The following is a 230686-nucleotide window of genomic DNA, read 5'->3' on the forward strand; positions in this document are numbered from 1 at the left end:
TACTCATTTATCGTATTTACGTAAGTGATGAAGGAGAGGATGAGCAAGGCGGTGTAGAACTGCCGGCCGTTGAGCTGACGCTCGCAAGTGGTGAGGCTTTATTTGGTCAGCAAGCATGTGATGCGCTGCAGGTCGATAGTGATAATCTAGCCATTCCATTAGTCCCTAAGGAAACCTACGCCAAGATCCGCTCAAATCCAGCATTTGATCCCGCTAGAAATCCAGCAGTTTGGCGAGCGGCCTATAACGGTGCTTTTGGTATTCAGTGTAACTTTCTTGGAAAGTGTGACGGTGAGCCAGAGCGGAAAGTAAACTTCTATGCCAATGCAGATAATCAATATGTCAGCACTTTCTTAAATAGTGATTTTGGTGAAGTTGCCATCACCCGAGGTAAGTTGCCTATAGTGCCTAAAACTCTTGCAGGAAATACTGTATTCGATGAATCCGAGTCTCAAATGCGTTACTGGTCGATTTGCCAGAACGAGTATTACTCGCAAGTGGTGACAGCATGCTTATTCGATGAGGAGCTTGTAGTCGATAGCGACGGTTACTACACAGTTATTACTAGCCCAGCAACTAGTAAACCGAGTAACGCTAATGCGGAGTGTGGTTATAACTACCTGCCCTGGACGGAGCAAGGTGATGGCTTTGGACGAGTTATCGAAGGTGGAAATAATAAACTCAATGAAGCATTGCTCATTGTACGAAATATGCTTCCGAAGGCCGGTTTTGCACAGGCGATTCAAAATACTCGCAAACCGGGAGATGAGTACGCAATTATGGCGGAGTATCTGCCCACGACAGAGTATATGAGTCAGGCTGACTTTGAGTCTTTGGGCTGCCAAATCTAATCCTTATGTTTTAGGACGGCCAAAAAACTGCCATCAGGCGGTTTTTTTTTGCACAATATTTAGTTTGATCCGGATCATTGTTGGTCTCGGTTTAGCTTCATTAAATAGTAAGTTTAGCTAAGCTAATATTAGGTAGTTGTTAGTGGAGATAGCTATGGACAAAGTATTTATTATTTCCCAAAGAGAAGAGGCTCATGTCGATGCTGTATCGGCGGGAGTCGAACTTGCCAGAGTATTAGGTAAACGTGCCGAAGTATTTGCTTATAGTTTTGAATATTTTGGCAATGCCGAGTACTACAATCCTAAGTTTGTTGCGGTTGCACAAAAGCATGTAATGAAGCAGCGAATGGCAAAGATCGAGTTGGAGCTAGAGAGTATTCATGCCGAAGATACGCCAACCCACAGCGTGTGGAGTAAAGATCTCTATGAGCATGCTTGTCATCACTCAGACCGTCATGGTTTCGATCTTATGGTTAAAGCGGTACACCATGCAGAGCACTATTTACCTGTAGATTGGAACCTTATTCGTCATACCCGAGTGCCATTAATGCTGCTGACCGATAATCCGCTGCTGAAGAATAATACCGTGATGATGGCGCTCGATCTGGATAGCAAAAAAACCTTAAAGCAGCAGTTGAATCAAGCCGTGATTCGTCAGGCAACCACCTTGGCAAAAGCGACAGGATGCGAGTTACATCTTGCATTTGTGATCCGATTACCTCAAGTGATCCATGATATGGAGATAGTCGATACTCATGCCATGGTCAGGGAGGCTAGGGAAAAACATCAAGCTTTGTTTGATGAGCTCAATATCGATCCTAAGTGCCTGCATATTACGGTGGGGGAGCCGGATCTGTGTATCTACCAGTTAGCTTGTAAGCATAAGGTTCGCTACTTAGTACTGGGAGCTGTGCAGCGTCAAGGCCTGTACGCTTTTGTGGTGGGTAATATGGCTGAATCAATACTAAGCCGCATTCGCAGCAATGTGTTGGTTGTACCTGCCCGCGAGGGGGTATTGCAGCCTCTAGGAGATAGTTGATAGGAGAGAGTTTACACCCATGCGCGGCTTAGAAAGCCGCGGGCGCTGTTTGATGCTGGGTGCGACGCAGCGTCAAGGCGTTTACGCCTTTGTGGTCGGCAATATGGCTTTATAGATATAAAGCCGTATTCGCAGCAATGTGCTAATAGTGCCTGCTCGTGAAGGGCTATTAGCGCCTTTAGAATAATAATTTCTGCGTGAACAAAATAAAAAACCACCTCAAATGAGGTGGTTTTTTTTAGCTTAAACAAGCCGCTTATCGGGATTAGTTAGTTGAGAATTCGTTTTCAACTAAGTGCTGCTTGTTTTCAGCTTGCGGGGTGTGACACTGAGTACAGTTGTAGTACTCGTTGTTTAGCTTGCCGTCGGCCAACATATGCGATGGATCCACAGCCGTTGCCTTCATACGCTTAGCTTTTGCTGGGCTGTGGCAGCTGATACAGCCGTTGCGCTTAAGCGTGATTGGGTAATCGGCTTTATGCGGGATCATAGGTGGCTGATGTACAAAGGTACGCTCGATAGACTTACCGCGCTTTGGATAAAGCGGTGCAGGATCTGCTGCGCGAATATCGGTTATCTCAGACTTACCGAGTGAGCTGATGTTAACAGGCTCGGCTTGAGTGTTCGCTTGCTGACCAGAGCAAGCACTAAGCGCCATCACTAGCGCAGCTAAGGTGAGTACTTTTTTCATTGGTTGTTCTCCGCCTTTAGGGCAATTCGATTTTGATACTTTCGATTCTGAAACTGGAAAACGCGTTGGGCGCAAACGTCGATACAGCGGCCGCATTGAGTGCAATCACTGTCGGTTATCATGGGCTGCTTGCCTTTGAGGGCAGGCTTTAATACCTGTCTTTCAGGGCAGACCACAAAACAATCCATACAGTTATCGCAATCTTTTGCATTTACCGCAGATACTTTTATCGGACTGATTTTACCGAGAAGGCCAAATAGTGCCCCCGTTGGGCACAGGTGTCCGCACCAAGCTCTCTCACTGATAAATAGATCCAGTAAGAAGATGGCGGCCAAGACCCATAAACCACTGCCAGCACTAAACAAAGCGGCACGATACAGTACCGGGACGGGATTAACCCATTCCCAGACAGCCATGCCGGTAAGTATTGGCAGTATGAGCACAAGCGCTAGCAGGTAGTAACGTAAGTTTCTTGGCATCTCAGAGGTGCGAGGCAAGTTCATTTTACGTCGTAGCCAGCTTGCTAAGTCTGTCACCATGTTCACGGGGCAGACCCAGCTACAAAATACTCGGCCGCCAAGCACTGCATACAGCAGTGCGATAATCACGGCGCCAAGTATTAAGCTTAGCTCGGGTAGATGGCCTGTCATCAACACCTGCAAGGTAGCAAGTGGATCCGATAGAGGCACAACACCGAAGAGTTCGCTGGCTGAGAGGTTACCTTTAAGTAACCAGAGTCCGAACAAAGGGCCAATGGCAAACAATGCAAAGACACTGACTTGGCTAAGGCGACGAAGGAACAGGAATTTGTGGGCACGCCACCATCCAAGCTCTTTAATTGCCGCTCTAGCAAAGCCATGTGTTGTCGGTTTTTGCTTTAGTGTCTGGCTCATAATGCAAGCCCCTTGTTTAACATCTCAAGCGTGGTCTCTTCGGTGTTGATATAGGTATCGTGAGAAGCTGTTTTACCTAAAGCAATATGAGTCGGTAACACCTTGATCGCAGGTTCTTCTAATACACACACATGTTCACATTTTCCACAGCCAGTGCAGCTATCGCTGTTAACTGTTGGTAGGAACATGGCGTGGTGACCACTGCGTTCATTGTGCTGCATCTCAAGGGTGATAGCATCATCGATTAGCGGGCAGGCCCGGTAACAAACGTCGCATCTCAATCCTTTAAAGTTAAGGCAGTTTTTCTCATCGATCAGTACAGCAATACCCATTTTAGATTCGTCAATATCCGTCAAACTCTGGTCAAGCGAGCCAGAGGGGCAAGCTTTAACACAAGGGATATCTTCACACATCTCACAGGGGATCTTGCGTGCGGTAAAGTAGGGCGTGCCGGTTGGGGCACCCTGAAACCAGCGAGCCAGTTTCAGGGTGTCATAAGGGCAGGCTTCTACGCATAGACCACAGCGTACGCAGGCCGAGAGAAAATCTTGTTCACTTAATGCACCTGGCGGTCGAATCGCGAGCGAGTCTAACTGACTAGATTGCTTAGCAACTGCCGTTAAACCCATTCCTAGCAAGCCCATTGCGCAGCTAGCTTTTGCCGATGTGGCTAAAAACTGGCGGCGATTAACGCCTTTGGCTGCGAACTTACGTTGATCGACCGTACTCATTTGCTTATCTCTTCTCCGCTTTTGCTTAAGCGATTAAAGTTAAATTTGTTAGTGAAAGGCTTACGCTTTCATCACTTTAACTGGACACTTCTTGAAGTCTGTCTCTTTTGACAGCGGATCAGTCGCATCTAGTATTAACTTGTTGACCAGCTGGCGCGCATCGAAGAATGGCATAAACGCCACGCCTCTTGGCGGCTTGTTACGGCCTTTAGTTTCTACACGGGTTTTTACTTCACCGCGAGGCGAAGCCACAATCACTTCATCGCCACGCTTTAGACCACGTGCTTTAGCATCTTCTGGGTGCATAAAGATTTGTGCATCAGGGTATGCGCGATAAAGCTCAGGTACGCGAGCTGTCATCGAACCTGTGTGCCAATGTTCAAGAACACGGCCGGTTGATAACCATAGATCGTATTCTTCATTTGGCTCTTCTGCTGCAGGCTCAAATGGTAGGGCGAAAATCACCGCTTTACCGTCAGGCTTACCGTAGAAGTCAAATTCCTTGTCGCCTTTCACATACGGATCGCCTTTCGAGAAGCGACGTAATGTTTCTTTACCATCAACTACCGGCCAGCGTAGGCCGCGAGTCTCATGGTAAGTATCGAAGTCTGCTAAATCGTGAGCGTGACCACGACCAAACTGGGCGTATTCTTCAAATAGTCCTTTTTGTACGTAGAAACCAAATGCATCAGACTCGTCGTTCAATTCAGCTTTGCAATCAGAAGCAGGGAACTTGTTGACTACGCCATTGGCGTAAAGCACATCAAATAATGTCTTGTCAGCCACTTCAGGTTGCTTAGCAATAAGCTCCGCTGGCCAGACTTCAGACACCTTAAAGCGCTTAGAGAATTCCATAAGCTGCCATAGGTCAGACTTAGCGCCCTCTGGTGCTTTAACTTGCTGGTGCCACATGTGAGTGCGACGCTCTGCGTTGCCGTAAGCCCCTTCTTTTTCTACCCACATAGCCGTTGGTAGAATCAAGTCAGCAGCCATAGCGGTTACTGTTGGGTAGGGATCAGATACCACAATGAAGTTTTCTGGGTTACGGAAACCTGGGTACATTTCATCGTTAATGTTTGGACCCGCTTGCATGTTATTGGTACACATAGTCCAGTAACAGTTCAGCTTGCCATCTTTAAGCATGCGGCTCTGTAGCACGGCGTGGAAACCAGGCTTTGGCGGAATCGTACCTTCTGGTAGTTGCCATAACTTCTCAGCAATTGCACGGTGCTTAGGATTCATGACTACCATGTCTGCTGGTAGGCGGTGCGCGAACGTACCTACTTCACGTGCAGTACCACAAGCAGATGGTTGACCCGTTAGCGAGAATGGGCTGTTGCCTGGAGTGGCAATTTTACCGGTTAGCAAGTGGATGTTGTAAAGCATGTTGTTGGCCCAAACACCACGAGTGTGTTGGTTGATACCCATGGTCCACAGACTCATCATCTTCACGTTTGGATCGGCATAAGCCTTAGCCATTAGCTCAAGCTTTTCAGGCTCAACACCACTCATCTCTGCTGCGTATTCTAGCGTGTATGTGCTAACAAACTTAGCGTACTCATCGAAGCTGATCGGTGCGAATTTACCGTTACCTGGGTTCTTAGCTTTTTTCTCAAGCGGGTGATCTGGACGCAGACCATAACCGATATCGGTAGTACCTAGTGCAAAGGTGGTATGTTCGTTAACGAAGTCTTTGTTAACCGCATCGTTTTGAATGATGTAGTTAGCAATATAGTTAAGGATCACTAAGTCAGACTGTGGACGGAACACCATGGCGTTGTCGGCTAAGTCGAAGCTACGGTTTTCGAAAGTCGATAACACGTGCACGCGGCTAGTCGGGCTACTTAGGCGACGATCCGATAGGCGAGCCCAAAGGATTGGGTGCATTTCAGCCATGTTCGCGCCCCATAGCACGAACTGGTCAGCGGCTTCTAAGTCGTCGTAACAACCCATTGGCTCATCGATACCAAAGGTACGCATAAAGCCAACAACCGCAGATGCCATACAGTGACGCGCATTCGGGTCGATGTTGTTAGTTAGGAAACCGGCTTTGTGAAGTTTAGATGCAGCATAACCTTCCCAAACAGTCCACTGGCCAGAGCCAAACATACCAATGGCAGTTGGGCCTTTGGTCTTAAGGGTGTTTTTCCATTTGTCAGCCATGATGTCAAAAGCGCTATCCCAGCTGATTGGGGTGAACTCGCCTTCTTTATCATATTGGCCGTCTTTCATACGTAGAAGCGGTGTGGTTAGGCGATCCTTACCGTACATGATTTTAGAAAGGAAGTAGCCTTTAATACAGTTAAGGCCTTTGTTCACAGGGCTTTCAGGGTCACCTTTGGTGGCGACGACTTTGCCATTATCTGTGCCTACAAGAACACTACAACCTACGCCACAAAAACGACAAGGTGCTTTGTCCCACTTGATGTTATCTTTTTGCTCTGCAGCTTCGACTATCTTAACTGGCAGAGTCGCGCCTACGGCAGTTGCGGCTGCAACGGCGGCGTTGGCTTTTAGAAACTCGCGACGGCTAATGCTCATGGTGTTCCTCACTCTTTTCTTCTACTGGATCGACTTGATGATAAATTAGACTGCTATTTAACACGCCTTCTAAGGCGTTAATCGCTTCTACGCTATCGAGGATGGTACGTTGGGTTTCACCTTCAATGGTGACCACAAATTTACCTTCATCGGTAACAGCATGGATTTCGGTGCCTTCAAGAACTGATATTCTGTTCTTAATCTCAGTCACAGCATGGGGTGCTGCATGCACGACTAGGCTGGTAATATGAAATTCTTGGCTCATCTTGTTTACCTTTTATGGTTTGGTAATAACGCTTGTTTGGATATTGCGAATGTTATTTACCAAGGTTTATATCGAGTCTAGACCTCATAATTATTGTGGGTATACCTCACAAGGGGTATTGGAGTTTTTTGTAGACCGAGATCAACTTTTTAGTGTTGATCTAGTTCACAAATCTACCAATAAATACTGTTGTGCTGTTTAAATTGTGCTCATTCGGAATGTTAGCTTGCGCTATATTAAAAATCCAAGATATTCATAAGTTTACTTCTTGATAATGATTTTTGTTTATATCTTGTTTGCAAGGTGTAATAGGCTAGAGGTTATACCAATAAATAGGTAAATGTATTATTAAATTTTATTTAATAGCCGGTGAGTTCCATGTAACCCATGCCACTATGACTGCCACTTATTCTGATAGGGCCTTCCCAGTAGGGGATAGACAGAGGCATGCTGGAATCAGCATTGAGTGCCTGAGTCGTTAGCTGGATATTTTCTGACGGAATAGCAATCTGCCACGCAGTTGGGTAATGGCCTGATTGCATTTGTTGCCAGTCTATTGCCGTCATAGAGATCTGCTTATTAGTGATATTGTGGCCGCGACCATCAGGAAACATGCGCCGACCGCTATAGAAATGCAGCTTGTCACCGCTGGAGTCTCTCAGTTGAAACAGCATTAGCGCCGAGCCGTCATCGAGTCTTAAGGCGAACCAATCCCAGCCTTGCTGAGCTTTAGCTAGAAATTGCGAGCTCCACTCTCTATCGAGCCAGCCATCACCGTTCACCTGAATTGTTTTGCCATCTCGCTCGACAGTGCCACTGACCTTGATAAAAGGCTGGCTATAATAATAGCTCGCCACTGTGCCGGCGGCATTTTTTCGGCTATAGCCGTTATCGCCTTGAAGCTGAAAGGGAGCCTGACTATTGAGTTTGAGCTGGTAGCTAAAGCTATCGGTAGCTACGGATAAGGTGGCAGGAAATAACTGCTCGTCATTGCTACGCCATTGCCAATCATCTAGCTTAATCACCAGCGGCGATGTTTGAGTACCAGCAAGAAATGGATGGCCTCTAGACCATCTTTCTGCTGCGAGGTGCTGGGTTTGTGTGGTGATCGCGCTATGGGACATATAAAGCTGCTGTGTCTGCCAACTCGATTGGGCTAAGTCTTGTGTGCTTGCCTTTTCATCAGGATCTGGAGGGGATAGAGCGATACGAAATTGCGTCCATTGTAAGCCGAGTGATTCTCCTGTTTCGGTTGTTAGATTGGCAGTCAAATACCACCACTCCTGCCTGAAGTAGTCATGGGCCATGTGGTCAGTTGGGAAGGAGAGTGTTTTTCCCGGAACGACAGGAGTGTAGTGGGTGGTGTCTCCATCGAGTCGTTGCCCCATACCTGTAGGTGACTTGTTTGGTTCTGAGTCACAGCCGTAAAGTAAGGTAAGTAGCAGTAAACAGGGATACAGCTTCATAATGCCTCCTGCTGCAAGCTGCTGATCAATGGGCGGCGTGTCTGCCATAGTAGCGGCAGAACCACGGCGAAGGCACTGACAACGAGGGCGATCACCAATACCCTGAAATAAGCCAGCCAGTCCCAAACCATGGCGATACTCCAACCAAAGGCCTGCAGGGTGACTTTATTAATTAACAGGTAACCGAGGATCGCACCAGTTGGTAGGGCGAGCAAACAGGTCAGTAGTACGATTAACAACATCTGCCCAGACACTAAGGTTCGCAATTGCATTCGGCTGACGCCCAGAGCATACAGTCTGGCGAGTGGAGCCTGTCTCGCTTGAGTTAGCATCAAGCAAGCGCTGAATAGGCCCACTGCAGCGACGAGAAGCGTTAAGCTATTGAGCACTAAGGTGATGGAGAAGGTGCGTTTAAAAATCTGCATGGCTCGTTGTTTAATCTTGCTCTGGTTATACATCTGCGCCGCAGACAGCGGAATCTGATTCTGCAGTATCGATTCTAGCTCGCTAATCTTGTTATCATAATCGGCCGCAATACTGCTTGGGGGGACGGGTAAATCTAGCTGCTGCCAGGTAGTTTGGCTGATGATTACCTGTCCTTTTGGGCTGCCGTAATCATAAAAAATAGCGCCAATTGGCAAAGCGGGAAGCGAGGCATTATCAAACTCAGGTAGGGCGATCGTGTCGCCTATATTGAGTCGATACTTGATTGCCATCGGCTCGCTGATCATCAGCACCTTAGCGTTGAAAAAGTCTTGCCAATGGTCGGCCTGTTGCGCCTTAATCTGATTGCTGTTTCTCAGAGAGTGGGCATCGCGAGTCATTAAACTGACCGGGGCACTTTGGTAATGGGTAGAGTGAAGCCATTGGCCATAAACCGCGCTGACATAAGGCAAGCTCTCGAGTAAGGCTTGGGTCTCGAGCATTTTATCGCTGGGAGGGCGGATATAAAGATCGGCATAGAGCCTGTCATCGAGCCAGTGCTTTAAGGTGATCTCAAAGCTACCCACTAAGGTGTTCATCGAGATATTGGCGGTAAGCGCCAACAGCATCGCCATCATGGCGAGAGAAAGCGGCGCGATAAGCTCCTTGCTCTCGGCTACGGCATATTGCCATAACCCCGTTTGAGCCACTCGCTCTACAAGCGACAAGCTTACTTGCAGCACCATGGGTAATAACAGCGGCATGGCAATGGTGACAACGCCTATCAAGGCGAGGCTATGTTGATAGTCCTGCGTCAGCGGAAACAATCCTGCGGCGACAGTTAACAAGATTAAGCCAATGAAAAAGAGCCTCAGTTGCTGTTTCTTTGCGTGGACTAGCTGTTCGAATCGACTCGCACAGCGGGCTAACGGCTGTTTGGCTAAGGTATTAAATAATGGGTAGCAAGCCAATAAAGCCGCGAAAAGAGTCAAGCCGATAGCCTGATATAGCCAACTCCATTGCCAAGCTCCCGGCATCAGTCTTGCGCCGTAGAGTTGCTCGAGGGTGAGTGCAATCATAGGTTGTAGCCAATGGCTGAGTTGCAGGCCGAGAATGAAGCCAACTAATGAGCCAATAAGCACTAATATCAGCAGTTCAAAAAGCAGGGCGAGTAGCAAGGCTCGTTGCGGCACGCCCTGCTGTTGCAGCTGTACCAACAGCTTTTGGCGCTTGAGTAGACTGTAGCGAACGCCGTTATAAGCGATAAACAGGCCGACGATAAATGCCAGTAGGCTCATGGCGGTGAGATTGAGGTGAAAGCTGCGTGTCAGACTCGTCAGGCCTTCACCATCATCTTGCAGAGTAAAGATAAAGTGCTGGCGAGTTTGTTGATTAAACAGTTTCTGGATCTGCTTGGTTAAATGATTGGGGTTGGCAAACAGGGCGATATAGCTGAGTTCTCCCGCTTGGTTTAGCAGCTTCTGCCCGAGGGAGATATCCATCAAGATGGCGTTGCTGAGCCCAAGTTCATCGCTTAGGGATATCACATTCAGTTGACAGCCGTTGAGCTCAATGGTGCCTTGAGGGGCAACTTGAGCGCTGAAGCTTTCGCTCATTAAGATGTAAGGGGCTCCCGATAACAGCTTCGCGAGGGGAAGGTCGGCAGAGAAGAGAGAGAGTTCTTTCGAGCCTGTAGCGGCATGTTTTGGCGTTGATTGCTTGGCTTGTATCGACAGCGCCGCGACCAGATCGCTGGCCTGAATATCCCAGCGCTGACCTTGGTCATCGGTCACAGTGCCAGTTAACACGGCTAAGGCCTGAGTGATGCCAGCCTGTCTAAGGGTAAAATAAACCGACTCATCAACTGATTTCTGACCACTAATTGGTGTGAGCAGTAACTGCGCCCTTTGACTTAATAACTCGGTGGCTTCTGAGTAACTGCGAACGGCATTTTCATTGGTCGCTCTAACCCCAATGAGTAGGGTGACGGCAAGTATGACCCCTAAGATAATCGCTCCGGCTTGCAGTGGCGACTTAAGGTAATGACGTGCGAATACCCCTAAACTTAACCGTATTGTTAGCCCGTGCTGTCTTCTTACAGGGCTACTCATGGATCTTTCCCAGTTCTAGATGCCAGCGCCTCTTCATAAAGGCGGCGCAGTCACTACTGTGAGTGACCATTAAGACACAGGTGTTAGATTCTCTAGCGAGCTGGGTGAGCAACCTCATCACCTGTTGACCGGCTTTCTCATCTAAGTTTCCCGTCGGTTCATCGGCGAGTAACAGCCTCGGCTTATGAGCGAGGGCGCGAGCGATGGCAACGCGCTGTTGCTGACCGCCAGATAGGGTTTCGACATTGCGACCTATAACGTCGTTGAGTCCGAGTTGCTCAATAAGGTAGTCGCACCAAGGGGTCCATTTTTGCTGATTTAAGCGTAATGAAAAGGCGATATTGTCGCGGACGTTGAGCGGGGTGAGCAGATTAAACTGTTGAAAAACGACCCCTAGATGCAGGCGCCTAAATTGGCTCCATTGCTTATCTTGCCAGTGTGTGGTGTCATTTTCGTTGAGCAGTAACTGGCCTTGCTTGATAAATTCAAAGCCACCAATGATATTGAGCAGGGTACTCTTTCCGCTACCACTTGGGCCGGTTAATGCCACCGTATCGGCGATATTGAGGCTAAGGTTAATATCATCTAATACTTGATGATATTTATCGCCATCGTTAAAGCCTTTTGAGACCCGACTCAGCCTGACAATCTCACTTGCCATTATCACTCCTGTCGCTGCACTTTACCCTTTAATTCAAATAGTAATCTAACATGCTTTACCTATGGTGCAGCTTATTAAATAAACAGTTTTTATATTGAACGCTACCATTTAAGGTGATTTAATGAACAGGTTGTTCATGTTCATCAAGGAGTTAGCTTCTTTAAAAGTGAATGGAACGCTTTTAAAGGTGTTAATTCGCAGTTTACCGTCTTTAATTGGTAAAGCCTGTGGCAGGTTTTTTTATGCTTGATAATGAAGGCTGCTGCTTGCTGTAACGTTATTAAACCAATGCACTTTAACCAATGCACTTTAACCAAAGCACTTCAACAAAAGCCCTGTGGATTATGGAATATGAGCAGACTTCGTACCTTTCGTAGCCGAATTTTATCGCAAATGGCGCTGCCTCTTATCGCCATTATGGCAGCGGTATTTAGTGTCAATGCTTGGTTTAATTATCAAGATGAAGAGCAAGACATTTACCAATACATTGGTCAGAAAGCAGAGGGGGCAGCTCTACGTTTACAGCATTTGTTAGTCACTGCAGAAACCGATACCCGTTCATTTTCCGAGTTCTTGACTGAGATGAGCAGTCGTGAAGAGCTTGCCGATAAAGATAAGTTGCAACTTCTATTAACTCAACGCCTCGAACGCCATGCTGATTTCTATGGCAGTGCTATCGCGTTTCAAAAGCACTTTATTCCAGGTCGTGAGCTGTATGCACCCTATGTTTATCGAGATAAAACTAACATTGGTATGATGGATATCGGCGCCGAAGGTTACGATTACACAACCGGTGAGTGGGACTGGTGGAGCCGCGCCATCGACGATATCAGGGGCTATTGGACTCCCCCCTATCTCGATGAGGGCGCGGGTAATGTATTAATGGTCAGTTTCTCGCAGCCGTTTGGTGATACACGACCTTTTACGGGCGTGGTTACCGTCGATCTGGCGTTAAACTCCATTCCGCAGATGGTGGGAGTATCGGCTAAGCGGATCGTGGTAATTGATGATAATGGCCAGCTCATCTACCATGCCAATAATCGCTTGCTGCTTGAGAGTAGCGCCGATAAATGGCTGTCTCAATCTAAGCAAAACCAGGATTTCATTGACTTAGTTAACCGAGGTAAGCCGGGCTACTCCTATATAGAAGATAGCGCAGGTGGCAAATACCTTGCCAGTGTTGGCGTAGTCCCTGCGCTGAATTGGCGGGTGGTGATCATGACATCTGAGGGGCTGCTTCATGGTGAATTTTTCCGTGATTTCACTGCCTTGAGCCTCAACCTGATATTACTTTCTATTCTGCTTCTACTGACTGGATATATCACCTCTAGGCGCTTGACCCGACCGATAGAAGAGCTAGAGGCGGGCATAGTTGCTTTTGGTGCTGGGGAGACGAAGCGGATTGCAAAGCCCCGCGGAGCGGCGAGTGAGATAGCCACCTTAACCGATAAGTTTAACGAAATGGCTGAGGTGCTAGAGGAGCGAGAGGCGGCGTTGCTGGATTCTCGCGGTAATCGCTTCGCAAAGTTAATTGATGGCATGAGTGATAAGTCTTTCTATTGCTCTGTTGCCCCCGATGGCTTGCTGGATCAGGTGAGTGATGGCGTCGAGAAGGTGTTGGGAGTCGCACCGGAGCTTCTTAAGCGCAAATATCAGAGGATGTTTTCTGACAATCCCATCAACGAGCTTAATTGGCAGTATATGGACAGGGCGTTGCTAGGGGAAAATGTGCCACCGCACCAGATTGAGATGCTCGATGGCTTCGGTAAGCTCCGGCGCTTAGATGTGTTTATGCAGCCTTTGCTATCTGATAATCAACAACTGCTCTCCATCGAGATGTTATTTAATGATGTGACCGAACAGTTTTCTGCCGTTGCTTGGTCAAACGCCGTGCTTGAGTCTGCGCCTGAGGCGATGCTGATTGTCGAAGAGTCGGGACAGTTAGTGTTTACCAACAGTCGTTGTCAGCGGCTGTTTGGCTACGATGAGCAGCAGATGTTGGCGATGTCGGTGGACGAGTTAGTGCCGGAAGCCGTTAGAGAGCAACATGCGGATCTACGAGCTCAGTTTGTGGCAGAGGGACAAGATCGCAAGATGGGGCTAGGGAAATCGTTAAAGGCTCGTAAGAGCGATGGTGGCGAGTTTCCGGTGGAGATCTGTCTAGGTCTACTGCCAATTGCTGATGATGGTCAGCGTCAGGTGGCCGCAACGGTTAGAGATATGACCCTTGAGCTTGAGATTGCCCAGCAGATCAAAGATAGCGAGAGTCGCTTTCGAGGCTTAGTGGCTAATATTCCTGGCGCTGTCTACCGCACTCGCGTTGGCGATAGCTGGGTGATGGAGTATATCAGCAGCAATATCAGCGATATTACAGGGTTCCCTGCATCAGACTTTATTGAAAATAGTCATCGTAGCTTTGCCAGTTTAATCATCGAGCAAGATCTGGCGGCAACCACACAAGCCATAGAGCAGGCACTTTTAAAACAAAAGAGCTTCGAAGTGCAGTATCGCATCAAGCACAGAGATGGCAGCATCCATTGGGTGCATGAAAAAGGCAAGGCTATCTACAATGATGATGGGGTGGCGCTCTGGTTTGATGGCAGCATAAATGACATCACCAGCAGCAAGTTGGCCCAAGAGAAGATCGCCCAATCTCAACAGCAGTTAGAGACGATCACCGAGTCGATCCCCAGCACGGTTTATCAGCTGCATTGGTGCAATAACAAGGATCGCACCTTTACCTTCCTATCCAGCGCCTGTATTACGACCTTAGGTTTTCACCGTGACGAAGTGATGAGTAATTTTGACTTGGTTGCTGAGTGTATTATTAGTGAGGAGCGCTCACATATTATCGAGGCGCTGTCGGGTAAGAGCAGTAAAGGTCTACAGTGGACCGAAGAGTTTAGATATCGCCATCCTATCGGTGATATCCGCTGGCTACAGGCGGGGGCTCAGGGAGATCTTCAGGCCGATGGCTGCATTATCTGGAACGGTTACTTGATGGATATCACCGACCGTAAACAGATAGATATGGATCTTGAAGATCGCGAGGCGCACTTCAGGGCGCTGTTCGATAATGCCGGCATCGGTATCGTCAATGTCGATGAGCGTGGCAACATTCTCGATTGTAATGAGCAGTTTAGTCTGTATATGCAAACCGATGTTGCTCATTTAAAGAGCCGTTCTTTCTTCGATTTTCAACACAATGATGATCGTGATAAAGCCAGGAGCGTATTTGCCAAACTCATCGAAGGTGGCAGTGACAATATACTCACCGAGCTGAGACTGCTTAATCAGTCTGGTGAGTGTATGTGGATGGATATCACCCTGACTAAACTACAAGATAAACACGGTAAGTTAACCTCTGTGGTGCTGTCGATGGCTAATATCACCTCGCTAAAGCAACTTTCGGTGGCACTTAAACAGGCTAAGGATAGCGCGGATGCGGCCAATCAAGCCAAGAGTGACTTCTTGGCCAATATGTCCCATGAAATCCGTACTCCGATGAATGCCATCATAGGCATGTCGCAACTCTGCTTACAGACCGAGTTGGATGCAAAACAGCAAAACTATATACAGAAAATAGATAGAGCCTCTAAGTCTCTACTTGGCATTATTAATGATATTTTAGATTTTTCTAAGATAGAGGCGGGCAAGTTAGATATCGAGTCTGTCGATTTCCAGCTCGATACTCTCCTTGAAGATCTCAGCGATATGTTTTCGGTCAAGGCGAGTGATAAGCGTCTCGAGCTACTCTTTGCCGTTGCCCCCAATATTCCAAGACATTTGCTAGGCGATCCACTGCGTCTAAGTCAGGTGCTGATCAATCTAATGAATAATGCCATCAAGTTTACCGAGCAGGGCGAGGTGCTGCTGTCGATTAGTCAGTTAGAGCGCGTCGAAGATGACATAGTGCTTAGATTTAGCGTCCGCGATAACGGTATTGGTCTCACTGAGGAGCAGCGTAACCGACTGTTTAAGTCCTTTAGCCAAGCTGATACCTCAACCACCCGAAAATATGGTGGAACGGGATTAGGCCTTGCCATCAGTAAGCAGCTAGTAGAGCTAATGGGAGGGGAGATAGGGGTTGAAAGTCAGTTTGGTAATGGCAGTACCTTTTTCTTTAGTGTGAGGCTGAAGGTTGCCGATAATAAGCTGTTAAAGGTTAAACATGAGATCGAAGGGATGCGAATCTTAGTGGCCGATGATAACGCAACCGCCCGCGATATTCTGCGCACGACTCTTGAGAGTATGGGTTTTGTAGTGGATGCAGTTAAGAGTGGTAGCGATGCCATCGAGCGTTGCCAACATACTCACTATCCGGTTGCCCTTATCGACTGGCAGATGCCGGAGATGAACGGACTTGAGGCGGCCGAGGTCATTTTTGCTGAGCAAGAGACTCCCCCTAAGGTGTTGATCGTATCGGCCCATGCCAATGCTGAATTTCTCGAACAGATTGAGCGCAGTGGCATCGCGGGTTACATCACTAAGCCTATCAGCGCCTCGCGACTGCTGGACGGAATTATGTCCTCGCTTGGGAAAAACGGCACCATGGCGGTTAGGCGTCAGGGAGCCGATATCAGCCAAGAGCTATTAGGCCAGTTACAGGGCAAGCGAATTTTGCTGGTGGAAGACAATGACATGAATCAAGAGGTCGCGACCGAGTTTCTTGAGCAGGTCGGTGTGGTGTTGTCCATTGCTGATAATGGCCAGATAGCACTGGAGAAGTTGGCGATGCAAAGCTTCGATCTGGTATTGATGGATTGTCAGATGCCTGTGATGGACGGTTATCAGGCGACACGAGAGCTAAGAAAGCTCCCCGGATTGGCTAATCTACCTGTAATTGCGATGACGGCGAATGCGATGGCGGGAGACAGGGAGATGTGTCTAGATGCAGGCATGAACGACCATATTGCTAAGCCAATCGAAGTGTCCTTACTCTACAGCCGACTACTGCAATACCTTGGAGATGGCTCAAAGAGTGTATTGCCGTCCGATCTTCAAGCGCAGCAGACCCAAGAGCTGCTGTTTTGGCCGCAACATGAGGCGCTTGATATCGACAAAGGTCTGCAATTAGTACAGAACTCTGTGCGGCTTTATCGGCGGATCTTTGAGCGTTTCTACAGTGGTAAGCGCCATATCGCCGAGGATATTGAGTCAGCGCTTAGCCAAGGTAAAACCGATGACGCCATACGTTATGCTCACACGCTTAAAGGGGTGTCAGGTAACTTATGCTCGCCTGATTTAGTGAGCCTGGCAGCTCAAGTTGAGGCTAAGCTTATTGACTCATCGACGGCGGATGTGAGCGATGAAGTAGCTAAAATCGCCGAGTTAACAGTATCGATATGTGCGGCGATTGCAGACTGGATGCATCATCTAGATAGCAATGACCGAGATGAGAGTGCTGATGACAAAAAGCCGCAGATGTCAGAGCCTGAGCTGCAACAGGCGGTGAGTGAGCTGTTACAGATGCTAGAGGAGGCAGACTCAGATGCTGTCGATAAAATGAGTGAGATAAGGGAGCGGGTCTCTGAATCGTTATGGAAAAAGATGAGTCCGGCGGTAGCCATGGTCAATAGCTATCAGTTTGATCAAGCAGTCGACTTGATCCATGCTCTGTTTAATGCAGGCTCACCAACCAAAGACTGACGTTAACCAGAAATGGATGTTAACTAGAGGCAGATTAAGCAGCGATGAGCTAAGGCCGTTAGATTAGAAAAAGGCTCGCATCGCTTAGCTATACTTGATGTTGTTATCGAGAGTGAGAACTGAAAGGAGAATCGGTTTAATGGATAAGGCCACCGTTTTAGTTGTGGATGATACCCCTGAGAATATTGATATTTTGGTTGGGATCTTAGGCGGCGATTATAAGGTTAAGGTGGCAATTGATGGTCCTAAAGCCTTGGCGCTAGCCAGTAAAAGTTCACCGGATCTTATATTGCTGGATGTGATGATGCCGGGGATGAATGGCTATGAGGTGTGTAAGCGACTCAAACAGGAGCCGTTAACCAACCATATTCCGGTTATTTTTGTTACCGCCCTTACTGAGGTGGCCGATGAGACCCAGGGGTTTGAGCTTGGCGCCGTCGATTACATTACCAAACCCGTTAGTGCGCCAGTGGTTAAGGCTCGGGTTAAGACCCATTTAGCCCTATATGATCAGAAACGCCTACTCGAGCAGCAAGTTAAGGCACGCACCAAGGAGCTAGAGGAAACTCGCTTCGAGATCATTCGTCGTCTTGGTCGCGCCGCCGAATATAAAGATAATGAAACGGGCTTACATGTGGTGAGAATGAGCCACTATGCGCGTTTGTTAGCTATGCAGTCGGGTCTGCCTGAGCATTACTGCGAGCTTATCTATAACGCCGCGCCTATGCATGATATCGGCAAAATTGGCACGCCAGACTCTATCTTGAAGAAGCCTGCTAGTTTGGATGATAACGAATGGGACGAGATGCAGCGCCATGCTGAAATCGGCGCCGAGATCATAGGTGAGCATAATGATCCGCTATTAGAAATGGCTCGCCGAATCGCACTGACTCATCATGAGAAGTGGGATGGCAGTGGTTACCCTTATGGTTTATCCGGTGAAGATATCCCTATTGATGGCCGCATTGTGGCGATTGCCGACGTGTTCGATGCCTTAACCTCGATTCGTCCCTATAAAAAGGCGTGGACGATTGAGGCGACCATGGCTTTAATAGAGGATGAGTCGGGTAAGCATTTCGATCCAGAGTTGGTGAAGCATTTTAAGCTGATTATCGATGAGGTGACCAAGGTTCGCGATGCCCATAATGAGTCGGGGTAGTCAGAGTCAGTGACTCTGGATAACTCTGAATTATTTGAGCTGAAACTAGCTGAAAACAAAAAGGCGCGGTAAGCGCCTTTTCTGTTTTAAGCCAAAGCAGCAACAGGTTTAATCTTGATCTTCTAGAGAATAAGGCAAGGCAATCAGTGTTAGCTCTGAGCTTTCATCACCGGCTACTCTAAGCTTGGCATCAAGCTGAGTATCGTTAGCCAGTACGGCTGTTAATAACACTTGGCCATCACGTTGAACCGCCTCGATGATGGTACCTGCGCGGCGGAATCCTTCACCGTCTTCCAACGCTATTTCGAGTTGGCTGTCGGCTGTGAGTGGCGCTGATACTTTGCCGCTAACAATATACAGTGCGCGCTTATTACCACCACGGTACTTCATACGAGCCACTGTCTCTTGCCCCATGTAGCAGCCTTTATTGAAGCTGATACCATTCACAGCCTGTACGTTACACATCTGCGGTACAAACTGGCCTTGATGGCTGGCTCCTAGGTTTGGGTAACCCGCTAGGATCTCCAGTGTTTGCCATGCACTTGCATCAAAGATAGGTTGTTCGATTTTAGCGATAAATGCGTCAGCATGTGTCTTGTCGATAGCCACAATATAACGACCCGCATCATGGAGGATTATGCCGCCATCGATTAATGTTAGCTCTGCACTCAGCTCACCAAACTGCGCCGTTAGCCAAGCATTTGCTTGCTCGCCTGCAACGCCAAGCAGTAACCAAGCATCACTGATATCGGCTAATTCTGCTTTGCTAAATACCGCATACTTTTGCAGTTGTGGTAAATCTAATGCCAAGGTGTCTTTTGGCATCATAATGAAAAGGGTGTCATCTTTAGCGAAGGTTCTAAAGCTGGCTAGCATCTTACCTTTAGGATCGCAGTGCGCGCCCCAGCGCCATTGGTCATTTTCTAGTGAGCTGATATCTGTGGTGACTTGGCCGTGAATAAAGCTGCGACCCTGCTCGCCAGTGACAGAGATTAAACCTAAGTGAGATAATTGTGAAAAAAGCAGCTCAGGCTGTTGTCCATTAAGAGGCCAAGATGGCTGAGAAGTTGACAGCGTCATAAGAGGATCCAAGAGTTAAATCAAAGAGGGTAATGATTGTACCGCTAAATTGATACTGCGCAAGCGCAGCAGTTCAAACTATTGCTGCCCACCAATACCAATCAGTATAAAGATTTGGTCGCTCAGCGAGAGTTTAGCGGCACTGAGACAAGGCAACGAGTGAAGAGCATAGTTAAACTAGGTTTAAGCTCCCTCTTTGTTTATTAAGAGTCGCAGTATCAGAGCCGCTAAAACTCGCCATTCTGGAGCGTTTTTGGCTGCCTACTTCTACGTTGAACAACTTCACAAGGGAACAACCATTCTTTCAGTTATTCACCTTGAATTAGTTTGCCAAAAAACGCTCTGAGTAGATCAACTTCTTATACTGATTGGTATAAGAGATAAAAAATAAAGGCCGTATAAAGTGAATTATACGGCCTTATTTTATGGCTGATTATATCGGCTTTGCATCACTAAAATATCAGTGAAGCAGGCGAGTTCTAATCGTGCCTTCAATCGCTTGCATCTCGACAAGCGCTTCATCAGCCTTATCAGAATCGACTTCCATTACTACGTAACCAATTTCAGCGGTGGTCTGTAGATACTGAGCAGCAATGTTGATGCCTTTTTCTGCAAATGCCGAGTTAATCTGGATAAGAATACCCGGACGGTTACGATGAATATGCAGTAAGCGCGACGTACCAGAGTGTTGAGCGAGCGACACTTCAGGGAAGTTAACCGCCGTCATAGTTGAACCATTGTCTGAGTATTTAGCTAGCTTACCCGCAACTTCGATACCGATATTTTCCTGTGCTTCCGCCGTGCTGCCGCCAACATGTGGGGTCAGTAGCACGTTATCTAGGCCGCGGAGTGGGCTAAGGAATTCGTCATCATTCGACTTTGGCTCAACAGGGAATACGTCAATTGCCGCGCCCGCCAGATGTTCCTCTTTTAATGAGGCGGCTAGAGCGTCGATATCGACCACAGTACCGCGAGAGGCATTGATCAGAATGCTGCCTTTACGCATGCTGGCCAGTTCTTCGTGACCTATCATCTCTTTTGTCTGTGCTGTTTCTGGTACGTGCAAACTGACTACATCGGCAATCGATAGCAGTTGCTGTAGTGAGTGTACTTGCTGGGCGTTACCTAGCGGTAGCTTATCTTCAATATCGAAGAACACAACGCGCATACCAAGTGTTTCAGCAAGAATACCAAGCTGGGTACCAATATGGCCGTAGCCGATAACACCTAATGTTTTACCGCGAGCTTCAAAGCTACCTGAAGCGCTCTTTAGCCAGCCGCCGCGATGAGCCAAAGCATTACGCTGCGGGATCCCGCGCAGTAACATGATGATTTCGCCCAATACCAGCTCAGCTACGCTGCGCGTATTTGAGAATGGTGCGTTGAATACTGGGATCCCCAGTTTTTCAGCCGCTGCGAGACTGACTTGGTTGGTGCCGATACAGAAACAACCAATACCAACGAGTTTGTCGGCTTGGGATAATACTTCTTCAGTCAATTGGGTACGGGAGCGGATACCAATGAAGTGTGCATCTTTTACAGCAGCGTGTAATTCATCTTCTGCTAGTGATGCTTTGTGATATTCAATGTTGGTGTAACCCGCACGTTCAAACACATCTACCGCAGATTGGTGGACGCCTTCCAACAGCAGGATCTTAATTCTATCCTTGTCCAGCGAGTGTTTCGCCATGATTTATGTACCCTTTTAGTTTATTTGTATTATGTATACTTAATGCCACCGCAGAGACGACTAAACTCTACGTTGTAGGAGTGGTTTGGGTATAGACTGTCAATGTACTAAGGACTGCAAAGCTTCTACAACTGAAATTTACTTCGAAAGCGTAACAGAGGTAACAAAGTAGCACTTTTTTTTGAGGCTGTGGAGGGCTAGATGGCTAAAGTGTTTATTCTGAATTTAGAACAATATCTTATATGGGGGAGATATTTTGAATAAAAGAGCTGCTTGGCTAGTGATATTCTTCGCTGTCTTGATCTGGTCAGGGATAAATCCTAAAGATCAATTTACCTGGTTTTTAGAGGTGGCACCGGCGTTAATTGCCCTGCCTATTTTAATCTACACCCGTAATAGCTTCACTCTGACCAGTTTAGCTTATGGTTTGATCTTGATTCACTGCATTATCTTGATGGTGGGCGGGCATTACACCTATGCCGAAGTACCGCTGTTCGATTGGATTAGCGATTGGACCGGAGGCGAGCGTAACAACTACGACAAGGTCGGGCACTTTGCCCAAGGCTTTATTCCGACTATTTTGGCGCGCGAGGTGTTTATTCGCTTGAGTGTGGTTAAAGTCGGCGCTTGGTGTAACTTCTTAGCTATCTGTTTTGCTTTAGCATTCTCTGCTTTTTACGAACTCATTGAATGGTGGGTTGCGGAGCTTACAGGCGAAGATGCAGAGGCATTTTTAGGCACCCAAGGCTATGTGTGGGACACGCAATCGGATATGGCTATGGCGTTAGTTGGGGCGATTTCGGCAGTCCTTCTCCTCAGTCGTTTGCATGATAAGGCACTGAGGGAAAAGCTTAATCTCGCCAAGCTATGATAAGCTTGCTGACCATAGGAATAACGACCTTAGTCTAGGTCGATATGCGCCATTTTTCAGAGTAAACGAGACACAACAAGTATCTCCTAGCACGAACAAAAGTACGAAAAATAATAAACAGTAATTTATGCCGGATGGTATAGCTACTTAGACCACAAGCTCTGATGTTTTCTCAGATTCATCTCTGAATTAACCTCTGAGCTTGTTCTACTTAGTGTATAGGCAAAACTTTTCAGGGAGAAAAGTGATGAGTAAAATTGATGAGGTTATCTTTCTTCATCAGGTGGCATCTCCTTGCCACTTAGCTATTCTTGCGGAGTCAATTGGACTGAAAACGCAGGTTATCTCTAACGTAGAACAGCTTGACCCCAATAGTCACAGTAACTGCTTTTATCTTGTCTCTCAGCAAGGTGCAGCACTGGATATTAATGGTATTCCGCTGGTGGCGAGTCAATTAGTTAAGCATGTTCCTGTGGCGCTTTATCAAGTCGAACGTGAAGGTCTATCTGCAGAAGCCGCGCTGCTTCAGGGGATCCGTGGTCTACTGTTTAATAACGAGCGTATGGATCTGCTACTAACGGGATTACGTAAGATGCTTAGCGATGAGCTATGGTTCGACAGACCATTAATGAGCAAAGTATTGCGCCAACTTGTCAATAAGATGGGCATTTCTGAATCTTTAACAAGTGAGGCCTCCGAATCACTCGAGGGACTAACCAATCGTGAGAAAACCATCATTCAATTGGTGTCCAGTGGCGCACGTAACAAAGAGATAGCCGATAAGCTGTGTATTAGTGAGCATACGGTAAAGGCGCATATTTCCTCTATATTCAGAAAAACCCAAGCCAGAAACCGTGTAGAACTATTGCGCTGGGCACAGTCATTTGAAAGCCAACTTAATTTATATGAATTAAGTCACTAACCAGCATATATAGCCATTTATTCACCACTTTAAAGCAATGTTGGCCATAGCTTTTTTGTATAGCTAATAGGCATAGCTTTTACGATAGCTCTGAATATAGCTTTGAAGTGTGTGAGTCAGCTAATCATGCCTACTTGGAGTTTTAGCTGCAGTAAATCGTATTTGAATATGCAGATTTGAGTGTTCTATCTTGCCCAATCGCTAGTTATCTTCCCTTATCATTACGCCAATTTTTTACAGAACTCAGCATTTTTAATCTCGGTTTAATTATTAACCGTTTAAATGTAGCGTGATTTATAGCTGTTTTAGCTATAAATGAGTCTTTGGTGATGAATTACTCAAATAGCATTCATTATTAAAGTTATAAACTTTCAGTTTTGTAATCATTCGATCTGATTTTGGCCATCGAGAGCATCTACCTCACCATTTTAAAGCGGTACTAATTTTGCCTCTTATGTTGCGCAGGGTGCGCAAAGGTGGCGCTCTTGTTGGCTTGGTGTTTTAATCATGTTTTGCTTATATTGATATATTATTGCTCCCACCTGATCTCACCACCTATGACGACTCAAGGCGATAAAAACTTTGTTTATCTTCGCCAAAAACAGCCAAATCCCTTGCGACAAAATTGCGTCTGTATACACTGCGCTCATATCAAGACTTTAACGGTAATAAATGTATGGAAGTTTTCATCAGTTTGTTCGGCATGCTTTGTCTTATGGGCTTAGCGGTTGCACTATCAGAAAATAGAAAAGCAATTAATCCTAGAACCGTACTCGGTGCGTTAGCATTTCAAGTCGCCTTTGGTGCATTTGTTATGTATGTGCCTATGGGGCAGGCGGTGCTTGATGGCGCATCAAATGGCGTGATGCACGTTATTGGTTACGCTAACGAAGGCTTAGCTTTCTTGTTTGGTGACCTCGCGAAGTTTGGTGTTGGCTTTATCTTTGTGATTAACGTGCTATTTGTGGTGGTCTTCATCAGCGCATTAATCGCCGTACTTTATTACCTTGGCATCATGCAGTTGGTTATTGGCCTGATTGGTGGCGGCTTATCTAAGCTACTGGGTTCAAGCCGTGCAGAATCGCTATCTGCGACAGCCAATATCTTTGTTGGCCCAATTGAAGCCCCTTCAATGGTACGTCCCTTTGTTAAGCACATGACTCGCTCTGAGCTATTCGCAGTAATGACTGGTGGTTTGGCATCAGTTGCGGGTGGCACCATGATTGGTTACATCCAGATGGGGGTTGACGTTAAATACGTGCTAACCGCCGCCTTTATGACGGCGCCTGCGGGCCTGCTATTTGCTAAGTTGATGTGGCCAGAAACTGAAACGCCACAAAACGACATCAAGAAAGTGATGGACGATGTGGCAGACAAACCAGCAAACGTACTCGACGCAGCAGCCAGCGGCGCAGCTATGGGAATGCAGCAAGTATTGTCAGTGTCTGCGTTGCTATTAGCATTCGTGGCTCTTATCGCCATGGTTAACGGTATGCTTGGCGGCATCGGCGGCTGGTTTGGTATTGAAGACCTGACGATGCAGGCTATCTTAGGTTATATCTTGGCACCACTTGCTTGGGTGATGGGTGTACCTTGGAGCGAAGCGACTCAGGCTGCTTCATTTATCGGCCAGAAGATGGTGATCAATGAATTTGTAGCCTATATAGACTTCTTAAAAGTATCCGACCAGCTATCAGAAAAGACCCAAATTATCATCAGTTTTGCCCTGTGTGGCTTCGCTAACATCGGCTCATTAGCCATGGTGATTGGTGGTTTAGCGGCGCTTTGCCCTGAACGTCGTCACGACTTAAGTGCACTAGGTATGAAGGCGTTAATAGCTGCTGCTCTAGCTAACTTAATGAGCGGTACCATTGCAGGCTTACTTTATAGCTTAGCGGGTTAATTTTCCCATAAGCTTAGTTTGAAATCGTAGTATTTTTTATAAGAGTACTTGTTTACTAGCGCAAACAAGTACTCAACTTTTTAAGGAAGTATCATGACTCCACATATCAATGCCGAAAACGGCGCGTTTGCTAAAACTGTCCTAATGCCTGGCGATCCGCTACGAGCGAAATATATTGCCGACAACTTTTTAGAAAACGCTGTGCTTGTGACTGACGTGCGCAACATGTTGGGTTACACCGGCGAATACAAGGGCAAGAAGATCTCTGTTATGGGATCTGGCATGGGTATTCCATCTATCTCTATTTACGCCAAAGAGCTAATCACTGAGTACGGTGTTGAAAACATTATCCGTATCGGCTCATGTGGCGCGGTAAGCGACAAGATTAAGTTGATGGATGTTGTAATGGCGATGGGCGCGAGCACAGATTCTGCCGTTAACAGAACTCGCTTTGCCAACACTGACTTTGCCATGATTGCTGACTTTAACTTACTTAAGCGTGCTGCAGACTCTGCTGAGAAGTTAGGTGCTAGCTACCACGTAGGTAACTTGTACTCTTCAGACTTGTTCTACTGTGCTGACGAGAGCCGTTACGACTTGATGGAGAAGTACGGAATTTTAGGCGTCGAGATGGAAGCGGCTGGCCTTTATGGCGTAGCAACTGAGTTTGGTGCTAACGCATTGGCTATGATGACGGTAACCGATCACCTACGCCAAGGTTTACACCTAACGGCTGAAGAGCGTCAGCAAACGCTTAATGACATGATTAAGCTCACGTTAGATGCCGTTGAAGACCTTCTTTAATAAAGGGTTAAGCTTGATAAGATAGGCTGCGCGACTATTTAGCAAGAAATTCGAACAGCTTATCTCTTTACCCTCTGGCCCGCGATTATGCACACTAAGTTGGACGCCTCTTTAGCGTAATCGACAAAAAAAATTTAAGTATTCTCGCGGGCCAACTCTGCTTTACCTTTCCTCAAGCGCTAGCTCCATAGCGTATGAATATCTATTGATATAAAAGTAATCACTAATGTAGGACCAGTTGAGCCATGCTCAGCCCATACCTGTTTCAAGATCTTGTCTGACAAAGTAGACTGTGGCCAATATCAAGGATCTGTAGCTGTAATCAGTAACAGTCATTCACAGTCAACAATAATATTAGTGGAAGTTAAATATGTCGATTTGGTTTAAGCCAGTAACTCTTGAAGTGTGTGCGAAAATGGATGCGGGTATGCATGGTAAAGGCACCTTGATGCAGACGCTTGGGATAACTATTACCGAGATTGGTGATGATTATATGAAGGCGACCATGCCGGCGACCCCTGCAGTACATAATCCCCTAGGCATAGTTCACGGCGGCGCCAATGTTGCACTGGCAGAAACCGTAGCAAGTTACGCGGCGAATTTCGCGGTCGATTTTGAAAACTATTACTGTGTTGGCCAAGAGATCAACGCCAATCACTTGAAAGCCTCACGTAATGGCACTCTTACCGCCACAGCTAAAGCGGTACACCTGGGCAAGCGTAGTTCAGTTTGGGAGGTGCTTATTCATAACAGCGCTGGCGAGCTGTGTTGTATTTCTCGCATGACGGCAGCCATAGTCAAGCGTTAGAGCTAAGCGTTAGAGTTAAACAGTTAAACATTAGTGTTTAACTGTTTTGATAGTGTGCACCAAGCGGTTGTGGCTGCTGTATTTGATTTATCCTTCCCCTGACGGCTACAGTGGTTAAGCGTTAATACTGTGGTCAATTTCAGGGATTAAGAGCGCTCAAGTCGGAGCAACTTTATTTAGCTAAGGCCTGTTTTATTGGCTAACTTTTGCTCATACTTACCCCATAACTTTTATCAGTCTAGGCGTTGCTTAGGCCGAGTATCGATAATTAGGAGTGCGGATGGATAACGCAACAATATGGGAGTGGGTCGGATACCTAGCGTCAGTCGTCGTCGCAATATCCTTGATGATGTCTAACATCAAAAAATTACGTTGGTGGAACCTAGTTGGCGCCGCATTATTCGTGGCTTACGGACTGGCAATCGACGCGATCCCAGTGGCTCTGGTTAACTTTTTTATCGTACTGATTGATGCCTATTATTTGGTTAAGCTTTATAAGGCTGAAGCAAAAATGAGCGAAAAGACAGAATTGTAAAGCTTGTTGCTAAGGAGGAATCTTCGATTACCTCCTTTTTGGCCGTTCTACATAGCGTTAAATAGCTCACTTTTAAAAAAAACAGTATATTCCATTACTATTCGTATACTTAGTTAGTGCGTATAACTTACAAGGTGATTACCTGGTAGCGATTAAGTCTGAACATTTTATTTATTGATACGCATCAATAATACCAAATTAAATCAACATTACTCTCCAAGCCTCTAATTGAATTGAAGTTTATTTCTCTAGATTCGCTCGCAATCTTTTAATCTGTAATTGCGTTTAGAGTTATCGCCTTTAATCGTTTTATTGTTTTCGCTTCAGGGTCTATTCTTATCTCATCGACAAGCGGTTAGTTACCGCGTTGCCATAGCGTATCGCAGATAGAGGATAAACCATGGCTACCCTATTTGATTTAATCGAAACTTGGCTAGAATCACGCCAAGATTGAGGAGTAATGTATGAGTCAGCAAAACCGAGTTCTTACCGCACAAAATGGCGCACCAATTAGCGATGACCAAAACTCACTGTCAGCAGGTGAGCGTGGACCTCTTTTACTTCAAGATTGGCACCTTATCGAGAAGTTAGCTCACTTTAACCGTGAGCGTATTCCAGAGCGTATCGTACATGCTAAAGGTACAGGTGTTTACGGTAAGTTTACCCTGACTCGTGACATGAGTGACTACACCATTGCCGATCACTTTAACGGTGTAGGTAAAGAGACTGAAACCTTTGTGCGTTTCTCTACCGTGGGTGGTGAGATGGGCTCGGCCGATGCCGAACGTGACCCACGCGGTTTCGGTCTACGTTTTTATACCGAGCGTGGTAATCACGATATCGTAGGTAACAACACGCCGACTTTCTTCCTGCGTGATGGCATCAAGTTCCCAGACTTTATTCATACTCAGAAGCGTAATCCACAGACCAATCTTAAAGATCCTCATGCGATGTGGGACTTCTGGGCACTCAACCCAGAGGCTATGCATCAGGTGACGGTATTGATGTCAGATCGCGGTATTCCGGCAAACTATCGTCAGATGCATGGTTTTGGTTCGCATACTTTCTCATTCTGGAATGCAAAAGGTGAGCGTTTCTGGGTTAAGTTCCACTTTAAGACAAAGCAGGGCATAGCTAACTTAACGGCTGAACAGGCTGATATCCTTAAAGGTATCGATCCTGATTCATCACAGCGTGACATGGTTGCGGCTATTAATGATGGCAACTTCCCTAAGTGGGCTGTCAAAGTGCAGATCATGCCTGAAGCTGAAGCAAACACTTATAAGATCAACCCGTTTGATTTAACTAAAGTGTGGCCACATGCCGATTACCCACTGATTGAAATTGGCGAGCTTGAGCTAAACCGTATGCCGCAAAACTACTTTGCAGAAGTTGAGCAAGTAGCGTTAGCGCCAAGTAACTTAGTACCAGGTGTTGGCGCGTCGCCAGACAAGATGCTACAAGCACGCTTGTTTGCCTACGCCGATGCTCAGCGTTACCGTATTGGTGCTAACTACAATCAGCTACCGGTTAACTGCCCACATGCAACAACGGCTAACCATCATCAGCGTGGCGGCGCAATGGCGGGAACACAATGCCCATTCTCAGGCAGCCAAACAGGCGCTGATGCGAGCAGCAACTATGGTCCAAACAGCAATAATGGCCTGCAAGACCAAGCACAGTTTGCCGAGCCACCACTGCGTTTAGATGGTGAAGCAGATCGCTACAGCCGTTATGACCAAGATGACTTTAGCCAAGCGGGAGACTTATATCGCCTATTACCAGAAGATGAGAAGGCAAGATTGATTGCTAATATCGTCGGTAGCCTGAGTGTGGTGAGTGAAGCGACACAAGCTAAGATGGTTGAGCACTTCACCGCTGCCGATAGCGATTACGGTCAGCGAGTAAAACAAGCGTTAAAAGGCTAAGAAAGTTCCTAGGGACTGAATAAGCATAAATGAAAGGCAAAACAGCTAATACTGTTTTGCCTTTTTTGTGCACTATTTATGCTAGAACCTAGAACCTAGAACCTAGAACCTAGAACCTAGAACCTAGAACCTAGAACCTAGAACCTAGAACCTAGAACCTAGAACCTAGAACCTAGAACCTAGAACCTAGAACCTAGAACCTAGAACCTAGAACCTAGAACCTAGAACCTAGAACCTAGAACCTTCCTTTAAATCTAGTCCCTTCTTTAAAAAACCAAGGTCGCTACACCCAGTAGGGCAAACAAGACGGCGCAGCCGCGATGGATCCAATTCATCGGCAGCTTTTCGGCGCTAAAGTGTCCGGCTATGACTACAGGGACGTTTGCAATCAACATGCCTAAGGTGGTGCCCATCACCACCATGGCCAGAGCATCATATTTAGCCGATAGCACCACTGTGGCTATCTGAGTCTTGTCGCCCATCTCGGCAATGAAGAATAGAATAAATGTGGCTAAGAATGGCCCCATGGCATAGAAACGGCTCTCTTCGGCATCGACTTTATCAGGAATAAGCACCCACAATGCGATAGCAAAGAAAGAGGCGGCTACTAGATAGCGTCCCATTTCTGGGCTGATCCAAGAGATAGCCCATTGCCCAAGCCAGGCGGCAGCAAAATGGTTAACTAAGGTCGATAGGAATATGCCGAGTATGATGGCAGTCTTATTTTTAAAACGGGCGGCTAAGATAAGCGCCAGTAGTTGAGTTTTATCGCCAATTTCGGCAATAGCGACGGTAAACGTCGAGGCAAGTAGAGCTTCCAAGTGTGGATCCTTTAATGGGGATAGCAAATTCTAAGCACAGAACCTCTTCCCCAAATAGAGAGGTGCGGTGCTCAGGTCTTGCTGGGCGAACTCAACAGCTGTTGTGTCAAGTTGCTGTATGTACCATGGCATGAGGCCAATTATGTTGATACATACTCAGTAGAAAGTTTAAGTACTCAAGAGTATTCTTGAATCTGTCTACCGATAGCTACTCCCCTGAAGCGGATGCGCATTATAGCGACTGCGTTGTTTTTTTCAACGCTAACTAGGGACGGCTGTGATTTTTTTGGCAAATTAAGCGGAAAGTAAAGTAACTGCTGCTTAAGTTTTGCGGGGATGTTGCGATATCGTGCCGAGTTGATTTTATGTCGTTTAGAAGGCTTGCCCACGGGGAATACTGCTGTTAATGTCGTGTCAGTCATTTTTTAGAGAAAGAGTCGTAATGAAGCAATTCACTCTGTATTTTCCACGATTTATCCAGCCTCAGTGGCTAAGTTGATAAGGTGAATACACGTATTATTTAACTTGCCGTTGGGGCCAATTGGAATCGCTAAGGTTGATTTTGACCAGATTCGATTGGGGGCTGTTAATGATATTGTTAGCTTGCACAATTCTCTCCCTCAAAGTCGTTCTAAATCTGACCTATCTAAATAAAAAATAAAATTTAACAGGACCATTTTGTGAACACAAAAATACTTGGCTCAGTAGCCATTGTCGCCGGAACGGCAATTGGTGGTGGCATGTTGGCATTGCCGCTTGCTACAGCTTCATTAGGTACAATCCCTGCACTGCTTTTACTGCTCTCTATCTGGGGAGTCTCTATCTATACCTCCCTATTAATGCTTGAGATTAATCTAGGTGTCGGTGTGGGCCTAAACCTGCATAGCATCACGGGCAAAACTTTAGGTAGGGTTGGACAAATTCTTCAGGGCGGCTCGTTTTTAAGCCTGCTATTCGCGCTCACCATGGTCTATCTGATGGGCGGTTCTTCACTGCTTGAATCTAAGATGAAACTGCTAGGCATGGATATGGACAGCCAGTTAGCGGTACTGCTATTTGCGCTAGTTTTTGGTGGGTTCATTGCTGTGGGCGTCGGCTGGATCGATAAAGTCTCACGGGTGCTGTTTACTACTATGATTGGCCTACTGGTTGTCGTGGTTGCATATTTGATGCCTGAGGTCGACATGGGCATGATGATGAGCAACACCACCGAGGGGTTAGTTGAGGGGCGCGATCTGACTAATCTGTGGCTTGCGGCTATCCCAATTGTGTTTACTTCGTTCGGTTTCCACGTGTGTATCGCCACTATCGTGCGTTACCTAGATGGCGATGCCATGTCACTGCGTAAGGTATTGATTATCGGCTCTACCATTCCGCTAGTCTGTTATATCCTCTGGCTTGTCGTGACCTTAGGCACTCTAGGTGGCAAAACGGTTCATGAGTTTGATGGTTCACTGCCACTGCTAGTGACAGCGCTGCAAGGCGTTGCAGAGTCTTCAATTTTGAAGCACTTTATTGAGTTATTCGCCAATCTTGCGCTAGTAACCTCGTTCCTTGGCGTGACCATGAGCCTGTTCGATTATATCGCTGAGTTGACTCGCGCCAAAGAGAGCTGGGCTGGCCGTGCACAAACTTGGTTACTGACCTTTGTGCCACCACTATTGTGCGCACTTTACTACCCAGATGGTTTTATTAAGGTGCTTGGTTTTGCTGCGATTCCGTTGGTGGTGATTATTATCTTTCTGCCGATTGCGATGGCGCTGGGACTACGTAAGCAAAACTTAGGTGGCTATCAGGTCAGTGGTGGTAATGCTGCACTAGGCTTAGCTGGTCTAGCTGGTGTTGCCATTATCTTGGCTCAGCTATGGGTGGCACTATAATAGGCACTCTAATCGAATAGATAGCGAGAAAGTAACGCCAATGGCTGCGGGTCACTGCTTTGTAAGAGAGTAATTCATAGGCTGTTGTTACCCGCGTCTCATGTGATAAAGTCGAGCACTAATATGAAAATATTAGGCTCGACTTTTTTATTTTTGGGCCTAAATATTTTCAAATAAGAGAGATGTAAAAACCGAGCTTTACGCTGTGGTGAAGAACAAGCAATCAACAAAAAAATTAAAAATAATACTTTTAATAAATAAAGAAATGGACTTATAAAATGAAGAAATGGCTTTTGACAGCGGCTATGGCGACCTCTTTTGGCGCTCTAGCAGACGAAGGTATGTGGCAGCCTTATCAACTTCCTGCCATGGCAGATGAACTTAAGGCAAAAGGGTTAGAAATTGATGTTAACTCGATTTCGAAACTGACCGAATTCCCAATGAACGCCGTGATCAGCCTTGGTGGCTGTACAGCATCGTTCGTATCTCCAAAAGGCCTAGTCGTGACTAATCATCACTGCGCCTACGGCTCTATCCAGTACAACTCAACTCCCGAAAAAAACCTACTGAATGACGGCTTCCTTGCTAAGTCATTTGCTGAAGAATTGCCAGCAACCCCAGGCTCGCGGGTATATGTAACTGAAAGCGTTGTTGACGTGACCGCCAAGGTTAAAAATGGCCTTGAAAACAAGAAAGGTAACGAGTTTTATAAGGGCGTTGAGCAGAAAGAAAAAGGCCTAGTGGCGGAGTGTGAGCAAGAAGATGGCTATCGCTGTAAGGTATACAGCTTCCACGGAGGTCTTGAGTATTACCTCGTTAAGCAGCTAGAAATTCGCGACGTACGCTTGGTATATAACCCAGCAGCTAGCGTAGGTAAGTACGGCGGCGATGTCGATAACTGGATGTGGCCACGTCACACCGGTGACTACTCTTTCTATCGCGCCTATGTATCGAAAGATGGTAAGCCAGCAGATTTCAGCAAAGACAATGTGCCATTCGAGCCAAAGAGCTTCCTGAAGGTATCGGCAAAAGGGGTCAGTGAAGGTGATTTCGTGATGGTCGCCGGTTATCCGGGTCGCACCAACCGTTACCGCACCGCCAACGAAGTGGAAAACCAATTTGAGTGGTCGTATCCTGAAGGCAAGATCTTACGTGAGCGCTTAATCGAGATCATTAAAGAGACCGCACCAGAAGGCAGCGATGAGCGCATCAAGTATGAAAGCTCAATTGCAGGTCTTGCTAACTATGCTAAGAACTTCACCTCTATGATCGAGTTCTATGGCAAATCGACCATGCTTGATGACCGTAAGGCTCTAGAGCAGAAGTTAGCGAACTGGATTAATGCCGATAGTAAGCGTCAAGCTAAATACGGTGAGACTCTAGCTAAGTTAAATAAGCTAATTGCAAAAGGCCAGCAAGATCAAGAGCGCGATCTGCTGCTAGGCTACATGGGTTACAGCACCATGATGAGCACTGCTAACCGTTTATATCGTTTAGCCAATGAAAAAGCCCTGCCAGATATGGAGCGAGAGCCTGGTTTCCAAGATCGTGATATGACCCGCTTTACTTCAGGCATGGAGCGTATTGAGCGCCGTTATGCTGCGAGTGTTGATAAAGCCATGCTGTTAGATCTTATGACTCGTTACGCAGCGCTACCAAAAGAGCAGCGCTTACCCGCGTTTGATAAAGCCTTTGGCATCACTAACAACTTCGATGCGGCTAAACTCAGCAAGACCCTTGATAAGATGTATGCCAATACGACGCTTTCAGATAAAGAGGCGCGTTTAGCTTGGATGGACAAGTCAGTTGCCGAGTTCAAAAAGTCAAAAGACCCATTCATCCAGTATGCAGTCGCAACTTATGACGAGCGTATGAAGCGTGAGAATGCTAAAAAGCAACTTGCTGGTGACTTAATGAAGGTTCGTCCTGTGTATATGGACGCCATCATCGCTTACAACCGCGAGCAAGGTAAGCCTGTTTACGCCGACGCCAACTCAAGCCTACGTGTGACAGTGGGTCATGTGAAAGGTTACTCGCCTGAAGATGGTCTATACGCTGAGCCGTTTACGCGTCTAGAAGGCATCTTGGCGAAAGACACAGGTGTAGAGCCATTCGATGCACCAGCTAAGCAGCTAGAGCTTATCGCTAATAAGCAGTACGGTGATTACTATGTGAAGTCGCTAGATTCTGTGCCAGTTAACTTCCTATCGACGCTTGATACCACAGGTGGTAATTCAGGTTCACCAACCTTGAATGGCCGCGCCGAACTTGTGGGTCTGCTGTTTGACGGTGTGTACGAGAGTATCATCGGTGACTGGGGTTACGATACCGAGACTAACCGTTCTATCCAGGTGGATAGCCGTTATATGCTTTGGGTTATGAAGTATCTAGATAATGCCGATAACCTTCTAGAAGAAATGGAAATTGTGCATTAACCTTTTGGACCAAGGTTGGATAGGTCTTTTGGATGCAAAAGCCGAAACATGAAAGTGTTTCGGCTTTTTTGATCTTTGGTGGTTTGTTTGGTTTTGCCATATTGGCAGGTTATCAGGCTGCGCCTGACCAAAGTCATTAAGTTAGACTGCGTCTAACAATTAATTCAATCAAACTTCGTTTGATAATAAGTCGTGAGCTTCCAGCTCACACACGGGCAAGAAGGGGTCAACAGCTACCCCCTCTTGCATCTCCCCAGCCGCCCCGACGAAGTTACATGCATTAGATACGGGCCTCATGCTTATGGATAAATCGCTAACGCTTCCGATGGGGCATCCTGCCCCGCGAAAGTTACGCCGACATCCCTGTCGGCATCACGCGATTTATTCCAACACATTTCGGCAACTTCGATGGGGAACTGGTGTTATCTGTGAGTTTTGTGGTTTAGTTTTGCCCCAAAGTTAGTTACAGGTGATAAGCAGCGCAGATAAGTGACACTTACAGACCACTTTTGATAAGGCATTCATATCCATGCTAACGTTTACTTTTTTGTACTCGTTTATCCAGCACTACTCTGCTAGAGTGCTTATAAATCAATAGCTTTAGTTTGGTAAGGCTTAAATAATAGGTTTATTAAATGCGCATGCGAGTTTTGCCAAATATACGCGCACTATATAAATGTTAGATATATATGAGTAGTGTTTAGTTATGTACAATATTAAAGAGTTAATTAAAAAAGAGGCGGTCTTAAAAGATAACTTTAAACAGCATTTTGTTACTTTTTTTCAGCAGTTTTCTTATGAAACACTCAATAAATCTGGAATTAAATTAACACCAATTGAGTCACATGACAGCCTCTTATCTGTAAGATATGGAAGTGGTTTATATCTGATTCTTACTGATTATATAAAAGATTCTAACCCATGCAATCTGGAAATTGGCGAGTTAAAAGTAATTTATCGAGGGCATGGACGCAGAATCAGAAAACGAGTTGAAAGTCATTTGTATAATTCGAAATATACCAATAAATCAGACGGTACAAACTATACGGTTTGTATGAAGTTGAATGATGACAATGGCATTAACCTTAACGAAAAACCTTACTCAGATTATAAATGGGCTGTAGTTCAACACCCAATGACTGATAGTAGTAAGACGATGAGAGAGCAAGCAGAACAAGGGTTCGATGAGGTATATAATATGCCAATTGGATCCAATGCCTAACGAATAAGGATAGGCCGCGCGCAGTCGCGTCCTTATCCTGAGTGTTGAACAAGCCCGATTGATACCTTTATATAGTAAATAGCGACGCGAGAGTTCACGCTAGTTTAGGTCTATGCATCATAATCACGATTTTTTCTTTATGGACTATCTATGAATCAAGGTGATCTTACTGACGAATGTTTCTTATCTTTAACAGTTGAAGAAAGAGAATCACTAGATAGAATCAGGGCACATTACCAGAAACGCGACGTATTTGAGTTTGGTACAGATGAGACATTAAGTCTTATCGACCGTTCTTATGAAGCAATGGGAAAAAGGTTTCGCGTTAGAATAAACCTTAAAACTAGAGATTTTGGCCGCTATGATGGAGAGCTGGAGGGTGTATTTCTAGTGATAAGTGATGCACTAAGAACGTTTCATGGATCACAGTTCTTTTCAGACACACCACAACAGACTGCTGAAATTCATAAGCAGCACCAATATCAAGTAAGAAAAGCACGGGGGTTATCTGACAATGCTTTTGCGGATCTTTCCGCAGTTGTTAACGGGCTTCTGCCCACCTCGTGGTCAAAATTTGATAAAGAGGAGCTAGAGTCTGCTATAGAAAAACTATCCGAGGTTAAGAATCTTATCGATAAACAGATAGACAGGGTAAATTTCGCAAAAAGGAGCGATAGTAAAGCTGAGCAATTTATTGTCAGCGTATGTAATAGCCTTGTCTGGCACGCAAATATAAAGCCAACGAAACCACTGACAGATAGCCACAAGAAAACGCCTTTACTTAGATTTTTGGAGGTGTTTTATCCAACCGAAGCAAAATCAATTCTATCAAAGATATATGACAAAGAGCGTCATACACCAGAAGAACAGAAAATAGGAGCATCTTTCATAAAACCTGTATAGGGGGGATTTTACTGAACAAATCAAAGGGATTTCCCCTCCCACACACGTTGGTACCTTTCATTTAAAGTTATCTCAAGCTTTTAAAAACGAGGTATATAAAATGAATGACTGGATTGACTTACTTTTAGCTATAGCTTCTTTGCTTCGGGCTATAGCAATATTAATTTCAAAACTAAAAAACAAAAATATTAAGCTACGGCGCAAACGAGCTAAAAGAAGTAAATCTAAGTGACGCCTACCGCTCATCTGAATTAGGCGTTACCGCACATCGAATTACCATACTTTTCCTAATCAAAATCTCACGAGCTAGATCCAAATCTCTAGCTCGCTTTTGTCCAAAAGTGAGTTTAAAGCTTCTTTAATCTTTAGCCATAATCGCAAAGCTAGATGAGCTGACTTAACTTACAGAAAACACCTTTTCCCCATCGGAGTTGCCGAAGGTATTGAAGCAAATCGCGTGAGCGAGTCATGGATGACGAGCTAGCCTTAGTAGAGCCATGGACGGCGATTCTGAGGCGATAGCGATTTTCGAAAATACCTGAGGATCAACAACTTCGTCGGGGCGGCAGGGGAGATCCAAGAGGGGGTTGCTGTAGACCCCTTCTTGGCCGTGTGTGAGCTGGAAGCTCACGACCCTAGTCAGGCGCAGCCTGATATCTTTAGCTATGCTAGAACCTAGAACCTAGAACCTAGAACCTAGAACCTAGAACCTAGAACCTAGAACCTAGAACCTAGAACCTATTTATACAACGAAGCATCGCCTTTATTCGGACGTGTCTTAAACCGTCTATGTAACCACATATACTGCGACATATTGCGGCTAATAATAGATTCAATGATCTTATTTCCGCGCTTGGCATCTTCAATTTCATTCTCGCCAGGGAAATTATCCAAAGCCGGTTGGATCTCAATATTGTAGCCGGTGTCATCACTATTACGTTCGACGAAGAAAGGTAACACTTTGGCTTTGCCTAACTTGGCGAGGGTGGTGGCACCGGTGATAGTCGCGGCTTCGGCAACATTGAAGAAAGGGATGAAGGTGGCGCTTGAGCGGCCAAAATCTTGGTCGGCGGTGTACCAGATCACATTAGGCTCGCGCAGACTGCGTACCATCTGGCGTAGATCGCGTTTTGGCACTAAGGCCTTGTTGGAACGCAGGCGACCTTTAACCTGTAGGTACTCCATCACGGGGTTATTGTGGGGGCGATACACTCCAACACCGGGTTGGAACTGTCCGAAAATTCGGGCTCCCATCTCAAGGGGCAGGCAGTGCACCGCAAACAAAATCACACCTTGGCCACTCTCTAGAGTCTGTTCAACATACTCTTTGCCTTTAATGCTCATGTGCTGCTGGATTTTTTCATCAGACCACCACCAGGCGTTGGCCGTGTCGAAGATGGCTTTACCGGTTTGCTCGAAGTTTTGCGTGAGCAGATGCTGCATCTCATTTTCAGACATTTTCGGAAAACACAGCTCTAGATTACGTTTGGCGGTCTTAACTCGTTTGCCTACTAGCTTCATGCCTAAACGGCCAATCGCGGCGCCTATCTTCATTTGGACTGGCAGTGGTAACAGTTGAGTTAACCGCATAAAAGCCACGCCTAACCATAAGAGCCAGTACTTGGGATGATAAAGGTGAGATGAAAATTGAGCTTTTTCTACCACGTAATTCTCGGATCCATTGAAAAATTACTCATTATTCTAACTCAAAAGTGATTAAAATTAGGTACAATCAGGATTAAATTTTGTGATAGATATAGGCGTTATGAAGATTTCTCTGCCAGCATTTGAAAAAGCCAAGGTTCTCGTTGTCGGTGACGTGATGTTAGATCGCTATTGGGCAGGGCCTACAGCGCGGATCTCACCTGAAGCGCCTGTACCCGTTGTTAAAGTTGAGCAACTTGAAGACAGACCCGGCGGCGCAGCGAACGTGGCGATCAATATCGCGACCTTAGGTGGCAGCGCAAGCCTTGCTGGCATCGTTGGTGTAGATGAAACCGCCGATGCATTAACTGTGGGGGTGCGTGCCTTAGGTGTTGAGCCTAACTGGCACAAGGTGGCCGATAAGCCAACCATCACTAAGTTACGCGTCATGTCTCGCAATCAACAGTTATTAAGACTCGACTTTGAAGAGAGCTACTCTCAAGCAGAGAGCGATGCGCTGTTAGCACAAAGTTTATCTGAGCTAGATAAGGTCGATGTGGCGGTGTTGTCTGACTATGCCAAGGGCGCCTTGATTTCACCACAAAGCTTTATTGAAGCGGCTAACGCTAAAGGCGTTAAAGTGCTGGTGGATCCTAAGGGGAGCGATTTTTCAAAGTATCGCGGCGCGTACCTGCTAACGCCAAATATGAGTGAGTTTGAGGTCGTGGTCGGTAAAGTGGAATCCGAAGCCGATTTAGTGGCTAAGGCGCAAGGTCTGTTACAAGCCTTCGATCTAACCGCCATGCTAGTGACTCGCTCTGAAAAGGGCATGACGCTAATCACTAAAGATCAACCTGAGCTGCACATTCCTACCGTTGCTCGCGAAGTCTACGATGTTACTGGCGCCGGTGACACGGTTATTTCTGCGCTGGCTACGGCAATCGCTGCTGGTAGCGACTTGCCACAGGCTTGTGCGATTGCCAATACGGCTGCGGGCATTGTGGTGGCTAAGCTTGGCACATCGACAGTGACACGTCTTGAGCTGATTGAAGCGCTATCTCTAAGCCATGGTGAGTCAGGTTTTGGCGCGGTCAGTGAAGATCAATTGGCTTATGCCCTTGAGCAGGCAAAGCTACGGGGTGAACGTGTGGTGATGACCAATGGCTGCTTTGATATCTTGCATGCTGGGCATGTGAGTTACCTGCAGCAGGCTCGCGCTTTAGGCGATCGGTTAATTGTGGCGGTTAATACAGACGCTTCGGTTAAGCGCCTGAAAGGTGAAGGTCGCCCGGTTAACAGCGAAGATAGACGTATGACGGTATTGGCAGCGCTTGCATCTGTCGATTGGGTGGTACCGTTTAGCGAGGATACGCCGCAGCGCATCATCTCGCGCCTACTGCCAGATTTGTTGGTGAAAGGTGGCGATTATAAGGTGGAAGATATCGCTGGTGGCAGTGAGGTAATGGCAGCTGGTGGTCAGGTTAAAGTCTTAGGCTTTGAAGATGGCATCTCAACCACGGCCATTATCCAAAACATCATGGCTAACCAGTAGCCATTGATGATTAGTCGCTAGTGATTGACTATAAAGCACAATGATAAGCTCGCTCGCAGCGACTGCCGCTACTGCTATTTTGGCAACACATATGTCAGCGGCAGGCATGACTGCATTAGGCATGACAAGTGGCTTTTTATGGACCGATATCGGCCCTAAACAAGCCCTTGTTTGCGAGCGATATCAGCTTGAAGCTTGCGCTGCGCAGCTTCCTCCTTCTGCTCGAAATCAACTTCCGCATCGAATTAACCAATTAGAGTCTCTACTTGGTCAGCGCGGCGCTATGGTGTTGCCTTTACACCATGGCGATATTGCTGGTTTGGTGATAACAGACTTTGAACAGTTACCCAATCAGCAGACCATTAACTGGGGCGTAGGCCACTTTACTTTGCCGCTTAAACAGCAGCCACAGCTAACCTATTGGCATGAACTCGGTCACCTGCATGCCATCGATGCCTTAAGCCGTCAGGGGCAAACTATCGACAGTGCATATCAGCATGAGTGGCTGGCGGATTTGTATCTACACTGGCGCATTACCAAGCAGACTCAAAGCTTAGATTTAGCCTGGCAGCAATACCATAGACGCAACTTGGCGATGATGGCGGACAGTGAGTTTATGTCTCATTGGTCGGTACCTGTATTGGCTCAGGCGTTTGAACTCTACTCTGTCGAGCAGTTAAGTCAGTTTGCCAGCTTTGATCTGTTCTGGCGGGATATTTCGCCAAAGCTGCGCTTGCATGATAGCGATACACTGGATGAGTTTTCCAGCTTGATACAACGCACGTTCGGCGCAGGAACGGTGCAGCCTTTGCCGGGCTATATGTATTGGCGTAAGCCTGCGCTGGGGCGCTATCTTAAGCCGACCTTGGTTGAGTTGATGGGGCTGGATGCGGCTCAAGACTGGCTTAACTCACAGCAGATGACTAGTGAGATTGTTGAGAGGGAAAGAAGTCATTATTAATATCCGTGTTTTTCTAGGTTTGTTGTATTGAATCGCAGACTGATATCGGTGGCAGAGTTGAGCCGATGATTTACTGAATGAGAGCTGAACAAAACTTATTGATTTAGGAATTGATGAAATGCTTTTGCTAGAGTAATCCCATGTCGATTCTAGTGAAGTAGTGTTATGGCCAAGCGTTCTAAAATCCAAACCGAGCAGACAGTGCAGCAGATCCTCGATGAGGCGATGAAGCAGATCTTAGACATAGGCTATGAAGCCATGTCTTACTCGACACTCTCCCAAGCAACAGGCATTAGCCGTACAGGGATCAGCCACCATTTCCCCTATAAAGTCGATTTTCTTAAACAGCTAGACAGTCGTATCGGCAACCTGTTTATCGACCGTCTCGATTTCTCCTGCATTCAGTCACTGCAAAACTCTTGGAAGGCCTCCTTAAAACAGCCATACTTTATCGCCATCATCCGGCTGTATTTTTCCATTTGTGGATCCCAGCAGGTTAATGTTAACCGCTACAAAGCCATCACCTTAGCGAGTGAAAAGGCACTGAGTGAGCTCGGTGAGCAGGGGCGTTTATTAGTCAATGCCTTAGTGGGGCAGAGCGCTCTACTCCTATGTAATCAGCCAGCCGAGAGTCGTTAAAAAAGCCTGTTATTCAGCGGTAATTACTTTAGCGAGTGAAAAGGCGCTGAGTGAGCTCGGTGAGCAGGGGCGTTTATTAGTCAATGCCTTAGTGGGGCTGAGCGTTCTACTCCTATGTAATCAGCCAGCCGAGAGTCGTTAAAAAAGCCTGTTATCTAACGCTAAATAACAGGCTTTTACTGCTTGGCTATGGCACTAGCGGCTAGTTAGCCAATGACATATTAGAAGTGCCATTGCAGGTAAACCGTTTGATAGTTACTGCCGCCGCTAATACGGCCAAAGGCGGAGCTAGACTCGAAGATCCCCGATCTGTGATGAATGCTATAACCAAACCACATGTTATCAAATTTGGCCGAGTTAAAGACATCGCCTACGTTAACGTCGAGAGAGAAATCTAAGTAGTTAAGCAGTTTAGAGGGCTTGTAGTCCTTATCGGCAAGCTCGCTACCTTCGATATGAGTGACGTTACTGACATAAGAAAGACCTTCAGCCACACCGAGTCTAAAGCGCGGCCCAAGCTCGAAGGTATAGAAGGCCTTAACCGCAATCACCGCCTCGGCAAGATTATCTTGCACCTCTGAACTATGGTGCCAAACCAGACCCGGAGTCAGGTACAGATCGATAGGAAAATTGAATAAACTATCGGTAAGCTGAGTACCGTAAAATGCTGATGTCATCTGGTTATTGTAAGGGTCAGTCTTGGTCTGCCACTTTAGGATGGCATTTAGGTTCGACGGCGTTGCCCAGCCGTGGGCAATACGCAGATATTCGCTGCCTTCTTTGCGTTTAGTGGGGGCAGGCTGCGCCGAATACTTCTTGCTATTAGGCTCGGGGAAGAAGCCGAAGCCGAGGAACGACTCATACTGAAAACGGTTGTTGATGGTTGGCAAGTCGTAGACATCATCTTCGAGGCGACCCACACCGAACTGCCCCAGCAGATACAAGTTACTGTACACATGGTAGCGCGCCTTGACGCCTGCATTAAAGCCAACGCCGCCACCGACTTCATACTGCTCTAAACCATAGTAATAGTCATTAAAGTCGGCACTCTTCCATTGAAACTCGGCGTAAGGTTTAACTTTCCAGTCACCAGACTCCCAATTGTATTGGGTGCGACTGTAACCATAACTGCGTTTGTTTGAGTCAGATAGAAAGGCTAAGTCAAAGTCCCATTCATCTTTAACGAAGCGGTACTGCAGACCAAAATCGAAGGCTTGAGATTGGGACTCGTTCTGTAACTCCTTGGGGATATCGACAAAACGAAAGCGGGTGTATAGGTTTATCTGATGATTATCGTTTTTCCAGATATGACCCGCCGCTTCCATGCCATTGATATAGAAATAGTCATTCTCAAAATAGATCAGTGGCAGAGTGTCATAGACTTCATCCTCTTCTGTGGCGTAGGGGATATCGCCGCGGCGCATACCAATGCCTATGCCCCAATTATCACTCCATTGGACATCTGCTTGCTCATTCTGCTCTTGGCTGGACTCCTCGCCTAGCTGCACGGGAGGTGGTGGCATCTTGGTTTCTGGCTCATTGCTGTCTGCAGCTTGCAGAGCTGAAAATGGAGCGAGCAAGGCAAGGCTAAGAGACAGTGTCGAAAGCAATTTTAGAGTCATATTGTTTTTCTTTTAGCGCGGGATACTGAGATCAAGAGTACTGGTTTTTAACCATGAATTACATAATTTTAACAAGACTTGGTTAAATAGAGCTTAATAGCGATTATTATACCAATCAGTATAAGAAGTTGATCTACTCAGAACGTTTTTTGGCAAACTAATTCAAGGCGAATAACTGAAAGAATGGTTGCTCCCTTGTAAAGTTGTTCAACGCAGAAGTAGGCAGCCAAAAACGCTCCAGAATGGCGAGTTTTAGCGGCTCTGATACTGTGTTAACGAGCTTGAACGTAGAATAACTATGCTCTTCACTCGCTGCCTTGTCTCAGAACCGCTAAACTCTCGCTGAGCGACCAAATCTTTATACTGATTGGTATTACTTGGGGGAAGAAAAACAAAAGGCCGCATTCGCGGCCTTTTCTGTTTTTAGTATTTAAGCTTTAGCCTTAATCGGCCTCTTTTAAGCTCTGGGTTAGCTCAACAATCGCTTTTTTACCGTCGCCAAATAACATCAATGCGTTATCCATAGCGAACAGTGGGTTAGGTAAACCCGCAAAGCCTGGGCTCAATGAACGCTTAACCACAACCACGGTTTTTGCTTTATCGACGTTAAGAATTGGCATGCCGTAGATTGGGCTACCTTTGTCTTCACGAGCCATTGGGTTGGTCACGTCATTGGCACCAATAACGATAGCTACGTCAGTCTGCTCAAACTGTGGGTTGATCTCATCCATCTCAATCAACTGCTCGTATGGGACTTCCGCCTCGGCTAATAACACGTTCATGTGGCCAGGCATACGACCGGCAACAGGGTGAATCGCATAGAGTACCTGTGTGCCACGAGCTTCCATCACTGATGCCAGTTCACGTACTGCATGCTGCGCCTGCGCCATGGCTAAACCATAACCTGGAACAATCACTACACGCTCGGCAGTCTCAAGTAGCATGGCCACTTCTTCAGGTGACGATGAGGTCACCTTACCAGCATAAACTTCATCAGCATCAATTGTTTCGCCGCCTTCAGCCATCACGCCAAATAGCACGTTAAACAGTGAACGGTTCATCGCTTTACACATGATTTGCGTCAGGATAATACCCGATGCACCAACGAGTGAACCCGACACAATCAGTACCGTGTTACCTGTGATGAAACCAGTTGTGGCCGCCGCAATACCCGAATACGAGTTAAGCAGGGCAATTACCACTGGCATATCGGCACCGCCGATTGGTACTACTAGTAGTAAGCCTAGCACTAGAGATACTGCCACTAAGGCGTAGATCAGATTGATATTGCTAGGATCCATCACGATGGCGATAGCAAGGCCGATTGCTGAGATAAGCAGTAGCGCATTAAGTAACTTGTTACCCGGCACCTTAATTGGGTTACCCGAGATCAGCTCTTGCAGTTTAGCGAAAGCGATAAACGAACCAGACAGGGTCACGGCACCAATAATCACAGTGGCTGTAATCGAAACCAATGCAACGGTATGAGTCGCCGATTGCGGGTCGATAAAGTTAGCCAGTGCGATAAATAGTGAAGCGCCGCCACCGAAGCCGTTTAGCATGGCGACCATTTGCGGCATAGAGGTGACTTGGATCTTAGTTGCCATCACTGCACCAATGGCGCCACCAAGCAGCACACCTGCAATAATCCACTCATAGCTGAGAATACTTTGGTCAAACAAGGTCACAACTACTGCGATGAACATACCTAGCGCGGAAAGCTGGTTGCCTCGAACGGCAGTACGCGGCTTAGTCAGCCCTTTAATACCTAGAATAAATAAGCTCGCAGCCACCAAGTAGGCGAGGTAAATAATCGTCGTACTCATAGTGGCTTATTTCCTTTTAAACATGGCTAGCATGCGGTTGGTTACCATGTAACCGCCCACAACGTTGATAGTGGCAAGTACCACGGCAATAAAGCCTAATACGTTGACCCAAATACCTGCGCCAGAACCCGCTGATAACAGCGCGCCCACAAGCGAGATCCCTGAGATCGCATTGGAGCCTGACATCAGTGGTGTATGTAGCGTTGGGGGTACCTTAGTGATCATCTCGACGCCTAAGAATACCGCGACCACGAACAGGGTCAGTAATAGTAAAATTTCCATTATTTTGCCTCCGGTGACGTTTCGCTTGTCACTTCAAGCGCTGGCAAGCCTAAAAGCTCGCGTAAACGTGTGCTCACGACTTCACCTTTGTGGGCAACAACCGTGTCTCTAATGATCTCATCTTCAAAATCGAGATTAAGCTCGCCTTCTTTACTGACGAGTAACTTAAGCAAGTTTTCGATGTTAGTGCCGTACATCTGGCTGGCGTGATTAGCCGCAGTGCCCGGTACATTGGATGGCCCGAGTATGGTCACACCTTTGTAAACGACCTCTTTATCGAGTTCGGTTAGCTCACAGTTACCACCGGTTTCTGCGGCGAGATCGACAATAATGGTGCCGTTCTTCATGCCATCAACCATCTCCTTAGTGATAAGGATAGGGGCCTTACGACCAGGAATAGCGGCAGTGGTGATCACGATATCTTGCTGAGCAAGCACGTTCGCCATGGCTTGTTGTTGACGCTTAAGGAAGTCATCAGACTGCTCGGTCGCGTAGCCACCTTTGGTTTCGGTGTTTTCCGCTTCTAAGTCAAGTTCAACAGGCTTGGCACCAACAGAGATGATCTGCTCGCGCGCTGCAGGGCGAATATCATAGGCTTCGACTACAGCACCTAAGCGTTTGGCGGTCGCACAAGCTTGCAGTCCGGCAACACCCACACCCATGATAAAGGCGCGTGCAGGTTTTAAGGTACCCGCTGCTGTCATCATCATAGGAAATAACCGTGGGGCTTTATGGGCCGCTAGCAATACAGCTTTATAGCCAGCGATTGTCGCCATAGAAGACAGAATATCCATACTCTGAGCGCGGGTGATCCGTGGCACAAGTTCTAGGGCAATGGCTGTAGCCCCAGTTTCGGCAAAGGTTTGGGCGTGTTCTGGATGCGCTAATGGATCCATCATGCCGATCACGATCTGTTGTGGCTTAAGCTTGGACTTGATTTCGTTAAGCTGCTCATCTTTAGCATTCACTAAGGTAATAATGTCCGCATCGCTGAAGAGCTGATCACGAGACACTATGCTTGCGCCGGCCTGAATATAGTCTTCATCGGTAAAGCCAGCATTACTACCAGCGCCACTTTCAACAAGAACTTGCAGGTTAATTTTAAGTAGTCGAGTCACATTGGCTGGAATAATCGCGACGCGACTTTCACTAGCATAACTCTCTTTGGGTAGACCTAGCTTCACAAAGGTAAACCTCTCTATTGGGACAATCGTAGGGATTGATGTCATTTATTGGTTAGGGTGCATATTGTGGCGACTCTAGATTTAGACACAAGCGTATATTTTTCAATATAGGTTTTTCCAGACTGGTCAGACTGAAAAGTTTGCGCTGCAGCACACTTTTAAACAGAATTTTGCACTAGCAAGGCCTGTTAAATAAGCATTCTTTGAGTTACCACTTACTTTTGTAGCTTAATTTTTGAACTTTGTATATTCCAAAATCGAATTAAAAATTATCTTTTATTCTTTTTTTATTATTTAAGGAGGGGCTAAGCTGGCCAACATTAAACTGATACAGGGCCGTTTCTATGTTGTTAAAAGAGCTTTCATCACTCGCTTCGCCGCTATCTAGTAGCCAAGTGGACAAGTTAAAGCAGCTCACTGCAGAGCTGAATGCCGTGCAACTTTCTTGGGTTAGCGGCTATCTTGCTGCAACATCTGAGCAGGGAGTGGCAGGCTTGCCTCTGGTTGAGGCTGGCTCGCAATCTGGAGCTGAACAAACCATCACTATTCTCTATGGTAGCCAGACGGGGAATGGTCGCGGTATTGCCACCGAACTTGCCGAAAAGGCGCTGGCGCAAGGGTATGCGGTCAACCTCGTCTCTATGGGAGATTACAAGACACGACAGCTTAAGCAGGAGAGTCTGCTCTTGTTAGTCGTAAGCACCCATGGCGAAGGTGAAGCGCCAGATGATGCTATCGAACTACATAAGTTCTTAAGCTCTAAACGTGCCCCAAAACTGGATAACCTTAACTACTCAGTGCTGGCGTTGGGTGATTCAAGTTATGAGTTTTTCTGTCAAACAGGTAAAGACTTCGAGACTCGTCTTAACGCATTAGGGGCGACTTCGATTGCGCCTCTGGTCGAGTGCGATGTCGACTATGAAGCTCAAGCCGAGCAGTGGCAAGCGGATGTGTTAGAGGCGGTGAAGCCATTAGTGCAGAGCTCAGGAGCCAGTGTGGTCTCTATCGCTAGCTCTCAGACATCAGGCTCTAGTTACACCAAACAAAAGCCCTACACGGCAGAATTGCTGGTGAGTCAAAAACTAACTGGCCGCGACTCTGATAGAGACGTGCGCCATGTTGAAATTGAGCTGGGTGAGTCAGGAATAAACTACCAAGCCGGTGATGCACTCGGCGTATGGTTTACTAACTCACAAGAACTGGTTGCTGAGCTACTCGAAGCCTTAGCGCTCGATGGCGATGAGTCTGTCTCTGTTGGTAGCGATAGCTTGAGTCTGCGTGAAGCGCTAACCAGTAAGAAAGAGCTGACCCAGCTTTATCCAGGTTTAGTCACTGGTTGGGCGGAACTGAGTCAGAATGCTGAGCTGTTGGCCATTAGCGCCGATAAAGCGTTAACCCGAGAGTTTGTCAATAACAATCAAGTGGCCGATCTAGTTCGTCAGTACCCGGCTAAGGTGGCTGCAGAGCAGTTTATTGAGCTACTGCGCGGCATTACCCCAAGACTCTACTCAATTGCATCGAGTCAGGCTGAGGTCGAGTCCGAGGTGCACTTGACCGTGGCGCTGGTCGAAGATGAACGTGATGGTGTAACCCGCTTTGGTGGTGCATCTCAGTTCTTAGCGGCCGCCGAAGAGGGTCAAGAAGTACAAGTTTATGTCGAGCCTAATAATCACTTCCGTCTACCAGAAAACCCTGAAACGCCGGTGATCATGGTGGGCCCTGGCACAGGTGTGGCTCCTTTCAGAGCCTTCATGCAAGAACGTGCTGCACTGGGCGCCGAGGGTAATACTTGGTTGATCTTCGGTAACCCGCATTTTGAGCAAGACTTCCTCTACCAAACAGAGTGGCAGCAGTATCTGCAAAGCGGCGAATTATCGCGTATCGACTTGGCGTTTTCACGGGATCAAGAGCACAAGATCTATGTGCAGCACAAGATCGCCGAGCAAGGTGAGGCGCTTTGGCAATGGTTAGCGTCCGGTGCGCACTTCTATGTCTGTGGTGACGCCGAACGTATGGCGAAAGATGTCCACCAAGCGCTGCTCGATGTGGCCGTTAAATACGGTAATAAAACTCAAGAGCAAGCGGCTGAATATCTCGAAGAGCTAAGAGCGGCCAAGCGCTATCAAAAAGACGTTTACTAAGACTCAGCTTTAAACGAGTAAAGCAATGATGAGCGACGCTAGAGTTAACTAGCGCGAGTGCAGAAAAGAATTTTAAGAGAGTACCTAGCTATGAGTGAGCAGAAGTTAGCAGTAAACGAATATTTGAAAACCGACAGTGATTATCTGCGTGGGACTATCCAAGAGGGCTTGGATACGGCCGTTACGGGCGCATTTAGCGAAGGCGATCAGCAGTTGATCAAGTTTCACGGCTTCTATCAACAAGATGACCGCGACCTGCGTAACGAGCGTAAAGAGCAAAAACTAGAGCCCCTATATAGCTTTATGTTGCGTGCCCGTGTTGCAGGTGGCGTATGCTCACCTGAGCAGTGGTTAGCGGTCGATAAAATTGCATCGAACCTTACGAGCTCGAACAGCATCCGTCTGACTACGCGTCAGACATTCCAGTATCACGGTATTCCAAAGCGTAATTTGAAGACCATCATTCAAGATCTTGACCGAGAAGCCTTAGACTCGATTGCGGCATGTGGTGACGTTAACCGTAACGTGATGTGTAATCCTAACCCTGTCGAGTCAAAGCTACATCAACAAGCTTACGCCTATGCCAAGCAGTTGTCTGACAACATGTTGCCGCACACTAAGGCTTATGCCGAGATCTGGTTAGACGATGAGAAGCTAGTGACCACTGAAGGTGAAGAGGTAGAGCCGGTATACGGTAAGACCTATCTGCCACGTAAATTTAAGATGGCCGTTGCCGTACCACCGGATAATGATGTGGATGTGTACACCAATGACTTAGGTTTTGTTGCCGTAGCCGAAGGTGATGAGCTCGTGGGCTTTAACATGGTTGCCGGTGGCGGCATGGGCTCAACCCATGGTGAGGTGTCTACCTTCCCGCGTTTGGCTGATGATTTTGGTTACATTAAGGCCGAGGATACGCTTAAGTTTGCCGAAGCTGTGATGACGATTCAGCGCGACTGGGGTAACCGAGAAAACCGTAAGCTGTCTCGTTTAAAGTACACCATAGTAAAACACGGTTTCGAAAGCTTTAAAGCTGAAATCGAAGCGCGCACCGGCATTAAGTTTGAGCCAAAGCGTGATGTAGTGATTGGCGATCGCGGTGACCGTTATGGCTGGAAGCAAGGCGTCGATGATAACTGGCACTTAACCCTGTTTATTGAAGGCGGCCGCGTAAAAGATTTTCCGGGTCAGCCATTGCAAACGGGGCTACGTGAGATTGCCAAGGTGCATCAAGGCGATTTTCGCATGACTTCCAACCAGAATATTATCATTGCCGGTGTACCGAGCGCAGACAAAGCGTTGATTGAAGGGCTAGCGAGACAACACGGATTACTCGGCAAGCTGATAACCGAAACCCGTGGTCACTCGATTGCCTGTGTGGCGCTGCCAACTTGTGCCTTAGCCATGGCAGAAGCTGAGCGTTACTTCCCGGACTTTTTAACTAAGGTTGAAGCCTTGCAAGAGAAGCACGGTTTTCTCGACCAGGGCATAGTCATTCGTATGACGGGCTGCCCTAACGGTTGTGCTCGACCTTTTGCGGCCGAAATTGGTCTAGTGGGTAAGGCGCCTGGTCGCTATAACCTCTATCTAGGTGCTAGCTTTGAGGGAACGCGCTTGAATAAGCTCTATCGCGAGAATATTCAAGAAGCGGAGATCTTGGCTGAACTCGACGCCCTATTTGCACTATATGTTGCCGAGCGTCAAGCCGGTGAAACGTTTGGTAACTATACCGTACGCAGTGGTGTGGTTGCCGCTGTACTCGATGCGGCTAAGGATTTTCATGGCTAAAGACTCTGTAATTTCGGCCGATGCGCTCAAGGCTTTATTGAGCGCGCCTAAGGTCGAGCAACAAGCTGAACTGGCACGGGTGAATGCCTTCTTAGCAGAGCTAAGCCCTGCACAGCGAGTGCGTTGGGCATTAGAGTATCTGCCGGGAAATCATGCTCTATCTTCGAGTTTTGGCATTCAGGCTGCGGTCATGCTGCATATGGTGAGCAGCGAAAAAGCAGATATTCCTGTGCTATTGACCGATACTGGCTACCTGTTTAGCGAGACTTATCAGTTTATCGATGAGTTGACCGAGCGATTGAAGCTTAACTTGAAGGTGTTCTCATCGCCTTTCAGTTCTGCCTGGCAAGAAGCGCGCTTTGGTAAGTTGTGGGAGCAAGATATTGATGGTTTGGATAAATATAACCAGATCAATAAAGTGGAGCCGATGCAACGAGCCTTAGCCGAGCAAGAGGTGGGCACTTGGTTTGCAGGGCTGAGACGTTCACAATCGAGCACCCGTGAGGCTCTGCCTATTTTAGCTATTCATGGCGAGCGCTATAAGATTTTGCCGATTATCGATTGGAATAATAAACAGGTGCATGAGTATTTAACCGAGTTTGAGTTGCCATATCACCCATTATGGGAGCAAGGATATGTCTCAGTCGGTGACACGCACTCGAGTAAACCTCTTGAGCTAGGGATGAGTGAAGAGGAGACCCGCTTTAACGGCTTAAAACGTGAATGTGGTCTGCACTACGACATCTAGTTTTTGCTGGTGTGGTGATTCAATTCTTGGGCTGTTAAGTGGAACAAACGTACCACTTAATAGCCCGAAAGCTGTAATATTGTATGCAAAATGCGTGTTTGTAAGTTGTTGTTGCAAAAGGGGTTAACTCTTTAGTATTAATTTTCGTTTATTTTTGTACAAAATTGCTCACAGGGTTATGCACAGATATTTTTTTAGGCTATAGTTTTAAATTCCCGTAGATGGTTTTAGGAAACTGTTCTGTATTGACCTACTAAGGTTACGCAAGATTTAGTCTTCCACTGATTGGGTGCAAAGCATCGGTCAGCTAAATATTGCAAGCAGAGCCGTCAGTAACCAGATAAACCACGCTCATTTTTTCCGCCAAGGGGCAAAAAAAGTGAGTGCTTTGATTGGCTTGCTAGCGCCTGCTTAATCAAGCGAGTTGTCCCCCAGGTAACCCAGCTATGTTGGCTTACCTGGGGTTTTAAGTTTTTAAGGGCAAACTCCTGCCGTTTCAAGCATTCTTCTGCCACACCTCAAGTCTTGTTCACTTTTATCCTTTGTATGATCCTCATGGGTACAACTGCTTTCATTTACCTCCAGCTGTGATTGGTATAAAACATCAACAATGATGTAGTATGGCTTGGTAATACGATTGAGTTACTCGGAATAATTGAAATAATCAAATGGAGCTTTGAATGAATAAGATGCTTATTGCCGCAGTGGTTGTCGCTGCTGGTGCTGGTGGTTATTGGTATAGCCAGCAAGCAGATCAGGTATCAACTAATGATAATACGGTACTGAGCTATGTACCCGCAGACACTCCGGTGTTTTCTGCCCAGTTGCAGCCTTTCCCGATCAAATCTTATATCAACTCCCTATCAGAATCATATCGGCAATATCCTGCTGGTGCCTTAGATGAGTTCGAGCAAGAGAGCGATGCTAGGGCGAAATTTCTTATAAGCCTTGCCAAGTCGTATATGGCGTCGATGAAAGATGGCAGCACCTTTATTAAGACTTTTGGTTTAGCTGAAGAAATTCGTAGTTACTTCTATACCTTAGGCGCAATGCCTGTGCTTAGAATCGAAGTAGAACATGCCGATGCTATCTGGGCATTACTCGATAAAGCGGAGGCTGAAAGTGGCTTTACCCATACCCAAGCTAACTTAAAAGGCGTCGATTATCGCAGCTATCGCCTCACCGATGAGGCTGAGAAAGAGCAGATAAACTTGGTTGTCGCTGTCCATGATGGCCTGCTAACGACGACCTTAAGCACCTCTTTTAGCGATGCCGTGCTACTTGAAACCGCATTGGGTCTAACGCCTGTCGATAATTCAATTGCCGACGCACATATTATTGAAGACATTATCAACAAACACGGTTTCCTCAACGAAGGGATAAGCTACATCAATCACAAGGAGATTGTGACGGCCTTAACCAGTACCGATGGCAATCAGCTTGCGGGTCAGCTTTCAAAGTTATTTGAAATGAGCAACGAAGATCCTTTTGCCGAGCTTAAAACTCCAGCATGTCAGCAAGAGTTAGCCTCAATTGCGGATAATTGGCCGCGCACCGTTGGCGGATATGACCAACTAGAGATCACCGATACAGAAAGTAGCTTTGGTTTTAGAACAGTCGTAGAGAGCAATAACCTAGTGCTACTCGATGCCTATCAAAAGTTGCGTGGCTACATTCCAGCTTACGTACAAGACAATGCTAATAGCGTGTTTACCTTAGGTGTAGGTATCGACATCAACCAGATGGTGCCATCTTTAACGGCAATTTGGGACGATATGCTAACCCCTGAGTATCAGTGTGGACCACTGGCACAGATGCAGGCGCAAATGAGCCAGCAAAGCCCTGGCATGTTAGGTATGTTCACTGGCATGGCCAATGGAGTGAAAGGCGTTGGTGTATCGCTAATTGATTATAAGATTACTGATGATATCGATAATCCACAGCTGGAAAGCGTCGATGCGGTTGTGACCTTGTCAGCTGATAACCCAAGCATGCTGTTTAATATGGTGAAGCCATTTGCGCCTGAATTGGCAAATGTTCAATTGCCTGCCAATGGTGATGCCATCGAGCTTAGCACTATTATTCCTATGCCTCCTGAGATGAATATTTCGGCAAAAATGGCAATAAAGGGTAATCATTTAGTCCTGTTTGCGGGTGATAAAGGCGAGGTGGTGGCCAATAACTTAGGGAGCGATCCGCTGGTCAATAATGGTCTGATGGTGATGTCAGCCGATTATATGAAGATGTTTAAGCCGCTGTTGACCTTTATCGAGTTGACGGGCGAGCCAGTTCCCGAAGAGCTAGAAATGATGAAAGACTATGATATGCGAGTTAAGTTTAGCCTAGATATCGACCCGAAAGGTTTCGAGGTCGACTCTCAGATGAACTCTCGTTCAAGTGAATAAGCGATTCATGGTAAAGGGTTATTGAGATAGAATCACCTTGCAAAAACGCCAGCCATTGAGGGCTGGTGTTTTTATTTTATCAACAAAATGATAGGCAATACTTTGGAGCCAAGATGACTGCACAGACCGTGAGTGGTATTTTTTTAAAAGCTAATGAAGTTAGGTTAGTCACCTTGACTGGAAGCAGAAGTGAACACCAAGTTATCGCACCTAAGGTAAACAAGTTCAGCCTAGTTAAAAACCCTAGCCAAGCAGAAACCCGTGAGTTTGTTGCCCAGCTACAGGCTTACATCAATGAGCATAATATCTCTAAGCTAGTACTTAATCGCCGCGCAACAACGGGGCAAGGTGCGGGTGGGGCAGGGACTTTTCTGATGGAAGGGGCTATTTTAGCTAGTATTGAAGTTGAGATTGAATTTGTTCACCCTGCAACAATGCGAGCCACAGATAAACGTTGTAGTGAACTCAAACAAGTTAAACCTAAGACCGTCGATTTAGGTAAGGCCTATGATCTAGCGTTTGAGTGCCTTGCCGAGTAACTTGAAGTGGCTAGGGAAATAATTGAGCATCAGCTGGAATATGGCGTATAGCAAAGTACTAAGTTAAAAGAACTAAATTAAAAGTGCCAAGCTAAAAGTGCTAAGTTAAAAGCACTAAATTAAAAGCATTAAGATAGTGTGTAATAAAGCTAAAAAGAACAATACACAGGGAACACTTCTTTAATTTAAGAAGGTGACAAGACTATTTATAAGGTATTTATAAGGTGACAGACAATGATTAAACAGCTTTCAAAACTTGGGTTTATCGCATTACTCCTCCTGCCGTTAAGCGCACTGGCGACAGATCTAAAAGTCGGTGATATGGCGCCTGATTTTAAGTTGCAGGCAACCGATGGCCATTTTTATCAACTCAGTGATTACAGAGGTAAGCAGACCTTAGTGCTGGCCTGGTATCCGATGGCTAATACCCATGGTTGTACATTGGAATGTAAATCGTTAGTGGAGAAAGGTCATCTTATTCGCAAATTCAACGCCGTATATATGATGGCGAGCGTGGATGATTTAGAAGATAACCAAGCGTTCGCGCGTGAGCAAAAAGCCGATTTCCCAATGCTCAGCGACCCAAGTAAAGAGACCGCTAAGGCATACGATGTGCTGAACTTCGTTCGCGTCGCCAGTCGCGTTACTTTTTACATCGGCCAAGATGGCAAGATTTTGAAGATTGATGAAGATATCAATGCTAAAACAGCTGCTGAAGATATTGCGGCGACCTTAGAAGAGCTGAATATCGACAAGGTGAATCAAGAGCCAGTAATACAAGAGTAAACAGCAAATATGGCCAGCCTTTGAATGAAGGCTGGTTACATTTCTATCGGTTGTGTTGCTACATGGTAGTAAGTACTGTGTTATAGCTTCATTGCCGCTAATCGCCTCCAGCGGGGCATGTGCAGACACTTCTGAAGCACGCCGCTAGTACGTCCGTGTAGGCTCAACGAAAACATCCATGTTTTCGACGGCTTCAGCCGTGTCTACACGGTATTGTTGGTGTACTCATTTAGGTTAGAGTTGTTTGATGCCTGACACGGAAATGTCCCAAAGCGTGGTTAACTAACGCATCAATTCAGCGTTAACATCATTTCTTTACAAAGAACTAATCTCACCACGGAGCGCTGCGCTTTCACCAAGTTCGCGGAGGTAAAGATGAAGAGCTTTACTGACCTCGCAGCTCTTCTCCGCGATCTTCGTGTCCTCTGTGGTGAATAGCTTTTGTCCAAAAACGAGCTAGGACTTTAGCCGTAACTCTAAACATTAAAGATTGTGCTGTTCCAACTCGGTGTAGATACGGCTGAGACCTTCGATGGCATGGATGCCATCGTAGAGCTCACATGGACGTGCTTGCAGCGAGTCTCAGAAGTGTCTGCACATAAGGTCGTTCACTCACATCCTTGTGAACACGACATTTGCACATCCATATGCGGCACCGGCCGCAGGCCATTGGAACCACTTTTTTTAGATGCCACTCTCAGCCAAAAGTATATCGAGTCTTTGGGGGCTTTGTTATCAAACGAAGTTTGATTTCGCTTTAAGGGCTAGTCGAGCTGCAAGCTGTTGTCCCCCTTTTGCCCGAGTGTGAGCTGGAAGCTCACGACCTTTATCAAACGAAGTTTGATTATTTCTCTTTTAGAGACAACCGAGCTGCAAGCTCTAACTCACTTTTGTCCAGAAGTAAGTGAGTAAACTCAATATTTATCGCAAGCAATAGAGGCATGTTGATGAGGTAAGTGATCAAGTGTGGATGTGCTTTGACGAACAACACCAAGGCAATAATAAAGCCCTGCAATGGTGACATTGCAGGGCTTTATTAAATAAAAATCAGTCGATTGGCATTAGATGACTAGATTGCTATTAATACTCATCTTCAGTTTCAGCTTGAATGCGCGCTTTACGATCTTGCTCTTCTTCAAATGCTGCTTGGATCTCTGCTAATACCGATTCAATGTCTGCGCTATGTTCACTTTCAACAAACTGGCCTGTTAACTCAGTGTCAGGCAATAAATCACCTGATTCAAACTTGAGCCACATCTCTTGGGCATATTTACTGCGCAGCAGTTCTGGCGCGAATTGGCCATAGTACTGAGTCATATTATTCACATCACGCAGTAGCATACGTTTAGCATTGTTGTTTGCCGCAGCATCGACGGCTTGGGGCAGATCAATAATCACCGGGCCTGTATGATCAAGCAGTACGTTAAACTCAGACAGATCGCCGTGAATAAGGCCTGCACAGAGCATACGTTGCACATCTTTCATCACCAAAGCATGGTGGGCGGTGGCCATTTCGGCAGTCAGACTTACATCGTTTAGTCGTGGCGCAACGTAACCTGCTTCATCGGTGATCAACTCCATCAATAACACGCCGTCGAAACAACCGTAAGGTGTTGGTACACGCACGCCAGCATTCGCTAGGCGAAACAGCGCATCAACCTCGGCATTTTGCCAAGCCTGTTCTTGTTCTTGGCGACCGTAGTTGGAGCCTTTCTCCATGGCACGGGTTCGGCGAGAGTTACGACCTTTACGACCTTCTCGATATTCCACGGCCTTTTTAAAGCTACGTTTATCTGCTTCTTTATAAATTTTGGCGCAGCGAACATCGTCGCCACATCTAACAATGTAAACATCGGCTTCTTTGCCGCTCATTAATGGACGAATCACTTCGTCAATCAGTCCTTCATCAACCAGAGGTTGGAGTCGTTTTGGGGTTTTCATTGGGCTCTTATACCTTAGTTAGCCGATTGATGGAATGAATTCGTTTAGAATCATGGAAAAATATGTTCGAATTCGCCGAGTTGGCAGGATTAAACGCACTTCACTCAATCCCTGTTACTCAGGGGGCGCGATTAATATTGGCCGTGGAAGTTTTGGCTAACCATTTCTCGGTAATAAGTTCGTCAATATTATGCTTTCGAAAGGCCTGTTGTTGCAGCTGGAGTTCCGGGTCTATCCCGACTCCTGAGAGTAGCTGACCGTTAGTCTCGTAGACCAGAGCCGAGCTAAATTGAATTTTGATCCCACTGTTTGGCAGGGTGAAACGGTGCAGGGGGCTAAGGCTGCCGCGACTTGTTTCACCGATTAGAGATACTTGAGGCCACTGCTTTGATGCGAGGGCTAACCACTCACACTCTTGTTCGCAGCTAGCATCGATTCGCAGAAAAACCTGTAACCCAGCTACTGTTGTCGGTGCTTCATCGAATGTGGGGCGTTTACGTATAAGGTAATCACTAAATGGTGAGTCTTGAATTAAATCATTATCAAAGCCTCGATTGTTAAGTTCGATTTGTTCAAAAAAGCTTAACTGCTCCATAGGGGGGTATTGACTGGCTATACGGTCGGCTCTGGCGGTGGCAAAACGTTTGTATTGCAGTACTGCGATGGCCTGATGTTTAAATTTGTTATCGACATAGCCATCACCATCGTTACCGACAGCATGGCTAAAGTGTTTACTTAGCCATGCTGTGAGTTGCTGTTGTGGCTGCTTAATCTCACGTATGTCGATAATCAAAGCTGAAGATGGCGAGCCGATATGGTCATCTGCTTGCTGTGAGGTTAGTTGATGGGTCAGGCTTAGCAAGGTCTCGGCATCGACCTGTGAGGGTAAGCGAAAAATTTGAGCTTGGCTTGTGCTTGCCTTATCTTGCTTCACAGGCACTTTGGTTTGTAGCTTGTTGTGTTGCACTAAGCTCAGCGAACGCTGCACGCTGGTTTCGCCATCGCTAAGGGTTATCACAGACTCATTGCTGGCTCTAAGACCTATCTCTGCTCTAAGTTGGCCAATTTGCTTTATCCAAGTTGCTTGCGCCACGCTGGAGTGTTTTAGGGCGTTAGTCAAATAGTGCTGGCTTGCCTGTACCCAGCGGCTAATCGGGATCCCATCTATGTGTGACAGATAGGGGAAGTCTGGCTCCATGAGCCTGCCTTGTGGGGTGAATGCTTGCCAGTTTTGACCATCAAATATTGGCTCGAAAGGAAGCATTTCGAGACTGGTGGAATTATGAGCGAGAGCAATGGCTGCGGGGTCATTGAGCTGGCTAAGTAGTTGCTGTAGCTGTTGTTGTAACAGGGTTGAGTGATTAAAGCCGCTAGCCTCTAGCATCAGTCTGCTTGCAGTTTCTGTGATAGTGATAAGGCGCTGAGGTTCAATGGCGGCAAACGCCGAGTGTTGCTTAGTCGCTTCGAGAAACATAAGCAGATCTTGCTGATATTGCCTATGATTGAGCTCGGTTTTGATCTGTTTGGGGAAGAAAAGCTGGTAGCTGAGTAGGGCAGCACTCAAGCTGATAACTAGGGTGAAAGCGCCAAATATGCTTTTATAGCTCAAAGTCATAACCATCCTTGTTAAGGCAGGCTGAAAGCTTATACTTTTAGCCTGCTAAAGACGCTTTTGATATCGAGCTAACCTAGTCGATTATAAGATGTCGTTAATCGAAACCCCGATACCTATGCGCTGATTATGTACATTGTAGTCGATTAAACTTTCACCGTAGCCATTAAAATATTGAGTATAAAGCCTTAAGTTACCCAAGATTGGGTAGCTCCAGGTGAATTCAAGTGCGCCATAGTTAGGCTTTTGAATATAGTTACGAACCATCAGGGTGAACCTGTGTTCGCCCAAGCCGTATACGCCAGTGAGTTCAAGATTGCCCATATAGTCGGTGATATCAGGGTTATCATCGCCTTTGGGTGACTCAGGGGTTTCCTTTTCATCTTCAGGTATGCGCCACCATGCCTTAGCTTCTAGTGCGAAGGGGCCGTTATCAAATACCATGGTGCCGTATAAACGGTTCCAGCTGCGTGAACGCGAGCCAGACTGACCGTTTGATTGATGCACGGCACCAAAACCCCAAAACGAATTTTTCAGTGGTCCAAGTTGCCAGTCGTTGGTAAAGATCATAAAGATCTCGGGCTCATGGTTAGTCTCTCTAAATGGCGAGGAGATCTCTTTGTTGTACACCTGCCAATAGGACTGATTGGTATAGGCCGCAAACAAGTGGCCATTATCGCCAAAGACGTTATGCCAAAGTGGAAACTTAAAGCTGATTTGAAACTTGGCTTCCATATTATCTAAGGTAAACGGATGCTCGGCTGCTTCTTCTGCAAAAGGTGCCATATTGGGCGAGGCACTGTAAGTCACGGGGAGAATATAATTCACCTTATGGGGGGTGATGACATAAGGCAGATCATCAGTTGCGCTTTCTTCCAAGATCCGTTTATCAACCAAAGACACCTCTTGCTTGGGCTTCACTTCAATCTCGGAATCACTCGCTTCAGTTTCGCTTTCTTCACCCTTGTTAGTTTGGGTCTCACTATGAGCATAAAGGTTAAAAGAGCAGCACAAGCCTATGGCTAACAGTCGCGCAGCTAATTTGTTCATCGTATTCCCTGAATTTATTTAAGCTGTTTCTTCTTATGTGGCAGATTCTACCTAGCCGCCTGTCGTATTAACAGTTATTCAGCAAATTAGTAACTGGACGTCTATCGCTTTTGCTAAGGATTAACTTGAATCAAGCTCATATTTCTTAATTAAAATGCCACCAACATTAGACCTAAATGCAATAAGTTAGTGCTAAAAGTCACCCAAGGACTCTCTTTCTTTAATCAACTAGTTGGACGAATAGATTTAACTCTTTATATACAATGTGTTGCATGGCACATAACTGTTTTTGTTCATGCTGGCACATCGCTTAAATAACAAAAAGTTATAACAACTAATAAATATCTATTTATTATGGAATAAGGAGGCGGCTATATTTCAGTACAAGAAATCACAGTGAGGTAGCGCTATGGAGATTGTAACTTTACCGGGTCAAGCCGCTGGAGGAAAAGTATGGCTAGTGGGAGCGGGTCCTGGTGATGTCGATCTGCTGACGGTAAAAGCCTATCGGGTGCTGCGAAATGCCGACGCGGTACTTTACGACGCGCTCGTTAGTGAAGAGATCCTTGCGCTAATCCCCAAGCATGCTGAGAAAATAGCCGTTGGTAAACGAGCAGGCCTTCACAGTGCGGCACAAAGCGAGATTAATCAGCTACTGGTGACCAAGGCCTACACTCGCAAGAATGTGGTGCGCTTAAAGGGTGGCGATCCATTTATTTTCGGCCGTGGTGGTGAAGAGCTAGAAACTATCGTTGCTGCGGGTGTTGATTTCGAGGTTGTGCCAGGTATTACCGCTGCAAGCGGCACGGCAGCATATGCTGGTATCCCATTAACCCATAGGGATTACGCTCAAGGCGTGAGCTTTATTACCGGCCATTACAAGTTAGAGAGCCGACCTATGGATTGGCAAAGTTATGCCAATCCTAATAATACCTTAGTGATCTATATGGGGATCTTAAACGCAGGGCTAATCAAGCAAGGCTTGCTCGATGCGGGGAGAAAGGCTGCAACGCCTGTGGCCATCGTATCGAAAGCGACCACGAGCCAGCAGCGGGTCTTTATCGGTAGCTTAGACAATATAGACGAGCTAGCCAGCCATCCAGAGCTTGTTATGCCTGCTTTGATGGTTATCGGTGAGGTGGTTGAATTAGCCGATAGCCTAAATTGGTTTACGCCACAGGCAAACCAGATTAAGCATTCTGATTTAGCTGCACAAATTAAATAATTGATTGAAGAAAACGGAGAATTAGCATGGCCGCGAAAGAGTTAAGCCATTTGCAACAACTGGAAGCTGAGAGCATTCAAATCATCCGCGAAGTGGCGGCTGAGTTTGATAACCCAGTCATGATGTATTCCATCGGTAAGGACTCTTCTGTGATGCTCCATCTAGCTCGCAAAGCTTTCTATCCAGGGAAGATCCCATTTCCTTTGTTGCACGTAGACACAGACTGGAAATTTAAAGAGATGATCGCCTTTCGTGATGAGCAGGCGAAAGAGTTTGGCTTTGAACTCTTAGTTCACAAGAACCCTGAAGGTCTGGAGATGGGGATCAGCCCATTTGAACATGGCAGTGCTAAGCACACCGACATCATGAAGACCCAAGGCCTAAAGCAGGCGCTGAATAAGTATGGCTTCGACGCCGCCTTTGGTGGCGCGCGCCGCGATGAAGAAAAGTCTCGTGCGAAAGAGCGTGTCTATTCATTCCGCGACAAGCACCATACTTGGGATCCTAAGAACCAGCGACCAGAGTTATGGCGTACCTACAATGGTGCGGTCAATAAAGGCGAAAGCATTCGCGTATTCCCACTGTCGAACTGGACTGAGCTGGATATTTGGCAATATATCTATCAAGAAAATATTCAATTAGTGCCGCTGTATTTCGCTCAGAAGCGACCTGTTGTTGAGCGTGATGGCATGATGATAATGGTTGATGATGACAGAATGCCATTGGCTGAAGGCGAACAACCTAAAGAGGAATTGGTTCGCTTTAGAACATTAGGTTGTTACCCGCTCACAGGTGCTATGCATTCAGAGGCCGACACACTTGAGAAGATTATCGAAGAGATGCTACTGACCCGCTCGAGTGAACGTCAGGGCAGGCTTATCGATTCAGATCAGAGTGCGTCGATGGAACTGAAAAAACGTCAGGGGTATTTCTAAGCCCATTACATCACAGATGAATGTGGATTAAGAATTCTAAGGAATCATTATGAATCAAGCAGTAAATAATAACGCGCGCCTGGCGGCAGAACTTGAAGATTTAGGTGTGAAAGAATACCTATCACAACAGCAGCATAAAGGGCTATTACGCTTCTTAACTTGTGGCAGTGTCGATGACGGCAAGAGTACCCTAATCGGCCGTTTGCTACATGACAGTGCACAAATTTATGAAGACCAACTGGCCAGTCTAAAGAGTGACAGTGCCAAGTTGGGTACAACAGGTGAAGAGGTCGACTTAGCCCTGCTGGTGGATGGTCTGCAAGCGGAGCGCGAGCAGGGCATCACTATCGATGTAGCGTATCGTTATTTCTCCAGTGACAAGCGTAAGTTCATTATTGCCGACACCCCGGGTCACGAGCAATACACTCGCAACATGGCTACAGGTGCTTCGACTTGTGACTTAGCCGTACTCTTGGTCGATGCGCGTTATGGGGTACAAACTCAAACACGTCGTCACGCTTTTATCGCATCCCAGCTAGGTATTCGTCACTTTGTTGTGGCAGTAAACAAGATGGATCTGCTTGGTTTCGATGAGAAAGTCTTTAACGATATTCGCGCTGAGTTTGCCCAGTTTGCAGAGCAGTTAGGTGATATCGAAATTCGCTACGTACCCCTGTCAGCCTTAAAAGGTGACAACGTCGTCGATGCCAGCTGTCAAACTCCTTGGTATAGCGGCGGCACCTTACTAGAGCTACTAGAAACGATTGATACCCGTCGTGAACTTAACAGCCTACCAGTGCGTTTTCCGGTGCAATATGTACAGCGTCCAGATCTGGATTTTCGTGGCTTTTCCGGCACGCTGGCATCGGGCGTAATTAACGTCGGTGACGAGTTGGTGGCACTGCCATCGGGCAAGCGCAGCAAGGTTGCCCGTATTGTGACCTTCGATGGTGATCTGCCGCAGGCGATTGCGGGCCAAGCGGTGACCTTAACCCTTGAAGATGAGATTGATATTTCAAGAGGCGATCTGTTGTCGCAGGTAGCTGACGCTCCAGCATTGGCTAACCACGTAAGCGCAGATATCGCTTGGATGGATGAAAAACCACTACAGCTAGGTCAGTTGTATGATCTAAAAGTGGCAGGTAAAAAGCTGCAAGCGAGCGTAGTCAAAATTGAATATGTGGCCGATATTAATACCTTAGAGCATAACGACAGCACTCATATTGGCCTTAATGATATGGCGCGAGTTACGCTCGAACTGAATGAGTCAATTGCTATCGACCCTTACACCTTGGTGCGTGATACTGGCGGCATGATCTTAATCGATCGCCTGTCTAACGCGACGGTTGCGGCTGTCATGGCAGTATCGAGCACCAAAGAGCAGAAAACCGCTCAGCAATACAGTGAATTTGAGCTAGAGCTTAATGCGTTAATTCGTAAGCAGTATCCTCACTGGAATGCGATCGACATCAGTAAGGTCGAGGGTTAACAGTGCCTGAATTGTGGGTGTTATCGTGCATATTGTTTGCCTTAGTCATCGCCTTAATGGCGGGGCTATGGACACCTGCTGCGCTGTTTTTTATCGCATCGTTAACCACTTACCTGCTTGGCATGGTGGAGCTTGAAACTGCGCTTTCAAGTTTTACCAATGCCAGCTTAGTCACTTTAGTGCTGTTGATCATGTCGACAGCCGCGCTAGAGAAGACATCGCTCCTTGGCAAGTTGAGTCAAGTGATAGGGCGAGGCTCATTGGCATCGACCATGGCAAAGCTTGGTATTTCAACCGCCTTGCTGTCATCGTTTACCAATAACACCGCGGTGGTGGCTTCGCTCATTGCTGTTGTGCGTAGAAACCAAGCCCATGCACCGGCTAAGTTGTTACTGCCACTGTCTTACGCGGCGATTTTGGGGGGCACTTTGACCCTGATCGGCACCTCGACCAATTTGATTGTGAACTCCTTTGTCGAGAACGCGGGCTTGGTGCCTTTAGGCTTTTTTGAGTTTTCCATGATTGGCATAGTGATTGTCACCGCCGGCGTTGGTTTATTGGTGCTATTAGCCAATTGGCTGCCCGATAGACGCGATGAGAGTCTGGATGAAGCCTTGCCCTATCTGCTCGAAGCCAGAGTGGCGAAAGAGTCAAAGTTGATAGGCAAGAGCGTACAAGATAATCGCTTACGCGCGCTGAAAAAACTGTATCTGGTTGAGCTTGAGCGCAGCGGCATTCGCATCTGCCCGGTGCCGCCTCACTTGGTACTGCAAAGCGAAGATATTTTACGCTTTAGTGGCGCGGTGGAATCGGTTGAATTGCTGCATCAATTCGACGGCCTAGAGTGGTTTGGTAAACAGCAGGCAAAGGGACAGAACCTGATAGAAGCGGTACTAGCACCGAGTTCAACCTTAGTCGGTCGCTCATTAAAGCAGTCGACCTTTAGAGAGAAGTTTGATGGTGCAGTACTCGCGATTCGTCGCGGTCATCAACCTTTAAAAGGTGGTCTTGGAGACATAGAGTTACAAGCGGGAGATGTGCTACTCGTCACCCCTGGAGATGGTTTTTGCAGTAACACTAAGTTGGCATCAGAGTTTGCCGCCGTAAGTGGTTTAGATTTGAGTGTCAGGCTGGATCCTCGCCGCAGCCAATGGGTACTAGCTGGCTTTCTAGTGACGATTTTGGCCAGCCTCACAGGTGTCCTCCCTTTGGTTAAGGGGCTTATTTTGCTCTTGATGAGCTATATCGCCATCGGGGCGGTGAGTTTATCTGAACTGAAAAGGCGTTTTCCTTTCGAGCTGGTGGTCATAGTCGGCAGCGCTTTAAGCCTAGCTAATCTGATGCTCTCGACTGGACTTGCCGATGACATCGCCTCATTTATCTTGGGGGCGATTAATGGCTACGGAGTATTTGCAGCGTTTGTGGCCGTGTATTTTATGACGCTGCTACTGACAGAGCTTATCACCAATAATGCCGCTGCGGCGCTAGCTTTTCCGGTCGCTTATGCCATCGCCCTGAGTTACGGCGTCGATACTCGCCCGTTTATTTTAGCAGTGGTATTTGGCGCCAGTGCTAGCTTTATTTCGCCCTATGGTTATCAGACCAACTTGATGGTCTATAACGCGGGCAACTATCGATTTAGTGATTTTGTACGTGTTGGACTGCCGTTGTCGTTGCTGTACTCGGCAATTGTATTGTTATTGGTACCCGTGTTTTTTCCATTTTAACTTTCTCCATTTTGGGGAACGGATAGACGTCTGCTTGGATGGTGTGAGCGCATCTAGCTATTGTATAGATTATATTTTTGGAGTTTTTTATGTCTGATATCGTTTGGCACCAGCACAGTATTGATAAGCAGTCTCGGGCAGACCAGAAGGGACAAAATCCTATTCTGCTATGGTTCACAGGGCTTTCTGGATCAGGGAAGTCTACCCTAGCTGGCGCGTTAGAGCGTGCCTTATTCGATGCTGGTTTTCACACTTACCTGCTCGATGGTGACAATGTGCGTCATGGCCTGTGCAAAGATCTTGGCTTTAGTGCGGATGATCGCGACGAGAACCTGCGCCGTGTCGGTGAGGTGGCCAAGCTCATGGTCGATGCAGGCCTTGTGGTGCTGTCGGCCTTTATCTCACCAACACGGGAAGAGCGTGAGCGAGTGCGCGCCTTGTTCGATCAAGGTCAATTTATCGAGGTGCATGTATCTACGCCGATTGAGGTGTGTGAAGCCAGAGATCCTAAAGGCTTATACAGCAAGGCTCGCGCGGGAGAGATTAAAAACTTCACCGGGATCTCGGCGCCCTACGAAACCCCTACAGCTGCCGAGCTGACCATAGATACCAGCAAAGGGGACTTAGCCACTCAAGTGAGTGCACTTTTAGATTATTTAGCGGCGATTCAGGTGATTGACTCAGAGAAGCTAAAAAAAGCGGTTTAGCGGTTTTATAGCGATTCAGATTTATCCCAATCTTAGTAAGTCATTATAAGGAACATAATGAGTATAAAAAACATTTCCATCAAAGAGCTAGAGGACTTGGTTCTGCTATTTGATCAATATATGGTTTTTTATAACCAAGGTTCGGCACCGGAAAAGTATCGAAAATATTTAAGTGAGCGTTTGCAAAATGGTGACGCTACGGTGTTTATTTCCTATAGCTGTGAAAATAATCCCGTTGGTTTTGTATTAAATTACCATACGTTTTCGTCGGTATCTCTGGGTAAAATCATCATATTAAACGACCTGTTTGTGACGGAGTCACACCGAAAACAAGGGGTCGCCAATAGTTTAATCGATTGTGCTATCGATTTAGCTAAGCGCACTGGTAGCGTTCGAGTCGATTTGGGTACCGCTAAAGATAATTTAAAGGCTCAGGCGCTCTATGAAAAAATAGGTTTTGTGAAAGACACCGAGTATTTTTCCTATAGTTTCAGTCTCTAGAGTTGTTTGGGGAAGGGCTCGAAACTTACTCTGACGGATAGTAATTATGCGATGCCTTTATGTAATCCATAGGCATCGCATTTTTATATCTAAGATTTACTGTCACTATTCAATCTTAAAGTCGCGGGAAAACAGCGCTCGCATCGCCTTGATATAGTCTTTATCGGTAATGAAGGGGATCAGCTGTGCTAGCTCGTCGCCAATAGGGGTAAAGCGGTAGTAACTGAAGAATAGCTGACCGCTCTTAGGGGTGAGTTTAAGTTTCAAATCACTCAAGGAGAAACTTATCGGCGTTTTATTGCTAAGCAGGCCGGTTTCTAACTCGCTGCGATGTAAGATCCCCGCCTCGACTAAGGTGAGAATGTTGGAGTAGGGCAGGCCAAACTGAGATAACCCAATATTGCTCGAAGTCGGCTTCTTAAAAAACTGTCCTAAGCCTCCGGCATGTTTAAAGCCGATGATCAGCTTGAGGCGGGTCTCATTGTTGACCAGCACCGACATGCCAAGTGCCTTTTCTAAGATTTGCGCCTCTTTATGGGTCAGTTGCTTGAGCGTGCTTAAGGTGCGCAGACTAAAGTGGCCCGGTGAGGTAATCTCATTGGCTAAGATCCGCCCCCACAACTCCTGCATTTTACGGTTATGAATTTGCTCGGCCAGCTTAAAAAACTGGTGCGCCCAATCGGGATCTAAGTCCACTCCGGTCACGTCAGACGGCGTGTGGCTGATGGCGATCTTGTAGATGGTTTCAAGGTTTTCTTGATACTGACACGCCAACTTCTGCGCCCTAAAGGCGGCGCGCTCACTAATGGAAGCGTTGCTGGCGCGATAGTCGTCTTCACTGGCTAAACCTAACATACGCCCCAGCAGTAAGGCTTTCTTACGGGCTGATACGCCCGAGGCCTTGCTGCTGTCTTTCGCTGTCGGTTTGCCTGCCTGTTTGGCAGCGTCTGCTATTGTCTCAACCATGATCTGTTATTCACCATCAACAAGCGGTGCTTGTTGTTATCTGGCCGGTTTGACTATCTGTTTGATAACCAGCTAATTTATAGAGTCAGCCCTAGTTTGCACTACTTTACCAAAGTGTGCGACCTCATCGCCTCGCTGTGGGTGGCGGGGCACATTAATCGCCAGCAGCAGTGAACAAGCCGCAAAGCCTGCGCCGATATAAAATACTATCTCAGGCGAGCTTAACCATAAGAGTCCGAGTAAGGCTGGGATGATTACTGCGGCAATATGATTGATGGTGAAGCTCACCGACATGGTGGCGGCAATGTCTTTTGGATCGGCAATCTTTTGGAAATAAGTTTTTACTGCAATGGCCATGGCAAACAGTAGATGATCGATAACGTAGAGCGCGGCGGCAAATTCGGCGTGCTCTACCAGAGCATAGCTGACAAACACTGCGATCAAGCCAAGGTATTCGATAGTCAGTGCATTACGCTCGCCAATTCGACCGATAAAGCGACCAATGGCGGGGGCAAACATCAAATTGACGACATAGTTAATCAGGAATAGCGAGGTGATCTCGGTGATGCTATAGCCAAACTTTTCCACCATCATGAATCCAGCAAATACCATGAAGATCTGTCGTCTCGCTCCAGAGAAAAAGGTCAGCATATAGTAGAGCCAATAGCGCTTTCTCAGCAGTAGCTTCTTATGTTGAACCTCGCCCTGACTGAAGTTGGGGAAATACCGCCAAACACTGAACACCATGAGTAACCCAAGGCTGCCGATAATGGCGTACATCCATTGGTAATCGAGTTTTAGCCAGCTCATGATGAGCCAGATACTGGCATAGCCGCCTAGAGCCGCCGCACTACGCCATGCTAAGGCGCGCCCTAAGAATGCTGGGGTATCCTTTTTATCGACCCACTGTAGTGTCAGTGACTGGTTGACGGTTTCAAAGTAATGAAAGCCGACAGACATCAATACCGTGGTGATATATAGCCCTAACACTTGTGGAAAAAAACCGGTTATTGCCACGCCGATACACAAGACAGCTAGGGAGAGCAGGGCAAAGGCTTGCTCACGCACAAGTAGTAATACAAAAACGGCGGTAAAGGCGAGAAAGCCGGGCACCTCTCGCAGACTCTGCAGCATACCTATTTCAGCGCCGGTAAATTGTGCGCGCTCGATGACAAAGTTATTCAGCAGCGCCTGCCATACGGCAAAAACCAAGGACATGATAAATGTCATCCATAGGAGGAGTTTTTGTGGGTCATTCTTCATCTTACTGTCCCTGTATTTATCGCGGTGTGCACCCCAAATAGTGAGCAGAATCTAGCTGCTTCAATGTTCATGCAGTATACCCATTTCAGTTTTGATAATGATACAAGCAACAGCTGATTTAGTGCTGAGCAATTTTAATCGCCGCTGCATTACTACTGAGGTCTGCATTGTTTGTTGAGCACAAGGCGTTAATGTAAGTGTTTTGTAAAGATGAATGTAAAGGTTAATGTAAATCATTCTCATTTGGGTTACTTTGTCCGCGAATTTAGGGGGAGCGGTCAATATCTAACTATTGCCTGCGCAGAATCAAAATGAGAGCCGTGTATGAAATCTATTTCCAAGCATGCCAAGTTGAACATGTTAGCGATGACTATCGCCAGTGTGTTTAGCGCCAATGCCATGTCCGCGACCAATCCAGAAGCATTAGCCGATGCGATTGCCAAACAAGAGGCTGAGCTCACAGCATTAAAGAGCCAGTTACAACAGTTAGCGCAGCAGCAAAAGCAGCAACAATTGCAATCTCAGCAAAAAGAAGCAGAGCAACAGCAAGCATTACAAGTGGCTAGCGAAGCGAAGTCGAGCGCTTGGGATAAGTTTTCATTTAAGTCCTACGGCAGCGTGATTTATACCAGTGACGAGTATTACGACAATGTGCAGGACACCTCTCCTGAGCGTCGTAGCCGTTTCGATCTTGAGCGCATCGTGACTGAGTTTGGTTATCAGTTTAATGAGCAATGGGACATGGAAGTTGAAATCGAGTATGAGCATGGCGGTACAGGCACTGCGCTAGAATATGACGGTTTCGATGAGTTCGGCGAGTTTGAAGCAGAGGTCGAAGCGGGCGGCGAAGTGATGATCGAAAAGGCGCAGATCCGCTACCGTCCAAGCGAAGCCTTCGGGGTTAAATTCGGTAATATCCATCTGCCAGTCGGCCTTAGCAGTACCTTGCATAAACCTAGTCAATATCTAACAGTGCAACGCCATAAGAGTGAAGTGGCGATGCTACCGGCTGTTTGGAATGAGAATGGTATAGGTATCTTTGGTGAAGTCGAGAACTTCCATTATCAGGCACAAGTGGTTAGCGGTTTAAACTCTGAATACTTCCGCACCTATGACTGGGTGGCTTCAGGCCATCAGAAGCGTTTTGAGCATGTGAATGCTGACGATCTCGCCTATGTGGTGCGCCTCGATTACGGTAACTTCAAGAAAGGCTCAGCAATTGGTGCTTCCTATTACTATGGCAACACCAGTGGTAACCGCCATAAGACTAACAAGCTAAGTGCCGACGGCACGGTTGAGATCTTATCGGTTGCTGCCGCCTTTGTTGAAGGACCTTGGATCCTACGCGGTCAGTACCTATATGGCACGCTGAGTGATAGCGACGCCATCACTCAAGCTAACAAAACCACCCCCGGGCTTAAGCCGGGTAACTTCGCCCAATTGGGGGCAAAGTCAGAAGCCTTCTTTGTTGAAGCAGGGGTCGATCTAGGCCAGTTCACATCCGTGCCCATTACTGTGTTTGCCAATATCGATTATTCAAACCCACTGAAAGAGGTGGAAACCGGTACAGCGACAAAACGCTATGAAAATACTTGGATTAGCGCCGGTGTTAACTACTTCCCCATTCCTGAAATTGTGATTAAGGCCGAGGCGGGCGTACAGCAAGTCGCGGTTGCATCCATTCCCGATACTAACTTTTTCGCATTAGGCGTTGGTTACCAGTTCTCAATTTAATTTAATGACTTAATACATGGAGTTTTCAATGAAACATTTTACTCAATCAGTGGTAGCCATCGCGCTTATTTCTGCACTTGCTGGCTGTGGCGGTTCTGGCTCGGATGACAGCACACCAGAAGTTATACCTGAAACGGGCTTTACGTTTTCAGCAACAGACATGGTGGCTAATCTCACTGATGATGTGATTGTGGCGGGCTACTCGAACTTAGCCGTTCGTGGTGAGGCTATGCTGCAAGCTACGCAGACTCTGGTTGCTACACCGACTCAGGCGAATTTAGAAGCGGCGCAAGCGGCATGGAAGGCGGCGCGTCAGCCATGGGAGCAAGGAGAGTCGCATATCTTTGGTCCAGTCGATTCACTCGGTATTGACCCGCATCTTGATAGCTGGCCGCTGAACACCACAGACTTAACCACAGTGCTGGCTAACAACGCAGGTTTTGATGCCGAAACTATTAAAGGTTGGAACGATGATGTACAGGGATTCCACACCATGGAATACCTATTGTTTGGTGACGGTGTAGCCGACAACACTAAGACCATTAGCGAGCTCACGGTAAATGAGCGTGACTATTTAATGGGGCTAGCCGAAGTCTTTCGTGATTACACTAAGACACTCGATGACGCATGGCTAATTAGCCATGACGGACAAAACGGTAAAGCTTACGGTGAGTTACTGAAAAACTCTGGAGCCGATGGCAATACTTTCTACAGCTCTGAAGTGGGTGTAGTAGAGGAGCTGGTTAACGGCATGATTGGCATCGTCGACGAAGTGGGTAACGGGAAGATTGCTGATCCATTTGGTGAGTCACTCGCTAAGGCCGACACTTCTAAAGTGGAGTCTCAGTACTCTTGGAACTCGCTCACCGACTTTAGCGACAATATCGTAGGCGTTCGCAACGTTTATTTGGGCGAGCTAGAAGGCAATGCCGATAAGCAAGGGATCATCGATTTTGTCGATGCGGCAAACCCTGAGCTAGCGACTCGCGTTAAGGATGAGATCGATGATGCCATCAGTAAGATTGAAGCGATTGCCGGCGATAATAATATGCCTTTCCGTCAAGCGATTTCAGATGCCGATGGCCGCGTTCGTATTCAAACTGCAGTCGATGCACTTACTAAGTTACAAGCGAGTTTAGAGTCAGATGTCCTGCCACTGCTTAAAGAGTGGAATATCTAAAGCATGAGTGTATGAGGAGGCCTTAAGGCCTCCTTTTTATTTGGATAATTCCCTTGTTTTTTAGGTGGTTACTTCTAATGCTTTGCAAATAAACCGCTTAACAATACTGTGTATGGAACAGCTGATGACAACTGAACGAAATAAAAAAAACAGCTCGCTTAAGGGGATCGCCTTGCATGGGGTCTTGCTGGGTGTAGTGAGTTTAACTGCTTGTGGCGGCTCAGGTGATGAGGAAACGCCAAAGCCTGAAGAGAAAATTTACCCAGCCTATACCGACATCAAGGCCTCTGGTGGTGACACCACTACCTTCGATGCATCTGAGTCTGGTCACGGTTTTTCAACCCCAGCTCCTAACTTAAGCGATGAGGAGTTGGCGCTGCACCTTGAAGGTGACTTAAGCTTTGAGACCGCCTTTACCACGGCGCCTAACAGCGCTCACCCAGAGCTAGATGGCCTAGGGCCAGTATTTAATAATGCCGATTGTAACTCTTGCCATCAGCGTGATGGTCGAAATTCGACCCCCATAGTTGCGAGCGGTGAAACGCGGATTAAGCTAGGGTCAGATGCGGGCATATTCTTAAGAATTAGTCTGGCGCCTAATGAGCCGTGTGTAACAGGTACGGCCGCAAATGATTATTGCGCCCCTATTGCCGTGCCCGATTTTGGTGGGCAGTTGTTTCACCGCGGCGTATTGCAGGCCCGCGATGATTGGCAGCAAAATCAGTTTATTGGTCAGGCTGATGTCTATCTATCTTATGAAACTAAGCAAGTTAGCTATAGCGATGGCAGCAGTGTTACTTTGAAAAAGCCTAAGTTTGAGGTGGAAAACCCATACGATGCGCCAGGTGAGACTATGGCGAGCAGTAATCTGACCTCTAATTTGCTGCAAGACGATGTACTCATGGGCTGGCGTAATGGCATGCCAGTGTTTGGCTTAGGCTTGCTAGAGGCTATCTCAGAGGCGGATATTCTAGCCAATGTCGATGCGGTGGATAGTAATAACGACGGTATATCGGGCCGAGCTAACTATGTCTTCGATGCGATTAAAGCCAAAGCGGGTGATACTAACCCGGTATCGCTCGGCCGTTTTGGCTGGAAGGCCAACACCCCAAGTGTGCGAGTGCAATCACTCGGGGCGTTACGCGGCGATATGGGGATCACTAACCCCTTATTTCCAGATGAAAGCATTGCCGGTACCGCGCTGCATGACTCCTACTTAGTGCGCACAGGCTTTGTAGATACGGGAGCGGGGATCGATGGTGAACCAGAAGCCAGCGCCGAGTTCAGTGATTCAGTGGTGTTCTACGCCGAGACTTTAGCCGTCCCTGCTAGACGAAATGTCGATGATCTTGATGTGCGTGAAGGGGCAAGACTGTTCGAGCAGCTTAACTGTACGGGTTGTCATACTCCAAGCTTTGTCACAAAGGCGTCGGGTGATGTTGGCGGCGTGGAGATGAGTGACAGTCATAAGAGTCAAACCATCTATCCTTTCAGTGACATGCTGCTGCATGATATGGGAGAGGGGTTGGCAGATGGTCGTCCAGATTTCTTAGCCGATGGAAACGAGTGGCGCACTCGTCCCTTATGGGGAATAGGCTTGACACAGACCGTTAATCCGCAAGCCGGATTCCTGCACGATGGCCGCGCGGCGACCCTCGAAGAAGCTATCTTATGGCACGGTGGTGAAGCTGAAAAAAGTCAGCAAGATTTTATGGCGTTAACGGCAGAGGAACGCGCGCAAGTTATTGATTTCTTGATGTCCCTATAATCACAAAATGCATAACTGAAACGCACTCAGTAAACGCAAAAACAGCGGGGCTACCTCTTTTGAGGAGTTTCGCTGTTGATTTTGTGAGGTAGGTAAAGCTAATTCGATTTATTGCACCGCACCTCGTGATCTGTTTCATGTAATCTTCCAACCAAATCGCCTATGATTTATTTATTGATTCTATTCACTTTCAATTTTTGAACTTATGGGAGATGTCTGGTGAGCAAAATTCTTATCGTTTACTCAAGTGTACATGGCCAGACTCGTAAAATTTGTGGCTACCTAGAAGATAAACTGAAAGCGGTTGGCAACTGCGTCACAGCGGTGAATATTGCAGATAAAGTCGACTTAGGTGAATTTGACAAAATTATTATCGGGGCGAGTATCCGTCACGGTAAACATAACGCCGCAGTTTATGACTTTATTGAGGCGCATCAGGCAGAGTTAGAGCAAAAGCCAAGCAGCTTCTTTTCGGTTAACTTGGTGGCACGTAAGCCGTTAAAAAATACCGCAGAGACTAACCCTTATATGCGCGCCTTCTTTGAAAAGTCGCCTTGGGTTCCTGATATCGCTGAAGTGTTTGGCGGTAGTCTGAATTATCCTAGCTATGGCGCTATGGATAGAAACATTATTCGTTTTATTATGTGGATGACTAAAGGTCCAACAGCGGCTGATACTAATATTGAGTATACCGACTGGAATAAGGTTGATGCCTACGTCGACTCTATTCATCAATTGGTGGTAACGGCTTAAGCAAAGGAAGAGATATGGCGCAGTCTATGTTTAAACGCTTAGCGAGAAAGTATATTGATTTGCAGCACGTGCTTATCATTGTTATTAGCGCCTATTTAATTTTTACCAGTGGTTCGATATTGATTGGTCGCAGCCTACGCGCCAATGCCAGTTTCTGGGATCAGAGCCATGTTTATCTCGGGCTCATTGGCGCTTTCTTATCGATTACCTTTGTGATCACCACTTGCCTCAAGGGCAAGTGGCGCCAGTATTTTCCTTGGTTGATTGCTGACTTTTCTCAGCTTAAGAGTGACATCCTAGGAATAATTAAAGGCAAGCTCCCAATTGCTGGCGGCCGAGGTCTGTTTAGTGTGGTCGAGGGTGTTGGCATGCTGCTGTTTTTGGCCGTCGGTATCACTGGTATAGCCTGGTTTGCGACTCAAGGGGGCAGCGATGCGCTGATGTGGCGCGGTTACCATATTCAGTTTGCACAAGGCTTTATCGGCTTTATTGTGGTCCACGCTATTTTTGCCTGTTTGCATCTGCTGGATTTTATTAGAAACTAATCACGGCTCATATCTCATATCTCATGGCTGTTTGAATAGAGTAAAGTTTGCTTTCCTTTGAGTAAGGTTAATCTAATGGCTCAAAAGTTTTGAGCCATTGTCTTGCTTCATGCCCTCTGCGTTCCAATAACATCTGGGTTTAACGGCCAGTTCGCTATCTCTAGCTCTCGCTTATTAGCACATGGCTTCGCCGTAGTGAGTTGCTTTTGTCCAAAGTAGGTTAGTTGGAACTATCAAGCGCAGCTTGGTAAGAACAAGTTTAATGGTTAACTCTAACCTAGAACCTAAGCAACAGAATCCAACAAGTCAGCCAATTCAGCTGAACTCAGAGGTCGCATAGACCCTTCAGGCAAATCCCCTAACTGTAAACTCTGAATCGATACCCGTTTAAGGTCGATAACCTTAAACCCCAACGCCTGTGACATGCGGCGTATCTGACGATTTAGCCCCTGAGTCAAAGTAATCTCATATTTATCAGCAGCTAAACGCTGCATGATACAAGGTAAAGTGACGACATCTTTATAACTCACCCCAGCGGCCATGTTTACAAGAAAAGCATCATCGAAAGGGCGGTCAACTTGCACATGGTAAGTCTTAGCATGACCAAAATCAGGGTGCATTAGCTTATGAGTTAATTCGCCATCGTTGGTTAAGATCAGTAAGCCGCGGCTGTCTTTATCGAGACGACCGACAGGGTAGAGCCGTGGAGACTCCGGCAACAGGTGTAATAAGCTGTTTGGCAGGTGCGCTAGCAGACGACTATCTGTGCCGACGGCTTTATTAAATAGCCAGTAGGCTTTGGCTTCGACGACACGAATCGGTTCATCGTTAACATAGATCTGCTCGATGCTGCGCTGACCTATTGGCGTGTCGATTAGGGTGACGCTATCGACGTGGTTAGCGAGGCGCTCATCGATACGAACTAAGCCGTCTCTGATTAAGCGGGTCGCGGCGCGACGTGAACAGCAGCCGGTTAAGGCAAGGTATTTTGCGAGTCTCATTAATTGTGGCTGTTATTCTTTAGCTAAATATTTCTGTGTGAGTTCACGGTAATCATTGATGGCCATTTGGCGTATGCTCCATGCGTGGGCAAGACACCAGAACAACACAATATTGGTTTGTGCCCAGAGAGTAATGGCTATCCAGCAGTAACTCGCTTGGGGATAATGTTTGTCGCATGGCTTGAAGTCTAAGGTATGCCAGTTTAACTGAAAAACCAGCCATGATGATGCGATAAAGCCTAAAACACTGATAAAAAAAACCGGCCAGCTAAAAGCTGAATTATCCTTAAACTTAGCGATGATACAGAGAAAATACATGACAAGGGTCCCGACTAAGAAGCCGGTTGAAATCAGTCGGTGAGTTTCTAAGTAGTTGATAGGGAAAATTCCCATCAGAACCACGCAAGAGCCTACCCATATCCCTATATATGATAAATACCGGCTAAAGTACCCTAGCTTTAGTAGGAATAAAGTAATCATGGATAGCAGGATGCATAACCCCGCTACCATTAGAGACATGTTGTAAATAAAGGCGTAGCGAGTGTAAGTGTAATCACCTAGTAAATCTGCTCGCTTGTTTATCACCTCGAAACCAATTTTTTGAAATTCAAACCACACAGATAAAGAGACGCCCGTTACTGCTATTACTGCTCCGAGAAAAATCAACATTACCGCTAAGCGGTGCAGATCATACTGCATTGATTGCTCTCGCAATTTATCTTCCATGCCAGTTCCGGTTTCGATTGTGATTGCTATTCATTTAGCCCCAAAAAAAGGAGTACATATTCATGTACTCCTTGATTATAGAATGCGTTGAGTCAGAACTCACTTTTATACCCAATATGTATTAAATGGGCTGACTATTTACGTTTACGGCCTACTTACGCTTACGAAATATCACTATCACGACTGCTACAACTGCCAAGATCATACAGTACCAAGCGTGGGTGACCACATCTAATGGAGATAGGCTAAAGGTTGAGGCCACGAGTAGTGCTTGAGCGCCGTATGGGATAAGACCCTGAATGATACAAGAGAAAATATCTAATATGCTGGCTGCACGCTTTGGCGTGACACCGTGTTTTTGGGCAAGATCTTTTGCAATGTCACCAGTAACTACAATCGATACCGTGTTGTTTGCCACACAGGTGTTAGTTGCCGCAACAATACCGGCCATTCCAAGCTCTGATGCGCGGCATGATGCTTCGCCTTTGGCTTTAGAAAAACGTGTAATTAGTTTTTCAATCTGCTGGCTAACAAATGCTAGACCACCTTGTTGCTGCATTAGTGCCGCTAAACCACCGACTAGCATAGACAGGATAAAGATCTCTTGCATGCTACCAAAACCGGCATAGATGTCTTTACCGAATTGGATCACGCCGTAATCCATGGTGGCGATGCCTGTAATACCCGCCAATAAAATACCTATGGTTAGCACTACGAATACGTTAAGACCAGCAACTGCCAAGAACAAAATGGTTAGGTAAGGAATGACTTTAACGAAGTCGATCTCTTGCGCTGCTACATCTGCTTGGCCTTGGCCTGCTAAAGTGAAAATCACTAAGGTAATGATTGATGCTGGGATGGCGAAGATCAGGTTTTCTCTGAACTTGTCTTTCATCTCACAGCCTTGAGTACGGGTGGCTGCAATGGTGGTATCAGAGATAATCGATAAATTATCACCAAATAGTGCCCCCGATATTACCGCACCCGCCATGATGGCTAAGTCGATTTGTGCTTCGTTAGCAACGCCTAAAGCAATTGGAGCAACGGCCGCAATTGTGCCCATAGAGGTACCCATCGCGGTTGCAATAAAGGCGGCAATTACGAAAAACCCTGGTAGTAACAAGTTTGAAGGCACTAAAGATAGACCCAGTGCGACAGTAGCATCGACACCGCCAGTGGCTTTTGCTACCGCAGCAAAGGCGCCAGCCAGCAAATAGATCATACACATGGCGATGATATTTGAATGGCCAATACCGTTTAAAAAGGTTTCTATTGATTGGTTAAGCTTTTGCTTTGAAATCAAAATAGCAAAAATAATAGCGGGTAGAATCGCTACTACACTCGGTAACTGGTAAAAGGCAAAGTCTACACCTTGGCTTTGAAAGTAAACGCCTGCACCAATAAATAGGGCTAGAAATAGAAATAGCGGCGTTAGGGCTAAAAATGATGGAGCAGTGCTTGCTGCTACGTTTTGGGCTTCTGGGGCATTATTTGAAGTCGTCAATGTTATCTCTCTTATATTAAACCTAGCTTCGAACCATTGTTCCCATTGCCCTCCTAGCTGGAACAAACTACTTATTAGCCTGAGCTAAATCATAGAATGGTACATCTCAATAGTTGAGAGGATATGAGATCGAAAGACGTCTGTCAATTTAGACGTCTAGATGTTTTTACTGCTAACGTCGACTTTAGCAAAAGTTGTGAACTCGGTTGGCTTATTTCAGCTTTGGCTTAAGTTGCCTAGGTTGGGGAGTAATTTCAAATGGTTTTATGCAGACCTAAGTGATTTTGTTAGGAAATTTCATTTAGAATTTAGCATTAGATGCTAAGCTCTGCCTCAAGGTACAGCAGTAGCTAGCATTACCTATAAGCTTAAATATTTAAATTTTTAGTTAAATAAAAAGAGAACCCATATGCAACTGATGGATGTTGATAAGCAAACCTATCGTAAGAACACCAATCTGGTGATCATGGGGTTTGTGGCTAGTCTGGCTATCTTGGCACTGATCTTCGGTGCAATCTTAATTCACTTCTTTGGTGCGCCTGCAAGCGTAAGTGGTGAGTCTACCGGTAACTTTCACCTGAACTTGATTGGGGTCATCTTAGCGTTAATGACTTGTGGTGGCGTATTGAATACTCAAAAGCATAAGCCTTTTATGCGTGAGGTCTATTATGTGTGGCGCTTAAAGCAGCTGCATAACCAGATATATCGTAAGCTGGCTAAGATAAAGTTAGCCGCAGATAATGAAGAACTGAATGCGTTTATTATCTTGAGTTTCTACTTTGCTAGCCTTAAGCAGGTCTACACTCTAGACAATAACACGCTCACCATATCTACGGTGGAAAAGGATCTCGCACAGTTAAATGACAAGATAGCCGCGCTTGGTTTAACAGCTTCGGCTGAGCAATTTGAGCCGAAAATGCTTGATGAGATATAACTTGTCCCTAGGATCTAGAACCTACTTTTAATCTCTGACGGCATAAATGCCGAGCTAGAATGATATTGTTTTTTCCGGCTCTACTCGGCTATTACCGTCTTTGCTTTTCCTTGCAACTAGCACCTTCTCTTAAACCTAGCACCTTCTGTAAAATCCCCTCTGTAAATCTGGTAATTCAATGTGTTAAGCTTGTTGGCGTTGATTGTAAACAAACTGGATTCCGGGTGTACATTGCAAAAAAATGGCTAAAGATCATTACGCTCTTTATGGTGGCAAGTTCTGCCTCCGTTATGAGTCTTCAGGTGCACGCAGCCAGCCCCTTTCTTAAGTTAGAGCAACAGCTTTCTGACTCATCTCCAAGTGATGCCCTGACACTGCTCAACGAGTTTCAACTCGAGCCTATTAGCACCACGGCATACAACAGGGCTAAGTTACATTTTCTCTACGGCAAGCAATACGCACGTAACCGCCTGCTTGAGCAATCGATTGCAAGCTACGACATGGCAATAGTGCTGGCTAAGCCACTCATGGGCTCAGAATTGCTAATTGAGAGCTATCTAGGGCGTTCTTTTGCACGCTATTTACAGACGAACGATCCTGAAGTTTATTGTAGCGACAGGGCAAAGGCGTTGGTGCTAGCTAGGCGGCAAAGCAACAGAGAGTTATTAGCTAAGAGCTTAACTCAGAATGCTTTTTGCTTTAATAAGGTCACGAATGTGCATCATGGCATCGCTCTGCTAGATGAAGCCATGTTGTTAATCGATACTGAAGACAAAGCGAATTATAACCGTAAGGCAATGATCTTTAATGCCACCGGTTCACTCTATCGTACGGTAGGTCTACATAAACGTGGTTATGTGAACTTTGAGAAAGCCTATCAAAATTGGAGCGAGATAGACGATACCCAAGACATGTTTAATATGCTGCATAACATGATCAGCGAAGCGGTTAAGCTGGGAGATTGGGAAAAGGCGCGAGATAATATTGAACAGCAGTTTTTACTGGCGGTTAAAGCTTCTGAATTTAACGACTTTGGTTTTTTCGCTCACCTAAATGCGGGGCGCGTAGAATTAGCCACCCATAATTATGTCGATGCGATTGAGCACTTAGAGCAAGCCATCTCCCTCAAGGACACCACCCGAGAACAATATTTTATCACGAGTAGTTACCTGTTTCTGGCCCAGGCATATTTACGAAGTGGTGATGTAGAGCAAGCGGCGGCCATGGCACGCATTTTTAAGCAAGACAGCACATTCCCTAAGAATATGAGCAGTATGACGCTCAAGGCTGATGCCATTATAGCCTTGGAGCAGCAGCAGTATTTATCTGCGATAAACGCCTTGCTAGAGGTGATTGATAAGGAACGGCAAAAGAATAAACAGATCATAGATAATGAGGTGATCGACTTGGCGTTAGAGCATAACTCTACACTCGCCGAATTTGAGAATCAGTTACTGGCGAACAAATTGGCCATTAACGAATTGAGCCTAGCGGCCGTGGCAGATAAACAGCGGATCTATGACTTAAGGGTGAGCCTCTTCTTCTTGGTAGCTACGGTACTTCTGATTGCAATTTTGTTTCTGTGGCAATCTCGTAAAGCCTTTAAACACAGTGCACAAACTGACTTCTTAACTGGTATCGCTAATCGCGCTCATGTGTTCAACCGAGGCCAGAGAATGATCGACAGGGCTATCAAGAAGAAGCATCCCTTAGCGGTGATCATTTTTGATATCGATAACTTTAAGTCTATTAACGATCAGTATGGCCATCAGGTGGGCGATCTGGCGATAAAAGCTGTTGCCAAGCGCGGAGAGCGTTGGCTCAGAGATTGCGATCTTATTGGCCGAATCGGCGGCGAAGAATTTTTAATTGTACTGCCAGATGTCACTGAGGCTGACGCGATTCTTATCTCTGAACGTTTACGTGAAGGCATAGCCTCTCAGGCATTTAAGTTCGATGATGTGGTTATCGAACTGACGGTAAGTATAGGTGTGGCTGCATTAAAACCGCCTCAAACTCGCTTAACCGATCTGGTTAATCTGGCAGATAAGGGACTCTATAAGGCCAAGTTCTCTGGTAAGAATAGAGTCTATCTTATTGAACAGTTTGCTTAAGCCTAACCCGCCTAACGCTTAGTCTTGTGCTAGGCTTTTTTGCTTCCCCCTATTCGGCCTAATGGCCCTTCTTTTAATGATTTACTGGGATTCAAACTTGTATTCAGTCATTTGTTTGCTATGTTTTTTGTTTAGCGAGTGTTGAATTTTATCAGGCTACGAACGCTACTCTATGACCGCTAAGGTGCTCGCTTAATGGAATGATGAATTGATAACTAAGGTTGGAAATCCCATGAAAAAAGCGCTAGCAATATTACCCTTTACCGCATTGGCCTTTGTGCCAACTTGTTCAGCTGTAGATGTTTTTAAAGATGATAAGAATGTATTCCAGATAGGGGGGTATATTGATGCTCGTGTCATCGATACCCAAGGCGTGACCGAAGTGGTTAACGGTAGTTCACGGATTAATTTCGCCTTTACTCGTGATATGTCGAATGATTGGACAACCTATGCAAAGTTGGAGTGGGGCGTCAATCCATTCGGTAATAGCACTATTGCGTATAGCAGTGAGAGTAACTTCGAAACTAAAAGTGGCGACTTTCTAAATAATCGTCTTGGTTATGTGGGTCTGAGCCATGATGCATACGGCTCTATTACTATAGGTAAGCAGTGGGGGGCCTGGTACGATGTGGTGTATAACACCAACTATGGCTTCGTTTGGGATGGTAATGCATCGGGAACTTACACCTATAACAAATCGGATGGTGCCATCAATGGTGTTGGTCGTGGTGACAAGGTCATCCAATACCGTAATGGCTTCGGTGACTTTAGCATGGCGATTCAGATGCAGCTTAAAAATAGTGTCTCTGATATCGAAGATGATGGCTCGAATAGTCCTAACCGATTGGTGATGACTGAGTATGACAATACCTACGGCATAGGCTTGACCTATGAGGCAACCGAGATGCTAACCCTGACCGCTGGCGGTAACTTTGGTGAGCCTGAGGGGACAACGGCTTCTGGAGTGGTGATTTCTGAAACCGATTATATCTATGGCGTGGGAGCCAGTTGGGGCAACTGGGATAGCTACGGGTTTTATGTCGCGGCAAACGTAAACGCCAATGAGTTTCACGATACCGATAACATAGGCCGCTTCTTGCAAGAGGCGATCGGCTTAGAGTCTATCGCATCGTATCTGTTCGATAATAACGTGAAAATTTTGGCGTCTTACAATATCTTAGAGGCGGGAGATAAGTACGAAGCTGCTCATCCCGGAGATGTGTTTAAGCGACAATTTGCCTTTGCTGGTGTGCATTATATTTGGGATAACAGCGTTATCTTCTATCTAGAAGGGCGGGTAGACTTTAGTGACTTCTCTAGCTCAACTCCAGGTCTTGAGGCAAGGCAAGCACTGACTGAAGACGACGGTATTGCAGTCGGAGTGCGTTATACCCTGTAAGATGTGTTTGTCTAGTCCTAAAATAGGTTGACGGTTTTTATTAAGCCAGTTGGAACTCCCGACTGGCTTTTTTATGTACTTCATTAGGGGTTTTCATCCCTAAACTAAGATGCGGCCTTAAATGGTTATAAGTCTCTATCGACTCTTTGATTAACATATCGAGCTCCTTCATCGTACGGCAGCGATAAAGCAAAAACTCGTGCTTCAAAATCCCATTAACCCGCTCTGCAAGTGCATTTTGGTAGCAGTCATATCCATCTGTCATGGACGGAGTAATACCATTTGCCGCTAACGTCTCCTGGTACTCAGCTGAGCAGTACTGCATCCCTCTATCTGAGTGGTGAATGGCATCGCCTGTTGTCTGACGATTCTTTATCGTCATATTCAATGCTTTGACCACGTCACAAGCTTTCATTTCATGGCTTAACTCATATCCCATTATCTTTCTTGAGTACGCATCTGTTACCAGAGACAAATAGTGCGTCCCCTCATCTGATTTCACGTAGGTGATATCGCTAACGAGCACCTCTTCAACACGCTTGACCGCTCTGTCTTTTAGTAAGTTGGGATACTTTCTTAGCCAGTGATGGCTATTGGTCGTTTTAGTGTAATTTTTTCTGGGTTTTACCAGCATATTTTGTTGCTTCAAATACTGAAATAACCCATCTCTACCGAGCTTTATCCCTTGTTCTATCAGTTGTGGCTTGATGAGCTGGTAGAGCTTGCGCGTCCCCACTCTAGGCATAAACTGGCGCCAATACATGACCATCTTCATCACAGGTTTAAGCGTTTCAGCTTTTGCCGTTCTGCGTTGTTTCCATTGATAAATTGCTTGTCTAGATAAGTTGAACTGCCGACTCGCTGTGGCTAACTTTATGGTGCCTTTTACTTTGGCGAACCAGAGCGTTCGGCTAAGTACTTTTTTTCTAAATCGATGCCGTATTCGTTTTTAAGCAACTCGACCATATCGCCATAAATCATGTTTTTCATTTCTAGATTAGAGACTTGCTTCTCCAATCGCTTAATTTTCTGGGCTGGCGTTTCTTTAGATTTAGACATAGGAGAGTGCTCAATAGGCTGGGACCAGTCTAATCTACCATGCTTTCGTAACCATGTAAGGACGGTACTTCTTCCTTGGATACCATAGTGGTCTTGAGCTTGCTTATAGGTCAGCTCGCCTTTTTCTACTTGGCTGACGACGGCTAATTTAAAGCCTAATGTGTAATCACGCTGAGTACGTTTATTGCTGATAGAACCTGAAGGTTTCATAGATAAGTCTCCAATGTGTCAACTTATCTCAGGACGGGACAGTTCACCAATTTAAAAGGCCTACCGTGAGGTAAGCCTTTTTGTTTGGTCGATTTTTAGCGACTACTTTAGTCGGTTATTTTAAGCGGCTATTATAAATGATTATTTTAGACGATAAGTCACTTCGACTCTGTCTTGAATCGTAACCTTGCCTTGTTGATAGCTTGGAGCCGCATCGAAGCTTTTTGCTTCTGAATTCATTCTTAACATCACTGGCTGAATTGGACGCTGCTCAAAATAGCTGATCTCCCATACGCCATCGAGTTTCTCACCAAAGCCTTCGGCCAGCATCTTGGCTTTTTGCTGGGCATCTTTAATCGCCGCCATTCTAGCTTGCTCAACATACTCAGTCTCTTTGCTCGATTTGAGGGCGATATTATTGATGCGGTTGATCCCTTGCTCTAGCGCTGAATCGAGAATGTTATTGAGCTTGGCAAGATCCATGACTGTAACTGTAATACGGCGGTTAGCGCTATAACCGATAAGTTGATTTGGCTTGTCTTTTTGATAATGGTATTGCGGTTGAAGGTTGATATTGGCGCTTTGAATAAGGGCTTTATCGATCCCAGCCTTTTCAAGACGGGCTAAAAAGTTAGCCACAGCTTTATCAGACTCACGTTTAGCGTCTTGGGCCGTTTTAGCTTTAATCACCACTTCAACATTCACCTCTGCCATGTCGGCTGTTACGGTGAGTTGGCTAGTGCCTATTGTGTTTAAGTGTGGAAAATCGACATCTGCGGCTTGAGCCGTGCCAACCATACTCGTTGAAGCGATAAGGCCTGAGATAAGGGCTGCGATAATTGATGATTTCATAATGACTCCAAAAAGTGTAATTCGGTATGCTTTCTCGTTTCTCTTGTTAGCTATAAACGTAGTCATTTTTGAAAAGGGTTATTTTTTATTTTATTTTTTTGCAGTCGCTCGAGTCTATTAAATAACGCAAGCGACATATAAGCTTATTTAAAGCCTTCGTTAAATATCACCTCGGCTTTGCTTCTTTGCTTTTCCCACCCGGCGGTTTTTAACTCAGGTTCATCGAGAAAATCTGCGACATAGCCGATGCAAAGGTAACCAATTAACTCGGCATTCAGAGGGGCGTTAAGTGCTTGTTTGACGGCATCTGGGTCGACGATGCTGACCCAACCCACACCAACATTGAGTGAGCGCGCCATAAGCCAAATATTTTGAATGGCGCAGACGACGCTAAACCTGCCCATATCAGGCATGCTAGTTTGCCCAAGCACCGGGGTAGATTGGCTCTGGTAAAAAACCGCAAGGTTAACAGGCGCTTCTAATATGCCCTCGAGTTTGAGCTGCTTGTATTGGGCATTTTTATCTCCTGTAAACTGTGCACGGCCAGCTGCGTTGGCCTTTACAAAAGATTGGTGCACCTGTTGTTTGGTCGCTTCTTCGCGGATCACCACAAATTTCCAGGGCTGGGAGTAGCCAACAGATGGCGCATTCAATGCTGCATCAATGAGCTTATCAATAATGTCATCATCGACAGGCTTAGATAGGAAGCGATTACCTCTTATATCTCGTCTAAGACGAATAATTTCAGCGAGTAACTGGCTGTCATTGTCAGAAAATTGGTGGCTCATAGGACTCTCACAAGTAAATAAGCTAATGAAAAGGCGCCACGATGGGCGCCTAGAGCTTAACTGCAATTTGCTATTAAAGCAGCTAGCTTATGCTGAAACTAGTTAATCATCATAGATATGGAGTAACCAATGACAGTTGCCGTTATCACACCGATAAAGCCTGGCATAATAAAGCTGTGGTTCACTATGTACTTACCAATATGTGTGGTGCCGGTTCTATCGAAGCTGATGGCAGCCAAGTCACTTGGGTAGAACGGGAAGAAGAAGTAGGCGTAACAAGCTGGCAAGACACCGATAAGTACCGGAGCAGGGATCCCTAACGAGAAGCCGAGGGGCAACATGATGGTTAAAGTGGCCGCCTGACTCTTTAAGAATACCGAGGCGGTAAACATCGCGATGGCAAATGACCAAGGATGAGCGTGGACGACATCGCTAACCGATTCGATTAAATAAGACTTGTGATGGCCAATAATGGTGTCGCTAAGCCATGCGATACCAAAGATGATGATCACCGCCGTCATGCCGGCAATGAATACATTACTGTGAACGATCTTCTTAGGATCAATCTTGGTTGCGAGTAGAATCACAGCGCCCACAGATAGCATCATAAACTGAATCGCTACCGACATTTTCACGCCTTCAGGTAGTAATTGGTCGCTGAACATAGCGAGTGCAATCACTGACAATATACCCAATAGGAAGATACTTAAGCCTTTCTTGGCGGTGCTGTCGTTTTGATTCGAATCGCTCGATTCAACTTCGCTATCGAGCAGGCTATTTCTAAACTCTTCATCTTGCATGCGAGCCTGAAATTCAGGGTCTTTATCGAGATCTTTACCACGATTAAGGCTCCAAGCCGCAGCGACTAACACACCGATTAATGTCGATGGAATAGTCACCAGAAGCACGTCCACTAGGCTGATATCTAAGTTGTTTTCCATCGAGGTCGCAATCACTACCGCCGCTGCAGCAGCGATTGGGCTGGCGGTAATCCCCATTTGTGAGGCGATAGTCGCGACGGCTAAAGGACGCTCAGGACGAATACCTTTCTTATAGGCGACATCATAGATAACAGGTAATAGTGGATAAACAGAATGGCCCGTGCCGACCAATACCGTTAATGAATAGGTGCAAAGTGGGCCTAGAAATACAATTTGATTCGGGTGTTTACGCAGTAGTTTTTCGGCGTAACGTACCAGTAGTTTCAAACCGCCAGTGGCTTCAAGAGTAGCCGATGCTGCAACCACAGCCAGAATAATCAACATCACGTTGATAGGTGGTGTGCCAGGTGCTATGCCAAATACGAAGGCTAATACCGATACGCCCAGACCACCAAGCAAGCCAAAGGCCACACCACCGTGGCGGATCCCCACAAATATAACAGTTAATAACAGCAGCATATGTATGAAAAACATAGCGGGTTCCTTTAAGAAGATAAGCGCAATAACCTTTAGCCGATAGACATCCGACTCAAGGGCTAGCCATAGGTAATAGCTTTTAAAATGCTGTTATACAGTATGTAATCGAATGCTTAAATAGTCGCTGTCTAGCAAGGTGATAGGGCGCGTTTATTTGTCAAAATTTTAGTGAGAAGTGTGAACTGAAACGCAGTGAAAAAATGGTGCGATAGCGGGAGTTAACGAAAAGGAACTTAGCTCAATTAGCCCCGATACAGACAGGAGCAATTTTAAACTTATAGTTAACTGACAAAACTCGTTGCAATTGGTTAGAATGAGGCAGATTTTTCATTCTTCAGAGTGGCAGGCATGCACGTACATATTTTAGGAATTTGTGGCACTTTCATGGGTGGCTTAGCCTTATTAGCTAGAGCAGAAGGGCACAAGGTCACAGGCAGCGATGCCAATGTTTATCCTCCGATGAGCACGCAACTCGAAGAGCAAGGGATTGAGCTTATTCAGGGCTTCGATCCATCACAACTCGGAAGCAGTGAGGATGATGCGCCAGATCTTGTGGTAATTGGCAATGCCATGAGCCGTGGCAATCCTTGTGTCGAGGCGGTATTGAACCGCGGCCTTAAATACACCTCTGGGCCACAGTTTCTTGCCGAGCATATCTTGCCTCAGCGCTGGGTATTGGCAGTAGCGGGCACCCACGGCAAGACATCGACATCGAGTATGTTGGCGTGGATCTTAGAAGATTGCGGCTATGAGCCAGGCTTTTTGATTGGCGGCGTGCCACAAAACTTCGGTGTGTCTGCTCGCTTAGGTGGCTCGCCTTTCTTTGTAGTGGAAGCCGACGAGTATGACAGCGCGTTTTTCGATAAGCGTTCTAAGTTTGTGCACTACCAGCCACGCACCTTAGTGATTAATAACTTAGAGTTTGATCATGCGGATATTTTTGATGATTTAAAGGCGATTCAGCGTCAGTTTAACCATGTCATACGTACCGTGCCGGGTGAGGGTAAGATTATCTGGCCTGCGGATGCTAATAGTGTGCAACAAGTTATCGATATGGGCTGCTGGAGTGAGCAAGAGCAGTATCACTTGAGTGGCAACTCACAGGGCTGGTATGCGGTTAACTTGACTGAAGACGGTCATAAATTTGAGGTGTTCTTCGATGGTGAGTCGCAAGGCATTTTGGACTGGCAGTTAATCGGTCAGCACAATATTGAAAATGCGGTGATGGCTATTGCTGCAGCAAGGCATGTGGGGGTTAAACCAGAGGCGGCAATTGCCGCCTTAACCCAGTTTGCACCACCAAAGCGCAGAATGGAGCTACTAGATACAGTCAATGGTATCGAAGTCTATGATGACTTTGCTCATCACCCGACAGCCATTACCACTTCGCTCAATGGCATGCGAGCCCGTGTTGGGAGCGGCAAGATCACTGTGATTTTAGAGCCGCGCTCTAACACCATGAAGAGCGGAGTACATAAAGATACTCTAGCTAACTCACTGAGCTTGGCGAGCAATGCATACTTGTATCAAGCGGGTAATATCGATTGGGATATTAGCGCTGCGATGAGCTGCGCCTCGATCCCGGTTGAGGTCTTATATGATATTGATGAGATTGTTGAGCGGGTATCTGCCCAAGCTAATAGCACAGATACTATTATTGTTATGAGTAATGGTGGCTTTGGTGGGTTACATCAAAAGCTGCTTGCTAAGCTTCGTCATCAAACAGGTAAATAAATAGCCATGAGTGGGACATATCGTAAAGCAGACAAATCGATTAGTTTAGCCTGGACCGGCGCATCAGGCGCTCCCTATGGCTTAAGGCTGCTTGAAATTTTATTGAAAAGTAATTATCAGGTTTTCTTGATGATCTCTTCCGCCGCACGAGTGGTTTTGGCTACTGAGCAAGGGCTGCAATTAAGCGCAAATGGCGAAAAAGCCAAGGCGCAGTTACTGGCGCAATTTGGCGAAGTCGCTGGCGAGCTTGTTGTACTGGGCAAAGATGAGTGGTTTTCACCGCCCGCTTCGGGCTCTGCCGCACCTAAGCAGATGGTCATCTGCCCCTGCAGTACAGGCACTTTAGCGGCAGTTGCCACAGGTATGAGTAATAATTTACTCGAAAGAGCCGCCGATGTAGTAATAAAAGAGCGCGGCCAGTTAATCTTGGTTCCGCGAGAAACTCCTTTTAGTGCCATACACTTAGAGCACATGTTGTCGCTTTCTAGGCTAGGCGCAACCATCATGCCTGCGGCACCAGGCTTTTATCATAATCCCAAATCGGTTGAAGATCTGGTAGACTTCATGGTCGCTCGAATTCTTGACCATTTGGGCGTTAACCATGCACTAACGAATCGTTGGGGTTATGACAAGCATAACGTTAGCGACATCGACTACTGAGAGTTTTATGAAACACACCACTGAAGTGATGATCACTGCTGAAGAGATCGATCAAAAATTGGATATTTTGGCTGAGCAGATTAATGCACATTATGCCGATAGCGACCGCCTGTTGATGGTAGGTTTACTGAAAGGTTCTGTTGTTTTTATGGCAGATCTTTGTAGACGTATTAAAGGTCATGTTGAGATCGACTTTATGTCGGTATCAAGCTATGGCAACGAAATGAGCAGCAGCCGCGACGTAAAAATTCTTAAAGACGTGCAGTCTGAAATTCAGGGTCGTGATGTGTTGATCGTTGAAGATCTTATCGATTCAGGCAATACCTTAAACAAGGTACGCGATATGCTATTGCTACGAGAGCCAAAGAGTTTGGCGCTTTGTACGCTATTAGATAAGCCTGAACGCCGTGAAGTTGACGTACCAGTCGATTTTATTGGCTTTACTATCCCTGACGAGTTCATCGTGGGCTATGGTATCGACTATGCGGAGCAGTATCGTAACCTGCCGTATATCGCTAAAGTTGTACCGTTAGAAGACTAAACTAGAAGTTACGTTACGGCGCGATTACATAGGTAAAGTTACCTGAGTTGATTGGCACCTAACCTAATACAATGACTCCCGCAATCGCGGGAGTTTTTATATATTTTCAAATGGATTGGAATAACCATGGAAAATTCACAAGCAGCCCTCGTTATTGACTCCCTAAAAAAAACCTATAAAGGCGGAGTCGAAGCAGTAAAGGGGATTAGCTTAACCGTTAATAAAGGTGATTTCTTTGCACTTTTAGGCCCAAACGGAGCAGGCAAATCGACCACCATTGGCGTGATTAGCTCACTGGTACAAAAGACTTCAGGCACCGTTTCTGTATTCGAACATGATATCGATAAAGAGCTTGAGCTGGCGAAGCTGTGTATTGGATTGGTGCCGCAGGAGTTCAATTTCAATCAATTTGAAACCGTACTGCAAATTGTGGTTAATCAGGCTGGCTACTACGGCGTTAAGCGCGATGTGGCGATGGCTAGAGCGGAGAAATACTTAAGTCAGTTAGATTTGTGGGAAAAGCGCAATAGCGCCGCTCGCGAGCTATCAGGCGGTATGAAGCGTCGTTTGATGATTGCCCGTGCCTTGATGCATGAACCTAAGCTACTTATTCTGGATGAGCCTACCGCAGGCGTCGATATTGAGCTGCGCCGTTCTATGTGGACTTTTCTGACCGAGCTTAACGCTGAGGGGGTGACGATTATTCTCACCACTCACTATTTAGAAGAAGCAGAAATGTTGTGCCGTAATATCGGCATCATAGACAAAGGTGTGCTGGTGGAGTGCACCAGTATGAAGTCCTTATTGAGCCGTTTGAATATGGAAACCTTCGTTCTTGACTTAAAAGACGATTTAACTCAAATACCTGAGCTTGTTGGGGTGCAAACTCGTTTGCTCGATAGTCATACATTAGAAGTTGATGTGGCTAAAGAACAGGGCCTAAACAGCGTATTTGTACAGCTTAATGATCAAGGTATTCAAGTCTTGTCTATGCGTAATAAAGCCAACCGTCTTGAAGAACTGTTTGTTGAGTTAGTCGAGAAGGGCAAGAATAGCGGAGATGTGAAATGAACATGAAAGCGCTGTATTTCACAGCTTTTAAAAGTATCTTAACCAAAGAGATCAACCGTTTTACCCGTATCTGGGTGCAAACTCTAGTGCCGCCAGCAATCAGTATGACATTGTACTTTTTGATTTTCGGTAACTTGGTGGGTAAGCGTATCGGTGATATGGGCGGCGTCTCTTATATGGAGTTTATCGCCCCTGGTTTGATCATGATGGCAGTGATCACTAGCTCATATTCTAACGTGGTGTCATCGTTCTTCAGTGCTAAGTTTCAGCGTAACCTTGAAGAGTTGATCGTTGCGCCAGTGCCTCATTATGTCATTATTGCAGGCTACGTGGGTGGTGGTGTCGCCCGTGGTTTATGCGTTGGTACTATCGTTACCTTAGTGGCCATGTTCTTTGTCGACATTAGCATTCATCATTTAGGACTAGTGGCGGTAACCGTATTGTTGACGGCTATTTTGTTCTCTCTTGGTGGCTTAATCAATGCGGTGTTTGCCAAGAGCTACGATGATATCAGTATCGTCCCCACGTTTGTGTTAACCCCCTTGACCTATTTGGGCGGGGTATTTTACTCGCTGTCTTTATTGCCTGATTTTTGGCAAGGTGTGTCGGCACTAAACCCAATAGTGTACATGATTAACGTGTTTCGCTATGGTTTCTTAGGCTATGCAGATATGAGTGTGCCGTTATCCATCGGCATCATGGTGGCTTTCTGCGCCGCTCTTTGGAGTGTCGCCTACTACCTGATCTCTCGTGGTATCGGCTTGAGAAGTTAGGCTATATATAGCCCCCATCTAGACCGAAAAAAGCCAGCAGTTTAACTGCTGGCTTTTTTGCTTTAATGAGCTTATGAAGACTCTTGTTCGATAAAGGCTACTATTTCAAAAAGCTGGGCAATATTGTTCGCGGTCAATTTACTGGTGCAGCAGTGTCCTGCTTGGCTTGCGTGTAAACGCACCCAGTCTATTAGTGTAGCAATAGGCAGTTGTGGCGAGCATAGGCTTAGCAAGGTGTCAGATTTAATGTGATAACTGCTGCCGTCAGTGTCGATAATAAACACGTTATCGAGCAGGCCAAGCAAACTAACTTGCTCGCTAAACTCTTCAATGGAATCTAGATAGATAAGCTCATCTTGCAGGGGCTGTTTAAGAAAAATAGGCCAAGTAAGTGAGTGGATATTCAAAAGCAGCTCGCCTCCTTGAGTAAGCTTGCAGACGTAATCGTGTGAGACGGCTGTGCTATCAATGTAGCAGTCGGGTCTGGAGGCTTAGTATATCTCAGCCGTCTCTTTTTCTATCTGCTGTTTTCTAACATTGAGTAACTCAATGGTACCTGAGTTAACCTTTACAAGCTGGTCAAAGTGCTGATTCATCTCTTTGATAGATTCCTGGTATTCAGGATCGCTAGGGGCTTTTTTCTGCCAATAGCGGTCGCGATCCAGTTTTTGCAGTTCACTGGCTCTGAGTATTTCGTAATAACTATTTTCTTGGCGCAGTCGATACACTTCGCTATCTAGCAGCTGTAATAAACGCTTCTTTGAGATGGTTTTTTTGTTGAGCAGAGCTTGTAGCGGATCTTGGGTTTTAATGCGTTTATCGGAATCGGTTTCTGTGGTGATCCCTAGTTGGTATTCAATTTTATGCTGGCGAAATTCTGCAGGGCATGACTGTTGACTAAAGACAATTTTGTCGTCTTTTATGCACTTGAAAATACTGCTTGCCTGCGCAGAACCCGCAATAGCGAGGCATAGAAAAGTGGAAATAACTTTCGCCATCCGGCTAACTATCCTTATTGACCGTTTAGTTGATAAAAATGCTTAGCTGATAACAGCAAGATTGCATCGAGCAATAATCATTCGTTGTTGTTATTTAACAATAATGCTCAATATTTAACAATAATGCGTACTATGGCTTAAGTTGACGCAGAACACCAGTTTTTGACACTAAATAATTGCACTTTGAAAGTGTTGATAACTCATATATATAGGCGAGAAACAAGCTAGTTAATCTGCAGGTTTTAATCATTGGCAGGGCAATAAAAAACGGCTCAAAACTGTATTTTGAACCGTTCAATTCTTGCAGGCAAAATTGTCTTAAAATTGCTTTGTTGTAACAAACTTAATATTAGTAGGCTAACTTGACCACTAAATTATCAATTAGTCGTGTCGAGCCCATGTAAGCGGCGACTAAAATGACCAAGTCTTTATCTGCAGCCGTTGCGATGGCAAAAGTATTGGCGTTTCTCACATCGAGATAATCGTTTCTAAAGCCGACATGCACGAGTTCTGCTTGTGCCTTGGCGACCACATCCTTAATCAGTAAGCCCGCTTTAAGCGACAGGGCCATATTATTTAAGGTGCGTTTTATCTGCGAAGCCTGATCTTTTTGTTCAGTCGTTAGGTAGCCGTTACGAGAACTCATGGCAAGGCCTGAGGTTTCACGTATCGTCTCGATGCCGACAATCTCAATTGGCATAGATAAGTCTTCTACCATGGTGCGGATCACTAATAACTGCTGAAAGTCTTTTTGGCCAAATACTGCAATGTCAGGCTGTACTATGTTGAACAGCTTGCAAACTATGGTCGCCACGCCTCTGAAGTGACCCGGGCGACTGGCGCCACAGAGTTCATCGGAAATGCTTGGCACCTCAACAAAGGTCTGCGCATCCATACCTTTTGGGTAGATGATATCCGGCGTTGGGGTGAACAGTAACTCGGCGCCAGCTTCGATGAGCGCTGCTTGATCATCGGCTAAGGTTCTTGGGTAGGCGTCGAGATCTTCGTTTTGGCCAAACTGCATTGGATTAACAAAAATAGAAGCCACCACGTGATCGGCACGTGTCTTTGCTTCTTTAACTAAGGTGATATGCCCTAAGTGCAAGTTACCCATAGTTGGGACAAAGGCAACTGTTTCGCCCTTTAGTCGCCATGCAGTTACTTGTTTGCGGATATCAGAAATAGATTGAGTGGTGATCATGGTTTTACTGCTCTGGTACTCAATTTAAACAATGGCTCTCAACCCATAGGCTGAGAGCGAATGATTAGAAATTAATTAAAGGTGTGCTCGCTACCAGGGAAGATCCCTTGGGCGACTTCATCAATATAGGCACGAACGGCGGCGCGAATTTCACCCGTCTGCTTGAGATAGTTTTTAGAGAAACGCGGAATATAACCGCTAGAGATCCCAAGTACATCGTGCATGACTAAGATTTGGCCGTCGGTGTCTTTACCCGCGCCAATACCGATAACTGGAATAGTCAGGGCGTCGGTAATCGCTTTGGCTAATGGTGCCGGTATGCATTCAACCACTAACAGTTGAGCTCCCGCCGCCTCTAGAGCCTTGGCTTCGTCAAGAATGCGCTGAGCATTGTCGGCATCTCGCCCTTGCACTTTAAAGCCGCCAAAAACGTGTACAGACTGAGGCGTTAAGCCTAAGTGTGCGCAGACTGGAATGCCGCGCTCAGTTAGCATGGCTACGCTCTCGAGTAGCCATTTACCACCTTCAACTTTAACCATGTTTGCACCTGCTTGCATCAGCGTGGTGGCATTGATCATGGTTTGCTCTGGTGTCGCATAACTCATAAATGGCATGTCGGCGATTAGCAGAGCACGCTCGATACCACGACGAACGCAACGTGTGTGGTAGGCAATTTCCTCGACAGTCACTGGCAGGGTATCGCTATGTCCTTGCAGTACCATCCCCATAGAATCACCGACGAGTAACACGTCAATACCTTCGCTATCGAACGCGCCGGCAAAGCTGGCGTCATAGGCCGTTAATGCGGTGAACTTCTTACCTTCTTGCTTGAAGGTGCGTAGTGTAGAACTTGTAATTTTGGACATAATGGTAACTTTCTAACCCAATTTGTGAAGTAGTTATAGGCCAACATGGGCTCACTTCAATGATCTCGGTGTTAAACCCTTATATAACAGATGCGAAATATACTAACAGAAAATCGCAACGGCTGAATGTCACTTATTCAGCCGTCGGAGCTTGAGCTAACACAAGCTCGGCTCTCAAGGACTCGTTGAGTAAACTTGAAAGTGGAGTATTGTCCGGCAAGATAAGCTCAGGTGCAATATCGGCAAGCGGTACCAATACGAAACTGCGCTCACGCATGCCATAATGGGGCACGGTTAAGCGAGGGGTATCGATAAGCTGATTGTCATAAAGCAATAGGTCTAAATCGAGCGTTCTCGGTCCCCAGCGTAGTTCTCTCACGCGGCCTTGCTGGTTTTCAATACTCTGCAAGGCATCGAGTAGCGCAATGGGTGCGAGCATGGTCTGAAAGCCTGCGACTGCATTAACGTAGTCTGGCTGCTCGACATCACCCATAGGGACTGAGCGATAATAGGAAGAAACGCTGAAGGAATCTGCATGCGCCAAGCTCAACAATGCCTCACAGGCATTATTGAGCTGGCTAATTGGGTCCGCTAAGTTAGCGCCCAAAGCGACATAGACTTGCGCCATTATTCAGCAGATTTAGGTGCCGATTTAGCGCTTGGCTTACGGCGGCGACGTTGGTTAGAGCTGCGGTTACGACTACCTTTATTGGTAGAGCGAGAAATCACATTACGTTGATCTTCATTGCCTTCAACAAAGCTCTTCCACCAAGCAGCACTCTTAGCTAAAGCACCACCTTCTGCATGGGCTCGTAGCAATAACAGATCGTATGCGGCTCTAAACTTAGGATGTTCGATAAATCTAAAGGCCTTAGTGCCTCTGTTTCGCTCGAACCTAAGTTGTAGCTGCCAAATATCTTTAGTGATAGTGCTAAAGCGGCGCGGAACGCTAATGGTTCGGCATTGCTGCTCCATGACATCACCCATGGCGGCATTATAAGCGTCGTAAGAGCTTAGGCCACTTTCCAGTGCGATATCGTCTGCGCGCTGGCTCAATGGGTACCAAAGTAATGCTGCATAGAAGAAGGCTGGTGTAACCGGCTTATCTTGCGCTACGCGCTCATCGGTATTTGCCATCATCTCTTGTAATAACTTAGCCGTTTCACCGTTTGGATATTCTTTTAACAGTGCTTCAAGCTGAGGGAATAGTGGCTCAAATAGACCAAATTCTCGCATCATATGGTAGTTTTCAAGCGCTTTTCCTGCGAAAAACAGCTTCAATACTTCTTCATACATACGCGCGGCAGGAATATCTTTAAGCAGGTGTGCTAGGCCTTGAATTGGCTCTGCGGCCTTAGGTTCAATGCTCATCCCCAGCTTAGTTGCGAAACGCACTGCACGAAGCATACGCACAGGGTCTTCACGGTAGCGAGTCTCTGGGTCACCAATCAAGCGGATAGTGCGCGATTCTAAATCTTGTAGTCCACCGCCATAGCTGTGAATAGAGAAGTCACTAATATCGTAATATAGCGCGTTGACGGTAAAGTCACGACGTTCAGCGTCTTCATCTATGCTGCCGTAGACATTGTCACGCAGCAGGCGACCCGATTCATTGGTCTTAGAGATCTTTTCGCCGCTATCGACGTGGTGTCCACGCAGGGTCGCAACTTCGATCACATCGCGTCCAAAAACGATATGAGCGAGACGAAAACGACGGCCTACGAGGCGGCAGTTACGGAACAGTCGCTTAATCTCTTCGGGCGTTGCATTGGTCACGACATCGAAATCTTTCGGTTGTAAACCCAATAAGATATCGCGCACACCGCCACCGACTAGGTAGGCTTTAAAGCCTGACTTATGTAGTCTATAGAGTACTTTGATCGCATTTTCACTGATCTGTCTGCGAGAAATAGCGTGCGCATTTCTAGGCACGACCTCTAAACTAAGACCTGTCTGTGTGTGCTCTTCAGCTTTTGGACTATCTTCAAAAAGCTGTTTACAGAATTGGCTAATACGGCGAAAAATGGGACACCTCTGATTTGGATCTTAATTTGGTTAAAACAAGTGGGCTATGATAACTCAATTAAAGCTTAATGAGTATACGATTGAGCTCACGTATCAAGGAGTATTTCCGATTGTTTAGGTACCTTTGAGAGATCAAATTGACTCACGGCTTGTTCAATCATCTTACTGACCTGAGACTCTGCTGTCACAGGCTGTTGACCTAGGAAGACTAAAGCGGCATTAATACTGGCTTGTGGGTACAGATTATCAATTGCTGGTGCATGGTTTTGCTTAGATAACTTTCTACCTTTTTCGGCACAGGCTAACGGCAGATGTAACCACTGTGGTGTAGGCGCTTTTAGGATCTGATACAAGCTTTCTTGACGACACGTTGGTTCAAGTAGATCGCACCCTCTGACGACTTCGGTAATTTGCTGGAAAATATCATCCAGTACTACCGCCAGCTGATAAGCATATAAGCCATCGCTGCGCTTGATGATAAAGTCCTCTGCTGCGAATGCGCTATCAACAGACACATGTCCCATATGTTGATCGACAAAATGCTCGACCGCAAATGGATTGCGGACTCGAATAGCCCCTTGGTTGAGTGGCTGTAATAACTGACCGCAACGGCCATCGTAACTGCCGCCCATGGCTTGGATCTGCTTGCGCGTACATTGACAATAATAGGCTTGATTATCTTGCAGTAATTGCTCAATTCTAGCTTGATATACGTCGAGTCGTTGGCTCTGATAGAGCACAGACTCATCCCACTCTAAGCCGTAGGCTTCAAGGGTTTTCAAAATGGCACTGCTGGCGCCAGCAATTTCACGTGGCGGATCGATATCTTCGATACGAACCAACCATTTGCCGCCCAAAGAGCGGGCACGCAAAAAACTGCCGAGGGCAGCAATCAATGAACCAAAATGAAGAGGACCAGATGGGGAAGGCGCAAAGCGGCCTATATAGGGAGTCGTATTAACCATTTATAGCAGTCGTAAAACAAAAGAGCGGAGCCATAAGCTCCGCACCTTAAGATGGCATTTAGCCTGCCATCTGCTTTTCTTTGATCTCAGCTAACGTTTTACAATCGATACACTGATCGGCTGTTGGACGTGCTTCTAATCGACGAATACCGATTTCGATACCACAAGATTCACAGAAGCCAAAATCGTCTTCTTCAATCTTTTGCATTGTCTTTTCGATTTTCTTAATTAGCTTACGCTCTCTATCACGAGCACGTAATTCTAAGCTGAACTCTTCTTCCTGAGCTGCACGATCGACTGGATCTGGGAAATTAGCAGCTTCGTCTTGCATGTGATTCAGAGTGCGATCAACTTCTTCGCGCAATTGGTTACGCCAAGCTCCAAGAATCGTCTTGAAGTGACCCAACTGAGCCTCGTTCATGTACTCCTCACCTGGTTTTTCCTGGTAAGGATCTACACCTGCGATAGCGAGCACGCCAAGTTTTCTAGTGCCTTCTGGCATAACGCATCTCCTGTTAATCATTTGCGTTGTAGGGCGTCTTTAATAACGGCCGCTATCTATACCAGAAAGCTTTATACTAGGCAAATAATTTGTGTTAATCGGGGTCTATTCTTTGACTATGTCCGCTATTACGAACAATTTCAACCCTATCTTCTGATTTAAAGCCTAACCGGACAGGATTTGACCAGACTTGCTCCCAAAGGCGATGAGTCGGTGCTATAGGCTATTATCTCGACACCTTTGTGATAGGCTTTACTGAGTAATTCGGCATATTCGGCATCGATATGCGTCGCAGCTTGGACACTTTTTATGCCCGAATGCTGAACAACAAATAGCAATACGGCACGTTGTCCTTGCTCCACCATTTCCATGAGTTCGCGTAGATGTTTTTGCCCTCGCGCGGTCACGGCGTCAGGGAAGTAGCCTTGACCCTCTTCTAATAAAGTACAACTTTTGACTTCTATATAGCAGTTAGGCTTTTTTGTATCTTCAAGCAAGATATCGATGCGGCTGTTTTCACTGCCGTATTTCACTTCTCGGCGCAGAGAATGATAGCCCTGTAGCTCAGTAATGACGCCTGCGTGAATTGCCTCTTCAGCCAGTGCATTGGCGCGGCCAGTATTGATGCCAATGATGTGGCCTTCTGGGGTTTGGGCTAACTCCCAGGTTCGGCTGTATTTACGCTTTGGATTATCAGAGGTTGAGAACCAGACTTTTTCACCGGGAAATAAGCAGTTCTTCATCGAGCCCGTATTGGGGCAATGAATCGTGACCTGCTCACCATTATCTAAGGTGATATCAGTTAAAAAACGTTTATAGCGTTGGACTAATACGCCAGTTTCGAAAGCGGGACTAAATTCCATTGAGTCATGAGCTGTTAATTAGTTTGTTGTAGGTTAACAAAATTCTACCCAGCTGTGGGGCTGCTGGCTGCTATTTATACCAATCAGTATAAAGATTTGGTCGCTCAGCGAGAGTTTAGCGGTTCTGAGGCAAGGCAACGAGTGAAGAGCATAGTTATTCTACGTTCAAGCTTGTTAACGCAGTATCAGAGCCGCTAAAACTCGCCATTCTGGAGCGTTTTTGGCTGCCTACTTCTTCGTTGAACAACTTCACAAGGGAGTAACCATTCTTTCAGTTATTCGCCTTGAATTAGTTTGCCAAAAAACGCTCTGAGTAGATCAACTTCTTATACTGATTGGTATTAGCAGATAAAACATTGGCTAAAGGCCTGTCTCAAAATACTGCCACTATTATAGCTTTGCAGTTTTGGCGCTAGCCTTTAGATATGGGCAGGGATCCAGTAGACTGCTTGCACTAAAAATAGGCTGGTTGTGGGTAATAGCGGCTGTAAAGCGACTGTTATTGGCAACATCGATTTATATAATAAGGACCTAGCATGACGGATTTTATGAAAGTGACTCTAACTCACGAACCTGCTGCAGCTCACTGGGGCAGAGCAGATGTGACCTTTCAAGGGGAGTTCGCCTCTATTCATATGACAGCGGGAGATGCCTTGCTGCATGTACAGCAAGCGGCGCGCAAGTTAGAGCTACAAGGAGTGACTAAGGTCGCCCTAACTGGTGAGCTGTGGACTTTAGATCTACAGTGGGCTTTTGCCCAAGGTTTTGCCACAGCGCTGACCACCCCGATGATTGAGTGGACTGGTGATGATGCAACTCAGGCGTTGTTAGCTAGTCGTCTAGAAAGCGCAACATTTGCCCGTCACCTGATTAATGAAACCCCTGAAAACCTATCTCCAGTGGCGCTAGCGACTCAAGCGGCTAAATGGCTTAGCGATATCGGCGGTGACAAGGTGAGCTATCGTATTATCGAAGGCGAAGCACTATTAGAAGAGAAATGGATAGGTATTCACGCTGTAGGCCGTGGTAGTGAGCGACCACCTGCGCTGCTTGAGTTAGACTTTAATCCATTAGCTAGCGACGCCGATGTCTCTGTTGCCCTAGTGGGTAAAGGGATCACCTTTGACTCTGGCGGCTATAGCATCAAAGGCTCTGAAGGCATGCTTGGTATGAAATGTGACATGGGCGGCGCGGCCACAGTTACGGCAGCTCTTGGCCTTGCGATGAAATCAGGCCTAAACAAGCGTGTGAAACTGTTCTTATGCTGCGCCGAAAACCTCATTAGTGGCCATGCCTATAAGCTGGGTGACATTCTTAAATATAAAAATGGCGTCACGGTTGAAGTGGTCAATACCGATGCCGAAGGTCGCTTGGTACTAGCCGATGGTTTACAAGCTGCCTCAGAAACGGGCGCACCAGTGATCATCGATGCGGCGACCCTAACGGGCGCCGCGGTTATGGCGGTAGGCACTAACTACAACGCTATTTTCTCGCCTAAGCCTGAGATGCTAGCGTTAGCTCAGCAAAAAGCATTGGCTGTGGGTGAGCGTGTTTGGCCGTTACCACTGGATCCATGGCATAAAGATAACTGCCCAAGTGCCTATGCCGATACGGCAAACAGTCGCCCGATGAAAGGTGGTGGAGCCGGTGGAGCATCGAACGCAGCCGGCTTCCTATGGCGTTTTGTCGCCCCAGAAGCTAACTGGTTACATATTGATTTAGCCTCTGCGTTTTCTGACTCGGGTGACAATCTATGGTCAGCAGGCGCGACGACCCACGGCGTATTGACTATTGCCGGTCTTTTAGAGGGCTAATAACTAGTACTAAAGGCTGATATTGATGCTTAGTAAAAGCTAATGTATTGGCTGATATTTAAATTTGATCAAGCAGGCCAATATCGCCTCAGTCAGTCTTAGTAATGAGCCTCGCAATAGCGAGGCTTTTTATTGGCACATTTATGTTGATTAGTATTACTCAAAGGTGATTTTTAATGCATTATAGATGCATGTTTCTTGCGTAAACAAAGGCTTCTTCAGATGCTGCTAAGTTTTAGTGAATTCTCCATAGATAGTGAAACATTAGAACTGAACGTAGATGGGCATTGTCTCGCTATCGATGAGCGAAATATGACTCTGTTGGCCATGTTGGCAGAGCGCTACCCAGATTATTGTACTAAGCAGGAGTGCTTAGCGCTCATCTGGCAGGAGACCATCGTCTCAGATATGTCATTATCTAAGTTGGTGTCAGATACCCGTAAACTTTTCTGTAAGGCGGGTTATCAGGGGCCCCTTATCCAGACCGTTCATGGTCGCGGCTACCGTCTAGAGCATCAACTTGGTAAACAGCTTCTTGCCCAAGCGGATAAAAATGATGATGTTATTGAACCGATAAAGATGCAAGCACCTGAACAAGTCATTGATAGTTGCCAAGACAAGAAAGCACCCCAACAACTCGTTAGTCAGCCTTCAGGTTGGGAGCTCCTAGCTAAGGCATTAATCGCATTGCTGCTGATATTAGGGCTTTTTTTTCAGTTCTGGCAGGGGGGAGTCTCAAGTTCAGATCCTATGAGGCAATTGGCCTACAGTGAACCTCATAATGCCGTCGGTCGCGTATTGTGGGTCGATGATCACCCCGAAAATAATTTAGTCGAAAAAGCCTATTTAGAGCAGAAGAACATAGGTGTCTATAACACGGTAACCTCGGAAGAGGCCTTGATGTTGCTCTCCATGTATCACTATCAAGCCGTGATCTCCGATATGGGGCGCCATGGAGATTCATTGGCAGGGCTGAAGTTATTACAGGCAATTCGGGCTAAGGGGAATAAGACGCCGTTTTACCTCTATACCTATGTGGAGTCACCGGGGCTCGTAGATGCCGTTTATGAGAGCGGTGGTCAAGCCGTTGTGATCGACTCTGAGTCTCTTTATCAATTACTGCTAAGCCATTTTGAAGCCGAAAATTAGTCAAACTATTCAAGTTCAAAATGTTTCAAACAATTTCAAACCTTCTCTATGGGTAATTGTACCCGCCTGTGATACCAATAGGTTTAACAGTTAATCAACGCTTTGGTTATCTCTTTAGTTAGAACTGGAGTCGCTAGTTTATCGTGGCTCCAGCTATTTTCTACTCGAAATTCAATCTGCTGTTCAGTGAGCAGCTCAATCAGTTCTTCGATTAGCCACCAAGAGAGGTGGCCTTTTTTTAGCTGCTTTTTAATAAAATGTTAATCGTTAAAACCATCTTGAATAAACAGATGCTTAGTTTGATTGAAGTTGCTTTCGCTGCAGCTAACAAAATCAATTGCATATTGAGCGTTATCGAGTCTGAACTTTTCAATTTTGGCAATTTCATACTCATTCATCACGATATTCATCGCTTCTTGAGTCCATTCTGGCTCACCTGTACCGATTTTAACTTCTGGTGGATCGTAGTGAGTGATCATCCAGTTTTGCAGTGCTTCGGCATCAATTTCGCCTAACTTCCAAGATGTTAGTAGAGCAAGCAGTTGTGCTTTGGTAATTTCAGTTGTTTCCATGGTTATCTCATCTAGCTGGAACTGATTGGTATTAATGCTACATAGGGTAGCTCAGATTGAATCGATGACAAAGGCTTAAGACAGATCCCAAGAGTGACATGAGTGAAGTGTTGGGGATATTCTCCCCTAATGTAAGTGGCCCGGATAAGACTAAAACCGGTGCAGCTTTGATGGGGTTAAGGTTAAGGCTCAGATTGAATCGATGACAAAGGCTTAAGACAGATCCCAAGAGTGACATGAGTGAAGTGTTGGGGATATTCTCCCCTAATGTAAGTGGCCGGGATAAGACTATAACCGGTGCAGCTTTGATGGGGTTAAGGTTAATCCTTAAGACAATGGCCAACTGTGGAGTGTTGGATATTCGACCCCATTAGGGCCTGGATGGGATTCAAACAGCTGTAACCGTTTGGGGTGTAGAATTATGGCTTGATAATCGACACCGCTCACTTCAGCCTTTGCCTTGCGCGATAGGGTGATGTGGGGATTATAGTGATGTTCACTGCAATGTAAGCCAAGTTCGTTTGCAAGGCTTTGAGTATCGAGAGCGAGCTGGAGTAGGCGATTATCACTGGCATCCCCTCTGAGACAGAGGATCTTAGGTTTAGCCCAGTGGCTTAACGTATCGAGAGTGACGCTAAATTTAGGTTTATGCAGACGATTAACCTTATCGATAAGCGCCGATAATTGTGCTGGTGTTGCTGCGCCGAAGAAGGCTAGAGTCATATGCAAGTTGGCGCTGGGCACTAAGCGGACATTATTAGGCAGCTGCACCTGGATTGCGGTTATCGCTTGAGTCTGGGTTTGACTGAGTGAAAAACCTAAGAACACGCGCTTGGTTTGAGTCGGCATATTAGGCTCCCAGTGTTTGAATTAACGGATTTAGATAAAATACGAGCTAAACTGCCATGATATTAAGCTCAATGCTGAACCAAGCAGTTTAGTCTAGGCTCACTTTTAGAGTACACTAGTTGGCAATTGATTCATCTTTATTCATGCTCCCTTGAGCGCTCATTGGACGTAATTAACGGCCCAAAGTCCTCGGTACATGACATATTCGATATAAGAGTAAAAGACCCACTCGTGACATCTCTACCTATACATGCACTGCTACAACCACTGCGTGACGCATTTTCTTGTTGCCAGCAGGTGATCCTTGAGGCGCCAACTGGCGCGGGTAAGTCAACCGCTCTGCCGCTGGATATGCTTAACTGGCCAGAGATTAGCGGTAAAATATTGATGCTGGAGCCTAGGCGAGTGGCTGCGCGTAATGTGGCGCAATTTATTGCCAAGCAGCGAGGTTGTGAGCTGGGTACTGAGGTGGGTTACCGCGTCAAAGGTGACACCCGAGTCTCGGCCAATACTCGCTTAGAGATTGTCACCGAAGGGGTATTAACCCGAATGATCCAGCAAGACCCTGAGTTGACTGGGGTCGATATGGTGATCTTCGATGAAATCCATGAGCGTCACCTCACCACAGATCTCGGTCTGGCTCTCGCGCTAGAGATCCAAGCAAGCTTTCGCGAGGATTTAAAGATCCTCGCCATGTCTGCGACTCTGTCAGGTTTACCTCTGGCTGAGCTAATGCCTGACGCTAAACAGCTCAAAAGTGAAGGCCGCAGTTTTCCTGTTGAACACGCTTATAGTGGCGTTCCTAATCAGAGTCATTGGATTGAGCATATGGCTAAGGTGATAGTGGCCAGTCTACAGGAGCATAGCCAAGGCTCCTTGCTAGCCTTTTTGCCGGGACAGGGAGAGATTAATAAACTCCACGGCATACTGAGCTCACGCCTAGATTCAAATGTTTATGTCATCTGCCCACTGTATGGCAGCCTGAGTGCTAGGGCGCAAGATCTTGCGATAGCGCCTGCAGCAAACGGAATACGCAAGGTGGTGCTCGCGACTAACGTGGCCGAGTCGAGCTTAACCATAGATGGCATCACCCAAGTGATCGATTCTGGCTATAAGCGTCAGGCCAGATTCAATCCTAAAACCGGTGTCACCCGTTTATCGCTGAAGCGAATCAGTCAGGCATCGGCGGCGCAGCGCGCGGGTCGTGCGGGCCGCTTGATGGCCGGATTTTGTACTCGGCTGTGGAGCCAAGAAGAGCATGGCCGCTTACTCAAGGCCGATGAGCCAGAGATTGTCCACAGCGATCTGTTGTCTATGGTGCTAGACGCTGCCTATTGGGGCGTTAAATCACTTAATGAGCTGCCCATGCTCACCCAGCCATCAGCAGCAAATGAAGATGTAAGTTGGCGCTTACTTCAAACTATGGCCATGGTGAATGAGTCACGCTCTATTACTCAACATGGCAGGCAGGCACACAAGCTGGGTTGCAACCCAAGACTTGCACATATGTTATTAATGGCGAAACAAAGTGCAGAGGATAACCAAGATCTAAACTTGGGGCTGCTAGCCTGTATCTTAGCGGGAACGCTTGAGGCACGTAGCCGAAGTCGTCAAGGAGCTGATATCAGTCGCTACCTACTTGAGGCCCTGCAGGGCGAGTCGAGTAAGCAGATCCGTAACTGGGTCAAGACCTTAGGGTTATCGGCTCTGGGTCAGCTAGATTTAGCTCAAGTCGCACGTAATGCTAGCAGTGATGATATTGCCATGTTACTGGCGCTGGCTTACCCAGATAGAATTGCCAAGGCGCGAGGCGTGACAGGTTACCAATTGGCAAACGGTAGCGGCGTGGAACTGGCCAATGAGGATGCATTATCCGGTTCGCCTTGGTTAGTGGTTGCAGACCTGCAAGAAACAGAGGGGCGTAGCCAAGCTAAGGTATATCTAGCTGCGCAGCTTAATCCACAGTTGTTTGACTCTGAGCTGGCGTCTTTGGTGCTCACCCAAGAGTATGGTGGCTGGGATGAGGTAAAGGGGCGTTTCTTTGCCGAGAAGCAGCAAAAGATTGGCGAAATTTTATTAACTAAGACACCAATTCACAATGTTGATAAACGTCTTATCAAGCAGGCAATCCTAGAACAAATTAGGCTAAAAGGCTTGGCATTAATGAACTTTAATGAGGCTTGTCAGCAGCTGCAGCAGCGAGTGGCATTAGCCAGACAATATTGTCCAGAGCATGGCTGGCCAGCACTCGATAGTGACACTCTGTTAAATGAGCTTGATAGCTGGCTGGCGCCTTATTTAGATGAGGTGCGCAGTCTTGCACAATTGCAGCAATTAGATTGTTATACTCTGCTGCTTAATCTTTTGCCTTGGGAGTTGCAGCAGCAACTAGAAGGGTTACTTCCAAGAAAGTGGCCGATGGCCACAGGTTCTAGCGTTAAAATCGAGTATGATGCCACAGGTCGAGCGCTACTGAGTGTGAGGCTACAAGAGGCGTTAGGTATGCAGCAGAGTCCAAGGCTTGCTCAAGGCAAGTTGGTGGTCACTATGGAGCTATTGTCTCCGGCCCATAGGCCGCTGGCGTTAACAGCCGATCTTGAAAGCTTTTGGCAAGGGCCCTATGAGCATGTGAAGAAAGAGATGAAAGGGCGTTACCCAAGGCATTTATGGCCAGATGATCCAGCCAACACTCAACCGACCAAATTCACTAAAAAGAAGACGTTTAGCTCGCAATAAGCTTGAGCACGTCGCGGAAGTATAATGACAGATAAAGCTACACCTAAAGCGGCCACTAAAAGAGCGCCTGCGAAGAAAAGAGCCACCACCAGAAATCCGAGAGCGAAAAAGCCAGCGCCAAAGAAAGCCCCGAAGAAAGCGCCTTCGGGGTGGGGTAAGAAGATCTGGTCTATTAGCTGGAAGCTTGGCTTAGTTTTAGCTGTGGCAGTCGCCTCTTATGGTATCTATCTCGACCAAATCATTGCCCGTAAGTTTGAAGGGCAGAAGTGGCATCTTCCGGCGCAGGTGTTTAGCCGCTCTATGGCGCTATATCCAGGAGCTGCGGTTAGTCATGCTCAGTTAATGTCTGAACTTAAGCTACTTGGCTATCGTAAGGTGGCCAATCCGCGTCAGGTGGGGGAGTTTTCCGCCTCTAAGACCAAGATTGATCTTTGGCGTCGACCATTTTTGCATCCTCAAGGAGATCAGGTTGAACAGAGAGTGATGATCACCTTCGACAGTAATGGTGTGGTCTCAGTTGCCCGTAACAGCGATAAGCGTCAACTAGCCGTGTTCCACCTCGAACCTGTGCTTCTGGACAGGATCATCACAGGTGACGGCGAAGACAGGCTATTTGTGCCGACCGATAAGATCCCTAAGCCTATCGTTAATGCGCTTATCTTAGTTGAAGACCGCAGTTTCTATGAGCATCATGGTGTTAATCCGTTTGCGATTCTGCGTGCGGCCATGGTGAATATCAGTGCCGGGCGAACGGTGCAAGGCGGCTCGACCTTGACCCAACAGTTAGCGAAGAACTTCTTCCTGTCTAGTGAGCGCTCGCTTAGCCGTAAATTGCGTGAAGCGCTGATGGCGATCATTATCGATTTTCGTTATGAAAAAGATGAGATCTTAGAAGCCTACCTCAATGAAGTGTACATGGGGCAAGACAAAGCCCGTGGCGTGCACGGTATGGGCTTAGCTTCACAGTTTTATTTTGGTCGACCAATCGCAGAGCTTACCGTACCGCAGCAGGCATTTTTGGTGGCGGTGATCAAAGGGCCTTCCTACTACAATCCATGGCGTTACCCTGAGCGCGCTCAAGAGCGACGCGATTTAGTATTGCGCTTGCTGATGGAGGCGGGCGATCTGAATGTGGCGCAGTATCAAGCTGCAGTCGAGTCGCCACTGGGACTAAGAAAAGCCAACAAGTCAGTGCACCAAAAGTTACCGGCCTTCTTCTCAGTAGTGAAGAATGAACTTGCCAGTCGCTATGGCGATGCCTTGTTGAAGCAATCAGGGGTTAAGGTCTACACCACGTTGGACCCTATGGCTCAAGAAGCCGCCGAGAAAGCTGTTGAAAAGACCTTGAAGCAGCTGGGTAAAAATGATGAGAGCTTGCAGGTCGGCATGGTACTAACCGATAAATACTCAGCTGGTATTGCCGCGATGGTAGGCGATAAAGTGCCTAGCTATCAGGGCTTTAACCGTGCCGTAGAAATTCGCAGACCCATAGGTTCGTTAATCAAACCTTTTGTCTATGCTACCGCGCTTAACCAAGGCGATAAGTACAATTTGGTGTCGCCGTTAAAAGATCAGCCAATTACCCTTAAAAATGGTCAAGGTAAGACCTGGTCGCCGCAGAACGTGGATAAGAAGTTCCGTGGTGAGGTGCCGCTGTTAACCGCATTTAAAAAGTCGATGAACGTGCCAACGGTAAACCTAGGCATGGCGATTGGAGTGAGTAGCGTGGCGACCACGCTGGACAAGGCGGGTTGGCGCGAGAAGATCCCTGAGTACCCATCTATGTTGCTCGGTGCGGTCAATGGCTCTCCCTTGATGGTGGCGCAGGTGTTCCAAACGATTGCCGATGATGGTCGTTATCGCCACTTGAACTCGGTGACTACGGTACTGGATGCGAATAATCAGCCACTAACGGCATCACGGCCTCAAGCGAGTCAAGCCATCCCTACCGCCAGTAATTACCTGGTTAAATATGCTATGACTCAAGTGGTTGAATCTGGTACGGCTAAACGCTTAGGTAGCTCATACCCATATGTCACCTTGGCGGGTAAAACGGGTACCAGTAATGACTCACGAGACTCTTGGTTTGCCGGCTTTGACGAACGAAATGTGGCGGCCATCTGGATTGGCCGTGATGATAACGGCAAGACCGGGCTCTACGGCAGTAATGGCGCCATGGCCGTCTATCAAGCCTTCTTAAGTAACCGTGCACCTCTTAGTCTTCGCATGGCGCCAGTCGATGGTGTAGTACAAGGTTACTTTGAGCGCGATACTGGCAAAGCGCAGGAGCCACAATGTGCCAATGTGGTAAAGGTGCCAGCCCTGAGAGAAAGTTATCAGCCAGTGGCTAATTGCGGCGAGCCACTGCCTTGGTGGAAGAAGCTGATTGGTGGTTAAGCCCTTTATTCCCGAGACTTTCGAGCCACCAGGGTGTTTTGAGTCAAGCGACTTTCACTTTAGAGTGCTAGAAGAGCAAGTCGCTGAGAAAGATTTTGAAGCGGTAACCTCGAGTCAGAAACGTCTACAAGGCATTTTTGGTTCAACTTCAGATTGGCCCAGAAGCGATCTCACACTGGCTGAAAACAGATTGAGCCTACAGGTGCATAAACGTGAGTTTGAATCTCGCGAAGCATTTGCCTACTCGGTATTTAACAAAGCGAAAGATAAGTGCCTAGGCTCGATATACATAGATCCTAGCCAATCTGCTCACTATGAGTGTGAGGTGTATCTATGGGTGAGAGACGATAGCATAGAGTTAGATGAACAGCTGTATCAAACTGTTATCGATTGGCTGGATGAGAGTTGGCCTTTCGAAAAAGTGGCATTTCCAGGAAGAGCAATCTCATGGGAACTGTGGGATAAAGAGCGGCACTAGCTGCGAAATTCTTAATATAAAGAGAAGCTTCGCAGCCAACATAGCTTAATACATAGCGACTTATAAAATGGCCACAGGGTGACTAGGCTCAATGGTATTAGTGAACTGCCAGTGCAGCTCGGCGAGCCCGTAGTAGGAAGAACAGCGGCATCAAGGCGAGGACAATTAACAGCGCTGCCCAGTTACCATTTTGAATCACGCCATAGTGCGCGGCTATGATACTGCCAAGCAGGGCGCCACTACCAATCCCCACATTAAATAAGCCCGAGTAGATAGCCATGGCAACGTCGGTCGCTTCTGGCGCCAGTTTTAAGGCTTTAGACTGCAAAGATAGACACATCAACATCATGCCCGTGCCCCATAAGATACATAGCGGCAGCAATAACCCTATATTACTAGCGACAAAAGGCAGCATCGCCATGCAACAGCCTAAAATGGCGATAGCTATGATCAATAGTTGTTGAGCATATTTGCCTTGATAGCGACTAAAGAGCCCACTACCGATTAAACCTGCAGCGCCAAAGATTAGCAGAATCATGGTGGTGATATTCGCCGAGTAGCCAAAGTGTTCTTGCAGTAACGGCTCCAAATAAGTGTAAACACTGTAGTGTGCCGTCACGAGTGTCATGGTTAGTAGATATAACCATAGCAGAGCCTTATTACGTGCTATTGAGGGTAGGCTACGCCAGCTACCGCCATGGGTTGCGGGCAGATTAGGTAGACCGCGCCACAGCAGCAACATCATGGCTAAGGTGAGTAAACCTATGATGGCGAAGATACTGCGCCATCCAACAAGCTGACCTATCACCCGCCCTAAAGGAATACCAAGCACAAGAGCCAGTACGCAGCCAGTAGCAAAGATACTTAAGGCTTTAGCGCCTTGGCCGTCTGGAGCTAAGCGCACCACGAGTGCTGGAGCGATTGCCCAAAATAGTGCGTGAGTTAATGCTATGCCAGTGCGGCCCGTGAGCAAGATTTCATAGGTCGGCGCCCAGACGCAAATACCATGACTGATAATGAAAACGGACATTAAGCCTAGCAGTAACTGCTTACGCTCGAAGCGGGCAAACAGCAACACTGCTGGCAAGGATGCAAGCGCGACCACGGCGGCATAAACCGTCAACATGGGACCGATTGCAACCGCGCTCATGTTAAAGCTTTGGCCTAGGGCGGCTAAGAGCCCCACAGGCACAAATTCAGTGGAGACAAAAACAAAGGCGGTGAGCGCCAGTAAAAGCACCGGAGCCCAGGCGATAAGGCGCTGTTGCATTGCGATTAGCATCCAAAATCAAAAGGGCGGCAAGTCTACGCTGAATTCGAATTTTTGGCGAGACAGGAAGTGATTGTTAAGATTTGAAATGTTTGATTTGTGAGCAAGGTGGTGGTTTGTCTAAACGGATATTGTTTTGCTTGCTTAAGGTCCTAGGTCCTAGGTCCTCGGTTCTAGGGCGCTTCGCTTCGAGGACGGGCTAAAGCCCTGCTAGAAAAAGCAAAAGAAAAAACAAAAGAAAAAACAAAGAATCACTACTTTATGCCGCTTTTCCGCTTTATCTCTAAGCGCAGCGCTCGGTAAGTGACGCAGTCACGTTCCCTAGGCCGTTCGGCTCTGCTAGTACCGTCTCAGCTTATCCCGTCTTTGCTCTTCCTAGGACCTAGGGCCTGCTTTTCCTAGAACCTTCTCTTAATACTTCTTCAATAAAAAATAACGCGCTGGGCTTTTGTCTGTGCTGGGAACGGTACCGATAATTTCAAAGCCAAGCTTTTGATAAAAGGCCGGAGCCTGAAAGGAGAGGGTATCGACTTGTGCCATGGTGCAGCCGCGGCTCTTAGCTTCAATTTCTGCTAGTTGCATGAGTTGTCTACCTAAGCCGCTGCCTCGGGCTGCTTCATCGACCCACAACACATTAATCAAAAAGTTGTCATAAATCGTCCGCCCAGCAACGCCGCCAATAAGCTTGCCACTGGTATTATTGTCATCATGGGCGACAACCGCGAGTGGTTTACTTGTTTCTGGTCCCATATGGGCAAAGTTATGTTGGCGTACTCCATCAACCAAGTCATCAACCAAGGTATCAAACACGGACTGAGCCTCTTCGTGGATCACATCTATTTTAACTGTCATTGCAACTTCCATTTATTGTTTTAGCTCGTCTTTGGCTAGAGCGGGTTACGCCCTGCTAGGAAAAGCAAAAGCAAAAAATCGCTAGCTTTTACCGCTTTATTACAGCTTTTCCGCTTTATCCCTATGCGCAGCGCTCGGTAAGTGACGCAGTCACGTTCCCTAGGCCGCAGGCCGTTCGGCTCTTACCGTCTCTGCTTTCCCTGCCTTTCCTAGGACCTAGGACCTTCTTTTAAACCTGTTTTCTTCTTTCTTGGCGGTTTTTGCTGTAACCAGATATAGACTCCGGTAAACGCCATAATCAATAAACTTAATGCCACGAGATCCATGAGCCAAGGGCCTAAGGAGCCAAAGAAACGGCCGCTATGAAGATCTAGCAGTACCCGCTCCCAAGTTAAATGACTCGCTCTCATTTGCTGAGTAAATTCTGCGGTTTCAGGGCTTTCTATAGGTTTAACCCAGTCTATGGCTGCATAAGGTTGAGCCGCTGTCCATTCGATAAGGTCGCTATCGGCTAGGTACAAGCCTGTGGCGGTTTTTAGCCAAAGTTCGTCGGTTTGGCCGATGGCTTCTATGTCTTTCGGTAGGCCTGTGGCAAGGCTTTGAGTCTCGAATAACTCCCCCTGAGCAGAGAGTAGGTAGAGATGCTGACTATCGATGGCGACTATCATCTCTTTATGTGCGATGGCGGCCAAAATAGGCTCGCTAGCCTCTAAGGCCAATTTATCATTTAGCCAAAGCTGGTTGGTTGTACTGAGAAGCGTCTGAGGGCTGGTTTGATAAAGGGCTACATCGGTTGGTGCTTTAATACCATAGTAATCCAGTAACCAAGCTTGCTTGACTTGAGTGCTGTCGAGGGAGAGATGATTGCTATGGTTTATTAGCACCCCTGTCACGGCAATAAAGATCACTAACAGGGTCGAGAATAGGCCTATTCTACGATGCCATGGGCGAAGTTGACGTAATATTTTGACTCTAAGGCTTGGATGTTTTCGGGTCATTGTCGGGCCTGCTGACCTTTTTATTGTTGTTTTATCAGTATTGATGCGGTTTTGTGTCGCTATCCGCCACACAGACCGTTTACTCTACAGTAACAAATGCTACTACAGAACCGTTAAATGGTAATCCTAATGGGCTTGTTTAGTTTTTCACCTAGATAGCGCTTAAAAATAGGCTACGCTCAAAAATAGACTGCAAGAGATGTCTAACTGTGGGTCATGGAGCCGTTAGCAGCGAGCTGGTAGTCGCTGCTGCCAATGGCGGTCTTCACCTTGTACTTATCTAGCTAAAACCAGCTTTCTTCAATCGCGGTTGCAAAAGCATCAGAGTAAGCAGTAAAGATAGCGCGATGACCTGCAGTAAACATTGCAAATGAGGCATCGGCAGGCTCGGTTAAATTACTACTGGTTACATTGACGATTAACTCAGGGAATAACATGGTGCTGGCTGCATTCATTAAGTCTTGTGCGCCAGTCAAGGAGTAATCATTGTTACTCATTGATGCGGTTGATATATTGGATAGTTTCGAGTCGGATAAGCGAGTCGTTACCGATAAATTTTCAAGTTTTGCAATTGACTCGTTAGCATCATTGGCGATATCGGCAGCCGCAAAACCAGTAGGATCTTGCCAAGTGTACTGATAGTCATCGTTGAACTGATAAGTTCGGCTGTTTTCAAACGTTATAACGGCTGTGGCGTTGTCTGCTGGTAGCTGAAAAATAACCCGACTTGCGCTAGTGCTTTTGGCGTAGTTATTTTTGTGGATCACATCATTGAAAGTATATTCAACTCTCACTTCTTGTTGATTTGTTTTATCGTTAAATTTGCTAATGCAGTTTGCGCGGATCTCATCTGTAGCAGTACATAAACGTATGATGCTGGCTTCAGATAAGCCCAGTTGCAGGGCGTGAGTTCTGAAGTTATCGTCAACTATCACCTCATCGTTGCCATCATCTGGGTGTAAAATGTTCTCGATATATTCACAACCACTGAGATTGAGGCATAACAAGCCTGCCGCTAGTACTTTAATTTGTGCATTCATTAATCGACTACTCTGATACGGATATAACAAACGGTAACTGCAATTTAGCATTGTTTTTATTGGTGATAATAGTGATATTTTCATAGATTTGGCATGACAGTTACCAAGGCATATTTCAGTCTGCAAAAGCCTAATTGCCAGTGGTGAGTTGCCCATCCAAATACAGAGCGATGCGTGAAAGTTTTGTCAGTGCTCTAACTGAAAGTGTTGCACCTGTAATGCCGTCGATATGGGTATCGAGCTTGAGTTCTGGGGTGAGTTTGGCTGATTTGAACTGGTCGGTAAAAAAGTCATGCCTGACTTCATCACCACGACTTTCTCTATAAACCAATACCTTAGTCTGGGAGATGGCACCGTCTTTAACGTGAATGCCTACGGTAATGGGGGCCTCTTTGCCAATCTCATCCATGATCCATACGCTTTCATTATCTTGCTGCCAATAGCGTAGGCGCATCTTTCTAAAACTATGGGAGAGAATCGACTCAATAACCTCTTTGGTCTCGTCATCAATCCATAGGACCTTAGATTTTGGGGGAGGAGTGTTAAAGGCCTGAGTGATAAATTCTTCAGGAGTTTGATAAGTTCCACGGGCATTGGCCACGCTAGTCAATAGCGATAAGCTAAGGGTGATGATGGCAATGGTTAGCTTCATGGCGGTAACTTCATCGGGGTAATGTTATAAGTAGAGCCTGTTGGCTCGGGAGACAGATAAGTGCCCAAACTGGGCACTCACCCTATTGCTTAAGTACTGTTGCTTAAGCTTAGCTTAGAACTGGTAACCCACGCCTAAGTTAAAGCCGTCAGCGTCTTTAGCGCCGCCCACTTTTTCATAGTCAGCTTTAAATACCACATTCTCATGCAACCAGTAGTTGATACCTAGGTTGGTTTGCTCGACTTTAGTGTCTTCACTATTGCCTGCATTGTTGTCGTACTCGTTGTAGCGAGCAAACACACCAAAGCTTTCATTGATGCGGTAAGATGGTTCAATGTACCAACCGTTTTGCTCATCACGACCTAATGCTTCAGCTTCTTTACCGTCGATGTCCCACTGAGCGTAAAGCGCTTTAACCGTGAAACCTTGGATTGAGTAAATTGCGTGAGCAGTTAGCAAAGTTGCCGAAGCCGTATCGACACCCGCTTTGCTTTGAGTTAGATCTGACTGGTACTGGGCAGTAGCGGCTAGCTCTAGACCTGTTACGCCTGTGTACTTAACACGAGCAGTATAGGCAAGGTCTGACGCATCAGCTTTAGCCACTTTTTGACGGCCGCCACGGATGTTATAAGTTTCATCAACCTTAAGGCCTGATGTGATAGCACCGTCGAATGCTAAACCTGGAGAGGCTTTAACATTAAGTGCCGCACCCGCTTCCCACCAAGTTGCAGGCAAGATGTTTTTCTCAACAGGGTTACGCTCAACACCGTAGAAGGTTGGTGGCTCATGAGTTTCGTTAATAATACCGACTGGTACTAGGAACAGACCCGCTTTACCGGTAAACATCTCATTGAAATCATGCTCGATATACGCTTGCTCTAGCTCAACTTCGCCTGGCTTATCGTCACCAGAAAGTGCGTGCTCAATTTCAACCTCAGAGAAGAAACGTGTGCTTTCGGTAAACTCATGACCGAAGAACAATACAAAACGGTGAAAATCGATAGCTTTCTTATCTTTGCCAGACTTGTTATCAGTGATGTTGTTGTAGTGTAGTTCACCATAACCACCGATAGTCGTCGCGCTCTTTGACTCACTTGCCGATTCTTCAACGACGTCAGCGGTTTTTTCAACGCGCTTCTCTGTTTCATCTAGACGCTTCTCTAGGTCTTGAAGAACTTTCTGTTGTTGCTCAATAATTTTTCGTAGCTCAGCAGAATCATCTGCCGCGACAGCACCTTGAGACGCGAACATGCCAACTAGCGCTGTGGCAAGTAAGGTTTTTTTCATCATCATTCTTTCCCTGTTGTTATTTAAGGGTTGCTAAATTTGGCTGAATTCTAACAAGTGATGTCGATAATGCAAATCGTTATCATTACCTTTTTTGATAAAGATCAATAATTGTAAGCTAACTGTAAACCCATGTGATTTATAATGTTATTGATGTTGCCGCTATTAAGTTTTTGTTTTTCGGGAGAAAGATTCTTCAGTGGCATAAAAAAAGGTGAGCCTCAGGCTCACCTTTTTTAAAAGAAAAAAATTAATCTAATTTTAAGTTTTGTTTAATAAACCCGTCTTTATCGCTTAAAATTTATACGCATATCCTACGGATACCGTCATAGGTTTGCCTACGAAGTTGGAACCATAGACTCGAGAGGTGACATATTTTTCATCGAATAAGTTTTCCGCAGTAAGGTAAAGCTCTTGTGCATCATCGATGAAGTAACGCCCAGATAAATCGACAATAGTCTTGGCCTTAATTAGATTGTCGGCTGCAATTTCGCCTTGGCCTGCTTGTGTGCGAATATCGTCTGTGTAACGGGCAGCTAAAGTCAGCTCCCAGCTATCAGCTTTCACCCCTGCCGATGCAAACAGCATATTTTCAGCGATATAGGGGAGTTTGTCTCCCTCGCTGACATCACCCCAAGGATCGAAGTCTGACTCGAAGCTATTGGCAAACTGCGCATCGGTATAGGTGTAGGCCAGTTTCACTGGAAAACTGAAATCAGTTTGAGTGTTAAAGCTATAGCCAAGACTTAACTCCAGTCCCTTAACATCCACTTCACCACCATTATACTGATCACCGATATTGTCATCATCGCAGCCTTTTGATGCGGTACATTCACCATGCATGTTGCTGTAATCACTGTAGAAGAAGATGGCTTCTGAGCTAAACTCACCGCTGTTATAACGTGCTCCGGCTTCATAGTTCCAGCTCTGCTCCTCTTTTTTATCGGCATTGCCTGGAGAGGCGGGGGCAAAGCCCTTTTGAACGCCAGCAAGAACCAGAAGCTCGCTGTTTATTTGGTAGGTTGCAGATAGAGAAGGCAAGGTCGCAGAAAAACTGTTGTCGATATCTTTATTTGGCTGGCCGTCACGTCCCGGATTTTCCTTGCCCCAGTCGGTACGGTTAGTCGTTACATCTTCGTAGCGAAGACCTGCAGTGATGTTGAAGTCGCCGAACTGGATCTTATCTTGAACGTAAAGAGCAATGGCCTTGGCACTGTCGATACGGTTAGAGTCGGTGCCTGGAATACCGCTTTCACTTAAGGTCATCACCTGATTTGAGTCTAGAGTATAGTGATCGGCCCATTGGAATCGGTCCATCTCATCTTCATGGTAGCGAGCACCGAAAGCGAGATCATGATTAGCTAAATACCAGTTCAGTTCCGTTTGAACGCCCTGTGAAATATAGCTTCGATTGTTGGCTTTAACTCTTACGTCCATTGGAGCCATAGATGGATCTTTATCAAATTCAGAGGCGGCTTCAACCCCTCCTTTACTGAGTTTAAGACCATTAACTTTATCGGCCTTATACCAGTTGCGAGCAAAATCGTTATAGTAGGCTGTCGTCCCTAAGGTGAGATTATCGCTAAAGTCGATAATATGGTTGATCTGTAACTGTTTATGCTCAGTATTCATCACATCTTTTTGTGAGGCCGAGTAACGAGCATAGGGTGTCGTTTCTAAATCACTATCGGTTAATCCCATATAGGTTTCATTGGAGACTTCGTCAGAGTATTTCAGCTTAAACTCTAACACCTGAGCGTATTTAGCATCGTCAGCCGAGCGCACACTGACCTTTGCCAGCGCGTCGTTCTTTTCAAAACCTGTGTCGCCACCCACGCCATTGATATCCTTAAAGCCATCGGCTTGGTAGCGGTACATTTCCATTACCGCCCCGACTCGCTCTCCTTGGCCGCCAGCGTAGGCATGTAACTTTCCGAAGCCATCTTGACCTGCAGCGACATCTAGCTTACCCGCTAACTCCTCTTCGGGGATTTGGCGAGATAGCATATTGATCACGCCGCCTGTGGTCCTTGGCCCATATTTAACGGTCGAACTTCCTTTTAGGATCTCAACTGATTGCATTCTGCCCGGAGTCGGGAAGTAATAGGCCGCAGGTGACGCGTAGGGAGCCGGCGCAGCGAGTACACCGTCCTCCATGATGGTGATTTTTTCTGAGCGATTTTGCCCAGTGCCTCGCATACCTATGTTTGGTCTTAAACCGTAACCATCTTCTTCTTGAATATACACACCGGGAATGCTCGCAAGTGTGCGCATGATATCTGTGTATTTGAAGTTATCTAGCTCGGCTTGAGTGATGAGGTGCGCACTGCCCGGAGCGGTATTGAGCGGATTCTGTTTACCAAAAATACTGATCTGTTCCATGGTCGGTTGGGAGTCAGACTCCTGTGCCATGACTTGAGGTGAGAGCGCGGCGAGTAACGCAGTTGAAATTAGACTTAAAGATCGCGTATTACGGTGTGACATAGGAGCTCCGTATAGGATAGAAATTTCGAATTACCCACTAAATGTTAATGGGATTGATTATCATTTGCGTGGATACTATGCCAAGTTCATTAAAATTAACTTAAAGGTGGAACTCTTTACATTTGTTAACATCGGCAACACGTTTTATACGGCGCAAGTCATCGGGTGAGTGAAAACTCAATCATGGTATAAACTGTCGGGTCATTTTTATGGCTAACAAGATGTTTGAGTGAATATGTTTTTAAGTTCTTATTTTCAAAAAGAAAATCAATCTGTATCTATCACTCCTCAGCAGGCGAGTGATTTTGCCAAAGTTGTCGCCCAAGACTTCAATCCGATCCATGATGTGGCGGCCAAGCGTTTTTGTGTGCCTGGAGATCTGCTTTTTGCCCTTGTTCTCAATGAATATGGCTTAAGCCAGAAGATGACTTTTAACTTCGCTGGCATGGTTGGCGATGGTGTGAAACTACAGTTTCCTGATGCAGTAGCAGAAGATTTTGATATTCGTGATGACAAAGATAAGTGTTATCTCGAGGTGCATCGCAGCGGCGATGTGCGCCACTGTGAGACCCAAATCGAGTCATTTATTCGCAAGTATGTGGCGTTCTCAGGTCTTAACTTCATGCATATCTTAGTGCCTATGATGAAGCAGCATCAGATGATGATTAATCCGGCTCGCCCTTTGGTGATCTACGAGAGCATGTCATTTGATTTAACTACCTTGGACTTTAACGAGGTGAGTTTGTCTCTGGTTAAGCAAGAACTCGAGATCGAAGGTAAACGTGGTGATGTAACCCTGACCTTCGAGCTACTCAGTGGCGATACGGTTGTGGGTACTGGGGTAAAAACCTTGGTCATGAGTGGTCTGCGTCCATATGAAGATGAGCCCGCGCAGCAGATGTGTGATGCCTATGAGAGCCGTAGAATCGCTTTCGGTTAAGCTAGCTTCTTTAATAAGCGTGCTTTATCAACGGCTATAAAAGTCAGTTAATAAAAACCACTTAAGCTATTTGGCTTGAGTGGTTTTTTGTTGTTTGGTCATGCGCTTTTATGGCTTTGTATTTTATGAGTTAGAACGAAATAACACTTTTTTGATTTAAAAGTGCGCAAATGAACGCTTGGCACTAAAAATGTGACTAAGCTCACTTGCTGAAACGGCGATGAGGGAGCATTCTATCTGTCCCTATCGCTTGCTGGCCCTAATGGTTAGACAAGGATTGGGGATCCGTTCGGATGAAGGTAGCAGGAGAGTGGGGAGTAACCCCACACCGACGAGGCAACTTCGTTAGGCTTTAAGCTAAACGAAGCACTCTTTCAGGTGCCACATAGTGGTGAGGACTGTTACTGGACGAGCCTCTGGAGAGACTGTGAGCAGCTAAGTGTTCGTAAGCTTAATTGTCACACAGCGCCGAAGGCGAAAGTGTAAACTCAGCTATTAAACCTAGCTATGAGGTTACGCGAAACGCTCAGGCAAAAGGACAGAGGAGAGGATGACTGTGTTAGTTATTTTAAAGATAACTGCATAAAGTCACTGTCGTTTGTCGCTGCGCCTTTTTTCTATCTAACTTGCGTTATGTTAGGTCGACTCAATTGCTCGTTGCATACGTCAGTGCTCTGCAACAGCCATTTCTTTTCCTCCTCCGATTATTAATAACTCTTATTAGAGAGTTTTGTTGTTTAATACTCGAGGAATACCATGAATTTTCACGCACTTTTAGCCGATATCAACGCCATTGTCTGGGGGCCTATTACCCTGTGCTTATTGGTGGGAACCGGTCTTTATCTCACTGTTCGACTCAAACTGATCCAAGTTTTTAAATTGCCTATGGCGCTGGGTTTATTGTTTAAACCTGCAAGTGGTAAGGGCGACTTATCATCATTTGCGGCGCTTTGTACCGCACTGTCGGCAACTATTGGTACCGGTAATATTGTGGGTGTGGCAACCGCAATTAAAATCGGTGGTCCAGGGGCACTATTTTGGATGTGGCTAGCGGCCTTTTTTGGTATGGCGACCAAGTACGCCGAATGTATGCTGGCAGTAAAGTATCGCACCACAGATGCCAAAGGTAATATTGCTGGTGGCCCTATGTACTATATCGAACGTGGCCTAGGGCTTAAGTGGCTGGCGAAGATCTTTGCCATCTTCGGTGTCGGCGTGGCGTTTTTTGGTATAGGTACCTTTGCTCAGGTTAATGCCATCAGTGATGCCATGACTATCGCTTTCGATATTCCTACTTGGGTAACTGCTGTTGCGCTAACCTTGATGGTGGCGGCGGTGACACTGGGCGGCGTTAAGCGCATCGCTAATGTGGCGCAAAAGCTGGTGCCGACTATGGCGCTGGGTTACGTGTTAGCCTGTATGTGGGTGCTGTTTATCTTCTCTGATCAAATTATTCCTGCATTTGAGTTGGTACTGCACTCAGCTTTTACCCCTATCTCGGCTGCAGGTGGCTTCTTAGGCGCAACGGTTGCTCAAGCGCTGCAAATTGGTATCGCTCGCGGCGTATTCTCTAATGAATCAGGCCTTGGTAGTGCACCTATTGCCGCCGCTGCCGCGAAGACTAACGAGCCGGTAGAGCAAGGCCTTGTGAGCATGACAGGAACCTTCTTCGATACGATCTTAATTTGTACCATGACAGGTTTAGTACTGATTATTACCGGTGTGTGGAGCGGTGATACTGCAGGGGCTGCCATGACCAGCGCCGCATTTGCTGCCAGTGGCTCAGAAGTTATTGGTCAATATGTGGTAACCATTGCACTGGTTTGTTTTGCCTTTACCACGATTTTAGGTTGGCATTATTACGGTGAGCGCTGCTGGTATTACCTAACGGGCAGTCGCCTTGGTGATAACGGCATTAAAATCTACCAATTTACCTTTTTAGGCTTAATTGCAGGTGGCGCATTTATTCACTTAGATCTGATTTGGATGCTAGCCGATACCGTAAACGGCTTGATGGCGATCCCTAACTTGATAGCCCTCATAGGCTTAAGGCACGTGATCTTAAAAGAGACTCGCAAATATTTTGCTAAGCAGCAAGCCTTAGCGAACCAAAGCTCGCTGGCTTAAGCTCTCATGCATGCAAGCGTGGAGCGTAAATAGTTTGCTTTAATTTAACATCGGCTAGATGAAAAATAAGCCCGCCCATCATTATTGAGGCGGGCTTTTTATTAGGTTCTTGCTTGCAGAGGTTTAAGTTTTCTTTCTACAGAGTCACTTGCTAACTGCCGATTGATTGAGCATCAAAATGTCTAAAAATGGCGTATGATCTCGCTTCTGTTATTTGGTCACCGAAACCGCCGCTTTAGTCACTTTTGCATAATTGCCAAGCGTGGCGCTTTCCTTTAATTTAGTGACCATCAAAATTTTTATAGCTCTAACACTAGACCTAACACTAGATCTAACATTAGACCTGACATTTTTAGCTTAATGTAAGCCCAATGCGCTTACCGTTACGGCTCTGTTTGGATTAAGGAATGCAATGCCAAGCTTAAATCGCATCATACTTATCGATACTCATCTACCAGGCGTGGTAGAGCTGGCCTTGGATGGCCACACCAATATTTGTGGTACCAACGCATCGGGTAAAACCACACTGCAGCGTCTGGTACCGGTTTTTTATGGTGAATATCCGAGTCGAGTGGTGCCATCAACCCGTGACAGTTTTGAGCGCTGGTACTTGCCTCATGATTCAAGCTATATCATCTATGAATATATCAAGTCTGATGGCCTAGCCTATCAAGCGGTATTGGCGTCGGCGGGCGACGGTAAAGGAGTGAACTACCGCTTTATCGCTAAAGGCTTCGAGCTTGAGGATTACATCAAGACTAAGCAAGGCGATAGCATTCAGTGCTTCACCATGGCGGAGCTTGGCCGTGAGATGAAGCGCGCCGGTGTGGCGGTGACTAACCTGCTTAACACCCGCGAATATCGTGCCATTATCCAAAATGACCGAGCGCTATTAAGTACGGGTAGTAACCGTAATGAGCTGCGTAACTATGCGCGTCAGTTCTCCCTGTGTGAAGCCGAGCATTCACTGCGTCATATCGAAAAACTGGCCAAGGCGGTGCACTCGAAAGAGGGCAAGATGGAAACCATCAAGTCGATGATCGCCGCGATTTTGGAAGAGGATGGCGTTAACCCGCCAAGTTCACGCTTAAATCCACAGCGCGTCGAAGCGTGGATCCGTGAGAGTCAGCTTATTCAAGGCTTTGAGCAAATTCGCCCTGAGTTTGAAAAGCTAGAGCAGGAGTTTGACCAACTGCTGAGTACCGAGCAGCGTCTTGCTAGCTTGCGCCGCGGTTACAGTAAAGATGAAACCACAGAGATTGAGCGTCAAGAGCATCATCAAGACTTGTCTAAGGCGTTAAACGCTCAGCTTCGTCAGCTCGACGAAGAGTGGAAGGAGCAGCGTGATGAGCTTAACCTCGACCTGTCTGCTGCCAAGGGCGACGTGGCTAAGTGCGAGCATGAGCTGGACTCGATTGAAGATCAGCATGCCAGTTTTCAAGATGCCGATATCGAGCAAGCAAAATCAGATTTAGAGCAGCTACCAAGCTGGCGTGGCAGCTTAGAAAACCTAAGCGAGCGTCATAAGCTACAAACCGAGAAGCATCAAGATATTGAAGCGGCCTATAACGCTCGCCGTAGTAAGATTGGTGAAGGCTTGAACCGTGAGCTGGAAAACTTGCATCAAGAGCAAGACATCCTACGTGAGTCTCGCGATAAGCAAAGAGAGATTGGCCGTAGCGAGCTAGCCGAGCTAGAAGCGCAGTGGCGCGAGTCGACCGAAAAAGGTCAGGCGCAGTTTAGCGAGCAAGCCTATCAGCTTAAGGTGAATGCGGCTGAGCTTAAGGTACGCGTCGATAGCGTGACTTATTCAGAAGATGAAAAGCTTGCCTTAGCAGTATTCGATGAGCGCATCTCCCGCGCCGACGAAGATCAAGAAGCCTGTAATGCCAAGGTCGATCGCTTAACCAGCGAAGAGCGTAAGCTTCGAGCTAAACGCGATCAAGCCAACGAGAGCCTACGTGTAGCCGGTATTCGGGTGACAGAGCGCCAAAGTGAGCTCGAAGAGCTGACTCATATGCTGTTCCCGCAGTCGCATACTTTGCTGGAATTCTTACGTAAAGAGGCGGCAGGCTGGGAAAACACCTTAGGTAAGGTGATTAACTCTGAACTGCTGCACCGCAGCGATCTACACCCAAGTATTAGCAGTGAAAGCTTAGAGGCGCTATATGGTATCGCGTTGGACTTAAAAGCCATCGACGCGCCAGAGTATGCCGCCTCAGAGCAAGAGCTACGAGTTAAACACGCCGCCGCAGAAGAAGCGTTGTCTAGTGCTAAAGAGCTACAGGCCGAAGCGGAAGACATCTTAGTTGCCAGCAATAGCGAGCTCGATAAATTATTGCGTGAGCTGACTTTTGCTCGCACAGCATATAAGAATAGCCGTGACGATCTACGTCGCCTATTTGATGACAAACGCGCCGAGCAGGAGAAGATCAACCTTGCACTGAATGAGCGCAAGGCCGCGTCACAGAAGCAGCTTGCCCGTATCGACAGCGATATTAAGCAGCTCCAAGGCCAGCAACAAGAGTGGCTCGAAGAGCAAAAAGAGCAAGCGCTCGAAGCGCGCATGGAAAAGAATGCCTACTGGCAGGAAGTGGTTGGCGCGTTAGACAGCCAGCTAAACCAAGTGAAGAGCAATATTCACAGCCGCCGTGAGCACGCAGCAAGCGAGCAGAAGGCCTGTGAACAGTGGTACAAGAATGAGCTTAAGTCTCGCGGTGTCGACGAAGCGAAAATCGTCGCCCTTAAGGCTGAAATCCGCACACTTGAGAGCAATATCAGCAAGGCGGAGCAGCGCCGCAGTGAAGTGCTACGTTATGACGACTGGTATCAGCACACTTGGCTTAAACGTAAGCCTAAGCTGCAGTCTGAGCTAAGCAAGGTGAAGCACGACAGTCTCGATCTTGAGCAACAGCTTAAGAGTAAGGCCAACGAAGTTAAGGCTAAGCGTAACGAGCTAGATGGCGAGCGTAAGCAATCTGATGCGGTGCAAATTGAAGCCTCAGAAAACTTAACTAAGCTGCGTAGCGTGATGCGTAAACTGAGTGAGCTTAAGTTACCAGCTAGTAATGATGACGCCCAAGGTAGTTTGACTGAGCGTCTACGCCAAGGTGAAGATCAGCTGCTGAAACGCGATTCGTTAATGGGCTCGGTCAAGCAGTATGTTGAGCACTTCGACTCTGTTATTGCCAGCAAATCAGGTTCGGGTCTATCTGAGACCTGGGAGCGCGCCCGCGAAGAATCAAGCTTTGTAAACGATAAAGGCATTCGTATTCTCGATTACCGTAAGCTAGTGCCACAGCTTGAGCAGTTGCTAAACGTCATGGTGCCACAGTCTATTATGGCGCTGCGTGAACAAGGCCGTATTTTCGGTGTCGATCTGACCGCCTTCTACGATGTACTGGCCGATATCGATCGCCGCATCGCCTCGCAAAGTGCGCGTATTACCCGTGAAGTGGGTGAGGAGCTGTTCCTTGATGGCGTATCAGAATCGGCGGTTAAAATTCGCTCGCGTATTAGTGAGTTAGAGTTCTGGCCTGAGCTTGAGCAGTTTGTAAAAGCCTTTAAACGCTGGAAAGCAGACGGTTTTAACGACTTGCCGGGAGAGGATTACACCAACAGCATGCGCCGCGCACTGGATATTATCGGCCGCGCAGCGCTGTCAGGTGGTATTGCTAAACTGCTTGAGATTGAGCTGCGCCTAAAAGAGGGCAATAGCGACCTAGTTATTCGCACCGACAGACAACTGAATGAGTCATCGAGCCACGGTATGGCTTACCTGATCTTATGTAAGTTCCTGCTGGCGTTTACCCGTCTACTACGTGGCCGCGCAGAAGTGACCATACATTGGCCAATCGACGAGCTGGGCACCTTGCACCACGGTAACGTGAAGAAGATTTTTGATGCTTGTGAAAACAACAATATTTCAGTACTGGGGGCATTCCCGAACCCTGAATCTGAGGTATTGAACCTGTTTGCTAACCGTTACATCATCAACAAACAAACTAAGAAACTGCAGGTGGTTAAGCCTCAAGTTAACCCGATCGCCGAGAAACTCAATCAGCGTCGCACTCAGGAGGCCGTGTAATGAGCCAAGTAACCGAAACCGCTATCGTAGGCACCAGTGCCTTAATCGAACGTTTGTTAAAAGGCCAGTTTATCTGCCGTACTACCGATGAAGACGGCTGGCGCGCACTGAAAAGCCCATCGACTCGTGAGCATGTTGAGCAGTATCTAAATCAGATTAACCGCACCATTGGCTCGGCTGGCGAAGGTGAAGTGTTTTTCTGTGGCTATCAGCAGCTAGGCGATGGTGAGCGTAAGGTGATCTCGTCGCAGTTTAAAGATATCTGTAATGCGCTTATTCCGCTGGTTGAGTGGCTAGTGTTAGTGCAAGAGGGTAGTGGTCAAGATGCGCCATTATCTGAAGGCGTAGCCGTGCGTTTAACTGAGCTGCAAACTCGCATCGAAGACACGCCAGCTTTTCGTGAGCAGTTGGCCAAAATTAGCCATTATCGCCTGTTTGGCTCTACCAGTACTAACGTGGACGCGCAGATAAAACTAGTATTCAAGCGTTTGGTGGAGCTCGGCTATCTGACACGACCTAACAGCGAGAAGCAGATCTATATCGCTACAGGTAAGCTAGATTACCTTTATGAGGTGATTCGTTTTATCGATGAGACCGAAGGCTTAAGCCTTGAAGCCCAAGCTGAAACCGCCACTCAAAGGGACTTAATCTAATATGAGCAGTAACTTACACCAAGCTGGTGTTAAGCTGCTCAAACAGCTTGGACGCCATGCAGAGCTGGTGATGGACGTGTACTTGTCGGGCTCAGTATCGGTCGATGAGAGCAACGCTGCTGCCATCGATAAGCTGCAAAAGAGCGACATTCTGTGGCGACCAGAGCCAGAGCAGGAACTGCGCCTTAAACGTTCAGTACGAGCCTTGCTTGAGGAAGCCTTGAGCGATGAGCGTAATCGTCAAATCGACTCCAATGTGGGTTCGTCACTGGCTACTATTAAGACCTTGGCCGACCACTATAAAGAGGCGCGCCATAATGTCGATTTTAGTGCATCAGAGGCTTACCTTGCCGATTTAAGCGAGCATGTTTATAGCTTTGCCGATGGCCTGCGCTATTCGATTCGTGTGCTGTGGAGCCGCATCAACAACGAGTTTGGTTATGTGGGCAGTATCAACGCTAAAATTCGTGAGAACGAGTTAGCACAATCTCAGGTATCTGAGCTGCTAAACGGCCTTGAGATGTTCCAGTTTAGCGAACTGGGTGAAATAGCCGGTGATATTCGCGAGCTGCGAAAATTGTTGGTCACCACGCTACAAGAAACCTTGAGTGACTGTACCCAGGAACTCAGTGTGGTGCAGGCGCGCTTACTTGAATTACTGGGTCGTTTCCGTCAAATTCGTGGCCGTACTCGTTTGCTAAAAGGTTGGTTGCTGTATACCGACTTGCATCCAGACTATAAGCCCGCGGATCATGTCAGTCACAAGCAATTGCCGGCGCTATTTAATATTGCCGAGCCACTGCTTGCGCCAGCGGCGGTAGATGTTAACAATCACGGATTAGAGCCTGAGCTACTTGAGCTAGTCTCAAATATTAAGCGTATCGATCGCTTAAATGATACTAGTAGTCAGCGCGAGCAAGATGTGTCAGTCGATCTTACTCAGGCGGAAGACTTTGATATTCCGGATAACCCACTTAAGCTGGCGGTAGACGGCTATTTCTGCGCAGTCATCGATTCGGGCAAGAGCCAGTCAGCATTGGAATATCTTGACGAGCAGCAGCTCCCTTGGGACAGAGAGTCATGGCTGTATCAGGTGATCTGTGGCTATGAAGGGCTACCAGAGGAGCACCGTAGCTACTTTGAGCTTGAGCATATCGGTGAGCCAGATCCGGTTTATACGGGTAACTTCATCATTAAAGACGTAGAGCTGTGGCTGGCGTAGGGTTATATGTGGCGATGAAGGGTTTCCTGAACCGAAGAGCACCGTAGCTACTTTGAGCTTGAGCATATTGGTGAGCCAGATCCGGTTTATACGGGTAACTTCATCATTAAAGACGTAGAGCTGTGGCTGGCGTAGGGTTATATGTGGCGATGAAGGGTTTCCTGAACCGAAGAGCACCGTAGCTACTTTGAGCTTGAGCATATTGGTGAGCCAGATCCGGTTTATACGGGTAACTTCATCATTAAAGGCGTAGAGCTGTGGTTAACGTAAGGTTATATGTGGCGATGAAGGGCTTCCTGAAGCGCACCGTAGTTAGTTTTAGCTTGAGCATATTGGTGAGCTTGACCCGGTTTATACGGGTAACTTCATCATTAAAGACGTAGAGTTATGGCTGGCGTAATCTGGCTATAATGGAGCGATAAACGGCCAAGAAAAAGCACCTTTAAAGGTGCTTTTTTTATGAGCATTAATCGGTGTTTTTGGCCTGATATAGTTTGATTGGCTTTTTGGGTTGTCACTGCTAGTTTATTCATCTGCTTGCTGTTGTTTTTGCGGTGCTTTTAGCTATCCGGTTTTTGACTTTTTGTTCTTAAAATGATGTCGTGATGTTGCTGGTGTAAAAGTTGTGTTTGGCGGCACTTTGCGTGCACATCTGGTTAATCGTTTGAAAACAGCCCCTTACGTGGTGATGTTGAGCTTGGTTATCAAGCTGTTTCAAAAACTATTTGTCCCTTTTTGATTGAATTTTTTGCCAGCATGTTTCACTATCCCTGCCACAACGAGATGGAAATCAAGTTTTCATCAAAATTGAAGGCAATAGAAGGCATGCGTTAAGACATGTCCAATAAGGCAAGCAAATGACTAAATCACTTTCTACACGGATCTTTATCGGTCTGTTTTCTGGGCTTATTTTTGGCTCAATCATTCAATACTTCCTCGCAGACATCAGCTTATTTTCTGGCACTATCGTTGAATTAGCCTCGGGCGCAGGCACCATGTTCGTTAATATGATCATGATGCTAGTGGTGCCACTGGTATTCGTCAGTATCGTATGCGGCGTGTGCGAGCTTAAAGATCTCAATAGCTTCGGTCGCTTAGGCGGCAAAACATTTGGCTTCTATATCATCAACACCTTAGTGGCTATTTTTGCTGCACTAGGCGTGGCGCTACTGCTTTCTCCAGGCAAGGGCGTGGATATGTCTAACGGTGGCGGCGTGGATATCGTGGCCACAGAGCTACCTAATCTGGTCGACTTAGTAGTCAGCATTGTACCGAGTAACCCGATAGCGGCGTTTAGCTCGGGTAACATGCTACAGGTTATCTTTATGGCACTGCTGCTTGGCGGCGTGATTAAGTCTCTTGGTGAAGCGGCGCAGAGCGCGGTAAACGGCTTCCAAGTGGCGAATAAGATCATGATGAAGCTGATTAGCGTGGTGATGCAGCTAGCGCCTATCGGTGTATTTGCATTAATGCTGAAGCTAGGTGCAACCCTAGAAGCGGCAATATTTGGCAGCGTGGTGGAATACCTAGCACTGATCTTAGGCTTGTTGCTGTTATGGATTTTTGTGGTATACCCATTCGCGGTTGGCTTATTTACCCAGATTTCGGCGAAAGAGTTCCGCGCTAAGACTCGCGAGCAGATCCTATTTTCACTGTCGACGGCCAGCTCAAATGCAACCATTCCAGTGACTATGCGCACTCTTACCGATAAACTCGGCGTTAATCGCTCGGTTGCAGGCTTTGGTGTGCCACTCGGCGCGACCATGAACATGGGCGGCGTATCGATTTATATCACTATTGCTATCTTCTTTGTGGCCAACGCATTTGGCGCGCCAATCCCTATGGAGCAGCTACCCGCATTACTATTTAGTATCTTCTTACTGTCAGTAGGGGCTGGTGGCGTACCAGGCGGTGGCATGGTGATGATTGGTGTGCTTATCCATCAGATGGGATTACCTGTAGAAGCGTTCGCAATTGTGGCAGCGCTAGACCGCCTCATCGACATGGTGCTGACATCTTGTAACGTTGTAGGTGATACAGCTGTACTAACCATAGTTAATGAAACTGAGAAGAGCAGCGATGCTAAGTTAGCAGCGGCGCCGGCGCAGGCTTAAACCGCGCTAGAGTCTTTTTAGCTCGCTGTTTTAAAAAGGAAAATGCCAGCAATTTGCTGGCATTTTTGTTTTTAGATTAAACCGCCGAAGCTGTTATTTTTCTTTACTACTTTTCTTTACTACTTTTCTTTACTATTTTTCTTTAGTTATGCGACGGCTTAGCGCACTCTGGCTGATGCCGAGCATCTGCGCCGCTGCAGTTTGATTATTGGCGGTGCGGTTCAGCGCCTCTTGAATGAGGGCGTCACTCATCTGCGCTAATGTGGGCAAAATCTTAGGGAAGATAAGCTGGTCGCTGTCAGTGGTAACGTTCGACTTGCTTAGGTTTATCGCCTCCATAAAGGGCGTGATATTCAGCGCAATACCGTCGCTACGGCTCACTGCATCAAACACCATGCCTTTAAGCTCATGTAAATTACCAGGGAAAGCATATTCTGATAACTGCTGCGCTAGCGAGCTCGGTTGCTGGGGCTCTGATAAGCCCATCTCTTTGGCCGCTAAACAAATAAAGTGGTTGATCAGCATCGACAGATCTAGCTTACGTTGCCTCAGCGGTGGCAGCTTGATGGTGTGTGAGCGTAGGCGATATAACAAGTCACTCCTGAACTTGCCCGCTTGATTCAGCGCTAACAGGTCGTGCTGGGTGGAGGTGATAATTTTACACAATATCGGGTACGCTCTGTCGCTGCCGATAGGGTAATACTGCTTATGCTCAATCACATCCACAAGCTTTGCCTGAGCCTCAATGGGGAGATCACCAATCTCATTGAGGTAGAGTAGGCCGTTTTTTACTTGGTGCAGCACGCCTGCTTGAGCGCTAACTTTGCCGTCATCATCGGTATGCAGTTGGCCAAATAACTGTAGCTCGAACGCCGAAGTGCTAATACCCGCCAAGTTGACGTTAATGAAGGGCGCATCGGCGCAAATAAGCTGATGACAGGACTTGGCAAACTCATCCTTACCTGTGCCGCTTTCCCCTTGAATAAGAATGGGCTCGGGGCTTAAGGCTACGGCCTCTAAATAGCGGAACTGATCCAGCAGCGCGGGTTCACAGGTGAGGATATTATTGAACACTTCTGGGCGGCTTAATGTGCGACTTAAGAAGCTTTCTTTAATTCGTAGATAGTTACGCTCAAGACCTACTACTTCTAATGCTCGGCGAACGGTGCGGGCGAGATCGTCGACCTTGTCTGTTTTGATAAAGTAGTCATAGGCACCGTTTTTAATGCAGCGCACCGCAGTGTCGACCTCGTTAACCCCCGTGACTATGATGACCCGGGTCTTAGGAAACTCTTTGCGGATCATCTCAAGCAAGTCTTCGCCGGAATGAAACGGCATGGTCAGATCTAGCAGTACCAGCGCATAGTCGCCAGTCTGCAATCGGCTCATCACTTGGCGACTATCGACACAGGTATCGATAGTCGCTTCTGGCACGAGACGATTAAGCGTGATGGAGAGTGTTCTAAGCCAAGAGGCTTCATCGTCAACAAGAAGAATATTTCTGGCGAGTTTCATTAGTACTCCAAAGGAAAGCGTATTTTTATCACAGTGCCTTTGCCTAGGCGCGAGGTGATCTGCATGTCGGCCTTGTGCTCTTTAATGATGCGGCTACACACTGAGAGGCCAAGTCCTGTGCCGCCACTTGAACGGCGCGTAGTAAAGAAAGGTTCGGTAATGCGTTGTAGGGTGGCGCTATCCATTCCGGCGCCTTTATCACTGATCACTAGGCAGATATGTTTATCTTCGACACAGGTCTGGATATTAATGTGTTCCTTGCACTCATAGCACTCAGCATCTTGCCTGATGGCATGGCAGGCGTTTTGGATAAGATTGATCAGTACTTGATGCAGTTGCTGGGCATCCCCCATAACAACTGGGCTTGGGAGCAGTAAATCGGTAGTGACGTTAAATATCTTGGTCTGATTGGCTGTGAGGCGCAGCGATACCTCCACCACTTCATTAACACTGATTGGCTGATACTCGTTAGCTATAGTCGGCAAAGCGTAGCGTTTTAAGTCGTTTACGATACGGCTTATGCGCTCGGCCCCCTCATTAATAGACTGACTACTCACGTCTAGCTCGTTCATGGCACTGTCGGGCGCCATGCCCGCTACAGTCCAAAACGGGTTTTGTCTTTGATAGTTATCACTGGCTTCAGATAGATCTTTAAGGGCATCGCTAATAAAGGCAATCGAATGAATGATAATGCCCGTCGGGTTATTGATCTCATGGGCAATCCCCGCCGATAGCTCACCTAGAGAGGCGAGGCGGCTGGCTTCGTCATTGGCTTGGCGCAATCTATGTTGTTCGGTGGCTTCCTCAAGCAAAATCACCACCTGCTGTTGGCTAATAGGGTGAAGCTGCAGCTGCCAATACTGATTATTAACCTGCATATCGGCGGTTTGTGACTTCTGCTCGACAAGCGCATCGGAAAGAGCATTCGCTAAGTTAAAGGCTGCGCCATCAATATAGTGAAACTCTGGACTGGTCAGCAGGTCGTTATTGTTATCGTTGCTCCATAGGCATTCACCGTCTCGATTGAACAGGGTGACGCCGTGGGGGATCCCGTCGAGTACCGACTGGAACTGCTTCGATAAGTTCGATATCGCCTCTTCGGCTTTCTTACGCTGGAGTAACTCCACTTTTAGCGCTTTAGAGCGTCTACGTAGACTCAGACTGATATAGCCAGTCAGCAGCATGCCGACGGCGGAAAGCAGGCTGACAAAAATGGCTAAGGAGAGCATCTTCTTCTGTGCCGAATTCAGGTCGACTTTTTCGCGGCCGGTACCAAACCACTTATTGACTAATCGGTCGTACTCGCCAGATAGCTTTAACTGTCTAAGCGCGTCGTTGATTTGCGCCATCATTTCAGCGTTTTTATAGTTACTGACGAAGTTAAATGCACCATAGATAAGCGGATCGCTCGAGCTTCTAATTGATGGGTACAGCGGCATTAGGCGTCTGGCGACAAAGTTTTCGGCGATGACCACATCGACCTCACCTTTTATAAGCAGCTGGAAGCCTGTCTCATAGAGGTCGACATCGACGCGGGTAAAGTCTTGTTTCTTACCTGAGATATAGACATCGACGAAGGCGCCTTTCTTAATCGCTACCCGTTTGCCTTCAAGATCATTCCAGCCATTGATAAACGACTTACCTTGAAGTGTGTAAGCTTTTGCGTGAGTGGCATAAATGGGGTCTGACTGACTCAGCTCTCTATCTATGGTAATTGGGCTTACCACGGCGATGACATCAATGAGCGAGTCACGGTCGTGCACATCTTTAAGTAGCTGCTGGAAGCTCTTACGGCGGATGATGATGCGCTTGCCCATGAGCTGACCGATACGATCCATCAACTCGAGGTTGAAGCCTTGGTCTACGCCATTATTGCGCCACTCAAGGGGGGCGGTCTTTGAGTGAACGCCGAAGACGATACTTTGATTTTGGTGGGAGTCTGCAGCGTGCGCGGGGAGCGATAACCCCGCTAAGCCAAGTGCACAAAGTGTGCAGAGGCTGCAAATTAAGTTAACAAATATTTTCATAATCAAATCTTAGCATGAGCTTATACAGCATAACTGTGCGGGGTTTCTCGATTTACTAAGGAACTCCTTAGGCTGCAACAGGCGCAGAATCATAGGCTTGGCTGCTGTTGCCTTAATATTGAGGTGTAGAGTTGAGGTGTGGCGCTGAGCGGTATTGGAGATATGTGATCTTGCTAACTCTGAGCTATGCATTTTTGCATAACTGCTTATGAGGTTATGCATGTTTGCATGGCATGGTTTGCAAGCTGTGATCGAGTGTTCAGTTTCTTGAGTCATTCGAGTTATCTGGTTGAGGGCAGGCGCTTTCAGGCAGAGAATTACCTCAAAGTGAGTATTTAAGACGGCGTTAACGACCGTTAAATATAACGTGATAGCTTTTTGCGCTGCTTATCGCGGCAATAAAAAGGCGAGGAAATGAGATGAAAAACTTTAAAAAAGCAGTGTGTATTGCAACACTTCTAGGCTCAGCAGGCTTTATGTCTACCGCGATTGCCGCTGATAACTTGGCTGAGTTCCACGGTGAAAACCAAGAGTGTGATAGCTGCCATATGCCAGACGGTGAGCTATCGAACGACAGCTTAACCTATGAGAATGCGCAGTGTGTATCTTGTCACGGTACACTGGCTGAAGTTGCTGAAGAAACTAAACATGAGCACTACAATGCCCATGAATCTCATTTCCCTGGCGATGTGTCTTGTACTTCTTGTCACAGCGCTCACGAAAAATCTATGGTTTACTGTGACTCTTGCCATAGCTTCGACTTTGACATGCCTTACACTAAGAAGTGGGAACGTCACGAGCCAAGCATCGATGAGTTATTAAAAGACCAGTCTGACCGTCAGGCGGCGCTAGCCGAAGCACCACGTGACACAGTTGATGTTGTGGTTGTTGGTTCTGGTGGTGCAGGTTTCTCTGCTGCCGTATCAGCACACGATCACGGCGCTAAAGTGATTCTAATTGAAAAAGAGCCAGTTATTGGTGGTAACGCTAAGCTTGCAGCCGGTGGTATGAACGCCGCTTGGACTGACCAACAAAAAGCGAAAGGCATCAAAGATAGTGTTGAGTCTATGTACAAAGACACTATGAAAGGTGGCCGTGACTTAAACGAGCCTGCACTAGTTGAAGTATTAACTTCACACTCTAAAGGTTCAGTTGACTGGTTAACTGGCATGGGCGCAGATCTTAACGACGTAGGTCGTATGGGTGGTGCTTCTGCTAACCGTTCACACCGTCCAACAGGTGGTGCAGGTGTTGGTGCTCACGTAATCCAAGTGCTTTACGATAACGCCGTTAAGCGTGACGTTGATATGCGCATGAACACACGTGGTATCGAAATCCTTAAAGACGACAAAGGCAACGTTAAGGGCCTACTCGTTAAAGGCATGTACAAAGGTTACTACTGGATTAAAGCTGACGCCGTTATCCTAGCAACAGGTGGTTTTGCTAAGAACAATGACCGTGTAGCTAAGCTTGATCCTAAGCTAAAAGGCTTTATCTCTACTAACCAACCAGGTGCGACTGGTGACGGTATCGATGTTGCAGCAAATGCTGGCGCTGCGATGACTGATCTACAGTACATCCAGGCTCACCCTACGCTATCTGTTAAAGGTGGTGTGATGGTAACTGAAGCGGTTCGTGGTAACGGTGCAATCTTGGTTAACCGTGAAGGTAAGCGCTTCGTTAACGAAATCACCACTCGTGATAAGGCTTCTGCAGCTATTCTGAACCAAACGGGTAAGTCTGCATTCCTAATCTTTGATGACTCAGTACGTAAGTCTCTAAGTAAGATTGATAAGTATATCGGTCTAGGTGTTGCTCCAAGTGCTGACTCGCTAGTTAAGCTAGGTGAGATGGAACAGATTGATGGTAAAGCTCTAACTGAAACTGTTGCGCGCTACAACAGCCTAGTGAAGAGCGGTAAAGACGCAGACTTCGGTCGTCCTAACCTACCTCGTGCCCTTAACGAAGGTAACTACTACGCAATCGAAGTGACTCCTGGTGTTCACCACACTATGGGCGGCGTGAAGATTGATTCTAAAGCTGAAATCATGAACGCTAAGCAGCAGGTTATCCCAGGTCTATACGGCGCGGGTGAAGTAACTGGTGGTGTTCACGGTGCTAACCGTCTAGGTGGTAACGCTATCTCTGATATCGTCACCTTCGGTAGAATGGCTGGTGAGAATGCAGCCGAGTACTCTAAAAAGAATTAGTCTAAGAAGAACTAGTCTCTTTTAGACTAATCTTGGAAGTGTTAGTCGGGGTTGAGATTTGAGTTAAGTTTCAGCCTCAGATTAAAAAACAAAAGCCTTTATCTTATAGATGGAGGCTTTTTTGTTTTCTTAGTTTCAGTTGAGAGTGATTGATACCAAAGGCGTGAAGCAATCAAGCTGCGCTTGATAAAGGTCGAGGCGTTGCCACTTACCAAGCTGTGCTTGAGCTTGGAGTTAGACTGCGTTTAACAATCAACGTCGTGGCGCTTCGCCCACACCCGAGCCAAGGGGGAAAGCGCTTGTCCCCCTTAACAAACCCTCAGCGCCCCTACGAAGTTGTGACCCCTCAGTTATTTTCGACAATCGCTATCGCCTCATATTCGCCGTCCATGGCTCACCTAAGGCTATCTCGGCATCCATGCCTCGCTCACGCGATTGTCTTCAATAACTTCGGCAACTCCGATGGGGGATTGGAGTGCCTGTGAATGTGGTGGTTGGACTTTTTCCTTTTTGAGTTTTAGGCGATAAGCAGCATAAAATAGTTGCAAGCCTGCAGACCTACTTTTCTTATCAATAATTGATAGTTACTGATGACTTTGGATAAGACATCAATATCAATGTTCATTTTTCAGTTTTTGCTCGTTTATCCAGTATGACTTTGTTAGGGTGCTTATAAATCAATGGCTTCGATTGCTCGTAGCTTAAGTAATAGCATTTATTAAATGCGTATACGCACTATATAAATGTTAGTGCCTTTAAGGTGGTCAATTTGAAATCTTGGTTAATCATAGGTTTGTTTTTATTTTCAAATGCAGTATCGGCTGCTGCTTCTATGGTGAAAGTTAAAAACTATGATGTTGAATACGAGATGGCAGGAAGCGGTGATGTTATTGTGTTGCTAGAAGCAGGTGGAGCTGCTGGATTAAGTGATTGGGAGCCTATTTTTAAGGATTTAGCAAAAATTACGACCGTAATTCGTTATTCTCGCCTGGGTAATGGACGCTCTTACCCTTTAAAGAAAAATTACAGCTCAGAAGAGTACGCAGAAGAAGCACTCTTATTTTTAAAATCGATTAATATAAACAAACCTATTGTATATGTTGCTCACTCTTATGTTGCCTATATTGCGAGGATATTTGCTGCTAGATATCCCGATAAAGTGGCAGCATTAATGCTTGTAGAGCCTGCATCAGAGCATGATGTGGATATAATGAGAGAAATTAATCTTGCTATCGCTGAGCAAGAAATAGCCCAGATTAAGGTTGATGATCTGGCTAATGGGATGTCAAATCAATATTTAGATTTTTGGGCGAAACGCCCCTTGCCTGATTACCCTCAGATACCAGATATTCCAGTTAGCGTTATTGCTTCTATAAAAAAATATAAAGAGCCAAGTGTTTTATTTTTTAGCGACAGAGCAAGGGAAATGTGGGGTAAGTTACATCAGGATTGGGTTAATGAATTTCCTCAGGGGAAAATTATACTAACGGAAGAAAGTTACCATCATCCGCAATTTGACGAGCCACAGATGGTTATAAGAGAAATAAAAGAGCTTATTGGTAAAGTCAAACACTAACAAACCAATCAATCTGGACTACTAAAGCTCGGCTCCCCTACGCCGTATAGCCTAGTATTATCCTCCTTATTTGGGACATTTGAAATATTCAAATGCCTAGCTTAAGTATCCCTACTCAAATCACAGAAAACACCTACTCCCCATCGAAGTTGCCGAAATGCGTAGATGAAAATGCTGTGGAGTCATCATGGATGATGGTTCAGGCTCAGCGGGACATGGATGTCCCATCTGAGCCGTTAGGCAATTTTTATTGGAGTATGAGGCTCGTATCTAATGCATGTAACTTCGTCGGGGCGGCTCGGGTGATGCAAGAGGGGGAAGCTGTTGTCCCCCTTTTGCCCGAGTGTGAGCTGGAGGCTCACGACTTTAGTTGTTAGACGCAGTCTTATTGAATGACTTTGGTCAGGCGCAGCCTGATGCATTACCAATGTAGGGCGAAGCGCCGCGACGTTAGTTGTTAGGCAAAGCCTAACCTAATGCCTCATCGGTGCGTAATCTTCAAATTGCACGATATTGACTCCGACCATATTTGATAAGTATTGCTCTAAGAAAACCTTGTGATTGGCTCCTATTATAATAACAAGCCTACCGCCAACGTGATCAGCGACTACCCGCATTATATTTGAAGCCATATTGAGGTTCCGTATCTCCCATAGGGCGACTCTCGCCAGTGCAGATTTTGGCTCCAAATCTTTATCTACAAAACCTAACCATTCCTTATTGATTACGTCAGATTGATACTCTTCGCTATTGAACCAGTAAAACAGAGGTAGCCAATCTCCTGTCTCCAGTGCTTGAGATTTTAATTTCTCGGGTTTGGTTATATATTCGCTTGAGTGGAATTCAGCCCAAAAGGTTGATTCTTGGTAAGACGGCATTAACTCACTGACGATGTTGCCGTACATGTCTTTGTCTAAATGATCGTCAATAGGATATAAACGATTTAGGTTAAGTCTTTCAGCTAATTCGACTGCAATGACATTTATTTCGTTGTTACGATTTGTTTGCTTATGAAGAAATGCTTGTAGTTCTTTCGAAAGGCTATCGTTAGGGATGTTAGCATCTAACAGACTCCAGTGAAGCGCCGCTGTGTCACGGTTGTAGCCTGCTATAGCTAGCTTGATAAGCTCTATTCTTTTCTGCTGGCTAAACTGGTTTTTAGTCAGCAATTTATTCATTTTGTTAATCGCGTCATGAGCTGAAACCCCTAAAGCTTTCTGCTCTTTTCCTGCTAATGACAAAAGTGTATCACCGACAAATTGTGATAAAACTTCTTGATACTCTTCTGAGCCATTGAGCATAGTAATTATGTCTTCTGCCCTTAGTGATTCGATAGCGACAGCGGTAGGGTTAAATGTTTCTAGCATTTGGATGACGGGGACAAACTCTTCCCTGTTTAGCTCACCTTTAATTGTATTGAGGTGTGTACTCCCTAAGATCATGACTTCTGTTTTATGTTTGGCTTTGGCATTTAAACTTTGAATATGCTGCTTCGCAAAAATATTATGCGATATCGACAGACATATAATTAAGGCTAAAAATCTACACATCGACAGTCCTCCTTGATTGTGTTTTTACAATATATGAGGTTTGGCTAGGGTTTTAAACTGTAGAGTGCTGGATAAGATGTAAAGTGCATACAAGCGTTGTAAATGCACTATTTCACAGTATATATATCTGCTTTTAACTATTTTGACTTCCATTAAATAAGCCAAAAATCACATCATAATATGCTGTGGTTTAGGGTCACTTATTGGAATAAATCGGGTCAGGGTAAACATTCAGATATATGCCTAATCCAATTTTTTCGCTTTACTAACAGAAAACACCCATTCCCCATCGAAGTTGCCGAAGTACGCAGATAACAAATGCCGTAGAACCATCATGGATGATGGTTCAGGCTCGGGGGGACATGGCCGTTCTTTGGCATCCATGCCATCACGGCATTTGTGAATCCATTCACATCAGATGTCCCATCTGAGCCGTTAGGCAATTTTTATTGGAGTATGAGGCCCGTATCTAATGCATGTAACTTCGTCGGGGCGGCTCGGGTGATGCAAGAGGGGGAAGCTGCTGTCCCCCTTTTGCCCGAGTGTGAGCTGGAAGCTCACGACTTTAGTTGTTAGACGAAGTCTAACTTAAAGGTCAAGCGAAGCTTGATTGCTAATACAAAGTGGCTGAGTTCGACGCCACCACGACGATGAAAATCCTGATATAGCTCAAACAAACGATAAATTAGTAAAATTATTTTTGTTTTAAATGTTGATTTTGCTGCTGTTCTTTCGGTAAAAAAATTACCAGTTTTCGCATAAAACATCTAAATATATTTACTTTAACTTTAAGTTTAGTAATTTTCGTTCATATCTTAAATTGTCTTGAATATAAAACAGTGTGTGCGCTGCTTTCATGCTGCTAATAAGCTCTGGCTCTATGGCTTTGTATTCATTTGATAAACACCTTTTGGTTGGTTTTTTTGTTGTCCTTTTGGGTGGACAATGCTGTCTGCGTTGGCGCTGGGGTGCCTAATCACGATTTGGTGTGATTAAAACAGTGATATCACGCATATTTAAGCGGTTATTTGTATTAAAAGTACAACTGGCCACTTTTTAGCTTTGGCTGATTTGTGGGCTTTTGGGGTACTAGTAATCCTATTCAGTGCTGCTGTAAGCTCCGGATTCTTGATCTTAAATGATGGCTTCAAGCTTGGGGCTTTTACTGCTTAGAGCTGTCAATAATACCAAAAATAATACCTATACCTTATAAGGACGAGAATGATGAAAATCCTGAGCGCAACTGCTGCCGCAGTCACTCTAGCAATGTGTTCGTTTGCAGCTTCTGCCGCAGACTTTAAGCCTGCTGTTGCTTTTGATACAACGGGTAAGTTCGATAAATCTTTCAACCAAGCCGTTTACCAAAATGGTGTATTGAAGTTTAACGAAAGCTCAGATATTGAAGTGCGTGAATTCGTACCTTCAAATGATGCGCAGCGTGAGCAGGGTCTTGAGCGTTTAGCACGTCGTGGCTTTAGCCCAATCGTTGTTGTTGGCTTTATGTATGGCTCAGCACTTGAAAAAGTTGCTAAGAAATACCCTGAGACTGAATTTGTTATTATTGACTCAGTTGTTGACCTGCCAAACGTTAAGTCACTTGTCTTTGAAGAGCATGAAGGTTCATTCCTTGTTGGTGCACTTGCTGTGATGAAGTCTGAAACCAACAAGATTGGTTTTGTTGGCGGCATGGATATTCCTCTCATTCGTAAGTTTGCTTGTGGTTACGAGCAAGGCGCGAAGTTCATGAGCCAAGATGCTGAAGTATTCCAAAACATGACTGGTTCTACTATCGCTGCATGGAATGATCCAGCACGTGGTGCAGAACTTTCTAAGAGCCAGTTCACTAAAGGCGCTGACGTAATTTTCGCCGCTGCTGGTGGTACAGGTGTGGGTGTTTATCAAGCGGCTAAAGATGAAGGTAAGTACGCTATTGGTGTTGATTCAAACCAAAACTATATCCACCCAGGCGTAATGCTAACTTCTATGGTTAAGCAAGTGGGTGTTGCAACATTTGAAGTATTTAAAGCCGCTGAAAAAGGCACATTTGTTGCGGGTATTGATAGCCGTGGTCTAGAAGAAAATGGTGTTAACTGGGCATTAGATGAGCATAACCGTGCATTGGTTACTCCAGAAATGGAAGCAAAACTAGCTGATATCACAAAGAAAATTATTGCGGGCGAGATTGTTGTTCATGACTATATGAAAGACAACAGCTGTAAATATTAAGCCGTATTAAGATTGATTTAGCTCCTTGGTTACTGACTGGGGAGCTTTATTATAAGTGGCAATTTTTAAGAGTTAATTTTTAAATCATTATTTGATCAATGTTTATTTATCAATGTCTATTCATCAATGTCGATCAAGACATTTGAGATAATTATGACCATGTCTACATACGCAAAAGAAAAATCAGATGAGCGTCCCGTTGCCCTTGAGCTGCGTGGTATCAATAAAAGATTCGGCGCAGTTCACGCCAACAAAGATATCTGCTTAAAAATTCCTGCTGGCACCATTCACGGTATTATCGGTGAGAACGGTGCAGGTAAATCCACCTTGATGAATATCATTTATGGTTTCTACACCGCAGATAAGGGTGAGATCCTGATTGATGGCATCGAGCGCAAGCTGGCTAACTCTAAAGAAGCCATCAGTTATGGCATTGGCATGGTGCATCAGCACTTTATGTTGGTTGACAATTTCACCGTACTTGAGAATGTCATCTTAGGTGCTGAAGAGGGCGGTTTACTTAAGCCTAGCCTTAGAAAGGCGCGCAAAGAGCTTGAGCGTTTAGCCAAAGAATACCAACTCGATGTACCCCTCGATAGCCTAATTGAAGAGCTGTCAGTTGGATTACAGCAACGAGTCGAGATCTTAAAAGCGCTATATCGCGGCGCAAAAATTCTTATTCTAGACGAGCCAACTGGCGTACTAACGCCGCAAGAAACTGAGCACCTATTCCATATTTTCGATGCCTTGCGAGCGCAAGGGGTCACTATCTTATTGATTACCCATAAACTAAAAGAGATCCTCTCTGCCACTGACAATGTGTCGGTAATGCGCCAAGGTGAAATGGTTGCTCATAGAGAAACGGCTCACACCAATAAAGAAGAGCTCGCAGAGTTGATGGTTGGCCGTAAGGTTCGCCTTAAAGCTGAAAAAAGTGATGCGCATCCGACCGAGGTATTACTTTCAACCCATCAGCTTACTTATACCGACAGCATGGGCGTAGATCGCCTTAAAGAAGTGTCGATTGAGATTAAAGCGGGTGAAGTGGTTGGTGTTGCAGGAGTCTCTGGTAATGGTCAATCAGAGCTATTAAGTGCACTAGCCGGGCTTATCACACCAACGCGCGGTTCAATTAAGATTGGCGATAAAGTGATTGATGCCAACAACCCAACTTGCGCCGATGGTATGCGCAAATTAAAGGTTGGTCACATACCAGAAGATAGATTGGTAATGGGCTTAATCAAGTCTTTCACTGCAGAAGAGTCGGCCATTCTTGGTCATCATAATCAGTCACAGTACAACGGCGTTTTATTGAATAAGCCTAAGTACATTAACGCTGAGTGTAAGCGTTTGATGGATGAGTGGGATGTTAGACCTCGAGATCCTAAGCTGAAAAGCTCACTGTTTTCAGGCGGTAACCAGCAGAAACTGATTATTGCTCGCGAAGTGGATCAAGACCCAGATATCTTACTGATTGGTCAGCCGACCCGCGGTGTCGATATCGGTGCGATTGAGTTTATTCACAAGCGCATTATCGAGCTAAGAGAGCAAGGCAAGGGCATTTTACTAGTATCAGTTGAGCTAGATGAAGTGATGTCGCTTGCAGATAGAATAATAGTGATGTTTGACGGCCATGTGGTTGGTGAGATTGATGCCAATAAGGCCGATGAGAAAACTTTAGGAATGATGATGGCAAATATTCTGCCAGATGAGCTGGCTGCGGATAACGGAGGTCAGCAATGAATGACTCTAAAATCCCATCATGGGTAAATATTATTGTTTTGCCATTGATTAATATCTTTTTTGCCTTCGCCTTTGCGGCCGGTATTTTTATTGCGGTTGATGTGAATCCGATAGAAGCCGCTGGTGTAATGGTACGCGGCGCCTTGGGTTATCAAGAAGGTATTGGTTATACGCTTTATTATGCGACTAACTTTATCTTTACCGGTTTAGCCGTGGCAATGGCATTCTCTGCAGGCCTATTTAATATTGGTGGTGAAGGTCAGGCCTATATGGGCGGCTTAGGTGTCGGGCTTGCCTGTTTAGCACTCGATAGCACCTTGCCTTTCTGGGCATTGCTGCCAATTACTATGCTTGCCAGTATGTTGTTTGGTGCGCTGTTTGCGCTGATCCCAGCTTATTTACAGGCTTACCGCGGTAGCCATATCGTGATCACCACCATCATGTTTAACTTTATCGCGTCAGCGTTAATGGTTTACCTGCTAGTAAACGTACTTAAGCTAGAAGGCCAAATGGCGCCGGTATCGCGTGTATTTGAAGAAAGCGCTGGTTTACCCATGTTCCATGAGATGACCCAGTGGTTTGGCATTTCTTTCTCACAATCACCCATGAATCTAAGCTTCTTTATTGCGCTTATCTGCTGTGTACTCGTTTGGGCGCTGCTGTGGCGTACCCGTTGGGGCTATGCAATTCGTGCCATGGGCGCGAGCCCAAGTGCGGCTGAATATGGCGGCATTAACTACAAGAAGCTGATCATTGTGGTGATGCTTATTTCTGGTGCGCTTTCGGGCATGATGGGATTGAACGAAGTTCAGGGCTACAGCCAGCAGCTTAAACTGGACTTTGTTGCCGGTTATGGCTTTACCGGTATTGCAGTGTGTTTGATTGGCCGCAGCCATCCGATAGGGATCATCTTAGCCAGTCTACTATTTGGCGTGCTGTATCAAGGCGGCGCAGAGCTGTCATTTGACTACCCGAATATTGACCGTGAGATGATCCAAGTCGTGCAGGCGTTAGTTGTACTGTTTAGCGGCGCATTGGCATTGATGCTAGTTAAACCGACTGAGAAGCTATTTGTGTTTCTTAATCAAAAGAAAGCAGCCCTAGGCAGCGTTAAGGCGGAGGCATAAATTATGTTTGAGAATATCATTCTAATCTTAGATGCAACGCTAAGGGTATCGGCGCCGCTAATCCTAGCAGCGCTTGCAGGCTTGTTCTCTGAGCGCTCCGGTATTGTTAACATTGCACTTGAAGGCAAGATGCTCTCCGCTGCCTTTGCCGCAGCGGCAACGGCTTCTATAACAGGCTCTGTTTGGCTAGGTCTGCTAGCGGGTATTGCTGTTTCAGTAATGCTGTCGCTGGTGCATGGTTTTGCGACCATTACCCACCGCGGCGATCAAATCGTATCCGGCGTAGCTATTAACATGTTAGCTGTGGGCTTAACTGTCACGCTAGGGCGTTTCTGGTTCGGTCTGGGCGGTCAAACGCCTGCACTCACAGATGAATCACGCTTTACTGCTATCACCTTACCTGGCGCAGACGCATTAGCCGATGTACCGGTTATTGGCATGATTTACAGCCAACTGTTTTCAGGGCACAACTTCTTAGTGTATCTGTCGCTGTTTGCAGTGCCAGCCGTTTACTGGATTGTTTATAAAACCCGTTTTGGTCTAAGACTGCGCGCTGCGGGTGAAAACCCACATGCTGTGGATACCGCGGGTATTTCAGTTGCTTGGATCCGTTATCGCGCGCTTATCATTGCCGGTGTATTAGCGGGTATGGCGGGGGCTTACTTGTCGACTGCTCACAGTGCGGGCTTTGTGCCGAATATGAGTGCGGGTAAAGGCTTTATCGCGTTAGCGGCGTTGATTTTTGGTAAGTGGAAGCCTGTGCCGGTATTGTTTGGTTGTCTACTGTTTGGTTTCTTAGACGCGATTGCGATTCGTCTGCAAGGTGTTGAGTTACCACTTGTCGGCGAGATCCCAGTACAAGCGATTGAGGTATTACCTTATATCCTGACGGTATTACTGTTAGCAGGCTTTATTGGCCGCGCGGTGGGGCCAAAGGCGATTGGGCAACCATATGTTAAGTCTCGCTAGCGATAGCGTGGTTTATCGTTGTTGATTCAATCAAGCTTCGCTTGATAAAGGTCGTGAGCTTCCAGCTCACACTCGGGCAAGAGGGGGACAACAGCTTCCCCCTCTTGCATCTCCCCAGCCGCCCCGACGAAGTTGTCTCCCTCGTACTTATGGATAAATCGCTAACGCTTCCGATGGGGCATCCTGCCCCGCGAAAGCTACGCCGACATCCATGTCGGCATCACGTGATTTATTCCAACGTACTTCGGCAACTCCGATGGGGAACTGGTGTTTTCTGTGATTTCAGTTAGATACGTTAAGCTAGGTATTTGGATGTTTTCTCTGGCGGCAGATCCAAAATATCCATATCCACTTTGTAATTTTTCGTGCTCGTTTATTCAGTGCCACTCTGGTAGAGTTCTTATAAATCAATAGCTTTACTTTAGTGAGGCTTTAATAATAGGTTTATTAAATGTGCATGTGCGTTTTGCCAAATACGTACGCATGCGCACTATACAAAAGTTATGTCTAGAGAGAGTTCATGGATATAAAATTAATTGTGGCATTAATCGGGCTGGTTGGAGTCGGAGCAAGCGCTTTAATTCAATACCATCTCGGTAAAAAAAATGAGCATAATAAAAAAGAAATCGAGATAAGAGCAAACGCATATCTCGATTTGGTTAATGCCGTCTCAGAGATAGCTAGCTCAATTAAGCATGATGAAGAACGAAACTTAGAGCAGTTACAACGGCTAACACAGGCAAAATCTAGGGTAGTACTTTTGGGGAGCGATGCTGTCGTCACAGAGCTTCACAAGTACTTTACTGAGTACGGCGTTCTAAATTCAGATGAGTCCTTTAATGCATTCAGTAATATTATTTCTGCTATGCGCAATGACTTATCTGGTAGCAATACATTAACAAATAAACTATTAACAGAATCTTTGTTCGGGAAATAGGCAAAGGCATAACAAGCGCCTGCAATCTGGCCTCCGGCGGTTGAGGTGGCGTTATGCTTCTGGAGAGGAAATGGAGAAAAAGAACAAGCTATCTGTAGACGAAATCGTAGAATCGATGCTCTCATCAGTTTGTGAAACATCGAACTCAGAGCGCGTTTGGCGTGTGTTGATTGACCCTGTGATGCATCTAGAATTTAAAACGCAGTTCAATATGTATAGTTCGTTTATGCTTACGACTAGTCGTAGCACTTTTGCAACGTTATTAATGGGTTTGTCTAGAATTTCAGATGATCAGAATAATTCTATGAGTATTCCAAAGTTACTAGAACTAGCCGAATCGGACTCAAACTCAGTCGAGATAGAAGAATTGAGGCATAAGTACTCGGATCTCAACAAAACATGGCAAAGCCTTAAACACATTAGACATAATGTGTACGCGCATATTAGCGCGAATACGACAGAGTTTAGCGCATTTGAGAGAGCTGGAGTGACTCCTAACGATCTTACTGAAGCTGCTAATGTGACGAAAGAAATTGTATTGTCAGTATATGACTTACTAGGTTATGACTCTGCGCCTTATAAAAATTTACACGTAGATGCAAAGCTAGATCTTCAAAAGCTATTTCGTAATTTAAAAGCAGGAAGAGATGTTAGGCTCAGTGGAGCATAAGCATAACAAACGACTATGGCGTCAATAGCTAGTTTTAAATACTTAGATATGTCGGGTCAGAGTAAACATTCAAATACCTGAATCTAACTTCCCCTACTTAGTCTACAGAAAACACCCATTCCCCATCGGAGTTGCCGAGGTCATTGAAGAAAAATATCGTGATTGAGGCATGGATGCCGAGATAGCCTTAGGTGAGCCATGGACGGCGAATATGAGGCGATAGATATTTTCGAAAATGAGTGAGGAACAACAACTTCGTCGGGGCGGCAGGGGAGATCCAAGAGGGGGTTGCTGTAGACCCCTTCTTGGCCGTGTGTGAGCTGGAAGCTCACGACTTTAGTTGTTAGACGAAGTCTAACTATAACTTTAACCCCAGCTCGATGCATAGCGACAACTATGCAAAAAAAAGCACAACCCTAACTAACATAGGATTGTGCTTTTCTTTTAGATTTTTGCTTTTCCGGCTTTTACCGTCTTGGCCGACACCGTCAAAGCTTTCTCGGCTCCTGCCGTCTCAGCCTTGCGTAGAACCTAGGACCTAGGACCTATCTCAACCCCTAGAACCTATAAAACTGGTTCTTCGCTGTAATCAATACCGTGGTATTCAAGACAAGCGTCAACTTCATTGGCTGAGCCTAAGATCACCGCTACTCGTTGGTGAATTTCAGTCGGCTGAATATCCATAATGGTTTCATAACCCGTCGATGCTTTACCGCCTGCTTGCTCAACCAAGAATGCCATTGGGTTGGCTTCATACATTAAACGTAGCTTGTATGGCTTCTCTGGGTTCTTGTTGTCAGTTGGGTAAGTGAAGATACCGCCGCGGCAAAGTACGCGGTGTACATCGCCCACCATGGCGGCAATCCAGCGCATGTTAAATGACTTCTCACGTGGGCCAATCTTACCTAGCAATAGATCGCTGATGTAAGTCTGCATTGGTGCTTCCCAGAAGCGTTGGTTTGACATGTTAATGGCAAACTCGCCGGTGTCTTTACTAATCGCCATAGCGCCGTTGGTTAGCAAGAACTCGTTAGTTTCTGGGTTTAGGGTAAATAGTTGTACGCCTTGGCCTGTAGTCAGTGCAAGCATGGTTGATGGGCCGTATAGCACATAACCTGCTGCCACTTGGTTGCGGCCTGCTTGTAGGAAACTCTTTTCAGTTAGCTCGCCGGCAGGAGCTGGTAATACTGAGAAGATAGTACCCACTAGTGAATTGATATCGATGTTTGATGAGCCGTCTAGCGGGTCAAAACACACTAAAAACTCGCCGTTAGCATCGGCTTCAACGACATAGTCTTCCTCTTCAGATGCGATACCACGTACTGTACCGTCAGCCTTTAGGGCATCTTTGAGCATATCATTGGTGATGATATCGAGTTTCTTCTGTGTCTCGCCTTGAACGTTTTCCTGTTCCGTTGCGCCTAACACGCCTGCTAGCGCGCCGTGACGTACTGCGTGGCTAATCTCTTTTGAGGTGTTAGCTAGGGTCAGGATAAGTTTTTCAAGGGTAGGAGAAATTGCTTGTGATGTCAGGTTTTCAGCCAGAGTTTGCATCTTGTTTCCTATACAATTTTACATGAGTAAATTGAGTTTGAGGTCAGGACAAAAGTGTATTCTTTATTATTGACGCGATGATACCCCAGAACGCTAGTTTTTTCAGCCGTAAAGATTGGCTTTTCCACTGCGACGAGTTGCATCATTTGTGCAATTTTTGTTTTGCTTATGATTAAGGCACAATGTAGGCGAATTTTCAGCCTAGCTTCTAGTTAGCTGAAGACTACTTAGCTATTAATCCAGGGAATAATAATGAAAAAAAATTGGATGAGTTTGCTGCTCGCATCTTTGCCTATGATCTTGACGCCTGTTGCAACGTCTCAGGCTTCCTCTGCACTACCTGGTGGCACTGAGCCACTTACCATCGAACGTATGTATGCTTCTCCTGCACTTGCTGGCAGTAGCCCTCGTGGGTTAAAGCTGTCACCGGACGGTAAGCGCGTCACCTACCTTGCTGGGCGTAAAGATGACCAGCACCTGTATGACTTGTGGCAGATGGATGTGGCCAGTGGCAAACAAAGCGTGCTGATTAACGCCGATAAGCTGGAAGCGGGCGAATTGTCTGATGAAGAAAAGGCGCGCCGCGAGCGTCAGCGTATTTATGGTCAGGGGATCATGGAATACTTTTGGTCTGACGATGGCGAGGCGGTTTTAATCCCTGCTGCGGGCTTGCTGTACTACTACTCGGTCAATGACAACAAGGTCAAACTGCTTGAAACGGGTGAGGGCTTTGCTACCGATGCTCGACTCTCGCCTAAAGGCCACTTTGTGTCGTTTGTACGTGAGCAAAATTTGTATGTGTTGGACTTAAAAAGCCACAAGATCACCGCATTAACCACAGATGGCGGCGGCGCGATTAAAAACGCTATGGCCGAGTTTGTTGCTCAAGAAGAGATGGGCAGAATGACGGGCTATTGGTGGGCGCCCGACGAGTCGGCGATTGCCTACACTCGCATCGATGAGTCGAGCGTAGAGTTAGTCACCCGTAATGAAATATATGCCGACGGTATTAAGCTGGCCGAGCAGCGTTATCCCTACGCTGGTGAGAATAATGTCAAGGTTGAGCTTGGTGTGGTTACCCTTAAAGATAAAAAAGTCGCTTGGGTCGATTTAGGTAAAGATACCGATATCTATCTGCCACGGGTTAAGTGGCTGCCAGACAGCAAGCATTTGTCTTATCAGTGGCAGAGCCGCGATCAACAGGCGCTGGATCTGCGCATTGTCGCAATTGATGATATAAAAAACGATAAAGACTTGGTGCAAGAGCGCAGCAAAGCTTGGGTAAACCTTAATGACGACCTGCACTTTTTAAAGCAGCAAAAGGCATTTATCTGGGCATCTGAACGTGATGGCTTTAATCACCTGTATTTGATTGGCTTAGACGGCAAAGTGATCCGTCAGCTAACCTCGGGTGATTGGGCGGTCGATGCGGTTGAATATGTCGATGAAAAAGCCGGTGACGTTTACTTTACTGGCCGCAAGACTAAGGTGACTGAAAAGCAGCTTTATCGGGTGGCATTAGCGGGGGGCAAAGTTGAGTCCATCAGTCAGCGCAGTGGCATGCATTCCACGGTATTTGCCGACAATAACCCCGTGTACCTAGATTACTTCAGCAGCTTGTCACAACCACCGCAGGTGAGTCTGCATGATCAAAGTGGTGAACGCCTGGCTTGGGTTGAGCAAAACGAAGTGAAAAAGGGTCATCCACTCTATGACTACTTTGGTTTGTGGCAGTTGCCGGAATTTGGTGAGCTAAAGGCTGAAGACGGTCAAATGTTGCAATATCGCATGTTCAAGCCAACTAACTTTGATGCTAACAAACAGTATCCCGTGGTCGTTCGGGTTTATGGTGGGCCGCATGCGCAGCTGGTGGTCAATAGCTGGAGTCATCAAGACTACTTTACTCAGCATCTTTTGCAGCAAGGCTACATTGTTTATCAGCTAGATAATCGCGGCTCGGCACACCGTGGTACCCAGTTTGAGTATGTGATCTATAAGCAGCTCGGCGAGGTTGAAGTGAACGACCAAAAGGCCGGTGTGGATTACCTGCGCACATTACCTTTCGTCGATAGCGATAACATTGCTATTTATGGCCACAGTTATGGCGGCTATATGGCGCTGATGAGTATTTTTAAGGCGCCAGATTACTTCAAAGCGGCGATTTCAGGCGCGCCAGTATCTGACTGGTCTTTGTATGATACTCACTATACAGAGCGTTATATGGGGCATCCTGAAACCAATGCTAAGGGATATAAGGCCAGTAGCGTGCTGCCTTATGTTGGCGGCTATCAGTCAGGCCTATTGATGTATCATGGCATGGCCGATGACAATGTATTGTTTGAGAACAGTACCAGAGTTTATAAGGCGTTGCAGGATGAGGGTAAGTTATTTCAGATGATCGATTACCCGGGATCGAAGCACTCGATGCGTGGTGAGAAGGTGAGAGTACATTTATATCACTCACTAGCCGATTTTTTAAATCGAGAGCTTAAGCAGTAATAACACAATGGCTAGTGTGATATAAATCGGGCGTTGCTACTGTTAATTGCGATTAATAGAATGCAATTAGTAGACCACGCCTTTTTTATTAAGGTTAATTTGAAATTAAATATCATTAATAAGAACAAAGCTTGGCTCGAATCGAGAACTGTATTTATTTTGCTTGCCAGTGAAAAGGCGTAGCGCAGAATTAATATGAAATACTATTACTTTGTAGGTATCTGATTGAGCTAAATATCATTTTTAATGGCTGACTATTAAGTTTCTTGCCGAGTAAAGTTCAGTTTTATTTAAGTCTATACTCTAATCTAACCGCTAATAAATATGCATGTTGGCACAAAGGTATCTAAATCTGGGCATAAAAAAAGCCAGTCAATCGACTGGCTTTTTATTTATATGTACTGCTTACAGTACATATAACGGAGCTTAGAATTAATCTTCTAAGCTACCGCAGAAACGGTAACCTTCACCGTGGATTGTTGCGATGATTTCTGGCGTATCAGGCAAGCTCTCGAAGTGCTTACGGATACGACGGATAGTCACGTCAACAGTACGGTCGTGTGGCTTAAGCTCACGGCCAGTCATCTTCATTAGAAGGTCTGCGCGGCTTAGGATCTTACCTGGGTTTTCAACAAAGTGAAGCATAGCGCGGAATTCGCTGCGTGGTAGCTTGTATGACTCACCTTGTGGGCTAACTAGAGAGCGGCTGTTGATTTCAAGGCTCCAACCGTTGAAACGGTAGAACTCAACTGCACTTTTCTCTTCTGAATCTGTACCTGTGCTATTAACGCGAGTTAATAGGTTACGAGCACGGATTGTCAATTCACGTGGGTTGAATGGCTTAGTGATATAATCATCAGCACCAATTTCAAGACCCAAGATCTTATCAACTTCGTTATCACGGCCCGTTAGGAAGATTAGACCGATATTATTAATTTCACGAAGCTCACGAGCTAGTAAAAGACCGTTCTTACCTGGTAAGTTAATATCCATAACCACCAAGTTAACTTTGTTGTCTTGCATAGCCTTATGCATTTCAGCGCCGTCATTGGCTTCAGTTACCACATATCCTTCTGCTTCAAAAATACTTCTAAGTGTGTTTCTTGTTACTGCTTCATCTTCAACAATCAGAATGTGCGGGTTTTGCATATTAATTACCTAATTTCTGTCAATTCTAACCATGAGTATAAAAAGTTTATACTCCATCTAGTTATGCTGATAATTCACTGATACACGTAGGTGCTTTCAAATTTGGTTCGAAACAGCAACACACTGCATGATAAGCAAAGTATGGGTATCTCACATATGGAAAAACGTGAACTGTATAAACTTTGATTAACGATAGTAGAAAAAAGTTCCTTACTTACCGTTTTGTATGAAGTTTAAATGTTAAATCAAACATAGATCACATTTGATACTGCTGTGTGGATTACTCTTCTATCTGTTTCAGATATGTGTAACAAAATGTGTTCGTTACATGTATCAGTATGAGTTAATCAACAAACCCTATTGTACTCGTTTTAGGCATTTGTTAACAAATGAAATGTTAACAAAATTGCTCAACGATATGATTTGGATCACTTTTTGAAAACTATATCATTGATTTTATTGTGTTTGATAAATTCGCTAATAGTGATATACATCACAAGGTTAGGAAGCGCTTACGAGTTTGCTATAATAATTACACCTAAATCGGAGAAATTGTTAGCAATGAGCAACTCAGTAGATAGCCTTTGGCACTATTATAAACAAACCGAATTCTTGTTTTCTCAGACATTATCCGCTCAATTATCCTTCGCAATTATCACCGCATACAACCCTAAAGGAGAGGTTCTCTCTCCTTGTCAAAATGGCCTTCTAGACCGAAAACTGCAGCATGAAATACATCAACTAGGCCTACCTTATCGCTCTATGGTCGGTGCTTCCCAAGATGGAAGACATATGGAGAAAAGCTGGGCAGTTTCTACCGATAAGCACTCGGCGATACAGCTTGGCCGTCTGTTCAATCAAAATGCTATCTATACCCAAACAACTTCAATATGCAGGATTCAGCATGTCGAGAAGTGACAGAGTTCAAGGCATGAAATTGTAGGACTAGTTATTCTAATTCAATATTTCATAACGCAGAAAAATGTTGCTTCTCTCCGTGCCCTACGGGAGTTCCCGTAGAATACCTGCACTGCGTTAGTGATATCGGTAAGGGAATAACCATTATCCTCAATCACTGCCTTATTCAGCTATCCTACGGGAGCTCTGAAACGAGCATCTTGAGGTAGCTTGGGTATATTATGTCGAAGCTGACCGTTTACAGTTAGTTCCCTGCTTAATGCCTAAGCAAGAAGCCTTTCTAGGCGCATTCTCGCCACGAGTGCGCAGAGTAGTAGACTTGCCTGATATTGAGTAAAATTAAATCATCTTAGATTTCCGTTGACTTAATTGGTTATTTTTTGATATTTTTTAATCTGTTATTTTGTATACAAAGCAGACTTTCTTCGCTAGTTCGATAGGACGTTACAGCTATACAAGATAAGTGCAGAAGAGGAGCGTTAACTAGGTAGTAAGTTTGAGGGGACCAAAACCCTTTGATGACTTATGAGGGAGATTAACGCCGAGATATTTAAAGCCATTTGGACGGGCTTGAATGTTGGTTGTACAGGCTGAATCCTGTCGATTGTCACCTATGTTTATTATGGTGGAGAGCTTCTGGTGACGATCGCTGTTTCCCCACTCTATGGGGGACATATCATAGCACCAGGCTCTTCGAACGAAGTTAGTTCGGAGCTTATTCATGTTAGTTTTTCAAAATACCCATTCTCGTCAATGCCTGCCGTGCCTATTATGCGTGGAGGCAGCGTTATGTCTTTAGAATCTGTTGTTAGCTTAAATGTTGCCAAGTTTGGTGGTACCTCTGTTGCCGACTATGACGCAATGCAGCGCTGCGCCGATATCATTATTGCTAATCCACAAACTCGAGTCGTGGTGGTGAGTGCATCGAGCGGGGTGACTAATCAGCTAGTCGCCTTGACCCAAGCCGAAACCAGTGTTGAAGAATCTAAAGCCTTGATCAAGAAGATCGCTTCGATTCAATATCAAATCCTCGATAAGCTGGGGAACCCGAGCGATGTGGCGGCAAGAATTGATCACATTCTCAGCCATATCTCGACCCTAAGTGAGCGCTTAAAGCTGACTCGTAGCAAGGCGGTGATGGATGAACTCTTATCTCAAGGTGAGATGTGCTCTTCAGTATTTTTTGCCGCGGTACTGCGGGAGAAAGGCGCTAGTGCATCGGCTTTCGATGTGCGCCAAGTGCTGAGAACCGACAGTCATCATGGACGCGCCGAGCCGCAAATCGAAATGATCGCCGAGTTGGCTAAGCAGCATCTAGAGCCTTTATTATGCGATCAAGTTATCGTCACTCAAGGGTTTGTGGGCGCCGATAGCGAAGGCAACACCACAACCCTAGGCCGTGGTGGTAGTGATTACTCTGCCGCGTTGTTAGCCGAGGCGCTGCAAGCCGATGCGGTAGAGATCTGGACCGATGTTGCGGGGATCTATACTACCGACCCTCGTCTGGCCCCTAATGCTCGCCCAATCCCTGAGATTAGCTTTAACGAAGCGGCTGAGATGGCAACGTTTGGTGCTAAGGTGCTTCACCCTGCAACCATTTTACCGGCAGTGAGACAGAAGATTCAGGTCTTCGTTGGCTCTAGTTGGGCACCGGAGCAAGGTGGCACTTGGATCCGTCATCAGGTTAAAAGTGAGCCTGTGTATCGCGCCGTAGCGGTGCGCCGAGACCAAACCTTGCTAAATCTCCATAGCCTACAGATGCTACATGCTCAAGGTTTCCTTGCCGAGACGTTTGCGACACTGGCAAAGCATAAGATCAGTGTCGACTTGATCACCACATCTGAGGTGAACGTAGCACTGACACTCGATAAAACAGGCTCGGACTCGAGCGGTCAAGGTTTATTGAGTGAGGCGTTGCTGCAAGAGTTATCGCAACATTGCCGCGTTAGAGTCGAAGAGGGCTTAGCTCTGGTTGCCGTTATTGGCAACAATATCGCTTCAACAGCAGGGGTATGTCGCCGCGTATTTGAAGTATTAGAGACTTACAATGTTCGTATGATCTGCCAAGGGGCGAGCCCACATAATCTGTGTATCTTGGTGGATGAAGCTGAGGCTGCTAATGTTATTGGCGCTTTGCATGAAAACTTGTTTGAAGCCTAGTTAACAGTCGACGCGAACAGGAAGTAGAGCCTTTTATGAAATTTACCCAATCTAGCCTAAGAGTGGGAGAGTTGGCGACTGGGCAGGAGCTGAGCGTTCCTGTTTACCGGATCCCAGCCCAAGACCTCGATGCGCCGAGCGTATTTATCCAAGCCAATGTTCATGGCGCCGAGGTGCAAGGTAACGCGGTAATTTTTCAGTTAATGAAGCAACTGGAAAAGCTGGATGTCAGGGGCGAGGTAACTTTACTGCCCTTGGCTAATCCTTTAGGGATCAATCAAAAAAGTGGTGAGTTTACCCTAGGTCGTTTCGACCCTATCACTGGGGTTAACTGGAATCGGGAATATCTGGATCATAAACTCGATGTCGCCAGTTGGTATCAAGAGCATGGTCATCTAGAAGATAAGGCGCTGATCAAGGCATACCGTTTATTGTTGATTGAGTCATGTCAGACTCACTTAAACAATGAGTGGGGGGTGACCACAGGTAAACGCCTCGCGGTAACGCTGCAGAGACTGGCTCATGAGGCCGATATCGTTATCGATCTGCATACTGGCCCTAAATCATGCAAGCATATGTATTGCCCTGAATACGATGTGGCCTCGGCATCTTTGTTCTCTATTCCCTTTAGTCTGGTGATCCCCAATGATTTTGGCGGCGCCATGGATGAAGCGGCATTTTGTCCTTGGTGGCAGCTGGCGGAATATGTGCAATCTCAGGGGCGCGATTTCAAGGTACCTGTATCGGCATTTACCTTGGAGCTAGCTAGCCAGGAGCGTATCGATATGGAGGATGCGCTCGAGGATGCGAAGGGGATCTTGGCTTATCTGAGTCATCGTGGGGTGGTGAGTGACAAGCTTGAACCTGCCGAGATGGCTAGGTATGGCTGTTACTTGAAAGATTATAAGAAGTTTCACGCGCCAACAGCAGGGCTTGTCGAATATAAGGCTGAACTCGGCGAGCCGCTCAAAGCGGGAATGGTACTTGCTAACATCTTAAGGCTAGATTTGTATGGCACAGATAACGAGCTAACAGGCTTGAGTCTTGAGCAAGACTGCGTGCCGATTCTGCACTTTGCCTCTGCATCTGTGTATCAGGGGACCGAGCTTTATAAGGTGATGACCAATCTATTTGAGCTATAGCTGCGAGTAGGGCAGGCCAAAGTTTGTCTGGCTAAAGTTTGTCAGGCCAAAGTTTGTAGCGTTGTAAAAGCTAACTTATGTTACTAATGCCGTTCAATTAAGGAAGTCACTCAGAGACAATTCGGTGACTTCGAAAGATAAGAATGCACCACGAAGGACACGGAGAGCACGAAGAAAATCCACTCTAAGTTTGTTGTTTTCTTCGAGTCCTCCGTGTAGCAAACGAAGTGAGCGCTTCGTGGTTTATTGCTTTTATTTTGCCAACTTTAGCAATTGGCTATGGCTTAACTGCGCGTACAATAGGGTTTTGTAGGCTGATTAAGGTTTCAGTCGACTGGATCTCATCGATAGATTGAATGCGGTTGATCAGTACGTGTTGTAACCCATCAATCGATTGGCACATTACCTTCACAAACACGCTGTAGTTACCTGTGGTGTAATAGGCTTCAACCACTTCTTCTAACTCGTTGAGTTTAGAGATGGCAGCAGGGTAGTCACCGGCACTCTTCAAATTAATACCGATAAAACAGCATACATCGTAACCTAAGGCCTTAGGGTTTACTGTAATTTGCGCCCCAGTGATGATCCCAGCCTGTTTCATTTTCTCAACGCGCACATGTATGGTACCGGCGCTAACACCGAAGCGTTTAGCTAATTCTGCGAAGGGGGTTCTGGCTTCCTTCATCAATGCAGATAGGATTTGATTGTCGAGCGAGTCTCTTTGAAATGGGACTTCCATAATAAATAGGTCGATTGCTTATTAGTTAGCTAACTAATTTACGTATTTTTTGATGAATATTCTACTGATTTATCAAAGAAGTGCTGCTGGCAACACATCTTATCTCTAGGCATCAATATAGAACTTGGCTTAGGTTAACTGATTTATACCAACTCTGGAGAGGAAACAATGTGCTCGAGTGTGAACTCGTATTGGGGCGATTTGCGCCAAGGGGATGAGCTCCTTTGGCGCTTTGCTAAAGCAATATCAATCAGCTAAGGGGGATTATTGCTCACCCTCGGCATTCATAAAGGGCGCATCACAGCTAAAGGTCATTGGCTCTTTAGTGTATGGATGGGTAATCGTCAGTGATTGTGCGTGCAGCAGTAGTCGCGGAGCGAGTCGCTTGGCCAGAGGATCTGCGTAGAAGTTATCACCCAAAATTGGGTGGCCTAGTGCCATCATATGTACGCGCAGCTGATGAGAGCGGCCTGTGATCGGCGTTAGCTTTACTAAGGTTGAGCGCTTGCCATAGCTAATCACTTCATAATGAGTCTGTGAAGGCTTACCTATCTTATGATCCACCTTCTGCTTTGGGCGATTTGGCCAGTCACAAATTAACGGTAGGTTAATGGTGCCGTGGCTCTGTTTGACATGGCCCGCGACCCTAGCATAGTAGGTCTTCTGGGTTTCTCTATCTCTGAACTGACGCTTAAGCTCCGACTCTGCGCTACGCAGTAACGCCACAACGATGACGCCTGAAGTCGCCATATCTAATCGGTGAACGATTTTAGCATGTGGAAATTCAGCCAATACTCGAGTGTAAGTACTGTCGGCGTGGGCAGGATCTCTTCCCGGAACAGATAACAGACCCGATGGTTTATTAACGACCATAATGTCTTTGTCTTGATGTAACACTTCAAGCCAAGGGGTTGTCGGAGGAGAGTAGACGAAATCAGTCATGATTGAACCTTATTAAAAATGCGCGGCAAAGATACCTCTTAGGCCGTTATCCATGCAAGCAGATTCGAGATAATCCATAACAACTTGTCTGTTCTGTTATTGCTCAGACTGAATTAGGAGAAACCTTCTCCGTTAACATGCATGATGGCAAAGGTCCAAACTACAAATGCAAGCGCACTGTGGATCAAGGCATAGAAAGATTGATCTAAGCGGCCCATGCTTCTGGCATCCCAGATCAGGTAGAGGTGCAGCAAGATAATGATAGGGAAAAGGGCTAATAGAGGATAGAGGCTTAATACGCTGGCATCGCCAAACACTAACCGGCTGAGCAGAGCCCAAACAACCATTAATCCAGTGAGCATTGGCGGCATCGCAATTCGATACTGTTCAGGGTATGGGAACATGCAGGCCTCCATTGCTTGCAATTATATCTCGATGGAGATTATACCAGAGGCTTTTGAGCGATAAGCTGTGCCTTATAACTTGCGTTGGGTAATTCTCCGAATAGATCTTCAGCGTACTGGAGAGTGTGCCAATTGGCAAATATTGCTCGTAATTCATTCGTTTTGAGCAAGAAGTTGGGATTCTTAGGGCGACCGATGAGTGCCTGTTGCTCGGTGAAGGTTTCATAAATAATTAGCCCGCCAGGCTTAATGCTATCCATGATTTGCTGGAAGAGAGGGCGGTGCAGGTAGTTAAAAACAAGCACAATATCGTAGTGCTCGGTGGGGAGGTTAGGGGCGCTGCCATCTTCGAGATCCCACTCCAGTAACTCGATGCGACTGTCATCAGCTGTGACATCTAGCCCAGATAGGTTTCGGTCGAGGTAACTAACATGGCAGCCTCTGTCGCTAAACCATTGACCATTACGACCGTTGCCACAGGCTAGGTCGAGTACTTTCGCCATGGGGGAGAGTTGATCTTTAAGTTGAGTAAATTGTTTGATTAATTCAGCGCTACTCATGGTGTTAGCCTTTAACTTCTTTTTTGCCGCCAATTCTGCGTCTATGTACGACTGAGTAATGTCTCAAACCGGAAGGACCATGAGAGACAACAACCGATAATAATACGATGGAAATCAGTAGCTCTGGTTTATAGTGTGCCAAAGGAATGAACAGGACTAGCAAACCAAGTTTTACCAAGGTTAGTACGCCCTTTAGCTGGATTAGCCAGCGCCAGTCACGCACTATCTCCCACGCCATCATGGCGGCTCCCGTACTCATGGCCATGATCCAATAGACCAACCATTGATCTTGAGGAACCTGCAGTAAAATGCCACCGCCAGCCCCTGTGACCCCCAAAATATGCAAAGCGCGTAGGGCGGTTTTAGAAAGCCGTTGGACCATAAATTGCTTTTCTGAGAGTTCTTTTCTGGCCATATTTAGGAGTCTTGTGCTGTTACTATTTTGCAAATCTTATCAGGAAATGGCTATTTGAAAAGCATTGAGAGATCACAAGCTCAATCTATAGTAGAAATTTGTTTCACTTGGCGTGTATGGCACAGCTAGTGTAGAGCAAATATGTGAGGCAGATATCGATACCTAATTATAGATAGTGGTAAGCTAGCGTTCATATGCTTACTCCTTGCTGTTGTTGATATTTTCATGCTCAGTCAATAATGGCCTTGGTCTGAATGGTGGAGATAATTTATCCTTAACTCCCTAGCAAAGCCTTCAGAATAAGCTGGAAAGCGAGCTGTCAGGAGCTCGCTTTTTCTTTGCCTGTCATTTCTCACTATTAGCCGTCACTTAAACCCAAATCTAACACCTAAATCTAACACCCAAGTCCAAAGCCATAACTGAAATATATAGCTAAGAGCCATTGCTGCTCGGCATCGGCTCCAGATAAGCACCGTCTTGTATCCTGTATTTTATCAGCTACTTTGGGCTTTAAAACGTGTAACAAGGTGCTTCAATACCTCACTCTAGAACCCTGAGCTAAGCGGCAAAAAATAACCCCAAGATGGCTACTTTATAATAGCGATTGGTATACACTGTTTAAGTTTCTCTCCTCATTTAGATAAGGTTTCTACAATGAAAATAGGCTTCTTTAGCGCTAAACATTACGACATGCAGTATTTCGATCGAACTAATGCCGCTTTCAGCGCCAAGATTGAGTACTTCGATTATCGCCTTTGCATGCAAACGGTTAAGTTAGCTGAAGGCTTTGAGATCGTGTGCGCCTTCGTCAATGATTCACTGTGTGAAGAGGTGTTGGTGGAGCTAGCACAAGGTGGAACCAAGATTATTGCCATGCGTTGTGCTGGTTTTAACAATGTTGACTTAGAAGCTGCCGAGCGCCTAGGCATGAAGGTAGTCAATGTGCCTGCCTATTCTCCTGAGTCAGTTGCCGAGCATACGGTAGCACTCATGCTGACCCTAAACCGTAAAATTCATAAAGCCTATCAGCGCACGCGAGATGCGAACTTTTCTTTAGATGGCTTAGTCGGCTTTAACATGCATGGCCGCACCGTTGGCGTGATAGGCACGGGTAAGATTGGTCTAGCAACCATCAAGGTGCTACAAGGCTTTGGTTGCAAGGTTGTGGCTCACGATCCCTACCCGAATCAAGCGGTTATTGATTTAGGTGTCGAGTACTTGTCACTTGGGCAGCTTTATCCCCTCTGTGATGTGATTAGCCTGCATTGCCCATTAACTCAAGATAATCACCATCTGCTCAGTGAAAACAGTTTTAGTCAAATGAAACCCGGTGTCATGGTAATCAACACTAGCCGTGGTGGTCTGCTTAACGCCCTCGATGCGATGGAAGCGCTTAAATCTGGTCAGTTAGGCTCACTGGGCTTAGATGTTTACGAGAATGAGAAAGAGCTTTTCTTTGAAGATAAGTCGAGCGAGATCATTCAAGATGATGTGTTTAGACGCCTGTCGGCGTGCCATAACGTGATCTTTACTGGCCATCAGGCATTCTTAACCGAAGAGGCTTTGAGCGCGATTGCCCATACGACACTGACAAATGTCACCCAGCTTTTAGCCGGAGAGCATTGTCCTAACGAGCTGTATTAGGAAGGAAAGCCGATGATTATTACTCAAGAAGTCCATGATATTCCCACCGCGACAGGCAGCATGCGAACCTACCTATACCGCCCCGACAGTGAAGGGCAATTCGCGACTATTATTTTTTACTCTGAGATCTTTCAGCAGACGGCACCGATCGCGCGTGCGGCAGCTATTCTCGCAGGCCATGGCTTTGTGGTCTTAGTGCCAGAGGTATTTCATGAGCTAAACCCTGTTGGCACCGTGCTTGAGTACGATGATGTCGGTAAAGATAAAGGTAACGCCGATAAGTTTGCTAAGCCGCTTGAACACCATGACAGTGATACTGAGGCGCTGGTGGACTTTGCTCGCAGCTTAAGTTTTTGCAGCAGTCACATTGGCAGCATGGGCGTATGTATTGGCGGTCACTTAGCCTATCGCGCGGCGCTTAATCCTGATATTCAAGGGGCCTTCTGCTTATACGCAACAGATATCCATTCTAATACGCTACCTTGTGATAAAGGCAACGATTCCTTGAGCCGCACCGGCGATATCGCAGCCGAGCTAGTGATGGTGTTTGGTAAGCAAGATCCTCATGTTTCCAGTGAAGGGCGTAAAGCTATCTATAACAAACTTGAAGCCACTGAACGCAAGTTTAATTGGCTTGAGGTGAATGCTCAGCACGCCTTTATGCGGGATGGGAGTGATAGGTATGATCCAGCGTTAGCTATTCAGATGTATCTGCAGGCGGTAGCGTTTTTTCAGCGAACACTTAAGTAAAACGCTTGAGTAATGTTTTGAATAAAATACGTTAATCAATGCAAATAAAAAGGGCCGATATAATCGGCCCTTTTATCTATCACGGAGTAACTAATATTAATAATACCTATAAGAGCTAATAATTAACCTTGCTGGTAAGCAGCAAGCTCATCAGTGCTCACACGAGTGATGAAGGTGTTATCTAGATAGAAATCAACATGCTCGTCTTGCTTAACACCAGACATAACCTGCTGGCTACCATCTTCGTATACTAATGTCATTGCCAAGGTATTTTCGTCAGTGGCAACCATTGAAGCGCTCGTTAACTTGATGTTCTTTAACGGAGCCGTAGTTAGGTCACCATCAATGTGCTTGTTTACTTTGAAAATAGCTTCAACTGGCATATCAACAACAGCTGGTGAACGACCGGTGATAGGGTTAGTACCAGTCCAGAATTCGATGCTGTTAAGGATAAATAGATCGCCTGTTGCCGCGAAACCATAAATTGGGCTCATAAGTATAAATAGGCCAGCACGACCGTAACGGTTGTCGACTGCACTTAGGTTAGCCTTAGTTACCATGGCGCTTAGGCCCATTTGGCCCATACAGCCGGTAAGTTGAGTGCTTAGGATTGCAGTTAGCGCGACTGCAGAAATTGTCTTTTTCATTGGTTTCATTTTACTTAGTTGAGAATGGGGCTGATTGTATGTATCAGCAAAAAATGAAATGAGAGGCAGATCCCAACTCGGGGTTGGAAACTTGTTTTGTTTGTGGCGTTCTTTGCTGAGATTGTTTGCTGCTTGTGGTGTTTGTGCTTATGTTTGGCTTGCTGCTGCTTATTACTTGTAGATGTATGTTGATTGTTGCTGCAGTCTGCGGGAGCGGTTTGAGTGCATATTAACAGCAGCATTTTATTGAAGCGGGTTTTTTCAAGTCGTTTGGGTATAATAGCGCCCCAATTGTCGGAGCGCTCATGTCAGATTTTCAAACTTTACACCAAACCCAAGATGAATATGGTCCACTTATCGTACTCGAAGATAAGGAAACAAGGATCCTCGCCTTCGGCGAAAACGATGAGCAGAGTAAGTTACTCAAGGCTACGCCACATATTCCACAGCACACCTATGTGCAAGCCATGCTATTGGTGCTGCTGTATAGCCAACCTAAGAGCGCTATCGTACTTGGTCTTGGTGGCGGTGGACTTATTCATGCGCTGCGTCATTTCGATGCTGGGATAAAACTGACCGCAGTTGAGTTGCGAGCCGATGTGATTGAGCTGGCTAAGCGTTACTTCCAGCTGCCGCTAAGCAAAAAGCTTAAAGTGATCAATCAAGATGCGAAGCTGTTTCTTGAATCTGGCGATCATAAGCGAGTCGATGTGATCTTTGCCGATATCTATAGCGCCGATGGTGTCGATGCGGCTCAAGTGTCGGAGTCCTTTATTGCTCAATGCGCCGCCTTGATTAAGGCCGACGGTTATTTGGTGTTGAACTGCTGGAAAGAGCACAGCCAGAACCGTGAGCTGCTTGCTTACCTCAACAGGTATTTCGTCGAGGTTCGCGCCTGCCTAACGGGCAGTGGTAACTGGGTGGTGTTTGCGGGTAAGGCCAAGCGTGAGATCAGTGCCAGTGGCTTAAAAACCAAAGCACAGGCTTTGTCGCAGCAGTTGGATTTTCAACTCGGCAGATCGCTAACGCGATTCGACGTTTGGCAATAAGCTTAACGCTATAATGTGAAGTCTAGCTCTGAGCTTACTAATCTCTGGAGGTTAAGCCACAGTAGCTCAAGTCTCTGTAGGCTTAGTGTCAGTAAGTTAAGCCATCTTAGAATCAGGAGCAGTAGCCTAAGCATCAGTAAATTAGGCTTTTAGCAGCTTTTCCCCGTTAATCAACGTCAGTGTTAGCGGGGGGCTTTGGCTCAAATCCGTAATCGATTTTTCCGAAACTCGTGCCTAAACGCGGAATTTTACCTCTGTTTGACCCTCTCAAATCATACCTAACTGCTTAATATCGCTGACTTGTTAATCCTATTCGGAAAAATAGATTAGATTGATAGTTTTTACCCGTTATCATAAATTTTCAGTCTCCGTTAATATTCTCACATCGAAAACGAACTGGCTTTAAGAGACTCATCATCACTCATTCAGTTTGTTGAATTTTAAGAAATAGTATTTTCAACTTTAATGATTAAAACAGATAAAACGGAGCATCACATGCATCAGTCAATCATCAACTCTACAATCAAGCCATTCTCTGCAACTGCTTTTCACAACGGTGACTTCCACCCAGTGACTGAGCAAGACCTACTAGGTAAGTGGTCAGTAGTATTCTTCTACCCAGCTGACTTCACATTCGTATGTCCAACTGAGCTAGGCGACATGGCTGACCATTACGAGAAGCTACAGTCTATGGGCGTTGAAGTTTACTCAGTATCGACTGACACTCACTTCACTCACAAAGCATGGCACTCAAGCTCTGACACAATCGGTAAAATCCAGTACCCAATGATTGGTGACCCAACTGGTACTATCACACGTAACTTCGGTGTGATGATTGAGGAAGACGGTCTAGCACTACGTGGCACGTTTGTTATCAACCCAGAAGGCGAGATCAAAGTTGCTGAAGTACATGACCTAGGTATTGGTCGTAGCGCAGCTGAACTAGTTCGTAAAATTCAAGCAGCTCAGTATGTTGCAACTCACGACGGTGAAGTTTGCCCAGCAGCATGGCAGCCAGGTGAAGCGACTCTAGCTCCTTCAATTGACCTTGTTGGTAAGATTTAATTAGTCGACAGTCAATAGATGATAGCGTGTTAGCGAGCCCCATCTCTCGCTAACATTCAACAAAGTCATCAAGAGATTTCATCTCCAGTGTTCAGCCTAGTCACCCCCTGTAGTCTAGGCTGAACAATCTCTTACTGAACTGATATTTAAAAGAGCAATCGCTAGACCGTACACACTTTTTATTTTCTATATCATTTTTTATTTTTATCGCGAGTGCTAGGTATGCGCCAAGGCTTGTCGCTGCCTGCAAAACGTGAATTTCAGATTAGTTTTAAGATATTTAGGAGTCATCATGTTAGATGCAAACGTAAAGAATCAACTGAACACTTATTTGCAGAACCTCAAGCATCCAGTTGAGCTGGTTGTTTCTATTGATGACAGTAAAAAAGCTCAAGAGCTTAAGTCGTTAGCTACGGATATCGATAGCCTGTCTTCACTTATCTCTGTAACAGATCAAGTCGGCGAGCGTACGCCATCAATGTCGGTAATTAACCCGCAATTGAATAGCAAAATTACTTTTGCAGGCCTGCCTATGGGTCATGAGTTTACCTCTTTGGTACTTGCGCTTCTGCACAGTGGCGGCCACCCAATCAAGCTTGAAGCCGATGTGATTGAGCAAATTCGTCAGCTACCGGGTGAGTATCGCTTCGAGACCTACGTCTCTCTAAGTTGTCAGACTTGCCCTGAAGTGGTTCAGGCGCTGAACATGATGGCGGCAATTAACCCAAATATCACTAACGTGATGATCGACGGATCACTGTTCCAAGACGAAGTGAATGAGCGCAACATCATGGCGGTGCCATCTGTGTACTTAAATGGTGAGCAGTTCTCAATGGGCGCTATCAGCACGGTTGAGATCTTAAATAAGCTTGATGTAAACGCAGCAGGTAGAAAAGCCGAGCAGCTAAACGAGAAAGAGCCATTCGAAGTATTAGTAATTGGCGGTGGCCCAGCGGGGGCATCGGCGGCAATCTACGCGGCACGTAAAGGTCTGCGCACCGGTATTGTAGCAGACAAGTTTGGTGGTCAGGTTGCTGAAACTGTTGGCATTGAGAACTTCATCTCTGTTAAAGCGACCGAAGGTCCAAAGCTGGTGGCAAATCTTGAAGCCCACGTACATGAATATGATGTCGATATCATGAACAACCAGCGTGCCTTAAGCCTTAAGTCTGGTGAGTTATTCGAACTGGAACTAGAAAATGGCGCGGTACTGCGCAGCAAAACAGTATTGCTAGCAACCGGTGCTCGTTGGCGTGAAATGAACGTGCCAGGTGAGCAAGAATATCGCGGCAGTGGCGTTGCATACTGCCCACACTGTGATGGTCCACTGTTCAAAGGCAAGCGCGTTGCGGTGATAGGTGGCGGTAACTCAGGAATCGAAGCGGCAATCGATTTAGCCAATATTGTTGAACACGTTACTGTGCTTGAGTTTGATAGCAGTCTACGCGCCGATGAAGTGTTGCAGCGCAAAGCTAAGTCTATGGGCAATATCGATATCATCACCCAAGCAATGACAACCGAGGTCACTGGCGATGGTAAGCGCGTTAACGGCCTTAACTATACCGACAGAGCGACAGGCGAAAGCCATCATGTTGAGCTTGCTGGAATATTTGTGCAGATAGGTTTAGTACCCAACTCTGAGTGGCTTAAAGACACTATCGATATGACGGCGCGCGGCGAAATCATTGTCGACGGCAAAGGCGAGACCTCTGTGCCGGGTATTTTTGCGGCGGGTGATGTGACTAACTCGGCCTACAAACAGATCATCATTGCCATGGGCAGCGGAGCAACCGCATCGTTAGGCGCATTTGATTACTTAATTCGTCACGATATCGATGAGTCGGCGGGTGGCAATATTGCTGCCTAGATAGCAAATTCTTATTGAAAAGTCAGCAAATGCTGGCTTTTTTTATGCTTTAACAGTATTAATAGCTCCGTTAATAGTGACATTTCTTATAGGCTAAATATAGTCAGCCTTTCCATCAATGGATCCAGTTCTGAAGTCACATCAATACAAAGCGCAATTGAAGCGTGAAACCTTCATCATTATCAAGCGTGGCACTATCTGGGCGACATATATTAGTTGCGTTCTAGCATTTGTAGTATTAATCAGTAGATATAACTTTATTGGCGATAACGTCGAATTTATCGAGCTGCACTCCAAGTTTGCGCCACTTATGACCGTTATCATAAGTGGTCTTGCGTGGTTAAAGTATCGAACTTTGTTTTTGGTCACGATGAGTCAAACTTATTTCTACCTCGTGTTGCTCATTATGTCATGGTGTTATGTGCTTATAAGCTTCGCTTTGAAAGTAGGGCATAGCATGCCGGGTTTAGGCTCTCTATCGCACGTGTTGGTTTTTGTATTTTCGCTAGCACTCTTTCCGAATCGAAATGTGATGATATTAGGGATCTTACCATTCCTAGTCTTTAGCGTTGTTTATCATTCTTTTCATTATCCCAGTGCATTGATTTATTCCATCCCTAAAATTTTATGTTTCTTAGGCATTCTTATATCAGGCCAGAAAATTATCTCAGGCTGGTTCTTTAAGGCGGTCACACGCAGCATCGAAAACAAGAAGCTGTTACAGCAGTTTAAACGTTTGGCTTTAATTGATGGCTTGACCAATATTAGTAATCGTCGTCACTTTGATGATGTATTAACTCAAGAGATAAAAGCATCACTTCGAACTCTGCAACCGTTATCTATCATCATGGTTGATGTGGATTTCTTTAAACCGCTTAACGATAGCCTTGGTCATCAAGTAGGTGATAAGCATTTAACAAAAATTGCAGCAGTATTGAATAGTGCACTAGAGCGACCAAGGGATCTGGTGGCTCGTTACGGCGGAGAAGAGTTTGTTATCGCGCTGCCTGATACCGATTTAAGCGGTGCTATTCGAGTCGCCGAAAAGATTAAACTGGCAATATCGGATGCTGAACTGCACCACCCAAGCTCGAAAGTTTCAGGCTATGTTACCGTCTCTCAAGGCGTGGCGCAGTGGCAAGAGGGAATGGTTCCTGCTCAGCTGCTAGAGATGACTGATAAGCTGTTATATCAAGCCAAGTCTAGCGGCAGAGATCGTTATTGCTCTGAGCATCAAGCTCTTTAAATCGTAGCTGATTTAGCTCCTACGACTAACTACGAGAGAAGCTTGACGTTGTAAATCTTTAGGCCGTGGTATTGATATTATGGCCACTGTTACCTACAGGCGCGGCTGGTACTTCAGGCATGGCGGCATTAATCAATTGCAGCGCCATTTCACCTTGCATCTCTTGTTGTGCTTTAGCCATTTGCGCGACTTTGACGCCAACGCTACCATGGCTCAAGTTAGGATCAATATTAGGTGCAGACAGTGAAATAGCCATATCGGCCTCGATAAGTTGATTACTCGTTAATGTTACTTAGTTATCGGCTCAGTCGTAAGGGACTTGAGGACTGCGTTGTTACAGAGTGTATCGGTTTAAAGCCAAGACGGCACGAGCTAAGAGGAACCTAGGAAAAGCAGGTTCTAGGTCCTAGGAAGAGCGAAGATGGTTCAAGCTAAGACGGGAAGAGCCTGACGGCCAGCAGCCTAGGGAACGTGACTGCGTCACTTACGGAGCGCTGCGCTCACGGAAAAAGCGGTAAAGCTAAGAAAGAGCAAAGATGATAAAAGCAAAGAAGAGCAGCCAGAAAACATATTCTCTTCTGTAGGTTGGGCTTTAGCCCATCCTCGCAGCAAAGCGTCCTAGGAGCTAGGTCATTGTTTTAGAAAACGAAGGTCTTAGCTTAATCATAAGCTAAGACCTTTATTCATTTACGCTATGATTTTGCAGTTTGAGCCTTCTCAATACTCTTACGAATAAGGGTAATGATAATGGTCAACACGATAGAGCTTAAGATAAGTCCTATCGCTAAGGCGACATTCTGCAGCGCCGTTGGGTCGGCGGCTAACATGCCACCTAGGCCCATCATCATAATGCCCGACATTAGCTTAAGGGTTTGGCCCTCTTTCTCTGTGAGCTTGCGCTTACCAAGCGATACACTAAAGGCGATAACAATCGCGGCTAGCGGGATGACATAAACCACGTTATACATCACCAAATACATATAGCGCTCGAACGTATCTAAGTCATGCATCGATAGAACGCTGGTGTAGATCATCGGGAAGCCTGCGGTGCACAGCAGCTCATAGGCGTTGGCTAAGATCGACAGCACTACAGTGCCGGCAATCATGGCCGTCATGCTGCTGGCGCTGGTTAACTTGCCCATACGTTTTATCAAGCCTGTACGGTTCTCGGCCGACATAGAAAGGGTGACTTCCCCCTTGGTAAAGAAATAGTCTTTGATGTTTACTGCCCCGGCAACGAGCGCCAACATACCCGCTCCGAGAATAATCCAGCCACCATCACTGCCTGCACCAAGAAGCTGAAAGATATTGAGCCATGCGCTCATAAAGATGAAGTAGATAAAACCTGAGAAAAACACGAAGATCCCGCCGACAATCAGCATGCGGGTACGGCTCTTAGCGTTGACCATAATCGACAGCAAAAACAGTAATACGAAGAAGGCGCATGGGTTGAAAGCGTCGACTCCCGCTAGCACCACAGTCAGTAACGGTAACGACATCTGCTCTGGGTGCACTACGCCCACTAGTGGAAGTTCAACAGGTTGAACGTCTGAGCTGGCAATTTCGTTGTTCGTGTCTAGGCCTAAATCACAGGTGCCATCGCTGCCAGCTTTGCTATCAGTTTCACTGCAGGTTGTAAATAACCCAACTGAAGCGGGCGCCACTACTGGATATTGGCCTTCGGCTTCAGGGGCTAATTTACCACCTAAGGATACGTAATAAGATTTTAGCCGTTGAACTAAAAACTCACCGGTAACGGCCTGACTGCTATAACCGACTACGGCTTTTTCACCGCTAGCAAAGTAGGGTACGGAGCGCGCTTCTGTGCCTGTCTGTTTAGCAACTTGTTGCCATACTTCCATGGTGTCTGGCGCAGTGATCATATGATCTTCAATCTCTAGCCAGGGGTAGCGCTCGGGCAAGCTGTCTATAAAGGGGTGAGCCTCGGCGCAGTGGGGGCAGGTCTTAGACCAGAAGAAATAGAGTTTAACCTTAAGCTCCCCCTGAGCATTGGTGTAGTGCCAGAGATTGTTTGTCGCAGTCGATTCCGTAGTGGCAAAACTGGGGAGAGAGAGGCTTGATAGTAAAAGGGCAATAAAGAGAATAATAGACTTATGCATAGGAACTCCGACAGATTGATTGGCCATGAGTTAAACGTTGCTAGTACTCTACGTTAATGATTCGCGGTTGCTAAATTAATGTTTTGTTTTTGTGGTGGGAATCTCGAAGAAATAACATTTGGGAACTAGGGCTAGTTTCTTGCTGAATAATTAAACTTTCTGCAATAATTGCAACAGCTTGATTAAGCTGTTGTTGATGTAAGTGCTAAGGCGATATATTTAGTCGCGAGTCTGTTGCCGACTTGCTTGGTTTACATCACAGTTCCCACTAATGCCTCAACTCATGCCTCTATATACCGTATCTGGCATTAATGTCGGTTTACTCGGCTTTGCTGGCGACCTGTATAGTTTGGTAGTCAGTTTCATCGGGGCACCAAACAACCGATACGCTTCGAGTCGCATCATTACTTGCGGTCAATATACGGGTGATAACAGGGGCTGGGTAGTTCGCCTTGTTAAGGTGGTTTTTGACTCTTTCAATACGACGCTCTGCTAACCACTTATTGTACTTACGCTTCTCTTCAGACGACTGATTTTGACTGACATCAAACTGAAGCAGTAAATAGCCTGTACCAGCTTGGGGATCTCGAGCAAGCTTATCGAGCAGAGAGGCATAATGGCCCTCAAAATAGGAGCTGTTTTTAGCATAGGGAATGTCAACAATATGGGTTTTATTATCACATTGCGCAACCGCGCTTCCTGCGAACAATAGACAAACAGCGGCTAGAGACTTCATCTTAAACATCCTTGATAACATAAGAGTCGTTTGAAAAAATTAATACATAGAAACAGTAGGAACTTTCAAATTCGATTGGAATTTATGCCATTGCAAAGCGAAATGCAATCATCTTTAGATTAATAATTCTAATGATGAAACAAGTGCTTTTATAACCTTAATTGAGCGATGAAATCGCCCTTGGTTATTTTGGGGAGGCATTGATTGAAACTCTTGATAACAATTTTTAGTCGGTTACTAGATAGTCTTTCTGGATACTCCCTCTAGAAAGTCCCTTCGAGTGGTCTCTTCGCTAAAGCGGGGCAATTAAAGCATCGATTTTTATCATTAACACAAGTATGTTGGAGTCATACATGTTGATGATTACTAAATAGGCTTATCTAGAACCTGCTTGGGCAACGGTAGAGCAGAGTGTAGCGCTCTCAAGCATACAGAGAATTCATTCTAGTGAGAGCAAGGCAAGACTCTAATTCAAGGAGCTGAAATGGCGACAGTGGATCTTCTAGTCATAGGCGGGGGCATCAATGGTGCCGGTATTGCCCAGTGCGCGGCAGCCGCGGGCTATAGTGTGTTATTGCTTGAGAGAGAGACTATTGCTGGCCAGACTTCCGCCAACTCCAGTAAGCTCATTCATGGTGGGCTGCGTTATTTAGAGTCAGGCCAACTGCCGTTAGTGAGAAAGTCTCTGGCCGAGCGCAAGGCTCTGCTAAAGCTTGCTCCCAGCTTAGTTAATCCCATCCCATTCTATATTCCCGTTTATGAAAATAGTCGTCGTAGTCCTTGGGCAATAAGGGCTGGGTTGAGCCTATATGCCATGCTGAGTGATTTCGATGCCCTTGGGCAATTCAAGTCTGTTCCCTGTGTGAATTGGTCGAAAATTAAAGGCCTAAAACTCAAAGGCCTCAAGGCGGTGTATCAATATTGGGATGCACAAACCGACGATAAGATGTTGACCCAAGCCGTGATTAAGAGTGCGCGCTCACTTGGGGCGGATGTGCTGGAATATGCTCAATGTACCCATATTGAACATCTACAAGGGCACAGTTTGGTGCGATATCAATATTCATCCATGGAGCAAGAGGTTGAAGCGCTAGCCGTGGTGAATGCCGCTGGACCATGGGTTAATCAGGTGCTTGAAACAGTTTCTCCACCGATAGCATCTGTGCCGATAGAGTGGGTGCAGGGCAGCCATCTACTGCTCGATATCCCTGCCAATGACGGCATTCTCTATCTGGAGTCGTGTTTCGACAAGCGGGTAATCTTTGTGATGCCTTGGAAGGGCCGCACCCTTATTGGCACCACCGAAACATTGTTGTCGTCGCTGGGTAGCCAACCTAAAGTGACGCCGGAAGAGGTGAATTACCTACTGGGGATCTATAGCCATTACTTTTGCTGCTTTGGTGACGTGGAAGTGTTAAAGACCCGGGTGCTTGATAGCTTTTGCGGAGTACGAGTATTGCCGAAGCAGGCGGGTAAGGCATTCGATCGCCCAAGAGACACCATACTGAAAATTCAGCCAAGTCATCCCAATCTACTCAGCCTATATGGCGGCAAGCTTACGACATACAGAACCACGGCGACTGAAGTGCTCGACTGGTTAGAGGGCACCATAGGTAAGCGCCAGACCTTGGCTGATTTTGACCAGCTGGTTTTAGATTAATTCATATTGAGCGCCATTTTGAGCACTTATTTGAGCAAGTATTTACGTGCTGAATTGACGGTTAAGGTTTCATTAAACTGTAACCTTAATGTCATACTATCTAGCTATTAAAAATGATTAAGAGTCGCTTAGTTTTTGACGGCTATTTTGGGGAGCTATGTTTCAAATTTTTCTTCGTTTCTTTTCGTTAGGCCTAGTGTCATTTGGTGGACCTGCGGCGCATATCGGTTACTTTAGACAGACCTTTGTGCAAGAGCTTAACTGGCTCGATGACAAACACTACGGCAGCTTGGTCGCATTGAGTCAATTTATGCCTGGGCCGGGTTCAAGCCAAGTCGGCTTTGCCATAGGTTATCACCGTGGTGGATTATTAGGTGCAGTCGCAGCCTTTGTTGGATTTACGCTTCCCTCGTTTATCTTGCTGTTTTTACTGGCGGTGACCAGTAGCCAATGGCTGGATTACTCTTTTACCCAGGGCATCATTCATGGCCTCAAATTATTAGCCGTGGTCGTGGTGGCAGACGCTATCTGGATCATGTTTAAGCAGTTTTGTCAGCGCAAACAGGCCAAGCTGTTAATGGTGACGAGCTGCGTGATTATCTTGCTGCAGCCTTCGATGTTGATGCAATTTGGTTTGCTGATAGCTGCTGCATTAGTGGGACGCTACTATCTATCGGGGCTGCCTGGCGAGCAGGTTCAAACTCCAGAAGCAGCCCAGCCAAGCGTTAAGCTTAACTTCTTCTGGTTGAGTATCTTCTGTGGATTATTGATTGCATCTCTGGTGATGATTGGCTTGTCGAAGCAGGCGGGCATTGGGAGTTTAACTGAGCTGTTTAGCCAGTTTTATCAAGTAGGCAGTATGGTGTTTGGTGGCGGGCATGTGGTATTGCCACTGTTGCAGCAAAGTGTCGGCGATGCCGTCAGTAGTGACCAATTCTTAACGGGTTACGCCTTAGCTCAGGCCGTGCCGGGGCCTATGTTTGCCCTCGCGGCGTTTTTGGGCGCAGAGATCTGGGTGCAACAACCGCTCGTTGGTGCCTTAGTCGCGACTCTCGCTATCTTCTTGCCGGGTTTTTTATTGATGCTGGTGGCGCTCAAAAGCTGGCATGCCATTAGCGCTAGGCCACAGGTGACAGGCGCAATCGCGGGTGTGAATGCCTGTGTGGTGGGGTTCTTGTTGGCGGCGCTTTATAATCCAATATTTATCAGTGCAGTACTATCGCCACTCGATATGGCCTTGGTAGTGCTAGGTTTTGGTCTGTTTAAAATCTTTAAGCCGAATATCTTTATCTTAGTGGCAGGCTTTGGTGTTACTGGCGCGCTTATCGGTGCGTTTGCTGGCTAGCCTTGCTTAGTCATACAAAATAAAAAGGCGGTAAGAGCATGCTCTTACCGCCTTTTTTGATCGACTATGATTCTAGCTAGACGAGTTCTGCCTCGGCTAGCTTTTCAGCCACTTTTTCAGCTTTGACAGCACACACCTTAAACTCAGGGATTTTCGCCACAGGGTCGAGTGCGTTGTTGGTAAGCTTATTGGCTGCCGATTCAACAAAGTGGAACGGCAGGAATAATACGCCTGCTTGGGCACGCTTGGTGACGAAGGCTTGGATCTCAATTTCGCCGCGCCTTGTGCTTAGCTTTAGCATGTCACCGTTATTCACCCCAAGCTTCTCGGCATCGAATACCGAGATCATCACCTTGGCGCTACCGAGTTGGTTAAGGCCTTCGGTTTTACGGGTCATGGTGCCAGTGTGGAACTGCTCCAACAAACGGCCTGTCGACAAGAACAGTGGATACTCGTCACATGGCATCTCAGCGGGTAGGCGGTAGTGCACTGGGCGCATCTTACCTTTGCCGTGAGTAAACAGAGATGTATGCAGAATTGGTGTACCCGGATGACCTTCTGCCGGGCATGGCCACTGCAGTCCTAGACGACCATTTTCCGTTAGGCTATCTATCACTTTCCAAGTAATACCACGGTATTGTGGTGTCACTTCGGTGATCTCATGCCAGATCTGTCTTTCATTTTGGTAGCCCCAGTCTTCGCCCATTTGGCTAGCAATTAGCTGGATGATCTGCCAATCGTTCTTGGCTAATCCCGGTGGTGTTACCGCAGGCAGCAGCTGCTGTACGCGGCGCTCAGTATTGGTAAAGTGGCCTAGCTTCTCGGCAAAGGCTGCGGCAGGCAGGACTACGTCGGCTAGCTCGGCAGTTTCGGTTAGGAAGATATCCTGCACCACCACAAATTCAGCGGCAGCTAAGCCTTGTAGGACATGCTTCTGATCAGGATCGCTTAGCACTGGGTTTTCACCCATCACATATAAGCCTTTTAGCTCGCCGTGTGTCAGGGCATGCATCATCTCTGTTGCAGAAAAACCAATATCGGCGCAAAGATCTTCTTTGCCCCAAGCTTCACGGAAGCGCATCTGCACTAACGGATCATCAAGTTTCTGATAACCACTGAAGTAGTTGGGCAGCGCGCCCATATCACAGGCACCCTGTACGTTACTCTGGCCACGAAGTGGGTTAATGCCAGCGCCTTTAAGGCCGATATTTCCGCACAATAGCTGCAGGTTAGATATCGCGGTAACGTTATCGTGGCCCGAAGTATGCTGGGTGACCCCCATCGCATAATAGACCGCCGTTTTCTCTGCGGTACCGATAAGGCGCGCCATTTCGATAATATCTTTAGCGCTAACCCCAGTGATTAGCTCAGCATTTTTCGGGCTGTAATCAGGGCTCATCACCTCATCATAGAGCTGACTGAAGCCTTCGACTCTAGCCTGAATGTAATCTAAGTCATGCCAATCATTCTTGATGATCTGCTGCATAATCGCGTTAAGCAGCATCACATCTGAACCCGGTCTTTGTGCCACATAAAGCTGAGCTTTATCGGCAATAGAGACACGTTTAGGGTCGGCAACGATCAGGCGTGCACCATGCTCTTTCAGCGCTTGTTTGATCTTAGAGGCGATGATTGGGTGAGCACTTTCGGTGTCTGAGCCAAGGATAAAGATAAGGTCACTATCTTTGATGCTCGGAATATCGTTTGTCATCGCGCCGCTGCCAAGGCTTTCACGCAGGGCTGTTACCGTTGATGCGTGGCAAAGACGGGCGCAGTGGTCGACGTTGTTATTACCCAGCACGCTACGGAAGAACTTCTGGAAAACGTAGTTATCTTCGTTGGTAGCTTTGGCAGAAGAAAGTCCTGCAATCGCCTTGTTGCCATAGACTTGTTTTATCTGGGTAAAGCGCTGAGCAATGACAGATATGGCTTCATCCCAACTTGCAGGAACTAGCTCACCATTTTTACGAATAAGCGGTGTGGTTAGGCGTTTGTCACTGCCAACGAAGTCAAAGCCAAAGCGACCTTTTACGCACAACATGCCATCGTTTACTGGTGATGACGCATCGCCACTGATCTGTAAAATCTGGTTCTTCTGCTCATCGACATGCATGTTGATTCGGCAGCCGATACCGCAGTAGGTACAGATGGTGGATACCGTTTTAAGCGGAGCCTTTTGCGCCGTAGTTAAACCTTGGGTCTTATTACGGGCATCGACTAATGCACCCGTTGGGCACACTTGCACGCAGTTACCGCACTGTACGCAGTCACTGTCGTTCATCGAGGCGCTAAAGCCGACACGCGGCGCTCTACGCTCATCACTATCACGTAAGCTGGCATATGAGCTGGCACATGAGCTATCACAAGAGATAGGGATGGCTTGGTAATGATCTTTGGCAAACGAGATGGCGTTATGACCACTGGCACTATGACAGATCTCTACACATGAACCACAGCTGATACAGCGGTTAGCATCGAAGGTGATAAATGGTGCACTGGTGTCGACACTAAACTGCTGCGCCGCGCTGGTATCTAGCTCAGAAGCCTGAACCTTATATTCGGTAGCGTAATCACGTAGCTTGCAATCAGTGTTGGCCTGACAGGCGCATTCAAGGCAGCGCGCCGCTTCCTTCATGGCTTCATCGGCTTCAAACCCCAGCTCGACTTCACTGAAGTTTAACGCCCGTTGCAGCTCATTGAGCTCAGGCATTTTGCTGCGAGCCTGCGCCTGAGTCGACGGATAAAGTGCGTCGGCTTTAAATGATTTAAGGCTGCTAGTTTTAGCCGCCTTGGTCGAATTAAATGCCTGCTTTACTAGCTCACAAGTTAGCCCTTGGCTTAGTAGTTTCTCGATAGCATCGGCAGCCTTGCGACCATCAGCAACGGCGGCAACTGCCGTTGCAGGGCCTGTGCGTGAGTCGCCGATGACAAAGAGTTTATCTAGCCCGGCAGATTGACCCGCCGACATGGTGTGCTCACAGCCTTCGAAGGTGTTCCAGCGGGTTAGTGCGACTTCACCAGTGGCTAGCTGGCTCTGAGGGTGCTCAAGAAAGTCCATGTCAGGAGTTTGCGACACCGCAGGGATCACCGTATCGAATGCTTCGACAAAGGTTTCACCAGTCGCTACTGGGCTACGACGACCGGAGGCATCTGGCTCGCCAAGTGCCATGACCTCAAAGGTAACGCTGGCCACTCGGCCGTTATCATCGCTGTGATTCTCAATCGGGTTGGTCAAGAAGTGGAACTTAATCCCTTCTTGCTCGGCTTCATGAATTTCATAGTCTTCGGCTGGCATCTCGTCGCGAGTACGACGGTAGACAAGCGTCACATCTGCGCCATCGCGTTTAGCGGTGCGGGCGCAATCAATGGCCGTATTACCGCCGCCGATAACGGCAACCTTCTTGCCCGTCACATATTGCTTGTTGGTGCAGTAATCTTTTAGGTAATCCACACCTAAATAACAGCCATCGAGTTCGATACCTGGGTAGTTCATTGGCACGGCTTTTTGCGCGCCAATCGCTAAACAGACCGCATCAAAGCCTTCAATCAAGCCGTTAAGGTGGATATCGCGGCCAAGGCGGGTGTCGGTTTGAATATTGAGACCGTTTTTACACAGCAGCGCGATCTCTTTATCGAGAATGGCTTTAGGTAGACGGTACTCAGGAATGCCATAACGTAACCAGCCGCCCGCTTGTGGCATAGACTCAAAAATCGTCACGTCGTGGCCGTTGTTAGATAGGTAATAACCCGCAGAAATACCTGCTGGGCCACTGCCTATTATGGCGACTTTCTTATTGGTTGCAGGCGCTCTAGGAGGCACATACGGGCTCTCGCCCTCAAGATCTAAGTCGGCAGCGTGGCGCTTCAATTGGCGAATAGCGACAGGCTCATCTACGAGTCCGCGGCGGCACTCTGTTTCACAAAAAGCGGGGCAGACACGGCCAATAGACAGTGGCAAAGGTAAGGTCTGCTTAATGACTTTAACCGCTTCGCTGTGGTCACCTTGAGCAATATGATACAGATAGGACTGCACATCGACGCCAGCAGGGCAGGCAGTTTGGCACGGCGCTTCACAGTCGGCGAAGTGATTTGACAAAATCACTTGTAGTGCGGCCTTGCGCTGTTTGCTCAGCGCTGCAGACTGGGTGATGACTTCAATGTTTTGCTCATAGATGTCAGCAACTCGTGTCTCACAGGCGCGCACATTGAGGATGTTGTTATCAGGGCCAACAAGCTCTACATGGCAAAGGTTGCAGTGCTGTTTGCTGTCATGGACCAAAGAGCTGGCTTTGCTCTTACAAAGATTCGGAATAGCGATGTCTGCGCTTAGTGCTGCATCGAGTAGGGTGTCTTGCTGATTGGCTAGTAGGGACTTGCCATCAATTATTATTTGTTTCATCGCATGGGCCTTTATTTATGGGGTCACTGCTGGCACTTAGCGCTGGGGTCGGCGACCTTAACGTAAAGCCTGCACTCACTGAGACGGACTAGGCGAAATCTTATTTTTCTGAGTATACCTGCGGCCTTTTTTTACGCTGACAATGCAGTTTAAGTTTTCGCTGAAAATGCCGGTGTGCTCACAGGTGGGGTATGAAATGTGCGCGTGAATGATTGTAGCTGGTCTGATGTGTGATCTAGGTTTGAAGGGCTGTTTGCGGTGATTCTGCAGCCATTTTTGCATTACTAATGTTTGATTTTAGCGGGTCATTTTTTTTACAAAAACCACCACGAATAGCGCAATAGTAAAGCTACCCGTAAAGGCTTCGAAAGCTGCGATAGCCCGAGAGAAGCCTATGGGGGTAAAGTCGCCATAACCTAGGGTGGTGAAAGTGACGACCGAATAGTAAATACAGTTGAGAAACAGCATGAAGTTAGTGCCGAAATCGTTATTTAGGCTAAAGACCTGTAACTGATCGCCGTATTGCAGCCCGCTAAAGAAGTAGAGCACTGCGCTGATGAGAATAAGGATAAGTGAGAAACCGACAACCCTTAAAGGCGCTTCGCCATAGCCGCAAAACAGATCTATGGTCTTAGAGATAATGCGTTTAAGGCAATATCTGGGCATCTGGTAGCGACGCATGGTGAGCTCTTTGCGAATATATTGGCCTGACATGGCAAATAGTCCCTCCCTGTCGGCGGCTTTACGCAAGTCGCGATAGATCTCTTCGGCCTGCTCTAAATAGTCGGTTGTTCTTTCTGTATCTCCTGCTTTCTTGGCGGCACGGGCGAGCCTTTCTTGGCGTAGGGTGTTTCCTGTATGCATATTTTCAATTTTGGCGCCGAGCCACTTTACGCCAAGCAGGTTACAGCCCTGCAAATTGGCACAGTGAACCGTTGCGTCTCGTAAATCGGCCTTCATTAGGCTGGCATTTTCGAGTTTGATATTAAACAGATGAGCACCGCTTAGATCGGCGCGATAGAGCTCGGCGTTACTTAAATCGAAGCCGATTTTCTCTTGATGACGAACCAGATCGATATTGGCCAGTTTGGCGTGGTTTAGGCTGATGCCCCTGAGCTGGCCGCCTTGGCGAGCAAACTGCTCAAGCTTATGAATATCATCGGGATTATTCTTTATGACTTGTGGGTCATGCCAGTAGCACAGGCCTGAGTCTCCAGCGATCTCTCGGCAGATATGTTGATTATTTTCATGGTAACGGCATTGGTGAGTCGTGTGGCTATCTGTGGGCATAAATAGCGTCAACCATCAAAGTGGCTTGGCAAGTGGCTGGGTAATATTGAGTATAGAAGTGCCCTGTAAAGACAGCCAGCCTAAAAACTTCATCTTCGGTTCCTTGAAGCTGGTTTTTTGCGACTATGTTACGCCAGTATGAGGAGCCAGTTTTACGATGGAATTATCGTTTTTAGCCCTTGAAGGGCATTTGATGAATAAAATTGCTATTTTGTGCGCTTTTGACGCTAGGTTTCGAGCAAAGCATGGGTTAAAATAGCGGGTTTTCCGTCTGTAGTTACTTACTGTAGAAACCAAGCCTTGTCGCTTAGCAATTAAAAGTTGATTAAATCATGTTTGAAGTAAATCCAGTTAAATTCAAAATCAAGGAGCTCGCCGACCGTACCGACCTTCTTCGGGGGTATCTTTGACTACGATGCCAAGAGTGAGCGTCTAGAAGAAGTCAGCCGAGAGCTTGAAAGCTCTGAAGTTTGGAATGATCCAGAAAACGCCCAAGCCCTAGGCAAGGAGCGTGCAGCACTTGAAGCGGTAGTGAAGACTATCGACGATATGGACAGTGGCCTAGAAGATATCGAAGGCTTACTAGAGCTAGCCGTTGAAGAGAACGATGAAGAGACCTTTAACGACGCCGCTGCGGAATTACAGGGCTTAGAGAAACGCCTTGAGGAACTTGAGTTCCGTCGTATGTTCTCTAAACCACATGATGCTTCAGATTGTTATTTAGATATTCAATCAGGATCGGGCGGAACAGAAGCGCAAGATTGGGCCAATATGGTGCTGCGTATGTTCTTACGTTGGGGTGAAGCCCACGACTATAAGCCGGAACTGATTGAAGTGACTGCGGGTGATGTTGCCGGTATTAAAGGCGCAACCATTAAGTTTACCGGTGAATATGCTTTTGGTTCACTGCGCACCGAAACCGGTGTACACCGTTTAGTGCGTAAGTCGCCATTTGACTCGTCGGGTAAGCGTCACACCTCTTTCTGTTCGGTATTCGTTTACCCAGAAATTGATGATTCGATTGAGATTGATATCAATCCTTCGGACTTAAGAATTGATACCTACCGCGCGTCAGGTGCGGGTGGTCAGCACGTTAACAAAACTGAGTCGGCAATTCGTATTACCCATTTACCGACCAATACCGTTGTGCAGTGTCAGAACGACCGTTCGCAGCATAAGAACCGTGATGCTGCGATGAAACAGCTGAAGGCAAAGCTGTATGAGCTAGAAATGCTCAAGCAGAATGCTGATAAGCAAGCCGCCGAAGATGCCAAGTCTGATATTGGCTGGGGCAGCCAGATCCGTTCATACGTGCTCGATGATGCACGTATTAAAGATCTACGTACCGGCGTTGAAAACCGAAATACCCAGAGCGTTTTAGATGGCGATCTGGACAAGTTTATTGAAGCTAGCCTGAAATCTGGCCTTTAACGAGAGAAGAAGATGACTGAACAAACCCAAGACGAGAACAAGTTAATTGCAGAGCGTCGTGCTAAATTAGAGCACATTCGTACCAACTGCCCAGCAAACGGTCACCCGAACAACTTCGATCGAAAACACAAAGCGGCAGATATCCAAGCTGAATTTGGTCACAACACCAAAGAAGAGCTTGAAGGCATGGGCATTGAGCGTTCAATCGCTGGCCGTGTTATGGCGAAGCGTGGTCCATTCTTGGTGATCCAAGATGTGAGCGGTCGTATCCAAGCTTATGCGGGTAAAGACGTTCAAAAAGATCTTAAAGAGAAGTTCTTAGGTCTAGATATTGGTGACATCATAGGTGTGACCGGTCAGCTACACCTTTCAGGTAAGGGCGACCTATACGTGAACATGGAAGAGTACCAGTTGCTAACTAAGGCACTGCGTCCACTTCCTGAAAAGTTTCACGGTCTAACTGACCAAGAGACTCGCTACCGTCAGCGTTATGTAGACTTGATCGTTAACGAAGACTCTCGTGAAGCCTTTATCATGCGTTCTAAAGTGGTTTCGGCTATCCGTAACTTCATGGTGAAGAAAGAGTTCATGGAAGTTGAAACACCTATGATGCACAGCATTCCAGGTGGTGCTTCAGCACGTCCATTCGAGACGCATCATAATGCTCTTGATATCGCTATGTACCTACGTATTGCACCTGAGCTATACCTTAAGCGTCTAGTGGTTGGTGGTTTTGAGCGCGTATTCGAAATCAACCGTAACTTCCGTAACGAAGGTCTGTCTCCTCGCCATAACCCTGAATTCACTATGATGGAATTCTATATGGCGTACGCTGACTTCAACGATCTAATGGATCTGACTGAAGAGATGCTAAGCTCTATCGCAACTGAGCTATGTGGTTCTCCACAGCTTCCATACGGTGAGCACACTGTTGATTTTGGTGGCCCATATGCACGTTTGAGCATGTTGGATGCAATCAAGAAGTACAACCCAGACAACGCAACAATCCAGTCTATGACTTATGAAGAAGTTAAAGACGTTGAGTTTATGCGTGACTTGGCTAAGAGCCTAGGCATGACAGTTGAGAAGTTCTGGACTTGTGGCCAGCTACTAGAAGAGATCTTTGGTGAAACAGCTGAAACTCAGTTGATGCAACCTACCTTCATCACTGGCTACCCAGCGGATATCTCTCCACTAGCACGTCGTAACGACGACAACCATTTCATCACAGACCGTTTCGAGTTCTTCATCGGCGGCCGTGAAGTGGCTAACGGTTTCTCTGAGCTTAACGATGCTGAAGATCAAGACAGCCGTTTCAAGGCTCAGGTTGATGCTAAAGATGCTGGTGATGACGAAGCGATGTTCTATGACGCTGACTACATCACTGCACTAGAGCACGGCTTACCACCAACTGCGGGTCAAGGTATCGGTATCGACCGTCTAGTGATGCTATTCACTAACACGCACACTATCCGTGACGTGATCCTATTCCCTGCGATGCGTCCACAAGCTAACTAATCCTTAGCATATAGCTGCATAGCAGTAAGACTTTAAAAACCAGCCACTAGGCTGGTTTTTTTATGTCACAATTTCAAATTTTGCATTTCTGTGACCAATTTAGATAGATTAAAAGTTAATCTGACGCGTTAGTTGATTTTTATCAAATAAATCAAAGTCGATTCCCTGTATTTTGTCGCGTTGCTAATATTTCAACCTAGCTTAGCTTGCTGATGTTAGTGATTGTTAATTGCACTTAATTTTGATTTTATTTCGTTTTTAGGCCAAAGCTGTCGCTGTAGATATAAAGCTGTTGCTGTTGATACATAGCTGAAAACTAATGTATACCTCTAATGGTATAGAGTGGGGCTTTTCTAGTGCTGAATATGATTGATGAGCGCTAATGTCTATGATTTTGTTAGTATAAATGATAGATTGATATATTGATTACTCATCTGAAACGTCAACATTTAGTATCGTTAACAGCATTTTCTGATGTTGATTTCCTGCGATTTTATCTAGGGTGAACCTTTATCTTCTTAGTCTTAAATACTAAGGTTAAGCCTGTTTTTGATATTTTTATTTGCAAATTGCTTCATAGCCATCAAACGTCGAGATTTGACAGAATTCTTTTTGGATCACAGTGGAAAACTAATAGGACATAGAGTTGATTGATATCACAATAACGCAAGCTCAACGGGGTGAATGGCAGCAATCTATCGATATGCTGGCACGAATAGCCCAGTGCGGGGCCGCGTTATTACAGCTAAAGCAAACCGATAAGTTTGTTGCTATCGGCTACGCCAATATTAGTCCTGAGCGACTAGATAAGCTGCAATTGACTCGAGAGCAGGTCTATCGCTGTACTCCAACACAAATGACTGATGATAGTGATACTCTCGCCGAAGTCGACACTCGTATTCAATGTTTGATACCAATCAACTGGCCAGCAGGCGCTCTATTCGGATATATCTGCATCTGTCCTGCTGATGAGGACATTCCTGCTCACTCTATGGCGGCTCAGCAAGCAGAAATTAGACGGCTATTAAAAGTGTGCGCTGACAGCATTGAACAGGACTTAGCTCAAATTTATCGTCAATTTAAGCGCGATCAAAACAGTAAGCGCGATGTGAGCCATCAGGCTAGTCAACTTAGTTTACAAGCCTTCATTGATTGCATGAAAGAGCATGTGTGGGTCAAAGATACATCAGGCCGCTACATGATGGTTAACCACAGTGTAGAGCTTGCTTGGAACCGCCCTAGAGAGCAGATCTTAAACTTTACCGATGATGAGCTGTTTGAACCGCGCTTGGCTAAGCACTTTATTGCCAGCGATATCGAATCTATTCGTCAGGGTGTTCAGGTCAGTGCTGGCGAGTGTGAAGGCTTAGATATTGGTGATGTAGACTCTTGGTTAGAAACGACTAAGGTACCAGCCATCAATGATGATGGGGAACTCACTGGGGTGATTGGGATCTCGCGTAATATCGCATCCCATAAGGCGGCGAAAGATCAGCTGGAGCTGGCTTCGAGAGTCTTCGAAAACTCGGTGGAGGGGGTGATCATTACCGATGTTGACGGTGCGATTATCGATGCTCATGGTGCCTATAGCGAGATCACTGGCTATACAAAAGAAGAACTCTTAGGCCAAAACCCTAGAGTGCTTAATTCTGGTCGCCATAAGAAGGCCTTTTTTACCGAGATGTGGAATGACTTGCTGAGCAAAGGCAAGTGGCACGGTGAGATCTGGAATCGCCGTAAAAGCGGCGCCATCTTTCCACAGATGCTTAATATCAGTGCTGTCTACGATATTGAGCATCAGATCCGTTTTTTTGTCGCTGTGTTTAATGATATTTCGGCGCAGAAACAGAGTGAAGCCGAACTGGCTAAGGTCGCGTTTCACGACCCGCTGACTAAGCTACCTAATCGTATGGCGCTTAATACTGGCTTAGAGCAAGAGTTAAAGCAGGCAAGCCACAGCAATACGCGTCTTGGATTGGTTTATATCGATGTCGATCTGTTTAAGCAGATCAATGAAAGCTATGGCCATCCTGTTGGTGATGAGGTTTTGCTTGAGGTCAGTCGTCGTTTTAGTCAGAGCTTAGGTGATTTAGTCACAGCCGCTCGATTAGGCAGTGATGAGTTTGCGTTGCTGCTACCCAATATCGACAGTAACGATGCCCTACTGCAGCAGATTAACAATTTACGTAAGGTATTCGACCAGCCTTTTATTTTAGGTGAACATGGTCAGGCTCGCCTTACCTCAAGCATGGGGGTGGCGATTTACCCTGATGATGCCCAAGATCCTAGTGGATTATTAGTTAATGCAGAAATCGCGATGCATAGAGCTAAGCAAGATGGTCGTAATAATTGCGCCTTCTATACCGAGTCTCTGAATCAAGAGTCCGTCGCTAAACTCAAATTACAGAGTGCGCTTCATGACGCGATAGAGCTAAATGCCTTGTATCTGGTGTATCAACCCAAGATCAGCTTTGTAACTGGCGATGTGGTCGGTTTTGAGGCCTTGCTACGTTGGGACGATCCAGCTTTTGGTGCGGTTTCTCCAGCTGTCTTTATTCCTCTGGCTGAAAAAATCGGCCTAATTCAGGATATTGGCCGTTGGGTGTTAAAGCGCGCCTGTGAACAGGGGCAACGTTGGCGTGAACAAGGCGTGAACTTTGGCCGAATCGCGGTGAATGTTGCCGGTCAGCAAATTCAACGCAGTAGTTTTGTCGATGAAGTCGCAGAGACCCTTAAACAAACGGGGTTGCCTGCGAGCTGTTTAGAGCTGGAAGTGACGGAGAGTTACATGATGTCAGAGCCAGAGCTTGTAAGCCAAGACTTAGCTAAGCTCGGACTGATGGGAGTTGAGCTATCGATTGATGACTTTGGCACCGGCTACTCGTCATTGAGTTATCTTAAAAAACTGCCGATCCATAAGCTTAAAATCGATCAGTCATTCATTGCTGGCTTGCCTTTAGATACCCACAATACCGCGATAGCCAAGGCGATTATTGCCATGGGGCATGCCTTGAACCTAAAAGTGGTCGCCGAAGGGGTTGAAACACAAGCTCAGGCAGACTTCTTAAAGGATAACTTGTGCGATCATGCACAGGGCTACTTTTATAGTAAGCCGAAATTAGTCGAAGAACTGACAGACTTTTTGCATAAGGCGCCGCGCAACTAATCGTTGCGCATAGCTTTTAAGTTAGATAAAACTGCTTACGGGGAGCACTTCCCCGGGCTGCATCTGTTTAAGACAAATATGGCCAATTCGGACTCTAACTAACCTTAAGGTCGGCAAACCCACCGCAGCGGTCATCTTTCGCACTTGACGATTTTTACCTTCAGCTATGGTGACACTGAGCCAGCTAGTCGGCCCGTGGCGAGGATCTCGGATTTTCTTGCCCCGAGCGGGGAGGTTAGGTTCAGTCGTTAGCAGTTCTACCTGACAGGGTAAAGTCAGGTATTTACCACCGCTTATGCCGATCTCTACCCCTTGTTGTAGCTGTAACAGCTGCGCTTGACTCACAAGACCATCAACCTGCACATAATATTCTTTTTCGATGCTTTTACTGCGAATGAGGTGGCTCTGCATGCCATCAGTCGTCAGTAGCAACAAGCCTTCAGAGTCATGGTCGAGTCGGCCAATAGCCATCGTCTTATCGGGAAAGTCATAGAGCTGACCAAGTAGCGGCTTACTTTTTCGGGTCTCTGGCACAAATTGACTTAAAAAACCGTAGGGCTTGTAGATCAAAAAGTGTTGATGCGCCTGCTCGGCAGCTTGCTCGATGAAAGACATAGTAGAAACTCAAAGTAATGGAGTAAGCATTATATCGCTAATCGAGCCGCTTAGCTTGAGTCGTGGTAAACAGGGGGGAGGTGTTAAAATACCAACCGCAATGACAGCGTTGTCATTTGCTCGGTGTAAGGTTATAGTAATGTTACATGGTTAACGGCAAGTTGGTTTTTGCGCTTATCGGTTCGGCAACGAATTAAGCAAACCTGTTGAATGAAGAGCTGCTTAGCTAGCCTTTAGCTAAAGACTGGCTAACAACGACGAACACATATTGGATCAAGTTTATGCAAATCGTAATATTAAAAGACAGTGCGTCGGTTGCTGAATATGGCGCAAATATTTTTATTAAGCAGCTGAAGAAGAAGGCGGATTCTGTGCTTGGCTTGGCGACAGGTTCAACCCCTGTGTCCCTATATCAAAGTTTAATTGCCGCAAATAAGGCTAAGCAGATCTCCTTTAAAGCCGTTACAACGTTCAATCTAGATGAATACCTTGGCCTTGAAGGCACGCATCCACAAAGTTATCGTTACTTTATGAATGAGCAGCTTTTTGAGCATATCGATATCGATAAATCTAAGACTTTTGTGCCGCCGGGAGATGCCGCTAATCCGCTTGAAGCCTGCCAAGCTTATGAGGAAAAGATAAAATCAGCGGGCGGTATCGATATCCAGTTACTCGGCATTGGCCGTAACGGTCATATCGGTTTTAACGAGCCCTCATCAGGCTTAATGTCGCGTACTCGTGTGAAGACCTTAACCAAGGCGACTATCGAAGATAACGCCCGTTTCTTCAAAGAAGATGAGTATCAACCACATCTGTCGATCACTATGGGCATAGGCACCATCTTAGATGCCAAGAAAGTAGTGCTATTGGCCACCGGCGAGAATAAGGCCGATGCCATTCTTGCTACAGTGGAAGGCGCATTAACCGCAGCTTGCCCTGCATCGGCACTGCAACTGCATCAAGATGCGGTATTGGTGATCGATGAGGCGGCGGCTTCAAAACTGTCTGACAAAGATTTTTATAAGCACATCGAAGCCGAGAACCAAAAGCTGATGGCGAGATTGGGTCTGTAAATATGACGCCTTTGTTTTAATAGGGCTGCTCGGTATCGATTTATTGAAGGACAAGCATTAGCATGTCCTTTTTTGTTTTCTGCCCTAAACCACGACTTCAGTAGGTGGTTATCATCAATTAGGCTCTGCCTGAATTACGTTCAATGGCATTGGGGAGTAAGGCAATGTTTAACGACTTATAAGCACGCCGACTTTTGTTTCAAGAGAAAGTGTCCATGGAGGCGAGCTTAGCATCCATGCGATACACGGCTTATAAGTTCATTTAAACATAGCTGATTAACTCAAGTGATACGTGAGCTTTGCTAATGGTGCGGTACAAGCTTCTAAATCAGGGATGATTTAGTAGAGCCTATAGGGATATATTTACGGCGTCTTGTTAACGCACGGTAGGAAAGCTCCCTTTTAGGGAGTCTGCTTTATAACAGATGGGCAAAGCCACCTTCTGCAGAAGGTGCATCTTTTACATCTATTCCTTTTCATATTTGGGTAGATCTATTAGCCATAACTGCATGGGTCAGTGGGCTAGATTTGTCATTTTGTTAATATATTGTTTATTCTTATTTCATACTGCACGTCGGTGCTCATTGCATATTAAGAGTAAATGATCATGTTTAAGAAATTCCTGCTGCTCCTGCTGGTAATAATTGCATTGCCTTTCATTGCGGGACTGTTTGTCGATAAGAATTACTCGGTGACGACTCAAATCACCATAGATAAACCCGTTGCAGAGGTATTCGATTACGTCAAATACCTCAAGAACCAAGACCAATATAGTGTGTGGGCGCAGATGGATCCTGATATGCAAAAAAACTATCGCGGCATAGACGGTATGGTAGGGTTTGTTGCAGGCTGGGCGAGTGACAAAGAAGAGGTCGGCGTGGGCGAGCAGGAGATAGTTCGCATAGATGAAGGTAAACGCATCGACTATGAGTTGAGATTTTATAAGCCATTTGAATCTACTGACTTTGCCTATATGGAGACACAGGCAATTTCGGCTAATCAGACCCGAGTGACTTGGGGCTTTGGCGGGCATTTAGATTACCCGATGAATTTAATGTTCCTGTTTATCGATTTCGAAGGCATGATTACTAACGACTTAAACCAAGGGCTGCAGCAGCTTAAAACCATAGTCGAAGCTCAGTAGAATAAGCTCAGTAGTTCGCAGGATTGCGACGCCCACTTAGCAATTGCTAACAATAACTAAAATACCTTGAAGGTAAAACATGACTGAAGCACATCACCCTTTAAATGACTTTATTGAATACCCTCAATCAGAGATGCTCGAACGCGCCGATGCAAACTATAAACAGGTGCAGCGACGCCACTCAATACGTAAGTTCTCTGACCGTGCCGTTCCTAGGGAGATCATTGAAAAGTGCATTCTTGCAGCCGGTACAGCTCCCAATGGAGCTAACCATCAGCCTTGGCATTTTGTTGCCATTAATAGCCCAGAGATCAAGGCGCAAATTCGCCATGAGGCCGAGGCACTTGAGCAGGCATTTTATGCTGGCCGTGCTGGAGAGGAGTGGCTCGATGCGCTAAAACCGTTAGGCACCAATGCTAGCAAACCTTATCTTGAACATGCGCCTTGGTTGATTGCTATTTTCAGTCAAAAACGCAGCGAAGAAGAGGGCGAGCAGAAGACTAACTATTACGTGCATGAGTCGGTAGGCATTGCCACAGGCTTTCTTATTCAGGCGCTGCATAATGCCGGCCTAGGTACCTTAACCCATACGCCAAAACCTATGTCATTTTTAAGCAAGGTGTGCGGCCGCAACAACAGTAATGAACGCCCATATATGTTGATCATTGCGGGTTATCCGAGCGAAGACGCCACAGTGCCAGAACATGCATTGCAGAAAAAGTCGCTGCAAGAGATCTGCTCCTTTTTGTAATAAGTGTACTAAAGGCCAAGTAAGGACAACGAAATAGCGATGGAAAAGCACAATATCTTTAAGGCACTGCCACAAGACTTAAGCCAAGAGGTTTTTGAGCCATTAGTTAAAACCGATAATGTGTTGGTAGAGAGGATTATCTCTAAAGCCCATGTGACGCCTCAAGGGGAGTGGTACGATCAACCGCGTAGCGAGTGGGTGATGCTGATGCAGGGCGCCGCCAAGCTTGAGTTTATTGATGGTGAAGTGGTTGAACTTAATGTGGGCGAACATCTAAATATCGCAGCTCATGTTAAACATAGAGTGGCGTGGACGTGCGAAGAGGTTGAGACTATCTGGTTAGCAGTTCACTATTAATCGATTTTTCTAATCACTTTTGCCTCATGGCTTTTGTCATCGAAAAAGTTGCTTAAAAATTGATTTATATTAGCTAACGCCAAAGCGGGGCAATTTTGCTATAATCTTCGCCCAAAATATTTGTGTTAACCCTTTTTGAGTGATTTTTATGAGCAATGTTGGCATCTATACTCCTAGCGATAAGCCCGAAGAGACGCTTAAAGACGAGTCGCACTCTCCTGTAGAGCTGCAAAATAACCGTCTAGAGCTATTGGCTCCGGCTAAAAATGCCGACTTCGGTATTGAAGCTATCCGCCATGGTGCCGATGCCGTGTATATTGGTGGTCCCGCCTTCGGTGCCCGTGCCACAGCCGGTAACAGCGTCGAAGATATCGCGCGCCTATGTAGCTTTGCTCATCAATATCACGCCCAAGTGTTTGTTGCTATCAATACCATTTTGATGGATGACGAACTGCAAGCGGCGCAAAAACTTATCTGGGAAGTGTACGAGGCGGGCGCCGATGCGCTTATCGTGCAAGATATGGGCATACTGCAGCTAGATTTGCCTCCTATCGCCTTACATGCCAGCACACAGATGGATAACCGTAGCCCAGAGAAAGTCGCCTTCTTAGAGCAGGTAGGTTTCTCGCAGGTGGTACTGGCTCGTGAACTTGGTTTAAGCCAAATTCGTGACGTTGCGGCTAACACCAATATGCAGATTGAGTTCTTTATTCACGGCGCACTGTGTGTCGCGTTCAGTGGCCTGTGCAACTTGAGCCACTCATTCAGTAATCGTAGCGCCAACCGCGGTGAATGCTCGCAGCTGTGTCGTTTACCTGCCGATTTAAAGACGCGACAGGGAGAAGTACTGGCGCAAAACGAGCACCTATTATCCCTTAAAGATAATAACCAGACAGACAACTTAGAAGCCTTGATCGACGCGGGCGTACGCTCGTTTAAAATCGAGGGACGTCTAAAAGATTTAAGCTATGTTAAAAACGTCACCGCCCATTACCGCCAAGAGTTAGACAAGATCATCGCTCGTCGCAGTGAATTTGTCGCTTCATCCCATGGTCGCTGTGAGCATACTTTTACGCCTGATCCTGAAAAGACCTTTAACCGCGGCAAGACAGATTACTTTGTCCATGAACGCAGCCAAGGTATGAATGACTTCCGCTCGCCAAAATATATTGGTGAAGAGGTCGCAACAGTTAAGCGCATAGGTAATGACTATATTGAAGTGACTTCGAATGAGACCTTCAACAATGGTGACGGCTTGTGTTTCTTCCCAAGTGATTACGCTGAAGCTAAGCAGTCCGATGACAAGCTAAAAGGCCTGCGTGTTAATCGCGCTGAAGGTTTAAAGCTATTTGTGCTGCGTATGCCTAAAGAGCTTAAAGTGGGCATGACGATTTATCGTAACCATAACCAAGCCTTTGAGACCGTGTTGGCGAAAGAGTCAGCTAAGCGCATTATCGGCGTAGACCTAGTATTAGCCGATACCGATGACGGTGTATCGCTTACCATGACTGACGTTTATGGCCACACTGCGACTCAGTCGTTGATTGTTGAGAAAACTGCAGCCACCGATATTGAAAAAGCGCAGCAAGGCCTGCGTAAACAGCTGGCAAAGCTAGGTAGTACCGACTTTACCGCCCATAACATCAGCATAGAAACCGCTGAGACCTGGTTTATTCCAACCTCAATGTTAAACGGTCTACGCCGTGACACTGTTGCGGCACTAGAGCAGGCCAGAGTCGAAGGTTATCAGCGCCCTAAGGCGTGGAAGTACAACCAAGATGCCGTCTATCCGGTTAAGCACTTAAGCTATTTAGGCAACGTGGCCAACGAACAAGCCAAGGCTTTTTATCAGCGTCATGGGGTGATTGAAATTCAAGATACCTATGAGAAGAACGGGATCAATGAAGATGTGCCGCTGATGGTAACTAAGCATTGTTTACGCTTTAACTTTAATCTTTGTCCTAAAGAGGTGCCGGGTATTAAAGCCGATCCTATGGTGCTGGAAATTGGTAAAGATGTATTAAAGCTAGTGTTCGACTGTCCGAAATGTGAAATGATGGTTGTCGGTGAAAACAGACAGGTTCGCACTACTGATTAGGCTTGCTACATATCAGTGAGCTAATTAAACAAGCTAATTCAAACTAGCTCTCTCAAACTATTAAGGAATATAGACGATGGGATTATTAGATTCGCTGATGGGTAATGCATCTGAGGTTAACCTCGATGAGCTTACCCAAGAGTTAAGTCCAATTATGGCCGATGGTGAGGCGTTAACCTTAGCTTATAAGGTTATTCGCGATATGTTCGTGTTTACCAACAAGCGTCTTATCTTAATCGATAAACAGGGCGTTACAGGTAAGAAGGTGAGCTATCACTCGGTGCCATATAAGTCGATAACCCATTTTGAAGTAGAAACTGCCGGCACGTTCGATATGGATTCAGAGCTAAAAATATGGATCTCGGGCCAAAAAGATCCATTAGTCAAAGAGCTAAAACGTGGCACCGATGTGGTCGGTATCCAAAAGACCATAGCGAACCTATCTTTGTAGCTTTCTCTTCGCTCTTTTCGAGAGCTTGCATTCTTTAAAGCTAGAGCTAAGGCGCATTCGGTAACGATTGCGCCTTTTTATTTTAGGCCCAAAACCATTTCCCTCAGAAAGTGGATTACTATTCGGCGGCGAGTTTTATCGCCTTGGCGAGTGCTAGCAGGCCATTGGTACGAGAGGGGCTGAGCTGGCCTTGAAGGCCTAGCTGAGTAAAGTAGCTGTCTGGGCTGAATGCACAGATTTCGCTGCTGCTCTTGCCATTACAGGCGATTAATAACAGGGCGACTAAGCCTTTGACGATGCGAGCATCGCTGTCTGCTAGGAAGTAATGTTTGCCGTCAATCTCACTGTGATATAGCCAGGCGTTGCTCTCGCAGCCACGTACCTGTGCACCGTCGACGCGCAAGCTGTCATCGAGTTTAGGTAGGCTCTTACCTAGCAACATGATTTGACGGTAGCGTTCTTGCCAGTTACCCGCCTGCTCAAATAATGAAAGTGTTGCTTGTGCATCGCTTTCAAGGGTTAATGCTAAAAACTGCTCTGCAGAGGGGTGAACTGACTGACTCATACTCGACCTAAATTGAATTAATAATGTAATAAAAACGTGCTTGGCTTTTATAGGACCTAGGTCCTAGAACGCTTCGCTGCGAGGACGCTTCGCGGCTAGAGCGGACTTCGTCCTGCTATACAAGCAAGTCGCTTATTCATGTAGGTTGGGCTTTAGCCCATCAAAGATGACGGCATAAATGCCGACCTACAATAGCCCTTCTATTGGTTCTGCTCTTCCGGCTTTGCTCGGCTGTTACCGTCTCAGCCTGTTCCGTCTTTGCTTTTAACCTAGAACCTGCTTTTCCTAGGACCTAGCCCCTTCTTTTATAACAACAACTCTTTCACCGACTCCATAGCCGCAATAAAGTTGTCGATATCGTCCTTATTAGTATAAACGCCAATTGATGCTCGGCAGCAGCCTTTTAGTCCAAGGCTTTGCATCAGTGGCATGGCGCAGTGGTGGCCGCAGCGCACGGCAATGCCTTGTTGGTCGAGTAAAATACCCACATCTTGATGATGCTCATCGGCCAGATTAAAAGCGACTGCGCCAAGGTTATCGGTGTGGGCGCCGTAAAGTACCACATCTCCCATGTTCTTTAACTCGTCTTGCAGGTAATTGAGTAGCTCTTGCTCTTTGGCGTGGATCTGCTCGCTCGGTAAGGCCTCGATGAAGTCGATAGCCGCGCCTAGGCCAATCACTTCTGCTATCGGCGGGGTGCCAGCTTCTAGGCGGTTGGGTAATACGTTAAACTCTGTAACCTCAAAGCTGACGCTTTTTATCATCTCGCCGCCGGTGATGAGAGGGCTTAATCTGTCCAGAATATCGAAGCGCCCATATAAGACGCCTATGCCTGTTGGGCCGTACATCTTGTGGCCTGAGAATACATAGAAGTCACAACCGATAGCTTGTACATCGACACCCATATGAGCTATGGCTTGAGCGCCATCGACCAAGGTGATCGCGCCGACCTGATTGGCTTTGCTGACCAAGTCTTTGACTGGGTTGACAGTGCCCAGAGCGTTGGATACATGACTTAGGGCGACGACAGCTGGCTTTTCACTGAGTAAAACATCGAAAGCTGCGGTATCGAGGCGGCAATCGGCTGTCAGCGGAATAGGCTTGATAATTGCGCCAGTGCGCTTAGCAAGTTGTTGCCAAGGCACAATATTGGCGTGATGGGCGGCGCTATCGATAAGAATAAGGCTGCCTTGCTTTATTTGAGCCGTTAAACCGTTAGCAACTGTGTTGATAGATTCTGTGGTGCCATGGGTAAAGATGATCTCTTCACGTCGATTGGCATTAATGAATTTACACAGCTTGTCACGCACCGCTTCATACTGGCTGGTGGCACGTGCCGATAGCTGATGGGCTGCGCGATGCACATTGGCATTATCATGGTGATAATAGTGATTCATGGCATCGATCACCTGCTGAGGCTTCTGACTGGTAGCCGCCGTATCTAGATAACACAGAGGGTAACCATCGTTAGATTGAGCCAGAGTTGGGAACAGTGATCGCAGCGTTGAGAGATCCATTAATTGATCCAAGATTATCGATAAAAAGAAAAGGCGCTCAGATCTTGTAAGATCTGAGCCCCTAAAGCAAGTTAGACAGTTAAAAATATCGCTTTAAGGGCTGCTGGCAAGGTTATTGATAAAAATAAAGGTGCATAGATTTTTTTAAGATCTAAACACCTAAAGCAAGTTAGACGATTAAAAATATCGCTTTAAGGCTTTTAAGGGCAAGGGAAACGATATAACAGCGCGAGTTCATCTAAGCGTAGTTGCAACTCGGGAGAGATAGCGCAGTGAATGCTGTCGATATTCTCTTTAAGCTGCTCAAGGTTGGTGGCGCCAATGATATTGGATGCGACAAATTTTCTTGAATTAACAAAGGCTAGAGCCATCTCTGCAGGGCTTAGATTGAATTCGCGTGCAAGCTCAACGTAGGCCTGAGTTGCTTCCAGTGCCATCTGAGTGCCTGTATAGCGAGCAAAGCGCTTAAACAGCGTCATTCTTGCGCCTTCTGGCCATTGGTCATTGAGGTATTTACCCGATAGCGCACCAAAAGCCAGTGGCGAATATGCCAGTAATGGCACCTCTTCACGGTGGCTGATCTCCGCCATGCCCACTTCATAGCTGCGATTGAGCAGATTATAGGGGGTCTGCACCGACACAATTTTAGGTAAGTCATGCTTCTCGGCTAAACGTAGATACTCCATAAAGCCCCAAGGCGTTTCGTTAGATATGCCGATATAGCGGATTTTGCCCGATTTTACCAGAGAGGCTAGTGCTTCTAGGGTGTCGATGATCGGTGTTTGCTTCTCGTGCTCATCCTGCTGCTGGTAGCCCAGTTCACCGAAGAAGTTAGTGTTTCTATCGGGCCAGTGGATTTGGTACAGGTCGATAGTCTCTAGCTGTAAGCGTTCGAGCGAGGCATCGACAGCGGCATGAATATTACGCCAGTCTAGCGCCATATTTGGGCGGATATAATCACTTTTTCCGCCAGGTGCCGCGACTTTAGTCGCGATGATGAGATTATCGCGATTGCCTCTTTGCTTAAGGTAGTTGCCTAGAATGCGCTCTGTTTCGCCTTGAGTTTCAGCCTCAGGAGGTACTGGGTACATCTCGGCGGTATCGATAAAGTTAATGCCTGCACCGATAGCATAATCGAGTTGCTCGAATGCTTGTGCTTGGGTGTTCTGTGCTCCCCAAGTCATGGTACCTAAACAGATTTGACTGACATTTAAACTTGAATGCGAAAGACGTCTATATTGCATAAATAACTCACTTCTACGTGAATGCGGTTTCATTTGAGGCTAGCAAGCTTTAAGGTGAAAAACCATAAGCTTATGTTGAGTCTGATGCTTAAGGCATACTAATGCTGTTACCCACCCCAATCGGCTTATCGAGCGGATAATGACTTGAGCATAGTGATTTCACAGGCATCGTGGCCAGTATCACCTAAGGGGGCGTCGAGATGTTCAAAACCCAAAGACTCATACAGCTTAATCGCTTCGATTAAGTTGGCCGTCGTTTCTAAATAACAGGACTCATAGCCCTGCTCACTGGCAAAGCGCAGCCCCTGCAGAGCCAAGCGCTTGGCAAAGCCCTTACCACGCACTCGGGGCAGGAAGTACATCTTCTGTAATTCACAAAGACCTTGATGTCCGGCTAGTGGCGCTATGCCTGCGCCGCCAAGAATTTCCCCTTCGAACTCTATCACCCAATAGTGGGCGTTATGGGCCTGATAAACTTCAGCAAGCGAGTCGAGAGTTTTATCGGCTACGCCGTAACCTTTGTCTGCCGTGAGTCCATACTCTGCCGATACCTGACGGATAACCTGTGCTATTTGTGCATTGTCTCTGGCCTCAATGCTTCTTAGGCAATAACCCTGTTGTGACTTAGACTGGATTACTGCTTTGTTGTATCGCACCAAAGAGATTTCTAGTTCTTCGATATGCTCTTGGGGAAGCTGAGCCCTTATCTCTGTAAAAAGTTGGTTCTGTTGCTCATTAAGCTTAATGAGTTGTTTCTTTCCCTTAGGAGTAATTTGCACCACTAGGCTACGGTTATCTCTCGGGTTCGATTGTGACTTGGCAAAACCCTTTTCAACAAGTTGACTCACGGCCCGGCTGGCGTTGGATTTATCGATATTAAGAATTTCAGCGAGTTTCTTAATGGAGTAACAACTCTCTCCTAACTCAATTAAAGTATGCGCTTGAACAGGGGAGAGAGGCTGATTACCACATGCGGCGTCTAATAAACCGAGTTGGCGAATAAGTTGCCTAGAAAGGCGACGTAGCTGAAAAGCTGAATTGTAGCTATTAGACTGGGCTTGATTCATCGAACAGATCTTGTTTAGTTGCGAGTAACACCTAACCTACGAGGACTATTTTTTAAAATCAAGCACCTTAAGCTAAAAATAATAAAGTTATTGCTAATTCATGTACAGTTGCGGGTGTAGCATAGGCGCCATGGCGAGAATTATCGCCTGAGTATAGTTTCCTTGGCGTGTAGCATGGCCTTCGGTGAGCAAGGCTATCGCGCCACCTTTCTGTTTGATATTGACGGTATTGAACATGCTATCCATAACATGGCCTAGTTCTTGGCCCTGGGTTAAAGCGCGATATACCGACATTGGCAATGGTAATTGCGCCCCACGACCAACACTCACCTGTGCCTTGTGAGCTATTGCTATATAGGCAAATGTCGCCGGGCCATGCTCGAATAAATCCACTCCGCCTTCCATCGCAATATAGTAATCGGCCTGATAATGTTCTTGGCAATATTTGACTCTATTGATTGCTCCCAGTCTTGTTTCGGCCTCTGTCATAGGCTGGTCTGCGACGAACGACGGCGCATCGACACCTTGACACTCAATATGCTTATTGGGAAAAAGAGTTGCCAAGGCGTTTTGAGCGGCCCCTACTTTAACGGGATTCTTTGAGCCAACGATGATGCTGATAGTGTCTTTCATTTTGGTTATATATTCTCGATTAGGGAACACTTTTGTCGTACTAGTTTATTGTATTTTATCTGTATTTTCACCATCAAACATGTGAGTGGAAAAGGCATTTACTGCTTGAATTTAACTTTGATTAACTCACGTTCAAAAAAAATTAACAAAAACGTCCATTAGATTAACTAATGATAGGGTAAATTTTGCCACCAAATGCTGTGACTCAATTCAAAAACAGGCATTGAATTGACTGTTCGTGTCTGTAAATTCGGTTTTTTGCGATCTATGTCCGCTGGCAGTTTTTCACGATTCGAGGTTGTACATGAGCAATTCATGATTTACGTGAATTTAATGTTAATTTAAGGTTCGATTGCGTTGCAATCATGAAGATCAAATGAAAGCTTATTACATAATTTAAGAGATCTAGCTCTCAATTTGATTAGGATTTGAAAATCAATTACAGAATGTGAACCCAGATCAAGATTTGGCGTATGCATTAGGATATTCTTAACCGCGAAATTACTCACCAAGATCAAAATTAAACGGTGCCACTTAGCACCTTTAAGGTAACAAAAATGCAAAAAGACGCGATCTGTACAGAAGAAGTGGTACAAAATGATACGGCAACGACTAAGTCAATGCCTTGGACACGTCAAGATACAACCTGGATGTTGAGTTTGTTTGGTACAGCCGTTGGTGCCGGAATTTTATTCCTACCAATTAACGCTGGTATGGGCGGTTTTTGGCCGCTAATGATGATGGTTGCTATCATCGGTCCAATGACTTACCTCGCTCACCGTGGCTTGTCGCGTTTTGTTTGCTCATCAAGCAAGCCAGGCAGTGACATTACTCACGTAGTAGAAGAGCATTTTGGTGTAGGCGCAGGCAAGGCAATTACTTTGCTTTATTTCTTCGCTATCTACCCAATCGTTTTAATCTACGGTGTGGGTATTACCAACACTGTTGATAGCTTTATTGTAAACCAGTTAGGCATGGCATCGCCACCACGCTTCATTCTATCAGGTGTATTGATCCTTGGTATGATGTCAGTGATGGTTGCTGGTGAGAAGATGATGCTTAAAGTAACTCAGCTATTGGTATATCCACTAGTGGGCATCTTAGCATTCATGTCTGTGTATCTTATTCCTGATTGGAAAACAGACGCACTACAAGTTGTGCCAAGCACTGTAGACTTCTTAGGTACGGTTTGGTTGACCATCCCAGTACTTATTTTTGCCTTTAACCACTCACCTGCGATTTCACAGTTCTCTGTGTCGCTAAAGCGTGATCACGGTGCAAATGCAGCACGTAAAGCAGACGTAATCCTACGTAACACCACATTTATGTTGGTTGGTTTCGTGATGATGTTTGTTATCTCATGTGTATTAGCACTATCGCCAGCACAGCTTGCTGAAGCGAAATCACTGAACTTGCCAATTCTTTCTTACTTGGCAAACGTGCATGAAAGTGGATTTGTAAGCTACTTCGGTCCATTCATTGCCTTCGTTGCGATTATCTCTTCTTTCTTCGGTCACTACATGGGTGCTACTGAAGGTATGAAAGGACTAATTACTAAGCAACTACGCTCGAGTGGAAAAGAAGTTTCAGATTCTAAACTAAACAAGTTTATTTTAGGTTTCATGTTCTTCACTATCTGGGGCGTGGCAATTATCAACCCAAGCATTTTGGGTATGATTGAAGCGCTAGGCGGTCCAATCATCGCTGCGATTCTTTACCTAATGCCAATGTATGCGATTCACAAAGTGCCAGCGCTAGCTGCATACCGTGGTCGTTTCAGCAACATCTTTGTTGTGATTGCAGGTCTACTTGCAATGACTGCAATTCTGTTTGGTATGATGTAAAAAGATAACGCTAAAAGCTGGGTTGTTTCTTTATGCAGTAGCATATTTGAAATAGCCTGGCTTTTTAACGTTTAAACGCTTTTTTAAGCGTTAGCCATTAAGTTATATGGTTCCATTATTGTTTGACTAGGCTAGGAATTTTCCAGGCCTTTCCTCTTTTTTTCGAGGTTTTTTATGTTTAGCGCATTTGATATTTTTAAGATAGGTGTGGGTCCATCGAGCTCTCATACTGTCGGGCCGATGAAGGCCGCCAAAGAGTTTATCGATGATGTTCGTCAAACCGGCCAATTTGAACAAGTGACTCGTTTAGGCGTTGAGATTTTTGGTTCTTTATCGTTAACCGGTAAGGGTCACCATACCGATATCGCTATCATTGTTGGTTTAGGTGGTAACTCACCTGAGAGCGTAGATATCGATGCGATTCCTGGTTTTATTGCTGACGTTGAGCAAACTAAGAAACTGCCTATGGGCAGCGAAAAGCAGCTAGTAGACTTTGGTCATGATGCGGTGGTTTTCCACAGCCATGCATTACCATTGCACGAAAATGGCATGATGTTGCACGCATACAATGGTGATGAGCTTGTATTAAGCAAGACATACTATTCAGTAGGCGGTGGCTTTATTGTTGAAGAATCAAAATTCGGCAAAGAAGTTGAAAACCCAGTTGCAGTGCCATACCCGTTTAACTTTGCAGATGAGCTACTAGCGACCTGTAAAGAAACAGGCTTAAGCATCAGCAGCATCATGTTCAAGAATGAATTGTGTTTCAACAGTGAAGAAGCTATTTACGATGGCTTTGGTGCAGTATGGGCAACCATGCATCAAGCAATTGAAAAAGGCTGTCAAACTGAAGGTGTACTGGCTGGTCCGCTAAAAGTAGCTCGTCGTGCACCAGCACTTTATCGCCAGTTATTAACCGGTGAGCGTTTATCTAGCGACCCAATGGAAATCGTTGATTGGATCAACGTATTTGCAATGGCAGTTAGCGAAGAAAACGCTGCTGGTGGTCGTGTAGTAACGTCTCCAACTAACGGTGCTGCGGGTATTATCCCTGCGGTATTGGCTTATTATGACAAGTTCATTAAGCCTGTTGGTAAGCAAGATTACACTCGCTTCTTCCTAGCGGCAGCTGCAGTGGGATCACTATACAAGCGTAACGCTTCTATCTCGGGCGCCGAAGTAGGTTGTCAGGGTGAAGTTGGCGTAGCCTGTTCTATGGCGGCTGCAGGTCTTGCAGAAATCATGGGTGCTAACCCTGAGCAAGTATGTATGGCGGCTGAAATTGGCATGGAGCATAACCTAGGTCTAACTTGTGACCCAGTTGCTGGCCAAGTACAGGTTCCATGCATCGAGCGTAATGCGATTGCAGCGGTTAAGGCGATTAACTCTACGCGTATGGCGATGCGCCGTAACTGCGCACCAAAGGTGAGCTTAGATAAAGTTATCGCGACTATGTATGAGACGGGCAAAGATATGCACGTTAAGTACCGCGAAACTAGCCAAGGTGGTTTGGCTATTAAGGTAACCAGCATCTGCGGTTAACTTTACGATTGCCAGATTTAGTCTGGTATGAGTAGTAAAAAGGCCATCAGTTGATGGCCTTTTTAATGTCTAGGTTTTGAGCGTTATTTTTGCTCGTACATCAAGTAGTAGCTTTGCTCCATCCCAAGTGCGCTGTAGGTGCGTTGGGCATTGGTGTTCTCTTTCTCGACATAGAGTCTAAAACTAGCGGCGCCACCGTTTTTTGCTGCAATGTCTTTAACGGCTTGATAGAGCTTGCCATAGATCCCTTGGCGGCGATTCTCAGGGCGAATATACACACTCTGGATCCAGTAATAATCTTTAGCGCGCCAGTCACTCCATTCAAAGGTCACCATTAAGGAGCCAACAATTTCACCGTCGACTTCAGCCACAAGGTAGAAGCCCTTTTCTGGTGATGTCAGCAGGGTATTGACACCCTTGCTAAGCACTTGACTGTCTAGGCTTAAGCCTTCCGTTTCCTCGGCCATAGCTTGGTTAAAATTAATTAGGGCTTGTAGATCTGCCGCTTGGCCTTTACGTATCAACATATTTCTGCTCCTTTTTTGGGAGCACTTTAGCACGAAGCCAGTTGATAGGTAGCTGTAGAGTAATTTTATTTTTGATTTCTCATTCGACTAAAGTCTAACTCTGCTAAGCTTTTTCTATGGCCCGAGTACGAGTGGAGTCGTGATGAAAAAGACGCAATCAACCAATTTAACTGTCTCTACCAGCCAATCTCAGCGTAGACTACAAGCGCAGCCGATTAAACATGGATGGCACTTTGTGCTAACGCTCCTGACACTAGGGATTTGGGGCCTTGTCTGGTGGTGGCTTATTTTGCGCGCTGAGGGCAAGCCGTTCTTTTCAGGCTTCGATGATGCTTATTGGAGCTACCTTATGGAACGGGAGCAGCCACCGGCTGCACTTCATCCAATGCACTTCTCTAAAAATAAGAAAAACTCAAAATTTGAGGCGTAAAATTATTGATCCCTCAATGACCTTGGAGTTCTTTTTGCATTTAATCCATTGCCTGATACAGCGTGATGTAGATCATCTCTCACTATTGCAGCATATGCTAAACTGCCGCGTTATTTTTTAGGCTGGCGACTTGCTGGCTGTCCTTCCTCCCACTATTTCAAGGTCTAAATATGTCGAATCAACAACCTTCACTTCTGAAAAAAGTGTGGTCTAGCTGGATGTCTGTGCCACTTTGGCTACAGATCATGATTGGTATGCTGTTAGGTATTTTAACCGGGGTTAGCTTGGGTGAACAGGCGACCTACTTGAAGCCAATTGGTACTCTATTTGTTAATACTATCAAAATGTTGATTGTACCATTAGTGTTCTGCTCCCTAATTGTCGGCGTAACTTCTATGCAAGATACCGCCAAGATGGGACGCATTGGTTTCAAGTCGTTCGCTTTCTACTTAGGCACAACCTCTATCGCAATCACGCTAGGTTTAGCCGTTGGCCACATTATGCAGCCGGGCACGGGCCTTGACATGGTAGCTCATGAAACAGCTGAAGTGGTCAAGCAAGCGCCGTCAATCATGCAGACCTTGATTGATATCGTGCCAACTAACCCGATTGCAGCGCTTGCTAGTGGCCAGATTTTACAGGTGATTGTGTTTGCAGTTGCGCTGGGTATTGCTTTAGTACTGATTGGTGAACATGGTAAGCCTGCTATCAAGGTGTTCGAAAGCCTAGCCGAAGCCATGTATAAGCTGACTGACTTAGTAATGAAGTTTGCACCATACGGCGTATTTGGCCTGATGGCATGGGTTGCTGGCGAGTATGGTGTCGACATGTTGATGCCGTTAATAAAGGTTATTATCGCTGTTTATATTGGCTGTTTCCTGCATGTTGTTGGCTTCTATAGCTTCGTTTTAGTGGTATTCGCTAAGCTTAACCCTATTCAATTCTTTAAAGGCATTAGTAATGCGATTGCGGTGGCTTATACTACTTCGAGCTCTGCGGGTACGCTGCCAGCGAGTATGAAGTGTGCCAGTGAGTACTTAGGCGTTAATAAGAAGATCTCAAGCTTCGTATTGCCATTAGGTACCACCATCAACATGGATGGTACCGCGCTTTATCAAGGTGTTACGGCATTGTTTGTGGCACAAGCTTTCGGTATCGATCTGACTTGGGTCGATTACATCACTATCATCTTGACTGCAACGCTAGCCTCTATTGGTACAGCGGGTGTGCCGGGTGCGGGTCTTGTGATGTTGACGCTAGTATTGACCACTGTGGGTCTACCACTTGAAGGCGTTGCCCTTATTGCCGGTATCGACCGAATTTTGGATATGGCGCGTACCGTAGTAAACGTCTCTGGTGACTTAGTAGCCACCACAGTTATTGCTAAGTCTGAAGGTGAGATTGACGTTGAGCACTACAATGCTAACGCAGAAGACAGTGCAGAAATGGCTGAAAAGCTAAACTCTTAAGCCAAGTGAGCTAAGTTTATGTCCACCGCTAATGGTGGGCCAATAAAAAACCGCCGAAAGGCGGTTTTTTATTTCTGGAACATTTATGCCGATTTACCATGGATGGTGAAAAATCGGCTTTATGTCTGGAACATTTATGTCGACTTGCCAAGGATGGCTTTCTTAACACGGTAAGTCGACGTTATGTCTGGAACATTTATGTCGACTTGCTAAGGATGGCTTTCTCAGCACCGTAAGTCGACGTTATGTCTGGAACATTTATGTCCGCTAAAACAGCTAATGCAGAACTAGCTAAGCGATTACTTTTTGCTTAGTACCAAAACGGTTTTGTTATCAGCATCTTTCAATACCAATTTACCTTTCGCCATTTGAGCTTGGGTCACTTCGGGCATTACTTGCATAACGCGTTGCTCTTGTGCCATCAGTGCATCAACACAGGCTTTCATAGTGCTACCTGCAGGCTGTAGCTGTAGAGATTGGCCGGCGAGTACGTAATTACCGAAAAAGTTATTGCAGCTATTGTTACCAGTTAGCTTACCGTCGGCTGCAAAGATTAATTCTGCGGGGCTGTAATCGATGACAGGTTGGCCATTAGCTGACTCAATATGCCAAGTGCCTTCAATGGTTAAATCTTCTACTTGAGTTTGAGGAGACGACTGACAAGCAGTTAAACCCAATAGCAAACTTGCTAGGATGAAGGATTGTTTTATCATGTTCGGGATCCATAGTAGTTAATATCGATATACTGTGAGTAGTTTATACTAAAATCACCACAAAGAAGGCGGCAAATAGTGCAAAAAAGTGTAATTAAACCCTTAAAAATATTGCATTGGCTAGGTTTAAGCCTGCTGTTATCTGGTGTTGGTATCTATTTTCTATCTGATCTGTCGCAGCAGGTTGAAGGCATGGTACTGATTGCCTGTCTATCCGGTCTTGGCATGGTGATGATGTCACCTTTCCCCATCGCACTCTTTTTAGAATGGGCGCAGAAGCAAAAGTAAAATAAGGTCCTAGGAAAAGCTGGCATTAGGTTCTAGGGAAAGCCAAGAAAGGTCCTAGGTCCTAGGAAGAGCAAAGACGGTAAAAGCTAGGAAAGGCTGGAAAAAGATAAAGCGAGAAAACAAAAGATAACAGCCTGACGCTTTTGGCTTTTGCTTTTCCTAGCAGCGAAGCGTCCTAGAACCTAGCACCTAGGATCTTCTTTTAGAATCCCGATTTCTTTCCAAATCCGCGAGTGCCTCTTGCTGCATGGGAATTAACGACAGTTGAGTGTCTGGGGTAAAAAAGCTCTTGCCTACGATTAGGTTAATCTCCGGCGCCTCTTTGTGGATCTGTTTACGTAGGCGTGCAATTAGGCTATCGAGGTTGGATTCACTATCGACGAAGGCGAGGATGATAAATTGTTCATCTTGAATTCTGGCCGAGATATCCGCCTCACGCATACTGTCGGAAATGACCCTCGCAATAATGCGGATTCGTTGTGACTCGGTATATTTCTGATGGATGTGAGCAGAGGGGCATTCTTGCAATACTATTAGCCCAGCGTGGGAGCCGAAGCGACGGCTCAAGCTTAACTGCCTTGGTGCCATTAAGTTAAAGCCGTAAGGGTTGAGCATACAGGTAAACTCATCCTGCACAGATAGGCGCTGTAACTGCTCCATCAGATACATCTGTTTCAACTCGCCCTGAAACAGTGCCTTAACCGTTTCACAGACTGCAGCAGAGGTGGCAGTCACCTTCTCTTTGGCGGGATCGCAAATGATCATACAGCCAAATAACCTCCCATCTGGCCAAGTGAGCTTGATAGAAAGCAGTCTGTTAAATGAGGCAAAGCTGCCAGTAACTTTCGCGGGATCGAGATGAACAAGGCCATAGCCAATGGTGTCAAAGGTAGCATCAATGACGCTCTCTCTTTGCAGTACATCGCCAGCAGTAAAAAGGCTACCTGCCAGTGCGTTACTCTGCTTATTACAGCAAGTGATCTGCGCTTTACTACCGTTAGACTGGATAATCAGGCTGGCTCTAGCCTGATAAAGATCGCTGATTAGGTCGACCTGCTGTTGCCATCTAGGAAGGTTAATCGCGGGATGGTCTAGCTCCCTTAGCCAAATATTGTGATTAATTTTCTGGGCTAACATGATTGGGCTCACCTATTTGTTTAGGCCATTATCAGGCTTTATTGAGCTAGAATTGTCGAATAACTATACTGATTTTTATTGGTTGGATAAATGTTAATTATGTGAAAGCTTGATCTGAAGTTGTTTAAACCTCGCTCATCGGATCACCTAGCGAAAAAATTTATATCACATTAGTCAATCAATAGTTTGAAGCCTAACAAGAGTGAATCTAATTCAGCTATAATCGACATCAAAATCGTATTTGTGCTCCAGCAGTATGTAGAGTGGGTGTTGATTAAATAGATGAATATTAGACGAGCTAAAGCGGCCGATATCACGGCATTGGTCGCACTGGAACAGACCCATTTACAGGATGAGTTGGTTGCCGAACAACGTGATAACTCGCTGCAGGGGCAGTCTTTCACACAAGCGGACTTAACGACACTGGTTAGCCAGCATTGGGTTGTGGTGGCTGAAGTTGAACAGACGATTGTGGGTTATGTGATTGCTGGGCGCTGGTCTTTCTTCAAGCAATGGCCGATTTATCGAAATCTACTTAATCGTTTACCAAGACTCGATTATGAGCGCGCTAAATTAACCGAAAAAAACTGCTGTCAGTATGGTCCTATCTGGATAGATAGCCGCCATCGTGGCCAAGGGATTTTTGAGGCCTTAGTGTCTTTTCTAAAGAGGCTGGTCGGTAACGAACTGCCTTATATGCTGACCTTTATCGCCGAAGACAATGCTGGCTCTTTTGCCGCCCACACTCGCAAAGGCGGTATGCAGGTTGTCGATTACATCAGTTTCGATGAGCGTGATTATTACCTATTAGTCCTGCCAACTTCAGACAGTTTTTTCTAAGGATATTTATGTTATCTCAATCCGTAGCTGCACTTTTTGCCCCATACCTAACATTAAACTTATCCGGGTTTGATAACCTAAAGCTAGTGGTTGCAGTGTTAACCGAACAAGGTAAAGAGTGCCATGCTCTAGAAGCCGAGATTACCTTTGAAGGTAAGCTGCAAAGAGCCTATCTAGTGCGTTGGAACAAACACTTTATCTATTGTGGTCGCACTAACTCTTACGGCAACCCGCTAGATGAAGTGGCCGATTTAGAGTCGATTAACCCTGAGACAATTAAGGTATTGCAGCCTCCAGTACTTTCTATGCAACAGCTGGAGTTTATGTGCATGGATAATGCACATTTTGACCATTGTTGATGGGGGCGATGGCTGTTAGTGATTGAAAACGATTTCACTTTTTATGCCACTCAACAGGCTTGATAAGGACGTGAGATTTCAGCTAACACTTGGCAGAGCAGACTTGGTTGAGCTGGGGAGACGTTAATCAACGGCTCCCCAATTGCCTCATTCTTTCAAAGGCTCTGTTTTAAAAGGTACAGTTTAAACAGTTTCAAAATTCGCAGTTTCTACAGCAGTGCTTTGAAATAACTAAGACTGCCGCGATAGGTGTTACTGCGCGGCGTTAGCCTAGAACTGCATAATTATAATACTGGCACGATTGTACTTTTAAACCAATCGGTGAGTAGGTCTTGCTCGTAGGGGAAAGGGTCGTTTCCTATGGGCTGGATACCCATTAGAAATCCCATGTTATTAAGCTTTTCACTTCCCGATTTTATGACTTTTCCATTTTGTGTTAACACATAATCAAAACGTATTTTTGGTGGGTACAGATCGGTAACAATGCGAATATCGTCAGTTGCGCCACCAAAAGTCGGCTGTACATCACCAGCGAGATCGACGTTGGTGACGGTCAGGTCTAGCTGTTGGTCTTTAGTTAAGTGCTTATTAGCCAGTTTTGCTAGCTCGTCGGTAAGCTCAGTAAAAAGGTATTGTTCAAATTTCGACTGTACTCCCGTGGTTGCTTCGATATCGCTATAGTCACTAGGGTTTTGCCAAAGAATGTTTACATTACCATCATTGGTAAGAAAATTTTGCGGCTCAGTTGATTCCTGTTGTTGGGCACAACCAGCTATTGTTAATGTCGCGGTGATCACTGCTGTCATTAGTAAGTATTTCATATCGGCTCCGTTAGATTTCAGGCTTAACTATTTATAACTCAGTTCTCTGATATTGCGAATTTGGGGTTTATTAGACTACGCCTAACGACTTAGGCAATCAAATTTCCTATGACCTTAAAGTTAGACTCTGTCTAACAACTTAACGTTGTGGCGTTTCGGTCACACCTGAAGGGAAGTAATCAAACTTCGTTTGATAAAAGTCGTGAACTTCTAGCTCACACTCGGGCAAAAGGAATGGGTGAGTCAATAGTTATCTCCGCACTTCGGCAAGTTCCAGTCTCAACAATGTTTGATGAAGAGTGACACGTGATGTAGAACAAGGTATTTTTACGCCGCTATACGCTATCCAGTACTAAGCTGGCATCATAAAGGCGCTAACCTAAAATCATCGAGCTGGCACGAAGAACCAATTGTCTGGCACATAGAAGCAGCACTGGTTTTTATCTTTACATTTTTTCGAAGCTTGCACGCTTCGCTTGGAAAATAACACATGAGTAGTACATCGACACATAAACCTCGGCCTATGGTTGACCTGTTAGTGAGCATCGCTATCCCCGCTTTTATTCTAATGAAGCTAAGTGGAGACGATCAGTTAGGTGCGAGTGGTGGTTTAATGCTGGCGTTAAGCTTTCCGCTAGGCTGGGGCGTATTTGAGCTGATCAAATATAAGAAGTTTAATTTTATTGCCTTGCTTGGATTAGCTAATGTGCTGTTAACTGGTGGCATTGGTTTACTGGAGCTTGACCTTAAGTGGTTGGCAATCAAAGAGGCCGCTATTCCTGCCGCTATCGGCATTGCTGTACTTGTTTCGACCTTTACCTCTAAGCCACTAATTAAAGCCCTTGTCTTTAATCCAGCGGTGATGGACGTTGATAAAATCATCGAGCGACTACGTCAGAATAATTGTATGGCCGCATTTGAGCAGCGACTCATGACGGCCACCTATTTGGTAGCAGGTTCGTTTGCGTTCTCTGCCACCATGAATTACATATTGGCTAAATGGCTAGTCACCAGCCCAGCGGGGACCCCTGAGTTTAATGCACAGTTGGGAGAGTTGACCTTATACAGTTACCTGATGATCGCCTTACCGTCTATGGTGATGATGATGGGAATTTTTTATTATTTATGGCGAACTATTCATGATTTAACAGGGCTTAAACTGGAAGAGGTTTTAGCCAATCAGGGATAGTTGTCAGGTTGCGGCTGACGTTTCGCTTTACAGCGGTAAGCAATCAAACTTCGTTTGACCTTTAAGTTAGACTTCGTCTAACAACTAAAGTCGTGAGCTTCCAGCTCACACTCGGGCAAAAGGGGGACAACAGCTTCCCCCTCTTGCATCACCCGAGCCGCCCCGACGAAGTTGTTATTCCTCATGCTCCAATAAAAATTGCCTAACGGCTCAGATGGGACATCCATGTCCCCCCGAGCCTGAACCATCATCCATGATGGTTCTACGGCATTTTCATCTCCGCACTTCGGCAACTCCGATGGGGAACTGGTGTTTTCTGTGAGTTTTTTGATTTGTTTAACTTCTGCATAGCAGATCTAGAGAGCTTACTCTGACCTATTTATTCCAATTTGTTCTTTTAACCGTAAACACCAACGCTGCTCTAAACTGGAAATACCAAGGGGGGGGAGCCTGTCTTAAATGCGTTAAGATTTTAATATACGCACGACTTGTAAGTGCGAGCGCTCTTTAAGTTGCTTGGTACTGAAATAGTCTTGGAATTCGTTCAAAAATGAATCCAACCATTGATGTAGTTCGACTTTTTCGGTACCTAAAAATAAACGCTTCTTAATCAAAACCTCTAGTTTTACATTAGATAACCAAGGCGAGTCATATTCACCAGGTAGCAGTTCAGTAGGTATATATGCATTGATAGCACCACAATGGACAAAGAACCGAATCTCAAACACATCACTTGAAATTAGAAGAGAGTTGTCTGATAAACGTTTTAATTCAGCACCAGTTGGCAGTTCCAGTACTAATCGATCGAATATTTCACCTCCTTGCCCGGTAGCCGAACATAATATAGAGGTACCTCCTTCATCATCATAATCACAGAAAGCTGCTCGTTCTTGGTGATTTCTAGTAATTAATTCTAATACTCGGTTACGTAAGATTTCCTTAGACATGCAGTCTCTTGGGATGCTTTTAATTTTAGACTTATCAACTCCTTCATGTACAAAATATGACCCTAGATGCAAGCCAAGCTTCCTCAAAAATAGAAACTCTGTACACGATGCTACGAGGTTATAGTAGTCCAGCTGATCAGGATCATACTTTGTTGGCGCTGTATCATATTCTTTGTACTTCTTTTCTAAAGCTCGTGAATAAGCCTTATTCTCGAGTGCAAAAGCACGTAAATAGCGAGACATATCATCATTGTATTCATAACCGATGATAGATTTGCCTTCTAAAGTGAATGGTTGAAAAAAGTAAGCACCTCTCAATCGCAGTGTGTATTTAGTTTTTGGGTTGATAAATTTACTAGCTAAATATAACGACACTACAATCAATAAAGCAGCAACGGCTAGTAGGAATTTATTAGCGCCAATTATCTCTGTCAAAAAGTTAGCTAGAAGCGCAACACCAAGTGCGAGACTCACAGCTGAAATAGCCACCGTAATCAGGTTAACTGATTGAATTTTTGAATTTGTAACTGGTTTCATGATTACCTTACTAAATTGAAATTCCTAACACTTGTATAGTGGGGATGCGGCTAACTACATTAGGCTAGTAATAATGTGAATACGCATTTTTCAAATCTACCGCCCCTAAGGTGGGGCTGCTTAAGTTTTTGATAATAATCGATAATTTCTTAAGTGGCAAGTTCAGGTGCGCACACTTTATACTAAAGAGGACCAGAATTGTGCTTGAAATCATTATGACTGTACTAACCTCAGCTAAAGGCTATTAAGTTATGTGGTTAAAAAAGTTTAATTGCAGTAAGTGAACTGTTTTTAGTAGGCTGAATCGTCTTAATTCATACAAATTTTGATATGGTAAACTCACCTAAATACTGTCGGCTATAGCTAGTGTACAGTCTCATAAATTGGCAAATTAAGCCTCGAAATTTACAGGAAACACCTAATCCCCATCGGAGTTGCCGAGGTCATTGAAGGTTCTTGTAAACATTAGGCGCGTGAGCGAGGCATGGATGCCGAGATAGCCTTAGGTGAGCCATGGACGGCGAATATGAGGCGATAGCGATTTTCGAAAATGACAGAGGATCAACAACTTCGTCGGGGCGGCAGGGACTCTTTATGGATGAAATAGGCAAGAGGGGGTTGCCGCTGACTTTTTGACCCCTTCTTGGCCGTGTGTGAGCTGGAAGCTCACGACTTTGGTCAGGCGCAGCCTGATGCCTTAAAAGTCTTGTGTGGGCGAAGCGCCACGATGTTTATCAAGCGGAGCTTGATTGAGCTAGTATGTTAGACGAAGTCTAACTGTTAACCCTAGGCCGTAAGGCCTCACCCCCACTAGACTGTGGATTCAACAAGATTCTTATCAGAGCCCTGATACTTCTAAAACAACTGTTTAATATCATAGGGGCGCCGATGTTATAGCGAAAAGTCTCCTTAGATAGGTGTAGCTGACTTGAATATTATTCAGGCTAATTAAAAAAGTCGTGTGCTAGGTTTAGTGCTTACTAATTTAACGTTAAGGATAAATGGAATTATGCTTAAACTGATATTTACTCTTCTTTTCCTATTTTTTAGCGGGGTTGCCAATGCATACCCTCGCTGTTTTGATGAGCCTTGTATCAGCTATGACAAAGGAACTGTTAGTTATCAAATTGACGATACGCTTGCCGATGGCACACCAGTTAAAATCTCGAGTGAAATAGAAGTGAGCTTTAAAGTGAGCCTGTATCGGGGAGAAATTGTCAATCAACCCACCTTGGTGAAACCAATAGATACCACAATTACGATTGTCTGTGAGGATGATATAGACTGCGACTCTATGGATGGTTTAAACCGCCATGCAGGTGAGAGACTTGTATTTTATAACGATTACCTAAGAGAGAAACCTTTCCTCGACTTAGTCGCGGCGAAACACTTTGTTTACCAAGCTGGAAAAACGGCGTTATTTACGACTACTAATTCACTTAGCACAAGTCGAAGAGAGCTTCTTAGCGCTCTGGCGAAAAATTTTGTGGATAATTTGATTACCCAAGCAGGGTCTCCAATCATTTACATCCAGTTGAAAGGTGAGAACGGATTAGTACTGCATTTAAAATTAGAGCTAAGTAATGACTACTGGAAAATTGCTGATACGGCTGAAGAAGGGCTACGAAATGAGCTTAATCAACTTACAATTCAGTTTAATCAGAGTGAATATGAAGCATTTTATGCGAACCGCCCATGGAGAGAACATTTTCTATCAGGACTGATAAGAATGAAACGCTGCAGAGAAACAACTGTCACTTCAACGGTTGTGGACTCTGACGGTATCCCGACTCGAGTGACTCGTACGGTTACGTCCTGTTGGTATGAATACCGGTAACAGATACTCTTTGCCTTCCTCAATAATACTCATGAACTGTGTGTTCATGGGTATTATTCGTTGTAGTTCATTCACCTGAGTTAAATATGCTTAAAAAATAAAACGAAAGCTATCGTTCAATAACTGCTGATAACCCCATTAATACCAATTCATTATCAGAACTCTGATCGCTCAATAGCAACAGCTATATATAGCTAAAAGTCTACGAAGAAGATGTAGCCGACTTGAATATTATTCAGGCTAATTAAAAAAGTCGTGTGCTAGGTTTAGCGCTTACTAATTTAATGTTAAGGATAAATGGAATTATGCTTAAACTGATATTTACTCTTCTTTTCCTATTTTTTAGCGGGGTTGCGAATGCATACCCTCGCTGTTTTGATGAGCCTTGTATCAGCTATGACAAAGGAACTGTTAGTTATCATATTGACGATACGCTTGCCGATGGCACACCAGTTAAAATCTCGAGTGAAATAGAAGTGAGCTTTAAAGTGAGCCTGTATCGGGGAGAAATTGTCAATCAACCCACCTTGGTGAAACCAATAGATACCACAATTACGATTGTCTGTGAGGATGATATAGACTGCGACTCTATGGATGGTTTAAACCGCCATGCAGGTGAGAGACTTGTATTTTATAACGATTACCTAAGAGAGAAACCTTTCCTCGACTTAGTCGCGGCGAAACACTTTGTTTACCAAGCTGGAAAAACGGCGTTATTTACGACTACTAATTCACTTAGCACAAGTCGAAGAGAGCTTCTTAGCGCTCTGGCGAAAAATTTTGTGGATAATTTGATTACCCAAGCAGGGTCTCCAATCGTTTACATCCAGTTGAAAGGTGAGAACGGATTAGTACTGCATTTAAAATTAGAGCTAAGTAATGACTACTGGAAAATTGCTGATACCGTTGAAGAAGGGCTACGTAATGAGCTTAATCAACTAACAATTTATTTCAATCAGAGTGAATATGAGGCATTTTCTAATAATCGTGCTTGGGGAGAGCATTTCCTATATGGGGGAATAAGAGTAAAAACGTGCGAGAAAACAAGCGTGACTTCAACGATTGTTACTCCAGACGGTAGCCCATCTCGAGTAACACGCACAGTTACTTCCTGTTGGTATGAATACCGGTAACAGATACTCTTTGCCTTCCTCAATAATACTCATGAACTGTGTGTTCATGGGGATTATTCGTTGTAGTTCATTCACCTGAGTTAGATAAGCTGCTGAAATATACTTAAAAAATAAAACGAAAGCTATCGTTCAATAGCACCAGCTAACCCCATTAACACAAGTTCCTTATCAGAACCCTGATACTTCAAAAACAACTGCTGAATATCATTCGGCGCCGATGACACAGCGCAAAACCCATGTTGTGCATAAAACTGTTCCAAATGCGCTAAGGCAAAAATATACGTATTGCCATCACAGAGAACAGACTCCAGTTCTCGCATTAAACGATGCCCAACACCTTGGCCACGAAAATCTGGATGAACCAACATCCCCGTTAAAATGGCTAACTGGCCAATAGGCCTAATTCGCGCACTAGCAGCTATCTCAGAGCAAATAATTTTAGAGGAAGTTAGTTCCCCAAATCTAGCAACACTTGGGTCAGCTTGAGTCAACACGCAGAGTGACTCTTTCTGCAACAAGCGTGCATAAGGCATGTATTGGCGATAGAACTTCTTCACCTCGATGCGTTCATCAGGCGCTAACCAAGTTAATTGCACTGTGTAAATACCTCATTCTTAGTCTGTAGAGAGCCGCACTGGGAATATTGCCTGTACATTGATAGTAATCAGAGTGATACAAATGAAGCAAGTATCCGCAGCAGGGATGCTGTGGTTAAGCCCTCAGGGATGAGTTTATGGCGTCTTGCGTAATTGTGTCACGCTGATGCAAAACCTAATACAATAAATTCCAGAGACAACGACGATTTACTATTTTGAAAAAGTCATCCTTGGCAAATCGTCATAAATGTTCCAGAGATAGCGACGATTTTTTGCCATCCTTGGCAAATAGTCATAAATGTTCCGGACATAAAAAAACCGCCAAGCGGCGGTTTTTATTGGCGTTGAACAAACAACGCCGAACTAATCGGTGACGATTAAAGACCTGCGTCAGCGCGTAGTGCGTCAACTTTGTCTGTTGCTTCCCACGGGAACTCGTTACGACCAAAGTGACCGTATGCTGCAGTCGCTTGGTAGATTGGGCGAGCTAGGTTCAACATCTCTGTTAGACCGTATGGGCGTAGGTCGAAGTGACGACGTACTAGGTCGATCAATAGCTCTTCGCCAACTTTAGCTGTGCCAAATGTTTCGATGCTGATTGAAGTTGGCTCTGCAACACCAATCGCGTAAGAAACTTGGATCTCACAACGGTCTGCAAGACCTGCTGCAACGATGTTTTTAGCAACGTAACGTGCTGCGTATGCTGCACTACGGTCAACTTTTGATGGGTCTTTACCAGAGAAAGCACCACCACCGTGACGAGCCATACCACCGTATGTGTCAACGATGATCTTACGACCCGTTAGACCACAATCACCTACTGGACCACCGATAACGAAACGGCCAGTTGGGTTGATGAAGTATTTAGTGTCTTTAGATAACCACTTAGCCGGTAATACTGGCTTGATGATGGTTTCCATTACACCTTCAATTAGGTCTGCTTGAGTCACATCTTCGCTGTGTTGCGTAGATAGAACAACTGCATCGATACCAGCAATGCTGCCATCTGAGTTATAAGCAAAAGTCACCTGGCTCTTCGCGTCTGGACGCAACCATGGAAGAGTCTTGTCTTTACGAACTTCAGACTGACGCTTAACAAGCTTGTGCGAATAAGTGATAGGCGCAGGCATTAGTACGTCAGTTTCGTTGTTAGCGTAACCGAACATTAGACCTTGGTCACCAGCACCCTGTTCTTTAGGGTCTGCACGATCAACACCTTGGTTGATGTCTGGAGACTGCTTACCAATCACGTTTAAGATGGCGCAAGAATCGGCATCAAAACCCATGTCTGAGTGAGTGTAGCCAATGTCGCGTACAGTCTTACGGGTGATCTCTTCGATATCAACCCAGGCTGAAGTGGTAACTTCGCCGCCAACCATAACCATGCCAGTTTTGACATAAGTTTCGCATGCTACACGAGCTTTTGGATCTTGCTCCAAAATTGCGTCTAGTACCGCATCAGAAATCTGATCGGCGATTTTATCTGGATGACCTTCTGAGACCGACTCAGAGGTAAACAAGTGCTTTGCCATGATGGAAAATCTCGTCTTTAAACAATTTGAATGTGTAGAAGTATCTACATCTAGACGGCTATTCTAGTGTAAAACCGAGTTGATGACACCCCCTTCACCAAATTTTGTGCAGTTACTCGCGGTATTTATTTTGTCCACATTGGCAAAGGTGTATTTTATATTTGGTTTATCGCGCTGTTAATTAAGGTTATTTGTCGTCGGTGTGGGTGAGTGTTCGCAATAAAAAATGATCAAAAAACAGTACTAAAAACTCGCAGGGCAGGCTTAAATCAACTTCACTGTAGATAAAAACGACTAGTTTGTTAGCCTTAGGTGGTCTAAGGGTTATTTATCTAACTTAAAAGTGCCAATTTTTTTCATTCTGGGTGAATTAAATTTGCGTCCTACTGCCTAGTAGGCGAAAATATGGCTCCCAAATTTGCTGTGGTGAAGGGAAAAGCAAATACAAAGTTGCGGCCTTTCACTCTATCTAAGCCTCAATACCTCAAAACCAAGCAGGAGAGAGCATGTCATCTCGTAAAGAACTCGCAAACGCAATCCGCGCATTGACCATGGATGCTGTTCAAAAAGCCAATTCAGGTCACCCAGGTGCACCAATGGGGATGGCTGATATTGCTGAAGTGCTATGGAATGATTTCCTAAAGCACAACCCAAACAACCCTGAGTGGGTTGATCGTGACCGTTTTATTCTTTCTAACGGCCACGGCTCTATGCTTATCTACTCTTTGCTACACCTTACAGGTTATGCACTGCCTATCGAAGAGTTGAAAAACTTCCGCCAGCTTCACTCTAAGACCCCAGGTCACCCTGAATACGGTTACACACCTGGTGTTGAAACGACTACCGGCCCACTAGGCGCTGGTATCAGTAACGCTGTGGGTATGGCGATTGCTGAGAAGACATTGGCTGCACAGTTTAACCAGCCTGGTCACGACATCGTTGATCACTTCACATACTGCTTCCTAGGTGATGGCTGTTTGATGGAAGGTATCTCTCACGAAGCGTGTTCTCTAGCCGGCACTTTAGGCCTAGGCAAGCTAATCGCATTCTGGGATGACAACGGTATCTCTATCGATGGTCACGTAGAAGGTTGGTTCACTGACGATACGCCTAAGCGTTTTGAGTCTTACGGCTGGCATGTCATTGCTAACGTAGACGGTCACGACAGCGACGCAATTCGCGCAGCTATCGAAGAAGCTAAGTCTGTTACAGACAAGCCAACGATGATCTGCTGTAAAACGACTATCGGTTTCGGTTCTCCAAACAAGTCTGGCAGCCACGATTGTCACGGCGCACCACTAGGTGATGCTGAAATTGCTGCTGCACGTGAATTCCTTGGTTGGAACCACGGCGCATTCGAAATTCCTGAAAACGTTTACGCGGGTTGGGATGCTAAAGAAACTGGCGCTGCGAATGAAGCAAGCTGGAACGACAAGTTCGCTGCCTATGAAGCTGCTTTCCCTGAATTAGCTGCTGAATATAAGCGTCGTGTTATCACGGGTGACTTGCCTGCAGATTTCGAAGAAAAAGCACAAGCTTTCGTTCAAGAGTGTCAAGATAAAGCCGAAGGTATTGCTAGCCGTAAAGCATCACAAAATGCGATTGGTGCATTTGGTGCCATCCTACCTGAAATGCTAGGTGGCTCGGCAGATCTAGCCGGTTCAAACCTAACGCTTTGGTCTGGTTCTAAAGGCATTCAAGACGACCCAGCTGGTAACTACATCTACTACGGTGTACGTGAATTCGGTATGAGCGGTATCATGAACGGTGCTTCTCTACACGGTGGTTTCATCAACTACGGCGCAACTTTCATGATGTTCATGGAATACGCGCGTAACGCAGTACGTATGTCTGCACTGATGGGCATTCAGAACATCTTCGTTTATACCCATGACTCTATCGGTCAAGGTGAAGATGGTCCTACTCACCAGCCAGTTGAACAGCTTGCAAACCTTCGTATGACACCAAACATGACAGTATGGCGTCCATGTGATGCGGCTGAAACTGCTGTATCTTGGAAGAATGCAATTGAGCGCCGTAACGCGCCAACATCGCTAATCTTCAGCCGTCAAAACCTACCTGCGCAAGCACGTACTGCCGAGCAGTTAGCTAACGTAGTTAAAGGTGGTTATGTACTAAGTGATTGCGCTGGCACGCCAGACCTAATCCTTATTGCTACTGGCTCTGAAGTTCAGCTAGCACTTGATTCTGCTGCTGCGCTAACTGAGCAAGGTCAGAAGGTTCGCGTAGTGTCTATGCCATCGACTAACGAGTTCGATAAGCAAGACGCTGCTTATAAAGAGTCGGTACTACCAAGCTCAGTGACTAAGCGTGTGGCGATTGAAGCGGCTCACGTTGATTTCTGGCACAAGTATGTTGGCTTTGGCGGCGCAGTAGTGGGCATGTCTACCTTCGGTGAGTCAGCGCCAGGCGGCGACTTGCTGAAGCACTTTGGCTTCACAGTTGACAACGTTGTAGCTACCGTTAACGGGCTATAATTAACTGCGGTGTTAAGGCAAATGATACAACGGCTTACCTAATGAGGTAGGCCGTTGTTTTATCAATAAACAGGCTGCTAAAGGGATAGAAAGCTTTCATGATCAGAGTCGCTATTAATGGCTACGGCCGCATTGGTCGTTCAATTCTTCGTGCACTGTATGAGTCTGCAAAACGCGACCGTATTCAAATTGTGGCGATTAACGAGTTGGCAAAACCAGAAGCCATGCTTCATTTGACTCAGTACGACACCACTCACGGCCGCTTCCACACCCAAGTTAAGCTCGATAATCAGCATATGATTATTGGCGACGATGCCATTAAGCTGCTGCATGAACCCGATCCTGCTAAATTGCCCTGGAAAGAGATGGATATCGATATCGTTTTCGAAGCCACGGGTGTAATTAACGACAGGCTGGAATGTGAGGCGCACATTCAAGCTGGCGCCAAACAAGTATTAATCAGTCATCCATCATCAAGTGATGTCGATGCCACCATAGTTTTTGGTGTGAACCAAGATTTACTTAAGGCCGAACATACGGTTGTGTCTAATGCCTCTTGCACAACAAACTGTATCGTACCGGTTATCGATGTGCTCGACAGGCACTTCGAAGTTAAAAGTGGTGCCATTACCACTATCCATTCGGCGATGAACGATCAGCAGGTGATCGATGCCTATCATGACGATCTGCGAAGAACCCGCGCCGCTGGGCAATCAATTATTCCAGTAGATACTAAACTTGCTCGTGGTATTGAGCGCATCTTGCCGCATATGAAAGACAAGTTTGAAGCTATCTCTGTTCGAGTTCCGACCATCAATGTTACCGCTATCGACCTTTCCGTTACGCTAAATAAGCGCGTCGATATCGAGACCGTTAATCAGGTACTAAAACAAGCCACTGAAGGTTCTTTCTCAGGCGTGGTCGGCTTTACCAATGAGCCGTTAGTCTCTTGTGATTTTAACCACGACCCGCGCTCAAGCATTGTCGATGGCACCCAGACTCGCGTCAGCGATGGCCACTTGGTCAAGTTACTGCTCTGGTGTGATAACGAGTGGGGCTTTGCTAACCGCATGCTAGATACCAGTTTAGAGATGATAAAGGCTAAAAGCAGGACCTAGGTTTGAGAGCTGAGAAGGTCCTAGGTTTTAAGAGCTGAGAAGGTCCTAGGTTCTAGGAAAAGCTAAGACGGTGCGAGCCGAGACGGAAAAGCTAAGCCAGTACAAGCAAAGACGGATAAAGCCGGAAAAGCAAAAGATAACAAACAGTAAAGGTGGTGCTTTTGGCTTTTGCTGTTTCTAGTAGGGCGTAGCCCGTCCTCGCAGCGAAGCGTCCTAGGATCTAGGTCCTTTTTTTAAAGCAAAAGCATTGTACAGAGACTCGAACGTCGGTGTTGTGTCCCGGTGGTCGGGTAATATCGTTTTATTGAATTTTGCTCAACTTAAATTTTTTAACTTTAATTTTAACTTAGATAGTAAGGAAGCATGAAAATGACGATTCTTAATATGAAAGATTTAGACCTTCAAGGTAAGCGTGTGCTTATTCGTGAAGATCTTAACGTACCAGTCAGCGATGGTGTGGTAACCAGTGACGCGCGTCTGCGTGCTTCTCTACCAACGATTAAGCTTGCGCTTGAAAAAGGTGCGGCGGTTATGGTGATGTCTCACCTAGGCCGTCCAACTGAAGGCGAGTTCAATGCTGAGTTCTCTATGCAGCCTGTAGTTGATTACCTAACAAAGGCGCTAGATTGCCCTGTACGCCTAGCAGCAGACTACCTAGACGGCATCGAAGTGGCTGTCGGTGAAGTGGTAGTGTTTGAAAACGTGCGTTTTAACTTGGGTGAGAAGAAGAACGACGAAGCGCTGGCTAAGAAGATGGCGGCACTTTGTGACGTATACGTGATGGATGCATTCGGCACGGCTCACCGCGCACAAGCATCGACTCACGGTGTTGGTCTGCACGCGCCTATCGCTTGTGCGGGTCCATTGTTAGCGGGTGAGTTAGAAGCCTTAGGTAAGGCTCTTGATAACCCAGCACGCCCAATGGTAGCCATTGTTGGTGGTTCTAAAGTTTCAACAAAACTGACAGTGCTTGAAAGCCTTTCAACTAAAGTTGACCAACTTGTAGTGGGTGGCGGCATCGCCAACACTTTCGTTGCTGCAGCAGGCCACAAGGTGGGTAAGTCGCTTTATGAGGCCGACCTGATTGAAGAAGCTCAACGCCTTGTTGCTAATGCGCAGAGCCGTGGTGGTGACATTCCAGTACCTACTGATGTGGTTGTTGCAGGCGAGTTCAGCCCTACCGCAACTGCAACGCTGAAAGATGTAAGCGATGTATCTGACACAGATATGATTTTCGATATCGGCCCAGATAGCGCCGAAGCTTTAGCCGAGATCATCAAAAATGCTGGCACGGTTGTATGGAACGGTCCAGTCGGTGTATTTGAGTTTGATCAGTTCGGTGAAGGGACTAAGCGTATTGCTCAAGCAATTGCCGAGTCAAATGCCTTCTCTATCGCTGGCGGTGGTGACACATTAGCGGCTGTCGATAAGTATGGTATCGCCGACAAGGTGTCTTATATCTCAACGGGTGGCGGCGCTTTCCTAGAGTTTTTAGAAGGAAAAGAGTTGCCAGCAGTTGCCATGCTTGAGAGCCGCGGCCAGTAATCGACAACTATACTAGTGGCAACATACAAAAAAATTACCAAACTGGTTGTTGGCGGGCTTTAAATCGACATTTGTCAGAGTTACACTAGCCGCCAACAAATCAGTGAACAATTTTGTATAAAAAACAGTTTTAACAAACGCTTTAGTGCTTGTTGATAAGGCTGTTTTACACAGTATAGATAACAATAAAAATTAACAGTAACCGCTTTAGTGTTCATCAGTTTAATACTGGTAACGTTAGAGTATAAAAATCCATCCAAACGATAGTGACCTTGGTGAGGCGACTCACCCTATTATTGGAGTAAAAAATGGCCTTAATTTCCCTACGTCAAATGTTAGATCACGCTGCAGAGCACGGATATGGCGTTCCAGCGTTTAACGTGAATAACCTTGAGCAGATGCGTGCAATTATGCAGGCAGCTGAAGCAACAGACAGCCCAGTAATCGTTCAGGCTTCTGCTGGTGCACGTAAGTACGCACGTCCACAGTTTCTAAAGTATCTAATGGCTGCTGCACTTGAGCAGTATCCAGATATCCCAGTATGTATTCACCAGGACCACGGTACTGATCCTGATATCTGTCAGCGTTCTATCCAGTTGGGTATGTCATCTGTAATGATGGACGGCTCTTTGATGGCTGATGGTAAGACACCAGCATCATATGAGTACAACGTAGACGTGACTCGCCGTACAGTTGCTTTTGCTCACGCTTGTGGTGTGTCTGTTGAAGGTGAAATCGGCTGTCTAGGTAGCCTAGAAACCGGTATGGCTGGTGAAGAAGACGGTGTTGGCGCAGAAGGTATTCTAAGTCACGACCAACTGCTAACGACGCCTGAAGAAGCGGCGCGTTTCGTTGCTGATACGCACGTCGATGCTCTAGCAATTGCTATTGGTACTAGCCACGGTGCTTACAAGTTTAGCCGTAAGCCTACCGGTGACGTTCTGCGTATCGACCGTATCAAAGAGATCCACGCACGTATTCCTAACACTCACCTTGTTATGCACGGTTCATCTTCAGTGCCGCAAGAGTGGTTAGAGATCATCAACCAGTATGGTGGTGCCATCCCTGAAACTTACGGTGTACCACTAGAAGAGATCGTTGAAGGCATTAAGCACGGCGTGCGTAAGGTCAACATCGATACCGATCTACGTCTAGCATCAACTGGTGCGGTACGTAAGTTCCTTGCTGAAAACCCAGCGGAATTTGACCCACGTAAATTCTTGAAGGCGTCAATGGAAGCGATGGCTGACATCTGTACTACGCGTTACGAAGCTTTCGGTTGTGCGGGTATGGCGTCTAAGATCAAGCCTAAGTCACTACAAGCTATGTATAAAGCTTACCAGTCAGGCGAACTTGATCCACAAATCAAGTAAGTTTAACTGTTAGTACTACTTCGACTAAAGCACCTATGCTTTAGCATAAAAATACCTGCCAATGTGCAGGTATTTTTTTGCCTGCTGTTTATTGGCTGTGAGCATAGAAGTGATTCAATTGCTAATGCCCTTAGCCTAGTTGCATTTCAATTGTTAGTACAAAGTGTTAATATTGCGCCGATTTTTAGGGAGTTTGGTAAACGGAGTACTAAATATTATGAAAAAAATGCTTACGGCTATGGCTGTGGTAATGGCGGCTCCTTTTGCTGCGCAAGCAGGGGCTGACTTTGTTGAAGGCGATAAGACCTTTGCTGGTGAAGCCGAGCTCGGTGCGACATTAACCACAGGTAACACTGAAACCTCGTCGGTGAAAGGTCGTCTAAACATGTTGCAAGAGCTAGGTAATTGGGAAAACCAGTACCTGTTTGAAGGCTTGTATAAAGAAGACACTGGAGAGGTTACTGCTAAGCGTTACTACGGCGGTATTCAAGGTGATTACAAGTTCGATGACAAGAACTACATGTATATCACCGGCAACTATGAAGTCGATCCATTTACTGGTTATGACTATAAGGCCGTTGCTTCAGCCGGTTATGGTCACAAGTTTATTGACAGCGGTAACATGTTCCTAAGTGCTGAGATTGGTCCTGGTTATATCTACAAGAAGTTAGATGATGAGCAGACTGCAATACTCGGTTATGATAACGAAGATAGCGTTGTCGCTCACGGCGCGATGAACTTCACCTATGAGTTCAGTGAAACTTCCAAGTTTACTCAACTGTTTGTTGCTGACTATGGTGATAGCTTAGAAGGTCGTTCTGAGTCGGCAATTACGGCTAATATCGTCGGCGCACTCGCCATGAAATTTGCAGTTATTGTTCGTTACAATGACAGCCCATTAGATGACAAAGAGAGCACAGATACAGAGACAAACATGACTCTGTTATACGCCTTCTAAATAGATTGACAGCGAAGATATCGACGTAGCCGATATTTGTCTGTTGCGCTAATGAGTGTAAACTTTTGTCAATAAAAGGCACCCAATGGGTGTCTTTTTGTTTTTGTTTGGTGTTCTTTTGAGCGGTAAGTTTTTCAAGGATTTAGAAATACCAACCCATAAGTCATCTATGTAACCACATGTATCTCCAGTTGGTTAAATAATAACAAAATTAGTGTGCTAGACCTCACGAAAGCTAAATCCGCCTCCCGTTTCATGCTAATTAATCACGGACTCTATGAGTGAATGCCAGTAAACTATTTGGTAATTATTGAGTCAGAGTGGTTAACGTGTATATAGGTCCGTACCGATTTGATGTCGAGCTTGGCGAGCTGATTTTTACTGGCTCAGAAAAAGCCTCGACATTTAAATTATCTAATATCGAATTTTTAGTCATAGATCAGTTGCTGGCGGCCAGAGGCCAGGTTGTATCTATAGAATCGATGTGCGATAAGCTTTTACCAACGGTTGTGACCCATCATGATATTGCAACTGCGGTACAAAACATTAAACGCTTTCTTGGTACTGAGCATGCTAGTTGGATTGAAGTTATTAGTAAGCAAGGTTACCTATTGCATGTTAAAGCACAAAATAAGCCGATGTTTAACTGCACACTCAATTCATTCTCGATTAAAAACTATGTACTGTGTTTAATTCTTGGGATTTTACTGATCATTTTTCTAGCGACTAATCTACAAACAACATCAGATATTCGTTTGTCGATGCCAGATAAAGTCAAAATCGCAGGAACTGACTCAATTTTGGTTCCTATATATGAAAATGATGCAGATAGAGACAAGTACCACAGTCGGATTAAAGAGCTATCGCAGTCGCTAGCAAGCTGTGACAAGCTTAAGTGGCAACGGGTTTATATTGCACCATCGAGCGATGGTAATAGGCTTGAGTTTTTGATGAATAACTTAGCCGATGACGGTAAGGCTTGTAACAATTTAAAAGTGAATAATGTGGCTAATAATTGGCATTTTATTGATAGTGAATGGTTAAAAAAGGCTGGATTCTGTGAGTAAAGGAATAAATTGCGGGCCGTTTTCTGGTTTCAAGTCTACACCAATACTTGCTACATTAACGTTTATCTTTGGCTTATGTCTGCTACTGGATCACGTCATCGACCCAGATGAAGCTTCAATGCTTTCCTGTACCTCGGGGTCTTATCGTGTTGGAACAGGTTTTGAAGCGACTCAACGACTCGAAATGACCAATACTCGAAAGGGGGTCGATTTATCGTTAAGCTTTTTTAAGGGAGATCAGCTGGCCCATAAGATTATGGCTAAGGGGAGCGTGACCAAGGTTAAGGCGCCTATTCTTACCTATGAAGTGGAATTAAAGCAGGGCCAGTATTTAAGAGGCTTGTTACAAGTTGATTATAGTGAGTCATTACAAACGGCAATCACTGAGGCGCAAAATCAACTTTCTGATGAGCCAAGTAAACCCTTTCTGATAAAGGTACTGGAGATGAATAAAGCCGCAAGTGCCGTTACGATTCAAATTACTCCTGGTAATCATCTATGGTCTTGTAAACTTAGTAACTAGCCTTCTTTGATGATAGGCTAGCTTAGTCACTACAAACGCCGAAATTTCAGTTAGACTAAGTGGAGTCTATGTTATTTATTAAGCATAATTCCTGACGGTTACAGTTCCCTTAATTGTGCTAGCGATAACAAGATCGCGTTTAATTGAATAGGCGAATGGAGATCATTAAGCCAGTTGCATCCCTCATACCATAAAGTTAAATTTTGTCAGTACCTCATCATTTTCTTTGTCATTTAAAAGGTCTATGTGTCTAAAGTCAGAATAAAGCAGGAAGAAGCGCTATCGATTAAATTTCTTCATCAGATGGAGTCCGGTGATAGCCGACGTCTCGATCTGTATTTTTTTCTTCCTAAAGAGATGGGCATTAACCCACAGAGCCTTAATGAGGAGGAGTATTATCACTCCTCGATTACTGGGCGCCGCTCATACTATTCATCGGGGCTACATCTGCCTTTAGTACAGAGTCGCTTTGTGAGCCAGAAAAAGCGCACTGTCGACGAATTCAGGCTCTACTTGAACTTGTTTGCCTACCAGTTTTCGGTGGCGATTGAGACCGACAGCAAGGAGTTGTCTCAGGTTGAAGATCTTGAGAAATTTTATCACTTACTCGATGAGTTGAGTGAGCAGGTCATTCATCTACTCAAGCGTTTTAGACGTAACGAACCCAGTGATGAAAAGTGGAAGTCCTATTTCGAAAACGCCGATAACTATCTGTCTTGGCTATGTGAGCAGCGCTTACTCAAACTGCTTGCCCACGCTCCTAGAAGCAGTGACTTTACTGAAGTGAGCGAAAAGGTGGTTGCGCTATGTCGAGCCGAGGCCTTGTACCGACAAGAGCATAATTATAACTCGGCACAAACCATCAAAGATCCTAACCGTATTGCCAATAAGATGCTGCTGCTACGGCGCTTAATTCAGCAAGGTGTCGTGCTTAAAGAGGAGCTAAAAACCTTAGGAGTTGGGCTTAAGAAGATGACCACGGGTATTGCTACTGGCATGGTGATGTTGGTGGTCTCTGCATTGATTATCAAGGCTCAGGGCTTTTTTAGCGGCCTGACGATTGCTTTAGTGCTGACTTTGGCGGTGATCTACGGTTTCCGTGAGATTTTTAAAGACGATATTCGTAATGCGATGTGGCGTATCATTCAAAAAGGTCGGCCACGTTGGAGTCGAGTGTTAAGTGATACCACCAGTAAAAATATCATCGCACGCCAATTAGTTTGGCTTGAGTTTATGCGTAAAAAGGAGCTACCTGAAGCCGTCTCAAAGATCCTGACTAAGCGACATAGCCAGAATAAAGTTGACTCAGAGATCTTCCATTACGGTATCCATACTCGAGTTTCGCAGAAGGACTTCTTAGCGGGATATTCGATGATCCAGGAGCAGGTTAACTTTAGCTTTGTGCCTTTTGCTCGTAACTTGGAGCGGGGTAAGGCTAAGATCTATAAGGAGCAAGACGGTAAGATAAGTAATGAGTCCGTTGAACGTCGCTATCAAGTGAATTTGATTGTTGCGCTGCGTGAAGGCAAACAGGAATTCCAATATGCGCGCTACAAAATCACCATGAATCGTTCTGCAATTATTGAGATTACTGAGAGTGACTTGCCTTCTGGGGTTGCCTGTATGAAAGAAGCGCCATTCGAAGAGGAACTTAAAGGTGCAAGCCCTCTCGCTGACTGAGGGCTCATCTGATGGTTCGAGGCTCATTCTAAGTAAGCTTTATAACTAAATTTATCCTAGGCAAACATAAGCTAAAACTATGAGTTCAATCTATGTCTCAGTTAAGCGCTTAAGTTAATAGCCTAAGTTAATAGACTAAGTTAATAGCCTAAGTTAATAGACTAAGTTAATAGCCTAAGTTAATAGACTAAGTTAATAGACTAAGTTAATAGGCTAGGTTAACAGTCGGGTGTAGGCCTGGCAGATATTCTGCTCACCAGTCTGTTTTGCCCGCTTTAGGGCCACTTCGGCATTGGCAATAAACTGCTCAAGATCTTGTCCCTCTTGATAGGAGGCGATGCCGATGCAGATCCCTTCACCTAGTCCATTGTCGGTCAGTTTATTGAGAGTCTCAATGGCGAAGTAGTGCGCCTGATCTGAGTCTGTATCGGGCAATACCACGATAAGCTTACCGAGCTGCCAATGGGACATTTGGTAGCGGTGTGGCAAGTCTCGTAGTAAATGGATCTCGACCTCTTTTTGACGAGATTCAAGCTGGCCAATATCACTCATATGGCTCAACATATCTTCGGCGCTGATATCTATCATGAGCAAGCTGGAGAAGTCTTTACAGTGTTGGCTTAAATTGTTGAAGTATCTTTCCAGATCGCCTTTGTGGTTGAAGATAGTACTCCTATGGGGGACTAAGCCACTGGCGCCTCTATTAGCGGGATCGAGTCTCGCTTGCTCGAAAGTACAGAGAATAAACTCTAGCTCCCCGCCGCTGTCTAGGTGGCCTTTCAAGGTTGTTTGCAGGCAGGTCTCTTCCTTATGACCAATCTGAGCAAATACAGGCCCTTTCCAAGTGCCTTGAATGATCAACTGTTGCGCTATTTGCGGCCAATGGTTGCTAAAGTCCTCACTTAATAAGTGGGTAACATTTAGCGCTTCATCATCTTCAATTTGAAGCAAGGTATTGAAAGCGTTATTTGACTTAACCACAATGCCTTTGGGATCGGTCAATACACAGGCCATGGGACCATCGTTAAGTAAGAAGTTTAACATCGCCTCTTTTTGGCTTTGTTTTAGCTCGCTAATATCTTCAAAAGTGACCAGCATATAGCGACGTTTTTTATCTATGCCCATTTCAATACGAACACGGATCTTAAGCCAGGTATCGGGTTCAACTTCAGAGTTGAGCTCACTTTGCCAGTGCTGGACTGTGTCCATCTGCTGCAAAAATTCATTATATTGATCATCATTCAAATTAAGAATGCGTTGTAAACTACGATCTGACAGTTCATCGATAGGCAGTGCCAGCAGTTTAGATACAGTAGGGTTAGCGGTTAGCACTCGGCCGCTATCGTTAGTAATGAGGCAACCGACATCACTATCGAATAAACGGTTAGTCATTTCAATACTGAACTCACGGGAGCGCTGTACTAATCGGTACGCATGGGTCAAGAAGATGACTAAGCTGACCAATAGCGTTAGCAGTATCGCCCCTGCAATCAGGATATTGCGCCATTGGGAGAATTTTGCAGCTATGTCTTCATTCTTGATATAAGACACTAAAAAATACTCGCGACGGGTTTCATACTGAGTCGTTAGCTCTACCTTCAAATAAACGAAAGTGGCAACATCACCGTGGAACTGGCCGAAATTGCTCATGGCCATCTTGCGCCAAAGGGCGGGGTAAGACTGCTTCAAGCTGCCGCCCATGGTTTCAGGTAATCGGCTAATGTTGGGTTTTGACTGGGCTCCAGCATAGAGTAAGCCTTGGGTATCTAACATCATTAGCGGCGCCTGTTTACTCGAGTAGGCGGGTTTTATGCTTTTGAGCATTTTCGACATCGAGTTATAGGTAACTAGGTAGCCTCGAATGCTCTGATCGGGGTTTTCAAGCCATGCAAACTGATACATGAAGGGCTCAAGCTTGCCGTTAATCGGAGTAAATTCAAGTGGTGAGGTGTAAATCTCATTGCCGCCCATATTGCGGGTAGCACCGAGTAATGCGGGAGGGAGGCTCTCCTTGCCAAAATCATTACTGGTGGCAAATCTGTGCAGGCCTTGTGGATCGTACAGGGCTATTCCTAACAATTCAGGGACGTTATCGACTAAGATATCCCAGTTAGCGAGTAACTTAGCTTGGTTTTCAGGGCTCGGTAGCGCAAGGTAATGTTTAAGCAGTTCTGACTTTGCAAACATCTGGGTTCTAAACTGCTGGAAAGTCACTTTATCTGAGATTAACGCGCCAACTGCTTGCAGTTCGCTGTATCTTTGGGTTGCCCAGTCTTCCTGCAAACGCCTTTCACCTAAGGTGATAATGATATTCGTCAGTATGATCACCGACACAAGCAGCATACAGAGCTGACTAGCGGCGGCTATAATACGAGCTTGGGACCAATGGATCCCCTGGGCACTTATCAATAAAGGTAGTTTGCGGGTTAGCATGTATCGAATTTGATGACAGTTATTATGCTCAGCATCTTAACACGAATTAACCCTCTAACCAGTGTTTGTTAATTGCAATTTAACAAGAGCTTCGGGCGTTTCTCTGGCTTTTTGTTAATATAGGATTAACCGACGATATCCAGTTGTCGCTGTTTAAAGCTAGCACCTCTGCTTTCGACTATCTTACGGCATGCTTGGATATCGACACCTTCTAAGCCATTGATCGCGGAGACCTGCACATCCTTAATATACTGAGGTGCAAGCTTAATAAATTCGAGTAGGGCAGGATAAGCACCGGCCAGCTTGGGACGGCAATGCTGTTGATATAGCGCCTCGGTATCGGCATTGAGTGAAATCGACAGGCTATCAACACAAGTGGCAAGCTCTGGCAAGATATTGCGTCTGTGGAACAGGTTTCCTAGTCCATCGGTATTGACCCTGATCCTGCCGCCTCGCAGCTTAATCTCTTTCGCGACCTCGAGTAGAGTGGTTAAATTTAACGTTGGCTCGCCATAACCACAAAACACATATTCATCAAATTCTGACACATCACCCAATTGCGCAATTAGCTCCTGGCTCTTAGGTTGACGATTAAGGTCAAGTTGATATTGGTGCACCTGTTTACTGCCATTATGTTTCGGGCAAAATTGGCATCTTAAGGTGCAACGACCGGTAATATTGAGATAGCGGCTATCACGGATATCGTAAACGAGTGTGGCTTGGTTGTCGGTCATGAGCGTGTTTATCGAGAGATGATGCACAAGAGCATAATGGTTCAGGCTGCATAAATCTGTCTGCTAGATCGAATTCTCTAATATAGGGCGTGTGAAGGTGCATTAAAAAGGGAGACTCAATGTCTCCCTTTTTTAAATTGGCTTATGTCCCGTCCTGAGATAAGTTGACACATTGGAGACTTATCTATGAAACCTTCAGGTTCTATCAGCAATAAACGTACTCAGCGTGATTACACATTAGGCTTTAAATTAGCCGTCGTCAGCCAAGTAGAAAAAGGCGAGCTGACCTATAAGCAAGCTCAAGACCACTATGGTATCCAAGGAAGAAGTACCGTCCTTACATGGTTACGAAAGCATGGTAGATTAGACTGGTCCCAGCCTATTGAGCACTCTCCTATGTCTAAATCTAAAGAAACGCCAGCCCAGAAAATTAAGCGATTGGAGAAGCAAGTCTCTAATCTAGAAATGAAAAACATGATTTATGGCGATATGGTCGAGTTGCTTAAAAACGAATACGGCATCGATTTAGAAAAAAAGTACTTAGCCGAACGCTCTGGTTCGCCAAAGTAAAAGGCACCATAAAGTTAGCCACAGCGAGTCGGCAGTTCAACTTATCTAGACAAGCAATTTATCAATGGAAACAACGCAGAACGGCAAAAGCTGAAACGCTTAAACCTGTGATGAAGATGGTCATGTATTGGCGCCAGTTTATGCCTAGAGTGGGGACGCGCAAGCTCTACCAGCTCATCAAGCCACAACTGATAGAACAAGGGATAAAGCTCGGTAGAGATGGGTTATTTCAGTATTTGAAGCAACAAAATATGCTGGTAAAACCCAGAAAAAATTACACTAAAACGACCAATAGCCATCACTGGCTAAGAAAGTATCCCAACTTACTAAAAGACAGAGCGGTCAAGCGTGTTGAAGAGGTGCTCGTTAGCGATATCACCTACGTGAAATCAGATGAGGGGACGCACTATTTGTCTCTGGTAACAGATGCGTACTCAAGAAAGATAATGGGATATGAGTTAAGCCATGAAATGAAAGCTTGTGACGTGGTCAAAGCATTGAATATGACGATAAAGAATCGTCAGACAACAGGCGATGCCATTCACCACTCAGATAGAGGGATGCAGTACTGCTCAGCTGAGTACCAGGAGACGTTAGCGGCAAATGGTATTACTCCGTCCATGACAGATGGATATGACTGCTACCAAAATGCACTTGCAGAGCGGGTTAATGGGATTTTGAAGCACGAGTTTTTGCTTTATCGCTGCCGTACGATGAAGGAGCTCGATATGTTAATCAAAGAGTCGATAGAGACTTATAACCATTTAAGGCCGCATCTTAGTTTAGGGATGAAAACCCCTAATGAAGTACATAAAAAAGCCAGTCGGGAGTTCCAACTGGCTTAATAAAAACCGTCAACCTATTTTAGGACTAGACATTATGACTATATCGAAGCTTGATCAGACTTAGGTTGCCACCACCAGTGGAAGAAGCGGCTAAAGCCTCGCTTCACATCGTCCAATATGATGTAAAGAATAGGTACCAAGATTAAGGTGACCACAGTCGAGAACAAAATACCGAATGCCAATGATGCTGCCATAGGGATCACAATCTGTGCCTGTAGGCTTCGTTCTAGCAAGATGGGCACTAAGCCCACAAAGGTGGTCAGTGAAGTCAGTATAATCGCCCTGAAACGATAGCAGCCTGAATTGACCGCGGCCTTGATGATGCTATGACCTTCGGCGCGTGCACGGTTAACAAAGTCGACCAAGATAAGCGAGTCGTTCACCACTACACCGGCTAGTGCCACTATGCCACAGAGGCTCAAGATACTCATATTCAGTCCGAGGATGAAGTGGCCGAATAGGGCGCCAATCATACCGAATGGGATCACCGACATGATGATCAGTGGCTGACTATAAGATTTCAGCGGGATTGCCATCAGGGCATAGATGGTGAACAGCGCGAAGAAGAAACCTTGTAGCAGGCTAATCAGGGCGCTTTGCTCATCGGCACTGCCGCCATCGAGTGCGGTTGAGATATTAGGGTACTTAGCCTGCAACGCGGGTAGGAAGTCCTTTTGGATTTCGCTGACGACTTTAGATGGCTCAACCTTATTGGTATCGGCGTTGGCGATAATGCTAATTGCACGGCGACCATCGACACGAGTTATCGAAGAGTAGGAGTCACCCAGCTGCAGTTCCGCTACCGTTGAGAAGGGAACCGACGCACCGCTAGGAGTGCGAATAAGCATATTCTCGAGATGGCCAACGGTGCGACGCTGCTCAAGCGGATAACGCACCATCACCTTTACTTCCTCTTTATTACGCAAAATACGCTGGGCTTCATAACCGTAGAAGCCATAACGCACTTGGCGAGCAAGGTCAGACAGCGTCAGCCCTAATGCTTCGGCTTCTGGACGGATCTTTAGCTTGATCTCTTGGCTGCCAGAGGAGAAGTTATCAGAAATATCATACACGCCTTCATAGCTACGAAGCTTCTGCTTGAGTTCTTCAGAGGCTTTCGATAGTTGATCTAGGTTACTCGATGTCAGTCTAAAGGAGATATCACCGCCGGCGTCGTTGGTGCTGGCATTGATACTTAACTTCTTCACCGCGACGAGCTCTGGCAATTGCTTGCGCCAAGCGCTCGCAATGGCCTCACCATCGACATCGCGATCTTCACCTTTAGTTAGTTCGGCGAATAGGAAGGCAGAGGTGCGCGAGCTCATATTGATAAAGCTGTGCTTAACCACCGGGTAGCCAACCTCTTGTTCCATCTCATCGTTCATGGCATACAGGGCTTCTTCAACTTCCTGCACAACTTTAAGGGTATTTTCTTCAGAGCTACCCTCATCCATATCGATATGAACTTGGATGAAGTCAGATGGGATATCGGGGAAGAACACCCAGCGAACCTGACCACTGATCACCAGCGCGATAGAGAGTATGAGCACCCCAACAAAAACCGCTACCGTATTGTAGCGCTGCACGATACAACGCTCTAAGAATGGACGGTATTGATTATGAATAAAGTATTGTACCTTGTCATTTAAGCCGGCTTTAAATCGGCCTAGTAATCCAAGCTGCTCTCTGGGCTTACGTGGTTTCATATGGGCGAGGTGAGCCGGTAAAATCAGTTTTGATTCCACCAAGGAAAACAGCAGACATAAGATCACTATCATGCCGATGGATTTCCAGATAATGCCTTGAGGCCCGGAGACCATTAACATAGGCATAAAGGCTGCTATGGTGGTTAGTACCCCGAAGGTCGCGGGCATAGCCACTTTCTTGGCTCCTTTGACCACGTTCTCTAGGGAGTGGCCATTCTCCTCAATCTCTGTGTAGGCACTTTCGCCGATGACAATGGCGTCATCCACCACTATCCCTAACACCAGAATGAAGGCAAACAGGGTTAACATATTAATCGATAGCGAGAAGGGTTCTAGCGGCATAAACAGCATGGCGCCGAGGAAACACACCGGCAGCCCCATCATCACCCAGAAGGCGAGCTTTATCTCTAAAAATAGCGCTAGGATAATAAACACTAGCAGCGCACCATAAAACATGTTGGAAAGCATCATGTTTAAGCGGCCTTTGAGATAGTGGGTGAGGTCACCCCAAGTATCCAGTTTAGCGCCAGCAGGCAATGCATCACGTTTCTGTTCGATATAACCTTTAACTTGCTCGGAGATATCCAGCGCGTTTTGATCATCGACACTGAGTACTTCGATGATCGCGGCGGGTTGACCGTTAAAGCGGGTGTACTCTAATCGCTCTTCGAAACTATCGTTAATGGTGGCCACTTGCGGCAGCATGACTCGGCTACCGTCTGGGCGAGTGCTCACTACGATTTGCGAGAAATCTTCGCCTGTGTAAGCTTGGCCTTTGGTGCGCAGTAAGATGTCGCCATCTTTAGCGCGAATCGAGCCACCAGGTAGATCGATTGAAGAGTTTTGTACCGCCTGTGCCACCTGTGAGAAAGTCAGGCCATACTCTCTGAGTTTATCTTCCGACAGTTCAATGCCTATCTCATATTCTCGTACACCAGTGACTTGAGCTCTGGTGACTGCGGGCAGTAAGGCCACCTCGTCACGTACAGTTTTCGCCAACTCTTTCATCTCTTGCAGCGACTGATCGCCATAGACTGAAATCCAGATCACATTGTTTTCTGGCTTAATACGAAAAATATTGGGTTTCTCAATATTCACCGGAAAGGTGGAGATGGCATCGATGCGCAGTTTGGCTTCATCGAGAATATCTTGCGGATCGTAGCTGTCTTCTACCTCGATAGTGACAGCCCCGACCCCTTCACTGGCAACCGAAGAGACCTTCTTGATGCCGTTAATATCTTGAATCGCTTCTTCAATTTTAATATTGATCCCCTCCTCAATTTCTTGAGGGGCGGCGCCTGGGTAGGCAACAGAGATCTGTAGATAGTTAAGCTCAAAGGAGGGGAAAATCTCTTTATTAATGATGAGAGTACTAAATAGGCCGCCTATGATTAAGATCCACATCAGTAGGTTGGCAGCTACATTGTTCTTAGCAAACCAAGCGATAAGCCCTTTTTGGGTGTCGTTTTGGTCGCTCATTATTGGACCCCTGCGTTAGCAAGTTGCTTTTCTGTATTCTCGTCTTGAGAGTCTTGGTTAGAGCTAGAATCTTCGCCGACGATCTTTACAATTTGACCATCTTCAACATTGCTCAGATTGGTCAGAGATACGCGCTCACCATTGTCTAAGCTATCTTTGATATAGACATTTTCTAGATCGGTACGAACTACGTTAACAGAGCGAAGCTCTATGCTG

General features: G+C 46.1%; 182 protein-coding genes and 2 riboswitches (2 of these 184 running past the window's edge). Of the genes, 102 read left to right on the forward strand and 80 right to left on the reverse strand.

Annotation, left to right across the window (positions count from 1 at the left end):
• Positions 1–851, forward strand: the 3' portion of a protein-coding gene (locus SPEA_RS03275; RefSeq protein ID WP_012153883.1) for a hypothetical protein. 511 nt of this gene lie to the left of the window's left edge; the window shows 851 of its 1362 coding nt (coding positions 512–1362); the start codon falls outside the window, past its left edge; the stop codon is at positions 849–851.
• Between the two features lie 154 nt (positions 852–1005).
• A complete protein-coding gene (locus SPEA_RS03280; protein ID WP_012153884.1) occupies positions 1006–1890 on the forward strand; it encodes a universal stress protein in 885 nt (294 codons plus the stop codon).
• Positions 1891–2155: 265 nt separating this feature from the next.
• On the opposite strand, the gene SPEA_RS03285 is transcribed toward SPEA_RS03280, so the two are convergent.
• The 8 genes from SPEA_RS03285 to SPEA_RS03320 form a co-directional block, all read right to left on the reverse strand.
• Positions 2156–2581 carry a nitrate reductase cytochrome c-type subunit gene (locus SPEA_RS03285; protein WP_012153886.1) on the reverse strand — a complete coding sequence of 142 codons (426 nt, stop codon included), beginning with the start codon at positions 2579–2581 and terminating at the stop codon, positions 2156–2158.
• Positions 2578–3474, reverse strand: coding sequence for a quinol dehydrogenase ferredoxin subunit NapH (napH, locus tag SPEA_RS03290; protein WP_012153887.1), 897 nt, complete (start codon positions 3472–3474; stop codon positions 2578–2580). Before napH ends, SPEA_RS03285 begins: the two co-directional genes overlap by 4 nt.
• Positions 3471–4205, reverse strand: a complete 735-nt coding sequence (gene napG, locus SPEA_RS03295) for a ferredoxin-type protein NapG (protein ID WP_012153888.1) — start codon at positions 4203–4205, stop codon at positions 3471–3473. The genes napH and napG overlap by 4 nt, the downstream gene beginning before the upstream one ends.
• A 60-nt stretch (positions 4206–4265) precedes the next feature.
• Positions 4266–6746 (reverse strand): nitrate reductase catalytic subunit NapA, encoded by a 2481-nt coding sequence (gene napA / locus SPEA_RS03300; protein WP_012153889.1) that lies wholly within the window; start codon positions 6744–6746, stop codon positions 4266–4268.
• On the reverse strand, positions 6736–7011 hold the full coding sequence (locus SPEA_RS03305) for a chaperone NapD (protein ID WP_012153890.1): 276 nt from the start codon (positions 7009–7011) through the stop codon (positions 6736–6738). The genes napA and SPEA_RS03305 overlap by 11 nt, the downstream gene beginning before the upstream one ends.
• Positions 7012–7370: 359 nt before the next feature.
• Entirely contained in the window at positions 7371–8477 is a 1107-nt protein-coding gene (locus SPEA_RS03310) for a lipocalin-like domain-containing protein (RefSeq protein ID WP_012153891.1), read from the reverse strand.
• The gene (locus tag SPEA_RS03315; protein WP_012153892.1) at positions 8474–11011 is read right to left on the reverse strand and encodes an ABC transporter permease; all 2538 of its coding nucleotides are present in this window, start codon (positions 11009–11011) and stop codon (positions 8474–8476) included. The genes SPEA_RS03310 and SPEA_RS03315 overlap by 4 nt, the downstream gene beginning before the upstream one ends.
• Positions 11004–11672 (reverse strand): ABC transporter ATP-binding protein, encoded by a 669-nt coding sequence (locus SPEA_RS03320; RefSeq protein WP_012153893.1) that lies wholly within the window; start codon positions 11670–11672, stop codon positions 11004–11006. The genes SPEA_RS03315 and SPEA_RS03320 overlap by 8 nt, the downstream gene beginning before the upstream one ends.
• Positions 11673–12023: 351 nt before the next feature.
• Between SPEA_RS03320 and SPEA_RS03325 the strand changes: the two genes are divergently transcribed.
• Together SPEA_RS03325 and SPEA_RS03330 are read left to right on the forward strand one after the other, a co-directional pair.
• Positions 12024–17321 (forward strand): PAS domain S-box protein, encoded by a 5298-nt coding sequence (locus tag SPEA_RS03325; protein ID WP_012153894.1) that lies wholly within the window; start codon positions 12024–12026, stop codon positions 17319–17321.
• Positions 17322–17460: 139 nt separating this feature from the next.
• Positions 17461–18480 (forward strand): response regulator, encoded by a 1020-nt coding sequence (locus SPEA_RS03330; RefSeq protein ID WP_012153895.1) that lies wholly within the window; start codon positions 17461–17463, stop codon positions 18478–18480.
• A 108-nt stretch (positions 18481–18588) separates the two neighbouring features.
• Here the strand turns inward: SPEA_RS03330 and ygfZ are convergent, their stop codons facing one another.
• On the reverse strand, positions 18589–19560 hold the full coding sequence (gene ygfZ / locus SPEA_RS03335; RefSeq protein WP_012153896.1) for a tRNA-modifying protein YgfZ: 972 nt from the start codon (positions 19558–19560) through the stop codon (positions 18589–18591).
• A gap of 460 nt (positions 19561–20020) precedes the next feature.
• Complete coding sequence (serA, locus tag SPEA_RS03340) at positions 20021–21250, reverse strand: phosphoglycerate dehydrogenase (protein WP_012153897.1); 1230 nt, start codon at positions 21248–21250, stop codon at positions 20021–20023.
• A 256-nt stretch (positions 21251–21506) separates the two neighbouring features.
• On the opposite strand from serA, the gene SPEA_RS03345 reads away from it, so the two are divergent.
• The 7 genes from SPEA_RS03345 to katB all read left to right on the forward strand — a co-directional run bounded on the left by SPEA_RS03345 (position 21507) and on the right by katB (position 29021).
• Entirely contained in the window at positions 21507–22121 is a 615-nt protein-coding gene (locus SPEA_RS03345; protein ID WP_012153898.1) for a DUF2238 domain-containing protein, read from the forward strand.
• 247 nt (positions 22122–22368) lie between these two features.
• Positions 22369–23043: a helix-turn-helix transcriptional regulator gene (locus SPEA_RS03350; protein WP_012153899.1), complete on the forward strand. Its 675-nt coding sequence runs from the start codon at positions 22369–22371 to the stop codon at positions 23041–23043.
• Between the two features lie 676 nt (positions 23044–23719).
• A complete protein-coding gene (locus SPEA_RS03355; protein WP_012153900.1) occupies positions 23720–24946 on the forward strand; it encodes a NupC/NupG family nucleoside CNT transporter in 1227 nt (408 codons plus the stop codon).
• Between the two features lie 90 nt (positions 24947–25036).
• Entirely contained in the window at positions 25037–25750 is a 714-nt protein-coding gene (gene deoD / locus SPEA_RS03360) for a purine-nucleoside phosphorylase (protein WP_223296599.1), read from the forward strand.
• Between the two features lie 370 nt (positions 25751–26120).
• Entirely contained in the window at positions 26121–26558 is a 438-nt protein-coding gene (locus SPEA_RS03365) for a PaaI family thioesterase (RefSeq protein WP_012153902.1), read from the forward strand.
• A 280-nt stretch (positions 26559–26838) separates the two neighbouring features.
• Positions 26839–27093 carry a YgjV family protein gene (locus SPEA_RS03370; RefSeq protein ID WP_012153903.1) on the forward strand — a complete coding sequence of 85 codons (255 nt, stop codon included), beginning with the start codon at positions 26839–26841 and terminating at the stop codon, positions 27091–27093.
• A gap of 464 nt (positions 27094–27557) precedes the next feature.
• Positions 27558–29021: a catalase KatB gene (gene katB, locus SPEA_RS03375; protein WP_012153904.1), complete on the forward strand. Its 1464-nt coding sequence runs from the start codon at positions 27558–27560 to the stop codon at positions 29019–29021.
• A gap of 266 nt (positions 29022–29287) precedes the next feature.
• Here katB and SPEA_RS03380 read toward each other — a convergent pair whose 3' ends face one another.
• Positions 29288–29842, reverse strand: coding sequence for a TMEM165/GDT1 family protein (locus tag SPEA_RS03380; protein ID WP_012153905.1), 555 nt, complete (start codon positions 29840–29842; stop codon positions 29288–29290).
• Between the two features lie 680 nt (positions 29843–30522).
• Between SPEA_RS03380 and SPEA_RS03390 the strand changes: the two genes are divergently transcribed.
• The 4 genes from SPEA_RS03390 to SPEA_RS03405 all read left to right on the forward strand — a co-directional run bounded on the left by SPEA_RS03390 (position 30523) and on the right by SPEA_RS03405 (position 36282).
• Positions 30523–31722 carry an amino acid permease gene (locus SPEA_RS03390; protein ID WP_012153906.1) on the forward strand — a complete coding sequence of 400 codons (1200 nt, stop codon included), beginning with the start codon at positions 30523–30525 and terminating at the stop codon, positions 31720–31722.
• 278 nt (positions 31723–32000) lie between these two features.
• Complete coding sequence (locus tag SPEA_RS03395) at positions 32001–34157, forward strand: S46 family peptidase (RefSeq protein ID WP_012153907.1); 2157 nt, start codon at positions 32001–32003, stop codon at positions 34155–34157.
• A 706-nt stretch (positions 34158–34863) separates the two neighbouring features.
• Entirely contained in the window at positions 34864–35379 is a 516-nt protein-coding gene (locus tag SPEA_RS03400) for a hypothetical protein (protein WP_012153908.1), read from the forward strand.
• Positions 35380–35529: 150 nt separating this feature from the next.
• On the forward strand, positions 35530–36282 hold the full coding sequence (locus SPEA_RS03405) for a hypothetical protein (RefSeq protein ID WP_012153909.1): 753 nt from the start codon (positions 35530–35532) through the stop codon (positions 36280–36282).
• Positions 36283–37020: 738 nt separating this feature from the next.
• On the opposite strand, the gene SPEA_RS03410 is transcribed toward SPEA_RS03405, so the two are convergent.
• Entirely contained in the window at positions 37021–37947 is a 927-nt protein-coding gene (locus SPEA_RS03410) for an LpxL/LpxP family Kdo(2)-lipid IV(A) lauroyl/palmitoleoyl acyltransferase (RefSeq protein ID WP_012153910.1), read from the reverse strand.
• A gap of 100 nt (positions 37948–38047) precedes the next feature.
• Here SPEA_RS03410 and hldE point away from each other — a divergent pair, with 100 nt between their 5' ends.
• The 3 genes from hldE (at position 38048) to SPEA_RS03425 (ending at position 41078) form a co-directional block, all read left to right on the forward strand.
• Positions 38048–39478, forward strand: a complete 1431-nt coding sequence (hldE, locus tag SPEA_RS03415; protein ID WP_041410824.1) for a bifunctional D-glycero-beta-D-manno-heptose-7-phosphate kinase/D-glycero-beta-D-manno-heptose 1-phosphate adenylyltransferase HldE — start codon at positions 38048–38050, stop codon at positions 39476–39478.
• 91 nt (positions 39479–39569) lie between these two features.
• Positions 39570–40439, forward strand: a complete 870-nt coding sequence (locus SPEA_RS03420; protein ID WP_223296563.1) for a hypothetical protein — start codon at positions 39570–39572, stop codon at positions 40437–40439.
• 165 nt (positions 40440–40604) lie between these two features.
• Positions 40605–41078 (forward strand): TetR family transcriptional regulator, encoded by a 474-nt coding sequence (locus SPEA_RS03425; protein ID WP_012153913.1) that lies wholly within the window; start codon positions 40605–40607, stop codon positions 41076–41078.
• A gap of 221 nt (positions 41079–41299) precedes the next feature.
• Here the strand turns inward: SPEA_RS03425 and SPEA_RS03430 are convergent, their stop codons facing one another.
• From SPEA_RS03430 to SPEA_RS03445, 4 genes are all read right to left on the reverse strand, one after another.
• Positions 41300–42700: a MipA/OmpV family protein gene (locus SPEA_RS03430; RefSeq protein ID WP_012153914.1), complete on the reverse strand. Its 1401-nt coding sequence runs from the start codon at positions 42698–42700 to the stop codon at positions 41300–41302.
• 443 nt (positions 42701–43143) lie between these two features.
• On the reverse strand, positions 43144–44526 hold the full coding sequence (locus tag SPEA_RS03435; RefSeq protein ID WP_012153915.1) for an NAD(P)(+) transhydrogenase (Re/Si-specific) subunit beta: 1383 nt from the start codon (positions 44524–44526) through the stop codon (positions 43144–43146).
• Positions 44527–44532: 6 nt separating this feature from the next.
• The gene (locus SPEA_RS03440) at positions 44533–44808 is read right to left on the reverse strand and encodes an NAD(P) transhydrogenase subunit alpha part 2 (RefSeq protein ID WP_012153916.1); all 276 of its coding nucleotides are present in this window, start codon (positions 44806–44808) and stop codon (positions 44533–44535) included.
• Positions 44808–45992, reverse strand: a complete 1185-nt coding sequence (locus SPEA_RS03445) for a Re/Si-specific NAD(P)(+) transhydrogenase subunit alpha (RefSeq protein ID WP_041410825.1) — start codon at positions 45990–45992, stop codon at positions 44808–44810. The genes SPEA_RS03440 and SPEA_RS03445 overlap by 1 nt, the downstream gene beginning before the upstream one ends.
• A gap of 344 nt (positions 45993–46336) precedes the next feature.
• Here SPEA_RS03445 and SPEA_RS03450 point away from each other — a divergent pair, with 344 nt between their 5' ends.
• From SPEA_RS03450 to SPEA_RS03480, 6 genes are all read left to right on the forward strand, one after another.
• Complete coding sequence (locus SPEA_RS03450; RefSeq protein WP_012153918.1) at positions 46337–48133, forward strand: assimilatory sulfite reductase (NADPH) flavoprotein subunit; 1797 nt, start codon at positions 46337–46339, stop codon at positions 48131–48133.
• 90 nt (positions 48134–48223) lie between these two features.
• Positions 48224–49921, forward strand: coding sequence for an assimilatory sulfite reductase (NADPH) hemoprotein subunit (cysI, locus tag SPEA_RS03455; protein ID WP_012153919.1), 1698 nt, complete (start codon positions 48224–48226; stop codon positions 49919–49921).
• Positions 49914–50669, forward strand: coding sequence for a phosphoadenylyl-sulfate reductase (locus SPEA_RS03460; RefSeq protein WP_012153920.1), 756 nt, complete (start codon positions 49914–49916; stop codon positions 50667–50669). The genes cysI and SPEA_RS03460 overlap by 8 nt, the downstream gene beginning before the upstream one ends.
• Positions 50670–51349: 680 nt before the next feature.
• Positions 51350–53074, forward strand: coding sequence for a hypothetical protein (locus SPEA_RS03470; protein WP_012153921.1), 1725 nt, complete (start codon positions 51350–51352; stop codon positions 53072–53074).
• A gap of 113 nt (positions 53075–53187) precedes the next feature.
• Positions 53188–53613 (forward strand): DUF3010 family protein, encoded by a 426-nt coding sequence (locus tag SPEA_RS03475; protein ID WP_012153922.1) that lies wholly within the window; start codon positions 53188–53190, stop codon positions 53611–53613.
• A gap of 234 nt (positions 53614–53847) precedes the next feature.
• Positions 53848–54399 (forward strand): peroxiredoxin family protein, encoded by a 552-nt coding sequence (locus SPEA_RS03480; protein WP_012153923.1) that lies wholly within the window; start codon positions 53848–53850, stop codon positions 54397–54399.
• Positions 54400–55243: 844 nt separating this feature from the next.
• On the opposite strand, the gene SPEA_RS03485 is transcribed toward SPEA_RS03480, so the two are convergent.
• The 4 genes from SPEA_RS03485 to SPEA_RS03500 form a co-directional block, all read right to left on the reverse strand.
• A complete protein-coding gene (locus SPEA_RS03485; protein ID WP_041410828.1) occupies positions 55244–55423 on the reverse strand; it encodes a hypothetical protein in 180 nt (59 codons plus the stop codon).
• 56 nt (positions 55424–55479) lie between these two features.
• Complete coding sequence (locus SPEA_RS03490) at positions 55480–56340, reverse strand: PA4780 family RIO1-like protein kinase (protein ID WP_012153924.1); 861 nt, start codon at positions 56338–56340, stop codon at positions 55480–55482.
• Between the two features lie 118 nt (positions 56341–56458).
• Positions 56459–57955, reverse strand: coding sequence for a S41 family peptidase (locus tag SPEA_RS03495; protein ID WP_012153925.1), 1497 nt, complete (start codon positions 57953–57955; stop codon positions 56459–56461).
• Between the two features lie 81 nt (positions 57956–58036).
• Positions 58037–59002, reverse strand: a complete 966-nt coding sequence (locus SPEA_RS03500; RefSeq protein WP_012153926.1) for a phospholipase A — start codon at positions 59000–59002, stop codon at positions 58037–58039.
• Between the two features lie 409 nt (positions 59003–59411).
• On the opposite strand from SPEA_RS03500, the gene cobA reads away from it, so the two are divergent.
• The 6 genes from cobA to SPEA_RS03530 all read left to right on the forward strand — a co-directional run bounded on the left by cobA (position 59412) and on the right by SPEA_RS03530 (position 65586).
• Positions 59412–60227 carry a uroporphyrinogen-III C-methyltransferase gene (cobA, locus tag SPEA_RS03505; RefSeq protein WP_012153927.1) on the forward strand — a complete coding sequence of 272 codons (816 nt, stop codon included), beginning with the start codon at positions 59412–59414 and terminating at the stop codon, positions 60225–60227.
• Between the two features lie 26 nt (positions 60228–60253).
• On the forward strand, positions 60254–61162 hold the full coding sequence (gene cysD, locus SPEA_RS03510; protein WP_012153928.1) for a sulfate adenylyltransferase subunit CysD: 909 nt from the start codon (positions 60254–60256) through the stop codon (positions 61160–61162).
• A 49-nt stretch (positions 61163–61211) separates the two neighbouring features.
• Positions 61212–62651: a sulfate adenylyltransferase subunit CysN gene (cysN, locus tag SPEA_RS03515; protein ID WP_012153929.1), complete on the forward strand. Its 1440-nt coding sequence runs from the start codon at positions 61212–61214 to the stop codon at positions 62649–62651.
• A 2-nt stretch (positions 62652–62653) separates the two neighbouring features.
• On the forward strand, positions 62654–64378 hold the full coding sequence (locus SPEA_RS03520) for an SLC13 family permease (RefSeq protein ID WP_012153930.1): 1725 nt from the start codon (positions 62654–62656) through the stop codon (positions 64376–64378).
• Positions 64379–64467: 89 nt separating this feature from the next.
• Positions 64468–65085 carry an adenylyl-sulfate kinase gene (cysC, locus tag SPEA_RS03525; RefSeq protein WP_012153931.1) on the forward strand — a complete coding sequence of 206 codons (618 nt, stop codon included), beginning with the start codon at positions 64468–64470 and terminating at the stop codon, positions 65083–65085.
• A gap of 57 nt (positions 65086–65142) precedes the next feature.
• The gene (locus SPEA_RS03530) at positions 65143–65586 is read left to right on the forward strand and encodes a GNAT family N-acetyltransferase (protein WP_012153932.1); all 444 of its coding nucleotides are present in this window, start codon (positions 65143–65145) and stop codon (positions 65584–65586) included.
• A 105-nt stretch (positions 65587–65691) separates the two neighbouring features.
• Here SPEA_RS03530 and SPEA_RS03535 read toward each other — a convergent pair whose 3' ends face one another.
• Both SPEA_RS03535 and SPEA_RS03540 read right to left on the reverse strand, forming a co-directional pair.
• Entirely contained in the window at positions 65692–66552 is an 861-nt protein-coding gene (locus tag SPEA_RS03535; RefSeq protein ID WP_012153933.1) for a TIGR03899 family protein, read from the reverse strand.
• Between the two features lie 72 nt (positions 66553–66624).
• Positions 66625–67815: an MFS transporter gene (locus SPEA_RS03540; RefSeq protein ID WP_012153934.1), complete on the reverse strand. Its 1191-nt coding sequence runs from the start codon at positions 67813–67815 to the stop codon at positions 66625–66627.
• Between the two features lie 324 nt (positions 67816–68139).
• Here SPEA_RS03540 and SPEA_RS03545 point away from each other — a divergent pair, with 324 nt between their 5' ends.
• From SPEA_RS03545 to SPEA_RS03565, 5 genes are all read left to right on the forward strand, one after another.
• The gene (locus SPEA_RS03545) at positions 68140–69549 is read left to right on the forward strand and encodes a putative porin (protein WP_012153935.1); all 1410 of its coding nucleotides are present in this window, start codon (positions 68140–68142) and stop codon (positions 69547–69549) included.
• A gap of 28 nt (positions 69550–69577) precedes the next feature.
• Positions 69578–70729, forward strand: coding sequence for an imelysin family protein (locus SPEA_RS03550; protein WP_012153936.1), 1152 nt, complete (start codon positions 69578–69580; stop codon positions 70727–70729).
• 124 nt (positions 70730–70853) lie between these two features.
• Complete coding sequence (locus SPEA_RS03555; protein ID WP_223296564.1) at positions 70854–72497, forward strand: di-heme oxidoredictase family protein; 1644 nt, start codon at positions 70854–70856, stop codon at positions 72495–72497.
• A 219-nt stretch (positions 72498–72716) separates the two neighbouring features.
• The gene (gene hemG, locus SPEA_RS03560; protein ID WP_012153938.1) at positions 72717–73250 is read left to right on the forward strand and encodes a menaquinone-dependent protoporphyrinogen IX dehydrogenase; all 534 of its coding nucleotides are present in this window, start codon (positions 72717–72719) and stop codon (positions 73248–73250) included.
• A gap of 14 nt (positions 73251–73264) precedes the next feature.
• The gene (locus tag SPEA_RS03565; RefSeq protein ID WP_012153939.1) at positions 73265–73795 is read left to right on the forward strand and encodes a cytochrome b/b6 domain-containing protein; all 531 of its coding nucleotides are present in this window, start codon (positions 73265–73267) and stop codon (positions 73793–73795) included.
• A 284-nt stretch (positions 73796–74079) separates the two neighbouring features.
• Here the strand turns inward: SPEA_RS03565 and SPEA_RS03570 are convergent, their stop codons facing one another.
• From SPEA_RS03570 to SPEA_RS03580, 3 genes are all read right to left on the reverse strand, one after another.
• A complete protein-coding gene (locus SPEA_RS03570) occupies positions 74080–74796 on the reverse strand; it encodes an RNA pseudouridine synthase (protein WP_012153940.1) in 717 nt (238 codons plus the stop codon).
• 12 nt (positions 74797–74808) lie between these two features.
• Complete coding sequence (locus SPEA_RS03575; RefSeq protein WP_012153941.1) at positions 74809–75522, reverse strand: hypothetical protein; 714 nt, start codon at positions 75520–75522, stop codon at positions 74809–74811.
• 151 nt (positions 75523–75673) lie between these two features.
• Positions 75674–77026 (reverse strand): Na+/H+ antiporter NhaC family protein, encoded by a 1353-nt coding sequence (locus tag SPEA_RS03580; protein WP_041410829.1) that lies wholly within the window; start codon positions 77024–77026, stop codon positions 75674–75676.
• Positions 77027–77435: 409 nt separating this feature from the next.
• Here SPEA_RS03580 and SPEA_RS03585 point away from each other — a divergent pair, with 409 nt between their 5' ends.
• The 3 genes from SPEA_RS03585 to SPEA_RS03595 all read left to right on the forward strand — a co-directional run bounded on the left by SPEA_RS03585 (position 77436) and on the right by SPEA_RS03595 (position 81473).
• Positions 77436–77960: a DUF3087 domain-containing protein gene (locus tag SPEA_RS03585; protein WP_012153943.1), complete on the forward strand. Its 525-nt coding sequence runs from the start codon at positions 77436–77438 to the stop codon at positions 77958–77960.
• A gap of 224 nt (positions 77961–78184) precedes the next feature.
• Positions 78185–80074: a tetratricopeptide repeat-containing diguanylate cyclase gene (locus SPEA_RS03590; RefSeq protein ID WP_223296565.1), complete on the forward strand. Its 1890-nt coding sequence runs from the start codon at positions 78185–78187 to the stop codon at positions 80072–80074.
• Between the two features lie 232 nt (positions 80075–80306).
• Positions 80307–81473, forward strand: coding sequence for a porin (locus tag SPEA_RS03595; protein WP_012153945.1), 1167 nt, complete (start codon positions 80307–80309; stop codon positions 81471–81473).
• Between the two features lie 40 nt (positions 81474–81513).
• Here the strand turns inward: SPEA_RS03595 and SPEA_RS03600 are convergent.
• The 4 genes from SPEA_RS03600 to SPEA_RS03620 form a co-directional block, all read right to left on the reverse strand.
• Positions 81514–82742 (reverse strand): IS3-like element ISSpe3 family transposase gene (locus SPEA_RS03600; protein WP_086024290.1). Its coding sequence is split into 2 segments (ribosomal slippage): positions 81514–82391 and positions 82391–82742, totalling 1230 coding nucleotides; the frame shifts between segments, so codons are not numbered across the junction.
• A 141-nt stretch (positions 82743–82883) separates the two neighbouring features.
• On the reverse strand, positions 82884–83594 hold the full coding sequence (locus SPEA_RS03610) for an oxidative stress defense protein (RefSeq protein WP_012153946.1): 711 nt from the start codon (positions 83592–83594) through the stop codon (positions 82884–82886).
• Between the two features lie 143 nt (positions 83595–83737).
• Positions 83738–84382, reverse strand: a complete 645-nt coding sequence (gene bluB, locus SPEA_RS03615; protein ID WP_012153947.1) for a 5,6-dimethylbenzimidazole synthase — start codon at positions 84380–84382, stop codon at positions 83738–83740.
• Between the two features lie 98 nt (positions 84383–84480).
• Positions 84481–85797 carry an anaerobic C4-dicarboxylate transporter gene (locus tag SPEA_RS03620; protein WP_012153948.1) on the reverse strand — a complete coding sequence of 439 codons (1317 nt, stop codon included), beginning with the start codon at positions 85795–85797 and terminating at the stop codon, positions 84481–84483.
• Between the two features lie 351 nt (positions 85798–86148).
• On the opposite strand from SPEA_RS03620, the gene mpl reads away from it, so the two are divergent.
• The 5 genes from mpl to SPEA_RS03645 all read left to right on the forward strand — a co-directional run bounded on the left by mpl (position 86149) and on the right by SPEA_RS03645 (position 90579).
• Positions 86149–87534 (forward strand): UDP-N-acetylmuramate:L-alanyl-gamma-D-glutamyl-meso-diaminopimelate ligase, encoded by a 1386-nt coding sequence (gene mpl, locus SPEA_RS03625; RefSeq protein WP_012153949.1) that lies wholly within the window; start codon positions 86149–86151, stop codon positions 87532–87534.
• Positions 87535–87540: 6 nt separating this feature from the next.
• Positions 87541–88194 carry a flavin prenyltransferase UbiX gene (locus tag SPEA_RS03630; protein WP_012153950.1) on the forward strand — a complete coding sequence of 218 codons (654 nt, stop codon included), beginning with the start codon at positions 87541–87543 and terminating at the stop codon, positions 88192–88194.
• 7 nt (positions 88195–88201) lie between these two features.
• On the forward strand, positions 88202–88735 hold the full coding sequence (gene hpt / locus SPEA_RS03635) for a hypoxanthine phosphoribosyltransferase (protein ID WP_012153951.1): 534 nt from the start codon (positions 88202–88204) through the stop codon (positions 88733–88735).
• 126 nt (positions 88736–88861) lie between these two features.
• Positions 88862–89806: an ABC transporter ATP-binding protein gene (locus tag SPEA_RS03640; RefSeq protein WP_012153952.1), complete on the forward strand. Its 945-nt coding sequence runs from the start codon at positions 88862–88864 to the stop codon at positions 89804–89806.
• Between the two features lie 2 nt (positions 89807–89808).
• Positions 89809–90579 carry an ABC transporter permease gene (locus SPEA_RS03645; RefSeq protein WP_223296600.1) on the forward strand — a complete coding sequence of 257 codons (771 nt, stop codon included), beginning with the start codon at positions 89809–89811 and terminating at the stop codon, positions 90577–90579.
• Between the two features lie 71 nt (positions 90580–90650).
• On the opposite strand, the gene SPEA_RS03650 is transcribed toward SPEA_RS03645, so the two are convergent.
• The 9 genes from SPEA_RS03650 to sfsA all read right to left on the reverse strand — a co-directional run bounded on the left by SPEA_RS03650 (position 90651) and on the right by sfsA (position 97999).
• Positions 90651–90986: a DUF4144 family protein gene (locus tag SPEA_RS03650; protein ID WP_012153954.1), complete on the reverse strand. Its 336-nt coding sequence runs from the start codon at positions 90984–90986 to the stop codon at positions 90651–90653.
• An 84-nt stretch (positions 90987–91070) separates the two neighbouring features.
• Entirely contained in the window at positions 91071–91577 is a 507-nt protein-coding gene (locus SPEA_RS03655; RefSeq protein ID WP_012153955.1) for a hypothetical protein, read from the reverse strand.
• A gap of 349 nt (positions 91578–91926) precedes the next feature.
• Complete coding sequence (panC, locus tag SPEA_RS03660; protein ID WP_012153956.1) at positions 91927–92778, reverse strand: pantoate--beta-alanine ligase; 852 nt, start codon at positions 92776–92778, stop codon at positions 91927–91929.
• A 71-nt stretch (positions 92779–92849) separates the two neighbouring features.
• On the reverse strand, positions 92850–93644 hold the full coding sequence (gene panB / locus SPEA_RS03665) for a 3-methyl-2-oxobutanoate hydroxymethyltransferase (protein ID WP_012153957.1): 795 nt from the start codon (positions 93642–93644) through the stop codon (positions 92850–92852).
• Positions 93645–93777: 133 nt separating this feature from the next.
• A complete protein-coding gene (gene folK / locus SPEA_RS03670) occupies positions 93778–94272 on the reverse strand; it encodes a 2-amino-4-hydroxy-6-hydroxymethyldihydropteridine diphosphokinase (RefSeq protein ID WP_012153958.1) in 495 nt (164 codons plus the stop codon).
• The gene (pcnB, locus tag SPEA_RS03675; RefSeq protein WP_012153959.1) at positions 94272–95576 is read right to left on the reverse strand and encodes a polynucleotide adenylyltransferase PcnB; all 1305 of its coding nucleotides are present in this window, start codon (positions 95574–95576) and stop codon (positions 94272–94274) included. Before pcnB ends, folK begins: the two co-directional genes overlap by 1 nt.
• A 179-nt stretch (positions 95577–95755) precedes the next feature.
• Entirely contained in the window at positions 95756–96634 is an 879-nt protein-coding gene (gene gluQRS / locus SPEA_RS03680; protein WP_012153960.1) for a tRNA glutamyl-Q(34) synthetase GluQRS, read from the reverse strand.
• Between the two features lie 58 nt (positions 96635–96692).
• A complete protein-coding gene (gene dksA / locus SPEA_RS03685) occupies positions 96693–97136 on the reverse strand; it encodes an RNA polymerase-binding protein DksA (protein ID WP_012153961.1) in 444 nt (147 codons plus the stop codon).
• 158 nt (positions 97137–97294) lie between these two features.
• Complete coding sequence (gene sfsA / locus SPEA_RS03690; protein ID WP_012153962.1) at positions 97295–97999, reverse strand: DNA/RNA nuclease SfsA; 705 nt, start codon at positions 97997–97999, stop codon at positions 97295–97297.
• Between the two features lie 536 nt (positions 98000–98535).
• Here sfsA and pepB point away from each other — a divergent pair.
• A complete protein-coding gene (pepB, locus tag SPEA_RS03695; protein ID WP_012153963.1) occupies positions 98536–99813 on the forward strand; it encodes an aminopeptidase PepB in 1278 nt (425 codons plus the stop codon).
• Positions 99814–100035: 222 nt separating this feature from the next.
• Positions 100036–100962, forward strand: a complete 927-nt coding sequence (locus tag SPEA_RS03700; protein ID WP_012153964.1) for a winged helix-turn-helix domain-containing protein — start codon at positions 100036–100038, stop codon at positions 100960–100962.
• Between the two features lie 260 nt (positions 100963–101222).
• Here the strand turns inward: SPEA_RS03700 and SPEA_RS03705 are convergent, their stop codons facing one another.
• Both SPEA_RS03705 and thpR read right to left on the reverse strand, forming a co-directional pair.
• Positions 101223–101534, reverse strand: a complete 312-nt coding sequence (locus SPEA_RS03705) for a hypothetical protein (protein WP_012153965.1) — start codon at positions 101532–101534, stop codon at positions 101223–101225.
• A gap of 327 nt (positions 101535–101861) precedes the next feature.
• Positions 101862–102383, reverse strand: a complete 522-nt coding sequence (gene thpR, locus SPEA_RS03710; RefSeq protein ID WP_012153966.1) for an RNA 2',3'-cyclic phosphodiesterase — start codon at positions 102381–102383, stop codon at positions 101862–101864.
• A gap of 231 nt (positions 102384–102614) precedes the next feature.
• On the opposite strand from thpR, the gene hrpB reads away from it, so the two are divergent.
• From hrpB to SPEA_RS03725, 3 genes are read left to right on the forward strand one after another with little or no spacing between them, the layout of a single operon-like run.
• Positions 102615–105119: an ATP-dependent helicase HrpB gene (gene hrpB / locus SPEA_RS03715; protein WP_041410830.1), complete on the forward strand. Its 2505-nt coding sequence runs from the start codon at positions 102615–102617 to the stop codon at positions 105117–105119.
• A 24-nt stretch (positions 105120–105143) separates the two neighbouring features.
• Positions 105144–107516 carry a penicillin-binding protein 1B gene (gene mrcB / locus SPEA_RS03720; RefSeq protein WP_012153968.1) on the forward strand — a complete coding sequence of 791 codons (2373 nt, stop codon included), beginning with the start codon at positions 105144–105146 and terminating at the stop codon, positions 107514–107516.
• Positions 107509–107994, forward strand: coding sequence for a hypothetical protein (locus SPEA_RS03725; RefSeq protein ID WP_041411269.1), 486 nt, complete (start codon positions 107509–107511; stop codon positions 107992–107994). The genes mrcB and SPEA_RS03725 overlap by 8 nt, the downstream gene beginning before the upstream one ends.
• 97 nt (positions 107995–108091) lie before the next feature.
• On the opposite strand, the gene SPEA_RS03730 is transcribed toward SPEA_RS03725, so the two are convergent.
• The 7 genes from SPEA_RS03730 to SPEA_RS03760 all read right to left on the reverse strand — a co-directional run bounded on the left by SPEA_RS03730 (position 108092) and on the right by SPEA_RS03760 (position 116577).
• Entirely contained in the window at positions 108092–109264 is a 1173-nt protein-coding gene (locus tag SPEA_RS03730) for a sugar transporter (protein ID WP_049767956.1), read from the reverse strand.
• 411 nt (positions 109265–109675) lie between these two features.
• Complete coding sequence (locus SPEA_RS03735) at positions 109676–110116, reverse strand: GNAT family N-acetyltransferase (RefSeq protein ID WP_041410831.1); 441 nt, start codon at positions 110114–110116, stop codon at positions 109676–109678.
• A gap of 209 nt (positions 110117–110325) precedes the next feature.
• A complete protein-coding gene (locus tag SPEA_RS03740) occupies positions 110326–111114 on the reverse strand; it encodes a PepSY domain-containing protein (RefSeq protein ID WP_012153972.1) in 789 nt (262 codons plus the stop codon).
• Positions 111115–111398: 284 nt separating this feature from the next.
• Entirely contained in the window at positions 111399–112154 is a 756-nt protein-coding gene (locus SPEA_RS03745) for a hypothetical protein (RefSeq protein ID WP_150102201.1), read from the reverse strand.
• 130 nt (positions 112155–112284) lie between these two features.
• Entirely contained in the window at positions 112285–112806 is a 522-nt protein-coding gene (locus SPEA_RS03750) for an FMN-binding protein (RefSeq protein WP_012153974.1), read from the reverse strand.
• Between the two features lie 114 nt (positions 112807–112920).
• The gene (locus tag SPEA_RS03755; protein WP_012153975.1) at positions 112921–114099 is read right to left on the reverse strand and encodes a porin; all 1179 of its coding nucleotides are present in this window, start codon (positions 114097–114099) and stop codon (positions 112921–112923) included.
• Between the two features lie 288 nt (positions 114100–114387).
• Positions 114388–116577, reverse strand: coding sequence for a TonB-dependent receptor family protein (locus SPEA_RS03760; protein WP_012153976.1), 2190 nt, complete (start codon positions 116575–116577; stop codon positions 114388–114390).
• A 235-nt stretch (positions 116578–116812) separates the two neighbouring features.
• Here SPEA_RS03760 and SPEA_RS03765 point away from each other — a divergent pair, with 235 nt between their 5' ends.
• From SPEA_RS03765 to SPEA_RS03790, 6 genes are all read left to right on the forward strand, one after another.
• A complete protein-coding gene (locus SPEA_RS03765) occupies positions 116813–117517 on the forward strand; it encodes a DUF3581 domain-containing protein (RefSeq protein WP_012153977.1) in 705 nt (234 codons plus the stop codon).
• 406 nt (positions 117518–117923) lie between these two features.
• Positions 117924–118069: riboswitch (glycine riboswitch) on the forward strand.
• Between the two features lie 204 nt (positions 118070–118273).
• On the forward strand, positions 118274–119644 hold the full coding sequence (locus tag SPEA_RS03770; protein WP_012153978.1) for an alanine/glycine:cation symporter family protein: 1371 nt from the start codon (positions 118274–118276) through the stop codon (positions 119642–119644).
• 412 nt (positions 119645–120056) lie between these two features.
• On the forward strand, positions 120057–123731 hold the full coding sequence (locus tag SPEA_RS03775; protein ID WP_012153979.1) for an ATP-binding protein: 3675 nt from the start codon (positions 120057–120059) through the stop codon (positions 123729–123731).
• The gene (locus SPEA_RS03780; RefSeq protein WP_012153980.1) at positions 123731–124384 is read left to right on the forward strand and encodes a condensin complex protein MksE; all 654 of its coding nucleotides are present in this window, start codon (positions 123731–123733) and stop codon (positions 124382–124384) included. The genes SPEA_RS03775 and SPEA_RS03780 overlap by 1 nt, the downstream gene beginning before the upstream one ends.
• 1 nt (position 124385) lies before the next feature.
• Positions 124386–125606 carry a hypothetical protein gene (locus tag SPEA_RS03785; RefSeq protein WP_012153981.1) on the forward strand — a complete coding sequence of 407 codons (1221 nt, stop codon included), beginning with the start codon at positions 124386–124388 and terminating at the stop codon, positions 125604–125606.
• Between the two features lie 857 nt (positions 125607–126463).
• Complete coding sequence (locus tag SPEA_RS03790) at positions 126464–127720, forward strand: dicarboxylate/amino acid:cation symporter (protein ID WP_012153982.1); 1257 nt, start codon at positions 126464–126466, stop codon at positions 127718–127720.
• A gap of 132 nt (positions 127721–127852) precedes the next feature.
• Here the strand turns inward: SPEA_RS03790 and SPEA_RS03795 are convergent, their stop codons facing one another.
• Both SPEA_RS03795 and SPEA_RS03800 read right to left on the reverse strand, forming a co-directional pair.
• On the reverse strand, positions 127853–129235 hold the full coding sequence (locus tag SPEA_RS03795; protein WP_012153983.1) for a sigma-54-dependent transcriptional regulator: 1383 nt from the start codon (positions 129233–129235) through the stop codon (positions 127853–127855).
• Entirely contained in the window at positions 129235–131262 is a 2028-nt protein-coding gene (locus tag SPEA_RS03800; RefSeq protein ID WP_012153984.1) for an ATP-binding protein, read from the reverse strand. Before SPEA_RS03800 ends, SPEA_RS03795 begins: the two co-directional genes overlap by 1 nt.
• A 419-nt stretch (positions 131263–131681) precedes the next feature.
• Between SPEA_RS03800 and SPEA_RS03805 the strand changes: the two genes are divergently transcribed.
• Positions 131682–133472, forward strand: a complete 1791-nt coding sequence (locus SPEA_RS03805) for a flavocytochrome c (RefSeq protein ID WP_012153985.1) — start codon at positions 131682–131684, stop codon at positions 133470–133472.
• A gap of 769 nt (positions 133473–134241) precedes the next feature.
• Positions 134242–135048 (forward strand): alpha/beta fold hydrolase, encoded by an 807-nt coding sequence (locus SPEA_RS03810; protein ID WP_012153986.1) that lies wholly within the window; start codon positions 134242–134244, stop codon positions 135046–135048.
• Between the two features lie 473 nt (positions 135049–135521).
• Here the strand turns inward: SPEA_RS03810 and SPEA_RS03820 are convergent, their stop codons facing one another.
• On the reverse strand, positions 135522–136598 hold the full coding sequence (locus SPEA_RS03820) for a DUF5694 domain-containing protein (protein ID WP_012153987.1): 1077 nt from the start codon (positions 136596–136598) through the stop codon (positions 135522–135524).
• A gap of 1221 nt (positions 136599–137819) precedes the next feature.
• On the opposite strand from SPEA_RS03820, the gene SPEA_RS03830 reads away from it, so the two are divergent.
• The 6 genes from SPEA_RS03830 to SPEA_RS03855 all read left to right on the forward strand — a co-directional run bounded on the left by SPEA_RS03830 (position 137820) and on the right by SPEA_RS03855 (position 144270).
• Positions 137820–138824, forward strand: a complete 1005-nt coding sequence (locus SPEA_RS03830; protein WP_012153988.1) for a BMP family lipoprotein — start codon at positions 137820–137822, stop codon at positions 138822–138824.
• A gap of 153 nt (positions 138825–138977) precedes the next feature.
• On the forward strand, positions 138978–140567 hold the full coding sequence (locus SPEA_RS03835) for an ABC transporter ATP-binding protein (protein ID WP_083766672.1): 1590 nt from the start codon (positions 138978–138980) through the stop codon (positions 140565–140567).
• Positions 140564–141694 carry an ABC transporter permease gene (locus SPEA_RS03840; RefSeq protein ID WP_012153990.1) on the forward strand — a complete coding sequence of 377 codons (1131 nt, stop codon included), beginning with the start codon at positions 140564–140566 and terminating at the stop codon, positions 141692–141694. The genes SPEA_RS03835 and SPEA_RS03840 overlap by 4 nt, the downstream gene beginning before the upstream one ends.
• Before the next feature lie 3 nt (positions 141695–141697).
• Entirely contained in the window at positions 141698–142663 is a 966-nt protein-coding gene (locus SPEA_RS03845; RefSeq protein WP_012153991.1) for an ABC transporter permease, read from the forward strand.
• A 520-nt stretch (positions 142664–143183) separates the two neighbouring features.
• The gene (locus SPEA_RS03850; protein WP_012153992.1) at positions 143184–143600 is read left to right on the forward strand and encodes a hypothetical protein; all 417 of its coding nucleotides are present in this window, start codon (positions 143184–143186) and stop codon (positions 143598–143600) included.
• 70 nt (positions 143601–143670) lie between these two features.
• The gene (locus SPEA_RS03855; RefSeq protein ID WP_012153993.1) at positions 143671–144270 is read left to right on the forward strand and encodes an AbiU2 domain-containing protein; all 600 of its coding nucleotides are present in this window, start codon (positions 143671–143673) and stop codon (positions 144268–144270) included.
• A gap of 564 nt (positions 144271–144834) precedes the next feature.
• On the opposite strand, the gene SPEA_RS03860 is transcribed toward SPEA_RS03855, so the two are convergent.
• Positions 144835–145824, reverse strand: coding sequence for a class 1 fructose-bisphosphatase (locus SPEA_RS03860; RefSeq protein ID WP_012153994.1), 990 nt, complete (start codon positions 145822–145824; stop codon positions 144835–144837).
• Positions 145825–146076: 252 nt separating this feature from the next.
• On the opposite strand from SPEA_RS03860, the gene SPEA_RS03865 reads away from it, so the two are divergent.
• On the forward strand, positions 146077–148323 hold the full coding sequence (locus SPEA_RS03865; protein WP_012153995.1) for a S9 family peptidase: 2247 nt from the start codon (positions 146077–146079) through the stop codon (positions 148321–148323).
• 432 nt (positions 148324–148755) lie between these two features.
• Here the strand turns inward: SPEA_RS03865 and arcA are convergent, their stop codons facing one another.
• On the reverse strand, positions 148756–149472 hold the full coding sequence (gene arcA, locus SPEA_RS03870; RefSeq protein ID WP_012153996.1) for a two-component system response regulator ArcA: 717 nt from the start codon (positions 149470–149472) through the stop codon (positions 148756–148758).
• Between the two features lie 561 nt (positions 149473–150033).
• Here arcA and SPEA_RS03875 point away from each other — a divergent pair.
• The 3 genes from SPEA_RS03875 to SPEA_RS03885 all read left to right on the forward strand — a co-directional run bounded on the left by SPEA_RS03875 (position 150034) and on the right by SPEA_RS03885 (position 153692).
• The gene (locus tag SPEA_RS03875; RefSeq protein WP_012153997.1) at positions 150034–150390 is read left to right on the forward strand and encodes a DUF3293 domain-containing protein; all 357 of its coding nucleotides are present in this window, start codon (positions 150034–150036) and stop codon (positions 150388–150390) included.
• Between the two features lie 461 nt (positions 150391–150851).
• A riboswitch (Lysine riboswitch) is annotated at positions 150852–151034 on the forward strand.
• A gap of 145 nt (positions 151035–151179) precedes the next feature.
• A complete protein-coding gene (gene lysC / locus SPEA_RS03880; RefSeq protein ID WP_012153998.1) occupies positions 151180–152550 on the forward strand; it encodes a lysine-sensitive aspartokinase 3 in 1371 nt (456 codons plus the stop codon).
• 35 nt (positions 152551–152585) lie between these two features.
• Positions 152586–153692: a succinylglutamate desuccinylase/aspartoacylase family protein gene (locus SPEA_RS03885; RefSeq protein WP_012153999.1), complete on the forward strand. Its 1107-nt coding sequence runs from the start codon at positions 152586–152588 to the stop codon at positions 153690–153692.
• Positions 153693–153969: 277 nt separating this feature from the next.
• Here SPEA_RS03885 and asnC read toward each other — a convergent pair whose 3' ends face one another.
• The 5 genes from asnC to SPEA_RS03910 all read right to left on the reverse strand — a co-directional run bounded on the left by asnC (position 153970) and on the right by SPEA_RS03910 (position 156752).
• Positions 153970–154431 carry a transcriptional regulator AsnC gene (gene asnC / locus SPEA_RS03890; RefSeq protein WP_012154000.1) on the reverse strand — a complete coding sequence of 154 codons (462 nt, stop codon included), beginning with the start codon at positions 154429–154431 and terminating at the stop codon, positions 153970–153972.
• Between the two features lie 264 nt (positions 154432–154695).
• A complete protein-coding gene (gene rluA / locus SPEA_RS03895; protein WP_012154001.1) occupies positions 154696–155373 on the reverse strand; it encodes a bifunctional tRNA pseudouridine(32) synthase/23S rRNA pseudouridine(746) synthase RluA in 678 nt (225 codons plus the stop codon).
• Positions 155374–155486: 113 nt separating this feature from the next.
• Positions 155487–155777 carry a hypothetical protein gene (locus SPEA_RS03900; protein ID WP_012154002.1) on the reverse strand — a complete coding sequence of 97 codons (291 nt, stop codon included), beginning with the start codon at positions 155775–155777 and terminating at the stop codon, positions 155487–155489.
• Positions 155778–155815: 38 nt separating this feature from the next.
• On the reverse strand, positions 155816–156337 hold the full coding sequence (locus tag SPEA_RS03905; protein WP_012154003.1) for a class I SAM-dependent methyltransferase: 522 nt from the start codon (positions 156335–156337) through the stop codon (positions 155816–155818).
• 4 nt (positions 156338–156341) lie between these two features.
• Complete coding sequence (locus tag SPEA_RS03910) at positions 156342–156752, reverse strand: hypothetical protein (RefSeq protein ID WP_012154004.1); 411 nt, start codon at positions 156750–156752, stop codon at positions 156342–156344.
• 654 nt (positions 156753–157406) lie between these two features.
• Between SPEA_RS03910 and SPEA_RS03915 the strand changes: the two genes are divergently transcribed.
• Both SPEA_RS03915 and SPEA_RS03920 read left to right on the forward strand, forming a co-directional pair.
• Positions 157407–158396, forward strand: a complete 990-nt coding sequence (locus SPEA_RS03915) for a 2-hydroxyacid dehydrogenase (protein ID WP_012154005.1) — start codon at positions 157407–157409, stop codon at positions 158394–158396.
• 12 nt (positions 158397–158408) lie between these two features.
• Positions 158409–159146 carry a dienelactone hydrolase family protein gene (locus tag SPEA_RS03920; RefSeq protein WP_012154006.1) on the forward strand — a complete coding sequence of 246 codons (738 nt, stop codon included), beginning with the start codon at positions 158409–158411 and terminating at the stop codon, positions 159144–159146.
• Positions 159147–159268: 122 nt separating this feature from the next.
• Here the strand turns inward: SPEA_RS03920 and SPEA_RS03925 are convergent, their stop codons facing one another.
• On the reverse strand, positions 159269–159793 hold the full coding sequence (locus SPEA_RS03925) for a DUF3332 domain-containing protein (protein ID WP_041410834.1): 525 nt from the start codon (positions 159791–159793) through the stop codon (positions 159269–159271).
• Between the two features lie 305 nt (positions 159794–160098).
• Between SPEA_RS03925 and SPEA_RS03930 the strand changes: the two genes are divergently transcribed.
• From SPEA_RS03930 to SPEA_RS03945, 4 genes are all read left to right on the forward strand, one after another.
• Positions 160099–160842: a spermidine synthase gene (locus SPEA_RS03930; RefSeq protein WP_012154008.1), complete on the forward strand. Its 744-nt coding sequence runs from the start codon at positions 160099–160101 to the stop codon at positions 160840–160842.
• Between the two features lie 495 nt (positions 160843–161337).
• A complete protein-coding gene (gene ahpC, locus SPEA_RS03935; protein ID WP_012154009.1) occupies positions 161338–161907 on the forward strand; it encodes an alkyl hydroperoxide reductase subunit C in 570 nt (189 codons plus the stop codon).
• Between the two features lie 292 nt (positions 161908–162199).
• On the forward strand, positions 162200–163774 hold the full coding sequence (ahpF, locus tag SPEA_RS03940) for an alkyl hydroperoxide reductase subunit F (RefSeq protein ID WP_012154010.1): 1575 nt from the start codon (positions 162200–162202) through the stop codon (positions 163772–163774).
• Between the two features lie 118 nt (positions 163775–163892).
• Positions 163893–165020, forward strand: coding sequence for a GGDEF domain-containing protein (locus SPEA_RS03945; protein WP_012154011.1), 1128 nt, complete (start codon positions 163893–163895; stop codon positions 165018–165020).
• Positions 165021–165078: 58 nt separating this feature from the next.
• On the opposite strand, the gene SPEA_RS03950 is transcribed toward SPEA_RS03945, so the two are convergent.
• The 3 genes from SPEA_RS03950 to SPEA_RS03960 all read right to left on the reverse strand — a co-directional run bounded on the left by SPEA_RS03950 (position 165079) and on the right by SPEA_RS03960 (position 167876).
• The gene (locus SPEA_RS03950; RefSeq protein WP_012154012.1) at positions 165079–165276 is read right to left on the reverse strand and encodes a hypothetical protein; all 198 of its coding nucleotides are present in this window, start codon (positions 165274–165276) and stop codon (positions 165079–165081) included.
• 436 nt (positions 165277–165712) lie between these two features.
• On the reverse strand, positions 165713–167140 hold the full coding sequence (locus SPEA_RS03955; RefSeq protein WP_012154013.1) for a thioredoxin family protein: 1428 nt from the start codon (positions 167138–167140) through the stop codon (positions 165713–165715).
• 319 nt (positions 167141–167459) lie between these two features.
• Complete coding sequence (locus SPEA_RS03960) at positions 167460–167876, reverse strand: hypothetical protein (RefSeq protein WP_012154014.1); 417 nt, start codon at positions 167874–167876, stop codon at positions 167460–167462.
• A gap of 484 nt (positions 167877–168360) precedes the next feature.
• On the opposite strand from SPEA_RS03960, the gene SPEA_RS03965 reads away from it, so the two are divergent.
• Together SPEA_RS03965 and chrA are read left to right on the forward strand one after the other, a co-directional pair.
• Positions 168361–169536 (forward strand): glycerol-3-phosphate dehydrogenase/oxidase, encoded by a 1176-nt coding sequence (locus SPEA_RS03965; RefSeq protein ID WP_012154015.1) that lies wholly within the window; start codon positions 168361–168363, stop codon positions 169534–169536.
• Positions 169537–169693: 157 nt separating this feature from the next.
• Positions 169694–170881: a chromate efflux transporter gene (gene chrA, locus SPEA_RS03970; RefSeq protein WP_012154016.1), complete on the forward strand. Its 1188-nt coding sequence runs from the start codon at positions 169694–169696 to the stop codon at positions 170879–170881.
• Between the two features lie 76 nt (positions 170882–170957).
• Here the strand turns inward: chrA and fdhF are convergent, their stop codons facing one another.
• Together fdhF and SPEA_RS03980 are read right to left on the reverse strand one after the other, a co-directional pair.
• On the reverse strand, positions 170958–175280 hold the full coding sequence (gene fdhF, locus SPEA_RS03975; protein ID WP_012154017.1) for a formate dehydrogenase subunit alpha: 4323 nt from the start codon (positions 175278–175280) through the stop codon (positions 170958–170960).
• Between the two features lie 297 nt (positions 175281–175577).
• A complete protein-coding gene (locus SPEA_RS03980; RefSeq protein ID WP_012154018.1) occupies positions 175578–176570 on the reverse strand; it encodes an ion channel in 993 nt (330 codons plus the stop codon).
• A gap of 332 nt (positions 176571–176902) precedes the next feature.
• Between SPEA_RS03980 and prfB the strand changes: the two genes are divergently transcribed.
• The 3 genes from prfB (at position 176903) to SPEA_RS03995 (ending at position 182685) form a co-directional block, all read left to right on the forward strand.
• Positions 176903–178001, forward strand: a protein-coding gene (prfB, locus tag SPEA_RS03985) for a peptide chain release factor 2 (RefSeq protein WP_190272094.1) whose coding sequence is annotated in 2 segments (ribosomal slippage) — positions 176903–176977 and positions 176979–178001 — 1098 coding nt in all. Because the reading frame shifts where the segments join, the coding sequence is not laid out codon by codon here.
• A gap of 12 nt (positions 178002–178013) precedes the next feature.
• Positions 178014–179519 (forward strand): lysine--tRNA ligase, encoded by a 1506-nt coding sequence (gene lysS / locus SPEA_RS03990; protein ID WP_012154020.1) that lies wholly within the window; start codon positions 178014–178016, stop codon positions 179517–179519.
• 646 nt (positions 179520–180165) lie between these two features.
• Positions 180166–182685, forward strand: a complete 2520-nt coding sequence (locus SPEA_RS03995; protein ID WP_012154021.1) for a putative bifunctional diguanylate cyclase/phosphodiesterase — start codon at positions 180166–180168, stop codon at positions 182683–182685.
• Between the two features lie 21 nt (positions 182686–182706).
• Here the strand turns inward: SPEA_RS03995 and SPEA_RS04000 are convergent, their stop codons facing one another.
• On the reverse strand, positions 182707–183300 hold the full coding sequence (locus SPEA_RS04000) for a pseudouridine synthase (protein WP_012154022.1): 594 nt from the start codon (positions 183298–183300) through the stop codon (positions 182707–182709).
• Positions 183301–183581: 281 nt separating this feature from the next.
• On the opposite strand from SPEA_RS04000, the gene nagB reads away from it, so the two are divergent.
• The 6 genes from nagB (at position 183582) to SPEA_RS04030 (ending at position 189174) form a co-directional block, all read left to right on the forward strand.
• Positions 183582–184373 carry a glucosamine-6-phosphate deaminase gene (gene nagB / locus SPEA_RS04005; RefSeq protein WP_012154023.1) on the forward strand — a complete coding sequence of 264 codons (792 nt, stop codon included), beginning with the start codon at positions 183582–183584 and terminating at the stop codon, positions 184371–184373.
• Positions 184374–184980: 607 nt separating this feature from the next.
• Entirely contained in the window at positions 184981–185517 is a 537-nt protein-coding gene (locus SPEA_RS04010) for an SRPBCC family protein (RefSeq protein ID WP_223296566.1), read from the forward strand.
• Positions 185518–185596: 79 nt separating this feature from the next.
• Complete coding sequence (locus SPEA_RS04015) at positions 185597–186268, forward strand: nitroreductase family protein (RefSeq protein ID WP_012154025.1); 672 nt, start codon at positions 185597–185599, stop codon at positions 186266–186268.
• Positions 186269–186307: 39 nt separating this feature from the next.
• Positions 186308–186625: a cupin domain-containing protein gene (locus SPEA_RS04020; protein WP_012154026.1), complete on the forward strand. Its 318-nt coding sequence runs from the start codon at positions 186308–186310 to the stop codon at positions 186623–186625.
• A gap of 148 nt (positions 186626–186773) precedes the next feature.
• Positions 186774–188723, forward strand: a complete 1950-nt coding sequence (locus tag SPEA_RS04025) for a peptidase U32 family protein (protein ID WP_012154027.1) — start codon at positions 186774–186776, stop codon at positions 188721–188723.
• 76 nt (positions 188724–188799) lie between these two features.
• A complete protein-coding gene (locus SPEA_RS04030) occupies positions 188800–189174 on the forward strand; it encodes a PH domain-containing protein (protein WP_012154028.1) in 375 nt (124 codons plus the stop codon).
• Between the two features lie 118 nt (positions 189175–189292).
• Here the strand turns inward: SPEA_RS04030 and SPEA_RS04035 are convergent, their stop codons facing one another.
• The 5 genes from SPEA_RS04035 to yjjX form a co-directional block, all read right to left on the reverse strand.
• Positions 189293–189739 (reverse strand): SufE family protein, encoded by a 447-nt coding sequence (locus tag SPEA_RS04035; protein ID WP_012154029.1) that lies wholly within the window; start codon positions 189737–189739, stop codon positions 189293–189295.
• A 305-nt stretch (positions 189740–190044) separates the two neighbouring features.
• Positions 190045–191256 carry a cysteine desulfurase gene (locus tag SPEA_RS04040; protein WP_012154030.1) on the reverse strand — a complete coding sequence of 404 codons (1212 nt, stop codon included), beginning with the start codon at positions 191254–191256 and terminating at the stop codon, positions 190045–190047.
• A gap of 200 nt (positions 191257–191456) precedes the next feature.
• On the reverse strand, positions 191457–192500 hold the full coding sequence (locus SPEA_RS04045) for an NADP(H)-dependent aldo-keto reductase (RefSeq protein WP_012154031.1): 1044 nt from the start codon (positions 192498–192500) through the stop codon (positions 191457–191459).
• A gap of 125 nt (positions 192501–192625) precedes the next feature.
• Positions 192626–193567, reverse strand: coding sequence for a bifunctional helix-turn-helix transcriptional regulator/GNAT family N-acetyltransferase (locus SPEA_RS22625; RefSeq protein ID WP_012154032.1), 942 nt, complete (start codon positions 193565–193567; stop codon positions 192626–192628).
• A 93-nt stretch (positions 193568–193660) separates the two neighbouring features.
• Positions 193661–194200 (reverse strand): inosine/xanthosine triphosphatase, encoded by a 540-nt coding sequence (yjjX, locus tag SPEA_RS04055; RefSeq protein ID WP_012154033.1) that lies wholly within the window; start codon positions 194198–194200, stop codon positions 193661–193663.
• Positions 194201–194757: 557 nt separating this feature from the next.
• On the opposite strand from yjjX, the gene SPEA_RS04060 reads away from it, so the two are divergent.
• Positions 194758–196044, forward strand: coding sequence for an aromatic amino acid transport family protein (locus tag SPEA_RS04060; RefSeq protein WP_012154034.1), 1287 nt, complete (start codon positions 194758–194760; stop codon positions 196042–196044).
• Positions 196045–196218: 174 nt separating this feature from the next.
• On the forward strand, positions 196219–197586 hold the full coding sequence (locus tag SPEA_RS04065; RefSeq protein ID WP_012154035.1) for an L-serine ammonia-lyase: 1368 nt from the start codon (positions 196219–196221) through the stop codon (positions 197584–197586).
• An 83-nt stretch (positions 197587–197669) separates the two neighbouring features.
• Here the strand turns inward: SPEA_RS04065 and SPEA_RS04070 are convergent, their stop codons facing one another.
• Complete coding sequence (locus SPEA_RS04070; protein ID WP_012154036.1) at positions 197670–198113, reverse strand: GNAT family N-acetyltransferase; 444 nt, start codon at positions 198111–198113, stop codon at positions 197670–197672.
• Positions 198114–198252: 139 nt separating this feature from the next.
• Between SPEA_RS04070 and SPEA_RS04075 the strand changes: the two genes are divergently transcribed.
• Complete coding sequence (locus SPEA_RS04075) at positions 198253–198543, forward strand: DUF4234 domain-containing protein (protein ID WP_012154037.1); 291 nt, start codon at positions 198253–198255, stop codon at positions 198541–198543.
• Positions 198544–198713: 170 nt separating this feature from the next.
• A complete protein-coding gene (locus tag SPEA_RS04080; RefSeq protein ID WP_012154038.1) occupies positions 198714–200012 on the forward strand; it encodes a dicarboxylate/amino acid:cation symporter in 1299 nt (432 codons plus the stop codon).
• Between the two features lie 299 nt (positions 200013–200311).
• Here the strand turns inward: SPEA_RS04080 and SPEA_RS04085 are convergent, their stop codons facing one another.
• Complete coding sequence (locus SPEA_RS04085; protein ID WP_012154039.1) at positions 200312–200725, reverse strand: META domain-containing protein; 414 nt, start codon at positions 200723–200725, stop codon at positions 200312–200314.
• A 78-nt stretch (positions 200726–200803) separates the two neighbouring features.
• On the opposite strand from SPEA_RS04085, the gene SPEA_RS04090 reads away from it, so the two are divergent.
• The gene (locus tag SPEA_RS04090; RefSeq protein WP_012154040.1) at positions 200804–201013 is read left to right on the forward strand and encodes a hypothetical protein; all 210 of its coding nucleotides are present in this window, start codon (positions 200804–200806) and stop codon (positions 201011–201013) included.
• Positions 201014–201202: 189 nt separating this feature from the next.
• Here the strand turns inward: SPEA_RS04090 and SPEA_RS04095 are convergent, their stop codons facing one another.
• On the reverse strand, positions 201203–202150 hold the full coding sequence (locus SPEA_RS04095) for a GGDEF domain-containing protein (RefSeq protein ID WP_012154041.1): 948 nt from the start codon (positions 202148–202150) through the stop codon (positions 201203–201205).
• A 282-nt stretch (positions 202151–202432) separates the two neighbouring features.
• Here SPEA_RS04095 and SPEA_RS04100 point away from each other — a divergent pair, with 282 nt between their 5' ends.
• Both SPEA_RS04100 and SPEA_RS04105 read left to right on the forward strand, forming a co-directional pair.
• The gene (locus tag SPEA_RS04100; protein ID WP_012154042.1) at positions 202433–202990 is read left to right on the forward strand and encodes a GNAT family N-acetyltransferase; all 558 of its coding nucleotides are present in this window, start codon (positions 202433–202435) and stop codon (positions 202988–202990) included.
• Positions 202991–202998: 8 nt separating this feature from the next.
• On the forward strand, positions 202999–203349 hold the full coding sequence (locus tag SPEA_RS04105) for a hypothetical protein (RefSeq protein ID WP_012154043.1): 351 nt from the start codon (positions 202999–203001) through the stop codon (positions 203347–203349).
• 284 nt (positions 203350–203633) lie between these two features.
• Here SPEA_RS04105 and SPEA_RS04110 read toward each other — a convergent pair whose 3' ends face one another.
• Positions 203634–204170 (reverse strand): DUF3016 domain-containing protein, encoded by a 537-nt coding sequence (locus SPEA_RS04110; protein ID WP_012154044.1) that lies wholly within the window; start codon positions 204168–204170, stop codon positions 203634–203636.
• 490 nt (positions 204171–204660) lie between these two features.
• Here SPEA_RS04110 and SPEA_RS04115 point away from each other — a divergent pair, with 490 nt between their 5' ends.
• A complete protein-coding gene (locus tag SPEA_RS04115; protein ID WP_012154045.1) occupies positions 204661–205359 on the forward strand; it encodes a VC0807 family protein in 699 nt (232 codons plus the stop codon).
• A gap of 464 nt (positions 205360–205823) precedes the next feature.
• On the opposite strand, the gene SPEA_RS04120 is transcribed toward SPEA_RS04115, so the two are convergent.
• Positions 205824–206843: a hypothetical protein gene (locus SPEA_RS04120; protein ID WP_012154046.1), complete on the reverse strand. Its 1020-nt coding sequence runs from the start codon at positions 206841–206843 to the stop codon at positions 205824–205826.
• Positions 206844–207852: 1009 nt separating this feature from the next.
• On the opposite strand from SPEA_RS04120, the gene SPEA_RS04125 reads away from it, so the two are divergent.
• Complete coding sequence (locus SPEA_RS04125; protein ID WP_012154047.1) at positions 207853–208680, forward strand: hypothetical protein; 828 nt, start codon at positions 207853–207855, stop codon at positions 208678–208680.
• A 305-nt stretch (positions 208681–208985) separates the two neighbouring features.
• A complete protein-coding gene (locus SPEA_RS04130) occupies positions 208986–209813 on the forward strand; it encodes a hypothetical protein (RefSeq protein ID WP_012154048.1) in 828 nt (275 codons plus the stop codon).
• Positions 209814–209935: 122 nt separating this feature from the next.
• Here the strand turns inward: SPEA_RS04130 and SPEA_RS04135 are convergent, their stop codons facing one another.
• Both SPEA_RS04135 and metK read right to left on the reverse strand, forming a co-directional pair.
• Entirely contained in the window at positions 209936–210409 is a 474-nt protein-coding gene (locus tag SPEA_RS04135) for a GNAT family N-acetyltransferase (protein ID WP_012154049.1), read from the reverse strand.
• 377 nt (positions 210410–210786) lie between these two features.
• A complete protein-coding gene (gene metK / locus SPEA_RS04140) occupies positions 210787–211941 on the reverse strand; it encodes a methionine adenosyltransferase (RefSeq protein WP_012154050.1) in 1155 nt (384 codons plus the stop codon).
• A gap of 506 nt (positions 211942–212447) precedes the next feature.
• Here metK and tkt point away from each other — a divergent pair.
• From tkt to SPEA_RS04180, 8 genes are all read left to right on the forward strand, one after another.
• Positions 212448–214439 carry a transketolase gene (gene tkt, locus SPEA_RS04145; RefSeq protein WP_012154051.1) on the forward strand — a complete coding sequence of 664 codons (1992 nt, stop codon included), beginning with the start codon at positions 212448–212450 and terminating at the stop codon, positions 214437–214439.
• 98 nt (positions 214440–214537) lie between these two features.
• Complete coding sequence (epd, locus tag SPEA_RS04150) at positions 214538–215557, forward strand: erythrose-4-phosphate dehydrogenase (RefSeq protein ID WP_012154052.1); 1020 nt, start codon at positions 214538–214540, stop codon at positions 215555–215557.
• A 369-nt stretch (positions 215558–215926) separates the two neighbouring features.
• A complete protein-coding gene (locus SPEA_RS04155) occupies positions 215927–217102 on the forward strand; it encodes a phosphoglycerate kinase (RefSeq protein WP_012154053.1) in 1176 nt (391 codons plus the stop codon).
• A gap of 308 nt (positions 217103–217410) precedes the next feature.
• Positions 217411–218475, forward strand: coding sequence for a class II fructose-bisphosphate aldolase (gene fba / locus SPEA_RS04160; RefSeq protein WP_012154054.1), 1065 nt, complete (start codon positions 217411–217413; stop codon positions 218473–218475).
• 217 nt (positions 218476–218692) lie between these two features.
• A complete protein-coding gene (locus SPEA_RS04165) occupies positions 218693–219433 on the forward strand; it encodes a DUF481 domain-containing protein (protein WP_012154055.1) in 741 nt (246 codons plus the stop codon).
• Between the two features lie 329 nt (positions 219434–219762).
• Positions 219763–220500, forward strand: coding sequence for a winged helix-turn-helix domain-containing protein (locus tag SPEA_RS04170; protein ID WP_150102204.1), 738 nt, complete (start codon positions 219763–219765; stop codon positions 220498–220500).
• On the forward strand, positions 220493–221023 hold the full coding sequence (locus SPEA_RS04175; protein WP_223296567.1) for a hypothetical protein: 531 nt from the start codon (positions 220493–220495) through the stop codon (positions 221021–221023). Before SPEA_RS04170 ends, SPEA_RS04175 begins: the two co-directional genes overlap by 8 nt.
• Before the next feature lie 246 nt (positions 221024–221269).
• Positions 221270–222703, forward strand: a complete 1434-nt coding sequence (locus SPEA_RS04180) for a hypothetical protein (protein ID WP_012154058.1) — start codon at positions 221270–221272, stop codon at positions 222701–222703.
• A 213-nt stretch (positions 222704–222916) separates the two neighbouring features.
• Here SPEA_RS04180 and SPEA_RS04185 read toward each other — a convergent pair whose 3' ends face one another.
• Both SPEA_RS04185 and SPEA_RS04190 read right to left on the reverse strand, forming a co-directional pair.
• Positions 222917–225136 carry a PAS domain-containing protein gene (locus SPEA_RS04185; RefSeq protein ID WP_012154059.1) on the reverse strand — a complete coding sequence of 740 codons (2220 nt, stop codon included), beginning with the start codon at positions 225134–225136 and terminating at the stop codon, positions 222917–222919.
• Between the two features lie 125 nt (positions 225137–225261).
• Positions 225262–225870, reverse strand: a complete 609-nt coding sequence (locus SPEA_RS04190) for a TatD family nuclease-associated radical SAM protein (RefSeq protein ID WP_012154060.1) — start codon at positions 225868–225870, stop codon at positions 225262–225264.
• Positions 225871–226056: 186 nt separating this feature from the next.
• Here SPEA_RS04190 and SPEA_RS04200 point away from each other — a divergent pair.
• Positions 226057–227285, forward strand: a protein-coding gene (locus tag SPEA_RS04200; protein WP_086024290.1) for an IS3-like element ISSpe3 family transposase whose coding sequence is annotated in 2 segments (ribosomal slippage) — positions 226057–226408 and positions 226408–227285 — 1230 coding nt in all. Because the reading frame shifts where the segments join, the coding sequence is not laid out codon by codon here.
• A 38-nt stretch (positions 227286–227323) separates the two neighbouring features.
• On the opposite strand, the gene SPEA_RS04205 is transcribed toward SPEA_RS04200, so the two are convergent.
• Together SPEA_RS04205 and SPEA_RS04210 are read right to left on the reverse strand one after the other, a co-directional pair.
• The gene (locus SPEA_RS04205; RefSeq protein WP_012154061.1) at positions 227324–230470 is read right to left on the reverse strand and encodes an efflux RND transporter permease subunit; all 3147 of its coding nucleotides are present in this window, start codon (positions 230468–230470) and stop codon (positions 227324–227326) included.
• Positions 230470–230686, reverse strand: partial view of an efflux RND transporter periplasmic adaptor subunit gene (locus SPEA_RS04210; protein ID WP_041411278.1) — the end only. Its footprint extends 1004 nt past the window's final position; the window shows 217 of its 1221 coding nt (coding positions 1005–1221); its start codon lies beyond the right edge, outside the window; it ends in the stop codon at positions 230470–230472. The genes SPEA_RS04205 and SPEA_RS04210 overlap by 1 nt, the downstream gene beginning before the upstream one ends.

It is taken from the genome of Shewanella pealeana ATCC 700345 (assembly GCF_000018285.1).
Taxonomy (GTDB): domain Bacteria; phylum Pseudomonadota; class Gammaproteobacteria; order Enterobacterales; family Shewanellaceae; genus Shewanella; species Shewanella pealeana.

What these genes read in the sequence shown, in the direction of transcription:
- SPEA_RS03805 (WP_012153985.1), top strand. Translation starts at nt 131,682, where the DNA reads ATGAAAAACTTTAAAAAAGCAGTGTGTATTGCAACACTTCTAGGCTCA.
- SPEA_RS03330 (WP_012153895.1), top strand. Translation starts at nt 17,461, where the DNA reads ATGGATAAGGCCACCGTTTTAGTTGTGGATGATACCCCTGAGAATATT.
- rluA (WP_012154001.1), bottom strand. Translation starts at nt 155,373, where the DNA reads ATGACTGATTTCGTCTACTCTCCTCCGACAACCCCTTGGCTTGAAGTG.
- SPEA_RS03370 (WP_012153903.1), top strand. Translation starts at nt 26,839, where the DNA reads ATGGATAACGCAACAATATGGGAGTGGGTCGGATACCTAGCGTCAGTC.
- SPEA_RS03920 (WP_012154006.1), top strand. Translation starts at nt 158,409, where the DNA reads ATGATTATTACTCAAGAAGTCCATGATATTCCCACCGCGACAGGCAGC.
- SPEA_RS03365 (WP_012153902.1), top strand. Translation starts at nt 26,121, where the DNA reads ATGTCGATTTGGTTTAAGCCAGTAACTCTTGAAGTGTGTGCGAAAATG.
- SPEA_RS03905 (WP_012154003.1), bottom strand. Translation starts at nt 156,337, where the DNA reads ATGAGTAGCGCTGAATTAATCAAACAATTTACTCAACTTAAAGATCAA.
- SPEA_RS04110 (WP_012154044.1), bottom strand. Translation starts at nt 204,170, where the DNA reads ATGAAATACTTACTAATGACAGCAGTGATCACCGCGACATTAACAATA.
- SPEA_RS04185 (WP_012154059.1), bottom strand. Translation starts at nt 225,136, where the DNA reads ATGCTAACCCGCAAACTACCTTTATTGATAAGTGCCCAGGGGATCCAT.
- metK (WP_012154050.1), bottom strand. Translation starts at nt 211,941, where the DNA reads ATGGCAAAGCACTTGTTTACCTCTGAGTCGGTCTCAGAAGGTCATCCA.
- dksA (WP_012153961.1), bottom strand. Translation starts at nt 97,136, where the DNA reads ATGCCAGAAGGCACTAGAAAACTTGGCGTGCTCGCTATCGCAGGTGTA.
- SPEA_RS04070 (WP_012154036.1), bottom strand. Translation starts at nt 198,113, where the DNA reads ATGTTGATACGTAAAGGCCAAGCGGCAGATCTACAAGCCCTAATTAAT.
- lysC (WP_012153998.1), top strand. Translation starts at nt 151,180, where the DNA reads ATGTCTTTAGAATCTGTTGTTAGCTTAAATGTTGCCAAGTTTGGTGGT.
- SPEA_RS03840 (WP_012153990.1), top strand. Translation starts at nt 140,564, where the DNA reads ATGAATGACTCTAAAATCCCATCATGGGTAAATATTATTGTTTTGCCA.
- SPEA_RS04085 (WP_012154039.1), bottom strand. Translation starts at nt 200,725, where the DNA reads ATGATAAAACAATCCTTCATCCTAGCAAGTTTGCTATTGGGTTTAACT.
- SPEA_RS03530 (WP_012153932.1), top strand. Translation starts at nt 65,143, where the DNA reads ATGAGTATAAAAAACATTTCCATCAAAGAGCTAGAGGACTTGGTTCTG.
- cysN (WP_012153929.1), top strand. Translation starts at nt 61,212, where the DNA reads ATGAATCAAGCAGTAAATAATAACGCGCGCCTGGCGGCAGAACTTGAA.
- SPEA_RS03485 (WP_041410828.1), bottom strand. Translation starts at nt 55,423, where the DNA reads ATGTCACCATTGCAGGGCTTTATTATTGCCTTGGTGTTGTTCGTCAAA.
- yjjX (WP_012154033.1), bottom strand. Translation starts at nt 194,200, where the DNA reads ATGAAAGACACTATCAGCATCATCGTTGGCTCAAAGAATCCCGTTAAA.
- mrcB (WP_012153968.1), top strand. Translation starts at nt 105,144, where the DNA reads ATGACAGATAAAGCTACACCTAAAGCGGCCACTAAAAGAGCGCCTGCG.
- SPEA_RS03745 (WP_150102201.1), bottom strand. Translation starts at nt 112,154, where the DNA reads ATGAATGCACAAATTAAAGTACTAGCGGCAGGCTTGTTATGCCTCAAT.
- SPEA_RS03875 (WP_012153997.1), top strand. Translation starts at nt 150,034, where the DNA reads ATGAGCAACTCAGTAGATAGCCTTTGGCACTATTATAAACAAACCGAA.
- SPEA_RS03850 (WP_012153992.1), top strand. Translation starts at nt 143,184, where the DNA reads ATGGATATAAAATTAATTGTGGCATTAATCGGGCTGGTTGGAGTCGGA.
- SPEA_RS03765 (WP_012153977.1), top strand. Translation starts at nt 116,813, where the DNA reads ATGTTTTTAAGTTCTTATTTTCAAAAAGAAAATCAATCTGTATCTATC.
- SPEA_RS03425 (WP_012153913.1), top strand. Translation starts at nt 40,605, where the DNA reads ATGGCCAAGCGTTCTAAAATCCAAACCGAGCAGACAGTGCAGCAGATC.
- SPEA_RS03285 (WP_012153886.1), bottom strand. Translation starts at nt 2,581, where the DNA reads ATGAAAAAAGTACTCACCTTAGCTGCGCTAGTGATGGCGCTTAGTGCT.
- SPEA_RS03565 (WP_012153939.1), top strand. Translation starts at nt 73,265, where the DNA reads ATGGCGCAGTCTATGTTTAAACGCTTAGCGAGAAAGTATATTGATTTG.
- pepB (WP_012153963.1), top strand. Translation starts at nt 98,536, where the DNA reads ATGACGGATTTTATGAAAGTGACTCTAACTCACGAACCTGCTGCAGCT.
- SPEA_RS04040 (WP_012154030.1), bottom strand. Translation starts at nt 191,256, where the DNA reads ATGGATCTCTCAACGCTGCGATCACTGTTCCCAACTCTGGCTCAATCT.
- SPEA_RS03910 (WP_012154004.1), bottom strand. Translation starts at nt 156,752, where the DNA reads ATGGCCAGAAAAGAACTCTCAGAAAAGCAATTTATGGTCCAACGGCTT.
- SPEA_RS04115 (WP_012154045.1), top strand. Translation starts at nt 204,661, where the DNA reads ATGAGTAGTACATCGACACATAAACCTCGGCCTATGGTTGACCTGTTA.
- ygfZ (WP_012153896.1), bottom strand. Translation starts at nt 19,560, where the DNA reads ATGACGCTGTCAACTTCTCAGCCATCTTGGCCTCTTAATGGACAACAG.
- cysD (WP_012153928.1), top strand. Translation starts at nt 60,254, where the DNA reads ATGGCCGCGAAAGAGTTAAGCCATTTGCAACAACTGGAAGCTGAGAGC.
- SPEA_RS03700 (WP_012153964.1), top strand. Translation starts at nt 100,036, where the DNA reads ATGCTGCTAAGTTTTAGTGAATTCTCCATAGATAGTGAAACATTAGAA.
- SPEA_RS03540 (WP_012153934.1), bottom strand. Translation starts at nt 67,815, where the DNA reads ATGAAGAATGACCCACAAAAACTCCTCCTATGGATGACATTTATCATG.
- SPEA_RS03350 (WP_012153899.1), top strand. Translation starts at nt 22,369, where the DNA reads ATGAGTAAAATTGATGAGGTTATCTTTCTTCATCAGGTGGCATCTCCT.
- SPEA_RS03780 (WP_012153980.1), top strand. Translation starts at nt 123,731, where the DNA reads ATGAGCCAAGTAACCGAAACCGCTATCGTAGGCACCAGTGCCTTAATC.
- SPEA_RS04020 (WP_012154026.1), top strand. Translation starts at nt 186,308, where the DNA reads ATGGAAAAGCACAATATCTTTAAGGCACTGCCACAAGACTTAAGCCAA.
- SPEA_RS03950 (WP_012154012.1), bottom strand. Translation starts at nt 165,276, where the DNA reads ATGGCTATTTCACTGTCTGCACCTAATATTGATCCTAACTTGAGCCAT.
- fdhF (WP_012154017.1), bottom strand. Translation starts at nt 175,280, where the DNA reads ATGAAACAAATAATAATTGATGGCAAGTCCCTACTAGCCAATCAGCAA.
- SPEA_RS03845 (WP_012153991.1), top strand. Translation starts at nt 141,698, where the DNA reads ATGTTTGAGAATATCATTCTAATCTTAGATGCAACGCTAAGGGTATCG.
- SPEA_RS03830 (WP_012153988.1), top strand. Translation starts at nt 137,820, where the DNA reads ATGATGAAAATCCTGAGCGCAACTGCTGCCGCAGTCACTCTAGCAATG.
- SPEA_RS04035 (WP_012154029.1), bottom strand. Translation starts at nt 189,739, where the DNA reads ATGAGTCAGTCAGTTCACCCCTCTGCAGAGCAGTTTTTAGCATTAACC.
- SPEA_RS03645 (WP_223296600.1), top strand. Translation starts at nt 89,809, where the DNA reads ATGAAAGCGCTGTATTTCACAGCTTTTAAAAGTATCTTAACCAAAGAG.
- SPEA_RS03980 (WP_012154018.1), bottom strand. Translation starts at nt 176,570, where the DNA reads ATGCCCACAGATAGCCACACGACTCACCAATGCCGTTACCATGAAAAT.
- SPEA_RS03790 (WP_012153982.1), top strand. Translation starts at nt 126,464, where the DNA reads ATGACTAAATCACTTTCTACACGGATCTTTATCGGTCTGTTTTCTGGG.
- SPEA_RS03885 (WP_012153999.1), top strand. Translation starts at nt 152,586, where the DNA reads ATGAAATTTACCCAATCTAGCCTAAGAGTGGGAGAGTTGGCGACTGGG.
- SPEA_RS03470 (WP_012153921.1), top strand. Translation starts at nt 51,350, where the DNA reads ATGAATAAGATGCTTATTGCCGCAGTGGTTGTCGCTGCTGGTGCTGGT.
- SPEA_RS03835 (WP_083766672.1), top strand. Translation starts at nt 138,978, where the DNA reads ATGACCATGTCTACATACGCAAAAGAAAAATCAGATGAGCGTCCCGTT.
- SPEA_RS03770 (WP_012153978.1), top strand. Translation starts at nt 118,274, where the DNA reads ATGAATTTTCACGCACTTTTAGCCGATATCAACGCCATTGTCTGGGGG.
- SPEA_RS03585 (WP_012153943.1), top strand. Translation starts at nt 77,436, where the DNA reads ATGCAACTGATGGATGTTGATAAGCAAACCTATCGTAAGAACACCAAT.
- SPEA_RS03500 (WP_012153926.1), bottom strand. Translation starts at nt 59,002, where the DNA reads ATGAACAAATTAGCTGCGCGACTGTTAGCCATAGGCTTGTGCTGCTCT.
- SPEA_RS03860 (WP_012153994.1), bottom strand. Translation starts at nt 145,824, where the DNA reads ATGCAAACTCTGGCTGAAAACCTGACATCACAAGCAATTTCTCCTACC.
- SPEA_RS04100 (WP_012154042.1), top strand. Translation starts at nt 202,433, where the DNA reads ATGAATATTAGACGAGCTAAAGCGGCCGATATCACGGCATTGGTCGCA.
- SPEA_RS04125 (WP_012154047.1), top strand. Translation starts at nt 207,853, where the DNA reads ATGCTTAAACTGATATTTACTCTTCTTTTCCTATTTTTTAGCGGGGTT.
- SPEA_RS03785 (WP_012153981.1), top strand. Translation starts at nt 124,386, where the DNA reads ATGAGCAGTAACTTACACCAAGCTGGTGTTAAGCTGCTCAAACAGCTT.
- SPEA_RS03495 (WP_012153925.1), bottom strand. Translation starts at nt 57,955, where the DNA reads ATGACTTTGAGCTATAAAAGCATATTTGGCGCTTTCACCCTAGTTATC.
- SPEA_RS03925 (WP_041410834.1), bottom strand. Translation starts at nt 159,793, where the DNA reads ATGAAAAAGACAATTTCTGCAGTCGCGCTAACTGCAATCCTAAGCACT.
- SPEA_RS03490 (WP_012153924.1), bottom strand. Translation starts at nt 56,340, where the DNA reads ATGAAAACCCCAAAACGACTCCAACCTCTGGTTGATGAAGGACTGATT.
- SPEA_RS04190 (WP_012154060.1), bottom strand. Translation starts at nt 225,870, where the DNA reads ATGACCGACAACCAAGCCACACTCGTTTACGATATCCGTGATAGCCGC.
- SPEA_RS03575 (WP_012153941.1), bottom strand. Translation starts at nt 75,522, where the DNA reads ATGGAAGATAAATTGCGAGAGCAATCAATGCAGTATGATCTGCACCGC.
- SPEA_RS03460 (WP_012153920.1), top strand. Translation starts at nt 49,914, where the DNA reads ATGGCTAAAGACTCTGTAATTTCGGCCGATGCGCTCAAGGCTTTATTG.
- SPEA_RS22625 (WP_012154032.1), bottom strand. Translation starts at nt 193,567, where the DNA reads ATGAATCAAGCCCAGTCTAATAGCTACAATTCAGCTTTTCAGCTACGT.
- SPEA_RS03595 (WP_012153945.1), top strand. Translation starts at nt 80,307, where the DNA reads ATGAAAAAAGCGCTAGCAATATTACCCTTTACCGCATTGGCCTTTGTG.
- ahpC (WP_012154009.1), top strand. Translation starts at nt 161,338, where the DNA reads ATGCATCAGTCAATCATCAACTCTACAATCAAGCCATTCTCTGCAACT.
- thpR (WP_012153966.1), bottom strand. Translation starts at nt 102,383, where the DNA reads ATGCCGACTCAAACCAAGCGCGTGTTCTTAGGTTTTTCACTCAGTCAA.
- SPEA_RS04015 (WP_012154025.1), top strand. Translation starts at nt 185,597, where the DNA reads ATGACTGAAGCACATCACCCTTTAAATGACTTTATTGAATACCCTCAA.
- SPEA_RS03480 (WP_012153923.1), top strand. Translation starts at nt 53,848, where the DNA reads ATGATTAAACAGCTTTCAAAACTTGGGTTTATCGCATTACTCCTCCTG.
- SPEA_RS04205 (WP_012154061.1), bottom strand. Translation starts at nt 230,470, where the DNA reads ATGAGCGACCAAAACGACACCCAAAAAGGGCTTATCGCTTGGTTTGCT.
- SPEA_RS03740 (WP_012153972.1), bottom strand. Translation starts at nt 111,114, where the DNA reads ATGACCCGAAAACATCCAAGCCTTAGAGTCAAAATATTACGTCAACTT.
- SPEA_RS03730 (WP_049767956.1), bottom strand. Translation starts at nt 109,264, where the DNA reads ATGCAACAGCGCCTTATCGCCTGGGCTCCGGTGCTTTTACTGGCGCTC.
- SPEA_RS03735 (WP_041410831.1), bottom strand. Translation starts at nt 110,116, where the DNA reads ATGACAGTTAAAATAGATGTGATCCACGAAGAGGCTCAGTCCGTGTTT.
- cobA (WP_012153927.1), top strand. Translation starts at nt 59,412, where the DNA reads ATGGAGATTGTAACTTTACCGGGTCAAGCCGCTGGAGGAAAAGTATGG.
- arcA (WP_012153996.1), bottom strand. Translation starts at nt 149,472, where the DNA reads ATGCAAAACCCGCACATTCTGATTGTTGAAGATGAAGCAGTAACAAGA.
- epd (WP_012154052.1), top strand. Translation starts at nt 214,538, where the DNA reads ATGATCAGAGTCGCTATTAATGGCTACGGCCGCATTGGTCGTTCAATT.
- SPEA_RS04165 (WP_012154055.1), top strand. Translation starts at nt 218,693, where the DNA reads ATGAAAAAAATGCTTACGGCTATGGCTGTGGTAATGGCGGCTCCTTTT.
- SPEA_RS03315 (WP_012153892.1), bottom strand. Translation starts at nt 11,011, where the DNA reads ATGAGTAGCCCTGTAAGAAGACAGCACGGGCTAACAATACGGTTAAGT.
- SPEA_RS04045 (WP_012154031.1), bottom strand. Translation starts at nt 192,500, where the DNA reads ATGCAATATAGACGTCTTTCGCATTCAAGTTTAAATGTCAGTCAAATC.
- SPEA_RS03535 (WP_012153933.1), bottom strand. Translation starts at nt 66,552, where the DNA reads ATGGTTGAGACAATAGCAGACGCTGCCAAACAGGCAGGCAAACCGACA.
- SPEA_RS03620 (WP_012153948.1), bottom strand. Translation starts at nt 85,797, where the DNA reads ATGTTTTTCATACATATGCTGCTGTTATTAACTGTTATATTTGTGGGG.
- SPEA_RS03355 (WP_012153900.1), top strand. Translation starts at nt 23,720, where the DNA reads ATGGAAGTTTTCATCAGTTTGTTCGGCATGCTTTGTCTTATGGGCTTA.
- SPEA_RS03965 (WP_012154015.1), top strand. Translation starts at nt 168,361, where the DNA reads ATGGCGACAGTGGATCTTCTAGTCATAGGCGGGGGCATCAATGGTGCC.
- SPEA_RS04025 (WP_012154027.1), top strand. Translation starts at nt 186,774, where the DNA reads ATGAGCAATGTTGGCATCTATACTCCTAGCGATAAGCCCGAAGAGACG.
- SPEA_RS03325 (WP_012153894.1), top strand. Translation starts at nt 12,024, where the DNA reads ATGAGCAGACTTCGTACCTTTCGTAGCCGAATTTTATCGCAAATGGCG.
- folK (WP_012153958.1), bottom strand. Translation starts at nt 94,272, where the DNA reads ATGGCGCAAGTCTATGTCGCTTTGGGCGCTAACTTAGCGGACCCAATT.
- SPEA_RS03705 (WP_012153965.1), bottom strand. Translation starts at nt 101,534, where the DNA reads ATGGAAACAACTGAAATTACCAAAGCACAACTGCTTGCTCTACTAACA.
- SPEA_RS03440 (WP_012153916.1), bottom strand. Translation starts at nt 44,808, where the DNA reads ATGGAAATTTTACTATTACTGACCCTGTTCGTGGTCGCGGTATTCTTA.
- SPEA_RS04010 (WP_223296566.1), top strand. Translation starts at nt 184,981, where the DNA reads ATGTTTAAGAAATTCCTGCTGCTCCTGCTGGTAATAATTGCATTGCCT.
- SPEA_RS03435 (WP_012153915.1), bottom strand. Translation starts at nt 44,526, where the DNA reads ATGAGTACGACGATTATTTACCTCGCCTACTTGGTGGCTGCGAGCTTA.
- SPEA_RS03795 (WP_012153983.1), bottom strand. Translation starts at nt 129,235, where the DNA reads ATGAAACTCGCCAGAAATATTCTTCTTGTTGACGATGAAGCCTCTTGG.
- SPEA_RS03305 (WP_012153890.1), bottom strand. Translation starts at nt 7,011, where the DNA reads ATGAGCCAAGAATTTCATATTACCAGCCTAGTCGTGCATGCAGCACCC.
- SPEA_RS03900 (WP_012154002.1), bottom strand. Translation starts at nt 155,777, where the DNA reads ATGTTCCCATACCCTGAACAGTATCGAATTGCGATGCCGCCAATGCTC.
- lysS (WP_012154020.1), top strand. Translation starts at nt 178,014, where the DNA reads ATGACTGAACAAACCCAAGACGAGAACAAGTTAATTGCAGAGCGTCGT.
- napA (WP_012153889.1), bottom strand. Translation starts at nt 6,746, where the DNA reads ATGAGCATTAGCCGTCGCGAGTTTCTAAAAGCCAACGCCGCCGTTGCA.
- SPEA_RS03655 (WP_012153955.1), bottom strand. Translation starts at nt 91,577, where the DNA reads ATGGCGAAAGTTATTTCCACTTTTCTATGCCTCGCTATTGCGGGTTCT.
- SPEA_RS03640 (WP_012153952.1), top strand. Translation starts at nt 88,862, where the DNA reads ATGGAAAATTCACAAGCAGCCCTCGTTATTGACTCCCTAAAAAAAACC.
- SPEA_RS03570 (WP_012153940.1), bottom strand. Translation starts at nt 74,796, where the DNA reads ATGAGACTCGCAAAATACCTTGCCTTAACCGGCTGCTGTTCACGTCGC.
- SPEA_RS03405 (WP_012153909.1), top strand. Translation starts at nt 35,530, where the DNA reads ATGAATCAAGGTGATCTTACTGACGAATGTTTCTTATCTTTAACAGTT.
- SPEA_RS03610 (WP_012153946.1), bottom strand. Translation starts at nt 83,594, where the DNA reads ATGAAATCATCAATTATCGCAGCCCTTATCTCAGGCCTTATCGCTTCA.
- SPEA_RS04030 (WP_012154028.1), top strand. Translation starts at nt 188,800, where the DNA reads ATGGGATTATTAGATTCGCTGATGGGTAATGCATCTGAGGTTAACCTC.
- SPEA_RS03930 (WP_012154008.1), top strand. Translation starts at nt 160,099, where the DNA reads ATGTCAGATTTTCAAACTTTACACCAAACCCAAGATGAATATGGTCCA.
- fba (WP_012154054.1), top strand. Translation starts at nt 217,411, where the DNA reads ATGGCCTTAATTTCCCTACGTCAAATGTTAGATCACGCTGCAGAGCAC.
- SPEA_RS03915 (WP_012154005.1), top strand. Translation starts at nt 157,407, where the DNA reads ATGAAAATAGGCTTCTTTAGCGCTAAACATTACGACATGCAGTATTTC.
- SPEA_RS03280 (WP_012153884.1), top strand. Translation starts at nt 1,006, where the DNA reads ATGGACAAAGTATTTATTATTTCCCAAAGAGAAGAGGCTCATGTCGAT.
- SPEA_RS03545 (WP_012153935.1), top strand. Translation starts at nt 68,140, where the DNA reads ATGAAATCTATTTCCAAGCATGCCAAGTTGAACATGTTAGCGATGACT.
- SPEA_RS03450 (WP_012153918.1), top strand. Translation starts at nt 46,337, where the DNA reads ATGTTGTTAAAAGAGCTTTCATCACTCGCTTCGCCGCTATCTAGTAGC.
- SPEA_RS04130 (WP_012154048.1), top strand. Translation starts at nt 208,986, where the DNA reads ATGCTTAAACTGATATTTACTCTTCTTTTCCTATTTTTTAGCGGGGTT.
- SPEA_RS03555 (WP_223296564.1), top strand. Translation starts at nt 70,854, where the DNA reads ATGACAACTGAACGAAATAAAAAAAACAGCTCGCTTAAGGGGATCGCC.
- SPEA_RS04155 (WP_012154053.1), top strand. Translation starts at nt 215,927, where the DNA reads ATGACGATTCTTAATATGAAAGATTTAGACCTTCAAGGTAAGCGTGTG.
- SPEA_RS03755 (WP_012153975.1), bottom strand. Translation starts at nt 114,099, where the DNA reads ATGATGATGAAAAAAACCTTACTTGCCACAGCGCTAGTTGGCATGTTC.
- SPEA_RS04060 (WP_012154034.1), top strand. Translation starts at nt 194,758, where the DNA reads ATGCAAAAAGACGCGATCTGTACAGAAGAAGTGGTACAAAATGATACG.
- chrA (WP_012154016.1), top strand. Translation starts at nt 169,694, where the DNA reads ATGTTTCAAATTTTTCTTCGTTTCTTTTCGTTAGGCCTAGTGTCATTT.
- SPEA_RS04065 (WP_012154035.1), top strand. Translation starts at nt 196,219, where the DNA reads ATGTTTAGCGCATTTGATATTTTTAAGATAGGTGTGGGTCCATCGAGC.
- SPEA_RS04080 (WP_012154038.1), top strand. Translation starts at nt 198,714, where the DNA reads ATGTCGAATCAACAACCTTCACTTCTGAAAAAAGTGTGGTCTAGCTGG.
- SPEA_RS03865 (WP_012153995.1), top strand. Translation starts at nt 146,077, where the DNA reads ATGAAAAAAAATTGGATGAGTTTGCTGCTCGCATCTTTGCCTATGATC.
- SPEA_RS04095 (WP_012154041.1), bottom strand. Translation starts at nt 202,150, where the DNA reads ATGTTAGCCCAGAAAATTAATCACAATATTTGGCTAAGGGAGCTAGAC.
- SPEA_RS03960 (WP_012154014.1), bottom strand. Translation starts at nt 167,876, where the DNA reads ATGAAGTCTCTAGCCGCTGTTTGTCTATTGTTCGCAGGAAGCGCGGTT.
- SPEA_RS04120 (WP_012154046.1), bottom strand. Translation starts at nt 206,843, where the DNA reads ATGAAACCAGTTACAAATTCAAAAATTCAATCAGTTAACCTGATTACG.
- gluQRS (WP_012153960.1), bottom strand. Translation starts at nt 96,634, where the DNA reads ATGGTTAATACGACTCCCTATATAGGCCGCTTTGCGCCTTCCCCATCT.
- panC (WP_012153956.1), bottom strand. Translation starts at nt 92,778, where the DNA reads ATGATCACCACTCAATCTATTTCTGATATCCGCAAACAAGTAACTGCA.
- SPEA_RS03630 (WP_012153950.1), top strand. Translation starts at nt 87,541, where the DNA reads ATGAGTGGGACATATCGTAAAGCAGACAAATCGATTAGTTTAGCCTGG.
- sfsA (WP_012153962.1), bottom strand. Translation starts at nt 97,999, where the DNA reads ATGGAATTTAGTCCCGCTTTCGAAACTGGCGTATTAGTCCAACGCTAT.
- SPEA_RS03550 (WP_012153936.1), top strand. Translation starts at nt 69,578, where the DNA reads ATGAAACATTTTACTCAATCAGTGGTAGCCATCGCGCTTATTTCTGCA.
- asnC (WP_012154000.1), bottom strand. Translation starts at nt 154,431, where the DNA reads ATGGAAGTCCCATTTCAAAGAGACTCGCTCGACAATCAAATCCTATCT.
- bluB (WP_012153947.1), bottom strand. Translation starts at nt 84,382, where the DNA reads ATGAGCCACCAATTTTCTGACAATGACAGCCAGTTACTCGCTGAAATT.
- SPEA_RS03320 (WP_012153893.1), bottom strand. Translation starts at nt 11,672, where the DNA reads ATGGCAAGTGAGATTGTCAGGCTGAGTCGGGTCTCAAAAGGCTTTAAC.
- SPEA_RS03750 (WP_012153974.1), bottom strand. Translation starts at nt 112,806, where the DNA reads ATGAAGCTAACCATTGCCATCATCACCCTTAGCTTATCGCTATTGACT.
- SPEA_RS03430 (WP_012153914.1), bottom strand. Translation starts at nt 42,700, where the DNA reads ATGACTCTAAAATTGCTTTCGACACTGTCTCTTAGCCTTGCCTTGCTC.
- SPEA_RS03945 (WP_012154011.1), top strand. Translation starts at nt 163,893, where the DNA reads ATGGATCCAGTTCTGAAGTCACATCAATACAAAGCGCAATTGAAGCGT.
- serA (WP_012153897.1), bottom strand. Translation starts at nt 21,250, where the DNA reads ATGGCGAAACACTCGCTGGACAAGGATAGAATTAAGATCCTGCTGTTG.
- cysC (WP_012153931.1), top strand. Translation starts at nt 64,468, where the DNA reads ATGTCTGATATCGTTTGGCACCAGCACAGTATTGATAAGCAGTCTCGG.
- SPEA_RS03775 (WP_012153979.1), top strand. Translation starts at nt 120,057, where the DNA reads ATGCCAAGCTTAAATCGCATCATACTTATCGATACTCATCTACCAGGC.
- SPEA_RS03310 (WP_012153891.1), bottom strand. Translation starts at nt 8,477, where the DNA reads ATGAAGCTGTATCCCTGTTTACTGCTACTTACCTTACTTTACGGCTGT.
- SPEA_RS03420 (WP_223296563.1), top strand. Translation starts at nt 39,570, where the DNA reads ATGTCAGCGGCAGGCATGACTGCATTAGGCATGACAAGTGGCTTTTTA.
- SPEA_RS03955 (WP_012154013.1), bottom strand. Translation starts at nt 167,140, where the DNA reads ATGCATAAGTCTATTATTCTCTTTATTGCCCTTTTACTATCAAGCCTC.
- hldE (WP_041410824.1), top strand. Translation starts at nt 38,048, where the DNA reads ATGAAGATTTCTCTGCCAGCATTTGAAAAAGCCAAGGTTCTCGTTGTC.
- SPEA_RS04000 (WP_012154022.1), bottom strand. Translation starts at nt 183,300, where the DNA reads ATGTCTTTCATCGAGCAAGCTGCCGAGCAGGCGCATCAACACTTTTTG.
- tkt (WP_012154051.1), top strand. Translation starts at nt 212,448, where the DNA reads ATGTCATCTCGTAAAGAACTCGCAAACGCAATCCGCGCATTGACCATG.
- SPEA_RS03400 (WP_012153908.1), top strand. Translation starts at nt 34,864, where the DNA reads ATGTACAATATTAAAGAGTTAATTAAAAAAGAGGCGGTCTTAAAAGAT.
- SPEA_RS04105 (WP_012154043.1), top strand. Translation starts at nt 202,999, where the DNA reads ATGTTATCTCAATCCGTAGCTGCACTTTTTGCCCCATACCTAACATTA.
- SPEA_RS03395 (WP_012153907.1), top strand. Translation starts at nt 32,001, where the DNA reads ATGAAGAAATGGCTTTTGACAGCGGCTATGGCGACCTCTTTTGGCGCT.
- SPEA_RS03855 (WP_012153993.1), top strand. Translation starts at nt 143,671, where the DNA reads ATGGAGAAAAAGAACAAGCTATCTGTAGACGAAATCGTAGAATCGATG.
- SPEA_RS03820 (WP_012153987.1), bottom strand. Translation starts at nt 136,598, where the DNA reads ATGTGTAGATTTTTAGCCTTAATTATATGTCTGTCGATATCGCATAAT.
- cysI (WP_012153919.1), top strand. Translation starts at nt 48,224, where the DNA reads ATGAGTGAGCAGAAGTTAGCAGTAAACGAATATTTGAAAACCGACAGT.
- hpt (WP_012153951.1), top strand. Translation starts at nt 88,202, where the DNA reads ATGAAACACACCACTGAAGTGATGATCACTGCTGAAGAGATCGATCAA.
- mpl (WP_012153949.1), top strand. Translation starts at nt 86,149, where the DNA reads ATGCACGTACATATTTTAGGAATTTGTGGCACTTTCATGGGTGGCTTA.
- napH (WP_012153887.1), bottom strand. Translation starts at nt 3,474, where the DNA reads ATGAGCCAGACACTAAAGCAAAAACCGACAACACATGGCTTTGCTAGA.
- SPEA_RS03760 (WP_012153976.1), bottom strand. Translation starts at nt 116,577, where the DNA reads ATGTCACACCGTAATACGCGATCTTTAAGTCTAATTTCAACTGCGTTA.
- panB (WP_012153957.1), bottom strand. Translation starts at nt 93,644, where the DNA reads ATGTCCAAAATTACAAGTTCTACACTACGCACCTTCAAGCAAGAAGGT.
- napG (WP_012153888.1), bottom strand. Translation starts at nt 4,205, where the DNA reads ATGAGTACGGTCGATCAACGTAAGTTCGCAGCCAAAGGCGTTAATCGC.
- katB (WP_012153904.1), top strand. Translation starts at nt 27,558, where the DNA reads ATGAGTCAGCAAAACCGAGTTCTTACCGCACAAAATGGCGCACCAATT.
- SPEA_RS03475 (WP_012153922.1), top strand. Translation starts at nt 53,188, where the DNA reads ATGACTGCACAGACCGTGAGTGGTATTTTTTTAAAAGCTAATGAAGTT.
- ahpF (WP_012154010.1), top strand. Translation starts at nt 162,200, where the DNA reads ATGTTAGATGCAAACGTAAAGAATCAACTGAACACTTATTTGCAGAAC.
- SPEA_RS03800 (WP_012153984.1), bottom strand. Translation starts at nt 131,262, where the DNA reads ATGAAAATATTTGTTAACTTAATTTGCAGCCTCTGCACACTTTGTGCA.
- nagB (WP_012154023.1), top strand. Translation starts at nt 183,582, where the DNA reads ATGCAAATCGTAATATTAAAAGACAGTGCGTCGGTTGCTGAATATGGC.